Genomic DNA, 230,686 nt, shown 5'->3' on the forward strand with positions numbered 1-230,686 from the left:
CACACTTGTAAGTTTTAAACTACGTTGTAGACTTTAGCTCGCCAGGGTTGCTCTTCATAACACCGATTGATCGGTAGAGTAACAAGTGAGCATAAACTCGGGCGAAGGATTTAACCCTGGGCTTTAGAGCGATTTTAAAGCTCATGGCCTTTTTGGATGATAATGAGGCGCAAAAAATGAAAAAGACAGCTATCGCGATTGCAGTGGCACTGGCTGGCTTCGCTACCGTAGCGCAGGCCGCACCGAAAGATAACACCTGGTATGCAGGTGGTAAGTTGGGTTGGTCCCAATTCCACGACACCGGTTTCTCTAACCAGAACGGCTATGATAACGGCATCGGTAATGGCCCAACTCATGACAGCCAACTGGGTGCTGGTGCGTTCGGTGGTTACCAGGTTAACCCGTACGTTGGTTTTGAAATGGGTTATGACTGGTTAGGTCGTATGCCATATAAAGGCAGCGTAGAAAACGGTGCTTTCAAAGCGCAAGGCGTTCAATTGACCGCTAAACTGGGCTACCCAATCACTGACGATCTGGACATCTACACTCGTCTGGGTGGTATGGTATGGCGTGCAGATTCTACAGCTATGAATGCTGCTGGTAACCGTGTAAGTGATCACGACACTGGCGTATCTCCATTGGCTGCTGGTGGTATCGAGTGGGCAGTTACCCGCGATATCGCTACCCGTCTGGAATACCAGTGGACTAACAACATTGGTGACGCTGCTACCGTTGGTACTCGTCCAGACAACGGCTTGTTGAGCCTGGGTGTTTCTTACCGTTTCGGTCAGGGCGAAGTTGCAGCTCCAGTAGTAGCTCCAGCTCCAGCACCAGCTCCAGAAGTACAGACCAAGCACTTCACTCTGAAGTCTGATGTTCTGTTCAACTTCAACAAAGCAACTCTGAAACCAGAAGGTCAGCAGGCACTGGATCAGCTGTATACTCAGCTGAGCAACCTCGACCCGAAAGATGGTTCTGTTGTAGTTCTGGGCTTCACCGACCGTATCGGTTCTGACCAGTACAACCAGAAACTGTCTGACAAACGTGCACAGTCTGTTGTTGATTACCTGATCTCTAAAGGTATCCCAGCTAACAAGATCTCCCCACGCGGTATGGGCGAATCTAACCCAGTTACTGGCAACACCTGTGATAACGTAGCTCCTAAAGCTAAACTGATTGATTGCCTGGCTCCAGATCGTCGCGTAGAGATCGAAGTTAAAGGTATCAAAGACGTTGTAACTCAGCCTGCGGCATAAGTTACCGTTATAAAAAAACCCCGCTTAGGCGGGGTTTTTTGTTTTTATTCTTTGGTGAATGCATAGAACCGAAAAGCAGAGCTCAGAGTCAATACAACCGCCCCTCTACTCTTTGCCTAGCAAAGCCTGGAGATCCTGTTTGAGCGATGACATCTGATTGGCGTATTGCTCTTTACGCTCAGCATCTTCAATCAATTGCACAATAGTTTCTGAGAGGGTGCATCCTCGTCGATGAGCAAGCCCTGCTAACCGCTGCCAAACCAAATATTCAAGGTCGATGGACTTCTTACGGGTATGCTGATGCTCGGCATTAAAGTGCCTTTTACGCCGCGCGCGGATAGTTTGCTTCATACGATTATGAAGCTCTGGATTCATATGTTTCTCAATCCAGCTCAACACATGCACAGGTTCATTTTCGAAGCGTAACAGTTCATCAACGGCTTCTTTCGCCGCACTAGCTTCGATGTAACGTGTAATTAATTCGCCTTCGCGGTGTTTTTTGACCAGATACTTCCACTTCCAGCCGCTCTCGAGATTTTCCAACTGTTGATATTTCATTGCGATCTCAGTGTGACCGTGTAACTCATTTCAGAATAACAGTTTTTTTTATTTTCGCTTACCTGAAAAATGAAAGCTGTGAGCTAAGTAAACTTGCCGCTCCGCATAAACCGTGTGCTACCTTCCCTATTCTTGTATAATCGCGCCTTTGACATCTAATTAATAAATAGCGACTTTGACGACTAATCGACTTGAATGGCGTGCTCTTGTACCTGATACCGAAAGCTATCAGGAAATTTTCGCACAGCCTTATGATTCCGAAACTGCCCCTTTCTCCGCTGTGCAACCCCGTCTGTCGTACGGACTGGTGCAGCTCAGCCAACCGGTAGCCTCGGCCGATCTGATGCTGGTAAAAGCCGCTGAAGAAGCCGAATACCTTAATCTTATTACCGAAGCAGCACGTGAGTGCTGGTCGCAAGACAACGCTCTGACGGGCGGCCACTACCTAGTAGAAGGCAGTCACGCAACGTTACGGCCGGCCGAGTCCGCAGAAGACAATTTTGCAGGACTGTCTGAGGTTGTCGCTGCCGACTGGATTGAAGCGGACCAGCTGTTTGGCTGCGTGCGTCAGTTTGCAGGTGAAATTACTCTGACTCCGGGCCTGGTTCACCGTGCCAACGGTGGCATTCTGGTGCTGTCGTTGCGTAGCGTATTAGCACAACCGCTGTTGTGGCTGCGCCTGAAGCAAATGGTCATTCAGGGTCGCTTCGACTGGATTTCACCTGACGAAACGCGTCCTCTTCCAATCAATATTCCTTCGTTACCATTGAGCCTGAAACTGGTTCTGGTTGGCGAGCGCGAATCGCTGGCAGACTTCCAGGATATGGAACCTGAGCTGGCTACTTCGGCGATTTATAGCGAATTTGAAGAAAACCTGCAGATTGCTTCTGCTGACGATATGGCGTTGTGGTGCCAGTGGATTTACGCAGTCGCCAAATCAAAATCTCTGCCTGCCCCTGCAACTGATGCATGGCCAGCGTTAATCCGTGAAGCCGTGCGTTATACCGGCGACCAGGAAACGCTGCCACTGTGTCCATCATGGATAAGCCGTCAGTTGCGCGAAGTCGCAGCCTTCACTGAAGAAGACAGCTTCGGTGCTGAAGAACTGACGCAAATGCTGGCACAACGTGAATGGCGTGAAGGTTATCTTGCTGAACGCATGCAGGATGAAATTCTGCTTGAGCAAATCCTCATCGAAACCGAAGGGGAAATGGTTGGCCAGATCAACGCCTTGTCGGTGATTGAGTTCCCAGGGCATCCACGTGCATTTGGTGAACCTTCTCGCATCAGCTGCGTGGTGCATGTCGGTGATGGCGAATTTACTGATGTAGAGCGCAAAGCGGAGCTGGGCGGAAATATTCATGCGAAAGGCATGATGATCATGCAGGCATTTTTAATGTCTGAATTGCAACTTGACCAGCAAATCCCCTTCTCTGCATCTCTGACTTTTGAACAGTCTTATAGTGAAGTAGATGGCGACAGCGCCTCAATGGCCGAACTTTGCGCATTAATCAGCGCACTGGCAAATGTGCCTATTTATCAGCATATTGCGGTAACAGGTTCCGTAGACCAGTTTGGTCGAGTGCAACCGGTTGGCGGCCTGAATGAGAAGATTGAAGGTTTCTTCCGTATTTGCCAGCAACGCGAGTTTACCGGCAAGCAAGGCGTGATTATTCCTGTTTCCAATGTGCGTCACCTTTGCCTGCACCAGGACGTTCTGGATGCTGTAGAACAAGGGCAATTCACCATTTGGGCCATCGATGATGTCACTGATGCACTACCCTTATTAACAAATCTGCCCTGGGATGGCGAAGGGCAAAATACACTCATGCGTGCGGTACAAGAGCGAATCGCTCAGGCATCCGCGCAAGATATTCGGCACCGCTATCCATGGCCACTGCGTTGGCTCAATTGGTTCAATCAAAACTGATCGGACTTGTTGAGCGTACACGTGTTAGCTAACATGCGTGCTTCATTACAATAAGGCTTACTGTAAACATGGTAGATAAACGCGAATCCTATACAAAAGAAGATCTTCTTGCCTCTGGTCGTGGCGAACTGTTTGGTGCTGAAGGCCCACGTTTGCCTGCGCCATCCATGCTGATGATGGACCGCGTAGTCAAGATGACCGAAGACGGTGGTAACTTCGATAAAGGTTACGTTGAAGCAGAATTAGATATTAATCCTGACCTGTGGTTCTTCGGTTGCCACTTTATCGGCGATCCAGTAATGCCTGGTTGCCTGGGTCTGGATGCGATGTGGCAGCTGGTAGGTTTTTACCTCGGCTGGTTAGGCGGTGAAGGTAAAGGCCGTGCACTGGGCGTGGGTGAAGTTAAACTCGCGGGCCAGATCCTGCCTACAGCGAAGAAAGTCAGCTATCGTATTCACTTCAAACGCGTTATTAATCGCCGCCTGATTATGGGCCTGGCAGATGGTGAAGTGTTGGTTGATGGTCGTGTGATCTACACCGCGACCGATCTGAAAGTGGGTCTTTTCAAAGACACTACTGCTTTCTAAGCCTGATTTTATACCCAAAATAATTCGAGTGGCATCGAGGCGGCAAGAGAGCAAGTCCCGATGAGCTTACATAAGTAAGTGATTCGGGCGCGTGAACGAGCCAACAAAGATGCAGCTCGAAGTATGAAGGGTATAAACGCGAAACCTCCGCTATGCGGAGGTTTCTTCTTCTAAAGAGACAGTGATTACGCGGTAACCGCCCTGTCTTCCATGGCTTCTCGCCAGCCTCCCATCCAGTACGACCTTTGATTCAGTGTCTGATAGGGACACATCTCTTTGGAGCGTCCGACGATACCTGCTTGATAACCACGTTGATGAGCCCGTTCCAGGCGATCTCGTTTTTGTCTCTTCATGCCTCGTTTCCCTCATTTCTATATAATCTGGTGGAAAGAAAACAGTGGCCACAAAACGTGCAACCACATATAAGCAATAACTCCTAAAGCCTCTATCGTCAATGCGCAAAATTCACGCCAATGTCATAAATGTGAGCTACAAGAGTTTTGTTTTGCACAAAAAGTGTGAGAACGCATGGCTAACAAATTAATGCCAAAAGAAAAGCTGCGTTCCGCTTTGTAGGCGAAAGACGCAGCTTTTTTGTGCTACTGAGATGATTAGTTAAGGCGAGTCAGCTCACCAGCGATACTTTTCGCTTCTTGCTGCCAGGCCTGAGCTAAGGTTTTCACCATGGCATCGTAACCATCAGCTTCTTGCTTCAGCTCAAGGTGGAACGGACGTTTAATCAATTGCCCCTGATGCTTGAGCAACCACTCGCCACTTACAATTACTTTCCCGTCATAACGTCCGTGAAAACCGGTCACGTTAACATTCAGAGTATCCTGATCGTTGCCAAGTGGTTGTGATGCCACCACCCAACCAGGTAACGCGCTACTCAGATTGCTGACAAGAGTATTTCGCAATTGCTGATCCAACGGACTTGCCCACAAATTGCTGGAGGCAATGACGTACTGCACCTCACTGGTCTGATAAACCACGCCATTGCCGGCGAGGTAATCAGGAACGGCAACCTGCTCTACCCACAATAAATGAGTTCCAGGCTGGCTCACAGCCTGCATGGCAGGTGCGGAGCTCTGAGGTAGCTGGTAATAGGTCTTTCCATTATCGCTGCTGCTACAGGCCGTTAGAGCCAATGCAGCAAAGAGTGGGAGCCATTTTTTCATTCTTTCGCCCTCTTCGGCTGGGGATCTTTTTTATCCTTCGCCTCAAAGACCAGCGAATTGCTCTTATCGTTCAACGTGCGCAGTACAGGTTGCAATTCACGCAGAACCTGGTCAAGACGCTGCATATCGGCCACCATCTTGTTGTAGGCCGCAGAACCCGGCTGGAAGCCCTGCATACTGCGATTAAGTTCACGCAGTGTTGACTGCATATCTTCAGGCAAAGATTGCATAGACTTATTCGCGGTAATCTTATTCAGATTATCGAGCGTCTGCTGCAAGCGCTTCATGGTTCGCTGACTTTCCGCAAGCGAATTGGTGGTTTGTTCAATCATCGGATTGAGCGGCAAGTTGTTAATCTTATCCAGTGTCTCCAGCAAGCGTTGTTGGATTTGCGCCAGTCCGCCACTCATCGTTGGGATTATCGGGTAACCCGCAAATGTCGGTAATTCGGTTACCGGCGGCGCTTTAGGATTGAAATCCAGGTCGATAAACAGTGCCCCGGTAACAATGCTGCCCGTTTTCATAGACGCTCGTAAACCGCGTTTAATCAGGGCTGTCATGTTGTCCTGAATGTGAACATCATCACCGACCAGATTTTGCAAACGCTCAGGTTCAAGACGGATCAGAACCGGAATACGGAAATCATCATTGATCTTCTGGCGCATCCCATCGGTAAAGAATGGCACCTTAGCCACGGTTCCCAATCGAATACCGCGGAACTCAACTGGTGCTCCTGGCTGCAGGCCACGCACTGAATCTTTAAAGAACATCAGGTAGTCAATGTGATCGGTATACAGAGAATCCTGAATGCTTTTTTGATCGTCGAAGAGGTTGAACTCGCTACCCGGTTTCGCAGGTTTACCAAGCTCCCAGCCTTCTGGTACGTCAAAGCTTACACCGCCGCTAAACAGCGTTGTAAGAGACCCCATCTCTACGCGCATACCTTGTGAAGACATATCAACGGCAATACCGCTGTCTTTCCAGAAGCGTACGTTACTGGTCACCAGGCGATCGTTCGGCGCACTGATGAATAGCTGATAACTGATGCTACGTTTCGCAGCATCAAAGGTGCTCGTTTCTACTGAACCAACTCTATAGCCACGGAACAGCACCGGGTCACCTGGAGAAAGCTGCCCTGCTTTATTACTGTCGAGGGTAACGCGAATACCTTTAGCATCAGGTGGTGCCAATGGAGGAGCATCCAGCAAATCATATTTAGCAGATTGCGACCCCTTATTGCCCGGTTGCAGTTCGATATATGCACCGGAGAGCAGAGTACCAAGCCCGGAAATACCTTCACGCCCGACTTGCGGCTTAACGACCCAAAACACCGAGTCATTATGCAGAAGTTTTTCCATGCCCGAATTCAGCCGGGCTGTAATTTCGACATGAAGCAAATCGTCTGACAGCACCGCGCTTTCCACAACGCCCACATTAACGCTACGGCTTTTAATCATGGTTTTCCCACCTTCGATGCCTTCGGCATTAGTGGTAATCAGCGTGACTTCGGGCCCTTGATGGCTGTAGTGATAAAATAAGATCCACGCGCCGATTAGCACGGTTACGATAGGGAAAATCCATACCGGGGACCAATTTTTCACCTTTGCTACTTTTGCTTCCCCGCTTTTATTTTCCATGCTCAGACGACTCCTCATGAGTTGAATCCGGTGCGCGATCCCAGGACAAGCGAGGGTCAAAGGTCATCGCTGCAAACATTGTCAAAATCACTACTAGTGCAAACATCACGGCTCCGATCGCCGGGTAGATACTCATCAATCCTCCCATACGCACCAGGGCCGATAATACTGCTATAACGAACACATCGATCATTGACCAACGCCCGACAAATTCGACCACCTCGTAGATCAAATGCATTCTTTCACTGTCACGCCGACCGTGGCCTTTAGCATCCCAGCACAACCAGGCAATCGCTAACATTTTCAGTGTCGGAACCAAAATACTGGCGATGAAAATAACTCCAGCCACCGGATAAGAGCCTTCGCTCCACAACAAAATAACCCCGGCAATAATCGTCGACGGGATTTTGCTGCCCAGAACTTCAGTTATCATGATGGGCAATATATTTGCGGGTAGGTAAAGCATAATTGAAGTCAGCAGCAGAGCGAGTGTCCATTGCAAGCTATGACGGCGACGAACATACCCTTTGGTTTCGCAGCGCGGACAAATTTCCTGATCCTCTGGCACGATTGCTGTGCAGCATGAACAAGAACGCAACCCCTGACGAAGGCCTGATACACCGACTTTAAGCGGCACCGAAATCGCCGGCTCAGGCGCAATATCATCCCACAGCCAACGCCGGTCCACACACTGGAAAGCCCGGAGTTGCAACACACAGAACAGGCACCACGGAATAAAACTGCTCCCGACACCAATATCGCCATAAGCCATTAATTTGACGAAACTCACCAAGACGCCAGCAAGAAAAATTTCGGCCATACCCCAGGACTTTAGCTGGAATAGGATTCGTGCCAGGCGCTTTTTAAGAGTTAGTGGTAATGCCACCTGGTTAACTAATAACAAAATCGTGATCAAACAGAACGTAGGCACCGCCTGCACAAAGACCATAAAGAAAGTGCCGAGGCTCGCGTAGTCTTCATTGAACATGACGCCTGGAATTTCAAGCAGCGAAACTTCACTGCTGAGTCCTGCTACTTTCATGTTGATGAAGGGAAATAGGTTGGCAAGTAGCAACATAAACAGAGCTGCCAGCGCATAAGCTGTAGGACGTTGACGTGGTGAGGACCACTGAGTAAGAAGTATTGTACCGCAACGTGGACAGACGGCCTTATGGCCGTCCTCCAATACTGGTAGCGCGACCAGTAAGTCACATTGTGAGCATAATATGTGTGAACGATGATGATGCGTGGCACACATATCGTGTCTCCTTGTGTTACGCGCCGTTTTTCAGAGCTTCGAGATATTCCCAGCGTTCAAAAGCCTCTTCCAGTGCTTTTTCTGCCGTGGTCAGGTCGCTCAATGTTTTTTGTGTGACGTCGTGTGGCTGGTTAAAAAACTCAGCATCCCCGACCTTAGCCTGGATAGCTTCCAGTTCCGCCTCAAGTTGTTCAAGACGTTGTGGTAATTGCTCTAATTCACGTTGCAGGTTATAGCTTAGCTTGCTACTTGCACGTTTAACAACTTCCGCCTTTGCAGGCTGGTTGTTTTGCGCCTTATCTGCCACAGAGTGGCGTAAAGTTTGCGCAGATGCCTGTTGGCCTTTGGCGTCATGATAACCACCGACGTAACGACCAATCTTGCCTTCGCCTTCAAAAATCCAGCATTCGGTAACAGTGTTGTCCACAAATTGACGATCGTGGCTCACCAACATAACCGTGCCCTGATAACCATCAATCAACTCTTCAAGTAATTCGAGCGTTTCGACATCCAGGTCATTCGTCGGTTCATCGAGAATCATCAAGTTGCTAGGTTTTAGGAATAACTTCGCCAGTAAAAGACGGTTACGCTCACCACCAGACAATGCACGAACCGGAGTCATGGCGCGTTTCGGGTGGAAAAGGAAGTCCTGCAAGTAACCCAGTACATGGCGTGGCTTGCCATTCACCATCACTTCTTGCTTACCTTCCGCCAGGTTGTCCATTACCGTACGATCTGGATCAAGCTCCGCGCGGTGTTGGTCAAAGTACGCCACTTCAAGCTTGGTACCGCAATGCACGCGCCCGCTATCCGCTTTCAACTGATCTAACATCAGTTTCAACAATGTGGTTTTGCCACAGCCGTTTGGCCCCACCAACGCGATTTTGTCGCTGCGCTGTACCTGGGCTGAGAAATCCGATACCAGGTTTTTGTTAGCGATCTGGTAAAACACGTTTTCCATTTCAAAGACTATCTTGCCGGAACGCGCCGCTTCACCAACTTGCATTTTGGCGCTGCCCAACACTTCACGACGAGCACTACGTTCGTTACGCATCGCTTTCAAGGCACGCACACGGCCTTCGTTACGCGTACGGCGTGCTTTAATGCCCTGACGGATCCACACTTCTTCCTGCGCAAGTTTGCGATCAAACTCGGCGTTTTGCAGATCTTCAACACGCAGAGCTTCTTCTTTTGCCAACAGATACTGATCGTAATCGCCAGGGTAAGAAACCAGTTTGCCGCGATCAAGATCGACGATACGCGTCGCCATATTGCGAATAAATGAACGGTCGTGCGAGATGAAAATAATGCTGCCCTGGAACTCTTTCAGGAAACCTTCCAGCCAGTCGATAGCTTCGATATCCAGGTGGTTAGTTGGCTCATCAAGCAACAGAACGCGTGGAGAACTCACCAGCGCACGGCCCAGTGCCGCTTTACGCAACCAGCCGCCAGAAAGTGCCGACAGTTCAGTGTCAGCTTCCAGACCTAATTGTTCGAGCACTTCATTAATGCGGCTCTCCAGTTGCCAGAGATTCTGGTGATCAAGAATCTCCTGGATACGCGCCATTTCATTGAGGTTTTTATCGCTCGGGTCGGTCATCACTTTGTGGGAGATATCGTGATAGGCCTTGAGGTACTCGGCCTGCTCTTCCACGCCTTCTGCAACGAAGTCGTAAACCGTGCCCGCGACATTACGCGGAGGATCTTGTTGCAAACGCGCGACAATCAAATCCTGTTCGTAAACCATGCGCCCATCATCAAGCGGCACTTCACGGTTGAGGATTTTCATCAGTGTGGATTTACCTGCACCGTTACGGCCAACCAGACAGACGCGTTCGTTTTCTTCGATATGGAGTTCGGTGTTATCTAACAACGGTGCGTCGCTAAACGACAACCAGGCACCGTGCATACTAATCAATGACATGACAATTAATCCTTGGCTACGTGAGTAACGAGCCAGCAGTTATGAATTTGGCGATTACGGGCAAAATCTTGTGACAAGGTTTTCTGCGTGATTTCCTGAGCACTCAGGCCCAGATTAGCCAGCCCGTCAAAGTCCATTTTGAAGCCACGTTTATTGTTGGAGAACATAATGGTGCCACCCTGGCGCAACAGACGCTTAAGGTCTTTCATCAGCACGATATGGTCGCGCTGGACATCAAAAGATTCTTCCATACGTTTTGAGTTTGAGAACGTCGGTGGATCGATAAAAATCAGATCAAACTGTTCATCGGTTTCACGCAACCAGCCCAGGCAATCAGCCTGAACCAGGCGGTGTGCACGGCCACTCAAGCCGTTAAGACGCAAGTTACGCTCAGCCCACTCCAGGTAAGTACGAGACATATCGACGGTGGTCGTCGTTTTAGCACCACCTAACCCCGCGTGAACTGTCGCACTGCCGGTATAAGCAAACAGGTTAAGGAAATCTTTCCCTTTGCTCATTTTACCCAGCATTTGGCGCGCAATACGATGGTCGAGGAACAAACCGGTATCAAGATAGTCAGTCAGGTTGACCCATAGACGAGCGTTATATTCGCTCACTTCCATGAAGTCGCCTTTCTCATCCATTTTCTGATACTGACTTTTCCCTTTCTGGCGCTCACGGGTTTTCAGGATCAGTCGGTTGGATGGCAATTCCAGTACAGACATTGTTGCAGCGATCACGTCAAACAGACGCTGACGCGCTTTATTGGCATCAACCGTTTTCGGCGGCGCGTATTCCTGAACCACAACCCACTCGCCGTAGCGGTCAACAGCAACGTTGTAGTCTGGCAAATCGGCATCGTAAATTCGGTAGCATTCGATACCTTCCTGACGCGCCCATTTATCGAGTTTTTTGATATTTTTGCGCAGGCGGTTCGCGTAATCATCAGCGATCTGGCCTGATTGCGCACCCGTGCTGGTGGCAGATAATTGATAGTTTTTCTGAACACAATCTAGCGGGCCGTTCTTCGCTTTAAACTGGCGTTCGGCACGCAGTTGCAGGCAGCTTAGCAAATCCGGAGATGCGCTAAACAGTGACAAATTCCAGCCGCCAAAATGGTTTTTCATATTGCGGCCAAGCAGGCTGTGCAATGCAATCAGCGCAGGTTCGCTATCCAGACGCTCGCCGTATGGCGGGTTACTGACAACCGTACCAACCGGGCCTTCCGGCAGCGGATTGGTTAATTTAGCCACGTCTTTGACTTCGTAACTGATGATATCGCCCAGACCCGCACGACGGGTATTGGCACGAGCGCGTTCGATAACGCGTGAATCGTTATCCGAACCATAGAAACGCGAAGTATATTCGCCAAGGCCTTTGCGAGCGCGAACCTGTGCTTCGGTGGTGATCTCTTTCCACAGATCGAAATCATGGTTCGCCCAACCAAGGAAGCCCCAATGTTTGCGATGTAAACCAGGCGCACGATCGGTGGCGATCATCGCAGCTTCAATCAACAGCGTGCCGGAACCGCACATTGGATCGAGCAGCGGAGTACCCGGCTGCCAGCCTGAACGCATAACAATAGCTGATGCCAGCGTTTCTTTAATAGGAGCAGCACCAGTGCTATCGCGGTAACCGCGCTGATGTAGACCTTCGCCGCTTAAATCCAGCGCGATGCTGGCGGTATCTTTGTTCAGCCAAACGTTAATGCGCAGATCTGGTTGTTCACGTTCAACGTTCGGACGCGGCAAGTTTTTACGCGTGAAGGAATCAACAATCGCATCCTTCACTTTTAACGCGCCGTACTGACTGTTACGGATAACGTCATTCAGACCACTGAAATGCACTGCAAATGTGGCATCCGAGCCAAACAATGCAGGCCAGTCGATGGTCTGTACGCCCAGATATAAATCCAGGTCGCTATAAACACTGCATTCATTTAATGGCAGCAAAATGCGGGACGCAAGACGGCTCCACATCAAGCTTTGATAGAGCAGACGTGAGTCCCCCTGGTAATGTACGCCGCCCTGAACCACCTGGCATGCTTGCGCACCAAGGCCCTCCAGTTCAGTTTTTAATAGCTCTTCAAGCCCACGCGCCGTACTGGCAAACAGAGAATTCATATCGTCACTTAATCAGGTATAAAAAGAAAATTGTGGCGCATTATAGCCAATCCGCCACGCATGTCATAAAGTTGGCCTCTTATATTCTCTTTTTCTTCATTTATGCAAGGAGCGCGTGCGTATCATGATCACCCTATCTCAGCTTTATATTCACCCGGTGAAATCGATGCGCGGCCTTGCGCTCTCCCATGCTCAGGCAACTACCAGCGGTTTAGCTTTTGACCGCATCTTTATGGTGACAGAACCTGACGGCACTTTTATTACCGCACGCCAGTTCCCGCAGATGGTGCTATTTACTCCGGCCATTATTCACGATGGTCTATTTTTGAGCGCGCCAGACGGCAGTTCCGCCACAATACGCTTTAGCGATTTCCGGCCTGAGGCCGCGCCAACGGAAGTCTGGGGAAACCATTTCACCGCGCAAATTGCTCCCGATGATATCAACCAATGGCTGAGTGGTTTTTTCTCACGCCCGGTACAACTGCGCTGGCTGGGTGAAAATTTAACGCGCCGCGTTAAACGTCATGAAGAGGTACCACTCTCTTTTGCCGACGGTTTCCCATTCTTGCTGGCAAATGAAGCATCGCTGCGCGATTTGCAAAATCGCTGCCCGGCGAGTGTAAAAATGACACAATTTCGCCCGAATATTGTAGTCACCGGCGCACAAGCCTGGGACGAAGATAGCTGGCAAGTAGTACGGATTGGCGGCGTAACATTTGATGTCGCCAAACCTTGTAGCCGCTGTATTTTCACCACCGTCAGCCCGGAGCGTGGCCGCAAACACCCGAGCGGTGAACCTCTCGCGACATTACAAAAATTCCGGACCGCACTGGATAATGGTGATGTCGATTTCGGCCAAAATCTGATTGCCCGCAATAGCGGTGTGATTCGTGTGGGTGATGAACTCGAAGTACTGGCGACAAAACCTGCGAAAGTTTATGGCGCAGGAGTGACCGAAGAAACTCTTGAGCCTTTAGAGCAGCAAGAAAGCATGGTGGCGATTGACTGGCAGGGCCAACAATTTCGCGGTAACAACCAACAAATTTTACTAGAACAACTCGAACAACAAGGAATTCGCCTGCCCTATTCTTGTCGGGCCGGGATTTGCGGCAGCTGCCGGATAAAGTTAGTCAGTGGGGAAGTCAAAGCGTTGAAGAAAAATGCTATCAATGATGATGGCACAATCCTTTGCTGTAGTTGTATTCCTGCAGGAGATGTAGAGTTAGCGGGAAACTAAACTGCCTGATCAAGGTTAAGGGCGAGACTTGTTGGTTGCGGCCTTAATCTGTCATTCATTACTTTAATCGCATCACCGAGCTGCATGGTACGGCCAGCAAGTTGCAAGCCTGGCTGCGCTAATAAACAAAGTGCAGCGTTATCACCTGTTTCTACCACCAGCAGATTCACCTGCTGCATATCGTCGCTTAACCACACACAGGCTGCATCGCCAGGTATTGGCTGCCAGCATTCCCCATGAGAGAGAAAGTGCCAGCTTTTTGGCATCTGCGGCTTGAGATAACGAATCGCTACGAGTGCATTTAATACCAGTTCAGCGCGCTGCTCTTTGCTTAATATGAGATCACGACATTTTTCTTCGAAAGAGAAAAATAGAGCTGCATCATCAACACAAAACCCAGTGTTTTCAAAGGCATCGGGAGTAAGCATTTTACGAGGGAAACGGGAACGGAAAAGCATGCCATTGGCTAAATCGAGCATCATACGATCATGCTCCTCATCATAATACCAACGCCAATTATCGTCCGGTTTAATCCGCATAATTATTTGCCCTTATCCCCATATACCTGCGATTAGAAATATCCTTATCACCGCTTCGTAAATGAACACATTAATAAAAGACCAATATGTTCAAATTAGCAACAATGACGGAATATAAAACAACCGGGACTCAAAATAAAGCCCCGGTTGTCCGAAAGTAAAACATTCAGAGATTACAAACCTGAAATAATTTCTTTAATCAGAGGTGGGCCTTTAAATATGAACCCGGAATATATTTGTACTAAAGAGGCACCCGCTGCCATCTTCTCGCGTGCGGCAATCAATGAATCAATACCGCCAACGCCAATAATCGGCAAGCGACCATTTAATTCTTGCGACAAGCGGCGAATAATTTCTGTGCTTTTTAACTGAACCGGACGGCCACTTAAGCCACCCATTTCATCGCAATATTTCATGCCCTGAACCAGGCTGCGATCCAATGTCGTATTGGTCGCAATTACCCCATCAATATTATGGCGTACCAAACTATCAGCTACCTGGATCAATTCCTCTTCAGAAAGATCCGGCGCGATCTTCACCGCCACAGGTACATATTTATGATGCAATTCCTGAAGCGCTTGCTGCTTATTTTTGATTGCAGATAACAGATCATCCAGCGCATCGCCGTATTGCAGCGTGCGTAATCCAGGGGTATTTGGTGATGAAATATTAATCGCTATATAACCCGCGTACGGATAAATTTTATCCATGCAGATCAAATAGTCATCTTTGCCTTGTTCAACTGGAGTGTCTTTATTCTTACCAATATTGATGCCAAGAACCCCATCAAAATGGGATTTTTTGACATTCTCAACCAAGTTATCAACACCGTGGTTATTGAAACCCATACGGTTAATTAATCCTTCAGCCTCTACAAGACGAAAGATTCTTGGCTTGTCATTTCCAGGCTGTGGGCGAGGCGTTACCGTGCCAATTTCAATGGAGCCAAAGCCCATTGCACCCAACGCATCTATGCACTCACCATTTTTGTCCAGACCTGCAGCCAGGCCTAATGGGTTCTTAAAGGTCAATCCCATACAAGTGACAGGTTTCGACGGCACATTTTGCCGCACCAGCCATTCGAGAGGTGTACCTGATACACGACGCAATTGCTGGAATGTCACTTCATGAGCGCGCTCTGGATCGAGCTTGAATAGGGCTTTACGAACGAAGGGGTAGTACATGAACTCTCCTGGATTCCCGGTATGCAAACCGGGGCCGTATTATCGTCGATAACGTCATTGAATGGAATTGACCTGTGACAAAAAAGGCTGAATCAGCGCAATCGTTTCCCTTACGTCCTGTTGTTATGCGTTTTTTAGCAATTCTTTTCCAGATAAATTATTTAGTGGAATAAGAGTTCTGCGCGAATATCACAGTCAATTGTTATCAATGTTATCTAAAAGCAAACAATTAGTTATAAGGAAACGATATGCGTGTGATTACCCTTGCTGGAAGCCCGCGCTTCCCATCCCGTTCTAGTGCACTGCTGGAATATGCCCGCGAAAAACTGAGCGCTCTGGATATCGAGGTGTGTCACTGGCATCTACAGAATTTCGCGCCTGAAGATTTGCTGTACGCACGTTTCGATAGTCCGGCTCTTTTAGCGCTCATTGAGCAATTGCAGCAAGCCGATGGCGTGATCATCGCAACACCTGTTTATAAAGCTTCATTTTCTGGCGCGCTGAAAACGCTGCTCGACCTGCTGCCTGAACGTGCACTGGATAAGAAAGTCGTTCTGCCTTTAGCCACTGGTGGCACGGTGGCGCACATGCTGGCAGTCGATTACGCATTAAAGCCTGTCCTTAATGCGCTAAAAGCTCAGGAAATCCTGCATGGCGTGTTTGCTGATGACAGCCAGATAGCGGATTACCAGCACAAACCGGTGTTCAGCAACAACTTACAACAACGCCTCGATAACTCGCTAGAAACCTTCTGGCAGGCTCTGCACCGCCGGGATTTCATTGTCTCCTCCCCTTTTAAGACGCAAGGAGTTGCTCATGTTTAACTTTCTGAAACGAACCGCTCCGTGGCTTGCACTCGCAGGAACATTAAGCCTGAGCGCTACACTTCACGCGGCTGATACTGGGCCTGAGCAGCTACGTATTGGTTATCAAAAAGGCTCGGTCAGCATGGTGCTGGCGAAAAGCCACCAGCTGCTGGAAAAAGAGTATCCAAACACAAAATTCCAGTGGATTGAATTCCCGGCGGGCCCGCAAATGCTCGAAGCGCTGAACATCGGCAGTATCGATCTCGGCAGCACCGGCGATATTCCGCCAATCTTCGCGCAGGCTGCGGGCGCCGATCTGGTGTATGTCGGGTCTGAGCCGGCAAAACCAAAAGCCGAAGTGATTCTGGTGCCGGAAAACAGCCCAATAAAAACCGTGGCGGACCTTAAAGGGCACAAAATTGCTTTCCAGAAAGGTTCCAGCTCCCACAACCTGGTGCTACGAGCGCTGCAAAAAGCTGGGCTGAAATTTACCGATGTCCAGCCTGCTTATTTAACGCCAGCGGATGCGCGTGCCGCATTCCAGCAGGGCAACGTTGATGCCTGGGCAATTTGGGACCCCTACTATTCTGCAGTCTTGTTAAACGGCGGCGTGCGCGTGTTAACCGACGGCAGCGAGCTGAATCAGACGGGTTCTTTCTATCTTGCTTCACGCCCTTATGCCGAACAAAACGGTCCGTTCCTGCAACACGTTCTGAAAACATTTAGCGACGCCGATGCGTTAACCCGTAGCCAACGCGATGCAAGCGTTGCGCTGCTGGCAAAAACCATGGGGCTGCCGGAAAACGTGATTGCCACCTATTTCGATCACCGCCCCCCAACAGTGATTACACCTGTCAGTGCCGAGACTGCGGCAAAACAGCAGCAAACCGCAGATCTGTTTTATGACAACCATTTAGTGCCTAAAAAAGTCGATATTCGCACCCGCATCTGGCAGCCCTCAACACAAGGAAACAAGTCATGAGTTTAAATATGTTCTGGTTCTTACCTACCCATGGCGATGGCCACTACTTAGGCAGCAATGATGCAGCGCGCCCGGTTGACCACGGGTACCTGCAACAGATTGCGCAGGCTGCGGACAGACTTGGCTTTACCGGCGTACTCATCCCAACAGGCCGCTCTTGTGAAGACGCCTGGCTGGTTGCCGCATCTATGATTCCCGTGACGCAGCGTTTGAAATTTCTGGTCGCGCTGCGTCCAAGCGTGACCTCGCCAACCGTGGCTGCACGCCAGGCCGCAACGCTCGACCGACTTTCCAACGGGCGCGCTTTATTTAACCTGGTTACCGGGAGCGACCCTGAAGAGTTAGCTGCAGACGGCGTGTTCCTCAATCATAAAGAGCGTTACGAAGCCTCCGCAGAATTTACCAATATCTGGCGTCGTTTGCTGGAAGGCGAAACGGTAGATCACGAAGGCAAACATATTCAGGTCAAAGGGGCAAAACTGTTATTCCCGCCTGTGCAACAGCCTCGCCCACCGCTTTACTTTGGTGGCTCTTCAGATGTGGCGCAGGATCTTGCCGCCGAACAAGTGGATCTCTATCTGACATGGGGTGAACCACCGCATTTAGTGAAAGAAAAAATTGAGCAAGTCCGTGCGAAAGCCGCAGCTCATGGCCGCACGGTACGTTTCGGCATTCGCTTGCATGTGATTGTGCGTGAAACCAACGAAGAAGCATGGGATGCCGCTAATCGCCTGATTTCTCAGCTGGATGATGAAACTATCGCCAAAGCGCAGGCCGCATTTGCGCGCACCGATTCCGTCGGCCAGCACCGCATGGCGGCGTTGCACGGCGGCAAACGCGACAACCTGGAGATTAGCCCGAATCTATGGGCAGGCGTTGGCCTGGTGCGTGGCGGTGCGGGTACTGCATTGGTAGGTGATGGCCCAACCGTTGCGGAGCGCATCAACGAATACGCAGCGCTTGGTATCGACAGCTTTATTCTTTCGGGATACCCGCATCTGGAAGAGGCTTATCGTGTTGGTGAGTTGCTGTTCCCGCATCTTGATGTCGCGATTCCACAAATTCCACAACCGCGCCTGGTTCATGAAAGGGGCGAAGTGGTAGCCAATGACTTTATTCCGCGCAAAGTGGCGCAAAGCTAAGGAGCAGCCAATGACCCCTTCAACGCACAAACTGTTACTGAGGCTGGCACCGTGGTTTTTGCCGGTTGCGGTTATCGCAATCTGGCAACTCTCTTCGAGCGCAGGCTGGCTTTCGTCGCGCATCCTCCCTTCTCCGGAAGGGGTGGTGATTGCATTCTGGAACCTCTCAGCCAGCGGTGAATTATGGCAGCACCTGGCTATCAGCTCATGGCGTGCGGTGATTGGTTTTAGCATTGGCGGTTCGCTGGGGTTAGTGCTCGGGTTGATAAGCGGCCTGTCTCGCTGGGGAGAGCGCCTGCTGGACAGTTCGATTCAGATGCTGCGTAACGTTCCGCACCTGGCACTGATTCCGCTGGTGATTTTGTGGTTCGGCATTGATGAATCAGCGAAAATTTTCCTGGTAGCACTCGGCACGCTGTTCCCGATTTACATCAATACCTGGCATGGCATCCGTAATATCGACCAGGGTTTGTTGGAGATGGCCCGCAGCTATGGGTTGTCAGGCTTTAGCCTGTTTGCCCAGGTGATTCTGCCCGGTGCGTTACCTTCGATTATGGTCGGTATTCGTTTTGCGCTCGGCTTAATGTGGCTGACCTTAATCGTGGCCGAGACTATTTCTGCCAACTCAGGAATTGGTTATCTGGCAATGAACGCCCGTGAGTTCTTGCAAACCGACGTCGTCGTCGTCGCTATTATTCTTTACGCCCTGCTCGGCAAACTCGCTGATATCAGCGCGCAATTACTCGAACGTGTCTGGCTACGCTGGCATCCGGCTTATCAGTTGCAGGAGGAGAACGCATGAATACCGCCCGTTTAAACCAGGGGACTCCCCTGCTCCTTAATAGCGTGACCAAACGCTACGGTAATAAAACGATTCTTGATGAGCTGGAGTTACATATTCCTGCCGGGCAATTTGTTGCAGTAGTTGGGCGCAGTGGCGGCGGTAAAAGTACGTTGCTGCGTTTGTTGGCAGGGTTGGAAAATGCCAACGGTGGTTCGCTGATTGCCGGAAACGCACCACTGCGCGAAAGCCAGGATGAAACGCGCTTAATGTTCCAGGATGCGCGACTGCTACCGTGGAAGTCGGTGATTAACAATGTCGGTCTGGGTCTGAAAGGAAACTGGAAAGAATCGGCAATGAAAGCGCTGGAAGCCGTTGGGCTTGCCAATCGCGCTACCGAATGGCCGGCTGCCCTGTCCGGCGGCCAGAAACAACGCGTGGCGCTGGCTCGAGCGCTAATTCATCGCCCACGCCTGTTATTGCTGGATGAACCATTGGGTGCTCTGGATGCCCTGACGCGTATCGAAATGCAGGAGTTGATTGTCTCTTTGTGGCAGGAACATGGCTTTACGGTATTGCTGGTGACGCACGATGTTAGCGAAGCCGTTGCGATGGCAGATCGAGTGTTACTGATTGAAGAAGGAAAGATCGGTTTGGATCTGACGGTTGATTTACCACGTCCCCGTAAGCTCGGCTCTGTCCGGCTGGCTGAACTGGAAGCTCAGGTGTTAGAGCGAGTGATGAAACGGCAGGTTATAGAAGAACCGGCACGCGTGGTGCGCACCGGTTAAGTTATGTCGCCCTCACCCCAACCCTCTCCCCCAGGAGAGGGAGTAAATCCGTAATCCCCTCTCCCCCAGGAGAGGGAGCAAATCCGTGATCCCCTCTCCCTCAGGAGAGGGTTAGGGTGATGCCCTTAAAACTATTCAAAAAATAAAAAGCAAACACATAAGTTCCATACAAGGAACTCAAGACCCACATAAAGAACAACTTCTTTAGGCTGTGTATGATATTTCCTTTTACGACTCGGTCTCCATACTTCGGGCAGTTAATCCATACCAAAAAATATTTAACACATTGATTTATATCAGATAAATTTAATTTTTAATATTTGTTAATATTTAATAAAAAAACACACCCACAGTGTGTAATTCATTTTAAAAAAACAAGAATAAACTCAATAAATATAAAAAGTACATACCAAAAAATCTATTTAAAAAAACAACAAACAGAGAAAGCCATTTAATTAAAAATAAAACATCAATAAAATCCTACCGTTACACCACAGTCAATTAATCCAGACAATATACATCTCACTCCTGTAACCCTGTCCTATGTCATATTTATGGCCGCGTATTAATTTTATAATCTCCCTAATCTTTTTGCTGCAACAATGCTGGTCAGGAAAGCCTTATGTCTGGACGACTGAAACAAATTTGCTACGCCTTTCTTTTCTTATTGGGAGTGACAACATTTCCAGTTCTGGCGACCGAGCCTGCACATACCCTTAAACTCGCTATCGGTGAAGAACCCACAGAAGGCTTTGATCCTCTTCTGGGCTGGAGTCACGGTAGTCATTTGCTGCTGCACGCCCCCTTACTCAAACAAAAAGCTGATTTAAGTTGGGAGAATTTACTCACCAGCAGCACCCTCTTAAGTGAGGATCAGCGAACCTGGAATATCACCTTAAAAGAGGGGCTGAAGTTTTCTGATGGCTCCCCCCTTACCGCCAAAGATGTCGCCTTTACCTATAACCAGGCCGCACAAAGCGGCGGGAAAATTAACATGGGCAATTTTGTCTATGCGCAAGCGCAGGACAATCTGCACGTAGAGATAACTTTAGGCTCAGCACAAAGCACTTTTGTTAACGTTCTGGGGTCGTTAGGTATTGTCCCTGAGCGTCTCTATGACGCAAAAGCCTTTGCTCGCAAGCCTGTGGGAGCCGGGCCTTATCGTCTGGTTAGCTTCCAGCCAGGACAGCAGTTGGTTGTCGAAACCAACCCCTGGTATGCCGGCAAGAAAAATGATTTTAACCGTCTTATCTTTGTCTTTCTGGACGAAGACAGCGCCTGGGCTGCGGGCCAGAGTGGGCAACTGGAATTAGTGAGAATCGCCCCCTCAATGCCCGTGGTACCACAAAAACATTTGAAAATATGGATTCGCCCGAGTGTTGAAAATCGCGGCATCGTTTTCCCCACCTCTCCGGCAGGAATGAAGGATGCAAACGGCAATCCCACCGGCAACGATATCACTGCGGATAGCGCTATTCGCCGGGCGATTAACTATGCCATCAACCGGAAACTGTTGGCTGAACAACTTATGGCAGGCCATGCCATTCCTGCGTATAGCGCAGTTCAGGGGCTACCCTGGGACTCACCAGATGCGCAGTTCAAAGATGGTGATTTAACTCAAGCAAAGCAAATCCTTGATTCTGCTGGCTGGAAACTCGCCAGCGATGGTATCCGCTACAAAAATGGCAAAGCGGCACATTTAACGCTCTGGTACACCAGCGGTGATAGTACGCGGCGCGATTTGGCCCAGGCCGTGCGGGCCATGTTAAAAGAAACCGGAATCGAACTCTCTCTTCAGTCCGGCAGTTGGGAAACGGTTAGCCGAAATATGCACGCTAACCCAACGCTATTCGGTTGGGGAGGTCTTGACCCAACCGAGTTGTACTATCACTACAGTTCACATACCGCCGGAGTTGAATTTTACAATCCAGGTAGCTATCACAATGCACGAGTTGATCACTATTTGCAGCAGGCTCTGGGTGCCAAAAGCTGGCAAGAGGCTTTACCCTTCTGGCAAAAAGTGGAGTGGGATGGAGAAACTGGCGTCGGAATTAAGGGGGATGCCGCCTGGGCGTGGCTGCTGAATATTCAGCATGTCTATCTGGCAAATCCCTGTCTCGATTTAGGCCAAGGCGCGCCTGAAATTCATGGCAGTTGGTCAGTACTAAACAACCTGTCTGACTGGACATGGATATGCCGATGATAAAACCTCTATTGCTGATAATCGCCCGTGCACTGGTGCTGCTGTTTTGTACCTGTGCGGCAACCTTTATATTACTGAGTTATTCACCTGTCGACCCTATCAAGGCCTATATAGGCAATGACTTATTACATGTCCCTCCAGAGCAATATGCATTCATCGCCGCCCGATGGGGGTTAGACCAGCCGTTATGGCTGCGCTTCTGGCATTGGTTAGGGCAACTCGTGCAGGGCGATATGGGTTATTCCATGTTGTATAACATGCCCGTTAGCCAGGTTATCAGCGAGCGTTTTGCTCTCTCTTTTAATTTGCTCGCTACAAGCTGGCTATTATCTGGCCTGCTGGGTGTAACGTTGGGATTTATTGCTGGGCGTTTTTTAAACCGCTGGCCTGACCGAATAATTTGCCGCCTCAGTTATTTATTAACTTCATTGCCTGGATTTTGGGTTGGCTTGTTATTGATTGCTGCATTCGCCGTTCACTGGCAATGGCTTCCCGTGTGCTGTGCCTGGGAGCCAGGAAATAGTTTGCAACAGGCAAGTTTTAGCGAACGCCTGCAACATTTAATCTTACCCGTCAGCTGTCTGACGTTAATAACCCTCGGGCAAATCACCTTGCACACCAGGGAAAAAATAGCCGAAGTGCTGCAAAGTGATTTCGTCCATTTTTCCCGCACGCAAGGTGAACAAGGTTGGTCATTATTATTTGTTCAGGTGTTGCCTCATGCCATCACTCCGGCGTTATGTCTGCAATTTGCCTCACTGGGTGAATTGCTGGGCGGGTCGTTAATTGCCGAAAAGATTTTTGCCTGGCCAGGCCTCGGCGAAGCAACAATCAATGCCGGTTTGCAAGGCGATATTCCCCTGCTGATGGGGATAATTTTGTTCTGTGCATTGTTGGTTTTTTGCGGTAATACCCTCGCCGCCGTAGGTACACGCAGAATGAATCAGGCTCTGGAACGCCACTGATGCCGCATAACCCTGCACCTGATTTGTTGCGCCTCGTGATGGCAATGACACTGTTATTACTCCTTGGGCTGTACAGTTGCTCGTTAACCGGTGATGAGGTGCCGATTAATTTACTGGCGCGCTATTTACCTCCCGATAGCCACCACTGGTTTGGAACGGATAATTTAGGCCGTGATCTTTGGCAACGTTGTTTCCAAAGCGTGGTTTCCAGTTTACAAACGGGCACGGGTGCAGCCGTTTGTAGCGGTATTATCGCCATGCTCGTCACGACCTTTAGCCATCTCAACGCTATAACGAATCGAATAGTGACCGTCATTACCGATATGATGTTGTCGCTTCCGCACCTGTTATTACTCATCTTGATTTGTTTTACGCTGGGCGGTGGAAAATACGGTGTCATTTTGGCCATCGCCTTAACGCATTGGCCCAGACTATCGTTAATTCTTCGTGCTGAAGCCCGGCGCATAAAACACAGCGAATTTATTATCGTGACCAGGCAATTAGACCACTCCTGGCTCTCTTGTTGGTTCAGGCATTATCTTCCTGCATTACTTTCACAGTGGAGTACCGGGATGCTGCTGATCTTCCCCCACGCCATTTTGCAAAGTGCTACATTGACTTTTTTAGGGTTTGGCCTGGCCGCGCATGAGTCCTCTTTAGGTGTGATTCTGGCCGACGCATTGCACGCTTTTAGCTTTGGTGCATGGTGGCTTGCTCTATTTCCGGGGTTGCTGTTGTTAACCCTGGTTTTGTTATTTGACCTGGCAGCCAAATCTTTGCAAAAACTGTGGCTAAGGACGATGTCATGCTGAGTTTTGAAAACATCACTTTGGAAAATGTTCGCTACCGTTGGTATGGCGCAAAGTGTTGGGAGCCGATATTAAGCAATGTCAGTTTCCATCTTCATCCGGGAGAAATGCTAGCTTTGGTAGGAAATAGTGGGCAAGGAAAAAGTTTGCTACTGCAATGTGCCTTGAATCTATTGCCACCCACAATCCGCCGCAGGGGCGAAATTAAACTCGATGGCGCAATTCTTGATGCGGAGCAATTCCAAAAACACCGCGGCAAAACTATTTATTATGTCCCGCAGGGTGTCAGTGCATTCAATCCCCTTTTGACGGTAAAAAAGCATTTGACGCGGGCACATCAGCTTAGCCAGACACCGTTTTTACCGTCGCGCGTCCTCACTCAACTGAACCATTATCAGCTCGATTCTGATGTTTTAGACCAGTATCCCCGTCAACTTTCTGGCGGAATGGCGAAACGAGTCCTTGCCTGTAATGCCGCGCTGTCTCGCGCAAAGGTCATTCTGGCCGATGAAATCACCGCATGGATCGACCACGATCTAGCCTGCATTTTACTCAACCAGATGAAAACATTATGTCACGAAGGGGCTAGCGTACTGTGGGTAACACACGATCTCACGCTGGCAGCACGTTTTGCCGATCGCATTGTGGCACTGCAAGACAGAAAAATGAGTGATGTCGTTACGCCCGAGCAGCTACGTATGGGGAGATGCAGTGAAGAGTTACAGCAGCAATGGGAAGCGTTGCCAGAAAATAGCTTATGGATTGAGCAACAAGGAGCGGTAAATGCTTGAGGTCAGAAATCTCTCCATTGTGCAAAATAACTGTTTGTTATGGAAAGATTTTTCCGTACAGCTCAAGCCAGGAGAGCGGTTAGGTATCTCCGCGCCAAGCGGGTTTGGTAAAACAACGCTGGGGCGAGTCCTTGCCGGATGGCAGCAACCGACTTCCGGAGAGGTGTTATTCAATGGCACATCAGTAAACGAAAAAGGTTATTGCCCGGTGCAATTAGTGGCGCAGCACCCTGAGCTAACGTTTAACCCGTGCCGCACAACTGGCGCTTCACTGTGTGATGCGTGGCAACCAGATGATAATCAGCTTGAACGTTATGGTGTGAAACGTGAATGGTTACGGCGAAAACCCAATCAACTGTCAGGAGGCGAACTGGCTCGTATCGCGCTATTACGCGCGCTGGATGCACGGACTCAAGTGTTAGTTGTCGATGAAATTACCGCACAACTCGATCCGCAGGGGCAAAAGTGTATTTGGGAAAACCTGATCGAAGACTCGGCCAGACGGCCACTGGCGATGATCGTTTTCAGCCACCAGCCGTCATTGCTCAAACAGGTTTGCCACAAAGTTCTCTATCATAACGCACACCCCAGCCACTGAGACTGGGGTCCGTTTGTTTACGCGTTAGCGATTTTTTTACGTCGGCAACCTTCTGCATCCGCCGCACGCATCGCCGCCAGAACGTTAGCCGGGGTAATTTCATAAGGCTCGTTGTGAATGGTTTCACCCTCATTACAAGAAGCCTGTGCCGCTTTCATCAGCTCTACATCACTTATGCCAGCCAGGCCAATTTCTTCAAGTGTGGTAGGTAAACCAATTTCACGGCAAAACGTGTAGACCGTATCAATAATTTCCGGATCGCGATCGGTCAGCATCAGCATTGCCAGGGTACCAAACGCCACTTTTTCACCATGCCAGAAGCTGTGTGTTTGCGGCAATACAGTTAAACCATTGTGTATCGCATGAGCCGCAGCCAGACCGCCACTTTCAAAACCCAGCCCAGAAAGTAAGGTGTTAGCTTCAATCACATGCTCAAGCGCTGGAGTGACTTTCTGCTGCTCGCAGGCTGATTTTGCCAATACGCCGTATTTTAATAGCGTATCGTAGCAAAGACGCGCGAGGCCAAATGCTGACATTGGGCCACTGCGGCCTGTCATGTTCCCCGCCATTTTGACGCGGCAATCTTCAGCTTCAAACCAGGTTGCCAGCGCATCGCCAATCCCTGAAACCAGGAAACGTACTGGCGCATTAGCAATGATCTGCGAGTCCACCAGCACCACATCAGGATTACGTGGGATCATCATGTAACGCTTGAAGTTACCTTGCTGGGTATAGATCACCACCAGTGAACTGCATGGGGCATCCGTTGAGGCCAGAGTTGGCACAATCGCAATCGGCAACTGTAAAGAAGCACCGGTAGCTTTGGCGGTATCAAGCGTTTTACCGCCGCCCATTCCGACAATAACATCAGCACCGAAAGATTTTGCCAGCGCTGAAACACGTTCAATTTCTTCATCGCAGCATTCGCTATTAAAAACGTCTACCTGAAAATGAATTTTCCCGTCCAGCGCTTTAACAATATCATTGCCTAATTTCTGGTGAACGATAGGGTCTTGCAAAATTAATGCTTTTTTCCCCAGCCGGGATAATTCTTCCCCAAGACATAATTCAACCGCGTTAGCCCCTTGAACATATCGTCCTGGAAAAATTGCTGTAGTAATCATTTACGCATCCTTATGTTGATTAATTAACAAAAGAGTAAAACTATTTATTGCTACTGAGATTCAAATTTTCTTATCTGATGATAAATACGAATGGCAGCAACCGCAGCACCGTAGCCATTATCAATATTCATGGTCATTACCCCGCCAGCACAACTTGCCAGACAAGCATTCAGCGCCGTTTGCCCGCCTTTGGCGACGCCATATCCTACAGAGGTGGGGACGGCAATCACCGGCGCGTTAATTAACCCACAAAGCACGGTAGGCAAAGCGGCTTCCATTCCTGCTACGGCAATAATGACAGAGTACTGGCGCAAAGCCGGGAGTTTCTCTTGCAGGCGCCATAAGCCAGCGACGCCCACATCCTGATATAAATCGCAGGCAATACCGTGATAATTCAAGGTGGCGGCAACTTCTTCACAAACCGGGCGATCGGACGAGCCGCCGGATACGACAGCGATAAGGCATTTTTGATCTTTGATAGCCGTTTCGCCCAACACCGCACAACATGCGCGTGGATTGTAATTTAGCTGTGTGGCCCAAAAAGGTAATAACGCAGCAAACTGTTCAGGCATCAGACGCGTTAATAACAAACGCTTCCCGGCGCTTTGCGCCATATTCAGGATTTCTTCAATCTGGTCAATCTGCTTAGATTCGCAAAATACCGCTTCTTCGATACCGCAACGCATTGCGCGCTCAAAATCCATAATAATATCAGGCATGTGAATAACTCACTGTGTCTTTAACACCCACAAAAGCGCTACCGCGCTGATACGCAGCGAATTCCAGTGATGCCCGTAAACCGCTCTGTTTTGCCATCTCAACAATTTGTTCACTCAGCATTTCATGCTGTGTTGCCGTGAGTGCCGCCAGCACTTGCGCGTCCAGTTCAAGAACCATGCCTGACTGGCGGATACGAAAACGCACCGCATCAGCCGCCACTTGTTGGCGGACCCATGTTTCAACACGGTCGATTAAATTCAGTTGTTCAGGGTTTATTCTGATGCCCGTTTCAACACGACTTGCAAGACAGGGTGAAGCCGGTAAATCCTGTAAATCACGCAACTCAAAGTAACGAGCAATGGCTCTGATACCCGCTTTATTAACATGGCACTCAACATATGGATGCTGGATTTGCTGCTCGTGAGCGGCTATTAAGCCTGGGCGATAATCGCCAAGATCGTCCATATTCGTGCCGGTAATCACCTGGCCATGTTGCAGGCCGCGTAAATTCACATACAGGCTACTTTTACAGTAATAACAACGGTTAACCGGATTACGGTTATAGTCTTCATCCCTCGCTTCCCCTGAAGCGATTTGCCGATAATTCCAGCGATAACGCTGCGCGTAATCTCTCACCCGAGCACCATCAGCCCCCGGCACGGCCGGTGATGCCGCATGAACGATCAGCGCATTATCGCCAAGACATTGCTGGGAAATATAGGCCAGAAGCATGCTATCGATGCCACCGCTGACCGCAACGGTACAACGGCCAATACGTTCGAACCATGTTTGTAGTTTCTTGATGGTTTGTTGAATATCATCTGAGTTATTCATCTTTGTTTTTTGCCCGTGAATTTGAATGGGTATCAGAAAGTCGCTCGATTTGTGATTTTAATTTTTGACGCGCGTCATGACTTGTTCTTTCTGAAATTAAGGCATCTGCTTCCAGTTTGCAGGTACATTCTCCATCTGGCCGCTCAGCATATTTAACCGGCCAGGATTGCTGATTAAAATTTATATGTTCTTGATGGCGTGACAAAATATGACGTTGCACTTCCCAATAACGAATGCCCAGCGTGGTTGTTTGTTTAAAAATAGCCTGACTTACCGTTTCAAGATGTGCAGGAAAGCATAAAATATCCAGCCGGGTTGACCAGCGTCCTTTTTTCCCTTGAATGATATGACTGGTTAAATCAATAACCCCAAGCTCATCACGCAAAATATTTTGCGCAATGGATAACAATTCTGGCGTCATATCATCAATATCACACTGCACCATGCAAAGCGCCTGGCTCTGCCAGGGAGCAACTGGATTTTTGCGTACCTCAGTTTTGAATAAACAAACGCGTAATACATTTGCTCGTTGTTTTAGCTTCCGGTTACCAAACCCATAGCCATTCCCGCAACCTGAACCCGCAACAGGTTTTAGGTGTGGTTTTAGCCAGGCAAGAATCGCCGCACCAGTGGGTGTGACACGCTCGCCAGACTCACCATCATCATGCCAGTCAAACCCGTCAAGTAAGGCTAATGTTGCCGGTGCAGGCACTGGAATATAACCGTGATCGCAACGAACCATTCCCCCGCCCCAGGGCAAACGAGAAACAGACCAACGGGTCGCGCCACTATAACAGATCAGAAAAGCGGCGCTGATAATGTCGACTTGCGCATCCAGCGCCCCGACTTCATGAAGATGAACCTGCTCAAGGCTCACACCATGAACGCGGCTTTCAGCTTTTGCCAGCAGCGTATAAATCTCACAGGCGCACTGCAGGACGTTTTCCGGCAGCGGCGCTTGTGAGAGGGTTCGCAAAATATCCTGCCAACTATGATGATGATGACCTGCCGCCTGCGGTGATAACACACCGGGATGCATGACCTGCGGCTCCAGTATCAGATGCGTGGTGTCCGATAACGTTATGCCTTTGCGCTTCACCTGAAAGCGTTTGCCAAATAAACCTTTATCATTGGCTGTCTCGACACCAACCGTGACCTGGGTTGATAACGCTAACTTTTCCAGCAGCTCATAGAGCGGCTTTTCAGCCTCTGGAAATGCATCCAGCATGGCGGCACAAAACATATCACCAGCAATTCCGCCGATAGCATCAAGATGTACGTGCATTCAAACTCCTGTTAATTTGCACAAACTTTACTTAAGGCAGGCATCATCAAATATTTATTGCTGCAACAAAGGTTTAGCGCTGTTTTTAGCACTCAATGCCATAATGGCAATAGCACCAATACAAGCCACCGAACCGATGGCAACTAAACCTGCGGCTGGGCTTGCAAACATTGTCTCGGCACGCACCCTGATAATAGGTGCCGCGAAGCTAAAGAACGCGCCAAACATATTGATGAAACCAATACTTACTGCCAATGCACTTCCCGATAACATACTGGTTGGGATGGCCCAAAAGACCGGCTGGCAGGCAAAAAATGCCGTTGCGCACAGGCACAGGGCAATAATCGCGCCATACGGGCCTGCAATGGAAGAAGCCATAATTGCAACCCCACCGACTAGCAGGGTTGCAGCAGCCACTTTACGCCGTTCCTGAGTTTTGTCTGAGTAACGCGGGATAAAGAAGGTCCCCGCCAGAGCACATATCCAGGGAATGGCCGTGACAACGGAAGTCATAAAGTTAACCGAGCTACCCATAATTGAAGCAACTTGCGTCGGCAGGAAGAAGATTAACCCGTAAACACCGCACTGGATGGTGCCGTAAATCAATGCGAGGTGCCAAATTCGAGGATTTTTGATCGCTTCCATAATTGAGGAGGCGCTTTTTTGACTTTCTTCATTACTCAGCTGTTGGATAAGTATTTGCCGCTCATTGGCATTCAGGAATCTCGCTTTTTCTGGTACATCGTCCAGATAGTAGAAAGTCCACGCCCCCGCAGCAACGGCTAAAGTCCCCTCAATGACAAACATCCAGTACCAACCCGGATGCCCCAGCATACCGTGCAACTCCAACAGCGCACCAGAAAGCGGAGAACCAAATGCCATGGCAAGAGGAGCCCCCATGTAAAATAGCCCCATGACGCTCGCACGGTTTGATTGCGGGAACCATTGTGATGTCAGGTAGATCATACCCGGGAAGAAACCAGCTTCGGCGATACCTAATAAAACACGTACAGCCAGGAACTTAGCTTCAGAATCGGCATAACCCATTGCTACAGAAAGCGCACCCCATACCAGCGTGGTGCAACCAATCCAGCGTTTAGCGCCAAATTTTCTCAGACAGAGGTTGGCCGGTGCCCCCAAAAAGGCATACACCACAAAAAACAGCCCAGCACCTAAAGCATAAGCTTCATTACTTAACCCAATATCAACCTGATATGTTTCTTTAGCAAAGCCGATATTTGACCTGTCAAGAAAAGCCAAAATATAAAGCATTAACATAAATGGAATAAGCCGCCACTTTGTTTTATTAACAACCTGAGGTAGAGATACAGACATAGTTCATCCTTAACAATATTTTTATTGTTTCAGTTGAGTATTTTAAATATCAAGTAATAGCTCAACATCGTCTCGAATTATTTTAGGTATAGTTGGCTGCTACTTTATCAGTGCGGCCACAATCCAATATCAGTAAAGTTATCATTTTCATCGAAAACAAATTGCTGAGGCTCGCTAAGTATTTCAATCTCTGGATTAGCAAGAGCATCTTCAAGCATATTTTCAGAAATATAAAGCTCACTAATATGCAAGGTGTTTGCCATTCTCACCATCCTGGCTTCGCTTCTGCCATCAAGAATGATGCATGTTTTTATTGCTGCCTGAATAGCTCGTTTGTCAGAAGCCATAATCAGAGGGATATATCCATCACGCGTTACCCTTGAAGTAATAACATTCGGGTACGTTTCTGGTAGATTTATTTTGTCGAACAGGCGCTGGGTACAAAAATCAGCCCAGCCCATACCCGTTGCATTTCCCCCGCTCTGCTCATGAAGGTCAAGAACGGAAATACGATCGGGACGAATCGAAGTGATAGGCTCAACAAAAGGTGTTGTTGCCCGCCCCATAACATGCCCATCCATACCACCACCTGAGTAGATTTTCCCCATCAGGTCAATAATGGCAATGTCTACATTTTCAAACATAATGCGTGGGAAATAAGTTTTAGACTCGGCGAGCAGAGCTATTTCACGCTCTTCCAGTTGTGAGGCAGGAATGGCTTCAATTTTTACAACCTGATCATAACCATTTTCTACTGTTCCCACACCAAACAGGAAAGGCATTTTCAAAATTTTAACTCTTGCCATATCAAGAATATTTTTTGCCATTTTTCCAAAACCATGGGTATGGCACGAATCGGCACCTTCTTGCTTACCAAAACCGATGGTAATCATTTTGATTACCCCACTTTCAATTGGCGAGGTGAAAGCGTTATGGGCTTTAATACGGTTGATAGCAATAATACCATCCGCCTGCATGGCGTTTTTATCCATCAGGATAGGCAGACCATTTTCCAGCTCACCCAATTTGACCGTTTCCATGGAAGAACGAATTTCGCAGCCAAGCGTGGCTTCCGTCATGCCGAGGTTTTCCAACACGTGCAACTGCCCTTTGGCGGTTGCACCACCGTGACTTCCCATTGCAGGTACAGCAAAAGGTTTAGCACCCAGGGCTTTTAATTCACTAATCACCGCTCTGGCAATACGCGGAATCTGGGCAATACCCCGGCTACCAACGCCAACAGCAATGGTCATTCCGGGCTTAATAGTATTGCGTATTTCTGGTTTATTTATTTGTTCACGTACACATGCCTCAATATCAGTAATTTCATCTGGCGAATTAAACCGCTGACGAATTTTCACCATATTAGGCAGGGTAACATCATGTAGTAACTCATCGACGAATGACATAGATATTCTCCTGAAATTACATTATTGCACCAATATGCCATGGGACAAATTCAAGGCCACCATAACCAAATTGTTCACTCTTGGTTTTTTTACCTGAAGCCATTTCCAGAATCATGGTATATAAACGCTCACCCGCTTCGGCGATAGTTTCTGTGCCTTCAACAACATTGCCGCAGTTAATATCCATGTCTTCTTCCTGGCGTTGCCATAACGTATTATTGGTAGCCAGTTTTAAAGAAGGTGTGGGCTTGCAACCAAAAGCAGAGCCACGTCCGGTAGTAAAGCACAACAAATTCGCTCCACCAGCCACCTGGCCTGTTACTGCTATCGGGTCATATCCGGGGGTATCCATAAATACCAAACCTTTTGCCGTAACAGGTTCGGCATATTCATAAACCTCAACCAGATTTGAGGTTCCCCCTTTAGCTATCCCCCCCAGTGATTTCTCAAGCACCGTCGTCAAACCACCCACTTTATTGCCAGCCGACGGGTTGTTATTCATTTCACTTTTGGTGCGAGCACAATAATCTTCCCACCACTCGATACGAGCGATAAGCTTTTTACCGATTTCAGGAGAGACCGCACGGCGAGTTAAAAGGTGCTCAGCACCGTAAATTTCAGAGGTTTCTGAAAGAATGGCCGTTCCACCCTGCTGAACGATTTTATCAGCGGCATAGCCCAGAACCGGGTTGGCAGAAATACCGGAATAACTGTCCGAACCACCACATTCCAGCGCCAGAATAATTTCGGATACCGGTACAGGTTCACGGTGTACATTATTAGCCTCAGCCAACATGCCATCTATGATTTCGATCCCTTTAGCAAGGGTTTTTTGCGTGCCGCCGGTTTCCTGAATCGTCATGCTATGCAGCATTTTATCTTCAGATAAACCTTCAACTTTAAACATGTCTTTAATCTGGTTAGATTCACACCCCAGACCAATAATAACGACGCCAGCAAAATTCACATGGCGGGCATAGCCGCTCATCGTACGGCGCATCACCGCCATGGCTTCGCTATCAAAGCCAATAGCACAACCAAAGCTTTGTGGCAGTGCTACAACGCCGTCAACATTTGGGTAATTATCAAGACCGACTTTCTTGTAATGATCTTCGATTGCCCGGGCCACTGTTGAACTACAGTTAACGGAAGTCAAAATACCAATATAGTTACGGGTCGCAATACGTCCATCGGCCCGTTTAATCCCCATAAAAGTATCTTTCTTTTCAGCCAAAGGTAATTCAATCGTATCTTCGCCATACGCATAATCACGACTAAAATCGCCCATACACAGATTGTGAGTATGGATATGCTCGCCCGCCACAATCGCCTGGGAAGCAAACCCAATAATCTGCCCATAGCGCTTTACTGCCTGCCCTTCATTAATATTACGCAGGGCAATTTTATGCCCTTCGGGAATATCAGAACGGGTAGTGATATTTTCCTGAGCTAATAATGTTCCTTTGGCCACATCATGACGGGCCACGACAACGTCATCGTTAGGATTCAGTTTTATGACTGGGTAAATAGTGCTCATTGCATACTCCTATTTTTCAAGGTGTAAAATATTCAGAATCTTTTTCACTTCGCTAATTTTTTCTTCAGAAAGCGACTGAACAGGTGAAAGTACATGCGTTGAAATATCCAGCCCAGCAGCTTTGATCGCTTCTTTTATTACACCAAAGAAAGGTGATTCAATTGCATATAAAGGGGACAATTTTGCCAGCTTGCGCTGAAGTGCAAATGCTGTCTCATAATCTTTATCAATAAATGCCTGATAAATCCCCCCAGTCACTTCAGGTGCAATATTAAAGGTTGCAGGAATACCCCCACTGCCACCAAGAATCAGGGTATCAAGCAAATATTCATCAAAACCGGAAAATACGATGAAATCAGGACGGAATGCATGCACGCGATTGATCACCTCACGCGTGTGGCTGATATTATCGATAGTGTCTTTAATACCGACGATATTAGGAACATCTTTTGCCAGGCGGGTAATAACATCCAGGCCGATATCTTGCCCGGTGAGTGCCGGGAAGTTGTACAGCAGCACAGGTACAGCCAGGTTCTCAGCAACGGTACGATAATGATGGTAAATAGAGTCGCTGTTTAATAATGCATAGTACGGGTTAACCACCAGAACAGCCGCCGCCCCTAACTTCTCGGCATGTTTTCCATACTCAATAGTTTCAGCCGTCCCTGGGGCTGCGATGCCAAGCATGACCGGCACACGCCCTGCTACGTGCTGCATGGCAAATTCTGCTACCTCAAGCCGCATCTCATGCGACATATGACAAAACTCGCCACCACTACCGAGGATGAGCATGCCGTGGGCACCGTCGTTGATGACCTTATCGATAAGCTTACCCATTCCCATCCGGTCAAGCGTACCGTGTTCATCAACGATGGTAGGAACCGGAGGGAAAATACCCTTTAACAAATTCAGGCTCATAGTGCACTCTACTCCTTGTGTCTTTAAGTTCATAATACAGAACGAATGTTCTGCATGGAGAAATCTGCATCATCTCCCTTCGATAATCAACTACTATTTGCATGGATTAACAGCAGATGAATTTTTTTTGATCTCGTCGACATTTTGACCAGGGTAGGCTCAATGCGCATTCTGCGGGCGAAAGGGAAAATTTCTCAGTTGAACGATGGTATCTAAGGAAGTAATAATGTATTTTTCCCTCATATCTTTCTCTAGATAACTAATTAAATCATAATGGAAACAGTCACTACTCAGGTTCCGGCACTCGACAAAATCATCCGTATTTTTGATTATTTGTCTGATAAGAACGGTGCGACATTCAGTCAGATTTATCAGGCTCTCGGGCTTGCAAAAAGCAGTACCTCTTCATTACTGAACGGCATGACTGCGCACGGGTTGCTGCGCCAACATAATGATAAATATTATCTTGGCCTGCGTTTATGTGAATTGGGTAATAAGTCTATCGAACAATTTGACATTAAGAATATTGCCCGCCCGATACTCATTTCATTGCGTGATAGAACGAATTTAACCTGTCACCTTGGGATACTTCAGGATGAATCCCCCGTTTATTTGACTAAACTGGAAAGCCCTCAGGCTATTATTATCCGTAGCTGGGAAGGTAAACGTCTTTCTTTACATAGCTCCGGATTAGGGAAAGCCCTAATGGCCTGGTTAAGTAACGACGAAATAGATGCTTTACTGCCTGAAGAGAATTTACAGCGTTTTACTGATAAAACGATCGTGAGCAAAACGGAGTTAAAACGCGAACTGGAAGTGACTCGCAAACGCGGGTGGGCATTTGATGACGAGGAAGATACCGTTGGGTTACGTTGTATCGCCGCCCCTGTCCTTAATTCCCAAAAGGAAGCTGTTGCGGCAATCAGTATTTCTGGTGTGGCATTCCAAATGCCGGAAGATAAACTAGACGATATGGCATCGTTAGTTAAAAGTGCAGCGCAGGAACTAGCCTGTCACATGGGTTAGGTTAACAAGAAGAAATTGCCCCCACAAATGAGGGGCAATGTCCTTACACAAACAGCTATTAAGCTAACGCCTTCGAGATTTTCTCGAACAAATCACCCGACAAATTCTCCAGCCCTTTCAGCTGTTCCAGCGCTGCACGCATCATTTCCTGACGTTTTGCATCGTAACGCTTCAGTCGAATCAACGGCTCAATCAGGCGTGACGCAACCTGCGGGTTACGATGGTTAAGCTCACTGAGCATTTCCACCATAAACTGATAGCCGCTACCATCCAGTGCGTGGAACGCAGCCGGGTTGCCCGCAGCAAATGCACCAATCAGAGAACGGACTCGGTTCGGGTTACCCATGCTAAACGAACGGTGGTTCAGTAACTCACGCACTTTGCTTAACGTGTCTACTGCCGGGCTTGTGGCTTGCAACACAAACCATTTATCCATCACCAGACCGTCCTGATGCCATTTCTCATCAAATGCGGCCAGCAGTTCTACACGGCAAGGCAATTGCGCCGCAACCGATGCAGATAAAGCAGCAATAGAGTCCGTCATGTTATCAGCGCTTGCGAACTGGTTACGCACCAGTTGCTCAGCAAGCTGTTTCTCGCCGAAGGCCAGATAACGCAGGCAAGTATTACGCAGCGCGCGTTTGCCGATATCCGCATGCTCTACGCGATAGGCATCAAGTTTGTTGGCGTTATAAACTGCCAGGAACTCATCAGCCAGTTCATTTGCCAGCGTGCGCGTTAAGGCTTCATGCACGGCGGCAATCGCCTGCGGGTCGATTTTCTGGAACAGTTCGGCAATTTCATTCTGTGATGGCAGCGTCAGAATCTCTGCCGCCAGTGCCGGGTCGATTTTCTCATCCAGCAAAATCGCACGGAACGCATCAGCAACATGCAGCGGCAGCGACAACGGCTGGCCCTGTTGGCTACGATTGACGTTCAGCTTGATGTACGTCGCCAGCAGACTTTGCGCAGCATCCCAACGAGAGAAATCGTTACGCGCATGGCGCATCAGGAACGTCAGCTGCTGGTCGCTCCATTTGTATTCCAGTTTCACTGGCGCTGAAAACTCACGCAGCAAAGACGGAACCGGCTGGAAATAGACGTTATCGAAAACAAATGTCTGCTCTGCCTGAGTCACATTCAGCACATGGTGAATCGGGTGACCATTTTTCTGCAACGGAATCACTTTGCCTTCGTTGTCATACAGTTCAATGTCGAACGGAATATGTAACGGGTGCTTTTCCTGCTGCTCAGCAGTTGGCGGCGTAGTCTGGTTGATGGTCAGTGTATACAGCTCGTTTTCCGGGTCGTAATCATCATGCACGGTGACTACTGGCGTACCGGCCTGGCTGTACCAACGGCGGAAGTGCGATAGGTCAACGTTCGACGCATCTTCCATCGCCTGCACGAAATCATCACAGGTTGCTGCGCTGCCATCATGGCGTTCAAAGTACAGCAGCATCCCTTTCTGGAAGTTCTCTTCACCCAGCAAGGTGTGCAGCATACGGATAACTTCTGAACCCTTCTCGTACACCGTCAGTGTGTAGAAGTTGTTCATTTCAATGACTTTGTCCGGGCGAATCGGATGCGCCATCGGGCTTGCGTCTTCAGCAAACTGCGCAGCACGCATGGTGCGCACATTCTGAATGCGGTTTACTGCACGTGAACCAAGGTCAGAACTAAATTCTTGATCGCGGAAAACAGTCAGCCCTTCTTTCAGGCTTAGCTGGAACCAGTCGCGGCAGGTCACGCGGTTGCCGGTCCAGTTATGGAAGTATTCGTGGCCAATAACACGTTCGATATCGAGGTAGTCTTTATCGGTCGCCGTTTCAGCACGTGCCAGCACATATTTGGAGTTAAAGACGTTAAGCCCTTTGTTCTCCATTGCGCCCATATTGAAGAAGTCGACAGCAACAATCATATAGATGTCGAGGTCGTATTCGAGACCGAAACGGGTTTCATCCCATTTCATCGATGCTTTGAGCGAGGTCATCGCCCAGCTTGCACGGTCGAGATTGCCGCGATCGACGAACAACTCCAGCGCGACATCGCGGCCAGAACGCGTTTTAAAGGAATCACGTAATACATCGAAATCACCCGCCACCAGCGCAAACAGGTAGCACGGTTTCGGGAATGGATCTTGCCACTGAACCCAATGGCGGCCGTTATCCAGTTCACCTTCGGCAATGCGGTTGCCGTTAGATAAAAGGAAAGGATATTTGGATTTATCGGCAATGATTTTGGTGGTGAAACGTGCCAGAACGTCTGGTCGGTCGAGATACCAGGTAATGTGGCGGAAACCTTCAGCTTCACACTGAGTGCAAAGCGCATCGCCTGAAAGATAAAGCCCTTCGAGCGCGGTATTAGTTGCCGGGCTGATTTCATTAACGATGGTCAGCGAGAAGGCTTCTGGCAGCGATTCAAGAATCAATGCGCCCTCTTCCTGGCGATAATCGTCCCAGGTAGCACCATTGACATCAATTGAAACCAGCGTCAGATCTTCACCATCAAGACGCAGCGGCGCACCAGCGTCGCCCTGGCGGGTAATCTGGCTAATGGCAGTGACCAGGGTTTTTGTGGCATCAAGGTCAAAGGTCAAATCGATATCGGTAATCGTGTAATCCGGCGCACGGTAGTCGTGGCGGTATTTGGCTTGTGGCTGTTGTGTCATAAAAAACCTTATACATCATCCGTAAGTTTGCGGAGTTCAGTCTATACCCTGTTGCCTGAATGTTGCTATGCAGAATCTTCAACTTTTCTGGGCAATTCACTCGATTTGCTACATATATATAACAAGTGGCACGAATCGCCATCGACCAGATTCCCAGCGTATGTTGTGATCCAGGTTTAATAAACAGATAATCAGGGTATACTCCTGCGTCTTTTATCTGCTTAGCCCTTGATGGAAACGCTCCTGTGAGAGGATGCTGCAACGCGCCATGACACGATACGCTTCCCCGATTTTGCAAACGCTTCTGGATACTGACGCCTATAAGCTTCATATGCAGCAGGCGGTTTTCCACCGTTATCACGACGTGAGCGTCGCGGCCGAGTTCCGTTGCCGCGGTGACGATCTGCTGGGCATTTATGCAGATGACATCCGTGAACAGGTTGATTTAATGCAGCACCTCGCGCTGAGCGACGAGGAATTTACCTTCCTGGAAAGTCTGCCGTTCTTTAAAGCAGATTATCTTGCGTGGCTGCGTACTTTTCGCTACGACCCCTCGACAGTCCATATCCGCAATAACAATGGTCATTTAGACATTCGTCTGACCGGCACCTGGCTGGAAGTGATTATGTGGGAAGTGCCGCTGCTGGCCGTGATCAGTGAGGTGGTGCATCAACACCGTTCACCTGGCGTCACGCCGCAAATGGCGCTGGAGAGTCTGGAAAGTAAGCTGGTTCAATTCAAAGAACTGACAGCGGATATCGACCTTTCCACATTCCGTCTGATGGATTTTGGGACCCGCCGCCGCTTCTCGCGTGAAGTGCAGGAGGCTATCGTCAGCCGTCTGCAACAAGAAGCGTGGTTTGTGGGCACCAGCAATTACGATCTGGCTCACCGCCTGGATTTAACCCCAATGGGTACTCAGGCACATGAGTGGTTCCAGGCACATCAGCAAATAAGCCCGACACTGGCGAACAGTCAACGTGCAGCACTTCAGGCATGGCTTGACGAGTACCCTGACAAACTCGGTATCGCATTAACGGATTGCATCACTATGGATGCCTTCTTGCGCGACTTTGACCTCTCGTTTGCCAGCCAGTACCAGGGATTGCGCCACGACTCCGGGGATCCGGTCGAATGGGGCGAAAAAGCTATCGCTCATTATCAGAAACTGGGTATCGATCCTAAAACCAAAGTATTGGTGTTCTCTGATAATTTGGATTTGCCAAAAGCTATTGAGTTGTATCGCCACTTCGATGCGCGCATCAATTTAAGTTTTGGTATCGGTACTCGCCTGACCTGCGATATTCCACAGGTGAAGCCGCTGAATATTGTTATCAAGCTGGTGGAGTGTAACGGCAAGCCGGTGGCGAAACTTTCTGACAGCCCGGGCAAAACGATTTGCCATGATAAAGCGTTCGTCCGCGCATTGCGTAAAGCCTTCGATTTGCCACAGGTTAAGAAAGCCAGTTAGTCCTGATAAAACCCATAAACAATATTCAACTTGTTTATGGGTTCCTTTCTTTATTGTATTTCTTCATCTCCTTTGATTTTTCTGCTTGTCTGTAGGCTCGCTACAGGTAACATAGATAACCCCCCGTTTGTGGGTAATTATTTTTTGCCACTGACTATTTAATAGAGAGAAAAATATGAGCGTTGTGCCTGTAGCCGACGTACTCCAGGGCCGTGTAGCCGTTGACCAAGAAGTCACCGTGCGCGGATGGGTGCGTACTCGTAGAGATTCAAAAGCTGGTATCTCCTTCCTTGCCGTCTATGACGGTTCCTGCTTCTCTCCTGTACAGGCCGTCATTAATAATACTCTGCCTAATTACAATGAAGACGTACTGCGCCTGACCACTGGCTGTTCAGTCGTTGTCACAGGTAAAGTTGTAGAGTCTCTCGGTCAGGGTCAGAGCTTTGAAATCCAGGCAACTGAAGTTGAAGTGACCGGTTGGGTTGACGATCCTGATACATACCCGATGGCGGCAAAACGCCACAGTATTGAGTATCTGCGTGAAGTTGCCCATTTGCGTCCGCGTACCAACATGATCGGTGCTGTTGCACGCGTTCGTCATACTCTGGCCCAGGCGCTGCATCGCTTCTTCCATGAGCAAGGTTATTTTTGGGTTTCTACACCACTGATTACTGCCTCAGACACCGAAGGCGCAGGCGAGATGTTCCGCGTGTCTACGCTGGATATGGAAAACCTGCCACGCACTGACGCTGGCAAAGTCGATTTCGATAAAGACTTCTTTGGCAAAGAAGCGTTCCTGACCGTATCGGGTCAGTTGAACGGCGAAACCTATGCGTGCGCGTTGTCCAAGGTTTATACCTTCGGCCCAACCTTCCGTGCTGAAAACTCTAACACCAGCCGTCACCTGGCTGAGTTCTGGATGCTGGAACCGGAAGTCGCTTTCGCCAATCTGGACGACGTAGCAGGTCTGGCTGAAGCGATGCTGAAATATGTCTTCAAAGCGGTGCTTGATGAGCGCATGGATGACATGGAGTTCTTCGCAGAGCGCGTTGACAAAGATGCAGTCGCACGTTTACAGCGTTTCATTGATGCTGATTTTGCCCAGGTTGATTACACCGACGCTGTTACAATTCTCGAGAATTGTGGCCAGAAATTCGAAAACCCAGTTTACTGGGGCGTTGACCTTTCTTCTGAGCATGAACGTTACCTTGCTGAGCAACACTTCAAAGCACCGGTAGTCGTGAAAAACTACCCGAAAGATATTAAAGCGTTCTATATGCGCCTTAACGAAGACGGTAAAACCGTTGCTGCAATGGATGTGTTAGCGCCAGGCATTGGTGAGATCATCGGTGGTTCTCAGCGTGAAGAGCGTCTGGATGTGCTGGATGCGCGCATGGCTGAGATGGGTCTGAATAAAGAAGACTACTGGTGGTACCGCGACCTGCGTCGTTACGGCACCGTTCCACATTCGGGCTTCGGTCTAGGTTTTGAGCGTCTCATTGCCTATGTAACCGGTGTTCAGAACGTTCGTGACGTGATTCCATTCCCACGTACACCGCGTAACGCAAGCTTCTAAGTAGTCGTTTTTCTAAGGCCAGCATTGCTGGCCTTTTTTCTGCCTGTCGTACAAACGTCTTTTTTCTTCAACGAAAGTTAAACAAACGTCAATTTCAACCCCTTCCTGCAACTTGCCCGTTACCAATTGTGTCCATGAAACAGACAAACACAAAATAACCTTACTTTCCGCTTGCATCCTCATTCTGATGTTTGACTTAGCACATTCGGCCAAAATTCACACAGGCGTCTGGACATCCAAAAAACACTCGAGAAATGTGCAAATGTAAGCGAAGAATTCACTAAGTTTCTCCTTATACGGATTAAACATAAGTAATTCATATATATAGGAATGGAAAGGTCGAATTTTATACGAAGCGGCTAAGAAGTTTGAGTTAGTTCACAAAGTTCCATAAAATACACATTTAGTTACACATAGTTTCTTATTGTAACTCACTCTCGATGTTTGTAGCACTTTCAGACTAGCGAAACGGTTTCATGGATGGAAAGATGCCTGACAGATACAGAAAGACACCAAACTCTCATCAATAGTTCCGTATAGAATTATTGACGGCAGTGGCAGGTGTTACAAAAAAACCTAATGAGGGTAATAAATAATGATGAAGCGCAATATTCTGGCAGTGGTAATCCCTGCTCTGCTGGTAGCCGGTGCAGCTAACGCTGCAGAAATCTATAACAAAGACGGCAACAAAGTTGATTTATACGGTAAAGCGGTAGGCCTGCATTATTTCTCCAAAAACAACGGTGATAACAGCTACGGCGGCAACGGCGACAAAACCTACGCACGTCTTGGCTTCAAAGGCGAAACCAAAATCAACGACCAACTGACCGGTTTCGGCCAGTGGGAATACAACTTCCAGGGTAACAACTCTGAAGGTGCTGACGCTCAGGCAGGCAACAAAACCCGTCTGGCCTTCGCTGGTCTGAAATTCGGCGATGCAGGCTCTTTCGACTACGGTCGTAACTACGGTCTGGTTTATGACGCAATCGGTGTTACCGATATGCTGCCAGAGTTCGGTGGTGATACTGGCAACAGCGACAACTTCTTCTCTGGTCGTAACGGCGGTCTGGCTACATACCGTAACAGCGACTTCTTCGGTCTGGTTGACGGCCTGAACTTCGGCGTTCAGTACCTGGGCAAAAATGAGCGTACCGATGCAACCCGTTCAAACGGTGACGGTTGGGCGACTTCTCTGAGCTATGACTTCGAAGGCTTCGGCATTGTTGGTGGTTACGGCGCAGCAGACCGTACCAACGCACAGGAAGCACTGGCTCGTGGTAAAGGTTCTACCGCTGAGCAGTGGGCTACTGGTCTGAAATACGATGCGAACAACATCTACCTGGCAGCACTTTACGGTGAAACCCGTAACGCAACCCGTATCACTGACGGTTTTGCTAACAAAACTCAGGACTTCTCTGTTGTAGCACAATACCAGTTCGATTTCGGTCTGCGTCCATCCGTCGCTTACTACAAATCAAAAGCGAAAGATGTTGAAGGTATCGGTAGCGAAACTTACATCAACTACATTGAAGTTGGCGCTACTTACTACTTCAACAAAAACATGTCTACCTATGTTGATTACATCATCAACCAGATCGATGACAACAATAAACTGGGTGTAGCTTCTGACAACACCGCAGCAGTTGGTATCGTTTACCAGTTCTAATTATCCGGCAACTTAGTTGCATGGATGATTTAAAAACAGGGCTTCGGCCCTGTTTTTTTATGCCTGAAAAGTAGAAAAACTTATCTTGTGACGGGGCTGTTTCTTTTTGTTGCAAACGGTTGGCATTTGCTAAAACAGCAGTTAACCTGAGAGCGTTACTCCCTCGATATCACAATGGAAACTCGTCATGTTTGAGAACATTACCGCTGCTCCAGCTGATCCAATTCTTGGTTTGGCCGATCTGTTTCGCGCCGATGACCGTCCGACAAAAATTAACCTCGGCATTGGTGTTTATAAGGATGAAACGGGTAAAACTCCGGTTTTAACCTGTGTTAAGAAGGCGGAGCAGTATCTGCTGGAAAATGAGAACACCAAGAACTACCTCGGCATCGACGGTATTCCAGAGTTTGGTAACTGCACCCAGGAATTGCTGTTCGGGAAAAACAATGCTCTGAGTGCTAACAAGCGCGCTCGTACGGCACAAACCCCTGGTGGTACTGGCGCGCTGCGTGTTGCCGCTGACTTCCTCGCTAAAAACACCACAACCAAACGTGTGTGGGTGAGCAACCCAAGCTGGCCGAACCACAAAAGCGTCTTTAACTCCGCTGGCCTGGAAGTGTGCGAGTATGATTATTACGATGCACAGAACCACTCTCTGAATTTCGATGGCCTGGTCAACAGCCTGCAAGCTGCACAAGCGGGCGACGTAGTTTTGTTCCACGGTTGCTGCCATAACCCGACCGGTATCGACCCAACAGCTGAGCAATGGAAAGTCCTGGCAGAGATGTCTCTGGCCAAAGGCTGGTTACCGCTGTTTGACTTTGCATACCAGGGCTTTGCCCGTGGTCTGGAAGAAGATGCAGAAGGCCTGCGTATCTTCGCAGCAAGCCATCAAGAGCTGATTGTGGCAAGTTCCTACTCTAAGAACTTCGGCCTCTACAATGAGCGTGTAGGTGCCTGTACGCTGGTTGCTGCTGATGCAGATACCGTTGACCGTGCATTCAGCCAGATGAAATCTGTGATTCGTGCGAACTACTCTAACCCACCAGCTCACGGTGCATCGGTTGTAGCAACGATTCTTAGCAACGATGCCCTGCGTACTCTTTGGGAACAAGAGCTGTCCGACATGCGCCAGCGTATTCAGCGTATGCGTCACCTGTTTGTAAATACCCTGCAAGAGAAAGGCGCTAATCGCGACTTCAGCTTCATCATCAACCAGAACGGCATGTTCTCGTTCAGCGGCCTGACTAAAGAGCAGGTACTGCGTTTACGTGAAGAGTTTGGTGTGTATGCAGTAGCATCCGGCCGAGTAAACGTAGCAGGTATGACGCCAGACAACATGGCGCCACTGTGCGAAGCGATTGTCGCTGTACTGTAAGCCAGAATAGATAAAAAAAGAGCCGCGCAATGCGGCTCTTTCTATTTCTCCGGCCTGATTTACCAGACCGGTAATTCGTCTTGCAAGAAGGGGTTGTGCAGGCGTTCGTAACCGAGTGTCGATAATGGCCCATGACCTGGAATAAACGTCACATCATCGCCCAATGGCAATAACTTACGTTTAATTGAGTCGATGAGTGCTGCATGATTGCCCTGCGGGAAATCGCTACGCCCCACTCCACCTTTGAAAATCACATCACCGGAAATCAGTAACTGGGATTGAGCATCAAAGAAAACAACGTGGCCAGGTGTATGGCCCGGGCAATGCAGAACCTGTAAGGACACATTCCCTACCGACACCGTGTCGCCTTCGTTCAGCCAGCGATCTGGCGTCAGCGGCAAACACTCTTCGAGGCCAAACATTTGGCTTTGTGCCGGCAAACCCTGCAACCAGAATTCGTCTTCTTTTTCCGGCCCAACCACAGGAACACCATAGTGCTCAGCCAGTTCAGCAGCGGCTCCAACATGATCAAGATGGCCATGAGTTAACAGGATCTGCGTAATTGTCACGCCTTTCGCAGTAACTTGCTGTTTGATCTTTTCGGCTTCACCGCCTGGATCAACCAATGCTGCCTGCTGAGTTTCTTCGCACCAAATCAGAGAACAGTTTTGGGCGAATGCGGTGACCGGAATAATGTGATAGTTCATGACGCTCCAATACCGGCAACGCTCGCCGGATTCCGTTGTTTTACCAGTTCCTTAGTGGCCCGGTATCAATATGCACAAAGTTGCTGCTTGGGTAGTATCCTACACCACCAGCGCGCATAGATAATGCTGCTTTGCGAACATTGCTTAACGAAATCCCTTCAATATGAAAATCCATTGCCTGGCCTTTGGTGTGATAGCTCTTTTTAGCTACACCTCGGCTGTGGGCACGTAACTCATTGTTCGTGTCCAGGGAGCGATAACCAGATACCAGTTGCACCGGTTTGTTGGTTCCTAACAAACCTTGCAGGCGATAAAGCTGGTCAAATAATTTAGGGTCGATGGATTTGATTTTGTTTGCGCGATAATCACGGAAGAAATGATTAAGCCTTGCTAATTCATCCTGAATATAGCCTTTACCATCGAAAAATTCAGCCTTCAATGACTCCCCGGTATGCAGGTTATTAAGAGTCAGAATGCGTGGGCGCGGTGTTGATAGCATGGCAAACGCTTGTGTTGGTAACAGCGAGGCGCCTAAAGCCACGCCACCCAACGCCAGCAGCTTGCGGCGGTTTGCGTCAAATTTGTCCATGATGTCCAGGTCTACAGGTAAAAAACGATCGAATAATATGCACTTTGGGCGCACTGCTGGGCACCTTAACCGCCAAAACAAAGCGAGTCAAGGCGTGCAAAACCCAGTAAAACCGGGCCCTGTAGAGGACCCTGAAGGGCTAAGCAATTATTACGACCGCTAATTCATTAGAATTACTGCATTTAGCGTATTAATAGTTCAGCTTTTGAAAGGATTTGTGCGCCTGATCGCGCGGTGAGATCATAATTGTAAATATCTGTACGGAACTGTGTGCGTCCGTCGTCACCAACAAAAGCAGTCAGGTAATAGAGACTCACCGGGATGGTTTGACGAATATTCACGTATTTAGTATTGCCATCTTTCAGTTGACTTGAAATCCGGGCATCGTTCCATCCTGCGTCTTGCAACAACATGCTTGCCAGCTCAGAGGCTTTGTTGACTCGTACACAACCTGAACTCAACGCTCGCGCATCTTTCTGGAACAAGGTGTGGTTTGGCGTGTCATGCAAATAGATAGCGTCAGAACTCGGCATATTAAACTTGTAACGCCCTAACGAGTTCTGTACCCCAGGTTTTTGCTGGAAGCGGAAAGGCAAGTTGCTGGCAGTAATCGTTTCCCAATCAACATGCCATGGGTCGATTGCTTCTGCATTATTACTCCAACCGCGAAGCACACTGTAACCATGACGGTCGAGATAGCCTGGGTCCTGGCGAACTTTTGGCAAAATATCGTTGCGTGCAAGTGTTGGTGGAACATTCCACGGCGGGTTAACGACCACATTATTAAGCGCACTGCTCATCATTGGCGTTTTGCGATCAGGTCGCCCAACAATCACCCGCGAAGCCAATACTTCACTACCGTTAAGGTAATAGCTCAACGAGTAGTTAGGAATATTGACCATAATGCCAGTGTCGAGTTTCTTCGGAAGTAAGCGCAAACGTTGAATATTTAACGCCACCAGCGACGCACGTTGTTGCGGTGTGACGTTCAGCCAGTCGCGTGTTAATTGCCCGATTGAGCCATCAACACCCAAGCCTTGCCACTTCTGGAAACGTTTTACACCTTCAACCAGCTCTTTGCTGTAGGCACTTCGTACCGCTGGAGTTGATTTCTTTTTCTTCCCAGCCACTGCATCTGGCGTCTGTTGCGCGGTTTGCTCGCCGTCTATCTGAATAGCTGACGGGCTAACGGCAACCGCATTCTTAGAAGCACTGTCGCGATCAGGAAGGGGAATCGAAGGTTCGGCCTGCAACATGCCGGTACGCGCGAGTATTTCCCGTAGCGCTGGAACATCATTGCTCCACTGGCCGGGACGCAGAGTTTCAGCGCTGGTCAATTGAGGCCATGGGCGCGAGTCAGTGAGTAAGTGCACCAACGACTGGTGCAGCTTGGCGTATTGCGGATGCTGAGGGGCTAGCGTTTCAACAAAACTGACTAGCGTCCCTTGATCTACCGCCACTTGCCATTGGTTAATTACCGAGATAGGCGGAGTTTGCAGCTTGTAAGGCTTAGCGCTGTACAACCAGCGATTGCCTTCCGTCGGAATGCCTTAAACAAATTGCAAATAACCCATCATCGCATCAGACAATACAATATCGCGCGATAACCCCGTGACAGACGGATCGGTAAGCAGTTCTACCCAAGTAGTAAACTGTGGTTGGATGCCAGAAATGGCAACTTCGGCAAGTTGCTGCTGGAAGGCCTTCACGGCATCGCGATTCTCCCACATCGGTTTCATCTCGCGGGCAGCGTAAAATGCAGACAACGCATTTAGATAAACCGGGGTGTAGCCCGCAGGTAAATGCGCCACGAGCTGAGAACGGCTTTGTGCGGCAGACATGCCGGTAGAATTTAGCGGCAACACTCCCACCATGGTAGCGGTAGCAGCAGATTGCGGTATTGGTTGGTCTGGCGAGCTGGTAGGTTCAATGCTCACAGCAGAGCTGTCAGAAGGAACGACCGCTGGCTCATCGGCCTGCGCCATAAACAGTGGAGCGAAACTCAGTGCCAGCCCGTAACCGAGCGCTGACAGCTTAAAACCGTGCAATTTTGTTAGCAACATCCCTTGCCCCCTGTTTATACCTGTTTTTACATCACCCAGCTTTTGTCGCTGGGTTTTAATAATCAGTATATAAACAGCGAATATTATTTGCCCGTATAAATGTAAATAAAATTAAAGATTAAGAATTCTGAGAAAAGAAAACGCGGGCCGTAGCCCGCGATTTTTATGATGCCTCTATTGTGCCGGCAACCGGCTCGGGAAGCGGTGGTGCAAAGCCCCTGAGTCCTACAACATGGACGTGTTCATGATTCTGAACAACCTTACGTACCAACTTGTAGGTGGTGCCTTTTTCCGGGCTGATGTTCTCTGGCGCTGCAATGATCAGTTGCATTTCAAGTCGCTCACACAGCTCAAACAACGTAGCAATTGACTTCGCATCCAGTCGTGCCGCCTCATCGAGGAACAGTAAACGGCATGGGGAGATATCTTTACCACGCAGTCGGCGCGACTCTTCTTCCCAACTCTGAACAACCATTACCAGTATAGACATACCGGTACCGATAGCTTCACCGGTCGACAATGCGCCACTTTCCGCACGCAACCAGCCATCTGAACCACGGTTTACTTCAACTTCCATTTCCAGGTAATTGCGATAATCGAGCAGCTCTTCACCAATAGTTTGTGGCGTCCGCTGGCCCATATCAATTTGCGGATTCAGGCGTTGATACAGTTTCGCTAATGCTTCCGAGAAGGTCAGACGGTTGCTGTTAAACAGATCCTGATGTTGCTCATGCTGTTCTGACAGTACATCCAGTAATGTTGCATGCGTTTCACGCACGTTCACATTTAAACGCACGCTGTTTACCTGGCCAAAGGAGACGCTTTGCAACCCTTGGTTAAGCATACGGATGCGGTTCTGCTCGCGCTGAATCGTCTTGCGAATGATGTTCGCCGCACTGCGCGAACTGATTGCCAGTTTTTGCTCACGAGAGGTCAATTCTTCCGTCAGACGGCTCAGCTCAATTTCCATCTGCTCGATAGCTTCGACAGGATCATCGGTACGGATAATATCCTGACGAATACGTTCGCGCAGATGCTGATAAACCGCGACAAAGAACTGAATTTTGCGCTCAGGTCGTTTTGGATCTTCTGACATACGAAGCACATCGCGCAGATGTTCGTTATCCGCAACAGCAAGGCGCAAAGCACCCAACGCTTTATCCGAGATTGAACGAAGCTCGTCGCCGGTGACATAGGCCAACTCGCGGCGATGCAAACGACGCTCTACGCCATTTTCTTTCACCATGCGCATCACGGCACACCAGCCTGCTTTCGCGGTGACAACTTGCTCACGCATTTCGAAATAGCTGCGCTCAAGTTGCTTGAGCTTGCGGGTCAGGTTGCTCATTTCCGCTTCACACATGGTCAGCGCTTTTTCGAGCTGATTACGGCGTGAACGGTTATTGCTCAACGCCGTGTGCAGTTCATCTCGGCGGGCGCGTGCACGTTCTTCTGCCCCGATATCCGCACGAACGCCGATATCCTGCAGCTCTTTATGCAGGTCGGTTAACAGCTCTTTTTTGGTGTCAAAGGAGCTTTTCAACGACGCCATTAACTGGCTGAACTGACTCAGTTGCTGTGCATGGCTACGCAGTGCCTCACGCGAACGGGTACGCTCAGCTTCAGCATGCTCAAGGCGGTTACGCAGTTTTTCATTCAAATCGCTATTGCCATCGAGCATAGCGGCTGAGTCAGAGTAACCAAAGTGCGCACGACGCTGCACCACTTCGGTCAATGCGAACGCCTGCTGGCGCGCATCGCGCTGAACTTGTTGCGCGTACTGATAATCTTCTTTTAGCTGTTCGAACTGCTCAGGGTCACTTTGCAATACCGAAGCCACAGCTTCGAGTTTAACCAACTGATTACCGAACTGATGGAGGAAACGCGCGGCTTCATCTGCTTCATCCAGACGTTCACGAATTTCGTCACAGCGATCGGCCAGAGTTTCGTCATTGAGCAAACTGATACGAGGCAACAGACGGTTAAGTTGATCAACCCCTTCTTTAGCCTGTTCAAATTGCTGACGCTGTTGCTGATTGTCATTTTCGTGGTTGTTGATAGCGCGTTCAACTTCACCACGACGAGTGTTGAGCTGACGAATTTCCACTTCTGGATCATCATCAAATGCCACACCCAAATGTTGCCCAATAAAGCGGCTAAATGACTGGTGTAAACGCTGAGATTTCTGAACATCAAACGACAAAGTCGCGAAACGTTCCGCCAGGGTTTCACGCTCGGCATGGAGGTTTTCAAGGCGATTCTCACGTGCTGCACGGCCAAACAGAGGCAACACTGGCAAACGAGAATAACGCCACTGGCGCTCGGCAGTTTTTACCAGAACAGCAGCATTAAGCTCTTCAACGGTAAACACGCTGTCATCGAATGAAGATGGGTCCCCTTCAATCAGATACAGGTCTTCCGGGCAATCTTCGAGATTATCCAGTTGATCGCGAACCAGTGACAAATCTGGCACCACGATTGCGTGACGCGATGGGCCATACAACGCAGAGAAGTACGGTGCGTCATCGATGCTAATGTCGTCATAAATCTCTGACAACAACACGCCGCCAAAGCGTTCAGCCAAGGCATTTAAACGTGGATCTTCAGCGCCACCAGGTTGGCTAAGACGTTCAATTTCATCGTCGATAGCACGTTTACGCGCACCAACTTCATCACGCTCAACCGTAACTTCACGCTCACGCTCAAGCAGTTGCTGCATGTATTCAGTAACTTGCTGGCTACTTTCAAACTGCTCATGGCTCTGCTCGCACAACTGTGTGAGGCTGGTTTGTGCCGCAAGCCAGATTGGCGCGCGGCTTTGGAGGCGTTTAATACGAGACTGAATCTGCTCTTGTTCCTGACGCAAGTTGGCACGCTGGTCGCTGGCGTCAGAAACGCGTTGCTGTAATGTCTCGATGCGTTCAGAAAGTTCTTCGTGCAACACTTCCAAATCTTCAGGATCGAAGTGTTTGCCCTGACGCTTGCAGAACTCAGCAAACATGCGTTCGGCTTCTTGCTGTTCGCGCAGGCGTTGTTCAAGTTCATTAAGGCGCGCTCTGAGCGGCTGAACTTGTTCCATCAGGTGACGCTGGTTATTGCTGTCACGTAGTAATTCACGCGCAACATTCCAGGCTTCACTACGGCTCACTGGGCCATTAATAGCAGTGACTAGCTGATAAGCATGCTCAAACTGGCTATGCGCCGTTTGTGCCACACTCATTTTCTGCTCAAGTGTTAGAAGTTTTTCGGTTGTTTCCTGCTCTTTCGCCTGGAATGTTTCCAGCCACTCTTCCGCACTTTCAGCAGTCAAATCTGGCAAGTGACAAAGCGCACGCGCGCGTTCAAGTGCTTGCAATGCTTGCTGGTATTGAATAGCACGCGTCTGCTGCACATCAAGTGCTTGCTGGTAATCGGCCAGTTGGTTTTTCAGCTCGTCGACTTCCAGCTCGGCAGCTTCCGCGCGGGCTTCGTTCTCTTCTTGCTGCTCTGAGGCTTCGGCAACAATTTCATTTTGTTCTTCGAGGCGCATCTGCAGTTCATCGAGATCAGCTTCGTAACGCTCGATTTTTTCCTGCTGGCGAATCGCCGTTTGCACCAGATTCAGGTGGTCACTGGCCGCCTGGTAATCTGTTTCCAGATCCCCTTCCGAGCCGCTGTGTTCAGCAAGCTCACGCGCCATCTCGACATGTTTGTATTGTTCAGCAGCCAGTTGCTTACGGCTGGTCAACAATTCACGGCGGAATTCGAGCGCCTTATCTAAATGAATGCGGCGTTCGTTGGCATGACGCATGTAGTCCGCAGCCACATAGTTGGTGGCTTCAGAAATCAAATGCTTAAACAGGTCACGGTCAGACTGGGTGACGCGAATCGCTTCAAGCGTCATACGGTTTTCACGCAAAGCCGCTTCCATATCCTGGAAGGCTTTACGCACACCGCCGTTTTCTGGCAACAGGTAGTCGCGCAGTGAACGAGTAATGGCACTGGAAATCCCGCCATACAGCGAGGCTTCAATCAGGCGATAGTACTTGCTACGGTCCGAGGCGCTGCGCAGACGACGCGCGACAATACCCAAATCGAACATCAGCGAGTGGTAATCAGTAATCGAGTTGAACTGTTTAAATTGAACGCCTTCGATGGCTTCCACTTTATCTTTCAGTTCTTGCAGACTCAGAACGCGAGCCTGACGTTCGTTTAGCGTTTCCGTCAGCAACTGAGTCGGCTGAATAGAGGACGGTAAACCTTGAATCGCAAACGGCTTAATATCGACTTTACGGTCGCGGCCAGCCACTTGTTGCAGACGCACACCGACCACAACACGCTGATTACGTGAGTTGACCACATCGAGCAAGGAGTAGCAGACACCCGCTTTTAACTTGCCGTGCAGACCTTTATCACGTGAACCTGATGTAGCCCCCGCTTCGGTGGTGTTACGGAAGTGCAACAGTGTTAAGTCCGGGATTAGCGCAGTTACAAACGCCGCCATAGTAGTGGATTTACCGGCACCATTACCGCCAGAAAGCGTGGTCACCAGTTCATCTAAATCAAAAGTACGCGCGAAGAAACCGTTCCAGTTAATCAGCGTTAGTGAGCGAAACTTACCGCGTTCAATCATTCCTGTTCATCCTCCGCGTTATCTGAAGCCAATTGCGACTCTTCAGTTTCATCATTGAGTTGCAAACGAGTCTCTACCGGCATCGCTTCACCATCACGGATCATGCGGAGTTGCGCTTCACGCGCATCGTCGCCAGCACGTACATCGGCACCAAAGCGGAATACTGATTCGGTAATGCGGAATTTGCTGCTGTCATGGCCCATAAACCAGATCATACCAAGACGGCGTAAACGCGTTAATGAGGCACGGACTTTTTCTTGCAGCTTTTGACGGTCAAGATCTGAGCCAGTAGAACGGTTATTCACAAGCTTAAGCAGCTTGTTTTCATCCGCAAGCGTCAGCAGCTCATCGTACAACTCAGCCTGCGTAAAAATACCTTCGTTCGCCAGACGTTCCGGACTCAAATAGAGGTAACAGAGAATCTTACCCACCATCATGTCCAGCTCAGATAGCACTGAGCGCGGGATCAATGTGGTGGAGCGCGGACGCAAATAGAAGAAACCTTCCGGCGCGCGAATCAACTCCACGTTATAACGGGTATAGAACTCTTCCAGTTCATCCTGGAAGTCCATCAAATAAGCATGATTATCCAGTTCATCGAGCCCAACATGGCGACCTGCGCGCAGTTGGCTATCGAGTGCTGGAAATAACGGATTGGCCAACGCCTGTGCCAGTTTTACTGGCATCACTTTTTCAATATTTGTTGATGACATGCGCCTGTACCTTGGCTCCGTAATCGTTAATTGCCTGCCACTGTGGCGGCAAGCCAGTAAAGTCTGCTTCAGCCACACCCAGACGTACTGCCTGGTCGACTACGATTCTCGCCACATCAAAATGGCGTGCGCGTGGGTATTGCGCCAGATAGTCCCGCATGACAACGCCCAAATCTAGTGGCACTTGTCTGGTTTTGTAGACCTGAAGTGCAGCCTCGATCATTGCGGCGAGTTGTTCACGGATTTCATTGAACTCTTCAAATTCCAGATCGCTTGGCAGTTCGCCCATAACTTCATCGTCACGCAACGTCATTTCTTCATCGCGCATATCCAGCAGACGATCGGCGTTAGCGTAGGTCAGAGCCCATGGCGCATCGAAATAGTTTTGAACCGACACACGCAGGCGTTGCGCAAAGACGCGGTTTTTATCCATATCGATGGCGGTACGAATGAATTTATGAACATGGCGGTCATAACCAATCCACAGGTCGATAGCCTGCTGGCCCCAACTGACGATGCGGTCGAGTTTGCTTTGCAGATCAAACACCAGACGGTCAACAAAGTGCAGATCGTCGCGGCCCAGAATTGAATCTTGAATACGCAATAAATTTGCCTGCAATTTATCGCCCGCAGCTTCCAGGGTGTCCTGCAACTCACGTAACGTACCCGATGTTTCGGAAAGCAGCATTTCACAGCTGGAGATGGCCGCACGCCAGTCTTTATTCAGCAGTTGCGCGATATCATCTTTAACCTGTTGCTGGTGTTCATCCATGATGCGCTGTGTGAGATCGATGCTGTCAAAAATCTCGGCGACGGAATATTTCAATGGCGCGAACACGTTTCGATGCCAGTGGAATTCGTCACCACCTTCATCTGCTGAGTCGGCTGCACGTTTCAATTCGCCTGCAACTATCGACAATTGCATAGATAAACGCAGCGTTGAAAACTCACGCTGGCGGATGTAGTAATCGGTAATGCCAATACCGAGGGGCGTCAGGCGATAAATGGCATTGCCTTCATTGATTTCACTGACGAAACGGTTGATCAAACGCTGGCGCACCATGTCATTGATGGCGTTGTTGGCACGAACGTTAATTGTTTCGCTGGTTTGATCAAAGCCTTCGCTCACGTAACGGAAAGCGTCAATCAGCTCGCCTTCACTCATTTCGCCGTCTAGCCGCTCACCGTTTAGGGTCGCGATCGCCAACAGAAACGTCAGACGCTCTGTGGGTAGCGAAATCGAGTAGTCATTTTTCCTGGCCCAGGCAACCAGCTCCGGCACTGTCTGGGAAACATCACTCATAATTTTTCCTTGGCTCAAGCGGCTTGATTGCTGTCACGTGGATATAGCGGCCGAGGCTAACAAAAGGTTCCTGGCGGCAATAACGCGTTTCCAGTTCAAGCAAATTCTCAAAACCATCGTGTTGTTTATGCTTATCACGCAAGTAATCGTGGAATACTCGCACACCGGTTTTACCGGTAATCTGCCAGCCAATTTGCTCCAGCCAGTGATAGACCTGTTCTGGCTGTAGCGGATTGTCAGGCGAAAGCGTTTTCCGTTTGTTCTTTTTCATACCCTGAAGAACATATTCAAAGTTGCCGACAAACATGTTCCGCATCAGCAAGCCGTTAGCATTGTAGAACATCAGAGATAATGCACCGCCGGGTGCAAGGCAATCCCATAATGTTTTGAGTACGGCTTGCGGATCTACGACCCATTCCAGCACCGCGTGAAACAATATCAGATCAACCGGTTTTTCCAAATGTTGGCCAATATCCTGAGCGGAGGAATGTACGAAATGCATGTTGTCGCTCACACCTTTCTCTTCGGCCTGAGCCTGAGCCCGGGAAATCATCTCAGCGGAAACATCACAAAGCAGAACTTCGTGGCCCCGCTGCGCAAGACCACACGCCGTTTGCCCTTCGCCGCCACCCGCATCCAAAACGCGGATTTTTTCAGGCATGGTTGCCAGCAAAGCATCAAGGTCTTGCCATAAGATGGCTTGGCGGAGCTGTCCTTTGGTTGTACCGTAAATGTTGCGTGAGAACTTCTCAGCAATATCATCAAAATTGCGGTCACGCACGGGTACGGCTCCATGGGGGAAAAGGGTTCATACGAGAAAGTGGGTATTTTGGCACAGCTGCGCCAGGAATGAACCCGTCTGGTGTAATATCACCAGCGTTTGCCTACTATATGGCTAAAAAGGACCCATAATTCATGCTTTTTATCCTGAAAAAATTTATTGGTGGGCTACTGCTGCCTCTCCCTTTTTTATTATTGATGATGGGGGTGGCGCTTTGCTTGTTGTGGTTCACTCGTTGGCAAAAAAGCGCCAAAGCGCTATTAAGCGTGAGCTGGTTAGTTTTACTGCTAATTAGCCTGCAACCGGTGGCCGATAAAATGCTCAAGCCCATCGAGGATACCTACCCAACGTGGCGTGGTAGCGAAAAAGTCGATTATATCGTGGTACTCGGCGGCGGCTATACATGGAACCCAGAATGGGCACCAAGTTCCAATCTCATCAGCAATAGTTTGCCTCGCCTGGCCGAAGGGGTGCGCTTATGGCATGCAAATCCAGGTTCGAAAATGATCTTCACGGGCGCCAGAGCAATGACCAACCCGGTGAGTACCGCTGAAGCGGGTGCGCGAGTTGCCGAAAGTTTAGGTGTACCGCGCTCGCAAATAATTACCCTTGATGAACCAAAAGATACTGAGGAAGAAGCCGCTGCGGTGGCAAAAACGATTGGCCAGCAACCATTCTTATTGGTGACTTCAGCTTCCCACCTACCAAGGGCGATGATTTTCTTCCGCAATGCCGGTTTGCACCCTATTCCTGCACCAGCTAACCAATTGGCAATTGAATCACCGCTAAATCCTTGGGAGCGCATAATTCCATCGCCAATTTGGTTAATGCATAGCGACCGTGTTGGCTACGAAACCCTCGGTCGCATATGGCAGTGGTTGAAAGGGCCGTCAGGCGATCCAGGGAAGTAAGTTTTTCGCAGCCACATCGAAGGCGGGTCGATTAAGTCGGCCCGTCTGTAGTAATTGTGCTACGCCATCCCACAGAATATACAACCAACGTCGCCACAGAAATGACTCCGCAACCGGAGCTCGTTGTAAATAATGCCACAGCAGGCTTTCTGACTGGCCGGGCTCAAACAAACGAAATATTTCATATTCACGCGGCGCCCAAAGCATGGTTCCAGGATTGACCATCGCCAGAAGCTGATCGCTACGCCCATCTTTTAACATACTGCTAAGCGTAAAGTTGCCATGCACCAGTACACAGTTGTCGTTAAAGTCTTCGAATAAACGCGGCAAACACTCGCGGGTGCGGAATAAAATGCGCCTGTCTTGCATCGTCAGGCCATTATTGGGGTATTGATTGATGGTTGCCCACAATGTTTCAACATGCTGCCGATACCATGATGGCCAGATATTTTCTTGTGTGTTGTCGACGTTGCCGACACATCCACGGCTATCGACGCGATGCCAGGCGAGAAGCCCTTCAACAATTTGATCTTTTAGATGATCCCAACGATCGGGGGTGCGAGTTGGCGCTTCAACAGGAACACCTCGTAGGCGCTCCATTAACAGCACATCTGGCCCCGGCGTCTCGTCATGAGTCACCACGCCATAAACCACAGGCATGCGAATCGTTCCGGAACGCGCTAGCATGGATATTTTCCAGGCTAGCTGAGCTGCGAGCCCCGGAGTACTAAAACTTTTAGCCAGCAATGACATCGCATTGCCGTCACTGTCATACAGCGACCACAAGGTGCTATTTGGCTGTTCATTGATACATTCAATCCGGCTTAGTTTTTCACCCAGCAGATGACTCAATTCCTTGCGTAGCAACTCCATGACTCATTACCCCTGACAACACTGGTGGTTTTATAATGAGCCTGCGCACGAAAGTTGTCATCACCTCAGATCAATATGCCTTCAGATAATAAAAAACCGGCGCTCAGCACCGGTTTTTTTCTAAGCATTGATACCTGCAGATTAAATCATCGCTTGTCGTACACGTTCTAAATCTTCTGGCGTATCAACACCAATACTCGGGACTTCTTTCGCAACCGCAACATGGATTTTTTCACCATTCCACAGTACGCGTAACTGTTCGAGCATTTCGATTTGCTCAAGCTGGCTTGGCTCCCAGGTCACGTAGCGGCGGATGAAACCTGCGCGATAGCCGTAGATACCGATGTGACGTAAAAGGGAATCACCGATCTGTTCACGCGATTGTGCAAAGCGGTCTCTGTCCCATGGAATGGTCGCACGAGAGAAATAGAGCGCGTAACCCTGCGCATCCATCACCACTTTTACTGCATTCGGGTTAAACGCTTCTTCAGCGGAGTCGATTGGCACAGCAAGCGTTGCCATACCCGCCTGACTGTTCGCAAGATTGCTGGCAACCTGGCTAATGATCGCCGGTGGGATCATTGGCTCATCGCCCTGCACATTCACAATCACGGTGTCATCGCTAAAACCGCATTTTTCAATGACTTCAGCAAGACGCTCGGTGCCGGACTGATGATCAGCGCGAGTCATACAAACTTCGCCGCCCGCGGCTTCCACTGCACGAGCAACATCCTCATGATCGGTTGCCACAATGATACGTTCAGCACCCGATTCGCGAGCACGTTCCATAACGTGAACGACCATCGGTTTGCCATTGATATCTTTTAGCGGTTTGCCCGGCAAGCGTGTAGAAGCGTAGCGAGCAGGAATTATGGCCACAAAACTCATGGATTTTTCTCGTCAGAGGTCAGAACTCGAGCTTCAGTCTCCAGCAGCACTGGAATACCATCGCGCAGTGGAAACGCCAGATGATCAGGTTTGCAGATAAGCTCCTGCTTTTCCTGATTAAAGTAGAGCTTGCCGTTACAAACCGGACAAGCAATGATTTCAAGTAATCGATGATCCATGGTTACTCCAGAATGGCTGCCATCAAAGGCAGCAGAATAACATAACTTACTCGCTCTCCGGGCTAATTTCCCAGCCTTCACCCCAGGATGCCGCTAACGTGGCGGGAATATTCCCGAGGCGAATCAAGGTTGCACCCTGCCAATGAGCAAAATCGTTTAGTGCCTTGTGTAAGCCGTTAATCAATGATTGCTCAGGCTTAATACCTTCTTCAAGATAGAGACTGATAATTTCCAGCTCGTCACTCTTGCGATGCATTTTGGCGTCCATTCTTCCCACCAACGCGCCTTGATGTAACAGCGGCAGGACAAAATATCCGAACTTGCGCTTAATCGCCGGGGTATAACATTCGAGGCGATAAGAGAAGTTAAACAACACTTCGGCACGCTTACGGTCCCAGACGACAGGATCGAACGGCGATAGCACCGCACTATGAGTGGCACGCAGGGTATTTTTCTCAGCTTTTTCCAGCAAAGGCCATAGATCGCGGTGCAACCACATTTCGCCAATTCCCTCGACATCAACGGGAATGACGATGCCCTTTACCTGCCATTGAGCTAGCAGTGGCTTGATTGAGACATGCTTCAGGCGATAATAATCAGCCAGCCATTCAGTACGAAAAATGCCAAGGCTGCGCGCGCTGTTTTCCAGCATTTGCTGTTCGGCATCGGCTTGCTGTATGAGGTGCAAATCGTCATTCCAGTGCGGCATCACCCGTGAGGTAAGATCGTATACACGCTGGAAATTGCGGCGCTCGACCACCATCACTTTCCCTGCGGTAAATAGGCCTTCAAGATGCTTTTTATGTGGTTTCCATTCCCACCAGCCGCTGGCACCTTTGCGAGGGTGCTCAAAATCAGCGGAGCGCACCGGGCCATTGATCTCGATGTGTGTTAAGAGTTTCTCGATCTCATTGGCGTGCACCACCATCCATTCCGCGCGGTATTTCCAGCCCATTTTTTCGGGATTGAGCATGCGGTGGCGTATCAGCGAAAAATCTTTTCTCGGTAAAAAACAGGCTTCATGCGCCCAATACTCCATCAAATAACCATTCACCAGCGCATCATCAAGCCAGGTTTGTGGGTAACTGCCTAATCGGCTGAACAGCACCAGGTAAGGGCTGCGCGCAACAATATTGATGGTATCAATTTGCAGAAGGGACATGCGGGAAATAGTGGCAACAACATCGGCGGGTTTAGCACGGCGACGAGGCTTTACTAATAAGCCTTGTGCCGCAAGGTGCAGATGACGTGCGGCACGTAAAGTCAGTTGCGGTACAGACATGGAAGATACCTGTCGTCAGCAAACTCAAATGCTGATGCAGTAACGTAGACTTATCGCACCAGCGCCAATAATGACTGCAATAATTCGTCGGCCTGGGGTTGTGCAAGATGTGCGTCGACCGGCAAATACCACCAGTTATCGTGCCCTGTAACGAAAACACGGCATTTAACTGCATCTTTTTCAGTCATCAGTAAGGTTTGCCCCGGCTGGACTAATTTAACTACATCACTTTCACTCAGAGCCTGATGGTCTGCGAGGCTAACCGTATTAACTGGAGTCACGCCACATTGCTGCAAAGTAGCAAAAAAACGAGGCGGATGGCCAATTCCTGCCATCGCGACCACGTTTTCCAGTGTGTGTACAGGTCGGTGCTCACCAGTAAGCAAATTAACCGCATCGCCCGGGCGCAGCGTCATGGCTATTTCACCAGTCTGAGCATTGCCACCATTGGTGATAATTGCATCGACAGAAGCAAGGCGCCCCGTTCTCTCACGCATTGGACCGGCAGGAAGCCACCAACCGTTACCGAACCGCCTGACACCATCAACAACCACAATTTCTTTATCACGCCCGAGGGCGTAATGCTGCAAACCATCGTCGGTGATAATCAGCTGCGGTTGTACTTTCTCCACCAGCATTTGCACAGCATCACTTCGACAGGGCGCAACCGCTACAGCAGCACCAGTGCGTTGATAAATAAGGACGGGTTCATCGCCTGCCTGCAACGTCGCCGTGTTCTGGTCAAGTAACAACGGATAATGCTCAGATTTACCGCCATAACCGCGAGAAACAACACCAACGCGAACTCCGCGCTCCTGTAGCTGTTCAACAAGCCAGATAACAACCGGCGTTTTACCGTTACCTCCGGCAGTCAGGTTACCCACGACCACCACAGGTACCGGCGCACACCAGGTTTTTTAAAACCTAATCGATAACTAAGACGAATAGCACCGCTCACCAGGCCATAAAGCCAGGAGAGCGGTAAGAGCAAAAGGTAGATAGGAGATTTCCCCGACCAAATGCGCTCTATCATTGGCCGAATTGCATCCTGTGCAATTGCGCGTAAACACCGCGATGCTCAATCAGTTCTGCGTGTGGGCCACGTTCCACGATACGGCCATCTTCAACAACCACGATTTCATCCGCCTGTTCAATGGTTGATAAGCGGTGAGCAATTACCAGCGAAGTACGGTTTTTCTGGAGTTCATCAAGTGCCGCCTGAATAGCACGTTCTGATTCAGTATCCAGCGCAGAGGTCGCTTCATCCAGAATCAGGATTGGGCTATCACGCAACAATGCGCGGGCAATAGCGATGCGCTGACGCTGACCACCTGAAAGCAACACGCCATTTTCACCAATGACAGTATCAAGGCCATTTTCCATTTTATTGATGAAGTCCATGGCGTAGGCCATGCGCGCGGCATTCTCGATATCGCTACGGCTATACTGTTCAGTACGTGCGTAAGCAATGTTGTTGGCAATCGTGTCATTAAACAAATGGACGTTTTGTGAAACCAGAGCAACCTGGTTACGCAAAGAAGATAAGGTGTATTCACGAATATCTACGCCATCAATGGTAATGCTACCTTCCTGAATATCGTAAAAACGCGTCATCAGGCTGGCGATGGTTGATTTACCTGAGCCGGAACGCCCCACCAGTGCCACTGTTTTACCAGCTGGAATGGTCAGGTCGATTTTACGCAGAGCAGGTATTTCACGACCAGGATAGGTAAAGGTCACGTCACGGAATGCAACATCACCTTTCGCACGTTCAATGACGCGAGTTCCTTCGTCTTTCTCTTGCTCGGAATCGAGAATTGAGAACAGAGTCTGGCATGCCGCCATACCGCGCTGGAACTGGGCGTTGACGTTAGTCAGCGATTTCAGTGGGCGCATCAGGGCAATCATAGAAGAGAACACAACGGTGATAGTACCCGCTGTCAGCGTTTCCATGACACTTGGGAAGCTTGCCGCATAAATCACGAACGCCAGCGCCAGAGATGCAATCAGCTGAATAATCGGGTCAGAAATAGACGAAGCAGATACCAGTTTCATTCCCTGGCGACGCATACGGTTACTGACTTTGTTGAAACGCTCGGTTTCCACTTCCTGACCGCCAAAAATCAATACTTCTTTGTGGCCTTTCAGCATCTGCTCTGCACTGGTCGTTACCTGCCCCATCGTGTTTTGCATATTTTTGCTGATGTTACGGAAACGTTTGGAGACCATGCGAATAGCAAAGGAAACGATAGGCGCAAGGACTATCAGGATCAGCGAAAGCTGCCAGCTATACCAGAACATCAGCACGAATAGGCCAATGATGGAGGCGCCTTCACGTACAACTGTTATCAATGCGCTAGATGAAGATGACGCAACTTGTTCAGAGTCGTAGGTAATACGGGAAAGCAGTGTACCTGTGGACTGTTGATCAAAGAACGAAACTGGCATTCCCATCATATGGCTGAACAAGCGACGACGCATATTCATTACTACCTGCCCTGAAACCCAGGAAATGCAGTAGCTTGAGACATAGCTTGTGATACCGCGCATCACCATAAGCCCGATGACAACCAGTGGCATCCATAACAAAACGGATTTATCCGTTTTACCAAAACCATCATCCAGTAACGGTTTGAGCAGCGATAACATAAACGTATCGCTGGCTGCGTTGAGGATTAACGCAATCCCAGCCACGATCAGACCAGCTTTAAAAGGCGCAATCATCGGCCATAGACGGCGGAAGGTCTGCAATGTGGAGAGATCTTTATCGTTCTGCATTAAGTCGAACCAGCATTTGATGAAATAGCCGCATATTCTACCCATTATCCCGAGATACACCAAACCACTGATGATACCAACGGGGTGAAATTTGTGCTCTGAAGCTATTGATTTGCCATTTATCACTATTTATGTCGATAGTGAGTTGGCCCGATTGCGCGGTGTCATACCATTTGTACCCCTGCGACTGGTAACGTTGAACTACTTTTGCAGAGGGCAAATGCCAGGCGTTATAGCGCGATGAAGAAGATAACGCAGCACTTCCAGCGACGGCACGTAACAAAGGTGCACTCGAAGATGTACGGCTACCATGATGAGGGACCTGAATAATATCAGCATGTAAGGTACCCCATCGCCTCTTCAGCATAGCTAATTCCGCTTCAGCTTCCACATCTCCGGTTAATAAAATGCGAACGTTACCGTCACTGACCATCACCACGCATGAACCATTATTACCTTTCATGGCTGGCTGTGCAGGAGGCCACTGGACGGTAAATTGTAAACCCTGCCATTGCCATTGATCCCCTTGAAAACATGAGTGATGCCCTTCCCAGCGCAGCGGGCTGCGAATTTTTAGTGCTGGCCATGCACGTTGCAAACTGGGCAAACCACCACGGTGGTCAAGATGTTCATGACTGATGACCACTTGTTCGAGCGATAAATGGTGCCAGCGCAACCAGGGAATAATAATTTGCTGGCCTACGTCACCTTCAGGCCAGGCGTTGCCGGTATCGTATAGAAATACTTTTCCCTGCCGGACAATAGCAATTGCCAGCCCATGCCCTACGTCCAGCATAGTGACTTGCCACAAACCATCTTTTTCTTCTGTTCGCAAAGTGGGCATAACCAATGACACCATCAGAGCCATTATTGACAGGCACGAACTGCGCCACAAGGCTAAACGATGAATAACAACAGCTAGCCAACCACTCAAACTCAGAACCTGAAACCGTTTATCAACGTCCAGCCAACCTTCAGGCAGCAGAGAAAGAGCCTTGAAAAGTAGAGCCAGCAAGCGATCGACGCCCCACCAGAGATATTCTCCTGCCCACGGAATATCGGTAATGACCAGGCCTGCCAGCAACGCTGGGACCACGACAAATGAAATCAGTGGCACTGCGAATAGGTTCGCGATCAATGCGCTAAGACTCATCCCATGGAAAATTAATATCTGCAGCGGCATCAGTAAAAACATGATGCCAATTTGCAGATGCAATAAGGCTAATGGATATCGATAAAACCATTTTGCAGTCTTCAGGCTTCCAGGTAGTGGTATCCACTGATACCAAAAAATCAGTGCGGCTACGGCCAGTGCCGATAACCAAAAGCTATCTGACATAACCGTCAGAGGGTCGGATATCAAAATCCCGCTTATGCAGCAGAGCCAGACCTCCCAACCAGACCAGTTTCTGCCTTTTAGCCGGAGCAATAGCCATATTATTACGCCAATGAATGCCCTTATCGCGGGTGGGTTTCCTCCGGCAAGCCAGGTATAAATCCCTGCGGCGAAAACACTGGCGATTAACGGTAACCTGAAATGAATACGGTGCGCCGGGAAACTCAGTTGCACTAAACGTGCAACTAACCACCCCATCATCGCTGCCAGTGAAATATGCATCCCTGAAATAGCCATCAGATGTGCGGTTCCCGTCTGGCGCAACAGGTTCTTTTGCTCGTCGCTCATTCCAGACCGCTCTCCAAATGCCAGCGCCAGAATGATGCCCTGATAAGGCAACGACTGGGTTATGGCGGTGACATTAGCAAGCCAACGGGCACGCAAATTACAGCTTCCTGTCACGCTTTGGGTCGAGATAATACGCGCACTGAGCGGTTGGCGCTGAGCAAGCGCATAGCGTTGACTATCAAAACCCCCAACATTGAGTTGCCCGTGCACAGGGCGCAGATGCACTTTCATGCGCCAGCGCTGTCCTGCGCATGTGCTATTTGGGAAGTATTCTCCCCGAACTCGAATACCAACAGATGGGAAAACTCTTAGCCCTTCCAGCGATACTATTCTCAACTCATGATTCTCTTTGCCATCGCTGCGGTCCATAACCGCCTCCACAGTTACGGGTTTGCCTGTCCACTTTTCGAAGGGTGCCAGGCTTTCTTTTGCATTGATTAGCGCCCAGCAAAAGCACAGCAGAATAAACGCGACATAACGCGCTAAGCGGTACGGAATAAAGGCAATGCATAAAGAGGCAGCGAGCAGCGCGGCTATAACTGGAAATTGTGGGATAGCGGCTAACCACATTAATGGCGCGATGCCGATAATTGAGCAAAAGCAGAACCCTGTTAGATTCCTCACATGCACCTCCTTGTTAGAAGGAGTTTGAGGCATCCTGGTATTGGCGTCTGTAGGGGGTTCTTAACTGTACGAGAAGGGTTCCAGAGCTTTAATGCTGGATGAAAAAATATTGCAGAGTTTTGCGAGTGGCCTCGAAAACAGCCCATTCAGATATAAAAAAACGGCACCCGAAGGTGCCGTTCTTAAGAATCAAATCCGAAGATTTAATTGCCGTAAATGTTGGCGCGGTCACGTAATTCTTTACCTGGTTTAAAGTGCGGAACGTATTTGCCTTCCAGATCCACTTTATCGCCAGTTTTAGGGTTACGTCCGGTGCGAGGTGCGCGATAGTGTAAGGAAAAACTGCCGAAACCCCGGATTTCAATACGCTCACCTTGGGCGAGAGTAGAGGCCATATGCTCCAGCATCTCTTTAACTGCATCTTCTACAGCTTTCGCCGGGATGTGAGATTGCTGAGTTGCAAGTCTTTCTATCAATTCTGACTTGGTCATGATTCCTCCGGTTTCCTTTCAGGAAAATTAACTTACACCTATCAATCGAACAAGGGCGGCCGTAGCCGCCCTGATTTAGTGCTCGGACGATTACTCGCCTTTAGCTGCTTTGAATGCTTCAGCCATAGCGTTAGAGAAGTTCGGTGCATCTTCCTGTTTGTTGTTAACAGTAGCGATTGCATCTTTCTCGTCAGCTTCGTCTTTAGCACGAACAGACAGGCTCACAACACGGTTTTTACGGTCAACGCCGGTGAATTTAGCTTCAACGTCGCCGCCTACGCTCAGAACCAGAGTTGCATCTTCAACGCGGTCACGGGAAGCTTCAGAAGCACGCAGGTAGCCTTCTACGCCATCTGCTAATTCAACTGTAGCACCTTTCGCGTCAACTGCTGTTACTTTACCAGTAACGATAGTACCTTTCTTGTTCAGTGCAACGTAGTTGTTGAACGGATCTTCTGCGAGTTGTTTAACACCCAGGGAGATACGCTCACGTTCTGCGTCAACTTGCAGAACCACAGCCGCGATTTCGTCGCCTTTCTTGTATTCACGAACTGCTTCTTCGCCTGCAACGTTCCAGGAGATATCAGACAGGTGAACCAGGCCGTCGATGCCACCGTCCAGGCCGATGAAGATACCGAAGTCAGTGATAGACTTGATTTTACCTTCAACGCGGTCGCCCTTGTTGTGGGTTTCAGCGAACAGCTGCCATGGGTTAGATTTGCACTGCTTCAGACCCAGGGAGATACGACGACGTTCTTCGTCGATATCCAGAACCATAACTTCCACTACATCACCAACGTTAACAACTTTGGATGGGTGGATGTTTTTGTTGGTCCAATCCATTTCGGAAACGTGAACCAGGCCTTCAACGCCTTCTTCGATTTCTACGAAGCAGCCGTAATCAGTCAGGTTAGTCACGCGACCAGTCAGTTTGGTACCTTCTGGATAACGCTTAGCGATTGCGACCCATGGATCTTCGCCCAGTTGTTTCAGACCCAGAGACACACGAGTACGCTCACGGTCGAACTTCAGTACTTTAACGGTAATTTCATCGCCAACATTCACGATTTCGCTTGGATGCTTAACGCGTTTCCATGCCATATCAGTGATGTGCAGCAGGCCGTCAACGCCGCCCAGATCAACGAATGCACCGTAGTCAGTAAGGTTCTTAACGATACCTTTAACTTCCATGCCTTCTTGCAGGTTTTCCAGCAGTTGATCACGTTCTGCGCTGTTTTCGGATTCGATAACTGCACGACGAGAAACAACAACGTTGTTACGCTTCTGGTCCAGCTTGATGACTTTGAACTCAAGCTCTTTGCCTTCCAGGTGCAGAGTGTCACGTACCGGACGAACATCTACCAGTGAACCTGGCAGGAACGCACGAATACCGTTCAGCTCTACAGTGAAGCCACCCTTAACTTTGCCGTTGATGATACCGACCACAGTTTCAGCTTCTTCGTAAGCTTTTTCCAGCGTGATCCAAGCTTCGTGACGCTTAGCTTTTTCACGGGACAGCAGAGTTTCGCCAAAGCCATCTTCAACAGCGTCCAGAGCAACATCAACTTCGTCACCAACCTGGATTTCCAGTTCGCCAGCAGCATTTTTGAACTGCTCAATCGGAATTGCAGATTCAGATTTCAGACCGGCGTCAACCAGTACTACGTCTTTATCGATAGAAACTACAACACCGCGAACGATGGAACCCGGACGGGTTTCGATTGTTTTAAGGGATTCTTCAAAGAGTTGAGCGAAAGATTCAGTCATGTTGTTAATCTTCAAGGTTCTTTAGTTTAACGTCCATTTAGCATCCCGCCGAATGGGGTTGTTTCACATACCCCGCCATTGGCTCCATGCCGACAGGGTTTAGGTTACAGGGGTAAAAATCTACCCGATATGTCAGGATACCACTATGGCAATATCATGACAAATATGACAAAACAGACACCAGCACAATATTGACTATTGAGCTGGTGTTAAAATTTTCTGCGCGTATGTCAGCGCTTGTTTGATGACTTCGTCAATTGACATGCTGGTTGAATCCAGCACCAACGCATCTGCGGCTGGCACTAACGGTGCTACTGCACGGTTACGGTCACGATCATCACGTTCTTTAATTTCTGCCAAAAGGCGCTCAAAGTTAACACTAAAGCCCTTCTCCTGCAACTGCAGCATACGCCTTTGGGCACGCTCTTCAGATGAGGCATCAAGGAAGATTTTTACCGGTGCATCAGGGAAAACGACTGTTCCCATATCACGTCCATCCGCTATTAAACCAGGCGCTTCCCTGAAAGCACGCTGGCGGCGTAATAACGCCTCACGGACACGGGGGAAAGCGGCAACCTGAGAAGCTGCATTTGCCACGTCCTGCGTACGGATTTCCGCGCTGACGTCTTCTCCTTCAAGAATGACTTCCAGCTCGCCATTGTTGGCAACAAAGCGCACATCAAGATGAGCCGCCAGTGGAACCAGGGCATCTTCAGATGTAACGTCAACCTGGTGATGCAAAGCCGCTAATGCAAGAACTCGATAAATTGCACCAGAATCAAGTAGATGCCATTGCAATGCTTCCGCCATGGCCTTACAGAGCGTACCTTTACCTGCGCCGCTTGGGCCATCAATCGTTATTACCGGGGCGGGTGCCGTCATCGTACTCTCCTCTCGCTGGAATTGCGGATCTAAAATATCAACGCCGCATATTATACGCCGCCAGATTACTGACCGTTATCTTTCCTGCCAATTATCGTAGTTAATGAGGCTGAGTGTAGAAGAATTGCGCAACTTGAGGTGGGGCTGGAAAAAACCAGCCCCAAATTCAGAGAGGTAGTTTATTTTTTATCTGCTGCTATGCGGTCACGGACATGTTGCGCACGTTCAGCTGATGGTGGATGTGAATCAAACATAGACTTCGATGTACCACCATCAACCGTTGCAAGCTTATCAAAACTGCTTGCCAGTCCTTGAGTATTGATTTTGCGTTTTTTTAGGAGATCATATGAGAAATCATCAGCCTCTGACTCTTCACTGCGCGAGAACGTCGCATTAACCGCCGCTTCGGCTAAATCACCAAGTTGTGACTGAGATAACTGTGATGCCACTCCGCTGGTTGCAGAAACTGCATCCTTGGCCGCCATAGTGGCATAGGCTGTTTGCAGTTTTTCCTTTGAATGACCCAAGGCTACGTGCCCCATTTCATGACCAAGAACACCTTCAACTTCGTTATCGGTCATCATGTCCATTAAGCCGCTGTAGACACGTACACAGCCGTTGGCCATCGCCCAGGCATTTATATCGCTGGTCAAATACACTTTATAATTTACTGGTGTACCGTCGACCTGATCCCCAAGGGCCTTGGCAATTTTGTTCAAGCGTTTGGCATATTTGCTGGATTTACCCGCGAGTTGGTTTTCACTATCTGCTTGTTTACAGGACTGGTTTGCCACTGACTTAACATCCGCATCGCTGAGTGTTGCGGCTTTGAAGGCCGACATTCCGGACGATACCAGTTTATCGCCATTCATGTTCTTACACGCTACCAAAGATCCCGCCATTAACACTGCCAATACTACCTTTTTGAAAGTCTTCATAGTTATCTTCCGTTGATGAGCTATACATGAAACAAATCATCGATTTGTTGATCAAATCGGACGTGAGATTAACAGTGGTACAAGCAGGTGCAATAAAAGCGGAGGTACGAAAACTGAGTTGATCTTATGCGGGATATTGAGAATTTACTCCGGCACTCAACGTTACCGGAGCAAATGGTGGTGCATTACTTGAGGGTGCTAATACGCGCTAACTGCTCAAAATAGTCCGGGAAAGTTTTCGCGGTACATTTCGGGTCAAGGATAGTTACTGGTGTGTCTGACAACGCCACCAGCGAGAAACACATCGCCATACGGTGATCGTTATAAGTGCCGATTTCAGCAACTTGCAGCTGAGCAGGTGGCGTCACAGTAATGTAATCTTCGCCCTCTTCCACCACCGCTCCGACTTTACGCAACTCTGTTGCCATCGCGCTCAGGCGGTCAGTCTCTTTCACACGCCAGTTATAAATATTACGCAGCGTGGTAGTGCCTTTGGCAAACAAGGCCGCCGTTGCGATTGTCATCGCAGCATCTGGAATATGGTTCATATCCATATCAATGGCGTTAAGTTCCCCGCGCTCACAGGAGATGAAATCATCGCCCCAGGTAATTTTTGCACCCATTTTTTCCAGCACATCAGCAAAGCGGATATCGCCTTGTACGCTGTTACGGCCAATACCCGTGACTTTTACCGTACCGCCTTTAATTGCACCAGCCGCGAGGAAGTAAGAAGCAGAAGAGGCATCGCCTTCCACCAGATACGCGCCCGGTGAAATGTACTGCTGGCCGCCACGAATAACAAAGCTGCGGTAATCACGGTTTTCGACTTCAACACCAAAAGTTTTCATCAGGTGTAGGGTGATATCGATATACGGTTTCGATACCAGCTCACCTTTAATGGTGATTTCGGTGTCGCTTGCCGCCAGTGGAGCAGTCATTAACAGCGCCGTCAGGAACTGGCTGGATACACTACCATCAACCGAAACCTGGCCGCCGCTAAAACCGCCACGCAAACGCAGCGGCGGGTAATTTTCCTGCTCCAGATAATCAATCTGAGCACCACCCTGACGTAATGCATCAACCAGATGGCCAATTGGACGTTCTTTCATGCGCGGTTCACCCGTCAGCACGATGTTATTGCTGCCCAGACACAGTGCTGCCGCCAGTGGACGCATCGCCGTACCTGCGTTTCCTAAGAACAGTTCCAGCTCGCCTGACGCTTGCAGTGGACCACCCATGCCAGTCACTTCGCAACGCGTGCGGTCAGCAGAGAGCGTATAGCTCACACCCAGTGCTTTCAGCGCGTTAAGCATATGACGCACATCGTCGCTATCCAGCAAATTAGTCAGTTCGGTGGTGCCATTAGCCAGCGCTGCCAGCAACAGAGCTCGGTTAGAGACACTTTTTGAACCAGGAAGATTAATTGTGCCGTCGACAAGGGCGATGGGTTGTAACGTCAGGGATTCCAGCATGGGGAAAATACTCTCAACTCAAACAGAATAAAACCCCGCGAAGCAAGTCGCGGGGAGAATAACAACGAGCAACGATTAACCGTGGCGACGTTCGAAGTCGACCATAAAATTGGTTAACGCTTGTACGCCTTCGAGCGGCATCGCATTGTAGATGGATGCGCGCATTCCACCCACAACACGGTGGCCCTTCAGTGCATGCAGACCAGCGGCAAACGACTCTTCCAGGAAGACTTTATCAAGTGCGCTATCAGCTAACTGGAACGGAATGTTCATGCGCGAACGGTTAGCTGAAGCAACATCGTTACGGTAGAAGTCGCTTTTATCGATAACACCATATAACAACTCAGCTTTTGCTTTGTTGATTTTGTCCATTACTTCGACGCCACCCTGCTCTTTCAGCCACTTAAATACCAGGCCGGAAAGATACCAGGCAAATGTAGGTGGGGTGTTAAACATGGAGTCGTTTTCGTTTAGCACGGTGTAGTCAAGAATTGACGGACACGCTTTATGCGCCTTGCCGAGCAAATCTTCACGCACAATAACTAACGTCAAACCCGCAGGACCAATGTTTTTCTGCGCGCCTGCGTAAATCACACCAAAGCGGCTGACATCCATTGGATGCGACAAAATAGAGGATGAGTAGTCAGCTACCACGACTTTATCGCCGAAATCCGGCGTTTCATGAGTCGCGATACCGTCAATAGTTTCATTCGGGCAATAGTGCAGGTAGGCACTGTTTTCAGAAACCTGCCACTCGCTCATCGGTTTGATGGCACGCAGGCCGTCGATGGTAACTTTGGCATCAATAACATTCGGAGTGCAGTATTTATGCGCTTCTTTTACAGCACTGCTCGCCCAGTAACCGCCATCAACATAATCAGCGGTAGTTTTGTCGCCCAGCAGGTTTAACGGTACACCAGCAAATTGGCCGCGACCGCCGCCGTGACAGAACAAAACTTTGTAGTTTGAGGGGATTTGCAGGAGATCACGAAAATCTTTTTCAGCTTCTTCAGCGACCTCAATAAACTCTTTACCACGATGGCTAATCTCCATTACGGAGGTGCCTAAGCCTTGCCAGTCGCAGAGTTCAAGTTGCGCACGACGAAGCACTTCAGCCGGCAGCATTGCCGGGCCGGAACTAAAATTGTATACCTGAGCCATTTCCCCTCACCACGCTTAAAGCAATAAGTTTTATCACGCTATCGGTTTTATCACTCAGATGCAGAGGCTGCAACGGTTAATCAGGCATGGCTGGGTAATGTGCGCAAAATCACACAACATAATCAACTAGTCGCTGAATTAAATGCCCGATAACCGCCCGTCACGTCACTCGCGTGGCGGTACAGGCTTTGACCCAGAACTTGTGTTCACAACGTGGGCAAGGCGTTTCATCCCCGGCATTAAGTGTCACCACTTCGCTGCAGTGAATACAGGCGTAATCTGCATCTTCAGGGAGTTTAACAAACCGTTCGCAGCAGGGTTCGGGTAAAATAGGTAACCCCGGCCTGACGAGTTTATCGGGGAAAAAGTAGACGCTGATTTGACCGTTAGTTTCCAGTATGGCGAGCCGTACCTGCCCAAGATGTTCAACACCCACCAATCGTAGTTCCATAAAGAACTCAAATTCAGTCATGTTTTGCGACTTCATTTTTTCCCAGGCAAACTCGCCTTCTTCAATCAGAACCGAAGGTTTGCCTTCAAGCAGGTTTTCAAGTTTTTCGCTGTGGCTCATCAACCACATCACCAGGCGATAAAGCAGCCCCAGCGTGACGAACACAATCAAGACGGGCAACATGGGGACATCATGATAAAACGCCACATCGCCTGCCGCAGAGCCGAGTGTCAGAATGATCAATACTTCAAATAGCGACATCTGCCGAACACCGCGCCGCCCCGTTATCTTCAAAAATAGAAATACCAATATAAAGGTGTAGAGACTGCGTAAAGCGACTTCCCAAAGAAAATCGAGGGGAACGTCATTTAATGCCATCCGCTGGAGATCAAAGGTCTTCATTTATACCGCCATAACAGTAGGTTACTGACAATAAGCATAGCCTGTTATGCTAGAGCCGCCTGCATGCTGCTGACGATGGCGTCAGTCTGCTAAAACCCGTATCATTGCGCGCTTTGCGTACGACAAAAGTGAAACCTCATGACTCAAACCTTTATTCCTGGCAAAGATGCCGCTCTGGAAGACTCCATCGCTCGCTTCCAGACCAAGCTCGCCGATCTTGGCTTTAATATAGAAGAAGCCTCCTGGTTAAACCCTGTACCGAACGTCTGGTCAGTGCATATCCGTGATAAAGACAGCGCGCTGTGCTTTACCAATGGTAAAGGCGCAACTAAAAAAGCTGCTTTAGCTTCAGCACTAGGTGAATATTTCGAACGTCTGTCGACTAACTATTTCTTTGCTGATTTCTGGTTGGGCAAAACCATCGCTAATGGCCCATTTGTGCATTATCCAAACGAGAAGTGGTTCCCAATCCCAGAAGATGAGCAACTGCCGGAAGGTATTCTCGACGATCGCCTGCGCGCGTTTTACGATCCAGAAAACGAAGTGACTGCAGGTATGCTTATCGACCTGCAATCAGGTAATGAAGAGCGTGGGATTTGCGCGCTGCCATTCACCCGCCAGTCAGATCAAGAAACCGTTTACATTCCGATGAACATTATCGGCAACCTGTACGTATCAAATGGAATGTCCGCAGGTAACACTGCCAATGAAGCGCGCGTTCAGGCACTTTCCGAAGTGTTCGAGCGCCACATCAAGAACCGTATTATTGCCGAAAGCATCAGCCTGCCAGAAATTCCACAAGAAGTGCTGGCTCGTTATCCGGGCGTGGTTGAGTCAATTGCTACCCTTGAAGCCGAAGGTTTCCCAATCTTCGCGTATGACGGTTCATTAGGCGGCAAATACCCCGTTATCTGTGTGGTGTTGTTCAACCCAGCTAACGGCACTTGCTTTGCATCGTTTGGTGCTCACCCTGATTTTGGTGTTGCGCTGGAACGTACCGTGACAGAACTGCTTCAGGGCCGCGGTCTGAAAGACCTGGATGTGTTTACTCCACCAACCTTTGACGACGAAGAAGTGGCTGAGCATGCAAACCTGGAAACTCACTTCATTGATTCCAGCGGTCTGATCTCCTGGGATATGTTCAAGCAAGATGCTGACTATCCATTTGTTGACTGGAGCTTCTCCGGCACAACAGAAGAAGAGTTCGCCACGTTGATGGCAATTTTTGATGCAGAAGACCAGGAAGTCTACATCGCTGATTATCAGCATCTGGATGTTTATGCTTGCCGCATCATCGTGCCAGGCATGTCCGATATTTACCCGGCTGAAGACCTGCTGCTCGCCAACAACAATATGGGCTATCACCTGCGCGATACGATTCTGGCTCTGCCGGGTAGCGAGTGGGAGAAACAAGATTATCTGGGCCTGATTTCTCAGTTAGATGAAGAAGGCCACGATGATTTCACCCGTGTGCGTGAATTACTGGGTCTGGCGACAGGTAAAGATAACGGTTGGTACACGCTGCGTATTGGCGAGTTGAAAGCCATGCTGGCTCTGGCTGGCGGCGATACCGAGCAGGCGCTTATCTGGACTGAATGGACGATGGAATTCAATGCATCTATTTTCAGCGCCGAACGTGCAAACTATTACCGTTGCCTGCAAACGTTACTGCTTTTAGCAATGGAAGAAGACCGCCAGCCGCTGCAATACCTGAATGCCTTCGTACGCATGTACGGTGCAGAAACTGTTGAAGCGGCGAGTGCTGCCCTGAGTGGCGAAGCTGCATTCTATGGCCTGCAAGCTGTAGATAGCGATTTAAAAGCCTTCCCTGCGCATCAGGCGCTGTTAAGCGCGTATGAAAAATTGCAACGCGCAAAAGCGGCATTTTGGAAATAAAGTAACAAAAAGAAACTCAAAGGTGCGTAAACCATAATGTTTACGCTATATTACGGGGCGATTTTTATCGCCCCGTGTATTTATTGGCAGCGTAATAATTTCACTTGTGACTCAATAGTTAAATATTGGTGAAATATTATTAAGTGAAACTACAAATAATGTTGCCAAATTACTGAAATACTCCATTCTAATTAATCAAACACAGGAGCTTCGAGGTTAAATATCAAATTACACTACAAACTTTAAACTTTATTTTTATCATAAAAATCAATAACCTGAACTGAAAAACAGCTAAACACCTGCTTTTTTCAGGCCTATAAGCTTGGCGAGATATGATCCATATCAAATTTTACTCTATAATGCTTTGTTAGTATCTCGTCGCCGAATTAAATAAGAGAGAGTTAGTGTGAAAGCTGACAACCCTTTTGATCTATTGCTCCCAGCTGCTATGGCGAAAGTTGCCGAAGATGCTGGCGTCTATAAAGCAACAAAACACCCGCTAACCACGTTTTATTTAGCGATAACCGCGGGTATGTTCATCTCGATTGCCTTTGTCTTTTACATCACTGCTACTACCGGTACTGCAACAATTCCGTTTGGTATTGCAAAACTGATTGGCGGTACTTGCTTCTCGTTAGGACTTATCCTGTGTGTCATCTGCGGTGCAGACCTTTTCACTTCTACAGTGTTAATCGTTGTTGCTAAAGCCAGTGGACGTATCACTTGGGGTCAGTTAGCCAAGAACTGGGTTAACGTTTATATCGGTAACCTGTGCGGCGCTTTGATGTTTGTGGTGTTGATTTGGTTGTCAGGCATGTATATGACAGCAAATGGTGCGTGGGGTCTGAATGTGCTTCAAACCGCGGACCACAAAATGCATCACACCTTTATTGAAGCTGTGTGCCTCGGTATTTTAGCTAACCTGATGGTCTGTCTGGCTGTCTGGATGAGCTACTCCGGTCGCAGTTTGATGGACAAGATGTTTGCTATGATCCTCCCGGTCGCCATGTTTGTTGCTAGTGGTTTTGAGCACAGTATCGCAAACATGTTCATGATCCCTATGGGTATCGTAGTACGCAACTTTGCAAGCCCGGAATTCTGGACCGCAGTTGGGTCGTCTCCGGACAATTTCACACACTTGACCGTGTTGAACTTCATCACCGATAACTTAATCCCCGTAACTATCGGGAACATCATCGGTGGTGGTTTACTGGTTGGGTTGACGTACTGGGTAATTTATCTGCGCGGTGGCGATAAGCACTAAGTGCTAACTGTCGTGTAGGGAATAAGAAATCCACATTAGAAGGTAGGTGTTAAATGTCCGAACTTAATGAAAAGTTAGCCACCGCTTGGGAAGGTTTTGCTAAAGGCGACTGGCAGAATGAAGTCAACGTGCGTGACTTTATTCAGAAAAACTACACCCCTTACGAGGGTGACGAGTCCTTCCTGGCAGGTGCTACAGATGCAACTACCGCTCTGTGGGACAACGTTATGGAAGGCGTTAAACAGGAAAACCGCACTCACGCGCCTGTTGATTTCGACACTGACCTCGCATCCACCATCACCTCCCATGATGCTGGTTACATCAACAAGTCCCTCGAAACTATCGTCGGCCTGCAAACTGATGCTCCACTGAAACGTGCAATTATTCCGTTTGGTGGCATCAAAATGGTTGAAGGTTCTTGCAAAGTATACGGTCGTGAACTTGACCCAATGCTTAAGAAGATCTTCACCGAATACCGCAAAACTCACAACCAGGGTGTGTTTGACGTTTATACCAAAGACATCCTGAACTGCCGTAAATCAGGCGTAATCACCGGTCTGCCGGATGCTTACGGTCGTGGTCGTATCATTGGTGACTACCGTCGCGTAGCACTGTACGGTATCGACTTCCTGATGAAAGACAAATTCGCTCAGTTCAACTCTCTGCAGAGCAAACTGGAAAACGGCGAAGATCTGGAAGCAACAATCCGTCTGCGTGAAGAAATCTCTGAGCAGCACCGTGCTCTGGGTCAGATCAAAGAAATGGCTGCTAAATATGGCTGCGATATCTCTGGTCCTGCTAAAAATGCTCAAGAAGCTATTCAGTGGACTTACTTCGGCTACCTGGCTGCGGTTAAATCTCAGAACGGCGCTGCAATGTCCTTCGGTCGTGTTTCCACCTTCCTGGATGCATTCATCGAACGTGACCTGAAAGCAGGCAAAATTACTGAGCTTGAAGCACAGGAAATGATTGACCACCTGGTCATGAAACTGCGTATGGTTCGCTTCCTGCGTACCCCTGAGTATGATGAACTGTTCTCTGGCGACCCAATCTGGGCGACTGAATCTATCGCCGGTATGGGTGTAGATGGCCGTACTCTGGTTACCAAATCTAGCTTCCGTTTCCTGAACACCCTGTACACCATGGGGCCGTCTCCGGAGCCGAACATCACTATTCTGTGGTCTGAAAAACTGCCACTGAACTTCAAGAAGTTCGCAGCTAAAGTTTCCATCGATACCTCTTCTCTGCAATACGAGAACGATGATCTGATGCGCCCTGACTTCAACAACGATGACTACGCAATCGCATGTTGCGTAAGCCCAATGATTGTTGGTAAGCAAATGCAGTTCTTCGGTGCTCGCGCTAACCTCGCGAAAACCATGCTGTATGCAATCAACGGCGGCGTTGATGAAAAACTGAAAATTCAGATCGGTCCTAAAGAAGCGCCAATCATGGCTGACGTTCTGGACTACGATAACGTTCTTGACCGTCTTGATCACTTCATGGACTGGTTGGCTAAACAGTACGTCACTGCGCTGAACATCATTCACTACATGCATGATAAATACAGCTACGAAGCGTCTCTGATGGCTCTGCATGACCGTGACGTTGTTCGCACCATGGCTTGTGGTATCGCGGGTCTGTCTGTTGCAGCTGACTCCCTGTCTGCAATCAAATACGCGAAAGTTAAACCTGTTCGTGACGAAGACGGCCTGGCTGTAGACTTCGAAATCGAAGGCGAATACCCAATGTTCGGTAACAACGATTCTCGCGTAGATGATATCGCTGTTGACCTGGTAGAACGTTTCATGAAGAAAATTCAGAAACTGACTACTTACCGTAACGCTATCCCGACTCAGTCTGTTCTGACCATCACCTCTAACGTGGTTTATGGTAAGAAAACCGGTAACACCCCAGACGGTCGTCGCGCTGGCGCTCCATTCGGTCCAGGTGCTAACCCAATGCACGGTCGTGACCAGAAAGGTGCTGTTGCCTCTCTGACTTCCGTTGCTAAACTGCCGTTTGCTTACGCTAAAGATGGTATCTCTTACACCTTCTCTATCGTTCCTAACGCACTGGGTAAAGACGACGAAGTTCGTAAAACTAACCTCGCGGGTCTGATGGATGGTTACTTCCATCACGAAGCGTCCATCGAAGGTGGTCAACACCTGAACGTGAACGTAATGAACCGTGAAATGCTGCTGGATGCGATGGAACACCCTGAGAAATATCCTCAGCTGACCATTCGTGTTTCTGGTTACGCTGTACGTTTTAACTCCCTGACTAAAGAACAACAGCAGGACGTTATTACCCGTACCTTCACTCAAACCATGTAATTCACGGTTTGTCTGAAAAGGCGTAGAATAAAGGCTCCACCTCGGTGGGGCCTTTTCTTATATCAGAACCTATTTCGCAAGATAACTGCTACGTTTAGGTTATCCTGCAAAATTGATTCGACGCGGCAATCTACACACAGACCGCGCTCAACCTGGTTCCTGCTTTTAAGGCATGGACCAATACTGGAGAGAACACCGCAATGTCAGTAATTGGCCGAATTCATTCCTTTGAATCCTGCGGTACCGTGGATGGTCCCGGTATTCGTTTTATTACCTTTTTCCAGGGCTGCCTGATGCGCTGCCTGTATTGCCACAATCGTGATACATGGGATACGCACGGTGGCAAAGAGGTCAGTGTTGAAGAACTGATGAAAGAAGTGGTGACCTATCGCCACTTTATGAATGCATCTGGTGGCGGTGTAACGGCCTCAGGCGGCGAAGCTATTCTGCAAGCAGAATTCGTACGTGACTGGTTCCGGGCCTGCCGTAAAGAAGGGATTCATACCTGTCTTGATACCAACGGTTTTGTGCGCCGCTACGATCCGGTAATTGATGAATTGCTGGAAGTGACCGATCTGGTCATGCTCGATTTAAAACAGATGAACGACGAAATTCACCAGAATCTGGTTGGCGTCTCTAACCATCGTACGCTGGAATTTGCACGCTACCTTTCTGATAAGAACGTTAATGTCTGGATTCGCTATGTTGTGGTACCTGGCTGGTCTGACGATGACGACTCAGCACATCGACTGGGTGAGTTCACACGTGATATGGGTAATGTAGAGAAGATCGAATTACTGCCTTACCACGAGCTGGGTAAACACAAATGGGTGGCGATGGGTGAAGAGTACAAACTTGATGGCGTACACCCGCCGAAGAAAGAGACAATGGAACGCGTAAAAGGCATTCTGGAACAGTATAGTCACAAGGTGATGTACTAAGTTTTAGATATCCGATTCGTCGCTCAATGCAAAAAGCCCCTTCGAGGGGCTTTTTTGTATCTTCAATTTCAGGCGTGGGCAACTGGTGTTGAATGAGGCCCTGCTTTGCGTAGCAGCATGAGTAAGTAGACAAACGCGACGCCTGCTATCATAACGAACAGCAAATTGTCCGAGAAATTTTGCATCAACATTGAGGTAAACGTTGGGCCAAGCAAGCTACCTACGGTATAGCTGAGCAGGAGAGCCTGGTTCATTGCTACCAGCTGATGGTGCTCAACTTTCTCACAGGCCCAAGCCATTGCTACTGGATAAAGAGTAAACCCTGCCGCACCTAGCACAAACAACGTAGGCCCCATCGCCGCATTGCTTAGCATTGCCAAGCAACCCAGAATCACAATAAATACCTGAACACGCAGTACCAGTAAACGGCCAAAACGATCTGCCAGGCGCCCTACCGGCCACTGTCCGACAATACCTGCACTGACCATCACCGCCATCCAGAAACCAATACCGGCATCGCTGACGCCCTGATGGTTTAAATACAGCGGCATCAATCCATAAAGGGAGCCGAGTACGATCCCGGAAATAATGCAGCCGTTCACGCCAAGACGTGCATTTCGCAGGCGCAGCATTGGCCAGACAGGCGTCGCTTCCTGGTTTTCACTCCGATCATTCACAATGCGAGTAAACAACAGCGGAAGAATCGCGGTTAAAATAAGCGCCGTCACCCATGGTAGGACGCTGGCTAAATCGGTCGGCATTTTGCTGATCATCAATTGGCCTAACACCGTGCCAACGTAATAAACCATCATGTAGGCTGCCAGCAAGCGCCCACGATTGTGAGAAGTGCCGCTGCACATCAAGGCGCTTTCAACCACCACCCAAATCATCGCACAGCCGATACCCGCGATGAAACGCCACATCATCCAACTCCAGAAACCGGTCATCAGCCCCAATCCTGCACAACCCGCAGCAAAAATCAGCGAGGCAAGATAGTAACTACGGTTGAAACCCTGACGTTTAATTAGCCATCCGGTCAGCAAAGTACCCACCAAGTTTCCAGTAAAGTACGATGAACCCACCATCCCGACTTGCCAGGTTGGAAGATTTTCGTGAGCTAACCAAAGTGGAACCAGCGTATTTAAAACCGCTATCGCCAGGGTCAAAAGCATCAGACCACAGAGCAAAAGCATCACTGGCCGGGTATAGGTGGACATGTAGAAACCGCGAGGAAGAGAATAATTTGTGCGCATCATGCCACTGGAAAAATGATTGTCAATCGAGTGCTGACGGGGCCTGGCACGATTTGAAAACTGTCGATTTGAAAAACTTATCTTACTTGTGAGCAAAGCATATAGACGAAATGCTATCTCTCTGTTTTTGATGGGATCAGGTATTGGGAATCGAAGCGGGTTGGATGAAAAATTTCATGGTAAATTGCATGATATTTTTTATCCGAAAAGATTAAATGCGCCCGAAAGCGCATTTAATCCCGATGGCATTAACTTGCGATAGCCATACCAACCGTCATATGCAGACCGTAGAACACACCGCGGCCGATTAGCTCACCAACAATAACCAACGCGAAGGCGAATGTCAGAACTGCAGGGTTTGCCTGGCCACCTTTAAGTTGCGGGATAATCCAACAAGCTAATGCAAGCGCCAGCACCAACAAGCGCCATGACATCAATGCACCGTATTCAGGAACCAGTGCAGATGCCTGCATGATTGAGCTGTGGATTGTCGCTAAATCCATACCCTGTAACATCACAACCACGGTACTTATTACAACAGCCAGCAATGAAATTGCAGGAAGAAGACGCATTCCCCAACCCGTTACGCCTGCAACGCGTAGCAGTAAGTAACCGAGCAGCGGCCCACCTATAAACATCGTCAGGAAAAAACTGAGCGGAGTATAAACACTATACCAAGTTGGTACGGTATCAATCAGGTAGACCTTACACATCATCCAGACAAAGAACACGCCCAGAATCATCGTCAGCATCATCCAGATTTTACCCAGTGCCTGCGGCATTTTGCCCAGCACGGTAACCAGCCACCAGAAACCACCCACCGCGAAGAAGACTGAGCCGCTGGCAATTTCATTACTGAGTGCTGATTCCCCGATGCGATTAAGCGAGTTGAAGGCGCGTAGTGGTGAGCCGAGATGCAGTACTGAGGCCATAAAACCAATGCCCATCAACACCCACAGCACGATCATTGCCCAATGCACACGCTTTTGCTGTACACGGTCGGAAACACCGGTCAGCAATGCTAATGCCATAACAATAAAACCACCCGCGACGCACTGCCCTAAAACCGTAAAGACCATTAGTGGCCATTCATGCCATCCGTTACCCATCTCACACCTCCTTCGGGTTTGCCAGATAACCGGTTTTATCCCCACATGGGCGGCTGTTGGCGTTAGGTTTAATGACAATATTTGGCTTAGTGAAATGTGCTGATGGCAGCGGAGCAATAGCTGCCTGTTCACCATACTTCGCGCGTAGTTCAGCAATCGGTGCCATATCTAGCGCACGTAATGGGCAGGATTCGACACAGACAGGCTTCTTGCCCTCAGCAATACGCTCATGACAGCCATCACACTTAGTCATGTGACCTTTTTCAGCGTTGTACTGTGGTGCGCCGTATGGGCAGGCCATATGGCAATAGCGGCAGCCAATACAAACATCTTCATTAACGACCACAAAACCGTCTTCACGCTTATGCATCGCACCGCTTGGGCAGACCTTGGTACAAGCCGGATCTTCACAATGGTTACAAGCAATCGACAGATAGTAGGCGAAGACGTTTTGCTGCCAAACCCCGTTGTCTTGTTGCCAGTCACCGCCAGCATATTCATAAATGCGACGGAAGCTGACGTCCGGGCCTAAATTTTTGTAATCTTTACAAGCCAGCTCGCAGGTCTTACAACCAGTACAGCGGCTCGAGTCTATATAAAATCCGTATTGGGTAGTCATCAGCTATTCCTTACGCCTTCTCGACCTGGACGAGGTTACTGTGGGATGGGTTGCCTTTTGCCAGTGGCGACGGCCGCTGCGTGGTTAACACGTTAATGCTACCCGAGTGGTCAACTTTATTGGCATCCGGGCTATACCAGGCCCCTTCCCCCATCGCGACAACGCCAGGGATTATGCGTGGTGTCACTTTCGCATTGATTTGAACTTCCCCACGCCCATTGAAGATACGCACTATGTCGCCGTTCTTAATCCCACGTTGCTGTGCATCAATTGGGTTGATCCACATTTCCTGACGACAGGCTGCTTTCAACACATCCACATTGCCGTAGGTTGAGTGGGTACGCGCTTTGTAATGGAAGCCCGTCATCTGCAATGGCCATTTCTCGGCCAGCGGATCGCCAAAGTTTTCAAAGCCCGCACTGTAAACTGGTAGCGGATCGATGACGTCTCCTTCATTAAGTTGCCAGGTGGCTGCAATTTCGGCTAACTGTTCAGAATAGATTTCAATTTTCCCTGATGGTGTCGTCAGTGGATTCGCCGCTGGGTCTTCACGGAAGGCTTTATACGCCACGTGGTGGCCTTCAGGGTCACGTTGCTTGAAGATGCCAACTTTTCGGAATTCATCAAAACTTGGTAGGCCAGGAATCGCTTCCTGAGACTGCTGATAGAGATGACGCATCCAGCCTTCTTGCGTGCGCCCTTCTGTGAACTGTTGCTCAACCCCCATGCGTTTTGCCAGTTCAGTAGTCATCTCATAAATGGTTTTGCACTCAAAACGCGGTTTAATCACCTGATCGGCAAAAATCACATAAGCCATGTTGCCGCATGACGCATCGAGGCAGAAGTCCATCTGCTCAGATGCGGTGCAATCAGGCAGCAATATATCTGCGTATTTAGCAGAGGAAGTCATGTGGTTATCGATCACCACAATCATTTCGCATTTCTTGTCGTCTTGTAGGATATCGTGAGTACGGTTAATTTCTGAGTGCTGGTTAATCAGGCAGTTACTGGCATAGTTCCAGACCATTTTGATTGGCACATCGAGCTTATCTTTGCCGCGCACACCGTCGCGAGTTGCGGTCATCTCTGGGCCGCGTTCGATGGCATCCGTCCACAAGAACATCGAAATACTGGTTTGCACCGGATTTTCCAGCGTCGGCATACGCACAAATGGCAGGCTATAAGAGCCTTCGCGTGCGCCGCTATTACCGCCATTGATTCCCACATTACCCGTCAGGATCGACAACATGGCGATGGCACGTGAAACCAGTTCACCGTTTGAGTGGCGCTGCGGCCCCCAACCCTGGCTGATAAATGCTGGTTTCGCGGTGGCGATTTCACGAGCAAGTTTAATAATGCGGTCGGCAGGAATACCGGTAATTTGGGCCGCCCATTGTGGCGTTTTGGCCTGGCCATCGGCTCCTTCGCCAAGAATATAGGCTTTGTAATGTCCGTTAGCAGGAGCCGTTTTTGGAAGAGTTTTTTCGTCGTAACCGACACAGTATTTATCGAGGAATGGCTGATCAACCAGATTTTCAGTGATCATTACCCATGCTAAAGCTGAGATAAGGGCGGTATCAGTACCCGGACGAATTGGAATCCACTCATCTTCACGCCCGGCACCGGTATCGGTGTAACGAGGATCGATGATAATCATGCGAGCATTAGATTTTTCGCGAGCCTGCTCAAGATAGTAAGTCACCCCGCCGCCACTCATACGCGTTTCACCAGGGTTATTGCCAAACAGCACGACTAATTTGCTGTTTTCAATATCAGATGGGCTATTGCCATCCGCCCAACCGCCGTAGGTATAGTTCAGGCCAGCGGCAATTTGTGCAGTTGAATAGTCGCCATAATGATTGAGATAACCGCCGCAGCAGTTCATCAAACGGGCGATTAATGTTGACCCTGGTGGCCAGGAGCGGGTCATGGTTCCACCCAGCGTACCGGTGCCGTAATTCAGGTAAATAGCTTCGTTGCCGTACTCTTTGATAATGCCTTTCATGCTATTGGCGATGGTATCGTAGGCTTCATCCCAACTGATTTGCTCAAACTTCCCTTCTCCACGCGCACCAACACGCTTCATCGGATATTTCAGGCGGTCGGCATTATAGACGCGACGACGCATTGAGCGACCACGCAGGCACGCGCGGACCTGATGCAACCCTTCGTAGTTGTCATCACCGGTGTTGTCTGTCTCAACATATTTGATTTCGCCATCCGCCACATGCATACGAAGTGGGCAACGGCTACCGCAGTTTACTGTACAGGCGCTCCAGATAACTTTTTCAGCATCTGTTTGTGTATCAGCGGCGGTCTGTGCAAAAGCCAGGCGGCTAAAGGGAAGTGTTAATGCTCCACTCGCAGCAGCAAGACCACCGATAGCTGTAGTTTTCACCAGCTTACGGCGACTCACTTGTGCGGTAAGGACCGCATTAGAAGTTTTCTCTTTCATAATGACCCACTTGTTTAGTGCTCACATTTAAACAAGCTGGCAACGGTTGCTGACTAAATTGCGGCATGCGTATCCATTGCTCAGCCCAAAAGAGAAAGGAGTGTTTTGGTTTATGTCAGGGCCACAATTGGTAGTCCAGTTACATCATGTAATCTGAAACCATCAATTGATAAGGACGCCGAATGAATTGTATTAATAATCACCACTCTCTTTCTGGGAGAGATAATACTCATATAGGGGTATTTGTTATTGTCTGGTGTCAATAAAGGCAGATTATCTATGGGGATGAGAATATTTACGGCATAAAAAAAGCGCCCGCAGGCGCTTTTAAGGAATTAAATAGCACTAATACATTAGCCGATGTACTCAAGCCCTTTCATGTAAGGACGCAGCACTTCCGGAACTTCGATGCGGCCATCTGCTTGCTGGTAGTTTTCAAGTACCGCAACCAGTGTACGACCTACAGCCAGACCAGAACCGTTCAGGGTATGCACCAAACGGGTTTTCTTATCTGATTTGCTGCGGCAGCGAGCCTGCAAACGACGCGCCTGGAAATCTCCGCAGTTGGAGCAAGAGGAGATTTCACGGTAAGTATCCTGCCCAGGCAGCCACACTTCTAGATCGTAAGTTTTGACCGCGCCAAAGCCCATATCACCAGAACACAACAACACTTTGCGGTATGGCAGATTCAATAACTCCAGCACTTTCTCCGCGTGGCTGGTCAACTCTTCCAGTGCTTCCATAGAGTCTTCCGGACGCACAATCTGCACCATCTCAACTTTATCGAACTGGTGCTGACGGATAAGACCACGCGTGTCACGACCGTAAGTACCCGCTTCAGAACGGAAGCATGGGGTATGTGCGGTCATTTTCAGCGGCAGAGCATCTTCATCGAGAATTTCATCACGCACCAGGTTGGTCAACGGCACTTCTGCGGTTGGGATCAACGCGTAGTTGCTTGCATCAGCTTCTTCTTCCAGCGGACGAGTATGGAACAAGTCACCAGCAAATTTAGGCAATTGGCCTGTACCATAAAGCGTGTCGTGGTTTACGAGATACGGAACATAGTTCTCAATATAACCATGCTGCTCAGTATGCAGGTCAAGCATAAACTGGCTCAGGGCGCGGTGCAGACGAGCAATTTGCCCTTGCATCACAACAAAACGAGCACCGGTCAGTTTAACAGCAGATGCGAAATCCAGACCTTTAGCCATTTCGCCCAGTGTCACGTGGTCACGCACTTCAAAATCAAATTTACGCGGCTCACCCCAGCGGCAGATTTCAACGTTTTCGCTGTCATCTTTACCCATCGGCACGCAATCGTCCGGGATGTTAGGCAACGTCAGCGCGATGTCGCGGATCTCTGCAAGCAGGATATCAAGTTCAGTTTTCGCTGCATCCAGCTCTTCACCCAACTGGTTGACTTGCAAACGCAACGGCTCGATATCTTCTCCACGCGCTTTCGCCTGGCCAATGGATTTCGATCGCGAGTTACGTTCAGCTTGCAGATTTTCAGTTTTCACCTGCAATACTTTACGACGCTCTTCTAAAGAGCGCAGCGTTTCTACATCCAGCTTGAAGCCTCGGCGTGCCAGTTTTTCAGCGACTGCGTCTGGCTCTGTACGCAGTAGATTGGGATCGAGCATGCTTATCCTGTGCTTATCGAATTAAATGAAGGGGATGCGGCCACAGATTGCAACCACAGTGATAGTTTTCCTAACCTTACCGCAACGTCTGCTTTAGCGGTAGCGTTTTGTCGGGCTATTTTGATCCTGTTCAGCAAGCCAGGCGAGCTTTTCGCCAATCTTGCCTTCAAGACCTCTGTTTGTCGGCCGATAATAGCGCGTTTGTGCCATTTCCTGCGGGAAGTAGACCTCGCCGGAAGCATAGGCATTGGGTTCGTCGTGAGCATAACGATACTCCTGACCGTACCCCATCTCTTTCATCAGCTTGGTTGGTGCATTGCGAAGATGGACAGGAACGTCATAATCCGGGCGTTCACGGGCATCCGCCATGGCCGCCTTGAATGCTGTATAAACCGCATTACTTTTCGGCGCACAGGCCAGATAAACAATTGCCTGAGCGATAGCACGCTCACCTTCGGCAGGGCCTACGCGGGTAAAGCAATCCCAGGCAGAAATAGCGACCTGCATGCCACGAGGGTCAGCATTACCGACATCTTCCGAGGCAATCGCCAGCAAACGGCGAGCGACATATAAAGGGTCGCCACCCGCGGTGATAATACGCGCATACCAGTACAGAGCTGCATCAGGTGAAGAACCACGCACCGACTTGTGTAAGGCGGAGATAAGATCGTAAAAACGGTCGCCTTTATTATCAAATCGCGCACTGCGTTCACCAGCAATTTGGGTCAAAAGCGCAATTTGTAGAACGCGGTTGCCGCTCGCATCGGTTTCAGCCATATCAGCCATCATTTCCAGCGTGTTCAATGCACGCCGGGCATCACCGTTGACCAGTTCTGCAATAGCAAGACGCGTGTCATCAGGCAGGACAATGTTTTGCCCGCCATACCCACGCGCAGAATCGCTCATCGCCTGGCTCAAGACTTTTTCAATGTCTTCAGTGGTCAGCGATTTAAGCAAATAAACGCGTGCACGCGAAAGCAGTGCTGAGTTCAGTTCAAATGACGGGTTTTCTGTGGTTGCGCCGATAAACGTAATCGTGCCGTCTTCAATGTGCGGCAAAAAAGCATCTTGCTGGCTTTTGTTGAAGCGATGGACTTCGTCGACAAATAGAATCGTTCGCCGCCCCGCGTTGCGATTCTGGCGCGCACGCTCTATGGCTTCGCGGATTTCTTTGACGCCTGAAGTGACAGCCGAAATGCGTTCTACATCGGCGTCAGCATAGTGAGCAATCACTTCAGCAAGCGTAGTTTTGCCCGTACCTGGAGGTCCCCATAAAATCATCGAATGGAGATGCCCCGCTTCGATTGCTTTAGGAAGCGGTTTGCCTGGAGCGAGCAGATGTTGTTGGCCGATGTATTGCGCGAGGTTCTCTGGCCGCATACGCGCAGCCAGAGGTTTGAAGGTATTCTCAGAAAAATCGAGCGACAGGTTGCTCACTCATACCTCTACTTACGTTGGTCGTCCACCGTCACGCCAGCAGGCGGGGTAAACGTAAACTTGCTCATATCAACCGCACCATTTTGCTGGGTTTTCAGCGCATAGCTGCTGCGTTGATCGTCTTGCTCAATCGCGCTGAATTGATGGATAGTGCCATCGCTTCCGACATTAATAGTGAATTGCTTGAGATTGCCGGCGCTGGTTTTTGGAGTCAGTACAAAATCATCACCGCTTTGTTTAATGTTGTATTGCTGCCAGTCACTGCTCTGGTTGCGCGCAATCAACATAAACGGTGTATTACCGGTGGCATCTTTCAGCCAGGTCGCACTGACTTGCTCAACAAACGGGTTGTAGAACCACAATGTTTTGCCGTCAGAGACCAGAATACTTTCATCAGGTTGAGTCATGTGCCAGTTAAAAAGGTTTGGACGTTTAACCCACAAATCCCCCTGGCCTTCCTGAACAGCCGCGCCACTACCATCGGTCACTTTCTGCGTGAAGCTGGCGTGGAAGCTGCTGACCTTATCCAGACGCGTTTTCAGGTCGCCTGCGGCATCAGCCCAGGCAGCGGTTGCGGTAAGAGCGGTCAACAAAGCACAAGTAATAGCGATTTTTTTCATTATGATCCCTTTAAATACACGCACCACAAAACGAATACACAGTGGCATTTCTGCTGCCCACTCTATTCGAGGGCCATTCTGTAGCAACAGAAGAATAAGCTGATTTTCCGGTAATTTACCCATCTTTGCAAAAGAGCCGCAATCACGACTCTTTTGCACAGGGTTACTCAAATGGCGGTGGCGCAAGCACTTCGCGGTTGCCATTATGCCCCTGTGGACTCACGATACCCTGCGCTTCCATCTGCTCAACAATTCGCGCCGCACGGTTATAACCAATGCGGAACTGGCGTTGAACACCAGAAATTGAGGCTTTACGCTTTTCAACCACAAACGCGACAGCCTGATCAAATAACGGGTCGAGTTCTTCATCACCGTCAAGACCGCCACCTGCACCGCCTTCACTTTCGGTATCTGAAGTAATACCGGTGATATATTGTGGGCGGCCACGTGCTTTCCAGTCCTGAACAACTGCATGCACTTCCTGATCACGAACAAACGCACCATGCACACGCACTGGCAACGTAGAGTTTGGCCCGGAATAGAGCATATCGCCCATCCCCAGCAGTGACTCAGCACCGGCCTGGTCAAGAATAGTGCGGGAGTCAATTTTGCTCGACACGGTAAACGCCACACGCGTAGGAATATTGGCCTTAATCAAGCCGGTAATCACGTCTACAGATGGGCGCTGAGTAGCCAGCACTAAGTGAATACCCGCAGCACGCGCTTTCTGCGCCAAACGAGCGATCAACTCTTCCACTTTCTTGCCGACCGTCATCATCAGGTCGGCAAACTCATCTACCAGCACGACGATATACGGCAGTTTCTCAAGCATTGGATGAGAAACTTCCATGCTGTCGCCCGGCTTCCAGAATGGATCTGGGATTGGGCGACCCATACGTTCAGCTTCCAGCACGCGTTCGTTATAACCCGCCAGATTTCGCACGCCTAGCGCGGACATCAGCTTGTAACGACGTTCCATTTCGTTAACGCTCCAGCGCAATGCATTGGCAGCATCTTTCATATCTGTTACGACTTCAGTTAACAGATGTGGAATGCCTTCATACACTGACAACTCAAGCATTTTCGGGTCGATCATAATAAAGCGCACTTCGTCAGGTGTGGCTTTATACAACATGCTGAGGATCATGGCATTAACGCCAACGGACTTACCGGAACCGGTCGTACCAGCTACCAGCAAGTGAGGCATTTTTGCAAGATCGGCAATCACCGGCTCGCCGCCGATGTCTTTGCCCAACACCACTGTTAGCGGCGAAGTACTTTCACGGAATTTGGCACAATCGAGCACTTCGCGTAGGTAAACGGTCTGGCGCTTTTTGTTTGGTAATTCCAGGCCCACGTATGGTTTACCCGGAATAACCTCTACAACACGCACCGCGACAGTCGACAACGAACGCGCCAGGTCACGAGACAGGTTAGAAATACGTGCAGCTTTAACTCCCGGGGCTAAATCAAGTTCAAAGCGCGTGATTACAGGACCTGGAGAGTAATCCACCACATCGGCTTTAATACGATAATCCGCAAGACGAGCTTCAACCAGACGCGCCATTTGCTCAAGAGCAAAGGTATCTACTGGCTCAATTTCCGCAGGTGGCGAAGTCAGCAAGTCCAGAGATGGCAACGGCGTGGTTGGGCGCTGCAACGGACGGTCATCACCATTACGCATCAAGAAAGGATGGATCAAACTCTCTTTGAATGACGGGGCGGTAACGGGTGCAGGTGTCGGTTGTTGTTGGACATGCGGCTGCGGAACAGCCTGCCAATTTTGCGATTGCTGCACAGGAACCGGTTCTTCAACGTGACCCGGCGTAAACAATGGCTCACTTGGTCCATCGTTGACTAACGTTTTCATTGGCGAGAAATCAAAATCATCCAATGAGAACGGAACATTATTTGGCTGTTGTTGATTCGGTTGCTGCTGGGGTGCTGAATAACGCTGTTGCTGTTGTGCAGCGAACTGGCGCGCTAATTCAACCTGCTCAGCCTCATCTTCGCCTTGCTGCAAAGAGTCGTCTTCATACTCTTCGCCGTAACGCTGTTGTTGCTGGGCTGCAAACTGGCGAGCAAGTTCATGCTGTTCCATTTCTTCGGCATCGTCAGCATAGTCTTCTTCAATATCCATACCATTCTGGCGACGCGCTTCTTCTTCAGCCATACGCTGAGAAGGCAACTTGATACCGTAGGAAGCAAGTTCGCGACGAGTCGGTACGCGCACACGATTTGGACGCGGCAACTGCGGGCCGATCCCCTCTTTAATCTGAGGTCGCGGCGCATCGCTTGCTATGCTAAACACCGGACTAAAGGCCGCAGCCACACCAGCAACTTTCGCTGCGTCTTTAACACCTTGTGGCATAGATGGCGCAGCCACTACCGGAACTTCAGGCACTACGCTTGGAACACCCTGAGGCATGCCCGGAACTTCAAAGCGTGAAGAATCGGTTACAGATGTTGAGGCAAAAGCAGGAGAGCTGTCATAACCGTAAGGATCAGGTTTTGGCTCATTAACCGGTTGATACCAGGCAGCTAGTTGTTCACGCTCACGAGCACGTTTCGCTTCGACTTCTTCAAAATGATAGAGAGGCGGGCGAACGGCCGGTTTTATCTCTTCAACCGGCTCAGGCTCAACAATTGGTTGCGCTGGGGTTGGATCATAATAAATTGGCTGAACCGGAGCTTGTTCAACAACAGGCTGCACCATTTCTGGCTCTGACCAATGGCTGGTCACCTGTTGAGGGCTGTATTGTTCCGCGGCGCGAGGCGCTTGATAACTTTCAGGTGTCGGCGCAAGCACAGGCTCAGGTGTTACCGTAGTCGGTGCTGGCTGCCAGGCAATAGCCGGAGTCTCTACTACTTCCGGCGCAGGCGTAGCAACAGGAGATACGGTACCTGTCGGCATCACCGGGGCGGCGTAAGCTGGGTTCGCCATAGCGGCCGCAGCAGCGACTGGCGCAACGATAGACTGCCCGTGTAATAACGGATCGTACTCATCGCTTTCCGGCAGCGTTGCTTTATTACCAGAGAACAGTACGTCATCTTCCGGCTGAGTGGCTTTGTTGGACGAGAAGAGAACATCATCCTCGGCATCATCCATACGCTTACCAGAAAACAGCGCTGAATCTGTTTTGCGTGCGTTTGGATTAGCGAATTTTTCTGAGATGCGTTGCTTGCGGGCCAGTGCGCCACGCAAAATACGCGCACGACGAGACTCACGCTTTTCTATTGCTGGCGCGTGTTCGTCATCATTTTCTTCTTCGTCGTCGTAATCATCGTCCTGCCAGGTGTTATCCCGGCGAGTGCGGTTGCTGGCAAACGTCAGCACGCTTAAAGTCGCGCTACCAATTTTCTCAGCGATCCCGACCCAAGACCAACCAGTAAACAACGTTAACCCTGCCGCCCACACGCACAACAGTGCAATAGTGCCGCCACTGCTGTTAAGCAATGGCATCATTGCTGTACTCAGCAAGCTACCAATTACCCCACCGGAGGCAAAATACCAAATATCATCGGCGTTAATTGCAGCAAGGCCGCAGGCGGTAAGAACCATAGCCAACACGCCTATCAGGCGTAAGGAAACGGCAAAATAATCAATAAACTCTTCGTTATCCCGATTGCGGAAAGTAAACCAACACGCGCCGATAATGATAACCGGGATGGTGTAGGCCATTACGCCAAAAATAAACAGCAGTGTATCGGCCAACCACGCACCTGGCATCCCACCTAAATTATGGATAGGTTCATGCCATGCGGTTTGTGACCAACTGGGATCGGAAGGATTAAAACTGAGCAACGCCACCATCAAATAGACGGCAAAAATGGCAACAAGGAGCAGTAAGGCTTCTAATGCCCGACGCCCGCTGCTGAGTTTCCTCAATGTAACTTCTTTTTCTTCGGTGTATTCCTGGCTCAAGTAAGACTCTCCAGGTCCTTAATAACTATGGAGAGCAACAGTGCCGGGCATTCCCGGCACTGTTGCTGTATGAATTACCAGGAGTGTAACCAAAATACGCAGATTTTGCACCTGGCCCGTGTTAACGGGTCTTAATAACCAGACGATTGCTCTGTTTGACCTCTTCCATGACCACATAGGTACGGGTATCGTTCACACCCGGCAGTCGCAACAAGGTTTCGCCTAGTAATTTGCGGTACGCTGACATATCAGGTACGCGGGTTTTCAACAGGTAGTCGAAATCACCGGATACCAAATGACATTCTTGAATTTCTTCAAGTTTTTGAACAGCGGCGTTAAATTGCTCAAACACATCCGGTGCGCCACGATTCAGAGTAATCTCAACAAAAACCAGAAGTGATGCATCCAGATAATGCGGGTTCAGCAGAGCTGTGTAGCCCTGAATGAAACCCTGTCGTTCCAGGCGACGCACGCGCTCAAGGCACGGAGTCGGTGAAAGCCCTACTCGCTTCGAAAGCTCGACGTTGGAAATACGTCCATCCTTCTGCAGCTCGTTTAGAATGTTACGATCGATGCGGTCGAGATCTTTGCCAGGGCGCTTCTTACTATCTACCATTATTATTGTCTCTCTGTGTTCCTTCCTTCACCTGCCATAACCCGGGCAACGTCAATGTTCCGAGTGTACGTGAGAAGACCGGTGCCCAATGGCCGCCATCGACATCACTTATGGCGTCTGTCCACGCCATGAGTAGATTTCAATAACCCGGTAAAATTGCATCAGGTATGCGTGATTATTTTGCAGCTCTCATACCAAATGTTTTTCTTCCTCGAATGTTTTCGCAAATGCTTAGCGGATTGTCAAAGCAAAACATCGAAATTTAGTGGAACGTGCCATATATCCGGGGCAGTTGACGATTATTCATCACTTTACCTGCGTGACTAATTACCCTGTTCAGATGGATTTTTATGCGCTTTCAGTGAATTGTTCTACGGCTGATTGAGTACAGCTATTGCACATATAGTTAACAAAATCGCTGCACCCTTTTTTTACCCCGCCAAATTCCCTACAATCCCTCGATTGTCTGCCAACGAACAATGAGGATCTCATGGGCACCGCTAAACACAGTAAATTGCTAATTCTTGGCTCCGGCCCTGCGGGCTACACCGCAGCAGTCTACGCGGCGCGCGCCAACCTCAAGCCCGTTTTAATTACCGGGATGGAAAAAGGTGGCCAATTGACCACTACGACTGAAGTCGAGAACTGGCCGGGTGATCCAAATGACCTGACTGGCCCAGCTCTGATGGAGCGCATGCACGAGCACGCAACCAAATTTGAAACCGAAATTCTGTTTGATCACATCTCTAAAGTTGATCTTCAGAATCGTCCATTCCGACTGACGGGTGACAGCGGTGAATACACCTGTGATGCATTGATCATCGCAACCGGCGCCTCAGCACGTTACCTGGGTCTGCCTTCAGAAGAGGCATTTAAAGGCCGTGGTGTTTCTGCCTGTGCTACCTGTGATGGTTTCTTCTATCGCAATCAAAAAGTGGCGGTCATCGGTGGAGGTAACACCGCAGTTGAAGAAGCGCTTTATCTGGCAAACATTGCCTCTGAAGTGCATTTAATTCACCGCCGTGACAGCTTCCGGGCTGAGAAAATCCTGATTAATCGACTGATGGATAAGGTGAAGAACGGCAATATCGTACTTCACACTAACCGCACGCTGGATGAAGTAACTGGCGATCAAATGGGTGTTAGTGGTTTGCGTCTGCGCGATGCGCATAACACTGACCAGACGGAAGAGTTAGAAGTTGCGGGTCTGTTTGTTGCTATCGGTCACAGCCCGAACACTGGGATTTTTGACGGTCAGCTAGAGTTGGAGAATGGTTACATCAAAGTGCAGTCCGGTATCCACGGTAATGCCACGCAAACCAGCATCCCTGGTGTATTTGCAGCTGGTGATGTTATGGACCATATCTACCGCCAGGCAATTACCTCTGCAGGCACAGGATGTATGGCTGCATTAGATGCTGAGCGTTACCTGGACGGACTCGCTGAACAGAATAAGTAACTCTCGTAACCCATAGCGACAGTTTGAAGATACGTAAAGGCGACTGAATAAGTCGCCTTTCTTTTGCCTGCGTTGTAACATTGCCCGCAAATTTTGCCTGATAATTCATCATTTACCTGCACTGGCAACCATGAATAAAACCCGTCAACAAGAACTTAGCCGCTGGCTAAAAACACAAAGCATTATCTCGCGCCGCTGGCTGGGGCTTTCCCGTTTTTTGGGTTTGGTCAGTGGGCTGTTGATCGTTGCACAGGCCTGGATTTTAGCCAGGATGTTGCAGCATATGATTATGGAAAACATACCGCGTGAAGCTTTGCTTCTGTTGTTCGTTATCCTGATTCTGATTTTTGTATTACGAGCCTGGGTCGTATGGCTGCGTGAAAAGGTCGGTTTCTATGCCGGGCTGCACATTCGGCAGGAAATACGCCGTAAAGTGCTCGATCGCGTTCATGAAGCAGGGCCTGCCTGGATTCAGGGTAAACCTGTCGGCAGTTGGGCAACGATGGTTCTCGAACAGATTGAAGATATGCACGATTATTACGCCCGTTACCTGCCGCAAATGTCGCTTGCGGTGATGGTTCCGGTACTAATTTTAATCGTAATTTTCCCATTTAACTGGGTCGCCGCATTGATTTTGCTCTGCACCGCACCGCTAATCCCGTTGTTTATGGCGATGGTAGGTATGGGCGCTGCTGATGCGAACCGCCGTAACTTCCATGCGCTGGCTCGCCTTAGTGGCCATTTCCTTGACCGCCTTCGCGGCATGGAAACCTTGCGTTTGTTTAACCGAGGCCATGCAGAAACAGAGAATATCCGCGTTGCTTCGCAGGATTTCCGCCAGCGGACAATGGAAGTATTACGCCTTGCGTTCCTCTCCTCCGGCGTGCTGGAGTTTTTCGCCTCGCTGTCTATTGCAGTGGTCGCGGTTTACTTTGGTTTCTCCTATCTTGGCGAGCTGAACTTTGGCCATTACAGTACTGGCGTGACGCTGTTTGCAGGTTTCCTGGCACTGATTCTGGCACCTGAATTTTTCCAGCCGCTACGTGACTTAGGCACTTTCTATCACGCTAAAGCACAAGCCGTGGGGGCAGCTGATAGTCTGATGACATTCCTCGATGCGCCATTGCAGGAACGTAAAAAAGGCAGTGCGCAATTTAATTGCAACGAGCCAATCTGCATTGAAGCGCGTGATTTAGTTATCCTGTCAACCGAAGAAAAAGTTCTTGCAGGGCCTCTGAATTTCACCCTTTCAGCCAACCAACGCGTCGTTTTGGTTGGGCAAAGTGGTGCTGGTAAAAGCTCACTGCTCAATGTGTTATCTGGTTTTTTACCTTATCAAGGGCACTTGCTAATCAACGGTGTTGAGCTTTCAGAGCTTGACCCTAAATGGTGGCGCGAACAACTCAGTTGGGTTGGGCAAAACCCACAACTTCCGGCTCTAACCATCCGTGAAAACGTGCTGTTGAGTGCTCCAGATGCGAGCTCTGAACAATTAACTACCGCACTGGAAAAAGCCTCTGTCAGCGAATTCCTGCCGTTGTTACCGCAAGGTATTGATACACCACTTGGCGAAGCCGCAGCGCGCTTATCGGTCGGCCAGGCACAACGTGTTGCCGTAGCACGAGCCTTGCTGATGCCATGCGGATTGTTACTGCTGGATGAACCAGCCGCAAGCCTGGACGCTCACAGCGAGCAGCGAGTGATGGATGCTTTGAGTGACGCTTCCCGCCAGCAAACGACGTTAATGGTAACGCACCAATTGGACTACATCAGCGACTGGGATGAGGTGTGGGTGATGCGTGAGGGGCGTATCGTGCAACAAGGAAATTACGCAACGCTTGCCTCTCAGGAAGGCCCGTTTGCTACGTTACTGGCTCATCGCCAGGAGGAGATTTAATGCGCGCTTTACTGCCCTATCTGGCGCTTTATTGCCGTCATAAATGGCTACTGACACTTGGCGTGGTGCTGGCGATTATCACACTGCTGGCAAGCATTGGGCTGCTTACGCTTTCAGGCTGGTTCCTCTCCGCGTCGGCTGTGGTCGGCGTTGCAGGTATTTATAGTTTTAACTATATGTTGCCTGCCGCGGGTGTGCGTGGTGGCGCAATTACGCGTACCGCAGGGCGCTATTTTGAACGCTTAGTCAGCCACGATGCGACGTTCCGCGTGCTTCAGCATCTGCGCGTTTCCACTTTTAGCAAACTGCTTCCGCTCTCCCCTGCTGGGCTTGCTCATTTTCGTCAGGGTGAATTGCTTAATCGCCTGGTTGCGGATGTCGACACCCTTGATCACCTTTACCTGCGCGTGATTTCGCCGATGGTCGGTGCATTTGTCGTCATTGCCGTTGTCACGTTTGGTTTGAGCTTCCTCGATGTGCAGTTAGCTCTAACGCTCGGCGGTGTTTTGCTTGCGACATTACTCATATTACCGCCCTTATTTTATTACGCGGGAAAATCAACCGGTGAGGCGATTACCGTCCAACGTGGACAATACCGTCAGCAACTCACAGCATGGCTACAGGGCCACGCAGAATTAACCATTTTTGGTGCTACCCAGCGCTATCGCCAGCAACTCGAAGCGACTGAAGACAGTTGGCAAGAAGCACAGCGCCGCCAGGCGGAGCTTACAGCTCTTTCACAGGCCGTTATGCTGCTTATCAGCGGTGTTGCCGTCATATTGATGCTGTGGATGGCTGCGGCTGGTGTAGGTGGAAATACAACACCTGGTGCGCTTATTGCGTTGTTTGTGTTCTGTGCCCTGGCCGCCTTTGAGGCACTGGCCCCGGTGACCGGAGCATTTCAACATTTAGGTCAGGTTATCGCATCCGCGTTACGCGTAACTGAAATCACCAGTCAAAAACCAGAAGTCGTTTTCACCGAACAACCTCAGCCCATCCCTGAAAGCGTAGCTTTGGATATTAACAACGTTAGCTTTGCCTATCCTGAACAGTCTCAAATGGCGTTGCGAGACATTTCTCTCAGAATCGAGGCTGGACAGCATGTCGCGATTCTCGGGCGCACAGGCTGTGGTAAATCAACGCTGCTTCAGTTGCTTACCCGGGCATGGGAACCTCAACAAGGCGAGATCAATCTTAATGGCGAAGCGTTAAGCCAGTTTGATGAAACGGCTTTGCGTGCGGCTACGAGCGTCGTCTCTCAGCGTGTCCATCTGTTTAGTGCCACGCTGCGCGACAACCTTTTGCTCGCTGCCCCCCAGGCAAGCGATGAACAACTGAGTCGTGCCCTGACGCGTGTAGGTCTTGAGAAGTTGTTAGACGACGCGGGCCTTAATAGCTGGCTTGGCGAAGGTGGCAGGCAGTTATCAGGTGGTGAATTGCGCCGTCTGGCGATTGCCCGAGCCTTGCTGCATGATGCCCCGCTGTTTTTACTCGACGAGCCGACCGAAGGTTTAGATGCGGAAACTGAACGCCAGATACTTGATTTGCTGACTGAAGTGACTAAAGAAAAAACCGTGCTGATGGTGACGCATCGCCTGCGCGGGCTGGCCAATTTCGACAGCATAATTGTGATGGATAACGGGCAAATTATTGAGCAAGGTAATCACCCGGATTTGATGGCCAGCGGTGGGCGTTATTATCATTTCCATCAGCGTTTGTAGGCTATGTAATGAATGCCATCCCAATAGGCGTTATTGTTGCACAGCGTGCAGGAACCGGAACGTATACGAAGTACGTGAGGATTCTGAGCACTGCCCAGGTTTAAAATGGCAAATTAAATAGCCCTAATGGGATGAGCACTTAGTCTATTATCAATAATTATTGCTGTACTGCGGAGTTCACAAGTCATGCGCCTTATTCAGCTTTCCCGTGACTCAATCGCCTTCCCTTCACCGGAAGGCGCGTTGCGTGAACCTAATGGGTTACTGGCGCTCGGAGGCGATTTGAGCCCGGCTCGTTTGTTGATGGCTTACCAGCGGGGCATCTTTCCCTGGTTTTCACCAGGCGACCCTATTTTATGGTGGTCGCCAGACCCGCGCGCGGTACTTTTCCCGGATCAGTTTCACCTGAGTCGCAGCATGAAGCGTTTCCACCGCAACGCCCCGTACCGCGTAACGCTAAACCACGCATTCGAGCGTGTTATCGCCGAGTGCGCAGACGATCGTGACGAAGGAACCTGGATTACACCTGAAATCATCGACGCCTATAAACGACTCCATGAACTGGGCCATGCTCATTCGATAGAAGTCTGGGAAGATAAAGAATTGGTGGGTGGAGTATATGGTGTAGCGCAAGGCTCTCTGTTTTGTGGAGAGTCAATGTTCAGTCGCCGGGAAAATGCATCAAAAACGGCGCTGCTGGTGTTCTGCCAACACTTTCTAAGTTATGGCGGCAAGCTTATAGATTGCCAGGTACTTAATGCCCATACCGCTTCACTAGGAGCAATTGAAATTCCTCGCCGTGAATATCTGGAACATCTGTCCATATTTCGTCCACAACAACTTGCATCTTATTGTTGGGTGCCACAAATCCTGTCGTAACGATAATGTTTACGGCACATTACTGTTAAGAGTGTTATAATTAGCCCCGCAGAGTGAGCTCTGCTCATTACCCCGCCGCCGTTTGGGATTAGCTTTAACAGGGACAACCCATCGTTTATCTCTTCGCAGCCCTCATCCTAAGCGCCATTAGTGCAGCTTTTGAGTGGGTTTTGGGTAATGCGCAAATTGCACTTTCGCTGGTGATTTCACCAACAATTCTTTACATGATACGTGAACTTGGGCATTATCTTGCCGGTTCAAAACTATGGTAGTGATACCCTCGAGGATTAGATGGCCAAAGAAGACAATATTGAAATGCAGGGTACCGTACTTGATACGTTACCTAACACCATGTTCCGCGTTGAGCTGGAAAACGGGCACGTGGTTACCGCTCATATCTCCGGTAAAATGCGTAAAAACTATATCCGCATCCTGACGGGTGACAAAGTCACTGTAGAGCTGACCCCGTACGACCTGAGCAAAGGCCGCATTGTCTTCCGTAGTCGCTGATAGTTTTATTTAGCGCTGCGGCAACAACAGGCGGCGTGAACAATTAAGTACAAATTAGTAATAGAAAGGCCAGGTCGATGACCTGGCCTTTTTTTATTCCGTCATACGGATAAATTAATGAGCCGCTTCCGGTTTATGTTTCTGCGCACTATGGAAATTATAAATCAGTTTCTGATTCTCTTTATCCAGCGCCACAGATACCTGGCCCCCATCCACCAGTGAACCAAATAACAGTTCGTTAGCGAGTGGTTTTTTCAGGTTGTCCTGAATAACACGCGTCATTGGACGAGCGCCCATTGCACGGTCGTAGCCTTTTTCTGCCAGCCAATCGCGCGCTTCCTGGCTCACTTCCAGAGAGACACCTTTCTGATCCAACTGCACCTGTAGCTCAACAATAAACTTGTCGACAACCTGGTGGATCACATCGGTAGACAGATGGTTGAACCAAATAATGTTGTCCAGACGGTTACGGAATTCCGGGGTAAAGATCTTTTTGATCTCTTCCATTGCATCAGTGCTGTTGTCCTGACGAATCAGGCCAATAGACTTACGCTCGGTTTCACGCACACCGGCGTTGGTAGTCATCACCAGAATCACGTTACGGAAATCCGCTTTACGCCCGTTGTTATCGGTCAGCGTACCGTTATCCATCACCTGCAATAACAGGTTAAAGACATCCGGGTGCGCTTTTTCGATTTCATCAAGCAACAACACAGAGTGAGGATGTTTAATGACCGCATCCGTCAGCAGGCCGCCCTGGTCGAAACCAACGTATCCTGGAGGTGCACCAATCAAACGGCTCACCGTATGACGTTCCATGTATTCCGACATATCAAAGCGCAGCAGCTCAATACCCAGCGATTTCGCCAACTGAACGGTCACTTCGGTTTTACCGACACCCGTAGGCCCGGCAAACAGGAATGAACCCACTGGCTTATGATCATGCCCTAAACCGGCACGGCTCATTTTGATGGCTTCGGTTAACGCCTCAATGGCTTTATCCTGGCCAAACACCAGCATTTTCAGGCGATCATCAAGGCTTCGCAGTGTGTCACGATCGCTTGCTGAAACACTCTTCTCCGGAATACGCGCAATACGGGCGACCACGGTTTCGATATCAGCAACATTGACCGTTTTCTTACGCTTGCTCACCGGCATCAGGCGGCTGCGAGCACCCGCTTCGTCGATAACGTCAATGGCTTTATCTGGCAAATGACGATCGTTGATATATTTCACCGCCAGTTCCACCGCGGCACGAATCGCTTTTGCGGTATAACGCACGTCGTGGTGCGCTTCGTACTTCGGTTTCAGGCCGTTAATAATCTGAACGGTTTCTTCAACGCTTGGCTCAGTAATATCAATTTTCTGGAAGCGACGCGCCAAAGCACGGTCTTTTTCGAAGATATTGCTGAACTCCTGATAAGTGGTAGAACCGATTACACGAATTTTGCCACTCGACAGCAGCGGCTTAATCAGGTTTGCGGCGTCAACCTGCCCACCCGATGCAGCACCCGCACCGATGATGGTATGAATCTCATCAATAAACAGGATGCTGTTCTGATCCTGCTCAAGCTGTTTAAGCAGCGCTTTGAAACGTTTTTCAAAGTCACCACGGTATTTTGTGCCCGCCAGCAGCGAACCGATATCCAGCGAGTAAATGGTGCAATCGGCAATCACTTCCGGAACATCGCCCTGCACAATACGCCAGGCAAGCCCTTCGGCAATCGCGGTTTTACCGACACCCGATTCACCCACTAAAAGCGGGTTGTTTTTACGACGACGACACAGAACCTGAATGGCGCGCTCTAGCTCTTTATCGCGACCAATCAGCGGATCGATCCCTCCCACGCGTGCAAGCTGGTTGAGATTGGTGGTGAAGTTTTCCATACGTTCCTCCCCGCCTGCTTGCTCTTCATTGACCGGATTTTCTGCACCGGGTGCCTGATTAGGTTCGTCTTTACGTGTACCGTGAGAGATGAAGTTCACCACATCAAGGCGGCTGACTTCATGTTTACGCAGCAAGTACGCTGCCTGGGATTCCTGCTCGCTAAAGATAGCCACCAGCACGTTTGCGCCAGTCACTTCACTGCGACCAGAAGACTGGACGTGGAACACCGCACGTTGCAGCACGCGCTGGAAGCTAAGCGTAGGTTGAGTGTCACGCTCTTCTTCACTGGCTGGCAGAACCGGTGTGGTTTGTTCGATGAAGGCCTCGAGTTCCTGTCGCAGCGCCACCAGATCTACGCTACACGCTTCCAGCGCTTCACGAGCCGATGGGTTACTGAGCAAAGCCAGTAACAGATGCTCGACAGTCATAAACTCATGTCGGTGCTCGCGCGCTCTGGCGAAAGCCATGTTTAAACTGAGTTCCAGTTCTTGATTGAGCATAGGCACCTCCCCCAAATTTTGCCTTCTTCAGGCTTTTTCTAGCGTACACAGCAGCGGATGCTCATGCTCCCTTGCATACTGGTTCACTAACGCGACTTTGGTTTCCGCTACTTCTGCAGTAAAAATGCCACAGATAGCTTTACCCTGATAGTGCACAGTGAGCATCAATTGCGTCGCACGTTCTACATCATAAGAAAAGAACTTTTGCAGCACGTCAATAACAAATTCCATCGGCGTGTAGTCATCGTTCATTAACATTACTTTATACATCGAGGGTGGTTTAAGCGCTTCGCGCAGTTTATCACCCACTAGCTGGTCAAAATCCAACCAATCGTTCGTCTTACCCATTGCAAATCGTCATCATGTTAAATCGCCCGTTATCATTAAGGCGAAGCCCATAGGTTGAGTGTAATACGCTTTCAGTTAACGTGACTCATTGAGTTCAAAAGGGACAGTAAATCGTGATCGAGAGCTGTGTCACATTAATCACAATAGCGTTAACTGCTTCAAATTTTTGATTCATTTTCAATCGATCCCCCCGTACAACGCTTGACGACATGGTTAAATTATCTACATTGTACAAGCGTGAGTTGGCGAGGTTTTGAACAGCCCGCCCTCACCCACCGGTTCATTCCATCTCACTTATAAGATTTTCGAAGGATGTAGAAGCATGGAGACGGGTACAGTTAAATGGTTCAATAACGCCAAAGGGTTCGGTTTTATCTGCCCTGAAGGCGGCGGCGAAGATATCTTCGCTCATTACTCCACCATTCAGATGGATGGTTACAGAACGCTTAAAGCCGGGCAAACAGTCAGGTTTGATGTACATCAGGGGCCAAAAGGCAATCACGCTAGCTTGATTGTACCTCTGGAGCTCGAAGCCGCGGTCGCCTGACCTTTTGTTTCATTGTGTACATGCCTAAATCAAAATGCCAGCTTGTACGCTGGCATTTTTATAACCAAACGTAATACCTCAGATTAAAATCATTCACGCGCCAGCGCATCAATCGGGTTCAATCTTGCGGCATTTCTCGCTGGCAGCCAGCCAAAAATAATTCCCGTCGCAGTCGAACAGGCAAATGCGGTTAACAATGCCATCGGCGAGAAACCAATTTCCCAGCCCGGTAACACCAGTTGCAGCGTAAAGGCAATCAGCAGAGATAACGAAATCCCCAACGCGCCGCCCACCAGACACACCAGCACCGCTTCAATCAGGAACTGCTGCAATACATCGCTGGCTCGTGCGCCAACCGCCATGCGAATACCAATCTCTTTGGTGCGTTCGGTTACCGACACCAGCATGATGTTCATCACGCCAATACCACCTACCAACAACGAAATGACCGCCACCAAAGTCAGGAACATCTGAAGAGTACGTGTGGTCTTTTCCGCCGTTTTCAATAGGCCGTCCATATTGTAGGTAAAGAAATCCTTCTTACCGTGACGTAACTGCAATAAACGATTGAGCTGCTGCTCAGCTTCATGGCTGTTGTAGCCTTCCTTGACGCGCACCGTGATAGAGTTGAGCCAGCTTTGCCCCATCACTCGCCCGGCCATGGTGTTATACGGCAGCCAGACACGCAGAATTTTACTGCTGCCAAACATCGACTGCTTCTCTTGCGCTACACCAATTACCGTCGCGGGCATATTCCCCACCAGCACGATTTCACCCACCACTTTGGCTTTATCGGGGAACAACTGACGTTTGGTGTTGCTGTCGAGCACCACCACCTGTGCGCGCCCTGCCAGCTGCTCTTCGTTAAAGGTGTTACCTTCACTGAAGGTCATGCCGTAGACGTTAAAATACTGGCTGCTGACACCGTTCACGCTGGCGGCAGCATCAACATTGCCATAACGTAAACGTAAGTTGCTTGAAAGCGCAGGTGTGGCTGAGCTGACCCACGGTTGCTGGCTTATTGCTGCCAGATCGTCATATTTCAGCGCCTGCTGATATTGCGGGTCATCGTCGCCAAAATCTTTACCAGGATAGATATCAATCGTATTGGTGCCTATCGAACGAATGTCCTGCAACACCATCTGCTTTGCCGCATCCCCGACAATCACAATCGACACCACCGAAGCGATGCCGATAATGATCCCAAGCATCGTCAACAGCGTGCGCATTTTGTTCGCCGCCAGCGCAAGCCAGGCCATGGTAAATGCTTCACGGAAACTACTTAGCGTTTGCTGAAATGCCGAGTTTACAGGCTGAGGTTTCACCTCTTTCGGCGCGCCTGCCTGTTGAACCACAGAAGGAGGATTGCTGATAATCTCCCCATCACGAATTTCGATAACACGCTGTGCTTGCGCGGCTATCGTCGGGTCATGGGTCACAATAATGACCGTATGCCCCTGTTCACGCAGTTGCTTGAGCGTCGCCATCACTTCTTCACCCGAATGGCTATCGAGTGCACCAGTTGGTTCATCAGCAAGAATAACTTGCCCGCCATTCATCAGCGCACGGGCGATACTGACGCGCTGCTGTTGTCCGCCTGAAAGCTGGGAAGGTAAGTAGTCAACGCGCTCAGCAAGCCCCAGACGCATCAGTAACGCTCGTGCGCGTTGCTGGCGATAAACCCGCGCCGTACCGGCATACACCGCTGGCACTTCGACGTTTTGGGTCGCATTCAGATGCGAGAGCAAATGGTAGCGCTGGAAGATAAAACCAAAGTGCTCACGGCGTAATGTGGCAAGTGCGTCGCTATCAAGCAGCGCGACATCCTGCCCGGCCACTGTGTAGCTGCCACTGCTGGGTTTATCGAGGCAACCAAGAATGTTCATCAGCGTGGATTTGCCAGAGCCTGATGCCCCGACAATCGCCACCATCTCACCGGCTTCAATAGTGATATTGATGCCCTTAAGCACTTCAACTTGTTCGTCTCCCGACGGATAGCTACGGCGAATATCCCGTAGCTCAAGCAGTGCTGTCATGGCGCACTCCCGGCGGTGCTTTTGCCGATCACAACTTCTTCACCTTCGGTTAGCCCAGTGGCAACCTGCGCCTGGGTATCGTTACGCATACCGAGGGTAATTTCGCGGTCACGGGTTTCGCCATTACGTAAAACCGAAACTTTATAGCGGTTATCGCCAACCGGCTCGCCTAGTGCGGCAAGTGGAATGGTTAACACGTCTTTCACGCCACCAAGCTGAATATGCACCTGCGCCGTCATTTCCAGACGCAGCACACCTTTAGGGTTCGGGACTTCGAAACGGGCGTTATAAAAGATCGCGTCGTTGACCTTAACCGGCGTCGGCAAAATATCAATTAACAGCCCTTCATAGCGCGTTAGCGGATCGCCAAGCACGGTAAACCACGCTTTTTGGCCGGGCTTCAGGTGAATCACGTCAGCCTCAGAAACCTGAGCTTTCACCAGCATTGTGCCGAGATCGGCAAGTGTCAGAATGTTCGGCGCTTGTTGAGCAGCAATCACCGTCTGGCCTTGTTTAGTGGTGATTTCCGTCACTTCACCCGCCATTGGCGCCACTATTTGCGTGTAATCAAGGTTGGTTTTTGCCGTATCTAATGAGGCCTGATTACGTTTAATTTGCGCATCAATAGTGCCGATTTGTGCCTGCCTGACTTCCAGATCGGTCGCGGCGGTGTCCAAATCCTGTTGTGATATTGCCTGTGTTTTGGCCAGTGCCTGCTGGCGGCTTAACGTCACTTGCGCGAGTTTAGCCTGCGCCTGTGCCTGGCGACGCTGAGCACGCAGTTCCATTAACGTCGCTTCTACTTCTTTGATTTGGTTTTGTGCTTGTTCGGGATCGATAACCCCCAACAGCTGATCTTTCTTCACTTTATCGCCGATATTTACCGACAACGTTTTGAGCTGCCCGCTGACCTGAGCACCCACGTCAACTTTACGCAAAGCATCGAGTTTACCCGTTGCCAGCACACTTTGTTGCAGCTCGCCTTTGCGCACAATCATGGTCTGATAAACCGGCGCTGGCGCATTCAGAAATTTCCAGAGCCAAATGACGAACAGCAATACCAACAGGCCCAGAAGCCAATAACGTTTTTTTATTTTTCCCTTGAATCTCATAGGTATCCTGCAAACTGACTGGCTAATTAAATAAAGTCTCAACAAAAACCGCGAGTCTACGGCTCTATGGCTACTGATTGAACATTCATTGAACTTAAGAGTGGTGAAATTACACCATTCTTTATCAACCAGGTTTCAATCATGTCGCCAATTACCGTAGACGAACTTATTTCAACACCGCAACTTAGTGGATGGCAGCTATTTCTTTGTCTGGCAAAGGGACAGTGGACGCCTGGTAGCGCGTGGAAAAATCCGGCTTACCGCCGCAAGTTTGTCCTGCGGTCGCTGGTAAATCCATGGGCTACGGCACGTTTACTGAGCGATTTATCTCATCAGCCCTGGCTTGAAAAACTGCTTAACGTGCAGCCTGGTTTACCCTGCCGAACCCATCGCCCTTATTTAACAACGAATTTTAACCGCAAGGCTGTGGCGAATGCATTGTCTTTCCACTACAACGAGCTAACCAATGCCTTGCCTGTAACCCTACTACAGCAGCACTTTTCAGAAAAAGGTGCCCACCTGGCAACCATAACGGGTAAAGATGAATGCTTCTACTACCTGAATTTTTGCGCCATCGCCAATCTCGACAAAGAAGGTGAAGCGACGTTGACTTTCACCCGTCAGGATGGGATTGCGCTTGCTGGATTAACCTTCACTTTGTGCCAGCATCAGGGCCAAAAGACACTGTTTATCGGCGGATTGCAGGGCGCCCAAAGCGACATACCCCATGAATATATCCAGGTCGCCACGAAAGCGTGTCACGGATTGTTCCCAAAACGCCTGGTTCTTGAAGCTGCCTGCCAACTGGCACGCCATTTGGGAGCGGAAAAAATCCTGGCGGTGAGCAACAGCTCGCATATCTATCGCTCATGGCGTTATGCGAAAAAGAAGAAAGATAAAATCCACGCTGATTACGACAGCTTCTGGCAATCAATGAGCGGTGAGTTATTGCCAGAAGGTTTCTTTAGCATGCCTTTGAGCGTGGCGCGCAAACCCCTTGAGGATATCGCCAGCAAAAAACGCGCGGAGTATCGCCGCCGCTACAACTTGTTAGATGAGATGACAACGCATATTGAGCAGCAGTTTTAAGCAACTGCCGGGCTAATCAGCCCGGCCACGTGCCAGCCATAACACGCGTGAGAACATTTTTCGCAACAACGACGGCACGGCATCAACGCCACGCCTGCCCGCCTCCATCGCCACTTCAATAGCTAAATCAGGCTTAGAAGAACGGTGGATGGCTTTTACAATAATGCGCCGCATATTCATCGGCACGATTTCGGGAAGCTGTGCCACACGGTGAAAAACATCAGCAAACCCCTGGCGGTACATAAAATGCTCCATGTCCATCGCAGGCAATGTCGTCAGATGGTCGCGTTCCTGATCACGATCATTTTCAAGAATGCCGCGCACCACAGACGCATATTTTTTGCCCGCTTCATCGCCATCAACCAGCACATGCCATTCAATACCCATTCGCCTCGCAAATTTAATCAATGGGCGCAGGCCAGACTGTGCAAACTCAATGACCTTCACCCCTTCGGCGTCAAAATGGTGCCCACACTGGCGCGCCAGTTCGTTCATTACCCACACCTCTGTTTCCCCTTCGACTAACAACCAGCAGCGAGCAAACAGTGATGAGGCCCGATTAAAACGGATGTGAAACGCAATGCGGCGGCTATCTTCAGCATTCATTCCGCCAGGACCGAGCCGCCAGGCGGCAACTTTCGAAGATTCACGCACCAGGCGACAGACATTCTCAACCGGGGTGAGTGATAACAATTCACCAGAATTGGTGGTGGTGATTTTTTGCAGCGGCAGCAGGTTTAATAAATGCCAGGCCACTGACAACATAATAGGGTGCAGTCGCGTTTCGGGATCTTCCACCAGCAACAGGGGCCGCGCGTCTTTATCCAGCGCTACGGTACCTTTTGCTTGCAGAAGTGTTGAAAACATTCCCAGTAATATCATGCGATGAGCACGACTATTGGGTTTGTCTATCATGCGGTTGATGACATCCAGATAACGCCAGCTTCGTTGCTCATCATGCGAGCGACGTCGTAACAGGCGCTGATGTGCGGCAGCACCCTGCTCGGAAAAATAGTGCTCAAGCAATTGCACCATGGCCGACAACCCCTGGCGCAACTGTGCATCTGTGAGATTTTGCGGGCGAGACACCAGTTCACGAGCGAGGAAATCAAGCTGACGGGCCGTCATCTCAGTGTCTGGCATTACCGGGATGCTATCGTTGCGCAGGCGGCGCATAAATCGCGCATCACGCAAGCGTAACACGGGGTTAAGACGGATAATTTGCCGGGCAAGCGTATCAATATCATCAAGCTCAACGGAGTGGCCGTTGTTATCAAGGAAGCTGCGTAGCGTCAGAATTGTGCCATCTTCAGCAAGCTCACCGACCAGACGATACATGATGCGATGGAAGCCATCATTCCCTTCCACCCATACAGGCGCCAGAGAGCGGTAACGCCGTCCGAGATGATGACCAGGTGCTGTTTCCCGAAAGGTCAGCACAATATGTAAATGGTGTTCCCGGCCTTGTAAATCGCCCGGAGGGAAATAGAAATCGTCACGACCGAAGTGATAGAGATTTTCGTGCGGTGACAGCAACAAAGTGAGCGCATCCAGCAAGCTGGATTTACCCCATGCGTTTTCGCCAATCAACACGTTATTTTGCTCAAGCATTAACGATAGACGGTTAATACCCCTGAATCCGACAATTTCTACACGCTCGAGAAACATATTCCCTCCAGATTGGTTAATGCTTTCCTTTAGCTACACGCCACAGCCTGCATAGCTCGAGTATATACCCTTCCCCCTCTGGCGACAGGTTAGCCCATCGAGTTATTTGTGGCGTAGCAGGATAGTATTAATTTTTCCATTTTTATTCGCTCCAAAAATAAACAAATAATTTTATTGCTATCACTTGTAATTCCACCAACTGATAAAAAGTGCGTTTAATACAAGACAATTCTTACTTTATTAAAAACTCTTCTATACTTCCAACGTGTTTATTCTTGAAAGGAATGCCATCTCATTGCCCTAAATCAATTTTTTAGGATTTTATAGTGTGGCTCTAACTAAGTGAAATCATTAACATTGCTGCTCTTTTATTATTTACGTTACGTCTTAAACGGTTGTAACAAACAATAATCGGGTAGATGCCTTTATTTACATCACCCGGGATTCACTGTTTTTGAAATGCAGAGGTGGTTATGTTTAGGAAATTAGCGGCAGAATTCTTTGGCACATTCTGGTTGGTATTCGGTGGTTGTGGGAGTGCAGTGTTGGCAGCGGCATATCCTGAGCTAGGGATTGGTTTTGTCGGTGTGGCATTAGCATTTGGTTTAACCGTATTAACTATGGCTTATGCCGTAGGTCATATTTCCGGCGGCCACTTTAACCCAGCAGTCACTCTGGGCTTGTGGGCTGGCGGTCGTTTCCCAGCTAAAGATGTTATTGGTTATATTGTGGCGCAAGTGATTGGCGGTATTGTTGCAGCCGGTATTCTTTATTTAGTTGCCAGCGGCAAAAGTGGCTTTGATGCAGCGGCAAGCGGTTTTGCTTCTAATGGATATGGTGAACATTCGCCAGACCATTATTCCATGCTTTCAGCAATCATTATTGAAATCGTCTTGACCTGCGGCTTCTTGATTGTGATCCATGGCGCAACTGATAAGTTTGCACCAGCGGGCTTTGCACCTATTGCTATTGGCCTTGCGTTAACCTTGATTCACCTGATTAGCATCCCAGTCACCAATACCTCTGTGAACCCAGCACGTAGTACTGCCGTTGCTATCTTCCAGGGCGGTTGGGCATTACAGCAACTGTGGCTGTTCTGGGTGATGCCAATCATTGGCGGTATCCTGGGTGGCGTTATCTACCGGACATTGCTGGAAAAACGTAACTAATTTGATTCAAGCGTCACCGGCTTCAATTTGGCTGGTGGCGCTGTATTTACTTGCCCTACTCCAAATTCTCAACCTGCATAAAAATCCTTTTTTTCGTAGCTTTACTCATTCTCTTTCTTTGGGTAGTGTGACATACGCCGTTACTTCTATCGCAAGGATTGTCCGCACCATGTTTTCGGGATTGTTAATTATCTTAGTGCCGCTGATTATCGGTTATCTGATTCCTCTGAAACAAACCAGTCTGTTAAAGCTCATTAATCGCCTATTGAGCTGGATTGTGTATGTGATTTTATTTTTCATGGGCATCAGCCTCGCATTTCTCGATAACCTGGCAAGTAACCTGCTGGCAATCCTTCATTACGCTGCGGTCACTGTTGTGGTGTTATTGCTCTGCAATGCTGCTGCACTGCTTTGGCTTGAGCGTTCCATGCCATGGCGACACAATCACGAGCAAGAAAAACTCCCTTCACGAATTGCGATGGCGCTGGAATCACTAAAACTATGCTTCGTGGTGATAGCTGGTTTTCTGCTTGGCCTGACTGGCTGGCCAATTCTGCATCACGCGACCGACGCCAGTGAATACACCCTTATATTCCTGTTGCTGCTGGTCGGTATCCAACTGCGTAATAGCGGCATGACGTTAAAACAGATTGTGCTTAATCGGCGCGGTATGATCGTGGCTGTAGTCGTGGCATTGAGCTCACTTGCCGGTGGTGTTATCAACGCCTTTATTCTCGACCTACCGATTAAAACTGGTTTAGCGATGGCATCGGGATTCGGCTGGTATTCACTGTCGGGTATTTTGATGACGGAATCCTACGGGCCAGTAATTGGTAGTGCAGCATTCTTTAATGACCTGGCGCGAGAACTAATTGCCATCATGTTGATTCCCGGACTGGTACGCCGTAGCCGCTCAACCGCCCTCGGGTTGTCTGGCGCAACGTCGATGGACTTCACCCTGCCTGTTTTACAGCGCAGCGGAGGGCTGGAAATTGTTCCAGCGGCGATTGTTCACGGGTTCATCCTCAGCTTACTGACCCCGCTTCTCATGGCATTTTTCGCCTCCTGATACCTCATTGGCGGTAGGTTTCTGCCGCCAAATTTGCGCTAAATCAATCTCCTTTTAAGTTGTATAAGAAATACCTTTTCCCTGTGTTGCACTGAGCATAACCTTAAACATGTATATCAAATATAACTTTAAAAGGTACGATCATGTTTTGTGTGCAATGTGAACAAACAATCCGCACCCCTGCGGGCAACGGCTGCTCTTATGCTCAGGGCATGTGCGGGAAAACGGCTGAAACATCAGACCTACAAGATTTGTTGATCGCAACACTTCAGGGTTTATCCGCATGGGCAGTGGCCGCACGTGAAGTTGGCATTATCAGTCATGAAATTGATCACTTTGCACCGCGTGCCTTTTTCTCAACGCTGACCAACGTCAACTTCGATTCCCCACGCATCGTTGGCTATGCCCGCGAAGCCATAATCGCGCGCGAAAGCCTGAAAGCTAGCACCCTCGCGATTAACCCAAACATTACCGTCACCAATCCAATGGCTGAACTGCAACTTGTCAGCAACGATTTGGGCGACCTGCAACGCCAGGCGGCTGAGTTCGCGCCAAACCGCGACAAAGCAGAAATTGGTGACGATATTCTCGGCCTGCGCTTGCTGTGCCTGTACGGCCTGAAAGGTGCTGCTGCCTATATGGAACACGCCCACGTTCTCGGCCAGTACGACAACGACATCTACGCGCAATACCACAAAATTATGGCGTGGCTCGGCACCTGGCCTGCGGACATGGGCGCACTGCTTGAGTGCTCCATGGAAATCGGCCAGATGAACTTCAAAGTGATGAGCATTCTGGACCGGGGGGAAACCGAGAAATACGGTCACCCAACACCTACGCAAGTTAACGTGCGCCCGGTCGCAGGCAAATGTGTTTTGATTTCCGGCCACGATCTGAAAGATCTGTACAACCTGCTGGAACAAACTGAAGGTACCGGCGTAAACGTCTATACCCATGGCGAAATGCTGCCAGCCCATGGTTACCCGGAACTGCGTAAATTCAAACATTTGGTCGGCAACTACGGCAGCGGCTGGCAGAACCAGCAAAGCGAATTCGCCCGCTTCCCTGGCCCAATCGTGATGACCTCAAACTGCATCATCAATCCGGAAGTCGGCTCCTACACTGATCGCATCTGGACGCGTAGCATTGTCGGCTGGCCGGGTGTAAGCCACCTCGGAGGCGATGATTTCACATCAGTCATCACACAGGCTACGCAAATGGCGGGCTTCCCATACAGCGAAATCGAACATCTGATCACCGTGGGCTTTGGTCGCCAGACTTTACTGGGCGCTGCCGATACCCTGATTGACCTGGTCAGCCGTGAAAAACTGCGCCACATCTTCCTGGTAGGGGGTTGCGACGGTGAACGCGGCGAGCGTAGCTACTTCACCGATTTCGCCACCAGCGTGCCAAAAGACTGCCTGATCCTGACGCTTGCCTGCGGTAAATACCGCTTTAATAAACTGGACTTCGGCGATATCGAAGGCCTGCCGCGCCTGATCGATGCCGGTCAGTGCAACGATGCATACTCAGCAATCATTCTTGCTGTAACGCTTGCTGAAAAACTCGGTTGTGGCGTGAACGACCTGCCGCTGAGCCTGGTGCTTTCCTGGTTTGAGCAAAAAGCGATTGTTATCCTGCTGACCCTGCTGTCGCTCGGTGTGACCAATATTGTCGCCGGCCCTACTACACCGGCCTTCCTGACGCCAAATCTGTTGGCTGTGCTCAATGATAAGTTTGGCCTGCGCGCCATTACCACCGTTGAAGACGATATTAAACAGCTGATGGGCGCATAAGGAGAAGTCATGACAATGCCAACGCCACTGTGCCCGTACCGCATGCAGGTGCATCATATTCATCAGGAAACGTCGGATGTCTGGACGCTGTCGCTGATCAATCACGACTTTTATCCTTACAAGGCCGGGCAATATGCGCTGGTGAGTATTCGTGATAGCGATGAAACGCTACGGGCTTACACCATTTCATCCACGCCAGGACTCAGCTCATTCGTCACGCTGACTATCCGCCGTATCGAAAATGGCGTTGGTTCGCAATGGCTGACCCTGGATGTAAAACCTGGCGACTACCTGTGGCTGTCAGAAGGACAAGGGGAATTTACCTGCGAAAACCTGCCGACAGACCACTATCTGTTGATGGCTGCTGGTTGTGGCGTAACGCCAATTATGTCGATGCGCCGCTGGCTGGCAAAGCACCGTCCACAAGCCGACGTGCAGGTTATTTATAACGTTCGAACGCCCGAAGATGTGATTTTTGCCGATGAATGGCGTGATTACCCGGTGACACTGGTGGCCGAGAATAACGCGACGCACGGTTTCATTTCCGGGCGCATCACTCGCGAAATTCTGGCTTGCGTGCCGGATATTACCTCGCGCACCGTCATGACCTGCGGCCCTGCTCCGTATATGGAATGGGTGGAAAAAGAAGTTCAGGCATTGGGCGTGAGCGCGTTTTATGCGGAGAAATTCTTTACGCCGGTCGCCGCACCTGTCGAAAGTGGATTGAAGTTCACGACGCTAAAACCGCTGCGCGAGTTCTACGCGCCGGTGGGCAGCTCGCTGCTGGCGGCAATGGAAAGCAATAAAGTGCAAGTGAATGCAGCTTGTCGTGCTGGTGTGTGCGGCAGCTGTAAAACCAAAGTTGAGTCCGGTGATTACATCGTCAGCAGCACCATGACATTGACCGACGCAGAAGTTGCCAACGGTTATGTGCTGGCTTGTTGCTGCCACCCGCAAGGGGACTTAGTTCTCGCTTGATCCACTCATGCCACTCAGACTCTGAGTGGCACTTTCTGCCCAGCCTCTTCTGTTTCCTTGACTAAGCTTGTTTACGTTAACTGAATCGTGACAAGGAGAACCAATGAAACAGACCGTAGCAGCTTACCTGGCAAAAACACTTGAAAGTGCAGGTGTAAAACGAATCTGGGGCGTCACGGGCGACTCCCTCAACGGACTAAGCGACAGTCTGAACCGCATGGGCACTATTCAATGGATGCCGACACGCCATGAAGAAGTCGCCGCTTTTGCCGCAGGCGCAGAAGCTCATCTATCAGGTGAACTGGCGGTGTGTGCGGGTTCCTGTGGCCCCGGTAATCTGCATTTAATCAATGGCCTGTTCGACTGCCATCGAAATCGCGTTCCGGTACTGGCTATTGCGGCGCATATTCCATCAAGCGAAATTGGTAGTGGCTATTTCCAGGAAACCCACCCCGAAGAGTTATTCCGCGAATGCAGTCATTATTGCGAGCTAGTGTCATCCCCGGAACAAATTCCACAGGTACTGGCGATTGCGATGCGCAAAGCGGTATTGAACCGTGGCGTTTCGGTCGTGGTTTTACCCGGCGATGTGGCGCTTAAACCTGCCCCGGAAACCGCCAGTACCCACTGGTACCCGGCACCGCAGCCGATTATTGTGCCACCACATGACGAACTCAAAAAACTGGCACAGCTGCTGCGTTATAACGACAACATCGCGCTGATGTGCGGCAGCGGTTGTGCGGGTGCGCATGAAGAACTGGTGCAGTTTGCGGCCACGCTTAAAGCGCCGATTGTTCACGCGCTGCGTGGCAAAGAACACGTTGAATACGATAACCCTTACGATGTTGGCATGACCGGGCTAATCGGTTTTTCGTCAGGTTTCCATACCATGATGAACGCCGACACGCTGATCCTGCTCGGTACCCAATTCCCCTATCGCGCCTTCTACCCGACCGATGCAAAAATCATTCAGATTGATATCAACCCCGGCAGTATCGGCGCGCACAGTAAAGTGGATATGGCGCTGGTCGGCGATATTAAAGCCACCCTTGCGGCACTCATTCCGCTACTGGAAGAAAAAACCGACCGCAGTTTCCTTGATAAAGCGCTGGATAATTATCGCGAAGCGCGTGAAAGCCTCGATGAACTGGCTCAACCCGGTGACGGCAATGTCATCCATCCCCAATATGTCGCGCAGCAAATCAGCCGGTACGCTGATGAAGATGCCATTTTCACCTGCGATGTCGGCACACCCACCGTGTGGGCTGCGCGATATCTGAAAATGAACGGTAAACGCCGCCTGATTGGTTCGTTTACCCACGGTTCAATGGCGAACGCCATGCCACAAGCGCTGGGCGCAAAAGCGACGGCACCCGACCGGCAAGTTATCGCCATGTGCGGCGATGGCGGTTTCAGCATGTTGATGGGGGATTTTCTCTCGGTAGTGCAGATGAAACTGCCCATCAAAATTGTGGTGTTTAACAATAGCGTGCTGGGTTTTGTGGCAATGGAAATGAAAGCTGGCGGTTACCTGACAGACGGCACGGAACTTCACGATACTAACTTTGCCAATATCGCCAATGCCTGCGGAATCACTGGTATTCGGGTGGAAAAAGCCGCCGATCTCGACAACGCCCTGCAACGCGCTTTAAGTATTGATGGCCCGGTGTTGGTGGATGTCGTGGTGGCGAAAGATGAGCTGGCGATTCCACCGCAAATCAAACTTGAACAGGCCAAAGGGTTCAGTCTGTATATGCTGCGCGCCATCATCAGCGGGCGTGGGGATGAAGTTATCGAACTGGCGAAAACGAACTGGTTCCGGTAAAAGTAAGGATAATTTTGAATAATAATAAGGATCCACCGTGATTGACTTGCGCAGCGACACCGTAACCCGCCCGAGCGAAGAAATGCTCAAACGCATGATGGCAGCACCCACTGGCGATGACGTCTACGGTGATGACCCAACGGTCAACGAACTACAAGATTACGTCGCCAAACTTAGCGGCAAAGAAGCCGCACTTTTTCTGCCAACCGGCACTCAGGCAAACCTGGTGGCGCTGCTAAGCCATTGCGAACGTGGTGAAGAGTATATTGTTGGGCAACTTGCGCACAATTATCTCTACGAAGCCGGTGGTGCTGCGGTTTTAGGCAGTATTCAGCCGCAGCCTATTGATGCCAACCCGGACGGTTCGCTGCCGCTTGATAAAGTGGCCGCGAAAATCAAACCTGACGATATCCACTTTGCGCGCACCAAATTGCTTAGCCTCGAAAACACCCATAACGGCAAAGTTTTGCCGCGTGAGTATTTGAAGCAGGCCTGGGAATTTAGCCGCAATCACAACCTGGCTTTGCACGTTGACGGTGCGCGTATCTTTAACGCCGTGGTGGAATATGGCTGCACGCTTGAAGAAGTGGTGCGCTATTGCGACACCTTCACGATTTGCCTCTCTAAAGGTCTGGGAACACCGGTTGGTTCGCTGTTAGTCGGCAGCCATGAGTACATTAAGCGTGCGACGCGCTGGCGTAAAATGGTCGGTGGCGGCATGCGTCAGGCTGGAATTCTGGCGGCAGCGGGTTTATACGCGCTGGAGAATAACGTGCAGCGCCTGAAAGAGGATCACGACAACGCCCATTGGCTGGCAGGCGAGTTGCGTGAAATCGGTGTTGATGTCTCTCGTCAGGATACCAATATGGTGTTTGTACGCGTGCCGGTTGAACAAGCAGAAAGCCTCGGTAAATTCATGAAAGAACGCGGTGTTTTGATGAGTGCAGGCCCGGTAACTCGGCTGGTGATTCACCTTGATGTGAACCGTGATCAGTTGGCCGAAGTGGTTTCTCACTGGCAGACTTTTTTACAACGCTAAACAGAGGTCACGGACGATGACACAGCCACAAAACATTCTGGTGCTCGGTGCTAGCGGCTACATAGGCCAACATCTGGTGCCAAAGCTTGCCGCTGCCGGGCATCATGTTACTGCTGCGGCAAGACGTGTCGAGTGGCTGGAGAAACAACCCTGGCCGGGGGTCGTTTGTCGCCATGTCGATTTACAGTGGCCAGGAACGCTTCCCGCACTTCTGGAAAACATCGATACCCTTTACTACCTGGTACATAGCATGGGCGACGGTGCTGATTTTGTTGCCCATGAACGCCAGACTGCGCTCAATTTGCGTGATGCACTACGAGAACATCCGGTAAAACAGCTTATCTTTCTGAGTTCACTGCAGGCTGCCGAAGGTGACGGTGATTCCGCACACCTTCGTGCTCGCCAGCTCACCGCCGATATTCTGCGTGATGCAGGAGTTCCGGTAACTGAAGTTCGGGCTGGCATTATTGTTGGCGCAGGTTCTGCCGCCTTCGAAGTCATGCGCGATATGGTTTATAACCTACCGGTACTCACGCCCCCACGCTGGGTACGCTCACGCACCACACCAATCGCACTCGTAAACTTGCTGCATTATTTAACTGAACTGCTCAATCATCCATCACAGGAAAATCGTGTTTTCGAAGCCGCGGGTCCGGAAGTACTGAGCTATCAGCAGCAGTTCGAGCGCTTTATGGCAATTAGCGGTAAACATCGCCCACTTATCCCTATTCCGTTACCCACCAGTTGGATCTCAGTGTGGTTCCTCAACATGATCACCTCTGTGCCGCCGACGATCGCTAAGGCACTGATCCAGGGGCTGAAACACGATCTTCTGGCCGACGATCGTGAACTTCGCGCGTTGATCCCGCAAAAGCTACTTACCTTTGATGATGCCGTTCGTGCAACGCTTGAAGATGAACACAAACTCGCTAACTCGCAGGACTGGGGTTATGACGCCCAGGCATTTGCGCGTTGGCGACCAGATTACGGTTACTTCCCCAAGCAAGCGGGCTGCACGCTAAAAACAAGCTCTGAGTTGGCAGATTTGTGGCAAGTAGTTAATCAGATAGGTGGAAAAGAGGGGTATTTCTTCGGCAACGCTCTGTGGAAAACGCGCGGCTATATGGACCTGCTGGTGGGCCACAGGCTGGCAAAGGGTCGCCCTGAGCGGCCAATGCTTGAAGTAGGCGACCATGTAGATAGCTGGAAAGTGATTATTGTTGAGCCACAAAAAGAGCTTACATTGCTGTTTGGTATGAAAGCGCCAGGACTTGGGCGGCTTTCCTTCACGCTGCGTGACCACGGTAAGTATCGAACTCTGGATGTTCGTGCCTGGTGGCACCCCCATGGAACCGCAGGTTTGTTCTACTGGTTGATAATGATCCCCGCTCATCTGTTCATTTTTCGGGGTATGGCCCGCCGGATTTGCCAGGTTTCCGAACAATTGTCAGAGAAACATCGTTAACTCCTCCTAATCTTTGGCTTTCCCCATTGCAAGCGCTGCCATTTCACGGAAAAATGCGCAGCGTAAATCTCAATTATCATGAGTTGGTTCACATGAAGGTACTGGTAACGGGCGCCACCAGCGGTTTAGGCCGAAACGCGGTCGAATTTCTTCGCGCAAAAGGCATCAGCGTCCGGGCAACTGGTCGTAATGAGGCCATGGGCAAACTGCTGGAAAAAATGGGTGCAGAGTTTGTTCATGCAGACCTAACCGATCTGGTTTCTTCGCAAGCCAAATTGATGCTGGCCGATGTCGATACGCTTTGGCACTGTTCAAGCTTTACTTCTCCGTGGGGAACGCAGGAAGCATTCGATCTCGCCAATGTCCGCGCCACTCGCCGTTTAGGTGAATGGGCCGTTGCCTGGGGCGTGCGCAACTTCGTGCATATCTCCTCGCCGTCGCTCTATTTTGATTACCATCACCATCGCAATATCAGCGAAGAGTTTCGTCCGGTGCGTTTTGCTAACGAATTTGCGCGCAGCAAAGCCGCCAGCGAAGAAGTGATTCAACTGTTAGCGCAGTCAAACCCCCATACACGTTTCACGATTCTGCGCCCGCAAAGCTTATTTGGCCCGCATGATAAAGTCTTTTTCCCACGCCTGGTGCAGATGATGCGCCACTACGGCAGCGTACTGTTGCCACGCGGCGGCGAAGCGATGGTTGATATGACGTATATCGAAAATGCGGTGCATGCGATGTGGCTTGCCACGCAGTGCGAAACGCAACCGTCAGGCAGGGCGTACAACATCACGAATATGGAAGCTCGCCCGCTACGCGTTATCGTGCAGAAACTGATTGATGAGTTAGAGATTAAGTGCCGGATTCGTTCTGTGCCCTACCCTATGCTGGATGTCATTGCCCGCAGCATGGAGCGTCTGGGTAGCAAGTCAGCAAAAGAACCGGTGCTGACTCACTACGGTGTGTCGAAGCTGAATTTTGATTTAACGCTGGATACGAGTCGAGCTGAAACCGAACTCGGCTATAAACCGATTGTCACCCTTGATGAAGGTATTCGTCGTACGGCGCTTTGGTTACGTGACCACGGTACGCTGCACCGCTAGATCCACCATTCTTCGAGTTGCTGCCAGGGACTAACCCTGGCCGTATTTCTCGAGCAACGCTTGTGCAATGGATTCAGTTTGCGCATCCGGCAGGCCCGAATATTCTTTTGGCCGGAAGTGCATCTGGAAAGCCTGAATCACTCTTTTTTGTTGTTCCGACGACATTTCAGGCGTCACCTGATAACCATAACGCGATAGCAAATCGAGTAAACCTCGCTTATCCACAGGCTGGTATGGTCCACGGCCATTCAGATAAAAGGCCACTCTGTTAGCATCTGGCCAGGCACCTACACCCTGCTGCGCCAGTTCTTGCCACGGGAATAGTGGGCCAGGATCAACTTTACGCTGCGGGGCAATATCCGCATGTGCGACCACGTTTTGCGGTTGGATTTGATAACGAGCGATAATCACTTTCGCCAATCTCTCCAGCGCCGAGATCTGCGCCGGGTTGAACGGATAAAACTGCTTTACGCGGCCCTGGCGCGTAAAACCTTTATTCTCCAGTTCAATACCAATCGACGTGTCATTAATCCGCGTCGCGCCACGCCAGAAACTCACCCCGGCATGCCAGGCTAACTCACTTTCAGGCACCAGTTGCCAGATAACCGGTTTGCCGCCGGAGGTGGGTGGTGTATCGGGGATCAAGTAGTGGGAACTGACATTTTGGTCAGTCAAAGTGGATAACGAACCGGCAAAATCATCTGCCGTATAGTGAATAACCAACACTTTCACACGTGGATAGGCAGCCCGTGCAGTGTGGCTGGTGTCGACTTTAAAATCGCCTTTGTCGACAACGGTTTTTTCAGCAACTTCAGGCTTGCTGGCACACCCCGCGAGCAAAAGCGCGATTAAAAATGCGGCTAGGCAACCTTTCATCGACTCGTTTTCACCGCAGTGCCGGTGACGCTTACCATCAACATGCTGCCATCTTTGCCCACTGTTTCGTAGTCGATATCAATACCCACCACGGCGTTAGCTCCCAGGCTTTCTGCCTGCTCCTGCAATTCTCTAAACGCTATCTCACGCGCTTTGCGCAACTCTTTTTCGTAAGCACCGGAACGGCCACCGACGATATCGCGCACGCCAGCAAAAAAATCACGGAAAATATTGGCACCCAGAATCGCTTCCCCAGTCACCACGCCACAATATTCCGTGATGCTCTGCCCTTCAAGCGTAGGGGTTGTTGTAAATTGCATAAGCTTCTCCTCTCTTTGTATCAACATCTTAGCGCATAAACCCGCCACGCATTTTGACAGCGATACGCTATGCTAAGTTAGTCCTCCTGAGAAGATAAGGAAATAAAAATGCGCAGCTCAGTTTTGGTTCTTCTTCCGTGCGCGATGTTACTCACGGCCTGTACCACCAGCGTCACTCCCGCTTTTAAAGATATTGGCACCCGCAGCGGCCCTTGTATTGATGGTGGCCCGGATAGCGTGGCGCAACAGTTTTACGATTACCAAATTAGCCATAAAACCCAGGGCAGCAGCGCGATTACCGGCTTACGTCCTTATATGAGTGACGCGTTGGCACAACAAATGCAAAAAGCCAGCGCCTCACCGAACGCGCAGAATGAGTTTATGCGAAGCAATATGTTCACCAGCAATGCCGATGGCGCAGACAGTGCCGAAGTTGCCTCCGCATCAACCATTCTTAATACTGATGCACGTAATATTCCGCTGCGTGTAAAACTCACGAAAGGCAGTCAAAGCTGGCAAGACGAAGTGCTGATGATTCGTGAGGGTCAATGTTGGGCAGTTGATGATGTGCGTTACTTAGGCGAGAACAGCCATGCGCCTTCAGGCAGTCTGCGTCAGGCGATAGAAACAAACTAATATTTACATTCACCATCAGGCGGGAAAGGTAACCCTTGTAAATAGTCTGGAATTTTTGCATAACTCCGACATTTATTCTTGCCTCCCTCCCGCCTCGCTATATTGTGCTACCTTTAATGCATGGGAGTAGTTATTTTTAGGTTTTAACGCACAAAGATTGCATAACTATTCTGTTAAAGGTACCCTTTGCGGCTTCAATTGCTATTCAACTTATGCGCATGAGTATTCAACTAAACGGCATTAATTGTTTTTATGGCGCTCATCAGGCGCTGTTCGATATCACCCTTAGTTGCCCACAGGGCGAAACGCTGGTGCTGCTTGGTCCAAGTGGCGCAGGTAAAAGCTCGCTTCTGCGCGTACTCAATTTGCTTGAGATGCCGCGCTCTGGGCAACTCACCATTGCAGACAACCATTTTGACTTTGCAAAAGCGCCTGGCGATAAAGCCATTCGCGAATTACGTCGCAACGTTGGCATGGTGTTCCAGCAATATAATCTTTGGCCTCATCTCACTGTGTTGCAAAACCTGATGGAAGCGCCTTGTCGTGTCCTGGGTATCAGCAAAGATGAAGCACGCCTTCGTGCCGACAAACTGCTTGAGCGTTTACGCCTGAAACCTTATCAGGACCGTTTCCCGCTCCACCTTTCTGGTGGTCAGCAGCAGCGTGTCGCGATTGCACGAGCATTGATGATGGAACCACAGATTCTGCTGTTTGATGAACCGACCGCAGCACTGGACCCGGAAATCACCGCACAAATCGTCAGCATTATTCGTGAGTTGGCTGAAACCAACATCACTCAGGTCATCGTTACCCACGAAGTGGAAGTTGCGCGTAAAACCGCAAGTCGCGTGGTGTATATGGAAAATGGCCACATCGTCGAACAAGGTGATGCGAGTTGCTTCGCAAAACCACAGACCGAAGCGTTTAAATTCTATCTGTCACACTGATGTATCCGGGAAAATAACCATGAAAAAAGTTCTGCTTGCCACATTATTAGCCAGCCTGAGCCTTTCCGCGACGGCTGCACAAACTATTCGTTTCGCAACGGAAGCTTCTTACCCTCCGTTTGAATCTATGGATGCCAGCAACAAGATCGTTGGTTTTGATGTCGATTTGGCTAATGCGCTGTGTAAAGAGATTGATGCTACTTGCACATTCTCCAACCAGTCTTTTGATAGCCTGATCCCAAGCCTGAAATTCCGTCGTATCGACGCAATCATGGCGGGTATGGACATCACTCCTGAGCGTGAAAAACAAGTTCTGTTCAGCAACCCTTACTACGATAACTCAGCTCTGTTTGTCGGTCAGAAAGGCAAAGTGGCTGATATCGCTGCCCTTAAAGGCAAGAAAGTTGGCGTGCAGAACGGTACTACGCACCAGAAATTCATCATGGATAAACATCCAGAAATCACCGTAGTTCCTTACGATAGCTACCAGAACGCGAAGCTGGACCTACAGAATGGTCGTATCGATGCGGTATTTGGTGATACAGCTGTGGTGACTGAGTGGCTGAAAGCAGAACCTAAACTGGCCGCTATTGGCGACAAAGTGACAGACAAAGGCTACTTCGGTACCGGTTTGGGCATCGCGGTTCGTCAGGGCAACACTGATTTGCAGGCGAAGTTCAATACCGCGCTGGAAAAAGTGAAGAAAGATGGTACATACCAGACCATCTACGAAAAATGGTTCCAGAAGTAATCTGAATGAACGAAATGTTTCCTTTAGCGAGCGCCGCCGGGATGACCGTCGGCCTTGCCGTTTGTGCGCTGATCATCGGCCTGGCTATGGCGATGATTTTTGCCGTATGGGAGTCTGCGAAATGGCGTCCGATAGCTTGGCTGGGTTCAGCTTTGGTTACGGTGCTACGCGGTCTGCCTGAAATCCTGGTGGTGCTGTTTATTTATTTCGGCTCCTCCCAGTTATTGCTGATTCTCTCAGATGGTTTTGTCCTCAACCTCGGTTTTGCACAAATTCCTATCCAATTGCAGATTGAGAATTTCGATGTCAGCCCGTTCCTGTGCGGCGTCATTGCCCTTTCCCTGCTCTACTCGGCTTACGCCTCACAAACTTTGCGTGGCGCACTTAAAGCCGTGCCAGTTGGGCAATGGGAGTCTGGCCAGGCATTAGGCATGTCGAAGGCGGCCATTTTCTTCCGCCTGGTGATGCCGCAAATGTGGCGCCATGCGCTGCCAGGTTTAGGTAATCAGTGGTTGGTATTGCTCAAAGATACCGCGTTGGTATCGCTGATAAGCGTTAACGATTTGATGCTACAGACCAAGAGTATTGCCACTCGTACTCAGGAGCCGTTTACCTGGTATGTGGTTGCCGCCGCGATCTACCTCGTGATCACCCTCATAAGCCAGTATGTTCTCAAACGTATTGACCTGAGAGCGACGCGTTTTGAACGGAGACCCGGCTGATGCTCGAGTATTTACCGGAGCTGTTTAAAGGCCTGCATACCAGTCTGACACTCACCGCGGCATCTATTGTGGTCGCGTTGGTTTTATCGCTGCTTTTCACCATCGTTTTGACGCTGAAAACACCGGTACTGGTTTACATTGTGCGTGCCTATATCACTCTCTTTACCGGTACGCCTTTGCTGGTGCAAATCTTCCTGATTTACTACGGCCCGGGTCAGTTCCCGTCCATTCAGAACTACCCTGTTCTGTGGCATCTGCTTTCTGAGCCATGGCTATGTGCGTTGATTGCGCTGTCGTTAAACAGTGCGGCATACACTACTCAACTGTTTTACGGAGCAATCCGTGCCATTCCTGAAGGCCAGTGGCAGTCATGCGGTGCATTAGGGATGAGTAAGAAAGATACGCTCGCCATTTTGCTTCCTTATGCATTTAAACGCGCACTTTCTTCTTATTCGAATGAAGTGGTTCTGGTGTTTAAAAGTACCTCACTGGCGTACACCATTACGCTGATGGAAGTGATGGGCCATGGGCAACTGCTATATGGTCGCACTTACGATGTGATGGTGTTCGGGGCTGCGGGCTTGGTTTATCTGGTGGTTAACGGACTATTAACGTTGTTGATGCGTGTGATAGAACGCCGTGCGCTGGCATTTGAACGCCGTAACTAAAACGTAAAAATCAGTCGAATCAGGCGGGGACTTCCCCGCCTTTTTTACGCCCGTATAAATATAATTATACATTTTTATTGCATATAAATTCACTTGGTGGCATGCTTTTTTGACGCCGAGAAACGGCGAATACAATAAAACATGACAGACGGGAGCAACACACATGAAGAAGTTTATTTTGGCCGCAATGTTCGCTACAGCCGCATTCAACGTGGCTGCCGCAGACAAAATCAACTTTGGTTCTTCGGCCACTTATCCGCCATTTGAATCACTTGATGCCAACAATCAGATTGTCGGTTTCGATATCGATTTGGCTAAAGCTTTATGCAAACAAATGCAGGCAGAATGCACCTTCACTAACCATGCATTTGACAGTTTGATTCCGTCGCTGAAATTCCGTAAATATGACGCGGTAATTTCAGGTATGGATATTACGCCTGAGCGTAGCAAACAAGTTTCTTTCACCACGCCGTACTACGCTAATTCAGCCGTCGCCATTGCCAAAAAAGGTGCATTCAAATCCTTTGAAGAGCTTAAAGGCAAACGTATTGGTATGGAAAATGGGACCACGCACCAAAAATATCTCCAGGACAAACATCCGGAAATTAAAACCGTCTCTTACGATAGCTACCAGAATGCGATTATTGACCTTAAAAACGGCCGTATTGATGGGGTATTTGGTGACACTGCAGTGGTAAACGAGTGGCTGAAAACAAACCCGCAATTAGGCACAGTTGGCGAGCATGTTACTGATGCAGAATACTTTGGCACAGGTTTGGGTATTGCTGTACGCCCTGACAACCAGGCTTTGTTGACCAAATTGAATACCGCGCTGGCAGCGATTAAAGCTGACGGGACTTATCAGAAGATTAGCGATCAGTGGTTCCCGCAGTAATTATTGCCCTCACCCTGCCCTCTCCCACAGGAGAGGGAGATACCAGACAGTTCCCTCTCCCTGGGGAGAGGGTTAGGGTGAGGGGAAAACTACCCGCGCACCAGCAACGTCAAAACCTCGTAATGCGCCGTGTGCGGGAACATATCGAATAACTGCACGCGCTCTACACGATAACCCGCCAGTGACGAGATATCTTGCGCCATGGTCTGCGCATTACAACTTGAATAGATAATGTATTTCGGGGCCATGTTATTGAGGAAATAACACAGCGCCTGACCGATACCGCGCCTTGGCGGGTTCACTAAGACCAGGTCAGGAGTATCTTGCTGCTCGGTGGCAAATTTCGTTGAATCCAGCGCCTGAAAATGAATATCCGTTAACCCGAGTTTTTCCGCCGACTGGCGCGCACAAGCAATCGCTTCTGGCGCAATTTCAATACCCGTTAGTTTCATATCCGGCGTGGCGCAATGCAGGCCAAACCCGCCTACTCCACAGAACAAATCCCACATATGTTTGACTGGCAATTCGCGCACCCAGTCACGTGCAGTTGCATACAATGAAGCAGCAACGGCCGGGTTGGTCTGGAAGAAGCTTTGCGGACGGATAAACAGCGGCACGCCGTTGAATTGTTCTTCCAGCGCCTGCTGCTCAGTAAATGGGATCTCCTGCTCGCCTTCCAGAATCGCCATATGCACTGGCTGGATATTGGCAGAAATCACTTTGAGCTGCGGAAGCTGCTGTTGTAACCAGGGTATCGCTGCACGCAGTTGTTCCAGCTTAGCTTCTGATCGCAGAACAAAACGCAGCATCATGCCACCATCTATTTGGCTTTCAGTCAGCAACAGGTATTTCAACTCGCCACGTTTGCGCGACACGTTATAAGGCGTCAAGCCAGCACGGGCGATAAAAGGCTTCAGTACGGCAAACACCGTCTGGAATGAAGCAGGATAAAGCGGGCACTCGGTTAAATCTTCCGGTGTTCCATCGCGATGCAGCATCCCCAGCAAGGGTTTTTCTACGCTGCCGCTGACCACCATTTTGGCTTTATTGCGAAATGCCTGTTCAGGGCCACTCATCGGCTCACGCCAGTCATGCACCACAATACCCTCCAGCAGGTGCTGAAGTTCGTTCATTTTGGCGGTGAGCTGTTCGGAAATCGGCTGTTCAATCCACTGACAAGAGCGGCAGCGATTTGCCTGATAGAGCGCGCAATGCATAATTAAGTCCTGGAAACCGGGGGCACAGATTGTAGCACTACGCGGTTATTGAAGTTTAAAAAAAGCCGGCTCCGCGTGGGGATAAACAGCAGAAATAGCACTAACAGGTCGGGAAGTTTTTGCGTCATCAACGAACGGAATATTTCACGCTTTGATTCACCAGGGATACTGAATAGCTCGGGGTACCCCCAACCAAGCGACGCCGACCACAGATATCCAACTGCAATAACTTGCGTGGCAAGAAATACCCAGCGTCCCCAATTACGCCCTTTCATAATGACAAACGCACAACGTAATTCGATACACAGCATCACCAGACTGCCGAGAAAAATCAGCGTCAAGTTCCACGTTTGCACACTGCGGTGAACAAAATCAATAACGCCATGAACCCCGAGCATGTTGAAAAGCAACATAAGATCGAGCACACGCGTTGAAAGAATAGCAATTGCCGCCACCAGCACTAAAGTGGGAGCGTTCAATTTAGCTTGTGTTTGACTTCGTTTCCTGAAAATTTCCGCAAACCTCGTGTTCCATACGACATAGTGCCGCGTCTGACGCGGCACTATGGGAATTATCGCTGCAGATTTTAAGTTGCAAGGGTGCTGGCTGCAACCCGAATTATCTAAGCTGTACGCCTTGCACGCTGGATATCACGCAGACGTTGCTTTTCTGCTCGAGCCATAAACCACCAGGCTATTAAACCAATAACCCCTACGACTCCCAAAATTATAGACGCCAATGCGTTAATTTCAGGATTCACTCCCATTCTTACGCTTGAGAATACCAGCATCGGTAAGGTTGTTGCCCCTGGCCCAGAAACAAAACTGGCAATAACCAAGTCATCAAGGGATAAAGTGAATGCCAACAACCAACCAGAGATAATCGCTGGAGCTATCATCGGAACGGTTATCACAAAGAAAACTTTCAGCGGTGTCGCCCCTAAATCCATCGCCGCTTCTTCGATAGAGTGGTCCAGCTCTCTTAAACGCGAGCTTATCACCACCGAGACATACGCGGTACAGAAGGTAACATGCGCAAGCCAGATGGTTAGCATGCCCCGATCGCTTGGCCAACCAATAGCGTGACCCAATGCCACAAACAGCAGCAGCAATGAAAGACCGGTGATGACATCAGGCATTACCAACGGTGCCGTGAGCATGAAAGCAAACCCCGTCGAGCCACGGAATTTACCAAAACGCACCATTACCACTGCCGCAATTGTTCCGAGAATAACCGCCGCCGTGGCCGCAGCCGCCGCAATGGTCAAACTAAGCCCAACGGCGCTCATCATTGCTGAGTCCTGGAACAACTCAACATACCAACGCGTTGACCATCCTGCCCATACCGTCACCAGTTTTGAGCTGTTGAATGAGTAGATCACAAGCATCAGCATCGGCGCGTAAAGGAAGGTGAAGCCGATCACCAAAATCAAAATGCGCCAGGGTGAGCGCACTACCGGTAAATTGTTCATGCGTGGTCCCCCGCCGTTTTATTCTGGTATTTGTGGAACCACATAATCGGCACAATCAGCAAGATAAGCATGGTGATCGCCACCGCTGACGCCACCGGCCAGTCGCGGTTATTGAAGAACTCCTGCCACAATACGCGACCAATCATGATGCTATCTGGCCCTCCGAGCAGTTCTGGGATAACAAACTCACCTACCGCCGGGATAAATACCAGCATCGAACCGGCAATAATGCCGCCTTTAGTCAGAGGTACGATGACGCTGAAGAACGTTTTCAACGGACGTGCGCCCAGATCCAAGGAGGCTTCCACTAATGAATAATCGAGTCGTGTCAGCGCGGTATAAATCGGCAATACCATAAATGGTAAGTAGGCATAAACGATACCGATGTAAACCGCCAGATTGGTATGCAGAATCACCAACGGTTGATCGATAACGCCTAACCACATCAACACATTGTTCAGGACACCGTTATTTTTCAGGATCCCCATCCATGCGTAAACGCGGATCAAGAACGATGTCCATGAAGGTAAAATAACCAGCAGCAACAGAATATTGCGGGTTGATGGCTTACTGTGGGCCACCGCCCATGCCAAAGGATAGCCCATTAGCAAACAACAAATGGTAGAAACACCTGCCATTTGCAGCGACTGCAAATAGGCTTCGGCATAGAGCGGATCGTCGGTTAACTGGAGATAGTTCGCCAGATTAAGTACGAAGGTTATCTGATCGTCAGCCCAGGTGATTAAGTCGGTATAGGGTGGAATTGAACGGGCTATTTCACCAAAGCTAATCTTGAAGACAATCAAGAATGGCAGCATAAACAACAAAATCAGCCAGAGATAAGGCAAAGCGATAACCAGCTTGCGGCCATGGCGCATCTGCATTTTCCCCAGCCACAATTTAAAACTGCTTGCCGGTGGCTCAGCCGGGCGTTCCGTGATCGTGCTCATTTCGCCCCCTTAAACAGTCAGAACGACACAACTTTCAGCATCCCAACACAGGCGAACTTCATCGCCCCATGTTGGCATCCCTCTACGATTGCGGTTCTCGTTTTGTAACTGTGCGGTGATCATCTGGCCGCTTTTCAGGCGCACATGATAAATCGACAAATCGCCCAGATAAGCAATGTGTACCACTTCACCGACCGCGAAGTTGAAACCGTCGGCTGGCGGTTCTTCGCACAGCATGACCTTTTCCGGGCGCAGGGCGACGTAGACCGGCACGCCATCGACAACAGAAATATCAGGGTCAACTTTTAGCGGATGTACAAGCCCTGGGCTATCAATCACCAGACCATCGTCCTGGCGGTCTTTAAGCAACCCTTCAAAGACGTTCACCGAGCCGATAAATTCAGCGCTGTAGCGGGTTGCCGGATACTCATACACTTCTTCCGGTTCGCCAATTTGCTCGAACTTGCCGCGATTCATGATGGCAATACGCCCCGCCATGGTCATCGCTTCTTCCTGATCGTGGGTTACCATGACGCAAGTTGCCCCCACGCGCTCAAGAATATCCACCACTTCGAGTTGCATACGGTCGCGTAATTTTTTATCCAGTGCGCCCATTGGCTCATCAAGCAGCAAGAGTTTTGGCCGTTTTGCAAGGCTCCTTGCCAGCGCCACACGCTGGCGCTGCCCGCCAGAAAGCTGGTGTGGTTTACGTTTCGCGTACTCTTGCATATGCACCAGCGCCAGCATTTCCTGTACGCGCTGAGTGATTTCACTTTTCGGAAGTTTGTCTTGCTTGAGGCCAAACGCAATGTTCTGCTCCACGGTCATATGCGGGAAAAGCGCATACGACTGGAACATCATATTGATCGGACGCTGGTATGGCGGCACGTGCGATAAATCCACGCCATCGAGCATGATTTGCCCGGCACTTGGCTGTTCAAAACCCGCCAGCATGCGTAACAACGTGGATTTGCCACAGCCAGACGGCCCGAGCAGTGCAAAAATTTCGCCTTTGTAAATGGTCAAATTGACATCATCTACAGCATGTTGCCCGTCAAAGGACTTTGTGAGGTTGCGAACTTCAAGCAGCGGGGTGAGCGCTTTGCGAGTTTTCGCGTGCGGACGAGGGGTTGCGTCGTTCAATTATGTTGCTCTCCGGCAAAAACAAAATAGAGGTACGACCCGGTTGCCGTACTAATGACGGACAGAAGTTTTAACACTTCTGTCCGTGCTGGAGCACATGCACTGTTTCGGTGCACCGCTGCGTTGCAAATCTAATTAGATAACACTTATACCCAGAATAATTCGAGTTGCAGGAAGGCGACCAGGCCGTAAGTCCCCAGGAGCATAGATAACTATGTGACTGGGGCGCACGGGTGCAGTCAACGCATCTGCGGCTTGAAGTATGACGGGTATTATTTGCCTGTCTTAACCTTAGTCCACGCACGGGTAATTACACGATCAACTTTTGGTGATTGCACGCCCTGAGTAAACAGCTTGGCGCGCACATCAGCCGGTGGGTAAATCCCCGGGTTGTCACGAATCTCAGCGTTCAGCAATGGCAGCGACTCTTTATTCGCGTTCGCGTAATAAACGTGGTTACTGATATTCGCCACCACATCCGGGCGCATCAGATAGTTCAGGAACTGGTACGCTTCGTCTTTGTTTTTCGCATCAGCCGTCATTGCGAACATATCGAAGTACACCATCGCCCCTTCTTTAGGAATGGTATAAGCAATATTCACGCCATTTTTTGCTTCCTTGGCGCGGTTGGCTGCCTGGAGAATATCGCCGGACCAACCGATCGCAACGCAGATATCGCCGTTAGCCAGGTCATTGATATATTGGGATGAGTGGAAATAACGAATAGACGGGCGAAGTTTCAGCAGCAGATCATTCGCCGCACCGGTGTAATCTTTCGGATCGGTGCTGTTAGGATCTTTACCAAGGTAATGCAGAACCGATGCGTAAACTTCGCTAGGCGCATCAAGGAAGGAAACGCCGCAGCTTTTCAGCTTCTCAAGATTTTCTGGTTTCAGGATAAGATCCCAGCTGTTAACCGGGGCATCTTTGCCCAATGCCGCTTTCACTTTCTCGACGTTATAGCCGATACCTGTGGTTACCATCATGTACGGAATGCCGTATTTATTGTCGTGGTCGTTATGGGCCACCAGCTTGAGCATTTCCGGATCGAGGTTTTTATAGTTCGGCAGTTTGCTCTTATCGAGAGGCTGGAAAATACCGGCCTGAGCCTGGCGCTCGAGGAATTGTGAAGACGGCACAACCAGATCGTAGCCCGTACTTCCCGCCATCAACTTCCCTTCCAGCACTTCGTTGGAGTCGAAGACGTCATACACCACTTTAATACCGGTTTCTTTAGTGAAGTTTGCCAGCGTATCCGGCGCAATATAATCAGACCAGTTATAAACGTGCAGCGTCTTTTGTTCCGCAGCAAATGTGGTAGCAGAAACAGCCATGAGCGCTGTCATCAGCGCACCTGCCATCACACCCGACAACAATTTTTTACGTTGGGTAAACATATGTGATTCCTTCTGAAAAAGTCTAATTCCCGCTTTCGCGAGCATAATTTACTCAATCATACTTTTACGCATTTTTTTCTCGCTTCTGGCACATGCAAGAATCATGCATCTCTATGCAAACTGCAGTAAAAAAAGTACAGACGCCTTGCTGCAGATGTTGCACGCTTGTAGCGTCCCGCAAGAATAACTGTAGCCAGACTTCGAGACTATAGCCCAAGCAGAAAAGTGACTTTTATCAATTTTTTAACCATAAAACATCTATGGTATGGCGCAAAGCTGGCAGGAGTGGCGAGAATAATTCTGGTCGGAGGCTAAGAAGGCAGAATAAAAAAACGTGGAACGCAGCGGGTATAGTAGCCGCTGCGGTTAAGAATGAAACAATTAGTGAAGAAAGTGAGTTTGAATAATGGTGCCGTCTTGCTCTTCTTCTTCAGAGATATAGAGCAGCTGGTTTGCGCAGGCTTCCAGAATCACCATCGAGATTTGCTCTTCGCTCTGTTTCACAAAAGCCGCAAACTGTTCGCGGGTAATTCCCACTGACGCCTGCAATGACTGGCAAACCACTAATTTTGGCAGGTTATCATCCTGAATATCTAAAAACGCTTTCACGGTTAGCGAGCTTGCGTTAATTGATGACAGATCGGATGCCAGTGGCAGTAAAGCAGATGGCTTTACTTCAGCCAACGCTGAAAACAAAACGATATCGTCGACCAGATCGATTTTGGCATCATAGACACCATCGAAATTCTGCATATGCGGCAGATGGAGCGCCTGGCAAGTATCGCACTCGAAAATGGTCACACCGATTTCATCAAGCCAGCGGCGTAAGATGTCCAGAGTAGGGACAACGAGTGAATCCATAAATGCCGTAGCCTCTTTAAAGGGAGTGATTAAGTCGCGCCATAGCTTACGCAAAAATGGCGGCTCATACTAATTTTATGCGCCCAATGGCGCATTCGCTCGAATTTAGCCGCCAGTTTTCAGGCAAAATCCTGGCTGTGCTTGCTGCTCAATCCACTTGATCATCAGCGTCGCGATATCCACGCCACTGGTTTTTTCAATGCCTTCAAGACCCGGTGAAGCGTTGACTTCCATCACCAGCGGGCCACGTTCAGCACGTAAAATATCCACCCCTGCGACATCCAGACCCAGGGTCGTCGCCGCATGTAAGGCGATTTCTCGCTCACGTTCCGTAATTGAGACCTGATTCGCTACCCCACCACGGTGCAAATTGGAGCGGAAATCTCCCGGTTTGGCCTGCCGTTCAATTGCGGCAACGACTTTATTACCCACTACCAGGCAACGAATATCCCTGCCTTGCGCTTCTTTTATATATTCTTGCACCAGAATATGGGCATTCAGACCGCGAAACGCGTCTATTACACTTTCCGCCGCCTGGCGCGTTTCGGCTAACACCACACCAATTCCCTGGGTGCCTTCCACCAGTTTCACCACCAGCGGCGCACCGCCTACCATGTCAATTAAATCGCTGGTGTCATCTGGAGAGTGAGCAAAGCCTGTGACCGGCAGGTCAATCCCCTGACGCGCCATCAACTGCAACGATCGCAACTTGTCCCGCGCGCGCGTAATGGCAACTGATTCATTGAGCGGGTAACTACCTAACATCTCAAACTGGCGCAATACCGCCGTGCCGTAGAAAGTGATCGCGGAGCCGATACGTGGAATTACCGCATCGTAATGGGGAAGCTGGCGACCTTTATAGTGCACTGATGGTGCAGACGGATTGATGTTCATGTAACAAGAAAGGGGATCGATAATTTCGACTGCATGACCACGGCGTGACGCCGCTTCACGTAGGCGTTTACAAGAATAAAGCGTTCCATCCCGGGATAAAATGGCGATTTTCACCCTGCACCTCAGCGTTTCCAGTCCAATAATGACAGCGCAACTATCATATCACTGCCATCTGGTTTCAACGAACGGGCAATGTGTCTGGCGACTGCTTTAACACGTCGATTAAATGACGCGTTGTAGATGCCAGATGATGCGGATCGTACACCACATAAAGATCTGCCGGGATCGCTTTTGTCAGCGGACGGAAGGTGACGCCCGGCCAACTCATCTGCGCATAACTATCGGCCATAATAGTCAGCCCTATGCCGATGCTGACCAGCGCTAGTACGGTCTGCGGCTCAACAGCTTCTCTGACAATACGAGGCGAAAAACCCGCTTCGCGACAGACACCTTGCAAAAACGTCCAGTCAGAATGCACCGCAGTCATAGTGACAAATGGCTCATGACGCAGTGACTCAATATCAATGGCGGATTGTTTCGTCAGCGGATGTTTTTCTGGCAAAGCAACGAGGAACGTAGCGTCATGTAGTTTTTCACTTCGTAGACCCGGGGAGGATTGGTTTCCATACGCCAGATACCGGCGTCAATTTCGTGACGCTCAATCAAGGAGATTTGATCTCCCGGCGACTTCTCGCGAAATAGAATATCAATGGCCGGAAAATCGGCGATAAACTGTTGTAACCCAAGACGTAATCCACCCCAAATCGCCGTACCAACAATTCCCAGATGAATGCGCCCGCCTTCACCACGCCCAATTTGTTCTACCCGGGCCAATGCAAGGTTTGCGCTGTCGAGCAATCGACGGGTCTCTTCAAGCAAGATTTCTCCCGCATGTGTCAACGCAACACTCCGTGAATGACGAATAAACAAAACGGTACCGAGTTGAGACTCAAGCTCTTTGATATGAAAACTCAGTGGTGGCTGGGACATGTTTAGCCGCAAGGCCGCTTTGCCAAAGTGCAACTCTTCCGCCACTGCCTGGAAATAGCGCAGAAGTTTTAAGTCGGTTCGGTAAGTTCGCTGTGAAATAGTCATGGGGCTCCCTATGTTCTGGCAGCCCCATACGTTATCACTCCTGCTGCTCGCTGTAATCCGGCCGACTGTTAATGTGCGACCGGTGCCGAAGCCTTAAGCGTTGGGTTGTGGCGATACTGGAAACTAAAGTGGAAGATAACCGCCAGTACTAACGCATATCCGGCAAACACCAACCAGATTGTGGTCCAGTCTTTGACTCCATCAACGCTGAAGTAGTCGACGACATATCCGCTGAGAATCGCACCGAGATAGGCGCCAATTCCGTTGACCATTGTCATAAACAGCCCCTGAGCACTAGCACGTATGCGCGAATCCACTTCTTGTTCTACAAACACAGAACCGGAGATATTGAAGAAATCGAACGCACAGCCGTACACCACCATCGAAAGCAGCAGTAATACAAAACCAAACGCCGATGGGTCACCCCATGCAAAGAGTGCAAAACGCAGCACCCAGGCCACCATACTCATCAACATCACCTGCTTGATACCAAAACGGCGCAGGAAGAACGGAATGGTCAGGATAAACGCCACTTCCGACATCTGAGAAACAGACAACAGAATCGACGGATATTGCACCACGAAACTATTGGCAAACTCAGGGTTGCGGGCGAAATCATGCAGGAACGGATTGCCGAAAGTGTTCGTTATCTGTAGTACCGCACCTAACAACATGGCGAATAAGAAGAAAACAGCCATGCGCGGGTTCTTGAACAATACAAAAGCATCAAGCCCCAGACGGCTTACCCAAGTACGAGAGATCCCACCTTTCACCACTGGAATAGTTGGCAAAGTTAGTGAGTAGAGAGCCAGCACTAATGACGCCCCAGCTGCGATATAAAGCTGAATATTGCTAAGTTCAAAGCGCATCAGACTCACGCTCCACATTGCCGCAATAAACCCAATAGTGCCAAAGACGCGGATCGGTGGGAAATGGCTGACAGTATCCAGCCCTGCTTTTTCGAGGCTGGCATAAGAAATAGTATTCGACAGTGCAATTGTTGGCATAAACGCCATGGCGTTGCCCAACATAACCCAGAACATCAACCCCGGCTGATTAATGCTGGCCGCCCAGGCAAGCATTAGCGCACACACCAGGTGGCATAGAGCATAGACACGATTCGCGGGCAGCCATTTGTCGGCAATAATACCGACAATCCCCGGCATTAATAACGCTGCAATGCCCTTGGTACTATAAACCATACCTACGTCTGCCCCTCGGAATCCAAGGGTATTAATCATGTACGAACCCAGCGTAACCAGCCAGGCTCCCCAAATGAAGTACTGCAAAAACAACATGATTTTCAAGCGAGGTTTAATCGCCATAGAGTTAATAGCCATGTGTTTTACCCGGTGTGTTGGAAGTGCCTCAGGCGAGTTTGCCCAGGAAACCACAAATCAGATTGATAAAGTTCTGGCGTGATAGTGCCGCCGCCGCCAGTGTTTGCGCGTGGGAGAGCTGCACACTGCCAAGGCCTTCAGCGAGGTTAGTAATTGCCGAAACCGCAACAACTTTCAGGCCGCAATGGCGCGCGCTGATAACCTCAGGCACTACAGACATACCGACCACATCGCCTCCGATGATTTGCATCATGCGAATTTCTGCTGCTGTTTCAAAGTTCGGGCCAGGGTAAGAAACAAACACGCCCTCAGTCAACGGGAAGCCCTGCTCTTTTGCCACGCTTTGCAAAACACCACGGTAGTCCGCGTCATAAGCATTCGCCAGCGAGAAGAAGCGCTCGCCAAAACGATCATCGTTAGGGCCCACCATTGGTGTGCCAGGCATGGTGTTGATATGGTCGTTCAGCGCCACCAGTTGACCTGGGCCAACTTCAGGGCGTAATGAACCGGCGGCGTTAGTGGAGAACAGAATTTCACAACCGAGCAGTTTGAATGTACGAATCGCGTTGGTCATCACCGACATACCGCGCCCTTCGTAGAAGTGACCGCGCCCCTTCATGCAAGCAACAGGAACACCCGCCAGCGTGCCGACAACCAGCTCACCCGCATGGCCATGCACGGTGCTCACCGGGAAACCAGGTAACTCATCGTATGGGAACACAACCGCCTGTTCGATTTTCTCAGCCAGCTCGCCAAGGCCAGAACCCAGAATGAAAGCCACGCGTGGCACAAGCCCGTTAATACGAGAACGAATAATATCTGCGGCGTAATACGGGGAGTTATCAAGTGTTGTCATCGGCATCGGGAGTTCCTTATCAGAAGGTCGAAGTAACAGAGTAAAAATTCTGAAACTGTTATACCGACTGATAAGTACCCTCAACCAATACCGTTTAGGCGGCTGATTGATAGTGAAAATGTATTGATTGGCGGTGGCAGGTGCCACCGCTTAATGATCTAGCGCGTTGCCCAACCCTGTTTATGCAGATAATCGAGAATGAATGGACGGTTTTCTTTAATGATGGTGCGACGAATATGGTCACTCCACGTGTCGCGGCGCGTGTTACTGCCACGTGAGAGATAATACTGCGCCATCTCTTCGTCGTACTGAGCCAGAACGTTTTCATCCACTGGTTGATAGCTGTTCTCATGCATTAGCATCGCGGCTGGCATTCGCGGCTTGATACCGTGATCTTCATCAGGCCAGCCAAGACACAGGCCGAATAGCGGCAGCACGTGCTTTGGCAAAGCCAGTAATTCCGTTACGGCTTCAATGCCGTTACGAATACCACCGATATAAACGCCGCCTAAACCCAGCGACTCAGCTGCAGTAAACGCATTTTGTGCAAGCATTGCAGTGTCAACAACGCCAAGCAGCAACTGCTCTGCAAGGCCGAGCTGCGCTTCGGGGCAAATTTGCAAATGGCGGTTAAAGTCGGCGCAAAATACCCAAAACTCTGCCGCTTGTGCCACATGCTGTTGGCCACCGGTCAGCGGAACAAGTTGCTCACGCAGCGACTTATCCGTGATGCGAATAATCGACGTGCACTGTAAAAAACTGGAACTCGAGGCCGCCTGGGCGCTGGCAACAATCGCTGCACGCTGTTCGTCTGTAATCGGCTCGTCGGTGAAGCGACGAATGGAACGGTGTGAACGCAGCAGATCAATGGTCGGCGTCATCGCGTTTATCCTTTGGCTTGTTTGAATGAGATTTATCGAGTGGGGCCTGGCGTTTGGTCAGCAGCGGCGCAACGTTTTGAGCCATCGCCCAAACCATAAATGCTGCCGCCGGGATCATCAGCGCAATGCCTAAAAATACCATGATGATAGCCGCCGTGGCATTCCCAAAGGGTGCGGGTAAAGTCACGTAGCCGTTCAGGGAAAGATATGACAGCAGTAAAAAAGCGATACCGATAACTTCGAGGATTAACACAGGTTTCGGTAACGCACCGAGTGAACGCATCCACTTGTCTCCAAAGCAATTATCGATTCATTATATACCCGACATATTTCAGGCTGCATCTTTGTTATCTACATTTTATACCCTAAATAATTCACGATGCGGGCAGGCGGCAACGCAGGGAATCCACGGGAGCTTACTCAAGTAAGTGACCGTGGTGAGCGAGGACAGCCAACGCACCAGCAGCTTGAAGTATGACGGGTATATAGGCGAGGAATATCAGACTAACAGGTAAGACCTTCTTTCCATTCGCAACAGTTAGCGGCATTATAGTTGCCATTCGCCGGTACGTATCGGCCACAAAAAATAAAGGAGATTCCATGTTTGCAGTAATCTTTGGTCGCCCTGGCTGCCCATATTGTGTTCGTGCTAAAGAGTTGGCTGAGAAATTGACCGCTGAGCGTGACGACTTCAACTTCCGTTATGTTGATATCCATGCTGAAGGCATCAGCAAAGCCGACCTGGAAAAAACTGTTGGTAAACCTGTTGAAACCGTACCGCAGATTTTCCTCGACCAGAAACACATTGGCGGTTGCACTGATTTTGAAGCGTACGCTAAAGAACACCTAAGCTTGTTCCAGAACGCGCAATAAGCTGAAAAAATTTAGATATAAAAAAACCGGCTCAATGAGCCGGTTTTTTTATCGCCGCTGACGGCGGAGCACACTACGTACAAATAAGTAGCACAATGCTCCAAGAGCACACCAAAACACAGCACTAAACATCCAGGCCATTTCTTGCCAGAACGTTCGCGTTGGCGACAACCAAAAATGAATGATTAACAGACAAAATGGTGAAGCCAGCACTGCGCCCATCAGCGGTTTGATCACTCGCCCATGGCGTGAAAATACGCTCGCGATGACACCCGGCAGGATAAAAAATAACAATCCCCACTCTGAATGTCTGTCACCCGGGTAGCTGCTGGCAGCACTTAGTTTCTGCGAGAGAAATACGCCAACAAACAACACGAAGCAGCAAATGACTCCAAACCAACGTTGTCCACGCATGAACACACATCCCCCTGACGATCGCTTGTATCGAACTTAAATTTTCAGCGCCGCACGCCGAACCTTGCCCCAGTCAGATAAAGTCTCAACAATCCCTGCTAAAAAAATAGATAGTGTAATTAGCACAATATTCTTACTAGCCGTAAAACTTCATAAAGATTAAACTAACGGCTATTATCAGGTCTGCGCACTGGATATTTTAATGCACTAGAAATACATTAAATTGCGTCGTAATTAGTAGAAACCCTAACGCAAAAAACCATTTCTTTCAACAAGTTACTAGTAAACAAGAAGTTATCCTTCGTGAATATAAACGTCGCAGATTTGTTAAGCGGGAATTACATCCTGTTATTATTTGTTGTTCTCACCTTAGGTTTATGCCTGGGTAAATTACGCCTTGGTCCAGTCCAACTGGGTAATTCCATTGGTGTTTTAGTAGTCTCTTTATTGCTCGGCCAACAACATTTTTCCATTAACACAGACGCCCTAAATCTGGGTTTTATGCTGTTCATTTTTTGTGTCGGAGTGGAAGCTGGGCCAAACTTTTTTCAATTTTCTTCCGCGATGGCAAAAATTACTTGATGCTGGCACTGGTGATGGTGGGAACCGCCATGTTGCTTGCCTTAGGGTTGGGGAAACTCTTTGGCTGGGATATTGGCCTCACCGCGGGGATGCTCGCAGGCTCAATGACCTCAACGCCAGTGTTGGTCGGTGCAGGTGATACCTTGCGCCATTCCGGTGCTGCCGGAGCCCAGTTAGCCACATCGCTCGACAACTTGAGCCTTGGCTACGCACTGACCTATCTTATCGGCCTGGTGAGTCTGATTGTTGGCGCACGCTACCTGCCAAAACTCCAGCACCAGGATTTGCAGACCAGCGCGCAGCAAATTGCTCGCGAACGTGGCCTGGACACCGATGCCGCACGTAAAGTTTACCTTCCTGTTATTCGCGCCTATCGCGTAGGTTCTGAGTTGGTTGCATGGGCTGATGGTAAAAACCTGCGTGAGCTGGGAATTTATCGCCAGACCGGTTGCTACATCGAACGTATCCGCCGTAACGGCATCCTGGCAAACCCGGATGGTGACGCCGTGCTGCAAAAGGGTGATGAAATCGCACTGGTAGGTTACCCGGATGCGCATTCACGCCTCGATCCAAGTTTCCGTAATGGTAAAGAGGTTTTCGACCGCGACCTGCTGGATATGCGCATCGTTACTGAAGAGATTGTGGTGAAGAACCACAATGCTGTCGGCCGCCGTCTTGGGCAATTAAAGCTGACCGACCACGGCTGCTTCCTGAACCGTGTTATCCGCAGCCAGATTGAAATGCCAATCGACGATAATATCGTGCTGAACAAAGGTGATGTTTTACAGGTCAGCGGTGATGCCCGTCGCGTGAAAACCGTTGCTGAACGTATTGGCTTTATCTCGATTCACAGCCAGATAACTGACCTGCTCGCCTTCTGTGCCTTCTTCATTATTGGCCTGATGATCGGCATGATCACCTTCCAGTTCAGCTCGTTCAGTTTTGGCGTCGGCAACGCCGCAGGCTTGCTGTTCGCAGGTATCATGCTTGGCTTCCTGCGAGCCAACCACCCGACATTCGGCTATATCCCGCAAGGTGCGCTGAATATGGTGAAAGAGTTTGGCCTGATGGTGTTTATGGCCGGCGTCGGCCTAAGCGCCGGTAGCGGCATTGGCAACGGCCTGGGTGCCGTTGGCGGGCAAATGTTGATTGCTGGACTTATCGTAAGCCTGGTGCCCGTTGTTATCTGCTTCCTGTTCGGTGCATATGTTTTACGTATGAACCGCGCATTGCTATTTGGGGCAATGATGGGTGCACGTACCTGCGCACCAGCGATGGAAATCATCAGCGACACTGCGCGCAGCAACATTCCAGCACTTGGGTACGCCGGGACTTACGCTATCGCTAACGTGTTGTTAACGCTGGCGGGGACGCTTATCGTAATCATATGGCCCGGTTTGTGATCGGTGCCGCAGACAAAGAAAAAAGATTTTTTTATGACAGTGCGAACTTTTTGCCTGGGGCAAAGTCTTAATTAGTGCCACTGCTTTTCTTTGATGTCCCCAATTTGTGGAGCCCATCAACCCCGCCTCTTTGGTTCAAGGTTGATGGGTTTTTTATTGCCTGAAATTTGAGTTCTCTTTCAAATCAATTTCTTACCATCCTCTGTTCCATTCACGCTTTAATCACCACCAAATCTAAATCCATCGTTCATAATTTGAAGATTGAGAGTTGATGAGCGAGGATTCGTGATGCTACTTAAAAACAAAATCGTGGTGATCTTCGGTGGTAGTGGTGCCATCGGCAGCGCGGTTGCGCATGTGATAGCGCGCGAGGGGGCGCATGTATATTTGGGCGCACGCAGCCAGGAAAGGTTGCACCAGATTGCTGATGATATCCGCGCAGCGGGAGGTAGCGCCGAAACATTCAATATCGACGTGCTCGATGAACAATCAACTATCGAGCGAATTACACAACTGGCCCAGCAGACCGGTGGCTTTGATGTGGTGATAAACACAACCGGTTTTGTGCATGACCAGGGAAAGAGTGTTATTGAATTATCCCTGGCGCAATTTAGACAAGGGTTTGACCCGTTCCTCACAGCTCAATTCAACATTTCAAAAGCAGTTGCTCCGCATATGGGTGGCGAACGAGCGGGAAGTATCCTGACGGTTGTCCCTCCCGCAGGCGTAATGGTGATTGCGGGTCACTCTGGCCATATTGTCGGCTGCGCGGGTATTGAAGCGTTTGTCAAAGCTCTTGCCTGCGAACTTGCTCCCAAAAATATTCGAGTTCTCTGCGTGCGTTCGCATGCGCTTGTCGGCGCGGTTGAGGCAGGTTCCTACACCAACGAAGTGTTCGCTTCTAAGGCGCAAGCAATGGGGTTAACCGTGGAGCAGTGGGTGGGAGGTGCGGCGCAAAGCACCATGTTGAAACGCCTGCCAACGCTTTCACAAGTAGCGGAACTTATGGCTTTTCTGGCGTCAGATCATGCAGGTGCAATGACAGCAACGGTGATCAACATGACGGCGGGCACAACAACGACATAACGGGTTTGAAATTCAAACTCTAGCCTACAATTTTCGCCAGCATTCTTCTGAGGTCTTCACGACTCAGCGGATTCCTGTCGGTCACATAATGTAGCGTCATACCTTCGATAAAAGCATCCAACGCGCGCGTGGTAATCGGGTCAAAGAAGGCTTCCAACACTTGTTGGCTGCGGCACATCCAGTCCTGCATGATGATTTTTAGCGCCGGGTTGCGGTTGGCGTAAGCGTAAAGCTGATACATCACCTGCATGTTGTACGAAGTGGCAATTTTCTCCCCGCAAATCATATCGACTATCGCCTCGCAGGCTTCATCACGATTGCGGGCTTGTTCCATGCGGTGACGGTAATCGTCCGACATCTGATATGCAAACTGCGTAAACGCTTCACTCAGTAGCGATTCAATGCCGTCAAAATAATAGGTCATTGACCCTAAAGAAACGCCCGCTGCTTCGGCAATTTTACGGTGGGTAATATGGCTAATACCGTGTTCTACCAGCATATCCAGCGTGGCTTGCACAATGCGGGCTCGCCGGTCTGGATCGTTGCGCCTTGGGGCTTTGCTCATCATTTTCGCTCGGTAATAACTGACTAAAAGAGTTTACCAGGCAATATGTACAAATGTACACAAACTTGCTAGTGTAATTTGTATTCACCGCCAACCGGTATTTCTATGTCCGCCGCCATTAGCCATCGCAAAGCCACTCAACTTCGCACCTGGGCGCTGTTCGCCTTCTTCTTTCTGCCCGGTCTGGTTATGGCCTCCTGGGCCACACGAACTCCAGCCATTCGCGACACGTTAAGTGTTTCGACTGCGGGTATGGGGATTGTGCTGTTTGGCCTATCGGTGGGCTCGATGAGCGGAATTTTATGCTCCGGCTGGCTGGTTAAGCGTTTTGGGACTCGCAATATCATCCGCAGTGGTATGACATTAATGGTAACCGGCATGCTGGTTATGGGCATTGCGCTATACCTTTCCTCACCGGTGCTATTTGCTCTGGGCTTAGCCATTTTGGGAGCCGGACTTGGATCAGCGGAAGTGGCGATGAACGTCGAAGGTGCCATTGTTGAAGGGTTGCTGAAAAAGACCGTGTTACCGATGATGCATGGTTTCTATAGCCTCGGCACTCTTGTAGGCGCGGGTATCGGCATGAGTTTAACTGCCATCAATTTCAGCGCCTATGGGCACTTATTGGTCATTGGCCTACTCGTCATTGCGCCAATTGTTATTGCCATTACCGCCATTCCGCATGGAGTAGGTAAGAGCAACACAGCCGTAGATGCAGAAAATCCGCACGAGCCCCACCCGCCCTTTTATAAAGATCTCCAACTGATATTAATCGGCACCATTGTGCTGGCGATGGCGTTTGCCGAAGGCTCAGCGAATGACTGGCTGCCGCTTTTGATGGTCGATGGCCATGGCTTTAACCCAACATCTGGCTCGATGATTTATGTCGGCTTTACTCTGGGCATGACAGTCGGGCGTTTTACAGGCGGCTGGTTTATTGACCGTTATAGCCGCGTGACGGTAGTGCGAGCCTGCGCGTTTATGGGCATTTTGGGTATTGGTCTAATCATCTTTGTCGATAACGCCTTTGTGGCGGGTATTTCTGTCATTTTGTGGGGATTGGGCACCTCGCTCGGTTTCCCATTAACCATTTCGGCCGCAGGCGATACCGGCCCAGATCCGGCGACTCGCGTAAGCGTGGTTGCTGCATCGGGTTATATTGCATTCCTGGTGGGGCCACCGCTGCTTGGCTTCCTCGGTGAGCATTACGGCCTGCGCCTTGCCATGTTAGTCGTATTAAGTTTGATGGTCGTCGCAGCCCTGGTCGCGAAAGCGGTCGCAAAACCTACAGACCTTGTTACTAACTCGCTTGAAGGGAGAGTTCGATGAGTGTGAAATTAATTGCCGTCGACATGGATGGTACGTTCCTGAACGATAACAAAGAGTACAACCGCGCACGCTTTGCTGAACTTTATGCACAGATGAAAGAGCAAGGGATTCGTTTTGTGGTCGCTAGTGGCAACCAGTATTTCCAGTTGATTTCATTTTTCCCGGAGATTGCCCACGAGATCTCGTTCGTTGCCGATAATGGCGGCTGGGTAGTGAGTGAAGAAAAAGACACCTTCAATGGCGAGCTAACAAAGCAACAATTCAATACGGTTATTGACCACCTGCTGACACTGCCGCATGTGGATATCATCGCCTGTGGCAAACGTAACGGCTATACCCTGAAAAGCTATGACGATGCCTTTATCACCATGGCGCGTAGCTACTATCACCGCCTGGAGCTGGTAGAAAACTTCGCGAATCTGGACGATGTGTTCTTTAAGTTCGCGCTGAATCTGCCTGATAGCCTATTAGATGACACCATGAACTCCCTGTCTGAAATTCTTGATGGTGTGATGGTCCCAGTCACCAGCGGTCACGGCTCGATTGATCTGATTATTCCAGGTATTCATAAAGCCAATGGCTTGCGGATATTGCAGGAAAAATGGGGTATTGATGACAGCGAAGTCGTGACCTTTGGCGACGGCGGCAACGATATAGAAATGCTGCGCCAGGCCAAATATGGTTTTGCGATGGCAAATGCCCCTGAAAAAATCAAACAAATTGCCTCTTTTCAGGCTGGGCATTGCAACCAGCAAGGTGTGCTGGATGTGATTGAAAAAGTGTTGAAGAAAGAAGCGCCGTTTAACGCGTAATACGAAGCGAGGGGCGGCAAAGCCCCTCTCCTCTGCCGCCCTACAGTTGTTTTAGTAGCACCAGCAGACCGTAACCTACCGCAGCCGCCCACAACAGCATCGGCAATGAATAGTAGTGAAAGCGTATCCAGATGCGGCGATCGTTAGCCATGCGCAGAGCTATCAGATTTGCCAGCGAGCCCGGTAGTAGGCCAAAACCGCCGATGTTTACCGCAAAAGCGAGTAACACCGAGGCCGGAACGTAATTGAGCAGTAAAATGGTCGATGGAACATTGCTAATAAATTGCGATAAACCTATGCCCAGTGCAAACAACCCGCCGCTTGAAAGCTGATTAATCCCCGCCAGCGCATGCTGTAACACCGGCAACTGCGTTATCAGGTAAACGTCGATAAACATCACCATAAACACCAGCAGCAAACTCCAGTCGATACTCAGTAACACCCGGCGCGCCAGTAGCAAAAAGCCTACAGCCACCACGGCCAGTCCCCAGATCTCCTGCTTTAACTCAAGTGAAACAATAAATACAACGTAAAGTGCCAAGCAGCTTAGTACTAATCGCGGCTGCCAGTCATGGCGTTTATCGTGAGTCTGATAGATAAGCTTTTTAGTGGGGAAGCAGAACCAGCACAACACAAGCAAACTGGCCATTATCGCCAGCGCCAGCGGGGCCATTTGCCAGGTGAATTCGCCAAACGATAAACCCGACCGCCCCCACAACAAAATATTCTGCGGATTGCCAATCGGCGTGAGCAGCGACCCGGCATTCACCGCCAGGGCTTCAAATATGATGAGCCGACTGGTCGGTATCGCACATAGTTTCTTCAGCGTAATGGTCAACGGAACAATAATAAACAGAGCGACATCGTTAGTCAGAAATGTAGAAAGCAGAGCCGCTGCGCTGACCAAAAACATCGCCAGGGTTCGTTCGTTATCAAAACGCTTCACCATGCGGCGGCCCAGCACATCGAAATAACCGCTTAGCTCCACGCCTTTGGTCAACATCATTAAACCTGCGAGCGTAATGATGGTGTGCCAGTCGATAGCATGGACCCAACTCTTCGGCTGAAATGGCGCAACAAAACTCAGCGCCACACCGACAAGCAGCAATAGATGAAGAAAGCGGTCGCGAGCAAACGGACGAACCAGGTTGAGCAACATTACTGCGTGAACCCTCGCTTCTCACTAAACAGGCGAAATGCTTCCAGCGTCTCTTCACTAACGTGGTGCTCAACACCTTCGGCGTCAATTCTTGCAGTTTCTGCACTAATACCCAGCGCGAGGAAAAAGTTTTCGACGATCTGATGACGTTCACGACTCATTTGCGCCAGTTTCTCCCCTTCCGGAGTCAGAAACACACCGCGCCATGGAATTTGTTCAATAAGCCCAACCGAGGCGAGTCTTTTTAACATTTTTGCAACCGTAGGTTGGGAGACTCCCAGACGTGCGGCCATATCAACCTGGCGCACCTCTCCAACCTCGCGAATCAAATCAGAAATCAGCTCAACATAATCATCAATTAATTCACGGCGATGCGCTTCCCGCACCTGCCTAAAGCCTTCGACATGCTCTTCAACATTTACCAACGGCATCACTTTCTGTTTATTTTTTTGGCCCGTAGTACGGCTCATGATGCTTCCTCTAACAGTGGCACGGCATCGTCCAATGACGACATTTGGCCCCATTGTAAACCAGCAACTCGGAAGCACAAAAATTTAACGAATTAGCAATAGCTATACAATATAGCCTGTGCTATATCTGTATGTAATGCAGTCAGCCTTTAAAGGATCTAAGGGCAGCAGATGTTAAGAGGAGGAAAAAATGAACGAATTTAAGAGGTGTATGAGCGTGTTTACACATTCCCCGTTTCAAGTGCGGCTAATGCTGCTCAATATGTTGTGTGATTGGGTTTCCGGGAAACCACAGCAGGGCGAAAAACCGAAGTCGTAGGCAGTCGCCCTGCCTTCTTCTCCTTCAGTCTCTCTGAATGGTTTCTTTCGCCTGTTTGTCATTTTTCATTTAAATAGATTCAGTGAGTATCCCGCGTTTTCGGGCTTTAACCCTATCATTTGTCGGATTTGTTACCGGCTTCGCAAAACACATTTCGCTTATCAGTTGATCTTCTTATCGTACCGCTCTATCTTCTTGCAGCCCTGAACATGAAGCGGCCCGCAGATGCGGTCCAGTTTCCTTTCTTTTCCGTCTGTCAGGCAGGTTCTTACCCTCGTCGCCAGGGTTTTCGCATGGCGTTTAGTAGATCTCGATAAACATGAATTTAACGGTTAAAGATACCCTGACGACCCGCGCAATTGCGCTCAATCCGTGGACTGGCTTTTATTTCCTGCAGTCATTACTGATTAACTTCGCACTCGGTTATGAATTTAGCATTCTCTACGCAGTCGCATTTAGTTGCGTATTAATGCTGCTGTGGCGCAGCGCGCCCAAATTACAAAAAGGTTTGCTGGCGATTTGCAGCCTGATTGCTGCAATGTATTTCCCTTTTGGTCAGGCCTACGGCTCGCCGAACTTTAATACCCTGCTTGCCCTGCATTCGACCAACTTCGAAGAATCCACGGAATTGATGACTATTTTCCCGTGGTACAGCTATTTGGTGTCGGTGTTTATTCTGGTGCTCGGTGTTATCGCCGTGCGGCGCAAAGTCACACCGAAAAAAAGATCATGGTGCCATTTCGACAGTTTATGTCTGGTGGTGAGCGTGGTCTGCTTCTTTGTCGCACCAGTACAAAACCTGGCTTACGGTGGCGTGTTCAAAATCAAAGACTCTGGTTATCCAGTATTCCGCTTTGTTAAAGATGTGGTGGTTAATAACCAGGAAGTCATTGACGAACAAACTCGTATGCAGGCCTTCTCACAAATGAAGGACACCTGGAATGTGCTGGCGGTTAAACCAAAGTACCAAATTTATGTAGTGGTGATTGGTGAAAGCGCGCGTCGCGATGCGTTAGGTGCATTCGGCGGTCACTGGGATAACACCCCGTTCGCAAGCAAGGTGAATGGCAATATCTTCATGGATTATGTATCGGCCAGTGGTTCCACACAGAAATCGCTGGGCATGACGCTTAACCGCGTCATTGATGGCAAACCGCAATATCAGGACAACATTATTACGCTGGCAAACCGTGCTGGTTTCCAGACCTGGTGGTTCTCAAACCAGGGGCAAATTGGTGAATACGACACTGCCATCGCCAGCATCGCCAAGCGAGCTGATGAAGTACAGTTCCTGAAAAGTGGGGATTTTGAAGCGGATAAAAACACCCGTGACGAAGCGCTGCTTAAGATGACGGCACAAGTATTTGCCACCCCGCGCACCACTCCACAGCTGATTGTGTTGCATTTGATGGGTTCACATCCCCAGGCTTGCGACCGTACTCAGGGTAAATATAAAGATTTCGTTCAGTCGAAAGAGACCTCTTGTTATATCTACAGCATGACGCAAACCGACGACCTGCTAAAGCAACTCTATCAGCAGCTGCAAAATAGCGGTGAAAGTTTCTCGATGGCTTACTTCTCCGATCACGGTCTTGCCATCAAAGAACGCGGCACCAAGGTGCAATATCTGGCGCATGATGATGAGTTCCAGCAAAACTTCCAGGTGCCGTTTATGGTGCTATCAAGTGATGATAAAGAACATCGCCAGATAAAAGCACGGCGTTCAGCGAACGATTTCCTGAATTTCTTCTCAGCCTGGACGGGGATTAAAACCAAAGAGTTAACGCCAAAGTATAAGTTCATTTCTGAGCAGAATGCGGGGCCTGTCTACATCACCAACTTTAAGCTTAAGAAGGTGGACTATACTCATTTGCAGACGGATGTGTTTGAAACTAAAACGCGCTAACTCAAATTGCAGAGATAAAAAAATCCGCCACTATGGGCGGATTTTTATTTTCACTAGTTAAAGTGAAATTAGAAGCGGTAACCCACGCCTGCGATCCAGGTGCCAACATCAACATTACGGATGCGGCTCTGCTCGTAGGAAACGTCCAGAGCAACGTTTTCAATTGGGTTGAACTGCATACCTGCGCCGTAGGAGAAACCGTAGTCGCTGGTGTTTGTATCAGTTGCGCCAGTAGTCTGGAATTTACCGTAACCAACACCAACTACACCGTAGATGCTTGCCCAATCGTTGATGCGGTAAGCTGGACCAGCAGTGATGCCGTAGTATTGTGATTTGTTATAAACGTCAGCTTCGCTACGGTTTTTCTCGGTGTAAGTGAAAGAACCGATGTAACCCAGCGGGGTGTCGTTTTCATAACGGTATTTCAGGTTGAAACCGCCAGCTTTGTTAGCTTTGCCCTGCATATCGCTTTGTGCGTAGCCACCAGTTACGGTGCTAGCTGCAGATGCGGTACCAACGGAAACGGCCAGAACACAAGCCAGTGCTGAAAGACATGCAATTTTTTTCATAATCCACCTCAAATGTGCTTCAAGTAACTTCTAAGTTTTTAATATATCAAAATTGTGTAAGAAACTCTGCGACATTTACGTTGTCTAACGATTCCTTTCCTGTAACAGAACATTTCCATTACATCGTAGTCCCTTCAATTTGCAGCGCTTTTAACCAAAAACGCGCTAATTATTGGCATGAATCGCAACATCGTCATCCAGATAATTCTTAAACTCACCTGAACAAAACTTACGCAATCAGGCTGTTATGGTACTGCATTAGCCAATTATTTTTTTCAATGAATTCTCAACCAGCCATAACTTATTCATTTACACTGGGGTTACTTTTATTTTCTTGACCGAATTAGACACTGACTGACAGGAAGCAGGATGCCGCTATCGCCACGTAAAACCCCAGTTTGGTTACCCATCGTCGTTCTTTTAATTGCTATGACCTCAATTCAAAGTGGCGCTTCACTTGCGAAATCTTTGTTCCCATTGGTTGGTGCGCCAGGTGTTACAGCACTGCGTCTTGCGTTGGGTACGCTAATTTTGGTGGTGATTTTCAAACCATGGCGTTTGCGTTTTAAAGCAGAGCAACGTTTCCCCTTGCTGATGTATGGCCTGGCTCTTGGTGGAATGAACTACCTCTTCTATTTATCTATTCAGACTGTTCCCTTGGGTATTGCCGTCGCCCTGGAGTTCACCGGCCCGCTTGCCGTAGCGTTGTTTGCTTCGCGCCGTGCCGTTGATTATGTCTGGGTAATTCTTGCGGTGTTGGGTTTGTGGTTCCTGCTGCCGCTCGGGCAGTCGATTTCGAGCGTTGATTTAGCGGGGGCCGCTTTTGCTTTGGGTGCAGGTGCTTGCTGGGCGATTTACATTCTATTTGGCCAAAAAGCGGGGGCCGATCACGGCCCGGCAACAGTGGCTTTCGGGTCGTTAATCGCGGCTGTTATTTTTGTCCCAATTGGCGCCTGGCAGGCGGGTGAAGCGCTTTGGCACTGGTCACTAATACCGCTCGGTCTGGGTGTCGCGATTTTATCGACGGCTCTGCCCTACTCTCTGGAAATGATCGCTCTTACACGCTTACCGACACGCACTTTTGGTACGTTGATGAGCATGGAGCCTGGACTTGCGGCGCTGTCTGGCATGCTGTTCCTTGGTGAACATCTGACGCTTGTACAATGGCTTGCACTACTGTCAATTATCGCAGCGTCCATCGGTTCAACACTGACCATCAAACGTGAAGCTCAGATTACCAGCGTTGACGTAAATTAATTACCCATATTATCTACCGTGGTTATTGTGACCACGGTAAATATTCTCCCGCGATCAAGTATTAATATTTAGACTTATTCTTAGATACAAACAAAAATTATTCCCATTTAATAATCACGCTTTGTTTATTTAAGTAACGCCTCGCAACAATAAATTTAAAATACAATACTAACAATCAGTTACTAAAATCCATCCTGAAAATGCTATTTGTCTGATAGGTATAACTTGCTCCATTAAAATCAAAATCCGGTGCTATACTTATTTCCGGTAATTCAATTAGACATAACATCAAGAGGAAGAAAGATTATGACTACCGCTAAACTGGTAAAAACCAAATCTACTAACCTACTGCATACCCGTAATGATGTTGCAGACAGCGAAAAGAAAGCTACCGTTGAGCTGCTTAATCGCCAGGTCATTCAGTTCATTGATTTGTCGTTAATTACCAAGCAAGCGCACTGGAACATGCGTGGTGCTAACTTTATTGCCGTTCATGAAATGCTCGACGGCTTCCGTACAGCACTCACAGACCACCTTGATACCATGGCAGAACGCGCTGTTCAGCTCGGTGGTGTCGCACTGGGTACCACACAGGTCATTAACAGCAAAACCCCGCTGAAGAGCTATCCGCTGGATATTCACAGCGTGCAAGATCACCTGAAAGAGTTGGCTGACCGTTACGCGATTGTGGCAAACGATGTGCGTAAGGCAATTAGTGAAGCGAAAGACGAAGATACTGCCGATATTCTGACTGCCGCATCGCGCGATTTGGATAAGTTCCTGTGGTTTATCGAGTCAAATATCGAATAATTGCTAGCAGTTTGTTACTCCATCCTCCTTTTTCAGGGAGGATGGTTGCACTATTTTAGCGCATGAAATTGTTTATCCCTGCCGCATAAGTTACTCAATTGTAATAATCACTTCACACAATCGTTAACGGGCGATTGTTTTGCCGCCTTAATATGCGGTAAAACTACACTTCGCCCTCTCGCAATACTTCACGCACCATAATTGGGCACCATTACGGTGCGCTGCAACCCGCTTGCAACCCTTATTGTGCAATGTTACATATTCACATCCTTGCAAAAACAGTAGGTTGAAAACCTGGCATGATTTTTCCATGTTGCGGCTTACTGATGCAGGGGATTGCCCCATGGATAAACAAGGAAATGCTATGAAGTCGATTTTGAAAGTTTCACTGGCTGCACTCACCCTGGCTTTTGCGGTTTCTTCCCACGCTGCTGAGAAGCAACTGGTCGTTGCGACCGACACCGCATTCGTTCCTTTCGAATTTAAACAAGGCGACAAATACGTCGGTTTTGATATCGATTTATGGGATGCAGTAGCAAAAGAATTAAAACTTGATTACACCCTCAAGCCAATGGATTTCAGCGGCATCATTCCTGCGCTGCAAACTAAAAATATTGACCTGGCGCTGGCGGGTATCACCATCACTGAAGAACGTAAAAAAGCGATCGAATTCTCTGACGGCTACTACAAAAGCGGCCTGTTAGTGATGGTTAAAGCTGACAACAACACTGTTAAAAGCGTCAAAGATCTCGACGGTAAAGTGGTTGCAGTTAAGGGCGGCACCGGTTCTGTTGATTACGCGAAAGCCAATATCAAAACTAAAGACCTGCGTCAATTCCCGAACATCGACAACGCATATATGGAACTGGGCACCAACCGTGCTGATGCAGTTCTGCATGACACGCCAAACATCCTGTACTTCATCAAAACTGCAGGCCAGGGCAAATTCAAAGCTGTTGGTGAGTCTCTGGAAGCACAGCAATATGGTATCGCCTTCCCTAAAGGCAGCGACGACCTGCGTGTGAAAGTTAACGGTGCATTGAAAACGCTGAAAGAGAATGGCAAGTACAACGAAATCTACAAAAAATGGTTCGGCACTGAGCCAAAATAATAATTCTAAAGTTTTATGAGTAACTCAGGGGCGACCATTTTCGCCCCTGCTATTTTTGAACCACGGTACACAATAGGAATTAATCATGGAGTTCGACTGGAGTGCCATTTGGCCTGCAATCCCGCTTTTGATTGAAGGCGCCAAAATGACTTTGCTGATTTCGGTCATCGGGTTGTTTGGCGGTCTGATAATTGGTCTGGTCGCCGGTTTCGCCCGTACTTACGGCGGCTGGATTGCTAACCACATCGCATTAGTCTTTATTGAAGTGATTCGCGGTACGCCGATTGTCGTGCAGGTGATGTTCATCTACTTCGCCTTGCCAATGGCGATCCCTGACCTGCGCATCGATCCGTTCAGCGCAGCCGTCGTCACCATTATGATCAACTCCGGCGCATACATTGCGGAAATTACCCGTGGTGCGGTGCTGTCGATTCATAAAGGTTTTCAGGAAGCGGGTCTGGCTCTCGGCCTATCTAAGCGCGAAACCATTCGCCACGTGATTATGCCGCTGGCGCTGCGCCGTATGCTGCCGCCATTGGGTAACCAGTGGATTATCAGCATTAAAGATACCTCGCTGTTCATCGTTATCGGTGTAGCTGAGCTGACCCGTCAGGGGCAAGAAATCATTGCCGGGAACTTCCGTGCGCTGGAGATCTGGAGCGCCGTTGCGGTCTTCTATCTGATTATTACTTTGGTGCTGAGCTTCGTGCTGCGTCGCCTTGAAAGAAGGATGAAAATCCTATGATTGAATTTAAAAACGTCTCTAAGCACTTTGGCAAAACCCAGGTGCTACATAACATCGATCTCGATATCAAACAGGGCGAAGTGGTTGTCATTATCGGGCCGTCAGGCTCAGGTAAATCTACGCTGCTGCGTTGCATCAACAAACTTGAAGACATCACTAGCGGTGACCTGTTTGTTGATGGCCTTAAGGTCAACGATCCGAAAGTTGATGAGCGCCTGATTCGTCAGGAAGCAGGAATGGTGTTCCAACAGTTCTACCTGTTCCCACACCTGACTGCGCTTGAAAACGTCGCCTTTGGCCCGATTCGTGTGCGTGGCTTAAGTAAAGATGCCGCCGATAAACTGGCGAAAGAGTTGCTGGCAAAAGTGGGTCTCGCAGAGCGTGCACATCACTATCCATCAGAGCTTTCCGGTGGACAGCAACAGCGTGTAGCGATTGCTCGTGCGCTGGCAGTTAAGCCAAAAATGATGCTGTTTGATGAGCCAACCTCAGCCCTTGACCCTGAACTTCGCCACGAAGTGTTGAAGGTTATGCAGGATCTGGCTGAAGAAGGTATGACGATGGTTATCGTGACTCACGAAGTGGGCTTTGCCGCCAAAGTTGCCTCACGCCTGATCTTCATTGATAAAGGCCGCATCGCTGAGGATGGCAATCCGCAAGAGCTGATTGATAACCCGCCAAGCCAGCGTTTGCAGGAATTCTTGCAGCACGTTTCCTGAGTTTTCTCCCTCACCCTACCCCTCTCCCCCAGGAGAGGGCCGGGGTGAGGGGCGACCCTCCAGATAATTCCTGTTTTCCCAACCACAAACCCCCGCGCTCTATACTTATTCCTTTGTCTGACTTTTCAGTTCGGAGGAACGCCGTGCCGCTACTCTTGCTACTGCTGTGCATGTTTAGCTTTCAAACGCAGGCCGTCACTCTACCGGCTGCGGCAGTTGCTGCGTCTGCTCAACAGAACGCGACCACCCCGCCCGCTGAACCCAATCTCGAAGAAAAAAAGAGAGCCTATTCAGCCCTGGCCGATGTGCTGGATAACTCGCAGTCGCGTGATGAACTGATTGGGCAATTGCGCAAAGTGGCCGCCACGCCACCACCTGAACCGGTGCCCGCTATCGTTCCACCAGAACAACTGAGTGAAGACAAAACCGTTCTCGAAAATGTGACCGATGTAAGCCGCTATTACGGCGGTGAGCTTGCCCAACGCTTCGCTCAGCTGCATCGCAATATCGCAGGCGCCCCGCACAAAACATTTAACCCGCAAACTTTTTATAACGCCCTGACCCACTTTACGATGCTGGTTGTCTCGGTCTTTGCCTTTTACCTACTGATTCGCGCCTGCATGACGCCAGTCTGGGCGCGTATGGGGAAATGGGGCCGCAAAAAGAATCGCGACCGCTCAAGCTGGTTCCATCTGCCGCTCATGATCATCGGCGCGTTTATTATTGATTTGTTATTACTGGCGCTGACTCTTTTCGTAGGGCAAATATTTAGCGACATGATGAACGCGGGCAATCGCACCATCGCCCGTCAGCAAGGGCTGTTTCTGAATGCTTTTGCGCTGATCGAGTTCTTTAAAGCGACGCTGCGTTTGATTTTCTGCCCACGCTTCCCCGACCTGCGGCCATTCCCGGTGACCGACCAAAGCGCAAAATACTGGAATATTCGCCTCGCGGGCTTAAGCAGCCTGATTGGTTACGGCATTCTGGTCGCGGTGCCGATTATCTCCAACCAGGTGAATGTGCAGGCAGGTGCAATCGCCAATGTGGGGATCATGCTGTGCATCACGCTCTGGGCGCTGTATCTGATTTTCCATAATAAACGCCAGATCCAACAAAACCTGATCCAGTTGGCCGACCGCTCAATGGCGTTTTTTAGTCTGTTTATTCGAGCCTTCGCGCTGGTGTGGCACTGGCTGGCAAGTGCCTACTTTGTAGCGTTGTTTTTCTTTTCGTTATTCGATCCGGGAAACAGCCTGAAATGGATGATGGCGGCGTCACTTCATAGCCTCGCCATTATCAGCATCGCCGCCTTTGTCTCTGGCATGCTTTCGCGCTGGCTGGCGAAAACCATCACGCTGTCACCACAAGTGCAGCGCAACTACCCTGAGCTGCAAAAACGCCTCAACGGCTGGATATCTGCCTCGCTGAAACTGGCGCGAGTGCTGACGGTTTGCGTGGCGGTAATGTTGCTGCTCAACGCCTGGGGGCTGTTTGATTTCTGGGCGTGGATTGCCAACGATACCGGTGAGAAAACTATCGATATTATGATTCGTATCGTGCTCATCTTACTGTTTTCAGCCGTTGGCTGGACATTGCTGGCAAGCCTGATTGAAAACCGTCTGGCGTCGGATATTCATGGCCGCCCGATGCCCAGCGCGCGTACCCGCACGCTGTTAACCCTGTTCCGCAACGCTCTGGCGGTGGTTATCAGCACCATCACTATCATGATTTTGCTTTCAGAGATTGGAGTGAATATTGCCCCATTACTAGCCGGGGCTGGCGCATTGGGTTTAGCCATCAGTTTCGGTGCGCAAACCCTGGTGAAAGATATTATTACCGGCGTCTTCATACAGTTTGAAAATGGGATGAATACCGGTGACTTAGTCACCATCGGGCCGATTACCGGTTCCGTTGAACGTATGTCAATTCGCTCCGTAGGCGTGCGCCAGGATACCGGTGCTTATCACATCATTCCGTGGTCCTCGATAACCACCTTCGCCAACTTTGTGCGAGGTATCGGTTCGTTTGTCGCGAACTATGATGTCGACAGGCAAGAAGATGTCGATAAAGCCAATCGTATTTTGAAAGAAGCCGTTGATGAGCTGATGAAGCAGGATGAGATTCGTATGCTGGTGATTGGAGAGCCGTCATTTGCGGGTATTGTCGGGCTGACCAACCAGGCCTTTACGGTGCGCGTATCGTTTACCACCCAACCACTGAAACAGTGGACGGTAAGATTCGCGTTAGATGGGATGGTGAAAAAGCACTTCGATGCGGCGGGGGTTCGCCCGCCCGTGCAAACCGTGCAGGTGAAACAGCCTGGCGGCGATGCTGCTCAGGCGCTTCAGGAGTCACAGGCAGCGGCGGGGATGCTGCCGCCTGCCAACCCTACAATTTGACTACTTGTAACGCGTAGCAGCCCAACGAGCGCGTTGTGCGTCATTCATAAAGGTCCAGGCGACGAAGCGGCTTTGCTTCTGACCCTGGGCCATCTCTTTCTTCACGACTTTCTCAACACCTGCTTCCTGCAACGCACGATAAATCAACGGCAGGTTTTCGCCGCGAGAAACCAGCGAGGTGAACCATTGAACCTGGCGAGCAAATGCTTTGCTTTCTTCAACCATCTGATTGACGAATGCCACTTCGCCGCCTTCACACCACAGCTCTTGCTCGCGGCCACCAAAGTTCAGCGCGCCATCTTTAGCCTGGCCAAGGTTGACGCGTTTACGTTCGCTGCCACTGCGTGCCGCCTGCGCGGAATCGTGGAACGGCGGGTTACACAATGTGGCATCAAACATTTCATTTTTATGAATCACACCTGGCAAAATGGCGCCTGGGGTTTTCTGGCGACGCAAACGAATCAGGCGTGTAAGCCCTGGGTTGGCATCAATAATTGCCGTTGAATTGGTCAGCGCTTCAGGATCCACATCTGTTCCGGTGAAACGCCAGCCGTATTCGTGTTGACCAATCAGCGGATAAATACAGTTTGCGCCAACACCCACGTCCAGCACTGAAGCCTGAGAAGGCACCACACCGCCATTACTGTCAGCCAGCAAATCAGCCAGATGGTGAATGTAATCAGCACGGCCTGGAACGGGAGGGCAAAGAAAACCTTCAGGAATATCCCACTGTTTCACACCATAGAAATGCGCCAGCAGCGCCTGATTAAGCGCTTTCACCGCCAGAGGATCGGCAAAATCAACCGTGGTTTCACCGTGAGGGCCTGGGCGTAAAAACGCGCCGAGTGCCGGGCTGCTTTGTGTCAGCGCGGGGAAATCATAACGGTCACGGTGACGGTTGCGTGGGTGCAAACCTGGTTTAATGGTGGCAGGGGTTTTCATTGCGGCTTCTCCTTGTGTGGGCGCGTAAGATACTCTGTGAACCCTGCGGGGTAAATACACCGCGTGATTTTCGCCTGAGATAAATCAACATAAGGTGCACTATGTCTAAACGCTATTACTACGAACCTGCCGATGGGCACGGTTTGCCACATGACCCGCTTAACGCCATTATCGGCCCACGCCCTATCGGCTGGATTGCTTCATACAACCAGCAGGGCGTGCGCAATCTTGCACCGTACAGTTTCTTTAACTGTTTTAATTATCGTCCACCGATTATCGGTTTTGCCAGCAGCGGCTGGAAAGACAGCGTGCGCAATATCGTTGAGACAAAAGAGTTCGTCTGGAACCTCGCCACGCGTGAACTGGCAGAGCAGATGAATGAAACTTCTGCCTCAGTACCCCACGGTGAAGATGAGTTTCTCCGCGCAGGGCTAACCGCCGTTGCAGGGCGTAAAGTCAAAGCAAGCCTCGTTGCCGAAAGCCCGGTCAACTTTGAATGCCGTTTGTCGCAGTGCATTCAGCTTACAACTGCCGACGGTACGGCAATTGATACCTGGCTGGTACTTGGTGAAGTGGTCGCGGTTCATATTGATGAATCACTGCTTAAAGATGGCATTTACCAGACCGCGCTGGCAAAACCCGTGCTACGAGCGGGCGGACCATCAGCTTATTACACGATTGATGAGACTCACCGCTTCGATATGATTCGCCCTGACGCACGATAAAATCAGCAAAATCATGAACCTGTATCTCACTGATCTGTAAGTATTTCGTCAAGTTTTGTTGTTCAAAAAACAAGCACAAGTCCATCAGTTTTTTGCGGCTATTGTTTACCACATTGCACCTACACTTTTAGTGCCGATGGTTTTTAAATCGGCCCCCAAAAGCGATGAGGATGTGATTATGAAAAAATTTCTGTATTTTTCTGCGGTTGTCACCCTTGCGGCATTACCGTTTGCAACCATGGCAGCCCAGGAATTGTCTGCGGGAAACACTGGTCAGCTTCGCCCCGCAGGAACAGTCACTGTTACCGGTGCAAGCAACCTTGACGATCTACAAACCAAGCTTGGAGAGAAAGCGAAAGAAGAAGGGGCAAAAGGCTTTGTTGTTAACTCAGCTAGCGGTCAAAATAAGATGTTTGGTAGCGCAACTATTTATAAATAGCCCCAAACGATTATCTCCGGGATATGTTCAATAACGGTTTCCTTTACAGGAAGCCGTTATTATTTTAGTGCAATTACTATTCGCCTTTCCCCAGCCATTAATAAATACACAACTATTTCCGAGCATTCCATTCGAGCATTCCTTGCTTTTGGACGATAATCACACACCCTCACAAATACCATTTCATTGTAATTATTAGCATGCTTAATAAATTAATGCGTCAGAACACAAAAACAGGATTATTCGCATATAAAAATCAAAAGTGTGAAGTCAGTCCTTCATAGATATCGGACAAATACAATAAGCTGTCATACAGCAATGCATGTAACGACTACATTCATCATTTCAATTTTGCAGGGAGCTATTTGTTATGAAATTGTCATCATTATCTCGCCATCTACTGGGTGCTTCATTATTAACACTGTGCGCTAGTGGCGCTATTGCCGCTGAAAAAGTGACCTTAAAACTCGCTCACAACCTGGACCGCAGCCATGTCGTCCATCAAGCTTTTGAAGAAATGGCAAAAGAGGTCCAACAGCTTTCAAACGGCAATATGCGCGTTCGGATATATCCAAGTAGCCAAATGGGCAGCGCCCGAGAAACTCTGGAACTGTTACAGAACGGCGCTTTGGATATGACCAAAGGTTCAGCAAGCGATCTGGAATCATTCGATAATACTTACGCGATTTATAATTTACCGTACCTCTTTAAAGACCAGGCACATTTTAATCGAGTGGTCTTCGGTGAAGTCGGAAAAGAAATTATGGAATCGACCAAGGAGAAAGGTTTCTTTGCTATTTCCGCATATGTTGCCGGCACGCGTAGTTTCTATGCAAAAAAACCTATTACCAAACCAGAAGATTTAAAAGGGCTGAAAATTCGTGTTCAGGCGAGTCCAACCACACTGAAAATGGTTGAGTTAATGGGCGGCTCCCCGACACCAATTTCATTTGGCGAAGTGTACACCGCTATGCAACAAGGCGTTGTCGATGGCGCAGAAAATAACGTGCCATCATGGGTTCAGACCCGTCATATTGAAATTGCCAAAGTGTTTTCTGAAGACGAACATACCTCCATTCCGGACTTCCTGGTGATCTCCACCAAAACCTGGAACAAACTCACGCCAGACCAGCAGCAAATTCTGATGAAAGCCGCCAAAGATTCAGAAGCCTATCAGCAAAAACTTTGGGAAAAAGTGGACAGCGATTCACGTGCTCAGGCCAAAGCCATGGGTGCCACCATCATCAGTGTCGATAAAGCCCCGTTCCGTGCCGTTGTGAAGCCGCTGTATGACGACTTTGCGAAAGATCCGAAACAGGCTGCGCTGCTCGAGAAATTTGAAGCCGCCGCACAATAACCCTTAAGTTTTTAGTTTGAACATGTCGGGCGTGCAGTAAGCGCCCGGCATAACCAAAAGCTCGTTTTCAGGTAAACCAAAATGATACTTAAGCCCATAAAGCTTGCGGTAGACCGGACTATTGCCACTTTTTCAGTGTTGGTGATGATAGCCCTGGTGGTATGCGTAGTCTGGCAAGTTTTTAGCCGTTATGTCCTCAGCCAACCCAGCACACTGACCGATGAACTCGCCCGTTTTCTGATGATTTGGGTCGGGTTATTAGGCGCGTCCTATACCGTGGGGGCGCAGCGCCATTTGTCCATCGATTTCCTCAACATGATGCTTCCTGATGGGAAAAAGCCACTGTTGAATATTCTTATCAATACCCTGATTTTGCTTTTTTCAGGTCTGGTAATTGTTAATGGCGGACTGAAACTGATTGATAAGACATTGGCGACCGCGCAACTTTCCGCCGCCATGCAAATTCCGATGGGATATGTCTACATCGTGCTGCCTTTGAGCGGAGCCATCATGATGTTTTATTCATTGTACTTTATCTGTAGCGACGTCCAGACATTAGCTGGCAAAGGGGTCAAATAATGGAAAGTTACATTGCCCTCACCCTCTTTGGTGCATTCTTCGTACTGGTATTTATTGGCCTACCAATCTCCTTCGCCATCGGTATTGCGACTGTTGCCTCGATGCTTCTGATGTTCCCGTGGGATGTTGCCATCATTACCGTGTCGCAACGCCTGGCAAACGGTCTGGATAGCTTCGCGCTGCTTGCAATTCCGTTCTTTATCTTTGCCGGAACACTGATGAACAGCGGCGGAATTGCGATACGCTTAATTAATCTGGCCCAGATTATGGTTGGCCGTGTGCCTGGATCATTAGGCCACGTGAATGTGTTAGCTAATATGATGTTCGGTTCCATTTCTGGCTCAGCGGTGGCAGCAGCCGCAGCTGTTGGCGGCACACTTTCGCCGATTCAGAAAAGAGAGGGTTACGATCCGGCATTTTCAACGGCAGTTAACGTTTCATCTTGTATTACCGGTTTGCTGATTCCACCTTCTAACGTGCTGATTGTTTTCTCGTTGACTGCCGGCGGCGTTTCAGTAGCATCACTGTTTATGGCAGGTTACCTGCCTGGCATCCTGATGGGTTTGTCTATCATGGTGGTATGCTGGATTATTGCTAAAAAACGCGGTTATCCGGTATCAGAACGCCCAACTTGCAAGCAAGCGGCGATAGCCTTCCTCGATGCTTTGCCAAGTTTATTGCTGGTCATTATTGTGATGGGCGGCATTCTCGGAGGTATTTTCACCGCTACAGAAGCATCGGCAATCGCGGTGGTTTACACCTTTGTGCTTTCGGTTCTTATCTACCGTGAAGTGAAATGGCGCGATTTACCTAAACTCATTCTTGATTCTGTCGTCACGACATCAATTGTGCTGTTACTGATTGGCTTCTCCGTCGGCATGTCCTGGGCGATGACCAACGCCGATATCCCGTACATGATTAGCGACACGCTAATGGGCATTTCAGATAATCCACTGATTATTCTGCTGCTTATCAACATTGTCCTGCTGATTGTCGGCATCTTTATGGACATGACCCCTGCGGTATTGATTTTCACACCAATCTTCCTGCCGATTGCCCAAGAGTTGGGTATGGACCCGGTTCATTTCGGTATCATGATGGTGGCAAACCTTTGTGTCGGGCTGTTGACGCCGCCAGTGGGTAGTGCGCTGTTTGTCGGTTGCTCTATCACTGGGGTTAAAATCCAGAACCTCATTAAACCGCTGTTACCCTTCTACGCTGCCCTATTCGTCTCACTGATGATGATTACCTATATCCCGGAAATTTCCTTGTTTATTCCTAAACTTCTGGGATTGATGTAATCGTACCTTCTGAAAGCGACTTACGGGTCGCTTTTACTCGTTAACCCAACATAAGCAATCACCTGATACTTTTATTAGTCATCTGTGAATTAACTCACTTTATTAGCCGCTAACAATGTCTACTGTATGCAGCACAAGAATTGTCTCTTGTGATGACTTACGGAGCGGTAACAATGAAAAACCTGATGGCCGCAATAGAAGCAAAGCTGATGCCACTTGCAGGGAAAATGGCGCAACAGCGCCACCTCGGTGCCATTCGCGATGCGTATATCTCGTTTATGCCTTTTATTATTGTCGGTTCAATACTGCTGGTTATTTCCTCTTTCCCAAGCACTGCCTATCAACAATTTATGGCGTCGATTTTTGGTGAGGGTTGGTCTGCAACTATCGAAATCCCGTTTAATGCCATCTTCTCGACTATGGCGGTGTTCATTAGTTTCCTGGTCGCTTATCGTTTGGCGGAGCGCTATGACATCGACAATATGTCCGCCGGGATTTTGTCTCTCTCCTGCTTCCTGATTCTTACCCCCTTCGCTAAAACCCCGGAAATTGGCAACCTAATTCCGATGGAATGGCTGGGTTCAAAGGGTTTGTTTGTCGCGATGCTCGGCGCGATTGCCAGCACTGAAATATTTGCGTGGATGCTAAGCCGCAACTGGGTGATTCGTATGCCGGATGGCGTGCCACCTGCGGTACAAAAATCGTTCGCGGCTTTGATTCCATCACTGCTGATTCTGGTGATTGCGCTCGCGATTCGCGTGCTGTTCGCCCGCACGGACTACCACACTATTCACCAGTTTGTTTACGAAGTGCTGGCTACACCAATTCGCCACTTCGGGACCTCTTATGTTGGCGCGTTGTTTACTTGCTTTAGCATTACCAGCCTGTGGTCAGTAGGGATTAACTCAGGATCGATGGTCAACGGCATCCTGCGTCCATTCTGGATGGAAAACCAAATAGAGAACCTGACCGCAACACAGGCAGGTTTGCTGCCTCCGCATGTGGTCACCGAGCAGTTCTACGACATGATTTGGATGGGCGGCGCGGGAGCCACCTTGTCTCTAGTGATTGCTATGCTGTTATTTGCCCACAGCCAGCATATTAAGAATGTTTCGCGTCTCGCTGCCGGTTCTTCCATTTTCAACATTAACGAGCCGGTACTGTTTGGCCTGCCGGTAATCATGAACCCGATAATGCTTATCCCATTCAACCTGGTACCGCTAGTGCTCGTGACGGTGCAATACATCACCATGTCGATTGGTTGGGTCGCCACCACCACCGGGGTATATATCCCGTGGACGCTGCCGCCTGTATTAAGCGGATTTATCGTTACAGGGCACCTCAGTGGCGCTGTTATTCAGCTCATCAATCTTTTGATTGGCGCCATCATCTACCTGCCGTTCCTTAAAGTCGTGGACAAGCAATACCGTGCAAATGAAACCCCGGAAATTTCTGTCACCACTAAACCCGCCACGGAGTAAGTAAAACATGACGTTATCGAAAAGTTGGGGCGTGATAGCGACCTGGCGTATGGCCTTGGAAGGAGTCAGTGAAGCCGCGCAGTTATTGCAAGGGAACAGCGACGCCAGTGGCGCTGCGGTTCGCGCAGTAACCTGCGTTGAAGATTACCCATTCTATAAATCAGTTGGTTACGGCGGTTTACCTAACGAACAAGGTGAAGTTGAACTGGACGCCGCGTTTATGGACGGTTCAACGCTCGCCATCGGCGCAGTTGCAAGTATCCGCGATATCGCTAACCCGATTCGGGTGGCACAAGCCTTAAGCCGCGAGCGTTTCAACAGTTTTATGGTCGGCGAAGGAGCGCAAACCTGGGCGCTCGCACAAGGTTTTGAGCGAAAAAACATGCTGACCGATCGCGCCCATCAGCATTACCTAAAGCGTAAACGTGAAACGCTGGATCGCGGCCTTAGCCCGTATACCGGCCACGATACCGTTGGCGTGATCACGCTCGATCAGAATCAACAGATGTGCGTCGCCACCTCAACCAGCGGGTTGTTTATGAAACGCCCAGGGCGCGTGGGTGACTCACCGGTTTCTGGTTCCGGTTTTTATGCCGACAGCCAGATTGGTGCCGCCACCGCCACTGGCCTTGGCGAAGACTTAATGAAAGGCTGTATCAGCTACGAAATCGTCAGCCGCATGGGGCGTGGAATGTCACCGCAACAGGCGGCTGAATCAGCAGTTTACGACCTCGAAAGCCAGTTGATTGCTCGCTATGGTCGCGCCGGTGATTTGTCGGTGGTGTGTATGAATAACCGTGGTGAATACGGTGCAGCCACGACCATTGATAACTTCTCGTTTTCCGTCGCCACGACAACACAAACGCCAGCGGTATTTTTGACGACACGCGAAGGAAAACACACGCTGATTCGCCCAGCAGACCAGGCGTGGCTTGAGGCCTATATCGAACGTATTACCGCCGAGGTGATCGTATGAAATGCCAGTTAACAACCCATACGCAATGTCCGACAGATGCGCATTTAATATTGTGGAAAACTCACGCCAATGCGTGGCCGCAAGCGCTGCGCCCGCTGCTTGATGAAATGGCGCTCTCCAGTGAATCGCAAACCACCACCTTCGGTTTAAGTAGCCTTTGCCAACAACTGACGCTTTTATCTTCAGCCGAGATTGAGCGTCCTGAAGTGTTGCGCCAGTTAACGGAATGCCTGAATACCCTTTTGCCTGTCCCGCCTTCATACCCTGTCGCCGTCGATATCTCAGGTTTTGACCTGAAAAACCATGTGGTTTTTGCACGCCTGCGCACCTTCCTGGTGGCAGTCATGAACCGTTTTTATCAGTTGCCGCAACTGGGATATCGCGCCCAGCAACCGCAAAGTCATGGGCAACTGTTATTACTGGTGGCAGAACACACTCCTCAATCTTCAGAACTGGCCGCGCAAACGCAGGCAGTTGCTCAAGGCATGCTTATTTCGCGCAAACTAGCCGACACTCCGGCAAATGACTGCCGCCCGCATGATGTGGCCCAACAAGCTGAAAAATGGGCGCGTGAGCATCCGCAAACGCACTGTGAAATCCATGATGAGAACACCATTCGCGAGCTCGGTATGGGTTGTCTTGATGCCACAGGAAAAGGCAGCGACAACCCGCCCCGGCTGGTGACGCTGCGCTGGCAAGGTGGCGCGGAAAACGCACCGTATTACGCGTTTGTCGGCAAAGGCATTACCTTCGATACTGGCGGGATGTGGCTGAAAGAAGGCGAAGGAATGCGCACCATGAAATACGATATGTGCGGTGCTGCCGTGGTGTTCGGGCTGATGGAAATCGTCAAAACGCTGCAACTTCCACTTAATGTCGTCGCCGTGATGGCACTGGCCGAAAACATGCCTGGCGTTAACGCCATGCTGCCAGGTGATGTGGTGAAATCGCACGCTGGTCATAGCGTCGAAATTATGAATACCGATGCCGAAGGTCGCCTCGTTTTGGCTGATGCACTGAGTTACGCTGCCACGCGCTTTAATCCGGCAGCGCTAATTGATGTCGCAACTCTGACCGGAGCGGTAGTCAAAGCCCTGGGTTATGACATCTCCGGGCTGATGAGTAATGATTCCCCCCTCAGCCACCAATTGCAGCAGGCAGCCGACTTAACGCAAGATCGAATCTGGCCGCTGCCGCTCGATGAAAGCTTTGATTCGCAAATCAAAAGCCATATTGCCGACTTCACAAATACACCGCCTAATAACGCAGCCATCGCAGTATCCGCCGCCCAATTCTTAAGTAAGTTTTGCCACCAGTCGCCGTGGGCGCATTTAGATGTCAGCGGCACTGCGTTGACCCGGGGTAAATTCACCCAGGCCAGCGGCCGCCCTGCTCTGTTACTGACGCAATTCTTACTCGACATCAGCAAAGGAAAGACAAATGAAAAAAATTCTACTGGTATGTGATTTAGGCATGTCGACCAGTCTGGTCGTCAAACGAATGCAGGAAGCGGCGGTGAAACGCCAGCTTGAAGTGGAGATTCAGGCGAAAGGAATGAGCGATTTTAAAAATGCGATTACTACTTTTGACTGCGCACTGCTTGGCCCGCAAATCGCCTATAAGCTCGCAGACTGCAAACAGATTGCCGCGCCGCTTAATAAGCGCGTGGAAACCATTAATATGATGGATTACGGCATGGTCAACGGGGAGAAAATCCTCGACCATGCGCTGAGCCTGATTAACTAACGAGTTTTTAGCCACGCAGCCGGGGTGAGATTCTTTAGTCGGCTGCGGATAATTCTCTTGTTCAGCAAATCTTCAAACTCCAGTAAAACCGCACCAAAACCCAAACGCTTATCATAACGCTCGCCGTTGAGTAACTTTTCCAGCGTTTGCGCCCATTCGCCGCTCGCCGCTCTTTCATGCCAGGCTTCCGGCTGGGCTTCATGCAGCGGGACGTCAAGTCTTTGCGCCAGTTCCTGCGTCAGCTTCGTTGAGCTGGCAGTCAACGATTTCACTTTTAACAGTAAACCCTGCTGCAAAAAACCGACCAGTGCATCAAGCGATTGCTGTTCGCCGCGTTCACGTAATGCCACCGCTAAAAAACCAGAAACCGGGCAGCTAAAGGCCAGCAACGCGCCATGTTTATGGCTAATGCTTTCAGGAAGCGAAAATACATCAAGGCGCAAATGCCCGACGGGTTGCTTTAAATCAGGTTTCGACAGACGGGATTGCTGCCAGTTTTGCAACGTACGGCTAACGCTTGCGCGGGAAATGCCATGCTGAACGAGTAACTGCGCGGCTTCCACAAGCTCATCGAGAGAAAGCGACAAACGCACACGCAGAAAGATCAGCATCGCTTCTTGTACGTGGCTCAGCGCACGATGAATGGTATTAGGCCGATGTGATTTGTCAAAACAGTCATCTCGCTTACGCCAACGCCTGACGGTATCGACAGATATATTCAGCTCCTCCGCCAGTTCACTGTCGGATTTATCAGATTTCTGAATGTACTTGCGAGTTCGCGGCGTGGTGGTGGCGTTGGAGTGCAGCTTAATCTCCATCTAACCTCTTCTGGTATCCGGTTAAGTAACGTCTTCATTATAAAAGCAAGTTAGCAGGCGAAAAGGGTAAATCCCAAATTAATAACAAAAACTACGCGCAAGCGATTGCACAACAGAGCTCACCAGTGATGGCAAAAAAAGTAGCAAAAGATGCGAAAAGCGAAGCGGGATTTGTGTCACATAAACATGGATGATAATTCGCGTGCTAATCATTACTCATTTCAATGAGTTAGCTTAGGTTCAAAAATTTTGAATAAGGTGGTCAATTCTATTCGATTTATTATTCTGCTCAAAAGTGTGACCATAATCACATCGACGGAACAACGTCACCTTAAACAGAATAACCTGCGAGAATTAATTATGAAAACCATCAAATATGCTGTAGCGGCCATCGCCCTTTCTACTCTCTCTTTCGGTGCTTTCGCTGCACAATCCATCAACCCATCTGAAGCTCAGAACTTAAATAAAGTGGGTGTGGTTTCAGCGGTTGGCGCAACAACACTGGATGGCCTGGAAGCAAAACTGGCTGCAAAAGCACAAGAAGCTGGTGCAAGTGCGTATTCCATCACTTCAGCTAACACTAACGGCAAAATGAGCGGTACTGCTGTTATCTACAAGTAAGACTGCTGTATTGCCCTGATACACCCTCATTTTGGAGCTCTGCTCCACCCTGTTTGACTCTGTTATGACCCTTGTTGCCCGCGACCATTTATCGCGGGCTTTTTTTTGTCTTTTTTCTGTCAAACAACCATGAATCAGAAGAGCTGATTAACGCGGGTTAAACCTTCCTCATATGTCACAGCTTCACCCGTTGCCACAAGACAACATGCCATTTGTGTTTTTAATGACTGCGGTACGGGTTCAACGCCTGCAACGCAACGTTCAATCCAGCGGGCGGTCAGTTCCGGGTCTTTCCCAGCAGGCAGCATCACTTCTTCGTCGCTGACTTCCGTCTGACGCTCACTCACTACGCGCGAGCCGAGGCTGTCGATAAGCGTAATCTGCGGGCAACGTTGCGGGTTGGCATACACTTCCCCTTCTGTACCGTGCATCAGCAAGCCACGGCCGCCAATATCGGCAAAGAATTTTGCTACTTTCGGGACATATTCAGGATGAGAAACGCTGGCAAGACGTAATGCGGCGTCTTCTTCAAAGGGTGTCGCGAGTTTGGCAAGTGTATGCGCGCTGTTACGTACACCCATACGCCAGCGCATCGCGAGTTGATCTTCCATCGGTGGGCAAAGCGCACTGACAGGAATATAAACCGGGTGATGTAAATCCAGTTTGGCTTGCGCCTGACCCGCATGTAACGTTGGTTCAATGCCCATCAGTGTAAAAATGGTTTCTGTTAATACACGAGTTGGATCGTGGCTAACGCCGTGTACAACCACCGGAAATCCAAGGCGATTAAGCAAAATAGCCAGCAATGGCGTGAGGTTAGCTTGTTTGCGCGCACCATTGTAAGAAGGAATAACAATTGGCATCGGTTTGTTGGCAGGAGGCGTAAGTGAAATCATGTGGTGCTTCATCGCGTCATAGAAACCGAGCATTTCCGCCTCGCCTTCCCCTTTGATGCGCAATGCAATCAGCACTCCACCCAGCTCCAGTTCTGGTACTTCACCTCTGAGCATATGGGCATATAAGCCACGAGCGGTGTCAAAATCCAAATCGCGTGCGTGGTTTTTACCGCGCCCGACTTCTTTAATGATCTTACGGTAATCCACTCAGAGTCTCCTTTCTATTTCTTGCTCACACGTTTGCGCCGCACCGTCTTTTTCGGCGTTGTATCAATCAGTTTAGCTGCTGGCGCCTCGGGTTGACTGATCGGAAACACCGGTAACGCACCCAGTAAACGTTGACCATAATTTTTGGTCAACAGGCGGCGGTCATAAATCACTACCTCACCATAACAGCCATGGCTACGAATTAAACGCCCAACTTGTTGGATAAGATTAAATGAAGCACTTGGTAAACTCTGTACTTCAAAAGGATAGCGTTTCAGGGTTTTTAACCATTCCCCCTCAGTCAGCACCACTGGGCTGTCGATAGGTGGGAAAGCGATTTTATGGATGTGTACCTGACTGAGTAAATCACCCTTTAAATCAAGCCCTTCAGCGAAGGATTGTAAACCAACCAGCACGCTGGTTTCGCCCTGTTCAACACGTTTACGATGCAGTTCCACCAGCCTGTAACGTGGCATATCCCCTTGCACCAGTAATGTGAGACGCAAATCGGTGACATGCGTCAGGAACACCTGCATCGCGCGGTTGCTGGCAAACAGCACCAGCATGCCTTTATGTTCACCTTTCGCCAGCTCAGCACGGAAGAACGCCGCCATTTCAGCCAGATGTTGAGCTTCGTTTTCCATCGTTGGCTCAACGGTTAACTGCGGGATAACCAGCTTGCCCTGCTCGACATGGTTAAATGGGGAATCCAGCGCAATAAACCGATCGCCCGCATCTTCATCCAGCCCGCTCATCTCTTGCAGTCGGTCGAATTTATTGAGCGAACGCAACGTTGCAGAGGTCACAATCACATGTGGAACGTTGCGCCAGACCAGTTTTTCTAACTGATCGCAAACACGAATGCCCACACAATGGAAATACAGATGTGGCTGCCCTTCGCGGATTTCACGCGTCACCCACTTCGACACCGGCGCTCCCGATGCCTTTTCCATTGCCGAAAGCCGCCACAATTTGCTCTGCGTTTCGAAATAGCCTAACGCCCGGTTCATGTGCAGCAGTGAACGGTGCAAACGCACAATATCGTGCGTACCGGTTTTTTCGCCAAGATCGTTAAGCAAGGCCTCTGACAGGCTGCGCAGCCCTTCCATCAGCTTCGCCAGTCGCTTACAAATCACCATAATTTCTTCGGGCAGCACGCCCATTTCAAAACGATGCTCAGCCTCTTTTTCGCCCGGCAACCACAATGAAACAATGCTGTTAAATGAGCTGAGCAGCTCAAAAATTTCGTCACAATGATTGGTCAAACGTTCTGGATTAGTCAGCGGCGGTGGACTTTTTGGGCGGAACTGCGCCATGCAGGTTTCGACCAATTTGGTGAAGAGATCGAACTGCAAACGGCTATAACCCGGCGTAACTTCGGCACTCATTTCCAGCGCGTCACGCGCCACATCCGGCAGATGGTGGCCTTCATCTAAAATCAGCAGCAGGTTTTTGGCTTCGGGCAGCACCGCATCACTTTCCATCGCGGCCATCACCAGTGCATGGTTGGCGACCACCACTTCGGCTTCGTCTATTTCACGGCGAGCCACAAAAAACGGGCATTCACGATACCAGTGGCAATTGCGCCCCAGGCAACTGGCCTTGTCAGTGCTTAGGCGCCGCCAGAGATCGTCTTCAATATTTTGCGAAGTGTGGTCACGCAACCCGTCCCATTTATAGGCATCAAGGTCGGTTTTCAGTTTTACGCAACGCTGCTGTTCGTCTTTGCTGGTCGGTGCCATCTCGTCCTCGAGAAAAGCCAGCAAATCGCCCTGTGAGGCGTTGTCTGTCGCCAAAGCGGCAAGGTTGCGCGGGCAAACGTAACGCCCACGGCCAAACGCGGCGGTAAATTTCAGATCGGGAATGATTTTGCGCAGCAGCGGCAAATCTTTGCTGAATATTTGATCCTGAAGGGCAACGTTTGCCGTACTGACCACCAGGGTTTTTTGCTCGCCGCGCGCAATAGCGATACCGGGGATCAGGTATGAAAGCGTTTTCCCCACGCCGGTGGGAGCCTCGATCGCCAGATGTCGCCCCGCTTCACCCGCAAGCGTTTTTGCCACTTCGGCAATCATTTGCCGTTGCGGTGGGCGCGGAATGAAGTCTGGGATCTGCTGTTGTAGCGCCTTATACCAGGCGGCGATTTGCTCTTTTTGAGCGGAGGACAAGGCCATAAAAACCACTTCTACTGTATAAACAGCCACTATTGTCCCACTTTTTACCGTGAGGCTGTATTGTTTTTTCTAAGCCCTCTTACCGCTTGCCTTGACTCATGACAAGGCGGCCTGTAGCCGCTCTTCTCTATAATCGAGCCCGTTTATCCTCCACTGGTATCAAAAAATGGATTATCAACTTAATTTAGACTGGCCTGAGTTCTTAGAGAAATACTGGCAAAAAAAGCCGGTCATCTTAAAAAATGCGTTTCCTGATTTTGTCGATCCGATTACCCCGGATGAATTAGCCGGTCTTGCGATGGAAGCAGAGGTGGATAGCCGACTGGTTAGCCATACCAATGGTCAATGGCAGGCAGCCAACGGTCCTTTCGAGAATTTTGACAATCTCGGTGATACCGGTTGGTCATTACTGGCGCAAGCCGTGAACCACTGGCATGCGCCTTCTGCTGAACTGGTGCGCCCATTCCGCGTATTGCCAGACTGGCGTTTAGACGACCTGATGATCTCTTTCTCCGTACCTGGTGGCGGTGTTGGTCCACATATCGATCAGTACGATGTGTTTATTATTCAGGGCATGGGTAGCCGTCGCTGGCGCGTGGGTGACAAACTGCCAATGCGCCAGTTCTGCCCACATCCCGCGTTGCTGCACGTTGATCCGTTCGAGCCAATCATTGATCAAGACCTGGAACGTGGAGACATTCTGTACATTCCACCGGGCTTCCCACACGATGGCTTCACTCACGAAACTGCACTCAACTATTCCGTTGGTTTCCGTGGTCCAAATGGCCGTGATTTGATCAGCAGCTTTGCTGATTACGCGTTGGAAAACGATCTGGGTGGCGACCACTATAGCGATCCTGACTTAACCGTCCGCGAACATCCTGGCAAAGTTGAAGGCTACGAGCTTAATCGCCTGCGTGACATGATGATGGAAGTCATCAGCCAGCCTGAAGATTTCAAACAGTGGTTCGGCCGCTTTGTTACCACACCGCGCCACGAACTGGATGTTGCTCCAGCAGAGCCGCCATATCAGCAAGATGAAATCCTTGATGCGTTACTGGGCGGTGAAAGCCTGACACGTCTGAGCGGTTTACGAGTGCTGAATGTTGACGGTGAGTTCTTCGTGAATAGCGAAGCAATGGAAGCACCTGTTCCGGCAGCAGCGGACGCATTGTGCCGTTACACCACCCTTGGTCAAACAGAGCTGGGCGATGCGTTAGAGAACCCGGAATTTGTTAACGTATTGACTGAGCTGGTTAATCAGGGCTACTGGTATTTCGACGACTAAATAATCCTGCAAACCTGGGTCCACTGACTACAGTTATACGGGGGCTTCCCGGGCAGACAGTGGATTTAACATGGCGCTTTATACCATCGGTGAAGTGGCTGTGCTTTGCGATATTAACCCCGTGACATTGCGTGCCTGGCAACGACGTTACGGGTTATTAAAACCTCAGCGCACGGATGGCGGGCATCGCTTGTTTGATGATGACGACATCGAACGTATCCGTGAAATCAAACGCTGGATTGAAAATGGCGTTCAGGTCGGCAAGGTGAAAGCCTTATTGGGCGGCGAGCGCCAGGATCTGGAAAGTGGTTGGCGTGAGCGCCAGGAACTGCTGCTCCACCATTTGCAAAGCGGCAGCCCGAACCGATTGCGTACCTGGATGGCTGACATTGGCCGTGATTACCCCGCAGAAACCCTCGTCCACCAGCTTTACACTCCCCTTCGTCGCCGCCTGCAATGCCATCAAGTCACATTGAATACCTTACTTAGCCTACTGGATGGCGCACTGATCAACTACATTGCACTATGCCTTGCCTCAGCGCGCAAACGCAGCGGAAAAGATGCGTTACTTGTAGGTTGGGACACGCCCGATACCACACGCTTGTGGATGGCTGCGTGGATGGCAATCCAGCAGGGCTGGCGGATTGATGTGCTGGCGCACCCGCTACATCAACTGCGACCTGAGCTTTTTGCTCAACAGACATTGCTAGTGTGGTGTGGTGATACGCCGACCACCAATCAGCTCGACCAACTGGAGCTTTGGCGCTGTGCAGGAATGCAAATTTTCCCACTCATGAGCAACGGGCAGTCGACTGAACGCGCATAAGGCAAAGTTAATAGTTCATTAACAAGCCCGCTTCATCTTATAATCGCCTGCGTAACGTATGGAGCGGACATAAAGATGAAACTAAGTAAAATAGCCTTGGTAGGCGGCATGCTGGTAATGGCTATCGGCGGAATTGGCGGCGTGATGCTGATGGGTTATATCGTCATTCTTCATAACGCGTGATGTAGCGCAAAAGACGCTCAAACAGGCGGTCAATAACAATTGCCGCCATCGCGACCAGCAGAGCCCCCTGAATCACATAAGCGGTGTTAAAACCGCTCAAGCCAATGATTATCGGCGAGCCCAACGTGCTGGCCCCCACGGTGGATGCAATCGCCGCAGTACCAATATTAATAATCACCGAAGTGCGGATCCCTGCCAGAATCACCGGCGCTGCCAGTGGCAACTCAACTTTTCGCAGCATCTGCCAGCGGCTCATTCCGGCCCCCAGCGCAATCTCTTTTGTCGCGTCCGGCACCGTCCCCATTCCGGCGAGTGTCCCCTGTAAAATCGGCAGCAAACCGTAAATCACCAGCGCGATAATCGCGGGCTTCGGGCCAAACCCCATCACCGGTACCGCAATGGCCAGTACCGCTACCGGCGGGAATGTTTGCCCGGCGGCGGCGATAGTTTCGACCAACGAGCGAAATTCCAGGCCCGCCGGGCGTGTGACAGCAATCCCCAGCCCCATACCAATCACCACCGCCACCAGGCTTGAAATACCCACCAGCATGAAGTGTTTTAGTGCCAGGGCGATAAAACTGTCTTGCTGGTAGAGCGGCCTTTCCAGCTCCGGAAACAACCAGCTAAACAAGGGGCTGCTGTAAGGCATCACCACCAGAAGTGCGATGAAAAACGCAATCAGCCACAACAGAGGGTCACGAATCAAGCGCATTTTCACCCCGAACTAAATCGCTGAAATGCAAAACGCCGCACAGTTCGCCCTGCTGATTAACTACCGGCAACTGCTGGCACTGGCGATCAACAAACAGCGATAACGCCTCGCGCAAACTTAACATTTCGCTTATCGGCTCACCCGCTAAGCGTTCATGTGAACGCACGCGATCGGCGACGTGGCGGAGTGACAACAACCGCACGCCCAGTTCGCTACGACCAAAGAAATCACGTACAAAGTCTGTCGCTGGGTGAGTTAGCAACTCCAGCGGTGTACCTTGTTGAATCACCTTTCCCCCGTCCATTAGCACAATGCGGTCAGCCAGCGTCAGTGCCTCGTCGATATCGTGCGTCACCAGCACAATGGTGCGGCCAAGCAACTGGTGGATGCGGATGATTTCTTGCTGAAGCGCCCCGCGCGTGACCGGGTCCAGCGCACCAAATGGCTCATCCATCAGCAACACTTCCGGATCGGCGGCCAGTGCACGTGCCACGCCAACACGCTGCTGTTGCCCACCGGAAAGCTGATGCGGGTAGCGGTCACGGAATTGCGCGGCATCAAGACCAAGCAGATCCAGCAATTCGTCGATACGCGCATTGATTCGCGCTTTCGGCCATTTCAGCAGTTGCGGAACGGTGGCGATATTCTGCGCCACGCTCCAGTGGGGAAACAGGCCGATGGACTGAATCGCGTACCCCATGCGGCGGCGCAACGCTTTGGCGTCAAAATTACGTATCTCTTCGCCGGCAAAGCGGATACGCCCGCTATCATGTTCCACCAGGCGGTTAATCATTTTCAGCGTGGTGGATTTACCGGAACCGGAAGTACCAATCAGCACCGTAAATTCACCCTCTTTGATGTTCAGCGATAAATCCTTAACCGCCGCCGCCCCCTGAAAGGATTTGCTGACATTTTCAAATTCGATCATGGCTGTTTTTCCTCAAGCAATGAGATAAACAGTTTAAAAAATGCATCCAGAATCACCGCCAGGGCGATCACCGGGATCACGCCGAGCAACACCAGATCCAGCGCGCTGCTGAGTAGCCCCTGGAAGATAATCGCACCGAAACCTCCGGCGCCAATGAGCGCGGCAATCACCGTCATACCAATGGTCTGAACACAAACCACGCGCAGGCTGCGCAGCAAAACCGGCAACGCCAGCGGCACTTCGGCCTGCCAGAAAATCTGCCATCGTGACATGCCCATACCTTCGGCACTTTCAATGATATTGCGCGGGACATGCTGCAAACCTGCGACGACACCGCGCACCAGCGGCAGCAGTGCATACAGCACCAGCGCGATGATCGCCGGAGCCACACCAATTCCGCTTACGCCCATTGAGCCTAACCACGGTAAAAACTTCACCAGTCCCGCAAGTGGTGCAATCAACAGGCCAAACAACGCCACTGACGGCACCGTCTGAATAATGTTGAGTACCGAAAATACCGAAGACTGCCAGCCAGGGCGGGTATAACAAAACACCCCCAGCGGCACGCCAATCACTAACGCAGGGAACAAGGTACCGAGCAACAAAGCCAGATGGCGCGTGAGTGCATCATCAAAAACATCCTGGCGGTTGGCGTACTCTTTGAGCAGTGAAAGGTCGGAAAAATAACCACTCCAGAGCAGCGCGACGGGCACAATCCAGATCTGTAGATTCAGCAATAAACGCCAGAGCGCTTTGGGCGTCAGGCGGTTGATGGCATCTGCGCACAACAACAGACATAAGGTCAGCGACAGCCATGACCCGCTGCCCGGCGATGTTCGCGCAAGCGTGCTTCCCTGCTGCGCAAATTGCGTCGCCGTCAGCCCCATCACCCACAGAATGGTGATAAACAGCAGTTCACCGATAATGAGCGTGATAAACAGTGGAAATGAGCGGCAAGGCAGTAGCACCAGGAAAGCCAGTATCAACACCGGAAGGGTAAGCAGGAGCCCAGCGTGTGCGGGGAGTTGGCTAAGCGCGACAGGCTCCCCGGAAACCAGGCGGTTGGGTGCAAAGTTGATAAACGGCAAAGCCGCGCCTGCCACCACCAGCAATATCACCAGAAGCAGCAGGACGCGATTATGAATTTTGAGCAAACAGACATCCTGTTGTTTTTATCGTGGTAGGAAAGCATTACGCGTGTCCGACCGGGGTTAAAGCCATTCCAGGGTGGATAGGCACCAGCCCATCCACCAGTCGTTCAGTAACCTACTTCACAAAGCCTTTTTGTTTCAGGTAATCAGCAGCCACTTTTTTGGCATCCAGCCCTTCCACCGCAATGCTGGCGTTAAGCTGTTGCAGTGTTTTCTCATCAAGTGATGCAAACACCGGTTTAAGCCATTCGTCCATCTGCGGATAAGCCTTTAGCACTGCTTCACGCACAACAGGCGTTGGCGCATAAATTGGCTGCACACCTTTCGGATCGCTCAGCGTTTGCAAGCCAAGTGCTGCCACCGGGCCATCCGTTCCGTAAGCCATTGCCGCATTCACGCCTGAGGTTTGCTGCGCCGCAGCTTTTATGGTCACAGCCGTGTCGCCGCCAGCCAGCGAGAGCAGTTGCGGTTGTTCAAGTTTAAAGCCATAGGCTTTTTCGAACGCAGGTAGCGCGTCAGAGCGTTCGATAAATTCAGCGGAAGCAGCAAGCTTAAACTCACCGCCTTTTTTCAGGTACGCGCTGAGATCATCAAGCGAGGTGAGTTTGTTTTTCTCAGCCAAATCTTTGCGCACCGCGATGGTCCAGGTGTTGTTTGCCGGAGCAGGTGTCAGCCACACGAGATGATTTTTTTCAGCGTCGAGTTTTTTAACTTTCTCATAGCCCTGTTGCGCATTTTTCCATGCAGCATCTTTTTCATCTTTAAAGAAAAATGCCCCGTTACCGGTGTATTCCGGGTAAATATCCAGTTCGCCCGCCGTAATCGCGCCACGCACGACCGGGGTGGTGCCTAACTGCACTTTATTGACCGTTTTGACACCGTGGCTGTCCAGTACCTGCAAAATGATATTGCCGAGCAGTGAGCCTTCGGTATCAATTTTTGAACCTACTTTCACCGGCTCCGCAGCTTGTGTCCCTGCGGCCAGTAAGACTAACCCCGCCATACCCCAACGCGCTGATACGTTCATCGTGCTTCCTCACTGTTTTTCTTTGCTTAAAAATCATGAACTCGCAAAAGTTTAGACGAGAATTGACAGGTTGGTGAGGGATGAGGTGCAGAATAAGAAAAGAGCCGGAAAACCGGCTCTTGATGGGGGGTGTTATAGCCATTACCCAAAATAGTTGGAGTTGCGGCAAGTCCATAAGTCCCCAGGAGCATAGATAACTATGTGACTGGGGCGAATGGGCGCAGCCAACGCAGGTGCAGCTTCAAATATGAAGGGTAATTACTTGAGTTCAAACTCGCTCTGTTTCACACGGGCAGAATCCAGACCGATAAACACATTAAACTTGCCACGCTCGGCAACATGTTTCATCTGCGCGTTCCAGAACTTCAGCGCTTCAACATCAATCGGGAAGCTTACAGTCTGCGTTTCACCAGGTTTGAGTGAAACTTTCTTAAAGCCTTTCAGCTCTTTAACCGGGCGGCTCATCGATGCGGTGACGTCCTGCAAATACATCTGTACGACAGTTTCACCTTCACGATCACCGGTGTTTTTCACTTCGACAGAAGCTTCGACTTTGCCATCCGCTTTCATTGATGGTGCAGACATTTTCACATCAGACACGCTGAAAGTGGTGTAGCTCAGGCCATAACCGAATGGGAACAGCGGGCCGTTCGCTTCATCAAAGTAGCGAGATGTATATTTGTTTGGTTTTTCCGGATTGTACGGACGCCCTGTATTCAGGTGGCTGTAATAGGTTGGGATCTGCCCGACAGAACGTGGGAAGGACATCGGCAATTTGCCTGACGGGTTGTAATCGCCAAACAGGATATCGGCCACCGCGTTCCCGCCTTCAGTGCCGCTATACCAGGCTTCCAGCAGCGCATCAGCCTGTTGATTTTCTTTCACCAATGCCAGAGGGCGGCCGTTCATCAACACCAGCACCAGCGGTTTACCGGTCGCTTTCAACGCGGCAATTAAATCACGCTGGCTTTGTGGCAGCACCAGATCGGTACGGCTAGAGGCTTCGTGCGCCATCCCCTGAGCCTCACCAACAACAGCTACAACAACATCAGCAGATTTCGCAGTATTAACCGCTTCATCGATCATCGCCTGTGCAGAACGGGTATCAACCGTAACGGCTGGTTCGTACTGGTTCAGGAAATCAACAATGCCTTTTTCATCAGTGACGTTAGCGCCTTTGGCAACCACGATTTTGGCTTTGTCACCCACGGCACTTTTGATGCCCTGAAGTACTGTGATGGTTTGATCGGCAACACCAGCAGCTGACCAACTCCCCATCATGTCACGTTTGCTGTCAGCCAACGGGCCAACCACGGCAATGGTGCCGGATTTTTTCAGTGGCAATACGTCCAGACGGTTTTTCAGCAACACCATGCTTTCACGTGCAACTTCGCGAGCATCTTTACGGTGCAGGCGGCTTTCAGCGTTGGTGTCTTCAGGGTCAGATTCTTTCGGCCCTAAGTGGCTGTATGGGTCATTAAACAAGCCCATATCATATTTCACGTTAAGCACATGGCGCGTGGCATCATCAAGTTCAGCCATTGGCACATCACCGCTTTTCACCAGCTCCGGCAAGTACTTGCTGTAGTACTCATCGCTCATACTCATGTTGATGCCGGAATTCAATGCTATGCGCACTGCGTCTTTCGGATCGCTCGCCACACCGTGTTTAATCAGCTCTTTAATGGCACCGTGGTCTGAAATGGTAATGCCTTTAAATTTCCACTCATCGCGCAACAAATCTTTCAGCAGCCATGAGTCGGAAGAGGCCGGAGTGCCGTTAAGGGAATTGAGCGCCACCATCACACCACCACTGCCAGCATCCAGTGCGGCTTTGTATGGCGGCATATAATCGTTGAACAGTCGCTGCGGGCTCATATCAACGGTGTTGTACTCTTTGCCGCCTTCAACTGCGCCATAGGCCGCGAAGTGTTTCACACTGGTCATGACCGAATAACGGTCTGCCGGGCTTTTGCCCTGCATCGCTTCAACCATGGTGCGACCCATGATGGAAGTCAGGTAAGTATCTTCACCAAAACCTTCGGAGACACGGCCCCAGCGTGGGTCACGAGACACATCCACCATTGGTGCCCATGTCATGTTCAGGCCATCATCTGCAGCTTCATAAGCAGAGACGCGGCCCACCGTTTTCACGGCATCCAGATTGAAAGAAGAAGCTAAACCGAGGCTGATTGGGAACACAGTACGTTGGCCGTGAACCACATCGTAAGCAAAGAATAATGGGATTTTCAGGCGGCTAAGATCCATCACCTGGTCTTGCATGCTGCGGATGTCATGACGAGTCACGGTATTGAAAATCGCCCCGACCTGCCCATCTTTGATCATCTCGCGAATGGCTTCTTTCGGGTTATCTGGCCCAACGCTGATTAACCGCAACTGGCCGATTTTCTCGTCGGTGGTCATTTTCTTCAGCAAATCAGTGACGAATGCGTCACGCGCCTCAGGTGTTAACGGGTGTGGACCAAACATTTCGTTAGCCAGCGCGGGTTGCAGCGCAAGGCTAACTGCAATACTTACAGAACAGAGCCATTTCATCGACATTACTCTCTTGCTCAAGCCGCCACAGAGGGCCGCACGAAGTGATAAGACGAGCAGTGTGCCACAAGGTTACTGCTGTAAGAAGTGTCGCTTCGGTGTTATGTGCTGATTTTTCGAACCTTTAAGACGATTCATTATCGATTTGCAAGCTATGCTTGTAGTCGTCAATATTTTCCCAAGGAGCGGATAAATGTCTAACCCTACGCCATCCCAAAAACAAACATTTATAAATGAGCTGAACCGTCTGGTGGGCAGCCAACATGTATTAACCGATGCGGCAAAAACGGCACGTTATCGTAAGGGTTTTCGTTCAGGCCAGGGCGATGCGCTGGCAGTAGTGTTCCCCGGAACACTGCTTGAGTTATGGCGTGTTCTAAGCATTTGCGTCAGTACCGATAAAATTATTCTGATGCAGGCCGCCAATACTGGCCTGACCGAAGGCTCAACGCCGAACGGCAACGATTACGACCGCGAAATTGTCATTATCAGCACGTTGCGCCTGGATAAATTGCAGCTGTTAGATGGCGGAAAGCAGGTGCTGGCCTTCCCTGGAAGTACGCTCTATCAACTAGAAAAAGCCCTAAAACCATTAGGTCGTGAGCCCCATTCAGTGATTGGTTCATCGTGCATTGGCGCGTCGGTAATTGGCGGGATTTGTAATAACTCCGGTGGTTCACTGGTCAAACGTGGCCCGGCATATACCGAGATGGCGCTATATGCCCGTATTGATGAACAAGGAAAATTAACGCTGGTCAACCATCTGGGTATCGATTTGGGTGTGACGCCTGAACAAATCCTTGGCAAGCTCGATGATGAGCGCGTCAAACCTGAAAATGTGCTCCATGACCAACGCCAGGCCTCTGATAAGGATTATGCCGAGCGTGTACGTGATGTAGACGCTGATACCCCATCGCGCTTTAACGCCGACCCAAGCCGCCTGTTTGAAGCCTCTGGCTGCGCCGGAAAGCTCGCGGTATTTGCTGTGCGCCTCGATACTTTTGTGGCAGAAAAACAAAACGAAGTGTTTTACATCGGCACCAATAAACCAGAAGTGCTGACTGAAATCCGGCGCCATATTCTGGCCAACTTTGAAAACCTGCCGGTGGCGGGTGAATACATGCATCGCGATATTTACGATATTGCCGAAGTGTATGGCAAAGACACCTTCATGATGATCGACAAACTCGGCACCGATAAAATGCCGCTGTTCTTCACCCTGAAAGGCCGCACCGATGCGTGGATTGAAAAAGTCCCGTTTATAAAACCCCACTTCACTGACCGCGTATTGCAACGCCTGAGCGGCTGGAGCCCAAGCCACTTACCTCCACGTATGAAAGAGTGGCGCGGTAAATACGAACACCACCTGTTATTGAAAATGTCTGGGGAAGGCATTGCCGAGGCCCGTAACTGGCTGGAGAGCTATTTCGAGCAGGCTGAAGGTGGCTTTTTCGTCTGCACACCAACCGAAGGGGCGAAAGCCTTTTTACATCGTTTTGCAGCCGCCGGTGCCGCCGTGCGTTATCACGCAGTGCACGCCAATGAAGTGGAAGACATTCTGGCACTCGATATTGCCCTGCGTCGTAACGACCAGGATTGGTTTGAGCATCTACCGCCAGAAATCAGCAGCCAGATAAGCCACAGCCTCTATTACGGCCACTTTATGTGCCATGTTTTCCATCAGGATTACATTGTTAAGAAAGGGGTTGATGCTCATGCATTGAAGGAGCAGATGCTTGAGTTGCTGCGTACACGTGGTGCGCAATATCCGGCAGAACATAATGTCGGACATTTGTATGAAGCACCTGAAAGTTTAAAACAATTTTATAAGGCGAATGACCCGACCAACAGCATGAACCCAGGGATTGGCAAAACTACAAAGCACAAGTGGTGGGAAGAGCAGGCTTGTAGCCATACGCATCACCACGATCCCCATTAAGCGAAGCTGTCAACTGCCAGAACTCGCGCTGTTTTTCGCTTGTTTTTCGTACTAAATTAAAATACGAAAAGTGGTGTGACCTCATGCCACTTTGATTTTTTACGTAAAGGAGCGAGAAATGTCTGTCCTCGAAACAATGCCGTCCGCTCGGATACAGATTCGTGATGCCACTAACGATGATATCCCATCCATCACTGCTATTTATGAATGGCACGTCCTGCACGGTCGGGGATCTTTTGAGGAGTCTCCTCCAACATTCAGCCAAATGGAAGAACGTTTGCAAGCCATACGCAAGCAGGAACTTCCCTGGCTGGTGGCACTGTATAGCGGAATTGTGGTGGGTTATTGCTACGCAACTGCCTATCGCCCTCGTCCGGCGTATCGTTTCACAATTGAGGATTCGGTGTATATCGACGCCAGCATGACCGGGCAAGGTATTGGACGCGAACTCTTAAGCCATCTTATAGAGCGTTGTGAAAATGGGCCGTGGCGGCAAATGGTGGCGGTAATTGGCGATGGCGAGAACAATACCGGTTCATGTCGCCTGCACAGTCAACTCGGTTTCGAAGTGGTCGGTCAATTACGTAGTGTGGGGTTTAAGCTTGGCGGATGGCGGGATACGATAATTATGCAGCGTCCGCTCAATGCAGGAGACAGGACGCTGCCGAAATTCCCTTCATAGTTCAAGCTGCTACTGCGTTGGCTGCGTTCATTCGCCCAAATCACTTAGTTAACTAAGCTCATTGGGACTCTTTCACTTGCCGCCTCGCCGCAACTCGAACTATTTAGGGAATGATTTTAAATGCCTTAATCGTCGATCGCGTTGCCTTGAATACTGTTACTCGCCATCTGCGCAGCCTTTTGCTTTTTATACGCTAATGCCGAGCCTGGAACTGGGGTCACCTTGCCAGTTTCCAGGTAGGAACGCAGACGGTTTGCATCCGCAAAGTGGGTATATTTCCCAAACGCATCCAATACCACCAGCGCCACCGGGCGATTGTTAATCATGGTGCGCATCACTAAACAATGTCCGGCATTGTTGGTAAAGCCGGTTTTGGTCAGCTGGATATTCCATTTATTGTTATAAACCAAATGGTTGGTATTACGGAATGGCAGCGTGTATGGCGGATTGCTGAAAGTAGCCATATCTTCTTTAGTGGTGCTCAACTGGCCGAGCATCGGATATTGCTTCGAGGCAATCAGCAGCTTAGACAAGTCACGTGCCGTAGAGACGTTGTGAATCGAAAGCCCGGTCGGCTCAACATAACGTGTATGTGTCATGCCAAGAGATTTCGCTTTAGCATTCATGGCGCGAATAAATGCGTTATAGCCACCAGGATAATGGTGTGCCAGGCTCGCTGCCGCACGGTTTTCTGAAGACATTAATGCCAATAGCATCATGTCTTTACGGTCGATTTTACTATTCAGGCGCACGCGGGAATAAATTCCTTTCATTTCCGGCGTTTGGCTAATATCGACACTCAGCATTTCATCCATCGGTAACTTCGCATCAAGCACTACCATCGCCGTCATCAATTTGGTAATTGAGGCAATCGGGCGTACCAGATCAGGATGGCTGGAATAGAGAACTTTATTAGTTTGCAGATCGACGATCATGGCACTGCCAGAGGCGATCTCTTGCCCGGCACTGACCTGTTGTACGGTGGTATTATTCGCAGCCTGGGAAGCGAATGGTACGGCAATCATCAGCGCAAGGCTGAGCAACGATAGACGGATTTTTGTCGGCATGGTGACACTTCTGTAATTATTCAAAAAAATAATGTGTCCTTCGAATCTCTTCACAGCGCGTATGAATAGATGAGGCGCCAGCATAATACGCTGACGCCCCTGAAAACTGCCACTATTGATTCGTAAACAAGTATCAAAATAGACGGTAGCCATAACCCCAAAGAATAACACTCAGGGCTAACAGTACCTCAAGCACCAGCACGCCAATGGCGAGTGTTGAGCTGGAAAAGCTCATCCCCTCTTCTTTGTTGATGCCAAGGAACTCAGGCACCCCTACATACAACAGGTATCCGGTATAAATAAGGGCTGCGGCCCCTACCAGCACGCACAACCACACCAATGGATACAATGCGACTAAGCCGCTGATAAACAGCGGAGTTGCTACGTAACCTGCAAACACCATGCAACGAGCAAGCGACGGACGATGCGGGTAGTTACGCGCCATCCACCAGATGACCCGCCCCATGACGGCCACACCAGCCAGCATCAGGGCATAAAACAGTACTCCTAGATAGAAGCCGTTAAACATCGTTAATTGAACGAAGGTACCATCACCAAAATTCCAGCCAATTTGGGTTGTGCCGATAAACGCACAGATAACCGGAATGGCCGCCATGATTAATACATGGTGAGTGTAGTGATGCGTTACCGTTTCGTTCTCGCGTTTTATGTCCTGCATTTCACGATTAGGATGGGAAAAAAGCCCCCAGACATGACTCATAACGCCTCCTGACATGTCAAAAAAATCGATTGAGCACAGTCAAAGTATAATGCACAGCGGCTTGATTGTTTTTTAATCATCTGAAAATATCTGCATGCTGCAAATAGCAAAATTTATGCCGCCACGTTGACGAAACGGCGAAAGAGTCATATTTAATTAACACCGCCCAATAATGCTTTATCAGGACAGCTCCCCAATGTAATTCCGTAACCAATAAGCCTGTATCTACACGATGACTTTGTCATTTCTCACCTCTGTTGAGAAATGTGCACTTATTGGATTATTACGGAAACAATCATGCTAAAAGCACTATACCAGGCCCTGGCTGACAAACCGTGGCTACTACTTCTTGGGTTCTCTTTTGTTGTTTCATCTATCGGAAATGGCATAACCTACATCGTCATTTTTAGCGAACTCATTCGCCTGGCGGCACCGACAACCTCACTAGCCCTCGCCTACGTTCTTTCTACCGTTCCTGGTTTAATTGGCAGCAAAATAGGCGAGCGCTACTGCCAAAGTGCAAACCCCTTCAAGATTCTGATAGTGGGGGAATGTTTGGGTATGCTAGGTCTTCTCGCGCCACTCAGCGCTGTAATGACGGGTTCTATTCCGCTGTTTCTCATTGCTCAGACCGCCTCAGCATTCACTATCGGGATGACATTCCCGGCAATCAGTAAGATTTTTAAAACGGGACTGACCGAGAAAGAACTGCCGGTTGCCACCACACTCGAAACCATCATTTTCGCCTGCTATGTGATTTTTGGCGTTTGCCTGGGTCTGTTGCTGCTAGGGCATATCAGCGTAATGTCACTGCTGGTTCTCGATGCTTCAAGCTTTGTCATCGCACTAATATTATTAAGATTGTCGCAGTCACGTTTCGCTAAAACCTTCATTAAAGTTTCCCCCTCACAAGCGCAGATTAATTGGCGAACATTGTCAGGCGTACAGCGGCGTGGGATTTTACTTTTACCCCTGCTGGCGTTAGCTGCAGCCCCTGCCATGGCACTGCTACCCGCACTGGTTCCACCAACATTTTCAGGTTCTGAAGCGCAAAGCATGGCACTGGCGTTACTTTTCGCCCGTAGTCTCGGGCAGTTAGCGGGCCCTTTAATCTTAAATCCTGAGAAATTTGAGAAAAACAGTAGCAGTAATGTGCTGATGGTCAGTTGTCTGTTCGCCTTTATCACCTGCTACGGTTTAGTCCCCTTTTCACCGTCAAAATATCTGGCGCTGGCGTTCATTTTTATGGCTCACCTGTTCTCAAACGTGGTGTTTTCATTGGCGATTTATACCATCCTGAAGAAGTTTGATGAGGTTCATATCTCGGCCGCAATGGCAAAAAGTTACCGGTTACAAATGATGGTAACGGCATTGGTTTCCATAGGTGCAGGTTACTGTGCGCAGTATTTTGGCGTGGTTTCTTCACTGTATTTATTCAGCGGAACGGGGTTTGTATTGATTGTTATGCTTTCTTTAGGCGAGCGTTGGCTAAAACAAAAGTCGGTAAATTTCCGACCTGAGCAGCAATAAGCAAGAAAGCACGCCGCCTGTCGTGGCGGTGTGCCTTATCAGGTGATGACATATTCCCCAGAATAAGCATTAGCGACAACGAAATAGCCGGAACATAAGTCACCGGCTGCACACAGATGTGGCGCAACAGCCGCTATACTGATGTTGTAAAAGAACAAGGAGTTAGATTCATCATTGTGGATATTAATAATCTGATTGAGCATTACGGCTATGCCGCACTGGTTGTGGGTAGCATGGCGGAAGGGGAAACAATTACGCTGCTAGGCGGTGTTGTAGCACACCAGGGGCTGCTCAAATTCCCGCTTGTGGTGCTGTCTGTCGCACTCGGCGGCATGATTGGCGACCAACTGCTATATCTGGTTGGCAGGCGTTTTGGTGGCTCAATTTCACAGCGTTTTAAAAAGCATCAGAAGAAAATCACTAAGGCGCAGAAGCTGATTAACCGCCACCCTTACTGGTTTGTGATAGGTTCGCGCTTTATGTACGGTTTTCGTGTGATTGGGCCGATTTTAATCGGAGCCAGCCGCCTTCCCCCGAAAATTTTCCTGCCTCTAAATATTGTTGGCGCATTAATTTGGGCAATGCTTTTCACCACGCTGGGTTACGTGGGCGGTGAAGTTGTTGGCCCATGGCTGCATAACCTGGACCAACATATTAAGCACTGGATTTGGCTGCTCGGCGTGGTCGCCTTAGTGTGGCTGGTGCGATTGTGGTTTAAACACCGCGAGAATAATCAGCAAGACTAAATTTTCGGTTTGAAATGCGGGTTGGCGAACATAAAACCACCGTCGACGATAAATGATTGCCCGGTGGTATAGCTGGCGCTTTCTGAACAAAGCCATGCAACCAGGCTGGCTATTTCCTCGGTATCCCCCGCTCTCCCTAGCGGGATTTCCGGGATTTTGCTCCCCGCGCCGTCACCTTCTTTCATGTCATTCATCGGCGTGGCGACGGCTCCAGGCGCCACGGCATTGACCAGAATTTTATGGTGCACCAGCTCCATAGCCATTGATTTAGTTAACCCACCCAACGCATGTTTTGCCGCCGTGTACGCGCAGGCTTCAGGAAGCGGCGTGTGCTCATGAACAGAGGTAATATTCACGATTCGCCCACCCTCACCTTGCGAAATCATCGCCCGTGCCACTTTTTGCGAGCAGAGAAATGCGCCGTCTACATCGACAGTAAAAAGCTTACGCCACTCTTCGAGAGTGACATCAAGGAAAGGATTTTTGCTCATCGCTCCCGCATTATTCACCAGCGCGTCGACACGTCCGAAGCGGCTAATCAGCTCATCAATACCTGCGGCTCCGTGTGGGAGGTTGGCTAAATCAAGCTGCACCGTTTCGGCTCGTCGCCCGAAACCTCTGACCTGGTCTGCCGTTTCTTGCGCGCCCTGTTCATCGGAATGCCAGGTAATACCCACGTCATAGCCCTGCTGCGCGAGAAGCAACGCGCATTTTTTGCCAATTCCTGAATCCGACGCCGTGACGATAACGACTTTATTAGCCCCAGACATCACCACCTCCAGACTACTTTTTGACCTGTACGTAATTATAGGAGGTGGAGAAAAATCTGTGTTCGTTACGCTTTTCCTGCTCGATAACCACCACCTAATGCAGAGACTAACTGCACATCAGCGTTCAGCCACTGGCCGTGGAGTTGAATGGCTTTAGCCTGCTCGGAGAGATCTGGAAGCAACGCGGCACTCATCTTCGCACCGGAAATAATACCGGCTTTATAACGAGCTTGAGCTAGCGTCTTGAGTTTTTGCGTGTCTTGCAAAACGGTAACCTGATGCTGGTTTTCAGCTGCAATAGCATTTAATTGGCTGGCTGCTTTCTCCACATCGTTTACCGCTCCAACAACAGCTTTGTTGTAGCTGGCAATCGACAAATTACTTTCCGCGCGCACAATATCGAGGTTGGCATTGAGACGGCCGCTGTCGAAGATTGGCAGCGTAAAGCCCCCTATCACGCCCATTTGCTGAGCGGAACCGCGGAACAAATCACTCAAGTGCAGAGCATCATTTTGCAAGAAGGCACTCAGGTTTACATCAGGGTAGAAAGCGGCTTTTGCTGCATCAACACTACTCAGTGAGGATTCGATGTACCAGTGCGCCTCCTGAAGATCTGGGCGACGTGCTAACAATTCATAACCCATGTGATCAGGTACCTGACTTTTCACGCTCGGCAACGATACACGTTTAATATTTGATGCGGCATGGGCATCACCGGTAATTGCGGCGAGCTGCGCTTTAGCCATGTTGAGACGCCCATCTATTTCATCAATCTGCTGCTGAGTTTTCACGAAATCGATATTGGGTTCTACGCCGTCCACCGATGAGTTAATCCCTTCGGCATACAGACTTGTTTCTACATCTACTATCTTCTTCTGCGCAGCAAGAGTTTGTTGTTTCACATCTTTTAATGCCAACAGGGTCTGCATATCCCAATACAAACGCACGACATTTGCCGAAATAACCTGTTTCGCCTGGGCCAGTTCCGCCTGTTTCGCCCTCATAACCCCCACTTTAGCTTCCACTTCCGAGCGGTTCTTACCCCACAAGTCCAGATCCCAACTGGCGGTCAACCCAAAGTTACCGTTGGTGTAGTACGGGCCTGTAGTACCCGCGGCGGGATCAGTCAGGGCAAATGGCCCCATCACCCCCTCCTGAGACATTTTCTGGCGCTCAATGTTGGCTGAGAAATCCATCTGCGGCCCGTCGCTTGCCTCCTGCATTTGCGTCTGAGCCTGGGCAAGTTTAATGCGCTGTTGCACCACGGCGAGGTCTGGTGAGTCTTTGAGTGAGCGTTCTACCAAACTGTCTATCTGGCTATCGTGGTAACCACGCCACCAATCGCTGCCCGGCCAGCCGTGAGCCAACTCAGGCGGAAGTTTAGTATCTAGCTGTTGTGGAGGAGTTTTTTGAGCGAGAGGTGCATCGTCATCATGCATTGGCGCGCAGCCAGACAAAACGAGCATTAACGCGACGCCAGTCGCCGCGAGAGGGAAACGTGAGGAAGTCATAATTAGCCACAGAGTAATAGAAAGGGCTCAGGTTACGTATTCCGGGAATGAAAAGTTTAGGTATCAGTGGCAATACACATAAGGTTAATAAGGGATACAATTTGAAATTGATTTATGTCACTTATTATTACCATGCTAAATATAATTATAGTTACTATATCTTCTTTATGCGCTGTCTGCGGTTTTGACCACCAGGCGTCTGTGGCAGTCTCCCGCCTCGAGTTTTTTCCCCCGAGCGGAACGTACTTCTAGTGGCAAAATGGTCTGCTCAAGCTCGTTATCCAGCAACACAGAGTGCGTCTCTCCTTTTTCGAACATGTAACGCTCGCCCCACTGGCGCATAGCGACAACGATAGGAAAGACGGAACGTCCGCATTCTGTGAGCACATATTCTTTATAGGCACTACCGTCTGAAGCTGGACGTATCTCAAGCACCCCAAGTTCGACCAACTGCTTCAACCGTGCAGCCAGAATATTTTTTGCCAGACCCAGGTTTTTCTGAAACTCGCTGAACCGGCGAACATCGTCAAATGCCTCGCGAATTATCATCAAACACCATCGCTCGCCAATCGCCTCTAAAGTCCTTGCGACAGGGCATTCGCTGCCTGTGAGTGATTCCTGTTTAGCCATTTGAGCTTCCTTTTAATCGCGTACTTATATTTCGAGAGCATAATCGCATAACAAACTGGTTGCAAAATAAAACCACCACTGATAAAAACAAATAATCTGGTTGCTAAAAGCAACTACAATGTCACTGGAAACTAGCTATGAATATGAAACCAGTCGTATCAGTCATTAAAAAAGAAATAACAGCTGGCAGTACTGTTTCTAAAACAAAAAATAATAGTCAAAATCACGCGCTGGCTGCTCCTTTGTTAACACCAGCTCTAACATTTCTCTTTTCATTGACGTCTGCGCTTGCCGTCGCGAATGTTTATTTTGCGCAGCCTCTCCTCGAATCTATGGCAAAAAGCTTCAGCGTACAGTCAGCTGCGATCGGTATGGTTGTGACAATGACTCAGGTCGGATATGGGGCTGGCCTACTTTTTATCGTTCCCCTTGGCGATATCGTTAATCGTAAATATCTCGTCATTACCCAGATGGTGCTTTTAGCGACAGCATTATTCATTGCTGGTTTCTCTCAAAACTGGGCAACATTTCTGGGGGCGATGGTTTTTGTCGGATTAATGGCAGTGGTCGTTCAGATAGTCGTGGTCTATACGGCTTCGCTGGCGGCAGCACATCAGAGAGGAAAAGCCGTCGGTACTGTGACAAGTGGCGTGGTACTGGGCATTCTCCTGGCTCGTTTTACATCAGGTATCATTGCCGACCTTGCTGGGTGGCGTGCCGTGTATTTGAGCTCTGCCTGCCTCATGCTAATGATGGCTGGCGTACTTTACAAAGCAATCCCCTGCTTGCCACAGCCACGGGTTAAGAGTTCTTACTGGGTGCTGATAAAGTCAGTATTTATGCTTTTTATAACTGAACCAACGCTAAGAGCCAGAGGGATATTTGCCCTGCTTATTTTTGCCGCTTTCAGCGTATTGTGGACATCCATGGTATTACCGCTAAGCGCGCAATCGCTCTCACATACTCAAATAGGTATGTTTGGCCTGGCAGGTATTGCTGGGGCATTAGCTGCGTCAAAAGCCGGGAAGTGGGCCGATCGGGGCATGGGACAACGTACTACGGGGTTATCACTGATCTTATTGCTGCTTTCCTGGTTACCCATTGCATTCGCCGAAAGATCCCTCCTGTTACTAATTGTTGGTGTCATAGTTCTGGATTTCGCCGTACAAGCGGTACACGTGACAAACCAGAGTCTTATATTTTCCGCAATACCTAATGCACACAGCAGCCTGGTCGGGGCCTATATGTGCTTTTATTCTTTGGGCAGCGCACTGGGCGCCATCGCCTCAACCCAGTTTTACTCACTTTGGGGTTGGTACGCAGTATGCGCGTTAGGTGCAGGAATCAGTGCGGCAGCTTTGCTATTCTGGTTATGGTCACAGAAAGAATGAAATTACAGCCAGAGGCATGGATTTTCTAAAGATATAATTTGAGCAGTTCAATGTCTCACTATCAGCTCAGCAACGCAGATTTCTACCTGCTGATAGCCTGCCAATCACGGCTTTGCGAACAGGAGTTGCAATGACACAAAATATCTATGATAACCCGGCATTTTTTGAAGGATACGCCACGCTCGACCGCTCGATTAAAGGGTTGGATGGCGCACCTGAATGGGCAGCAATGCAAATACTGTTACCTGAATTGCAAAGCAAATCGGTGGTCGATTTAGGTTGCGGTTACGGCTGGTTTTGCCGTTACGCACATGACCAGGGTGCCACAAAAGTACTGGGGCTGGATGTCTCCGTAAAAATGCTGGAGAAGGCTCGGGAGATGACAACGGGCGAAGGTATTGTGTATCGCCGTGAAGATCTCGAACAGTTGCAGCTTGAGCCACAAAGTGTCGATCTGTTTTACAGCTCACTTGCCCTGCATTACCTGGAAAATATAGACGCGCTGTTTGCAACGCTTCATCAGGCGCTGGTGCCCGGTGGCATGCTGGTGTTTTCAGCAGAACATCCAATTTATACCGCACCAATGCAACAGGGTTGGCTGGCTGACCAGAGCGGGCAAAAATCCTGGCCAGTGAATCACTATCAGCAAGAAGGCGAGCGCATTAGTAACTGGTTTGCCGACGGTGTTAAAAAGCAGCATCGCAAACTTTCGAGCTGGATAAATACGTTGACCGCTCGCGGTTTTGTCATCGAGAAACTTGATGAGTGGGGCCCGAGTGCCGAGCAAATCGCGCAAAACCCAGCGCTTGATGAAGAAAAAGAACGCCCGATGATTTTTCTGCTGGCGGCGCGTAAACCACTTATCTAATTGCCTTCAACTATTCTCATTTTCCGCTCAAGGGGAGGTCACTCCCCCCACGTTTTCCATCCTTGCCTATACTCTTTAAACACGAGTCATAAAATAGGAAGCATTGATGAAAATTATTCTATGGGCAGTTTTGATTATCTTTATTATTGGCTTACTGGTCGTGACTGGCGTGTTTAAAATGATTTTCTGATATCTGCGGGTGCCACCATGGTGGCACCCCTTTGCTTATCCCTTCCTTCGATTTAAATCCCCCGCACTTGCGAACTCTGGTGGCGAAGCATTATTATCACTCCAATTGATTGGAGAAATAATGACTATCAAAGAAAGTGATTTTCGCAAAATTGACCTCAACCTGCTGATTGCCTTCGCGGTTTTATTTCGCGAACAAAGTGTCTCGCTGGCGGCTGATAAGCTGCACCTGGGGCAGCCTGCGGTGAGCGGCTCGCTCGCTCGTCTACGTGAGATGTTTGACGACCCACTATTTATTCGTAGCGGGCATCGCATGCAACCAACTGCACGGGCCACAGAACTGCACACCGAGCTGATGCCATTGCTGGAGCAATTGCAGAGCGCACTGTTCCAACAGGCAGAGTTCAACCCTGCGCATGCGAAAGCAACCATTACCATCGGCATGAACGATTGGGTAGAGATGTGGCTGATGCCGCAACTGGTTCCTGCGTTGCGCGAGCATGCCCCGGGCGTGCGCCTTAACGTGGTGGCAAGCGATCCTTTCACTGATGCACAGCGTCTGGAAGGTGGCGAACTGGATATGATCATTAGCGTGGCGAATCAGTCAGCGCGATGGATGGAGCGTGAACAGTTGAGTGCAATGGAGTTTGTCACTCTCTGGAATCCCACTCAGCTACAGCTTGAGGCACCGCTAAGCGCTGAGACATATGCCGCGCAACAACATGTCCTGGTGAGTTACCGTGAAGCCTCCAGTAGCCATATCGACACATTGTTAGCCAGGCAGGGTCTAAAACGTGAGATTAGCTACACCACACCACATTTCTCCGCATTACCGGGTTTGTTAAGCATGATGCCTGTGCTTGCGACCGTGCCGCAGGGGCTTTGTGAGAGTTGGCAGAAAACATGGGGATTATGCAGCAGCCCAGTTCCGCTGGAGATGGCCCCGTTTGATGTGGCATTGCTATGGCATCAGCGCCATAACAGTGACGCGGCGCTGATGTGGGTTCGTGGGTTTATTAAGCGCCTGGTGGGATAAGTTTATTTAAAATAAGTGCCATCCGCCAAATGTCGGATGGCACTAGCTTATCCGGCCTACTTCAGACTTGCCCCATTACTGGCAATCACTTCTTTATACCAGTTGAAGCTTTTCTTACGGCGGCGCTCAAGGGTACCGTTGCCCTGGTCATCGCGATCGACATAGATAAAGCCATAGCGCTTAGATAACTCGGCTTTCGATGCGCTCACCAGGTCAATTGGCCCCCAACAGGTGTAGCCCAGCACTTCCACGCCATCTTCAATTGCTTCACGCACTTGCACCAGGTGGTCGTTGAGGTAGCTAATGCGGTAGTCGTCATGCACTGTGCCATCGGCTTCGAGTTTGTCTTTAGCACCGAGGCCGTTTTCAACAATAAACAGCGGTTTCTGATAACGATCCCACAGCTTGTTGAGCAATATACGTAGGCCAACTGGGTCAATTTGCCAGCCCCACTCAGAACTCGGCAGATGCGGGTTTGGCACCATATTGAGGATATTGCCACGCGCCTTCTCATTCAGAGCTTCATCAGAAGTGACACAACCCGTCATGTAATAGCTGAACGAAATAAAGTCGATTGTGGTTTTCAGCGCTTCGCGGTCGCTATCTGAGATCTCAAGCTTAATGCCGTTGTCACGGAAGTAACGCAGCATATAGCCCGGGTACTCGCCCCGGCACTGCACATCACCAAAGAACAACCAGTTGCGGTTTTCCTGCATGGTTTCCAGCACGTCTTCTGGCTTACAGCTCAGTGGATAAACCAGGCCACCAAGCAGCATGTTACCGATACGCGCATCAGGAATGATTTCGTGGCAGGCTTTCACGGCCAACGCACTGGCAACCAGTTGATGGTGAATCGCCTGGTAAATTTCTGCTTTGCTGCTGCTTTCACTTAGCCCAACACCCGTCATTGGCGCATGCAGTGACATGTTGATTTCGTTAAAGGTCAGCCACAGTTTTACTTTGTTTTGGTAACGAGTGAACACTGTGCGGGCGTAACGCTCAAAGAATGTGATTACTTCACGATTGCCCCAACCGCCATAATTTTTCACCAGGCCCCACGGCATTTCATAGTGGGACAGCGTCACCATTGGCGTGATGTTATGTTTCGCCAATTCATCAAACAAACGGTCGTAATAGGCAAGGCCCGCTTCATTTGGCTGAGTTTCGTCCCCTTGCGGGAAAATACGCGTCCAGGCAATAGAGACGCGCAGGCAGCTAAAGCCCATTTCTGCGAACAGCGCGATATCGTCTGGATAGCGGTGGTAGAAATCAATGGCGACATCTTTAATGCCAAAATCACCTGGTTTGCGTTCGGCGACATCACCAAATACGCCATGCGGCTGAACGTCGGACGTTGAAATTCCCTTCCCGTCTTCCTGCCACGCGCCTTCTACCTGATTTGCGGCAATCGCGCCGCCCCACAGAAACTTCTCAGGAAATGCTTTCATCTACTTCTCCTTTGTTTAGCGAGTGGCCGTCAGGAACGGCATACCCGAATCAATTGAATGGCTATTAGTTAAGCGTGTCACTGCTGTGTATTCATCGCTATTGCTGATAATCACCGGCGTGGCCAGGTCGTATCCAGCATCCAGGATAGCCTGTCTGTCGAATTCAATGAGCAGGTCGCCTGGCTTAATTTTGTCCCCCACTTTCACATGGGTCGTGAAGTGCTGACCATTCAGTTTTACCGTATCAATACCAATGTGAATCAGTACTTCAATACCGCTATTGCTAAGTAAACCAATGGCATGACGTGTCTGGAATAGCGAAGCTACTTCACCATAGAAAGGTGCGATAACCTTGCCAGTGAGTGGAATGATTGCCGCCCCCTCACCGAGCAAACCACTGGCGAAGGTAGAATCAGGGACCTGATCCATCGCCAGAACGGTGCCGCTCATTGGCGCAAGAATGTCGTTTTCACTCGTGTTCGTCGCGACATTCTCTGTGGCTTCGCTGCGAGGTAATCCCGCAATATAGGTCAGCGCGCAAGCCAGCACCAAAGCCAGAACCATCCCAATAACCGCGCCCCAAACGCTGGCATCAATACCACCTGGCGGAATCATTTGCGCGATGGTGAAGATATTGGCAAAGCCAAATGAGTAGACGTTACTGTGGCTGAGCCCAACGATGGCACCACCACACGCTCCTGCTACACAGCCAAAAATAAACGGGCGACGATTCGGTAGCGTGACGCCATAAACTGCAGGTTCAGTAATACCAAAGATCCCGGCACTCACCGCTGAACCCGCCAGCATTTTCAGGCGTGTATCATGAGTTCGCAGGAAGACACCGAGACATGCGCCAACCTGGCCCATAATCGCCGGAAGCAGTAGCGGCAACAGTGTGTCGTGCCCAAATACCGATAAATTGTTAATCATCAGCGGCACCATGCCCCAGTGCAGGCCGAAGATAACGCACACCTGCCAGATAGCACCCATCACCGCACCTGCAAGCCAAGGGGCAAAGGCGTAAATCGCCTGATATCCATGCGCCAGCATCTGGCTAAGCCAGGTTGCCGCCGGGCCAATCAACAGGAAAGTCAGCGGTACGGTAATCGCGAGGCAAAACAGTGGGGTAAAGAAATTACGCACTGCAGAAGGCAGTAGCTTGTTGCCCTGCTTTTCCACCCAGCAACTTACCCATGCAGCAAAAATAATGGGAATAACAGATGAGCTGTAGTTAATAAAAGTAATGGGTATGCCGAGGAAATATTCAGTCGCAGCACCCGCATCTAGTGCCTGCATCACCACCGGGTGGGTTAACGCACCACCAATGGCCATGGTAATAAATGGATTTCCGCCAAATTTCTTGCCTGCCGTATAACCGAGCACCAGCGGGAAGAAATAAAACAGTGCGTCACTTGCCGCAAACCACAGTTTGTAAGTACCGCTGTCGGTCGCCAACCAGCCGAACACCACCGCCATAGCCAGTAAGCCTTTGAGAATACCGGAGGCCGCCATCACGCCAATAAACGGGGTGAAAACTGCCGAGACAATATCAATCAACCGGTTGAGCAGAGTGACTTTTTCACCTGATTCTTGTTCTTGTTGGGCCGTATCTTCCGTAATCCCCGCTTCAGCGCAAACGGCGTTGTAAACATCATGGACGTGGTTACCAATCACCACCTGGAATTGCCCGCCGCTTTCCACCACCATAATGACGCCAGGATTTTTTTGAGCGCCTCCGCTGCGGCTTTTTTCTGGTCTTTTAACTTAAAACGCAGCCGTGTAGCGCAATGCACCAGGCTTGCTATATTCTCGCGCCCACCAACATGGGTCAGAATGTCTCTGGCAACCTCTTGATATCCCATAATGCTTTCCTTCCACCTTTCGGCATGTGTGTCTTGAGTAAAAAAACCTGAGACCAGCCTCCCGTGAAGGGAAGCCAGTGCTCAGGTTTTGCCTGCCGCAGCAGTAACAATCCGTTTTTATCACACGTCTTACGACGCGCTTTTATGAAGCTTTAAGGCTCTCTTTACGCACTCGCTCAATGTGAATAGCGAGAAACATAATCTCTTCCGTCGCCAGTTCGCGCTGGTATTCAGTCACCAAATGACGGCTAATTTTTTCAGCACAGCGCCATGCGTGGGGATAATTGTCTTTCACCGCCGCATGGAGGGTTAAGTCATCATCTGCCACCACGTTACGACTTAGCATCCGCTGGGCGAAAAACTTAAGATGGGTAACAAAGCGCTGATAACTCAAACTATCTTCGTCATACTCAAACCGTAGCTGGTATTTTACGATTTGCAAAATCTCCTGCATGACCCGGGTAACATGCATCACTTCGGGCATTTCGCTGTTTAGCTGCGCGGTGACCAGATGCAGCGCGATAAACCCGGCCTCATCTTCAGCGAGCTGCACATTAAGCCGTTTTCCAATCAGCTCTACGGCTTCCTGACCCAGCAAAAACTCTTTGGGATAAAGGCGCTTAATTTCCCAAAGCAGCACGTTACGGATTGTCACCCCCTTCTTTTGCCGCTCGATGGCAAAATGGCAGTGGTCGGTCAACGTGATGTAGAGGCTATCTTGTAACTTCCCCAACTTCTGGCGCGAAAGCTCGATGATGCGATCGCAGGTAGTCATCACTTCCAGCGGGATTTGGCTTAACAGCTCACCTAAACGCGCTACCAGTTCATCACTTTTCAGGGCAAACACTTTCTCTATCTTGTCGTTTTCCAGGGTGTCGCCGATATGCTTCTGAAAGCCCAGACCACGCCCCATAACCACTTGTTCACGTCCGTGTTCGTCAAGAATCACCACTACATTGTTATTGAGTATTTTGGCGATTTTCATCAGTACCCCAGAAACAAAAAAACCTGACATCCGGCAGGAGCCAGAAAATCAGGTTTTGCCTGCCGTAGCAGTAACAATCCAACTGTGACACTCTATCAGCTTCGAAATATCACTCAAATGAATGAATTGAAAATCGTGACGAAGATCGCGGCTTAATGCCTCCCTGTAGGAACACGGTATATCAGATCTTAAGCTTTGTTTTCGTCAGAGCATTCATAACATTGACAAATGGTTAGCGTGGTAATAATATCTCAATCAAATTAGAAGCCAACTAATCAAATTGAAAAGCGATTTTTAGCTTGACTGGAGTTGTAGTGATGTCCAGACGAAACAACGATGCAATGACAATTGATTGCATTTTGGATTGGATAGAAGAGAACCTGGAAGCTTCAATGTCAATTGAAAGGGTTTCAGATCGTTCAGGCTATTCGAAGTGGCACTTGCAAAGGATGTTTAAAAAAGAGACTGGCTATTCATTAGGCCAATACATCCGCAACCGTAAACTGACGGAGATAGCCCGCAGACTCAAACAAAACGATGGGTCAATTATCCATTTAGCCTATCTTTATGGGTTTGAATCACAACAATCTCTCACGCGCGCCTTCAAAAACTTTTTTTCCGTACCACCGCACAGATACCGTATTGCGCACGTAGAACGCGCAGAGGAAATGTATTTCCTCCGCATACCACATTCAATGCATTCCATCGCTTAAGCGGTAGATAGAAAGAGGGGTTATGAAAAGTTTTGTTTTGTTTGTCATTCTTCTACTGACATCGAATAACATTCTGGCGGAACAACCCAATAACTTTAACGCCTCCCAAAGTAACGAGGGAGAAATGGTTATTCCGCACACTGATGATCCTTACGATATCAATGCGCTCCATAATTATAGTGATAAATCTGAATCACTCTCTTCACCTTATTATAATGACAACATTATTTAATACTTTCATTGATAAAGAAAAATCCAGCATTTTTAATATTAATCCCTGGGGTAAGATTTCTCTCCCTGTACTTTTTTTACAACTCACTCTCTACAAATAAATCCGCTGAATTTTTACCTATTTGTGGTGGTAATACGCGAGTTAAAGGTTATGACTTACCCGAACCCTTTGGCGTTGGTGTGAACTATATTAACCGGTGACAGAATATTATTGTTGATGGGTGTGCAGTATGGAGTCATTCGCAATTTCAATTTTATTACAGAAGGTTTCATTGCCGAACGTATTAGTTTTATGCACCGGGATAATTCCGTTTTTAATATGCGGAATTATTGATTATGAAAACCCTTAATTTATATTCATCACTAAGAGCTAACCAACTCTCCCAGGCTATAAGAAATTTCATGCTGTATGCCCTTGATTATCTTTCTGCATGGAAAATTCATTGCAAATAAAGGTATTAACCATGAGCAAGCTTAACCATACCCACTGCAATCACTTTTGCCCGATTGATGGAACTAAAGGTCAATGCCAATTAAGCGGGAATATCATCATGAATAACGATCCGCGTTGCAGAAACTTCAGCGAGAGATTGTGCTGTAGACATTGCTACCATTTTTGTGATGCAACAGTACCCGCACTATGCTCAGGTCTAACAAAACTGAGCATAGTCGATGCCGACACCCATGCCGAACAATGCAATGCCTTTAAACCTTATTAGCCGATTAATTCTGGTGATGACACCAAAGCGTTAATGCCATAAACATTTCGTTTTCCAGGGTCTGCAATGCTAGTCACAATTATGCTGGATACTTCAAATACAAATCAAAGCCGTTGAATAGATGATGCAATATCTTTCGATGTTTTCAATGTGCGAATTTCAGCAAAAACATCCGTCGCTTCAACATATTCTTTACGCAAATACCCCAGCCACTGCTTGATGCGCGCAACGTGATACATACCGGTGTCGCCCTGCTTTTCGAGCTGGCTATATTTTTGCAGAAGTTTCACTACATCCGGCCATGGCATACGCGGCTCGTTGTATTTAATCACGCGGCTTAAATTGGGGATATTCAACGCACCACGGCCGATCATCACGGCATCACAGCCCGTTGCCGCCATGCAGTCTTGCGCACTTTGCCAGTCCCAGATTTCGCCGTTGGCAATCACCGGAATCGATAACCGTTTGCGGATTTCACCAATTGCTGCCCAGTTAATACGCTCGGCTTTGTAGCCATCTTCTTTGGTACGCCCGTGGACGACAAGTTCTGTGGCGCCTGCCTGCTGCACCGCATCGGCAATTTCAAACTGCCGCGCATCGCTGTCCCATCCGAGTCGAATCTTAACGGTTACGGGTAAGTGCGCAGGCACGGCCTCACGCATCGCTTTCGCACCACGGTAAATCAGATCGGGGTCTTTGAGCAGTGTGGCACCGCCGCCGCTACCATTTACCAGTTTGGATGGGCAGCCGCAGTTAAGATCAACACCCCAGGAACCTAGCTCCACCGCACGCGCAGCGTTTTCAGCCAGCCATTGTGGATGTTGCCCCAGGAGTTGAATACGCACTAACGTACCGGATGATGTACGGCTCGACTGATGAAGTTCCGGGCAAAGTTTATGGAAGGATTTTGCCGGCAAAAGCTGGTCGACCACACGCAAGAACTCGGTGATACACAAGTCGTAGTCATTGACCTCTGTCAGCAGTTCACGAACCAACGAGTCGAGAACCCCTTCCATCGGCGCGAGTAGTACACGCATAGCGTTTTTCCGGTAAAAAAAGAGGCGCTATGTTAGCGCCTCTTTATGAGTTGGCAAAGCCTAATTAATTATGCGGACGCAGGCTTACGAGCTGGACGGCGACGGCCGTTTGCACCAGCAGGTTTAGCGGCACCATCACCCTGCGGGCGTGATGGGCGACGTGGTGCGCTGCTGCGATCGGATGATGCACCGGCATTGCCACCACGACGTTGACCCTGGCCCTGACCACCGCCGTTGCCACGACCGCCACCACGTTGCTGCTGGCGACCGTTAACGATAGGCTCGGCTGGAATGGACGGGTCCACTTCATAACCTGGCAGCGCCATACGCGGAACTTCACGTTTAAGCACGCGTTCGATATCACGCAACAGTTTGTGTTCATCAACACAAACCAGAGACAGCGCTTCACCCGTTGCTGCTGCACGGCCAGTACGGCCAATACGGTGCACGTAATCTTCCGGTACGTTTGGCAGTTCGTAGTTCACAACATGTGGCAGTTCTTCGATATCAAGACCACGCGCGGCGATGTCAGTTGCCACCAGCACACGAATGCCACCGTTTTTGAAGTCAGCCAATGCACGTGTACGCGCGCCCTGGCTCTTATTACCGTGAATAGCCGCTGCGGTGATACCGTCTTTGCCCAGCTGTTCTGCCAGGTGGTTTGCACCATGTTTGGTACGGGTAAACACCAGCACTTGCTGCCAGTTACCTTCACCAATCATCTGAGACAGCAGTTCTCTTTTACGTTTCTTATCAACGAAATGAACGTGTTGAGTCACTTGCTCGGATGCGGTGTTACGACGCGCAACAGACACTTCTTCTGGATTATGCAGCAGCTTTTCAGCAAGACCCTTAATCTCATCAGAGAAGGTCGCGGAGAACAGCAAGTTCTGGCGACGCGCAGGCAATTTAGCCAGCACACGACGGATATCGTGGATAAAGCCCATGTCCAGCATGCGGTCAGCTTCATCCAGCACCAGGATTTCTACCTGATCGAGTTTCACAGCGTTCTGGTGTTCCAGATCTAACAGACGGCCAGGTGTTGCCACCAGTACATCTACACCGCTGCGCAGTTTCATCATCTGCGGGTTAATGCTCACGCCGCCGAAAACCACCAGCGAACGGATATCTAAATACTTGCTGTAGTCACTCACGTTTTCGCCAATCTGAGCGGCAAGCTCACGAGTTGGCGTCAGGATGAGCGCACGAACCGGGCGACGACCTTTGGCATGCGGCTGATTGTCGACCAGGCGCTGCAAGAGCGGCAAGGTAAAGCCAGCTGTTTTACCGGTGCCGGTTTGGGCACTGGCCATCAGGTCACGACCTGCTAAGACGACCGGGATCGCCTGGCGTTGAATAGGGGTAGGCTCACGATAGCCCTGCTCTTCCACTGCACGCAGAATATCGGCGTTCAGGCCGAGAGAATCAAAAGACATAGGTACTCCAGAATCGCCCTGACCGCGAGGTGCGGTGTAGTTTCCAGGGGTTCATATGACGCCAGTCATTCTGGCGCGAGAGAGGGGCACAAACCACGGTGCCGTAAGCCGCGCAGTGTAACAGGTTTTGTGACTTTGCGCACAAATTCTATTTTTCGACACATTCACAAGATAATTGTTGGGAACTGGACACTTGGGTATCACGCGCCTACTCTTAATCAATCGATTGATTAACTTCTTAAGAGGTCGGTATGAATGCAACACCGACGCCTGCAACTTCCCGCGGCGAGCACGCAAAAAATACGCTGATTGCTTCCGCTATCGCCCAGTTTGGTGAGTATGGTCTACACGCCACCACTCGCGATATTGCCGCCCTTGCCGGGCAAAACATTGCCGCCATCACCTACTATTTTGGTTCAAAAGAAGAGCTGTATATGGCATCCGCGCAATGGATAGCCGACTTTATCACGCAAAATTTCAAGCCTCATGTCGAACGCGCCGAAGCTATTCTCAACCAGCCACAACCCGATAAATCACAAATTCGCGAGCTCATTCATACAGCTTGCGAACATATGATTGTCCTGCTGACCGCCGATGAAACACTAAACCTCAGCAAGTTTATTTCCCGCGAACAGCTCTCGCCGACTCCCGCTTATCAACTGATTCACGACCAAGTGATTGCACCAATGCATACGCATCTGACATGCCTGGTCGGGCGATATACCGGGCGCCACCCGGATGATACTGAAACAATTCTGCATACCCATGCGCTGCTCGGACAGATACTGGCTTTTCGACTCGGGCGAGAAACCATTCTGCTGCGCGCCGGGTGGCCAACGTTTGATAAAGAGAACGTGAAACAAATCAGCGATGTGGTACGCAGCCATATCGATTTCATTTTGCAGGGGTTATCAACGGAACGAGGAAATGCCAGCAATGAAAAGTAAAATGCCAATAATTATTGTGGCGCTGGTGGCGCTTATCGCGGCGGGACTTGGCGGTTGGTACTGGTACAAAAGCCAGCAAGACCAAGGCCTGACACTGTATGGAAACGTGGATATTCGCACCGTTAATTTGAGCTTCCGCGTTGGCGGGCGTCTTGCGGCGTTACAGGTTGACGAAGGTGATGCAATCAAAGCCGGGGAAACGCTGGGCGAGTTGGATCAAGGGCCGTATCAAAACTCATTGCTGCAAGCGCAGGCGAATGTCGCAGCGTCCCAGGCAAAGTTTGATTTGATCATCGCCGGTTACCGTGACGAAGAAATAGCTCAGGCCGCAGCGCAGGTAAACCAGGCGCAGGCCGCTTTTGATTACGCGCAAAACTTTTATCAGCGCCAACAGGGTTTGTGGGCGCGCCGGGTTATTTCTGCCAACGAACTGGAAAATGCCCGTTCATCGAGCGACCAGGCAAAAGCAACGCTGAAAGCCGCACGCGATAAGTTAAGCCAGTATCGCACCGGTAACCGCCCGCAGGAAATTGCCCAGGCACAAGCCAGCTTGCAACAGGCGAAAGCGCAGCTTGCTCAGGCGCAACTGGATTTACAAGACACCACACTCATCGCGCCATCTGACGGCACGCTGCTGACCCGCGCGGTTGAACCAGGCACCATGTTGAACGCCGGAAGCACCGTGTTAACCCTCTCCCTCACCCGCCCGGTTTGGGTGCGGGCTTACGTCAACGAGGTGAGTCTGAATCAGGCAAAACCAGGCACAGAACTGCTGGTTTACACCGATGGTCGCCCGGATAAGCCCTATCACGGCAAGATTGGCTTTGTCTCCCCAACAGCTGAATTTACTCCGAAAACTGTTGAAACACCTGATTTACGCACCGACCTGGTTTATCGCCTGCGAATTATTGTCACCGATGCCGACGACGCCCTGCGCCAGGGAATGCCGGTCACCGTGAAATTCAATGACGAGAAAGCACATGAGTAGCCAGGACGGTATCATTCGCCTGCAAGGGATAATGAAGCAGTTCCCCGGCCAGGAAAAACCGGCTGTGGCACGCCTTGAGTGCGAGATTCATACTGGTTCAGTGACAGGCCTCGTCGGCCCAGATGGCGCGGGGAAAACCACGCTGATGCGCATGCTGGCGGGGCTGTTAAAACCAAGCGAAGGGAATGCCAGCGTAATCGGCCTCGATCCCATAGAAGATGACCGCGCGTTACATGCGGTTCTGGGATACATGCCGCAAAAGTTTGGCCTGTACGAAGATTTAACCGTGATGGAAAACCTGACGCTGTACGCCGACTTACGTGGTGTAACCGGGGAGGAACGCGAAAAAACCTTTAAGCGGCTGCTGGAATTTACCGCCCTTGGCCCTTTTACCACGCGGCTTGCAGGGAAGCTCTCCGGCGGGATGAAGCAGAAACTCGGCCTCGCCTGCACACTAGTCGGCCAGCCAAAAGTACTACTGCTTGATGAACCCGGCGTTGGCGTCGACCCGATTTCACGCCGTGAATTGTGGCAAATGGTGCATGAACTGGCAGGCGACGGCATGCTGATTCTTTGGAGTACTTCATACCTCGACGAAGCCGAACAGTGCCGCGATGTGCTACTGATGAACGAAGGCGAGCTGTTGTATCACGGTGCCCCTAAAGAACTGACGCAGCAAATGGCTGGACGCTCGCTGCTGATAACTCATAGTGATGAGAATAACCGCAAGTTGCTGCAACGTGCGCTTAAATTGCCGCAGGTCAGCGATGGCGTGATTCAGGGCCGTTCGGTGCGTCTGATACTCGCCAAAGACGCCTCCGTTGAACAACTCACCCAGGCGCTGAATGTGCCGCCAGAAAATATTTCACAAACCGAGCCACGCTTTGAAGATGCGTTTATCGACCTGCTAGGCGGCGCGGCAACCCAGGAATCTCCGCTAGGGAAAATTCTGCATACTGTGGAAGGAAAGTCTGGGGAAACCGTTATCAAAGCCGAATCACTCACCAAAAAATTCGGTGATTTTGCTGCCACGGATAACGTTGATTTCACCGTCCAGCGCGGGGAAATTTTTGGCCTGTTAGGGCCAAATGGTGCTGGAAAATCCACCACTTTTAAAATGATGTGTGGCCTGCTGGTGCCAACTTCAGGCAAGGCTCTGGTGCTGGATATGGACTTAAAAACCAGCTCAGGAAAAGCTCGCCAGCATCTTGGCTATATGGCACAGAAATTTTCGTTATACGGCAACCTTACCGTGGAACAAAACCTGCGATTTTTCTCCGGCGTGTATGGCCTTCGCGGCAAAGCTCAGGAGGAGAAAATTAACCGAATGAGTGAAGCTTTCAGTCTAAAACCCATCATGAACAGCTCAACAGATGCGCTACCCCTCGGCTTTAAGCAGCGTCTGGCGTTGGCCTGTTCGCTGATGCACGAGCCAGATATTTTGTTCCTTGATGAACCAACATCGGGCGTTGACCCAATCACCCGCCGTGAGTTCTGGCTGCATATCAATAGCATGGTGGAAAAAGGCGTGACCGTTATGGTGACCACGCACTTTATGGATGAAGCCGAATACTGTGACCGCATCGGGCTGGTGTATCGCGGTAAGTTAATAGCCAGCGGCACACCGGATGACCTGAAAGAACAAGCCGCCGACGACGAGCAAACTGACCCAACTATGGAGCAGGCATTTATTACGCTTATCCATCAATGGGATAAGGAGCACGAAAATGAGCGAGCATAATCAAGCCGTTTCCTGGCGGCGCGTACGCGCTCTGTGCGTGAAAGAAACACGCCAAATCGTGCGTGACCCAAGCAGTTGGCTGATTGCAGTGGTTATCCCACTGTTGTTGCTGTTTATTTTTGGCTATGGCATCAACCTCGACTCCAGCCGTCTGCGGGTTGGTGTGCTGTTGGAGCAGCAAAGCGAAGAAGCGCTGGATTTCGCCCATACCATTACGGCCTCACCCTATATCGACCCAACCATTAGCGACAACCGCCAGCATCTTATTCAACTGATGCAGGCAGGGAAAATTCGCGGTCTGGTGGTTATCCCTACTGATTTTGCGCAGAACATGGCACGAGCTGGGGCTACGGCACCTGTGCAAGTGATTACCGACGGAAGCGAGCCCAATACTGCCAACTTCGTGCAGGGATACATGGAGGGGATTTGGCAAATTTGGCAGCAACAGCGGGCGGAAGATCGCGGTGAAAAGTTTGAGCCGTTAATTGACGTGCAACTACGTTATTGGTTTAACCCAGCGGCTATCAGTCAGCATTTTATTATTCCTGGAGCCATTACAATCATCATGACGGTGATCGGTGCGATCCTGACCTCGCTGGTGGTAGCGCGCGAATGGGAGCGCGGCACTATGGAAGCGCTACTCTCAACCCAAGTGACGCGCACCGAGTTGCTGCTGTGCAAACTGCTGCCTTATTACGTGCTGGGTATGCTGGCGATGCTGCTGTGTATGTTGGTATCGGTGTTTATTCTTGGCGTGCCTTTTCGCGGTTCGCTGCTGATTCTGTTCTTTATCACCAGCCTATTTTTACTGAGCACGCTTGGCATGGGGCTGCTGATTTCCACGATTACTCGCAACCAGTTTAATGCAGCGCAGGTCGCATTAAACGCCGCGTTTCTACCGTCGATTATGCTGTCTGGCTTTATCTTCCAGATTGACAGTATGCCGGCGATTATCCGCGCGGTGACTTATATCATTCCGGCGCGCTATTTCGTCAGTACGCTGCAAAGCCTCTTTCTGGCGGGAAATATTACGACCGTGTTAGTCATCAACGTGTTGTTTTTAATTGCCTCGGCGGTGATGTTTATCGGCCTGACGGCACTTAAAACCAAGCGCCGCCTTGATTAGGTACAACTGACTAAAGGCGTAATTGTTGCAGCCAGTTTGGGCGCGGACAGCGCGGAGGAACCGGAGCGTACATGAAGTACGTGAGGATTCCGAGCACTGATCAAACCCAAAATGGCAAATAAAATAGCCTGTTAATGGGGAAAGTGATGCTATATCGACTCTGGACACTGATTCGCAAAGAACTGCAATCCCTGCTACGCGAACCGCAAACGCGGGCGATCTTGATTTTGCCTGTGGTATTGCAGGTCGTACTGTTCCCGTTTGCCGCAACACTTGAAGTCACTAACGCTACTATCGCGATTTATAACGAAGATAACGGCAGCCATTCGGTTGAACTCACCCAACGCTTTGCCCGTGCTAAAGCATTTAGCCATGTATTGCTGCTTAAAAGCCCGCAGGAGATCCAGCCGACAATCGACAACCAAAAAGCGCTGCTGCTGATTCGTTTCCCGGCAGAGTTTTCACGCGATATCGCCAGCCAGCAACCGGCAAAACTACAAATTATTCTCGATGGGCGTAACTCCAATAGCGCGCAGATTGCGGCAAATTACCTGCAACAGATCGTCAAGAATTACCAACAGGAACTGGTCTCCGGGCAGCCAAAACCGAATAACAGCGAATTGGTGGTTCGCAATTGGTACAACCCTAATCTGGATTACAAATGGTTCGTGGTGCCGTCGCTGATTGCGATGATCACTACCATCGGCGTGATGATTGTTACCTCGCTTTCCGTGGCTCGCGAACGTGAACAAGGCACGCTTGACCAACTGCTGGTTTCTCCACTGGCGACCTGGCAAATATTTGTCGGCAAAGCGGTGCCTGCGCAAATTGTGGCGATTGGCCAGGCAACCATCGTGCTAGGGGTTGGGATATGGGGTTATCACATTCCGTTTTCCGGCTCGCTGCTGCTGTTTTACTTCACGATGCTGATTTATGGCTTGTCGTTGGTGGGGTTTGGTTTGCTTATCTCGTCCCTGTGCTCAACACAACAGCAGGCATTTATCGGGGTATTTGTCTTTATGATGCCGGCGATTTTGTTGTCAGGCTATGTGTCGCCTGTCGAGAATATGCCAGTGTGGTTGCAGAATCTGACATGGGTAAATCCGATACGGCATTTCACCGATATCACTAAGCAGATTTATTTGAAGAACGCGAGTTTTGACATTGTGTGGGGAAGTGTGTGGCCACTATTGGTTATAGCGGCCACAACGGGTTCAGCGGCGTACTGGATGTTTCGGCGCAAAATCGCCTGATGCCTTATCTTTAACCAGCAGTGAATAAATAATCGGCCCGGCAATCATTGCCAGGCCTGCGCCTGCCAGCAGAAATTTGTTTTCGACCACGCGTGATAATAGCCACAGCACGATCATCGCATTGCCGAAATACCAGGTGGTAGTCAGCTCTTCAAGAAAATCACCAATGTCACGTAACCGCCCAGAGCGTACACGCTGGAGGGCGAACATTAAAATTACTGTTGCTGCATACAGCAAACATAAGCCAATCCCGACCGGTATGAGGGAGGCAGTTTTCCAGCCAACGAGCAGTAAACAAAGCACAGAAAGATGCAGCATTATCTGCCAGCAGCTTAGGCCTGTTGTCACTTGTACACGTTGTTGCCATTTCATTATTTCTCTCCTGGCCGCTATTTCCTGTCATTCAGAGTACCGCAGTATGCGGAAAATTCCGTAACCCGGCACCTATTTGTGACAGAGACTACACTTTATTTTCATCAGGATGTTAACAATGCCGGGAGAAGCATGAGTAATAAGTCTCAGCACCTATCCTTTAAAGTGCTCACAATTAATACACACAAAGGCTTCACCGCACTCAACCGACGTTTCATTTTGCCGGAGTTGCGTGATGCAGTACGTGCAGTTTCTGCTGACATTGTCTGTTTGCAGGAGGTGATGGGGGCTCACGAAGCACACTCACTGCATGTTGATAACTGGCCGGATACCAGCCACTACGAATATCTCGCCGATACAATGTGGAGCGATTTTGCCTATGGTCGCAACGCGGTCTATCCCGAAGGCCATCACGGCAATGCCGTATTATCTCGCTTCCCTATCAGCCAGTATGAAAATCGCGATATTTCTGTAGAAGGCCACGAAAAGCGCGGCATGCTGCACTGCCAGATAAACCTACCGGGTGCCAATATTCGTGCGCATGTTATTTGTGTGCATCTCGGTTTGCATGACGCTCACCGCCAGGCGCAACTCAATATGCTCTGCCAACTGGTGAATGAACTGCCAGAAGGCGAGCCAGTAATAGTGGCTGGCGATTTTAACGACTGGCAGCAACGCGCTAACCGGCAATTAAAGCAAACCGGATTGGATGAGGTATTTACCCGCGCATCTGGCCGCCCGGCACGCACCTTCCCTGCCCGCTTTCCGCTACTTCGCCTCGATAGAATTTATGTGAAAAATGCGTCCGCGAGTGAACCAACGGCGCTGCCATTGCGACAGTGGCGGCATCTCTCCGACCATGCGCCATTAGCCGTGGAGATTCATATATGAAAAATAACTGGCGTGACGGGAACCGAATTACATTACTCGAAAACGGTGACCAGTTTTTCCCGGCGGTATTTAAAGCCATCGAAAATGCACGCAGCAAAGTGATCCTCGAGACATTCATCTGGTTTGAAGATGATGTTGGAAAGCAATTACATGAAGTTTTGCTTACTGCTGCCCGTCGTGGCGTGAGTGTCGAAGTCTTGCTTGATGGCTATGGTTCGCCAGATTTAAGCGATGATTTTGTCAGCCAACTGACTACCGCCGGAGTGATGTTCCGCTATTACGATCCGCGCCCGTTGGTGTTTGGCATGCGTACTAATTTGTTCCGTCGTATGCACCGCAAAATCGTGGTCGTGGATGGCATCATTGCATTTGTCGGCGGTATTAATTATTCCGCGGAACAGATGAGTGATTACGGCCCGGAGGCGAAGCAAGATTACTCGGTCAAAGTTGAAGGACCGGTGGTGGATGATATTCACCAGTACGTGATTTCTAACCTGCCCGGCCACGACAATAAACGCCACTGGTGGCGACGCCGCCGTAATCCGGCACAAGAAAACCTGACGCCCGGTGAAGCACAAGCGTTGTTTGTCTGGCGTGATAACAACCAGCATCGCGATGATATCGAGCGTTATTACCTGAAAATGCTCAGTAAAGCGAAGCGTGAAGTGATTATTGCCAACGCCTATTTCTTCCCAGGCTACAGGCTGCTTCACGCAATGCGAACTGCATCTCGTCGTGGCGTTTCGGTGAAATTGATTGTGCAGGGCGAGCCTGACATGCCGATTGTCAAAGTCGGCGCACGCCTGTTGTACAACTACTTAGTGCGTTCCGGTGTGAAAATCTTTGAATATCACCGCCGCCCCCTGCACGGCAAAGTCGCCATCATGGATGACCATTGGGCAACGGTCGGCTCCAGCAACCTTGACCCGCTGAGTTTGTCGCTAAATCTTGAAGCGAATTTGATTATTCACGACCGCACATTCAATGACACGCTGCGTGCCAATCTAACCGGGTTGATTGCCGAAGATTGCCACCCGGTTGTTGAGTCGATGCTGCCAAAACGCACCTGGTGGAATTTGGGTAAGAGCGTGCTGGCATTCCACTTCTTGCGCCACTTCCCGGCGATGGTCGGTTGGTTACCCGCACATACGCCAAAACTTGCGCAAGTGATGCCACCAGCGCAACCACATATGGAAACGCAGGATCGGGTTGAGACAGATAATCCGGGGGTGAAATACTGATGTCGCACTCGCATCCCAAATGGCGCAAAGCGAAGAAGATACTCACCTGGCTATTTTTCATCGCCGTTATCGTGCTACTGACGGTGTATGCAACGAAGGTTGACTGGGAAGAAGTCTGGAAGGTTATCCGCAACTACAACCGCCTGGCACTGTTTAGCGCAGTCGGTCTGGTCATTTTGAGCTACCTGATTTACGGCTGTTACGATTTACTGGCGCGGTCGTATTGCGGGCATAAACTGGCAAAGCGCCAGGTGATGTTGGTATCTTTTATCTGTTATGCCTTTAACTTAACGTTGAGCACCTGGGTTGGCGGCATTGGCATGCGCTACCGGCTCTATTCACGGCTTGGTCTGCCCAGTGCCACTATTACGCGCATTTTTTCGTTAAGTATTTCGACTAACTGGCTCGGTTATATTCTGCTGGCCGGCATGATTTTTACCGTCGGCGTGGTGCAACTACCGGAGCACTGGTACATCGATGAGACGACATTACGGATTTTAGGTGCCGTTCTACTGGCGATCATCGCGGTGTATTTGTGGTTCTGCGCCTTTGCTAAACATCGCCATATGACGATAAAAGGCCAGCGCCTGGTGCTGCCATCATTTAAGTTTGCTCTGTTGCAACTGGCAATTTCAGGTGCCAACTGGATGGTTATGGGCGCGATTATCTGGCTATTGCTTGGTCAGGATGTGAATTACTTCTTCGTGTTAGGCGTGCTTTTGGTCAGCAGTATTGCCGGGGTAATTGTGCATATTCCTGCCGGGATCGGCGTGCTAGAGGCGGTGTTTATCGCGCTACTGGCAGGGGAGCATGTTAGCAACGGCACTATTATTGCCGCCCTGCTCGCCTATCGAATGCTCTATTTTATCGCACCACTGCTGCTGGCGATTGTTTGCTATTTAGGGCTTGAGAGTCGGGCGAAGAAGATGCGAGTGAAGAACGAGAAGAATATTCAGGAGAGTTCGTAAGAATTAGGGTGGATGTCGCTTACGCGCATCCACCCTACATAATCATCGAAATTAACGGCGGTTGCCGAAAATACGCAACAACATCAAGAACAAGTTGATGAAGTCGAGATACAGGGTCAATGCGCCAAGAATTGAATATTTGCGCATAGTTTGCGTATCACGGGTATCAATTTGCTCACCGATATTTTTCAGCTTCTGGGTGTCATAAGCCGTCAGACCAACAAAGACAATCACGCCGATATAGGTTACAGCCCACATCAGCGCCGTGCTTTTCAGCCACATGTTCACCAGTGAAGCCAACACAATACCGATTAGCGCCATAAACAGCATATTGCCAAAACCGCTGAGATCACGCTTGGTGGTGTAACCGTACAGGCTCATGGCCCCAAACATCCCGCCTGCGACGACGAAGGTACTGGCGATGGACGAGTAGGTATAGACGATAAAAATGCTGGAAAGCGTCAGGCCCGTTAATGCCGAATAGAGCATAAACAAGCTGGTTGCCATACCTGCGCTGAGCTTATGCACCATGCCCGAGAGCACAAACACTAAACCCAACTGCACGATGATAAGCCCGAAGAAAGTGATTTTACTGGAAAAAACGAATTCCATTACTGCTGGGGTATTCGCCGCATACCAGGCGACAAATGCCGTCAGTAACAGGCCGCAGGTCATCCAGCCATAAACTTGTGCCATATATGCCTGCAAGCCGGTACGGGCCTGCTGCACGATGGTGTCATTGGAGCGTGGGAATCGATCCATGATGCTTCCTTAAGTGAATTACGTTGACCGAATTTCAGGCTTTAAAGCCTGTGCCTTAAGATTAACACAACTGCGCGAAGGTGCCTGTTACCAGCGTTTTGCCGCTTGCTTGTCAGTCTCACGCGCTTCGACCCAACGATCGCCGTCAACTGTGGCTTCACGCTTCCAGAACGGCGCTCGCGTCTTCAGATAATCCATAATGAATTGTGCAGATTCAAACGCTGAGCTGCGATGAGCTCCGGTCACACCGACAAAAACAATTTCGTCGCCAGGCCATAATTCCCCGATGCGGTGAATCACGCTTACGCGTTGCAGCGGCCAGCGAAGGCGCGCTTCTTCGATAATTTCAGCCAGCGCTTTTTCCGTCATACCCGGATAGTGTTCGAGAGTTAACGCACTCACGCTATCGCCAAGATTATGATTGCGCACTTTACCGGTGAAGGTCACTACCGCACCATCTTCATCGCACTGAGCAAGCCATTGGTACTCGTCGCCAACGTTGAAGTTTTCATGGCTTACGCGGATTCGGGTGTTTTCCATTTCAGCCTCCAGTAACCGGCGGGAAGAAAGCGACTTCATCACCGTCGGTAAGTGGATGGTCGAAACTCACCAGCGTCTGGTTCACGGCGGCGAGCAATTTCCCCGACTCCAGAGCCAGCGCCCAGCGTTCGCTTTTGGCTGCAAGGCTCTCACGCAGTTGTTCAACATCGCCAAAAGTGGCGTCTAGCTGCAGTTGGTCACAATCGACCAATTCACGCACCTGGGCAAAAAACAGGACCTTAATCATTGCTCTCAACCTTAAAGTCGCCAGACTTGCCGCCACTTTTTGCCAGCAAACGCACCGGGCCAATCACCATATCTTTTTGCACGGCTTTGCACATATCGTAGATGGTTAACGCAGCGACCGATGCGGCAGTCAGCGCTTCCATTTCCACGCCGGTTTTACCCGTCAAACGGCATACAGATTCAATGCGCACGCGGTTATGTTCTGGTTCAGCGGCTAAATTCACTTCGACTTTGCTGAGCATCAGCGGGTGGCAAAGGGGGATTAAATCCCAGGTGCGCTTCGCAGCCTGAATCCCGGCAATACGCGCCGTGGCAAATACATCACCTTTGTGGTGACTACCTTCAATAATCATGGAGAGCGTTGCAGCTTCCATAGTGATAAACGCTTCTGCACGTGCTTCGCGCACCGTTTCAGTTTTGGCGGAAACATCAACCATGTGCGCTTCGCCTTGCGCATTAATATGAGTCAGTTGCGACATAGTTTATTTCTTGAGATGTGGGTGGAAATTACAAGGGCGCACGCGGGCATCCAGCTGTGGCTGAATGATATTTTCCCACGCGGTATGACATGCTTTGGTTGAACCTGGCATAGCAAAAATCAGCGTACGGTTCGCGATGCCTGCCAGCGCGCGCGATTGCAGCGTTGAGGTGCCGATTTCTTCAAAAGAGAGCATGCGGAACACTTCACCAAAACCTTCGATTTCGCGGTCAAACAGCGGCAGTAATGCTTCTGGAGCCTGGTCACCATCGGTAAAACCAGTGCCACCGTTAATCAACACCACCTGAACTTCATCATCAGCAATCCACTGGGAAACCTGAGCGCGAATCGCGTAACGGTTTTCTTTCACAATCGCTTTGGCAACAATGTGGTGGCCTGAGTCAGTTGCCGCTTCACGCAGATAATGGCCGGAGGTGTCGTCTTCTTCGCCACGGCGGCTTGAGACGGTCAGAATGGCAATATTTACCGGGACAAATTCGCTACTTATCTGGCTCATTGTTATCTTCCTTTTTATACCCAAAATTATTGGGCTACAGCGGGTTTTAGCCGCCGATATAAGACAGGTTTTGAGTGATGCCGGTATCACCGTCATGCAGGAAATGGGTCTGTTTCTTGTGCGTTAAAGCTTCAGCGATGCGCGCCTCAAGCTCGTCGATTTGCCCGTCATCCGCTAATAGGTCGCGCAGGGAAATGCCCTGTTCGCCAAACAAACACAGATGCAAATTGCCGACCGATGACACACGCAGACGGTTGCAGCTGGCACAGAAATCTTTTTCATACGGCATGATCAGGCCAATTTCGCCCTGATAATCCGGATGGCAAAAGACCTGCGCCGGGCCATCGCTGCGGCTGCGAAGCTGGTGAACCCAGCCGCGAGCCAGAAGCTGGTCGCGAATGGTTTTGCCCGAAATGTGGTGTTTGCGAAACAGATCGCCGCCGTCCCCGGTTTCCATCAGCTCGATAAAGCGTAGCTGGATTGGACGGGATTTGATCCACGCAAGGAAGGTATCGAGTTCGTGGTGATTTACATCGCGCATTAGCACGGTGTTCACTTTTACACGTTCAAAACCTGCTGCAAAAGCGGCATCAATGCCATCCATCACCTGGCGGAATTTATCCTGCCCGGTAATGGCGTGAAACTGGCGGGCATCGAGGCTATCAACGCTAACATTCACCGCAGTCAGTCCGGCATCACGCCACTGCTGAATATCACGCGCAAGGCGATAACCATTTGTGGTCATCGCAATCTGGCGAATACCGGGGTTTTCACGCACAGCGGCGATAATGTCAGTGAAGTCTTTACGCAAAGAGGGTTCACCACCTGTCAGGCGTACTTTTTCAGTACCCAGGGCGGCAAAAGCGCGGGTTACACGGCGAATTTCATCGACGTTGAGGAAACTTTTGTTCGCCACACCATGAGGCTTGTAGCCATCTGGCAGGCAATAGTTGCAACGAAAATTGCAAACGTCGGTAATAGATAGACGCAGGTAAAAAAACTTACGAGCGAATGCATCGGTAAGTTGGGTAGCCATGTACACCTTCCAAATACGGGAGATGCAGTCATTTCTTTCTGCACCCTGGTGACTCAAGGTCACGGCCAAAGCACCGTATCTTTCGACTTAGGTCCAGAGGCTTAGTGTGTTTAGAACGATAGTAGCGCGTGGGGAAATTATTCGCCATAGCAGCTTTCGTTATATAAATCTATATATAGCGAGCTAATCGTTCAATTTCGCCACAGACTACGCGAAAAGTGAACTTTTGCTTTGATATACATCATTATCCTCCGAGGCTGAATCGTATTCCGCACTCTTTTGCGCTACCTTATTTCGATAGTTCGTCATAAGGAATAGTTATGCGCAATCGTACGTTTGCGGATTTAGACCGGGTGGTCGCCCTTGGCGGTGGGCACGGTCTGGGCAGGGTTATGTCTTCCCTATCCTCTCTTGGTTCACGCTTAACCGGCATTGTTACCACAACCGATAATGGTGGCTCGACAGGTCGTATCAGGCGCTCTGAGGGAGGCATTGCCTGGGGCGATATGCGCAACTGTTTAAATCAGTTAATTACTGAACAAAGCGTTGCTTCTGCTATGTTTGAGTACCGTTTTGGCGGTAATGGTGAACTTTCCGGGCATAACCTCGGAAACTTGATGTTAAAGGCATTGGATCACCTAAGCGTGAGGCCTTTAGAAGCCATTAATTTAATTCGTAACCTGCTAAAAGTGGATGCATTTCTAATCCCGATGTCTGAACACCCTGTGGATTTGATGGCAACAGACGCAGATGGCCATTTTATTTATGGTGAAGTGAATATTGACCAGCTTTCTTCACCTCCCCAGGAGTTATCGCTATACCCAAAAGCGCATGCTACCCGCGAAGCTGTTCAGGCTATCTCCGAAGCAGATCTTATTCTGATTGGCCCCGGTAGTTTTTACACAAGCTTAATGCCGATACTTTTGCTGGAAGATATGGATCAAGCATTGCGCAGGACTCCTGCACCAGTAGTGTTTATCGGCAATCTGGGTAAAGAACTAAGCACCGCGGCCGCCAGCCTGTCGCTTGGGCAGACACTGGACATCATGGAGCAGCGCATCGGGAAACGTATTGTTGATGCGGTGGTGGTTGGCCCGCAGACCGACGTATCTGAAATTACCGATCGTCTAGTCATTCAAGAGCCACTGGAAGCGGTTGATATTCGTTATCGCCACGACCGGCATCTGCTACGCCAGGCGTTGGAAAAAGCTATTCAGCAGCTCGGATAAAACAACGCCTTCTTCACGAAGGCGTTTTTACTACGACGTTGCAATAAACAACTGCCGCAACTGATGGAGCTGGTCACGGATCTGCGCGGCCTCTTCAAATTCCAGGTTTTGCGCATGCTCCAGCATCTTCCCTTCCAACTGGTGAATTTTCTGCTGCAAGGCTTTTGGCGTCAGGATGATTTCATCATCTTCAATCACGCTGCGAGCTTTACTCTTCATCCGGCCTTTGGTTTTCGCCATGCCTTCACCAAGCTGAAGGACATCGACGACTTTCTTGTTCAGTCCTTGCGGCGTAATACCGTTTTCTTCGTTGTAACGCTGCTGTTTTTCACGGCGACGTTCAGTTTCACCGATAGCCTTAGCCATTGATGCTGTGATTTTGTCGCCGTACAGAATCGCTTTCCCGTTGATATTACGTGCCGCACGGCCAATGGTCTGAATCAGCGAACGCTCGGAACGCAGGAAGCCCTCTTTATCGGCATCCAGAATCGCTACCAGCGACACTTCAGGCATATCCAACCCCTCACGCAGCAAGTTGATGCCCACCAGCACGTCGAACTCGCCAAGGCGCAAATCACGGATGATTTCCATACGCTCTACGGTATCGATATCTGAGTGCAGGTAACGCACCCGCGAGCCGTGCTCTTCGAGATATTCGGTTAAGTCTTCGGCCATGCGCTTGGTAAGCGTGGTGACCAACACGCGTTCGTTAACCTCAACGCGTTTGCGAATCTCAGAAAGTAGATCGTCAACCTGAGTACCGACCGGGCGAACTTCGATAATCGGGTCTAATAAGCCAGTTGGTCTGACGACCTGATCGACAACATCGCCGCCCGATTTTTCTAACTCGTAATGGCTTGGTGTTGCCGAAACATAAATTGTTTGCGGTGCCAGAGCTTCAAACTCTTCAAATCTCAGCGGGCGGTTATCAAGTGCTGATGGCAAACGGAAGCCATACTCCACCAGTGTTTCTTTGCGCGAACGGTCACCTTTGTACATTCCGCCGATTTGCGGAATTGTCACGTGGGACTCGTCAACAATTAGCAAACCATCTGCTGGCAGGTAATCGAAAAGCGTAGGAGGTGGCTCGCCAGGACCGCGCCCCGAAAGGAACCGCGAATAGTTTTCGACACCAGAACAGTATCCCAGCTCGTTCATCATCTCTAAATCAAACTGGGTACGTTGCGAGAGGCGTTGCTCCTCAAGCAATTTGTTATTCGCCAGCAGCACTTTTCTACGATCTGCAAGCTCAACTTTGATCTCTTCCATGGCTTGCAGAATACGTTCACGCGGTGTGACGTAGTGCGATTTTGGATAGACTGTGAAACGCTGGATGGCCTGGTCAACCTGCCCGGTCAGGGGGTCAAACAGCGACAACCGTTCTACTTCTTCATCGAATAGTTCCACGCGTAATGCCAGGTCGTCTGATTCGGCCGGGAAGATATCAACCACTTCACCGCGCACACGGAAAGTACCACGCTGGAATGCCTGGTCGTTGCGGGTATATTGCAGTTCAGTCAGGCGACGTATTATAGAGCGCTGATCGATGATCATCCCTTTGGTCAGGTGAAGCATCATCTTCAGATATAAATCCGGGTCGCCCAGGCCGTAAATTGCCGACACAGACGCCACCACAATCACATCCCGCCTATCAAGCAATGCTTTGGTTGCCGATAACCGCATCTGCTCAATATGTTCGTTAACCGAAGAGTCTTTCTCGATAAATGTATCGGAACTTGGGACGTAGGCTTCTGGCTGGTAGTAGTCGTAATAAGAGACGAAGAACTCTACCGCGTTATCCGGAAAGAACTCTTTCATCTCACCATACAGCTGCGCGGCCAGCGTTTTGTTAGGAGCCAACACCATAGTGGGGCGTTGTAAATCAGCAATCACATTTGCCACGGTAAAGGTTTTACCAGAGCCCGTCACACCCAATAAAGTCTGATGGGCAAGCCCGTCTTCCAGACCTTCTTTAAGGCGACGAATGGCCTCTGGCTGATCGCCAGAAGGTTTAAATGCTGAATTTAATTTGAACGCTTTACTCATGAAGAGGCTACCTGATGAAGAAACGAGCGGGCCGGAGGATAATTTTACTCGGCACAGAAAATTTTGCCAGAAAATAATACTGGATGAAAAACCAGTTCCTCACTAGCGCGTTTAAGATACTTCCCCGCTTTACCGTCTGGTTTGCCGGTAAAATACTCTACTCACAGATATTTCAGCTGACCAAAATGGTTATCCCCAGATTTTTTTACCTTTTAACATTTGTCAAGCAGTGTCATAAAAGCTTAAGGAACATCTGTGGCACTTTTATTGCAACGATTGATTTTATTCAACTGATTGATTTAAAGCAGTTATTTAAGAAAGTCTGGTTTCGCGCCAATTCATGCGCAACCCGCGCCGGCTCTCGCTTACCACAAGTTTTCTAACTCTAATGCACATGGTTATCCACAGGAATAGTGGATAAGTGCTCTCAGCCCTTTTGCAGCGCACACCGCAAAAAACCATAAATTCTCTGTGCCGGGGCCCAAAAATATTTTTCATCATTATTTTTACTCTTTTTGGACTTACCTGATGCCTGCCATTTCTTATGATCCTGCTCACGAATTGCGCATTTCTATGGAGCAGTAGTCTGGTGTTGCACCAAACACACCAAAAATCAGGCACCGACAAAGTGCATTCTGATTTCCGAGTCGTAGAAGCCGAAGGCTTATTCAACCATTTTCATGAGGCTTTTCTCAAAGTTGCATTGTTCTGGTCAGCAAACGAGTTAATGGCAAGGTAATTGCAAAGTTTGTAACTCTTGCTTCGTGTTGCAGAAGCAGCCTGGGTCGTTAACCCTGCCAGAAGGAGAATGTCGATGTTGAGCCTGCGTGCTGTTAATCAGTTTTACGGTGAAAGCCATATCCTGTGGAATCTGGATCTTGAGCTGGCACCTGGAGAGTGCACCTGTGTTCTTGGCGCACCAGGGATGGGGAAAACAACGCTTGTAAACTGTATTACGGGTTACTTGCCAGTACAAAGTGGCAGTATGACCTGGCTTGAAGCAGGCCATCCACCACAGGATCTTCTCACCCAACCTATAGAAGGCCGAGTCGCACTGGGAATGAGTTATGTCGCGCATGACCGCCGAATATTCTCCCAACTAAGCGTTGAGGAAAACCTGCAAATTGCGCTATTGGCTGCTCGCGTGCGTTCCCGTAGCATTCCAGGCATGATCTATGAACTGTTCCCTGAACTGTACAGCTTAAGGCACATGCGCGGTGGGGAGCTATCAAGCGATCTTCAGCAGCAACTGGCATTGGCAAGAGCGCTGGTGACAGAACCAAAACTGCTGATTCTTGATGAACCCACTTTTGGCAGCGGCCAACGTTTTATCAATGAGCTGGGCAATATTATCCGCCGTCTGAGCCGTGATTTTGGCCTGACAATATTGCTGGTAGAGCAACGCTTATCGTTCATTCGCCGTGTGGCGGACCGTTTCTGCTTACTACACCGGGGCCGTAATGTTGCTCAGGGAAATGTCGCGCTTCTGGATGATAAGCTGGTATCCAGTTGGATAGATCCATGATGGTGCGCCGAACGACGGCATGAACAGCCTCTCAGGTTCTGCCGTCACAACTTACCAAGTTGCTTCTGCATATTTCTATCAAGACTGGCGAGCTCCCGTTGTAAGTTGCATTGCCGGGTTACAGCAGATAACTCCACCAGTGGCAAAGGTACTTTTGAAACTCCTGTTTCACGCATCCAACGCAGCACCGGTTCCAAATGCCAGATAGCGGTTTTACCGTCATGTACTGGTTGCGGAAAAGCCTCGCGGCTTACCATCACTTTGCGAATATACTGCCGTGAAAACCCCAGCAACTCAGCAATATCTGTTAACCCAACCAGATCTGGCATCACTTCGACCAACGCAGTACCTGGAATAATGCGTTTTACATCCTGAATCGCTGAAACAACGGCTAGTTTTGCATCCGATGCTTCGCGGATGAAATTCAGTGCAATTCGCCCTGTGACACCCACACCAACCAGCGCGTCATCGCAACCTTGCGCACCCAAAGCTTCAATCCATTGTTCCGGATTCTGGCCATTTTCTGGCAGGGTGAAAATCAACGTGAAGCTAAATTCTGACATATTCTGCTCCTTGAAAATTAATGTCTGATGGCAGGTGGCGAGCCTTGCTGGCTACAGTTATCGACGACACGACGTATCTGCCTTGCATGGTTATAAGCACTGCGCGGTGTGCTCCAGATGCAGCTAATGCAAAACTCACTGCAGCGGCAGGCTTTGTCGTTCCACGGACAATACATTTTCCCCCAACAATGTGCCCCACCGGGCCGCACTTGCCAGCCCTGACATTCGGCATAACTTAATGCTGCTTCAATGTCCTTATTGGGGTGTATACGCCGCTTCATAAAACCTCCTGTCCATACTCGCAAATAAGTTGTCATATGACAACTTTAAATTGAGAAACAATTTACCTGCGAGGTATTTTTCTTCAAGGAGAAGATTTGAAAATTAGCGGTATCTGGAAGAGCGCCCGCAAGATTTATCGGGCGTTACAAAAATGAGCTGTGGATTTGCGAATTACTGTGAAAGAAGGGAGATATCCAGGTGACGACCGAGCGAGGTTTCATCGTCTATATGCGGATAGAACGGGATTTCACCTAACATGGGGGCTTTTAAAACATCACGTAACGTTGCGAGATACTCAGCATGGCGCTTCCCGGTAGGTTGAACGTCATTAGCAATCCAGCCCGCCAGGCGCAGACCCGCATTTTGCACTGCATGCGCAGTTAACATGGCATGGTTGATACAGCCGAGTTTTACCCCCACGACCAAAATTACAGGCAACTGCTCTTGTATTGCCCAATCTGCAAAAGTTGTTGTTGCTGAAAGTGGTGTAAACCAACCTCCCGCCCCTTCAACCTGTAACCAGTCGACCTGAGAAGCAAGCGCTTCAAGGCCTGCTGACATCTGCGAAAATTCGATGGGCTGCAATGCTTCCGCACTAACGATATGCGGCGATGTTGGCTCCAAAAACGCAAACGGGTTGACCTGTGCATAGCTTAATTTGACGTTACTGTTGCGCTGTAGGGCAAGCGCATCACCGTTACGAATACCCTGAGCAGTCATTTCACTACCAGAGGCCACCGGCTTATATCCTGCAGTACGGTAACCCGCATCTCCTGCGGCCTGAAGCAAAGCACAGCTGGCAATAGTTTTACCCACTTCCGTATCCGTTCCGGTTACAAACCATTTTTTAATCACGTTCAATCACTCCACAAACGAGTTGCCAGGTCAGAGGGAATTGACCCTGTTTCTGTGGCCAGGCGAGACTTAATTTTTGTAATTGTTGGCGGGTCATCAGCGATGCTTTACGTCCATCATGAAGATGTGTCGCACCAATACCTTTTAGCGATTGCATGGCACTCAATACGCTATCGTAAGACTGGCTGATTTCATGAATTTCTAGACTGTAGCGCCACCCTTCGCACGCATCCTGAATCTGCTCAAATGTCATAAATCGGTTGGCATGAGACCGTTCATCTATCACCTGCCAGGCGGTATGCAGTTCGCAAAGTGAATTTGCCGCAAGCGTAGTAAATGCCAGGCAACCGCCCGAGCGAGTGACACGGTAAAGCTCACTTAAACCACTGCGCAAATCATTGCACCACTGCACCGCGAGGTTACTCCATGCAAGATCCACCTGCTGGTCGGCAAGGTTGATGGCTTCAATATCGCCTTCGAGATAGTTATCAGCTGAACCTTGAAGTGCAGCATGGTTCAGCATCGCGGGGGAGAGATCCAGCGCCGTAACATGGCAGCCTTTTTCACGCCAGGCGCGGCTATACCAACCCGTACCGCATCCAGCATCCAACACGTTGCTGATTTGACGGCCTTCAAGCATTCCCAGCAGCAAGTCTCCGCTGGTGCGTTGCAATTCGGCGTGGCTGTCGTAGGTGCTTGCCGCGCGGCCAAATGCTGCGGCAATAGCCGCTTTATCAACGAGTCGCGTCATACAGCGCCTCCAAAAGCTTGTTGATGTCTTCGCTGGTGTGGCTTGCAGTAAGCGTCACACGCAACCGCGCCGTACCAGGTGGCACGGTTGGTGGACGAATCGCTGTTAGCCAGAATCCGCGTTCGCGTAAGGTAGTGGCAAGGTTCACCGCAGGCTGATTTTCCCCCACGATCAATGGCTGGATGGCTGTTTGTGAGGCCATTAATTGCAGCGGTAGCTGTGCGGCTCCCGCACGGAAATGGGCAATATTGGCGTGTAATTGAGCACGCCGGGAATCCTCACGGCGGATAACATTCAATGCTGCCGATAACGCACACGCCTGTGCAGGTGGCATAGAGGTGCTGTAAATAAGATGCCGGGCGGATTGCAGCAGATAATCAGCCATCGATTCACTACACAGAACTGCGGCCCCACTTGCACCAAATGCCTTGCCGAACGTTACGACCAGCAAGTCTGGTTTGACGTGTTGCTGGTAGCAGCTACCGCGCCCTTCCTCACCTATCACGCCAATACCATGGGCATCGTCAACCATCAACAAGCCCTGTGCTTCCCGGGTAGCCTGCGCAATTCCAGCCAACGGAGCGGCATCTCCGTCCATGCTGAAAATTCCTTCGGTAATAACCAGTTGTTGACCGTCAGTTTGCGAGGCCAACAGCGTTTGCAACGATGCGATATCGTTATGGGCAAAACGCCGTAACTGCGCTGGACTGTGCATTGCGGCTTCCAGAAGTGAAGCATGGCTAAGTTTATCGGCAACAATCCGGTCTGATTTTTCAGTCAGTGCCGCGATAAGCGCCTGGTTAGCCGCGAAACCTGAAATAAACAGTAATGCGCGCGGATAACCCAGCCAGTCAGCTAACTGCTGTTCAAATCGCTGATGGGCTTCGTGATACCCGGTGACATGCCCGGAACCACCACTCCCAATACCGTAAATCTCAGCACCCTGCTGCCAGGCATTAACCACTTCAGCATGGTGACTGATTCCCAGATAATCGTTACTGGAAAAATTTAGATAATGGATATCGTTTTGAACAAGGTAGCGCCCGCTACCTTGTTGGTTGGCCTGCCTGGTGCGAAAACTGTTGTTTTCCCGCCGCCTGGCAAGCGCGCTATCAATGCGTTGCTGCCAGGTCATACAGCCGCCGCGTTGTAGTAATTCTCCGTATCCGCGTTGAGCAATTGATCGGTTAGTTGTTGTTGCTGCTCGTTGTCGCCTGCATGAGTGGTTGTTTGCTGCGGATTAAGCCCGAGCTTGCGGAACAATTGCAGGTCTTTGTCTTCTTCCGGGTTTGGCGTAGTCAGTAGTTTGCAGCCATAGAAAATCGAGTTTGCACCAGCCATAAAGCACATGGCCTGAGTCTGCTCGCTCATCTGTTCACGCCCGGCAGAAAGCCGTACGAAAGAGGTCGGCATCATGATACGCGCGACAGCAATAGTGCGAATAAAATCAAACGCATCGACGTCTTCGTTATCTGCCATCGGGGTACCTTTGACTTTCACCAGCATGTTGATTGGCACGCTTTCTGGTGGCGTTGGCAAATTGGCTAATTGCAGCAGCAACCCGGCACGATCGGTTACCGTTTCACCCAAACCGACAATTCCGCCCGAGCAGACTTTAATCCCGGCATCACGCACTTTATCGAGCGTATCAAGACGTTCCTGATAAGTACGCGTAGTGATGATATTGCCGTAGAATTCTGGCGAGGTGTCGAGATTATGGTTGTAGTAATCAAGCCCTGCCGCCGCCAGGCGATGTGCCTGCGTATCGGTTAATGTGCCAAGCGTCATACAGGTTTCAAGCCCCATTTCGCGCACGCCCTGCACCATTTGTTCAAGGTACGGCATATCGCGATCGTTAGGGTTTTTCCAGGCAGCGCCCATGCAGAAACGAGTAGAACCCGCATTTAACGCTTTACGTGCGGAGTCCAACACTTGCTCAACTTCCATCAAGCGCTCGGAAGCCAGCCCGGTTTTGTATCGCGCACTTTGCGGGCAATATTTGCAGTCTTCTGGACATGCGCCAGTTTTAATCGACAGCAGCGTACTGACCTGAACGTGGCGGGGATCGAAGTGCTGACGATGCACCGTTTGTGCTTCAAACATCAGTTCGAGGAAAGGTTTTTCAAATAAAGCAGTGACCTGCGACATTGACCAGCGTGCGTGGTGAGCCATGGGGCGTCTCCAAAAAGGGTGTTGTTAGTCATTGATTGACGTTATACTTGTAAACCTAAATCTTTTTCAAATGGTTTACAAGCCACCCTATGACCCCTGCTGATTTAGCGTTCGACCAACAACATATCTGGCACCCTTACACCTCCATGACTAAACCGTTACCAGTTTATCCGGTTGTGGCGGCAACAGGCTGCGAACTACAACTTGCTGATGGTAAAGCCCTTGTTGACGGGATGTCGTCCTGGTGGGCGGCAATTCATGGCTACAATCACCCGCGCTTAAATCAGGCAATGAAAGACCAGATTGACCAGATGTCGCACGTCATGTTTGGCGGGATCACGCACCCACCCGCAGTGGCACTGTGTCGTAAACTGGTCGCCATGACGCCGGAAAACCTCGAATGCGTATTTCTTGCAGACTCCGGTTCTGTCGCCGTAGAGGTCGCAATGAAGATGGCATTGCAGTACTGGCACGCCAAAGGCGAACCTCGTCAGCGTTTCCTCACTTTCCGCAACGGTTATCACGGCGATACTTTTGGTGCCATGTCGGTGTGCGATCCGGATAATTCGATGCACAGCCTTTGGCAAGGTTACCTGCCTGAGCACCTGTTTGCTCCCGCGCCAAATTGCCGTTTTGACGATGAATGGGATGAGATGGACATCGTGCCATTTGCACGTTTAATGGCCGCTCATCGCCAGGAAATTGCAGCAGTGATCCTTGAGCCTATTGTTCAGGGGGCTGGCGGTATGCGGTTCTATCACCCGGAATGGCTAAAGCGTATTCGCCGCATGTGCGATCGCGAAGGCATTTTGCTGATTGCCGATGAGATTGCGACCGGCTTTGGCCGTACAGGCAAGCTGTTTGCCTGTGAACACGCGGGAATTTCACCGGATATTATGTGCCTCGGCAAAGCGCTGACGGGCGGCACAATGACACTTTCTGCAACTATCACTACCCGCCTGGTCGCAGAAACCATCAGCGACGGTGAGGCCGGATGCTTTATGCATGGCCCAACGTTTATGGGCAACCCACTGGCCTGTGCTGTTGCGACCGAAAGCCTTGCGTTACTCGAAGATGGCCACTGGCAGCAGCAGGTCAAAGCGCTTGAAGAGCAGTTGCTGGAAGGGCTGAAACCTTTACTCGACTGTGAACTGGTGGCAGATGTTCGCGTGCTTGGCGCCATTGGCGTGGTAGAAACTCTTCATCCGGTAGATATGGCGGCCCTTCAGGCATTCTTTGTTGAACAAGGTGTCTGGATTCGCCCGTTCGGCAGGCTGATTTACCTGATGCCGCCGTACGTTATCAACCCTGAGCAACTGGATAAATTGATCCAAGCCGTAACGCTTGCGGTACAAAATCCGGCATTTTTCAGAAGTTGAGAGCCAGCAAGCCTTACGGGTATGCACTACACTTCGAGGATCTTTTCACGTCCCAAACAGGGAGATTCAGATGAAAATCCTCATGGTTTTAACCTCGCACAATCAGCTCGGCAACACCGGTAAACCCACAGGCTTTTGGCTTGAGGAGTTTGCCGCGCCGTATTATGTCTTTCACGATGCCGGGTTGAAAATCACCCTTGCTTCACCAAAAGGTGGGCAACCGCCGCTTGATCCCAAAAGCGATGAACCGGATGCGCAAACCGACGACACGCGCCGTTTTCGCAGCGACACCGCCGCACAAAAACTGTTAGCCAACACCGAAAAGCTTGAAAACATCCATGCAGATGATTTTGACGCGGTGTTTTATCCTGGCGGCCACGGCCCATTGTGGGATCTCGCGGAAGATGGCCATTCCATCAAACTGATTGAGCAATTTTGGGCCGCTGGCAAACCCGTTGCTGCGGTGTGCCATGCCCCTGGGGTTTTGCGCAAAGTAACAAAACCCGACGGCTCACCGTTGGTCAAAGGCAAACGGGTCACCGGCTTTACCAATAGCGAAGAAGAAGGTGTAGGTTTAACCTCAGTGGTGCCCTTCCTGGTAGAAGATGAACTGAAGAAAGCAGGTGGCTTATATGAGCGCACCGATGACTGGGGCGAGTATGCTGTAGTCGACGGGCACTTAGTTACCGGGCAAAACCCGGCATCTTCTGCGATTGCGGCCGAAGAGTTGCTGAAGTTACTGAATATCTAAACGCGAGGAGTTGAGATGAAACTGGTCAGTCAGGATTTCAACGATGGGGATAAACTCCCATGGCGTCAGGTACTTAATGGAATGGGTTACGATGGCGATAATATTTCGCCTCACTTAGCGTGGGATGATGTTCCTACGGGAACCAAAAGCTTTGTCGTGACCTGCTACGATCCTGACGCACCAACTGGTTCAGGTTGGTGGCATTGGGTGGTAATCAATTTGCCAGCCGATACACGCGTTCTGCCGCAAGGTGCAGGTTCAGGCCTTTCTGAACTGCCAGAACCTGCTGTGGAGACACTCACCGACTTTGGTAAACCGGGTTATGGTGGTGCAGCACCACCGAAGGGTGAAGTACACCGCTATATTTTCACAGTTCACGCGCTTGATGTTGAAAAGCTAGAGGTGACGGAAAATGCATCCGGGGCAATGGTGGGCTACAACGTCCATTTCCATTCATTAGGCAGCGCTTCAATCACCGCGAAGTTTAATTAACCCTTCTTTTTATACCCAAATAATTCGAGTTGCAGGTAGACGGCAAGAGAAAGAGTCCCGATGAGCTTACTTGAGTAAGTGATTCGGGCCATTGAGCGTAGCCAACAACCCTGCAACTCGAAGAATGACGGGTATATCAAGCCGATTTGCACAATCGGCTTCCAGTTTCCCCCAACTTAGTATAAAAAAGCAGGCTTTAAGATCCCCTTTTAAATTTGCACTGCAAGGAGCAACCCTTGAACACCTTCTCTGTTTCTCGTCGGGCAGCTGTGCTCGCTTTTGCTGTGGCGCTATCGGCTTGTAGCTCTACACCGCCAGAAGATAAACCGTCCACGCAAGTGGCACCAGGCACCCAATCTCGTCCAGTTTTATCGTCCGATGAAGCCCAGAACTTTGTTCAGGCACGTTACTTCTCATCTAAAAATAAAAATGAAGCCCCCTGGACTCCGTCATCCATTCGTATTCCGCAGCAGCCTGACTTTGTTGTTGGTGCAGCCGGTGGCGAAGGTGTGACCCATACATCTGTCCAGGCTGCCGTTGATGCAGCCATCATGAAACATAGCAACACCCGTCAATACATCGCTATTCAGCCAGGTGAGTATGTTGGCACAGTTTATATTCCGGCCGCTTCTGGCAGCGTAACGCTGTACGGCACCACCGATAATGCAAGTGATGTGAAAATCACTATGCCACTGGATTCTGAAATCGATGCGAATACCTGGCGTCGTGCAGTTAACCCAGGTGGTAAATATATGCCGGGTAAACCTGCCTGGTACATGTTTGATAGCTGCCAGAACAAGCGTAATGCCACCGTAGGTATTATGTGTTCTGCTGCTGTCTGGTCTCAGAACAGCGGCTTGCAGATGCAAAACCTGACTATCGCTAACACTCTGGGTGACAGCGTAGATGCCGGTAATCATCAGGCTGTAGCACTGCGTACTGATGGCGATAAAGTACAGTTGAACAATGTTCACCTGTTGGGCCGCCAGAATACCTTCTTCGTCACTAACAGCGATGTGCAAAACCGCCTGTTAAATGACCGCCAGACACGCACATTAGTGACTAACAGCTACATTGAAGGTGATGTGGATGTGGTTGCAGGTCGTGGTGCTGTGGTGTTCGAAAATACCGACTTCCGTCTGGTTAACAGCCGTACAAAAGAAGGGACCGTGTTTGCGCCAGCTACACTGCCGAATATTTATTACGGTTTCCTGGCGATCAATAGCCGCTTCACTGCAGCAGGCGATAACGTCGCACAACTGGGCCGCGCCTGGGATGTTGAAGCAAGTGAAAATGGTTATACCGCAGGCCAGACCTCTAACGGTCAGGTTGTTATCCGTGACAGCGTGATTAATGAAGGTTTTAACAGTGCAAAACCTTGGGGCGATGCCGCTGGTTCTAAGCGTCCATTCGCTGGCAATATCGGTACTAAAGGCGAGAAAGGCGAAATCCAACGCGATTTGAATGATGCGAATGCTAACCGTCTATGGGAGTTCAACAACCGTGGCGTAGGTAGCTCGGTGGTTGCCGAGTAAAATCAGCGCTGTGCACAAAATAAAAAACCTCGCAATCGCGAGGTTTTTTTATCAGCATAATTAAAAATTTATACTGCGTTTACCACAACCCACATCGGCCCTTGCCCTACTGCATAACGGCCTTTCTCTTCCAGTAAACCTTGTTCACCGGTAATTTGATAAACCGCGATGTGATGCGATTTCTGGCCTGCTGCAATCAGATATTTACCACTGTGATCTACATTGAAGCCACGTGGTTGCGTTTCAGTCGGCTGATAGCCTTCCACCGCAAGAACGCTACCATCTTCTGACACGCTAAATACCGTGATGATGCTGGCAGTACGGTCACAAGTGTAGAGATGGCGACCATCTGGTGTAATGTGGATATCTGCGCCCCAGCGCGTATCTGAGAAGCCCGGAGGCATCATGTCCAACGTCTGCACGCATTCAATTTTACCGTTAGCGTTTTTCAGTTCCCAGACATCAACAGAACCATTGAGCTCATTGACGCAATAAGCATATTTTTGATTTGGATGGAACGCCATATGGCGCGGACCAGCCCCTTCCACGGTGGTGACTTCTGCCGGGGTCTGCGCCACCAGATGGCCATCGTCAGACAAGGTAAACTGGCAAATGCGATCTTGTTTCAGTGCCGGAACCCAAAGTGTGCGGTTATCAGGGGTGATATTGGCTGAGTGGCAACCTTCCAGCCCTTCCATTACATCAACAACTTCACCTGGCAGGCCATCATTGGCAAGACTAACAACGCTCACGCTGCCTGAATTATAAGAAGCGCTGAACAGGTAGCGGCCCTGGTGGTCGGTAGAAATATGCGTTGGGCTGCCTGGAATGGCAGTGACACCCGCCTCGGTGAGCGAGCCGTCATCTGGTGTAATACGATAGGCGATAACGCGAAACTCAGGGCGCACACCCACGTACAGGTAACGTTTGTCAGGGCTAATAACCATTGGCTGAACCTGGCCTGGGACATCAACGACCTGCACAAGCGTAAGCTCACCACCTGGGTTAAGCTGCCAGACGTGAATTTGCTGGCTTTCCGGGCTGGCGGTATAGACTGTTTGTTTCATGAAATCTCTCTCCTCCCAACGTCTTGAGTAATAGTCACAAGGGTAGTGCGTGTTGCCATTTTGAACAACGCGGCAAGCGGTGTAACATCGACACAAGCCTTATGATTCTGAATTTGACTGGAACCCTAAATGACTTATCGTGTAATCGCCCTTGATCTTGACGGCACATTGCTGACACCGCAAAAAACCATTCTTCCTGAATCACTGACAGCTTTACAACGCGCACGTGACGCTGGCGTGAAAGTTGTCATCGTGACGGGCCGTCATCACGTTGCCATCCATCCTTTTTATCAGGCACTGACCCTGGATACACCTGCAATTTGCTGTAATGGCACTTATTTGTATGATTATCATGCGAAAAAGGTTCTTGAGTCCGATCCATTACAACCGCAGCAGGCCAATCAGTTGATTGACTTACTGGATGCCCACAACGTTCATGGGCTGATGTATGTTGATGATGCCATGCTGTATCAAGAGCCAACCGGCCACGTTTTGCGTGCCGAAAACTGGGCAAAATCTTTACCTGAATCGCAACGTCCTGTGTTCCGCCATGTGAATTCACTGCGCGAAGCGGCTTATGAAGTTGATGCAATCTGGAAATTTGCTCTTACCGATGAAGATACGGTGAAACTGCAAAACTTTACCCAGGTCGTTGAGCAGCAGCTTGGACTGACGTGCGAATGGTCCTGGCACGATCAGGTCGATGTGGCGCAAAACGGTAACAGTAAAGGCAATCGCCTGGCGAAATGGGTTGAATCACAAGGTTTATCTATGACCCAGGTGATGGCTTTTGGTGACAACTTTAACGACCTGAGCATGCTGGAAAGCGCAGGTTTGGGTGTGGCGATGGGTAACGCTGATGACGCGATTAAAGCACGCGCGGATTTGGTGATTGGTACTAACCTGGAAACAGGCATTGCCGAGACGATTTATAAGCATTTGATTTAGTTTTATGAAAAGGGTGGATGACCCTTTCGTTTATCCACCCTACAAAACAGTCTCGTCATTCGACAAAATCACGCGGTTATCGAAACACTCTTAATTTGCGCGTACAACCACTGGCCTGGCTTAATCATTAACTCATCCCGCGCCCACGGGCTAATACGCGCCCAAAGTGTTCTTGAACCCACTTCCAACTGCACTTCAACCTGCCCCTCATCGTCGTAGCACTGTGCAACCCTGGCACGCAGCACGTTACGAATACTGCTGTTGACCGGCGGCTGGAGAATCAATGAAACATCTGACGCCTGAATGCGAATGCGCAATGTTGCCTGCAATGGGCTTTCCAGTTTATTCACCCATAAATGCTGGTCGCCCAGCGCCAACGCGCTCATCGCGTAATGCGGATGATGTTCCAACACTGTCACTTTCAGCACGCTACTTTGCTGCTCTTTTGGCAACCATGGGTGCATAACACTGCTACCCCATACCTCCTCCAGATTGCCAAACGCTTTCACTTCTCCGCCGTCGAGCACCAGTACTTTATCCGCCAGATGAAGGATCTCTTCCAGCGAGTGGCTGACATATAGCATCGGAATGTTAATTTCACGCGCCAGGCGTTGCAGATACGGCAGCAATTCGCGCTTACGCGGGATATCCAACGAGGCGAGCGGTTCATCCAGCAGCAGCAACTCTGGCGACGTCAACAGAGCGCGGCCAATCGCTACACGCTGTTTCTCGCCACCAGACAAACTCCAAGGAAAGCGCTCCAGTAAAGGTTCAATACCCAGTAAAGCGACTAATTTATCAAACTGCCCGGCGGCGGATCGGTGCATACCGTATTTCAAATTGCCGCGCACACGGTAGTGCGGGAACAAACGCGCATCCTGAAAAACATAGCCAATGCGACGTTTTTCAGGAGCCAGGAAACGCTTGTTTTCGGCATCACTTAACACGCGGTCATTAAGAACGATTCGCCCCTCTTGCGGGCGAGTCAGGCCGCTAATGGCGTTAATCAGTGAGGTTTTCCCCGCGCCTGAAACGCCAAATACCGCAGTAATCCCCTGTCCCGGCAAGGTTTCGTTAATCGCCAGACGATGGTCGCCCAGCGTCTGAACAAAATTCAGCTCCAGCATTAGAATGCCCCTATCCGTTTACGGCTCTGTCGTGCCAGCCATTCGGCTACCAACAAAGAGACCAGCGCCAGCACGATGGAAATCACACACAATCGCGCCGCTGCATTTTCGCCACCAGGGTTTGAATCAGGGTATACATCGCCGAAGGAATGGTGCGCGTTTCGCCGGGGATGTTTGAAACGAAGGTGATTGTGGCACCGAATTCACCGAGTGAACGCGCAAATGCCAGCACGGTTCCGGCAATAATGCCGGGTAACGTCAGAGGGAGCGTAATGGTGCAGAACACTCGCCAGCGCCCGGCACCTAATGTGCGAGCAGCCTGTTCGAGTTTCATATCTACACCTTCAAGCGCAAGGCGAATCGCTCGCACCATCAGCGGGAAGGACATCACCGCTGCGGCAAGCACCGCACCGCGCCAACTAAACGCGAAGGTGATACCGAAAACATCGTAAATCCAGGCGCCAATCACGCCACGTCTACCCATCGCAATCAGCAATAAATAACCAACGACTACAGGGGGGAGAACTAATGGGAGATGGATAATACTGTCGAGTAAAGCTTTACCCGGGAACCGGCAACGCACCAGCACCCAGGCAAAGAAGATCCCAAAAGGAAGACTAAATAGCACCGCAAGGGTGGAGACTTTCAGGCTCAGCAGTACCGCCTGCCATTCGGGATCGGTCAATATCATTTGATAGTCGTAAATCCGTAACGTTGGAAGATAGCCGCCGCTTCCGGTCCTTTCAGATAGGTGTAAAACGCGCTAACGGTTGGGTTGTCGTGGCCTTTTACAATGGCAATTGGGTATTCAACTTTCTTGTGGGAGTCTTCCGGGAAAGTGCCCACTACTTTCACGCCTTTGCTGGCAACCGCATCGGAACCGTAAACGATACCAAGTGGTGCTTCATCACGTTCAACCAGAGCCAGTGCGCCACGAACATCTTCTGCCGGAGCTAATTTTGGCGATAGGGTATCCCACGCGCCTAACTTTTGCAGCGCTTCTTTAGCGTAAATGCCAGCAGGAACATGGTCAGGATCGCCAACAGCAAGACGGCCACCTTTCAGTAATGAAGCCCAATCGGTTTTCGCGTTAATGGCTACATCACCAATTTTACTGGCTTTCGGTGCAACGACCACAAGGCTGTTGCCGAGCAGCGTTTCGCGGGTGTCAGTTTTGATAGCATCTTTACTTACTGCGTAATCCATCCATTTCTGGTCAGCAGAAATGAATAAATCAGCAGGAGCACCCGCTTCAATCTGGCGCGCGAGCGTTGAAGATGAGGCGAAAGAAGATGCGATTTCAACAGTCTTACCTTTCTGATATTGCGTAGCAATATCCTGCATCGCATTGGTTAAGGATGCCGCGGCGAAAACGGTAATTTTGCTGTTATCGGCAAATGCCTGCCCTGCCATTGTGACGCTCAACGCGGCACCTAATGCCAGACGTACCCATTGCTTAGCCATTTGTTACTCCACTTGGTTTCGTTATGTAGCGCATAATATAACGATGCTAAGGCGGAATTTACAGATCTTATCGGCAAGATGGGCGGAAAGTTTACCCACAGGAGAAGTTCAAGTGGCTGTGGCTACAATAAAAATATTGTCGCCAGCCCCAGGAATATAAAGAAACCACCGGTGTCGGTGATAGCGGTAATCAGCACGCTTGAACCGACAGCCGGGTCTTTGCCCAGACGCATCATGATCATCGGGATCAGCACGCCCATTAGCGATGCCACCAGCAGATTGAGTACCATCGCAAGCGTCATCACACCGCCCAACGCCATATCGTCGTAAAGCAGCCAGGTCACGCATCCCATTACACCGCCCCAGATAATCCCGTTAAACAAGGCAACGCCCAGTTCACGTAACACTAAAAAGGAGAAGTTCCCCGGCTGGATATGTTGCAGCGCCAGCGCCCGCACAATCATGGTGATAGTCTGGTTACCGGTATTACCGCCGATACCTGCAACAATC

At 49.9% G+C, this 230,686-nt stretch carries 202 protein-coding genes, 6 pseudogenes and 1 riboswitch (1 of these 209 running past the window's edge); of the genes and pseudogenes, 97 read left to right on the plus strand and 111 right to left on the minus strand.

The genetic code is table 11. The annotated features are described in order from the left end of the window. Positions 1–176: 176 nt before the first annotated feature. Positions 177–1,256, plus strand: a complete 1,080-nt coding sequence (ompA, locus tag AC0IXI_RS16055; RefSeq protein WP_134183548.1) for a porin OmpA — start codon at positions 177–179, stop codon at positions 1,254–1,256. 105 nt (positions 1,257–1,361) lie between these two features. On the opposite strand, the gene matP is transcribed toward ompA, so the two are convergent. After that, a complete protein-coding gene (gene matP / locus AC0IXI_RS16060) occupies positions 1,362–1,814 on the minus strand; it encodes a macrodomain Ter protein MatP (RefSeq protein WP_064517602.1) in 453 nt (150 codons plus the stop codon). A gap of 175 nt (positions 1,815–1,989) precedes the next feature. Between matP and AC0IXI_RS16065 the strand changes: the two genes are divergently transcribed. Both AC0IXI_RS16065 and fabA read left to right on the plus strand, forming a co-directional pair. Continuing rightward, positions 1,990–3,744, plus strand: a complete 1,755-nt coding sequence (locus AC0IXI_RS16065; RefSeq protein ID WP_471682764.1) for an AAA family ATPase — start codon at positions 1,990–1,992, stop codon at positions 3,742–3,744. Between the two features lie 68 nt (positions 3,745–3,812). Further along, a complete protein-coding gene (fabA, locus tag AC0IXI_RS16070) occupies positions 3,813–4,331 on the plus strand; it encodes a bifunctional 3-hydroxydecanoyl-ACP dehydratase/trans-2-decenoyl-ACP isomerase (protein ID WP_034494356.1) in 519 nt (172 codons plus the stop codon). A gap of 185 nt (positions 4,332–4,516) precedes the next feature. On the opposite strand, the gene rmf is transcribed toward fabA, so the two are convergent. The 6 genes from rmf to rlmKL all read right to left on the minus strand — a co-directional run bounded on the left by rmf (position 4,517) and on the right by rlmKL (position 12,451). Beyond that, on the minus strand, positions 4,517–4,684 hold the full coding sequence (rmf, locus tag AC0IXI_RS16075) for a ribosome modulation factor (RefSeq protein WP_034456319.1): 168 nt from the start codon (positions 4,682–4,684) through the stop codon (positions 4,517–4,519). Between the two features lie 258 nt (positions 4,685–4,942). Then, entirely contained in the window at positions 4,943–5,509 is a 567-nt protein-coding gene (pqiC, locus tag AC0IXI_RS16080) for a membrane integrity-associated transporter subunit PqiC (protein ID WP_471682765.1), read from the minus strand. Continuing rightward, positions 5,506–7,146 (minus strand): intermembrane transport protein PqiB, encoded by a 1,641-nt coding sequence (gene pqiB / locus AC0IXI_RS16085; RefSeq protein ID WP_413497880.1) that lies wholly within the window; start codon positions 7,144–7,146, stop codon positions 5,506–5,508. Before pqiB ends, pqiC begins: the two co-directional genes overlap by 4 nt. Beyond that, positions 7,136–8,404 carry a membrane integrity-associated transporter subunit PqiA gene (gene pqiA, locus AC0IXI_RS16090; protein WP_413497881.1) on the minus strand — a complete coding sequence of 423 codons (1,269 nt, stop codon included), beginning with the start codon at positions 8,402–8,404 and terminating at the stop codon, positions 7,136–7,138. Before pqiA ends, pqiB begins: the two co-directional genes overlap by 11 nt. 16 nt (positions 8,405–8,420) lie before the next feature. Continuing rightward, complete coding sequence (locus AC0IXI_RS16095; protein ID WP_151992690.1) at positions 8,421–10,328, minus strand: ABC transporter ATP-binding protein; 1,908 nt, start codon at positions 10,326–10,328, stop codon at positions 8,421–8,423. Positions 10,329–10,333: 5 nt separating this feature from the next. Continuing rightward, entirely contained in the window at positions 10,334–12,451 is a 2,118-nt protein-coding gene (rlmKL, locus tag AC0IXI_RS16100) for a bifunctional 23S rRNA (guanine(2069)-N(7))-methyltransferase RlmK/23S rRNA (guanine(2445)-N(2))-methyltransferase RlmL (protein WP_151992691.1), read from the minus strand. Positions 12,452–12,575: 124 nt separating this feature from the next. Here rlmKL and AC0IXI_RS16105 point away from each other — a divergent pair, with 124 nt between their 5' ends. Further along, complete coding sequence (locus AC0IXI_RS16105; protein WP_471682766.1) at positions 12,576–13,688, plus strand: YcbX family protein; 1,113 nt, start codon at positions 12,576–12,578, stop codon at positions 13,686–13,688. Here AC0IXI_RS16105 and zapC read toward each other — a convergent pair. Together zapC and pyrD are read right to left on the minus strand one after the other, a co-directional pair. After that, positions 13,685–14,227: a cell division protein ZapC gene (gene zapC, locus AC0IXI_RS16110; RefSeq protein ID WP_064517585.1), complete on the minus strand. Its 543-nt coding sequence runs from the start codon at positions 14,225–14,227 to the stop codon at positions 13,685–13,687. The two genes, AC0IXI_RS16105 and zapC, sit on opposite strands and share 4 nt — an antisense overlap. 173 nt (positions 14,228–14,400) lie before the next feature. Continuing rightward, a complete protein-coding gene (pyrD, locus tag AC0IXI_RS16115; protein WP_154149526.1) occupies positions 14,401–15,411 on the minus strand; it encodes a quinone-dependent dihydroorotate dehydrogenase in 1,011 nt (336 codons plus the stop codon). Between the two features lie 248 nt (positions 15,412–15,659). Here pyrD and ssuE point away from each other — a divergent pair, with 248 nt between their 5' ends. The 10 genes from ssuE (at position 15,660) to AC0IXI_RS16165 (ending at position 25,279) form a co-directional block, all read left to right on the plus strand. After that, positions 15,660–16,235, plus strand: coding sequence for an NADPH-dependent FMN reductase (ssuE, locus tag AC0IXI_RS16120; RefSeq protein WP_064517580.1), 576 nt, complete (start codon positions 15,660–15,662; stop codon positions 16,233–16,235). Beyond that, complete coding sequence (locus tag AC0IXI_RS16125) at positions 16,228–17,199, plus strand: sulfonate ABC transporter substrate-binding protein (RefSeq protein ID WP_413497882.1); 972 nt, start codon at positions 16,228–16,230, stop codon at positions 17,197–17,199. The genes ssuE and AC0IXI_RS16125 overlap by 8 nt, the downstream gene beginning before the upstream one ends. Continuing rightward, positions 17,196–18,341 (plus strand): FMNH2-dependent alkanesulfonate monooxygenase, encoded by a 1,146-nt coding sequence (ssuD, locus tag AC0IXI_RS16130; protein ID WP_064517574.1) that lies wholly within the window; start codon positions 17,196–17,198, stop codon positions 18,339–18,341. Before AC0IXI_RS16125 ends, ssuD begins: the two co-directional genes overlap by 4 nt. 10 nt (positions 18,342–18,351) lie before the next feature. After that, positions 18,352–19,143, plus strand: coding sequence for an aliphatic sulfonate ABC transporter permease SsuC (gene ssuC, locus AC0IXI_RS16135; protein ID WP_064517571.1), 792 nt, complete (start codon positions 18,352–18,354; stop codon positions 19,141–19,143). Continuing rightward, positions 19,140–19,913 carry an aliphatic sulfonates ABC transporter ATP-binding protein gene (gene ssuB, locus AC0IXI_RS16140; RefSeq protein ID WP_064517568.1) on the plus strand — a complete coding sequence of 258 codons (774 nt, stop codon included), beginning with the start codon at positions 19,140–19,142 and terminating at the stop codon, positions 19,911–19,913. The genes ssuC and ssuB overlap by 4 nt, the downstream gene beginning before the upstream one ends. A gap of 622 nt (positions 19,914–20,535) precedes the next feature. Continuing rightward, positions 20,536–22,116 carry an ABC transporter substrate-binding protein gene (locus AC0IXI_RS16145; protein WP_471682767.1) on the plus strand — a complete coding sequence of 527 codons (1,581 nt, stop codon included), beginning with the start codon at positions 20,536–20,538 and terminating at the stop codon, positions 22,114–22,116. Further along, positions 22,116–23,081 carry an ABC transporter permease gene (locus tag AC0IXI_RS16150; RefSeq protein ID WP_471683239.1) on the plus strand — a complete coding sequence of 322 codons (966 nt, stop codon included), beginning with the start codon at positions 22,116–22,118 and terminating at the stop codon, positions 23,079–23,081. Before AC0IXI_RS16145 ends, AC0IXI_RS16150 begins: the two co-directional genes overlap by 1 nt. Further along, positions 23,081–23,893 (plus strand): ABC transporter permease, encoded by an 813-nt coding sequence (locus tag AC0IXI_RS16155; protein WP_471682768.1) that lies wholly within the window; start codon positions 23,081–23,083, stop codon positions 23,891–23,893. Before AC0IXI_RS16150 ends, AC0IXI_RS16155 begins: the two co-directional genes overlap by 1 nt. Beyond that, entirely contained in the window at positions 23,887–24,681 is a 795-nt protein-coding gene (locus tag AC0IXI_RS16160) for an ATP-binding cassette domain-containing protein (protein ID WP_471682769.1), read from the plus strand. The genes AC0IXI_RS16155 and AC0IXI_RS16160 overlap by 7 nt, the downstream gene beginning before the upstream one ends. Beyond that, on the plus strand, positions 24,674–25,279 hold the full coding sequence (locus AC0IXI_RS16165; protein WP_471682770.1) for an ATP-binding cassette domain-containing protein: 606 nt from the start codon (positions 24,674–24,676) through the stop codon (positions 25,277–25,279). Before AC0IXI_RS16160 ends, AC0IXI_RS16165 begins: the two co-directional genes overlap by 8 nt. A gap of 17 nt (positions 25,280–25,296) precedes the next feature. Here the strand turns inward: AC0IXI_RS16165 and AC0IXI_RS16170 are convergent, their stop codons facing one another. The 8 genes from AC0IXI_RS16170 to AC0IXI_RS16205 form a co-directional block, all read right to left on the minus strand. Further along, positions 25,297–26,403, minus strand: a complete 1,107-nt coding sequence (locus tag AC0IXI_RS16170; RefSeq protein WP_471682771.1) for a glycerol dehydrogenase — start codon at positions 26,401–26,403, stop codon at positions 25,297–25,299. A 50-nt stretch (positions 26,404–26,453) separates the two neighbouring features. Next, complete coding sequence (gene larB, locus AC0IXI_RS16175) at positions 26,454–27,122, minus strand: nickel pincer cofactor biosynthesis protein LarB (protein ID WP_471682772.1); 669 nt, start codon at positions 27,120–27,122, stop codon at positions 26,454–26,456. Then, positions 27,115–27,957, minus strand: coding sequence for an ATP-dependent sacrificial sulfur transferase LarE (gene larE, locus AC0IXI_RS16180; RefSeq protein WP_471682773.1), 843 nt, complete (start codon positions 27,955–27,957; stop codon positions 27,115–27,117). Before larE ends, larB begins: the two co-directional genes overlap by 8 nt. Continuing rightward, positions 27,950–29,242: a nickel pincer cofactor biosynthesis protein LarC gene (larC, locus tag AC0IXI_RS16185; protein ID WP_471682774.1), complete on the minus strand. Its 1,293-nt coding sequence runs from the start codon at positions 29,240–29,242 to the stop codon at positions 27,950–27,952. The genes larE and larC overlap by 8 nt, the downstream gene beginning before the upstream one ends. 54 nt (positions 29,243–29,296) lie before the next feature. Then, positions 29,297–30,577, minus strand: a complete 1,281-nt coding sequence (locus AC0IXI_RS16190) for an MFS transporter (protein ID WP_471682775.1) — start codon at positions 30,575–30,577, stop codon at positions 29,297–29,299. 107 nt (positions 30,578–30,684) lie between these two features. Continuing rightward, positions 30,685–31,986, minus strand: a complete 1,302-nt coding sequence (locus AC0IXI_RS16195) for a nickel pincer cofactor-dependent isomerase, group 22 (RefSeq protein WP_471682776.1) — start codon at positions 31,984–31,986, stop codon at positions 30,685–30,687. Positions 31,987–32,002: 16 nt separating this feature from the next. Continuing rightward, a complete protein-coding gene (locus tag AC0IXI_RS16200; RefSeq protein ID WP_471682777.1) occupies positions 32,003–33,523 on the minus strand; it encodes a UxaA family hydrolase in 1,521 nt (506 codons plus the stop codon). 9 nt (positions 33,524–33,532) lie between these two features. Next, positions 33,533–34,441 carry a dihydrodipicolinate synthase family protein gene (locus AC0IXI_RS16205; RefSeq protein WP_471682778.1) on the minus strand — a complete coding sequence of 303 codons (909 nt, stop codon included), beginning with the start codon at positions 34,439–34,441 and terminating at the stop codon, positions 33,533–33,535. A 273-nt stretch (positions 34,442–34,714) separates the two neighbouring features. Between AC0IXI_RS16205 and AC0IXI_RS16210 the strand changes: the two genes are divergently transcribed. Beyond that, on the plus strand, positions 34,715–35,467 hold the full coding sequence (locus AC0IXI_RS16210; RefSeq protein WP_471682779.1) for an IclR family transcriptional regulator: 753 nt from the start codon (positions 34,715–34,717) through the stop codon (positions 35,465–35,467). Between the two features lie 58 nt (positions 35,468–35,525). Here the strand turns inward: AC0IXI_RS16210 and pepN are convergent, their stop codons facing one another. Further along, positions 35,526–38,138: an aminopeptidase N gene (gene pepN, locus AC0IXI_RS16215; RefSeq protein WP_471682780.1), complete on the minus strand. Its 2,613-nt coding sequence runs from the start codon at positions 38,136–38,138 to the stop codon at positions 35,526–35,528. A gap of 268 nt (positions 38,139–38,406) precedes the next feature. Here pepN and pncB point away from each other — a divergent pair, with 268 nt between their 5' ends. The 4 genes from pncB to AC0IXI_RS16235 all read left to right on the plus strand — a co-directional run bounded on the left by pncB (position 38,407) and on the right by AC0IXI_RS16235 (position 44,229). Beyond that, on the plus strand, positions 38,407–39,609 hold the full coding sequence (gene pncB, locus AC0IXI_RS16220; protein WP_064517690.1) for a nicotinate phosphoribosyltransferase: 1,203 nt from the start codon (positions 38,407–38,409) through the stop codon (positions 39,607–39,609). Positions 39,610–39,784: 175 nt separating this feature from the next. Further along, positions 39,785–41,185, plus strand: coding sequence for an asparagine--tRNA ligase (gene asnS, locus AC0IXI_RS16225; RefSeq protein ID WP_232905464.1), 1,401 nt, complete (start codon positions 39,785–39,787; stop codon positions 41,183–41,185). Between the two features lie 595 nt (positions 41,186–41,780). Then, on the plus strand, positions 41,781–42,851 hold the full coding sequence (gene ompF, locus AC0IXI_RS16230; protein ID WP_471682781.1) for a porin OmpF: 1,071 nt from the start codon (positions 41,781–41,783) through the stop codon (positions 42,849–42,851). 187 nt (positions 42,852–43,038) lie between these two features. Continuing rightward, positions 43,039–44,229, plus strand: a complete 1,191-nt coding sequence (locus tag AC0IXI_RS16235; protein ID WP_471682782.1) for an amino acid aminotransferase — start codon at positions 43,039–43,041, stop codon at positions 44,227–44,229. A gap of 59 nt (positions 44,230–44,288) precedes the next feature. Here AC0IXI_RS16235 and AC0IXI_RS16240 read toward each other — a convergent pair whose 3' ends face one another. The 7 genes and pseudogenes from AC0IXI_RS16240 to cmoM all read right to left on the minus strand — a co-directional run bounded on the left by AC0IXI_RS16240 (position 44,289) and on the right by cmoM (position 54,997). Beyond that, positions 44,289–44,936 (minus strand): MBL fold metallo-hydrolase, encoded by a 648-nt coding sequence (locus AC0IXI_RS16240; RefSeq protein ID WP_064517553.1) that lies wholly within the window; start codon positions 44,934–44,936, stop codon positions 44,289–44,291. 40 nt (positions 44,937–44,976) lie between these two features. After that, on the minus strand, positions 44,977–45,525 hold the full coding sequence (gene mepK / locus AC0IXI_RS16245; RefSeq protein WP_064517688.1) for a peptidoglycan L,D-endopeptidase MepK: 549 nt from the start codon (positions 45,523–45,525) through the stop codon (positions 44,977–44,979). A gap of 182 nt (positions 45,526–45,707) precedes the next feature. Next, positions 45,708–47,588, minus strand: a pseudogene (gene ldtD / locus AC0IXI_RS16250) (L,D-transpeptidase). A 163-nt stretch (positions 47,589–47,751) separates the two neighbouring features. Further along, a complete protein-coding gene (gene mukB / locus AC0IXI_RS16255) occupies positions 47,752–52,200 on the minus strand; it encodes a chromosome partition protein MukB (protein ID WP_471682783.1) in 4,449 nt (1,482 codons plus the stop codon). Continuing rightward, positions 52,197–52,913 carry a chromosome partition protein MukE gene (gene mukE, locus AC0IXI_RS16260; protein ID WP_064517544.1) on the minus strand — a complete coding sequence of 239 codons (717 nt, stop codon included), beginning with the start codon at positions 52,911–52,913 and terminating at the stop codon, positions 52,197–52,199. The genes mukB and mukE overlap by 4 nt, the downstream gene beginning before the upstream one ends. Continuing rightward, a complete protein-coding gene (gene mukF, locus AC0IXI_RS16265) occupies positions 52,894–54,216 on the minus strand; it encodes a chromosome partition protein MukF (RefSeq protein WP_064517543.1) in 1,323 nt (440 codons plus the stop codon). The genes mukE and mukF overlap by 20 nt, the downstream gene beginning before the upstream one ends. After that, positions 54,209–54,997: a tRNA uridine 5-oxyacetic acid(34) methyltransferase CmoM gene (gene cmoM / locus AC0IXI_RS16270; RefSeq protein ID WP_064517542.1), complete on the minus strand. Its 789-nt coding sequence runs from the start codon at positions 54,995–54,997 to the stop codon at positions 54,209–54,211. Before cmoM ends, mukF begins: the two co-directional genes overlap by 8 nt. 134 nt (positions 54,998–55,131) lie before the next feature. Between cmoM and elyC the strand changes: the two genes are divergently transcribed. Beyond that, positions 55,132–55,908, plus strand: a complete 777-nt coding sequence (gene elyC, locus AC0IXI_RS16275; RefSeq protein ID WP_424222499.1) for an envelope biogenesis factor ElyC — start codon at positions 55,132–55,134, stop codon at positions 55,906–55,908. Here elyC and AC0IXI_RS16280 read toward each other — a convergent pair. The 14 genes and pseudogenes from AC0IXI_RS16280 to AC0IXI_RS16345 all read right to left on the minus strand — a co-directional run bounded on the left by AC0IXI_RS16280 (position 55,888) and on the right by AC0IXI_RS16345 (position 71,780). Beyond that, on the minus strand, positions 55,888–56,781 hold the full coding sequence (locus AC0IXI_RS16280) for a YcbJ family phosphotransferase (RefSeq protein ID WP_424222498.1): 894 nt from the start codon (positions 56,779–56,781) through the stop codon (positions 55,888–55,890). The two genes, elyC and AC0IXI_RS16280, sit on opposite strands and share 21 nt — an antisense overlap. 141 nt (positions 56,782–56,922) lie before the next feature. Further along, entirely contained in the window at positions 56,923–57,669 is a 747-nt protein-coding gene (gene kdsB, locus AC0IXI_RS16285) for a 3-deoxy-manno-octulosonate cytidylyltransferase (protein ID WP_064517535.1), read from the minus strand. After that, positions 57,666–57,848, minus strand: coding sequence for a protein YcaR (gene ycaR / locus AC0IXI_RS16290; protein WP_034456356.1), 183 nt, complete (start codon positions 57,846–57,848; stop codon positions 57,666–57,668). Before ycaR ends, kdsB begins: the two co-directional genes overlap by 4 nt. Before the next feature lie 46 nt (positions 57,849–57,894). Then, on the minus strand, positions 57,895–59,130 hold the full coding sequence (locus AC0IXI_RS16295) for a winged helix-turn-helix domain-containing protein (protein ID WP_422568856.1): 1,236 nt from the start codon (positions 59,128–59,130) through the stop codon (positions 57,895–57,897). Between the two features lie 50 nt (positions 59,131–59,180). After that, positions 59,181–60,163 (minus strand): annotated as a pseudogene (gene lpxK / locus AC0IXI_RS16300) (tetraacyldisaccharide 4'-kinase). After that, the gene (gene msbA / locus AC0IXI_RS16305) at positions 60,160–61,908 is read right to left on the minus strand and encodes a lipid A ABC transporter ATP-binding protein/permease MsbA (RefSeq protein ID WP_064517525.1); all 1,749 of its coding nucleotides are present in this window, start codon (positions 61,906–61,908) and stop codon (positions 60,160–60,162) included. Before msbA ends, lpxK begins: the two are co-directional and overlap by 4 nt. A gap of 37 nt (positions 61,909–61,945) precedes the next feature. Beyond that, the gene (locus AC0IXI_RS16310) at positions 61,946–64,216 is read right to left on the minus strand and encodes a ComEC family protein (RefSeq protein ID WP_471682784.1); all 2,271 of its coding nucleotides are present in this window, start codon (positions 64,214–64,216) and stop codon (positions 61,946–61,948) included. 203 nt (positions 64,217–64,419) lie between these two features. Further along, positions 64,420–64,707, minus strand: coding sequence for an integration host factor subunit beta (ihfB, locus tag AC0IXI_RS16315; RefSeq protein ID WP_034456367.1), 288 nt, complete (start codon positions 64,705–64,707; stop codon positions 64,420–64,422). Positions 64,708–64,797: 90 nt separating this feature from the next. After that, complete coding sequence (gene rpsA / locus AC0IXI_RS16320; protein ID WP_471682785.1) at positions 64,798–66,474, minus strand: 30S ribosomal protein S1; 1,677 nt, start codon at positions 66,472–66,474, stop codon at positions 64,798–64,800. A 195-nt stretch (positions 66,475–66,669) separates the two neighbouring features. Beyond that, entirely contained in the window at positions 66,670–67,356 is a 687-nt protein-coding gene (gene cmk / locus AC0IXI_RS16325) for a (d)CMP kinase (protein WP_064517519.1), read from the minus strand. A 179-nt stretch (positions 67,357–67,535) separates the two neighbouring features. Beyond that, positions 67,536–68,294, minus strand: coding sequence for a metalloprotease LoiP (gene loiP, locus AC0IXI_RS16330; RefSeq protein WP_471682786.1), 759 nt, complete (start codon positions 68,292–68,294; stop codon positions 67,536–67,538). Between the two features lie 185 nt (positions 68,295–68,479). Then, entirely contained in the window at positions 68,480–69,763 is a 1,284-nt protein-coding gene (gene aroA, locus AC0IXI_RS16335; RefSeq protein WP_424222500.1) for a 3-phosphoshikimate 1-carboxyvinyltransferase, read from the minus strand. 78 nt (positions 69,764–69,841) lie between these two features. Next, positions 69,842–70,927: a 3-phosphoserine/phosphohydroxythreonine transaminase gene (serC, locus tag AC0IXI_RS16340; RefSeq protein WP_134183576.1), complete on the minus strand. Its 1,086-nt coding sequence runs from the start codon at positions 70,925–70,927 to the stop codon at positions 69,842–69,844. Positions 70,928–71,087: 160 nt separating this feature from the next. Beyond that, a complete protein-coding gene (locus AC0IXI_RS16345) occupies positions 71,088–71,780 on the minus strand; it encodes a DUF421 domain-containing protein (RefSeq protein ID WP_413497897.1) in 693 nt (230 codons plus the stop codon). Positions 71,781–71,918: 138 nt separating this feature from the next. Between AC0IXI_RS16345 and ycaO the strand changes: the two genes are divergently transcribed. The 4 genes from ycaO (at position 71,919) to pflA (ending at position 78,217) form a co-directional block, all read left to right on the plus strand. Continuing rightward, positions 71,919–73,676 (plus strand): 30S ribosomal protein S12 methylthiotransferase accessory factor YcaO, encoded by a 1,758-nt coding sequence (gene ycaO, locus AC0IXI_RS16350; RefSeq protein ID WP_064517507.1) that lies wholly within the window; start codon positions 71,919–71,921, stop codon positions 73,674–73,676. 406 nt (positions 73,677–74,082) lie between these two features. After that, positions 74,083–74,940, plus strand: coding sequence for a formate transporter FocA (focA, locus tag AC0IXI_RS16355; RefSeq protein ID WP_064517504.1), 858 nt, complete (start codon positions 74,083–74,085; stop codon positions 74,938–74,940). Positions 74,941–74,993: 53 nt separating this feature from the next. Beyond that, positions 74,994–77,276: a formate C-acetyltransferase gene (gene pflB / locus AC0IXI_RS16360; RefSeq protein WP_064517500.1), complete on the plus strand. Its 2,283-nt coding sequence runs from the start codon at positions 74,994–74,996 to the stop codon at positions 77,274–77,276. Positions 77,277–77,476: 200 nt separating this feature from the next. Continuing rightward, the gene (gene pflA / locus AC0IXI_RS16365) at positions 77,477–78,217 is read left to right on the plus strand and encodes a pyruvate formate lyase 1-activating protein (RefSeq protein ID WP_471682787.1); all 741 of its coding nucleotides are present in this window, start codon (positions 77,477–77,479) and stop codon (positions 78,215–78,217) included. A 68-nt stretch (positions 78,218–78,285) separates the two neighbouring features. Here the strand turns inward: pflA and AC0IXI_RS16370 are convergent, their stop codons facing one another. The 9 genes from AC0IXI_RS16370 to lrp all read right to left on the minus strand — a co-directional run bounded on the left by AC0IXI_RS16370 (position 78,286) and on the right by lrp (position 91,897). Next, positions 78,286–79,434, minus strand: a complete 1,149-nt coding sequence (locus AC0IXI_RS16370; RefSeq protein ID WP_471682788.1) for an MFS transporter — start codon at positions 79,432–79,434, stop codon at positions 78,286–78,288. A gap of 284 nt (positions 79,435–79,718) precedes the next feature. Beyond that, entirely contained in the window at positions 79,719–80,579 is an 861-nt protein-coding gene (locus AC0IXI_RS16375; protein ID WP_471682789.1) for a dimethyl sulfoxide reductase anchor subunit family protein, read from the minus strand. A 1-nt stretch (position 80,580) separates the two neighbouring features. Further along, on the minus strand, positions 80,581–81,198 hold the full coding sequence (locus tag AC0IXI_RS16380; RefSeq protein ID WP_064517490.1) for a DMSO/selenate family reductase complex B subunit: 618 nt from the start codon (positions 81,196–81,198) through the stop codon (positions 80,581–80,583). A 10-nt stretch (positions 81,199–81,208) separates the two neighbouring features. After that, positions 81,209–83,653 (minus strand): dimethylsulfoxide reductase subunit A, encoded by a 2,445-nt coding sequence (gene dmsA / locus AC0IXI_RS16385; RefSeq protein WP_471682790.1) that lies wholly within the window; start codon positions 83,651–83,653, stop codon positions 81,209–81,211. Between the two features lie 353 nt (positions 83,654–84,006). Then, the gene (gene serS, locus AC0IXI_RS16390) at positions 84,007–85,299 is read right to left on the minus strand and encodes a serine--tRNA ligase (protein ID WP_064517484.1); all 1,293 of its coding nucleotides are present in this window, start codon (positions 85,297–85,299) and stop codon (positions 84,007–84,009) included. 93 nt (positions 85,300–85,392) lie between these two features. Then, complete coding sequence (locus AC0IXI_RS16395) at positions 85,393–86,736, minus strand: replication-associated recombination protein A (protein WP_471682791.1); 1,344 nt, start codon at positions 86,734–86,736, stop codon at positions 85,393–85,395. Positions 86,737–86,744: 8 nt separating this feature from the next. Then, complete coding sequence (gene lolA / locus AC0IXI_RS16400; RefSeq protein ID WP_064517684.1) at positions 86,745–87,356, minus strand: outer membrane lipoprotein periplasmic chaperone LolA; 612 nt, start codon at positions 87,354–87,356, stop codon at positions 86,745–86,747. 163 nt (positions 87,357–87,519) lie between these two features. Continuing rightward, complete coding sequence (locus AC0IXI_RS16405) at positions 87,520–91,281, minus strand: DNA translocase FtsK 4TM domain-containing protein (protein ID WP_471682792.1); 3,762 nt, start codon at positions 91,279–91,281, stop codon at positions 87,520–87,522. 121 nt (positions 91,282–91,402) lie between these two features. Then, positions 91,403–91,897: a leucine-responsive transcriptional regulator Lrp gene (gene lrp, locus AC0IXI_RS16410; protein WP_000228469.1), complete on the minus strand. Its 495-nt coding sequence runs from the start codon at positions 91,895–91,897 to the stop codon at positions 91,403–91,405. A gap of 490 nt (positions 91,898–92,387) precedes the next feature. Between lrp and trxB the strand changes: the two genes are divergently transcribed. From trxB to infA, 5 genes are all read left to right on the plus strand, one after another. Continuing rightward, the gene (trxB, locus tag AC0IXI_RS16415) at positions 92,388–93,356 is read left to right on the plus strand and encodes a thioredoxin-disulfide reductase (protein WP_064517474.1); all 969 of its coding nucleotides are present in this window, start codon (positions 92,388–92,390) and stop codon (positions 93,354–93,356) included. Between the two features lie 130 nt (positions 93,357–93,486). Continuing rightward, on the plus strand, positions 93,487–95,253 hold the full coding sequence (gene cydD / locus AC0IXI_RS16420; protein ID WP_413497903.1) for a heme ABC transporter permease/ATP-binding protein CydD: 1,767 nt from the start codon (positions 93,487–93,489) through the stop codon (positions 95,251–95,253). Beyond that, positions 95,253–96,974, plus strand: a complete 1,722-nt coding sequence (cydC, locus tag AC0IXI_RS16425) for a heme ABC transporter ATP-binding protein/permease CydC (RefSeq protein ID WP_471682793.1) — start codon at positions 95,253–95,255, stop codon at positions 96,972–96,974. The genes cydD and cydC overlap by 1 nt, the downstream gene beginning before the upstream one ends. 186 nt (positions 96,975–97,160) lie before the next feature. After that, positions 97,161–97,853: a leucyl/phenylalanyl-tRNA--protein transferase gene (gene aat, locus AC0IXI_RS16430; RefSeq protein WP_413497905.1), complete on the plus strand. Its 693-nt coding sequence runs from the start codon at positions 97,161–97,163 to the stop codon at positions 97,851–97,853. A gap of 291 nt (positions 97,854–98,144) precedes the next feature. Next, a complete protein-coding gene (gene infA / locus AC0IXI_RS16435) occupies positions 98,145–98,363 on the plus strand; it encodes a translation initiation factor IF-1 (protein ID WP_002211347.1) in 219 nt (72 codons plus the stop codon). Between the two features lie 114 nt (positions 98,364–98,477). On the opposite strand, the gene clpA is transcribed toward infA, so the two are convergent. Further along, positions 98,478–100,751: an ATP-dependent Clp protease ATP-binding subunit ClpA gene (gene clpA, locus AC0IXI_RS16440; protein WP_064517462.1), complete on the minus strand. Its 2,274-nt coding sequence runs from the start codon at positions 100,749–100,751 to the stop codon at positions 98,478–98,480. Positions 100,752–100,778: 27 nt separating this feature from the next. Further along, positions 100,779–101,099: an ATP-dependent Clp protease adapter ClpS gene (gene clpS, locus AC0IXI_RS16445; protein WP_034456405.1), complete on the minus strand. Its 321-nt coding sequence runs from the start codon at positions 101,097–101,099 to the stop codon at positions 100,779–100,781. Positions 101,100–101,421: 322 nt separating this feature from the next. On the opposite strand from clpS, the gene cspD reads away from it, so the two are divergent. Next, positions 101,422–101,646 (plus strand): cold shock-like protein CspD, encoded by a 225-nt coding sequence (cspD, locus tag AC0IXI_RS16450; protein WP_034456407.1) that lies wholly within the window; start codon positions 101,422–101,424, stop codon positions 101,644–101,646. 89 nt (positions 101,647–101,735) lie between these two features. Here the strand turns inward: cspD and macB are convergent, their stop codons facing one another. Both macB and macA read right to left on the minus strand, forming a co-directional pair. Next, positions 101,736–103,682, minus strand: coding sequence for a macrolide ABC transporter ATP-binding protein/permease MacB (macB, locus tag AC0IXI_RS16455; protein ID WP_064557480.1), 1,947 nt, complete (start codon positions 103,680–103,682; stop codon positions 101,736–101,738). After that, a complete protein-coding gene (macA, locus tag AC0IXI_RS16460; protein WP_134183586.1) occupies positions 103,679–104,794 on the minus strand; it encodes a macrolide transporter subunit MacA in 1,116 nt (371 codons plus the stop codon). Before macA ends, macB begins: the two co-directional genes overlap by 4 nt. Positions 104,795–104,935: 141 nt before the next feature. Here macA and AC0IXI_RS16465 point away from each other — a divergent pair, with 141 nt between their 5' ends. After that, positions 104,936–105,883, plus strand: a complete 948-nt coding sequence (locus AC0IXI_RS16465; protein ID WP_471682794.1) for a VirK/YbjX family protein — start codon at positions 104,936–104,938, stop codon at positions 105,881–105,883. Positions 105,884–105,895: 12 nt separating this feature from the next. Here AC0IXI_RS16465 and AC0IXI_RS16470 read toward each other — a convergent pair whose 3' ends face one another. Next, on the minus strand, positions 105,896–107,551 hold the full coding sequence (locus AC0IXI_RS16470; RefSeq protein ID WP_471682795.1) for an ATP-dependent endonuclease: 1,656 nt from the start codon (positions 107,549–107,551) through the stop codon (positions 105,896–105,898). A gap of 473 nt (positions 107,552–108,024) precedes the next feature. On the opposite strand from AC0IXI_RS16470, the gene aqpZ reads away from it, so the two are divergent. From aqpZ to AC0IXI_RS16510, 8 genes are all read left to right on the plus strand, one after another. After that, positions 108,025–108,720 (plus strand): aquaporin Z, encoded by a 696-nt coding sequence (gene aqpZ / locus AC0IXI_RS16475; RefSeq protein WP_034456414.1) that lies wholly within the window; start codon positions 108,025–108,027, stop codon positions 108,718–108,720. Between the two features lie 169 nt (positions 108,721–108,889). Next, entirely contained in the window at positions 108,890–109,789 is a 900-nt protein-coding gene (locus tag AC0IXI_RS16480; RefSeq protein ID WP_064517446.1) for a LysO family transporter, read from the plus strand. A gap of 143 nt (positions 109,790–109,932) precedes the next feature. After that, a complete protein-coding gene (gene hcp, locus AC0IXI_RS16485; protein ID WP_471682796.1) occupies positions 109,933–111,585 on the plus strand; it encodes a hydroxylamine reductase in 1,653 nt (550 codons plus the stop codon). Between the two features lie 9 nt (positions 111,586–111,594). After that, positions 111,595–112,563 (plus strand): NADH oxidoreductase, encoded by a 969-nt coding sequence (hcr, locus tag AC0IXI_RS16490; protein WP_471682797.1) that lies wholly within the window; start codon positions 111,595–111,597, stop codon positions 112,561–112,563. A gap of 103 nt (positions 112,564–112,666) precedes the next feature. Next, a complete protein-coding gene (gene poxB, locus AC0IXI_RS16495; RefSeq protein WP_471682798.1) occupies positions 112,667–114,388 on the plus strand; it encodes a ubiquinone-dependent pyruvate dehydrogenase in 1,722 nt (573 codons plus the stop codon). 37 nt (positions 114,389–114,425) lie between these two features. Next, positions 114,426–115,427, plus strand: a complete 1,002-nt coding sequence (gene ltaE / locus AC0IXI_RS16500) for a low-specificity L-threonine aldolase (protein ID WP_424221604.1) — start codon at positions 114,426–114,428, stop codon at positions 115,425–115,427. Positions 115,428–115,443: 16 nt separating this feature from the next. Further along, on the plus strand, positions 115,444–116,892 hold the full coding sequence (locus tag AC0IXI_RS16505; protein ID WP_471682799.1) for an SDR family oxidoreductase: 1,449 nt from the start codon (positions 115,444–115,446) through the stop codon (positions 116,890–116,892). 92 nt (positions 116,893–116,984) lie between these two features. Beyond that, complete coding sequence (locus AC0IXI_RS16510) at positions 116,985–117,992, plus strand: NAD-dependent epimerase/dehydratase family protein (protein ID WP_064517682.1); 1,008 nt, start codon at positions 116,985–116,987, stop codon at positions 117,990–117,992. 30 nt (positions 117,993–118,022) lie between these two features. Here the strand turns inward: AC0IXI_RS16510 and AC0IXI_RS16515 are convergent, their stop codons facing one another. Further along, complete coding sequence (locus tag AC0IXI_RS16515; protein ID WP_471682800.1) at positions 118,023–118,868, minus strand: N-acetylmuramoyl-L-alanine amidase; 846 nt, start codon at positions 118,866–118,868, stop codon at positions 118,023–118,025. Beyond that, on the minus strand, positions 118,865–119,188 hold the full coding sequence (locus AC0IXI_RS16520; protein ID WP_064517426.1) for a heavy metal-binding domain-containing protein: 324 nt from the start codon (positions 119,186–119,188) through the stop codon (positions 118,865–118,867). Before AC0IXI_RS16520 ends, AC0IXI_RS16515 begins: the two co-directional genes overlap by 4 nt. Before the next feature lie 108 nt (positions 119,189–119,296). On the opposite strand from AC0IXI_RS16520, the gene AC0IXI_RS16525 reads away from it, so the two are divergent. The 6 genes from AC0IXI_RS16525 (at position 119,297) to artJ (ending at position 123,807) form a co-directional block, all read left to right on the plus strand. Then, positions 119,297–119,824: a lipoprotein gene (locus AC0IXI_RS16525; RefSeq protein ID WP_064517424.1), complete on the plus strand. Its 528-nt coding sequence runs from the start codon at positions 119,297–119,299 to the stop codon at positions 119,822–119,824. A gap of 218 nt (positions 119,825–120,042) precedes the next feature. After that, a complete protein-coding gene (artP, locus tag AC0IXI_RS16530; RefSeq protein WP_064517680.1) occupies positions 120,043–120,771 on the plus strand; it encodes an arginine ABC transporter ATP-binding protein ArtP in 729 nt (242 codons plus the stop codon). 19 nt (positions 120,772–120,790) lie between these two features. Then, entirely contained in the window at positions 120,791–121,522 is a 732-nt protein-coding gene (artI, locus tag AC0IXI_RS16535; protein ID WP_064517421.1) for an arginine ABC transporter substrate-binding protein ArtI, read from the plus strand. Between the two features lie 5 nt (positions 121,523–121,527). Next, the gene (gene artQ, locus AC0IXI_RS16540; RefSeq protein ID WP_424221606.1) at positions 121,528–122,244 is read left to right on the plus strand and encodes an arginine ABC transporter permease ArtQ; all 717 of its coding nucleotides are present in this window, start codon (positions 121,528–121,530) and stop codon (positions 122,242–122,244) included. Continuing rightward, positions 122,244–122,912, plus strand: a complete 669-nt coding sequence (artM, locus tag AC0IXI_RS16545) for an arginine ABC transporter permease ArtM (RefSeq protein WP_064517414.1) — start codon at positions 122,244–122,246, stop codon at positions 122,910–122,912. Before artQ ends, artM begins: the two co-directional genes overlap by 1 nt. Before the next feature lie 163 nt (positions 122,913–123,075). Continuing rightward, positions 123,076–123,807 carry an arginine ABC transporter substrate-binding protein ArtJ gene (gene artJ / locus AC0IXI_RS16550; RefSeq protein ID WP_471682801.1) on the plus strand — a complete coding sequence of 244 codons (732 nt, stop codon included), beginning with the start codon at positions 123,076–123,078 and terminating at the stop codon, positions 123,805–123,807. A gap of 89 nt (positions 123,808–123,896) precedes the next feature. Here the strand turns inward: artJ and rlmC are convergent, their stop codons facing one another. The 13 genes and pseudogenes from rlmC to AC0IXI_RS16615 all read right to left on the minus strand — a co-directional run bounded on the left by rlmC (position 123,897) and on the right by AC0IXI_RS16615 (position 136,195). Continuing rightward, a complete protein-coding gene (gene rlmC / locus AC0IXI_RS16555; protein WP_471682802.1) occupies positions 123,897–125,024 on the minus strand; it encodes a 23S rRNA (uracil(747)-C(5))-methyltransferase RlmC in 1,128 nt (375 codons plus the stop codon). Positions 125,025–125,026: 2 nt separating this feature from the next. After that, positions 125,027–125,536 carry a YbjO family protein gene (locus tag AC0IXI_RS16560; RefSeq protein ID WP_471683240.1) on the minus strand — a complete coding sequence of 170 codons (510 nt, stop codon included), beginning with the start codon at positions 125,534–125,536 and terminating at the stop codon, positions 125,027–125,029. Between the two features lie 110 nt (positions 125,537–125,646). Then, a complete protein-coding gene (gene potI, locus AC0IXI_RS16565; RefSeq protein WP_151992749.1) occupies positions 125,647–126,495 on the minus strand; it encodes a putrescine ABC transporter permease PotI in 849 nt (282 codons plus the stop codon). Continuing rightward, positions 126,492–127,445 carry a putrescine ABC transporter permease PotH gene (gene potH / locus AC0IXI_RS16570; RefSeq protein WP_413497913.1) on the minus strand — a complete coding sequence of 318 codons (954 nt, stop codon included), beginning with the start codon at positions 127,443–127,445 and terminating at the stop codon, positions 126,492–126,494. The genes potI and potH overlap by 4 nt, the downstream gene beginning before the upstream one ends. A gap of 9 nt (positions 127,446–127,454) precedes the next feature. Then, complete coding sequence (potG, locus tag AC0IXI_RS16575; protein ID WP_424221814.1) at positions 127,455–128,588, minus strand: putrescine ABC transporter ATP-binding subunit PotG; 1,134 nt, start codon at positions 128,586–128,588, stop codon at positions 127,455–127,457. Positions 128,589–128,860: 272 nt separating this feature from the next. Further along, positions 128,861–129,985 (minus strand): spermidine/putrescine ABC transporter substrate-binding protein PotF, encoded by a 1,125-nt coding sequence (gene potF, locus AC0IXI_RS16580; RefSeq protein ID WP_413497918.1) that lies wholly within the window; start codon positions 129,983–129,985, stop codon positions 128,861–128,863. Positions 129,986–130,366: 381 nt separating this feature from the next. After that, positions 130,367–130,846, minus strand: coding sequence for a YbjN domain-containing protein (locus AC0IXI_RS16585; protein ID WP_064517395.1), 480 nt, complete (start codon positions 130,844–130,846; stop codon positions 130,367–130,369). A 105-nt stretch (positions 130,847–130,951) separates the two neighbouring features. Beyond that, positions 130,952–131,854, minus strand: coding sequence for a 30S ribosomal protein S6--L-glutamate ligase (gene rimK, locus AC0IXI_RS16590; protein ID WP_413497919.1), 903 nt, complete (start codon positions 131,852–131,854; stop codon positions 130,952–130,954). Between the two features lie 64 nt (positions 131,855–131,918). After that, positions 131,919–132,835, minus strand: a pseudogene (locus AC0IXI_RS16595) (LysR family transcriptional regulator). Positions 132,836–132,903: 68 nt separating this feature from the next. Continuing rightward, entirely contained in the window at positions 132,904–134,160 is a 1,257-nt protein-coding gene (locus tag AC0IXI_RS16600; protein WP_471683241.1) for a nucleoside permease, read from the minus strand. A 43-nt stretch (positions 134,161–134,203) separates the two neighbouring features. Then, positions 134,204–135,037, minus strand: a complete 834-nt coding sequence (gene xapA / locus AC0IXI_RS16605) for a xanthosine phosphorylase (protein WP_064517387.1) — start codon at positions 135,035–135,037, stop codon at positions 134,204–134,206. Positions 135,038–135,189: 152 nt separating this feature from the next. Then, on the minus strand, positions 135,190–135,912 hold the full coding sequence (gene nfsA, locus AC0IXI_RS16610) for an oxygen-insensitive NADPH nitroreductase (protein WP_134183602.1): 723 nt from the start codon (positions 135,910–135,912) through the stop codon (positions 135,190–135,192). Then, positions 135,896–136,195, minus strand: coding sequence for a YbjC family protein (locus AC0IXI_RS16615; protein ID WP_413497920.1), 300 nt, complete (start codon positions 136,193–136,195; stop codon positions 135,896–135,898). Before AC0IXI_RS16615 ends, nfsA begins: the two co-directional genes overlap by 17 nt. Before the next feature lie 317 nt (positions 136,196–136,512). Between AC0IXI_RS16615 and AC0IXI_RS16620 the strand changes: the two genes are divergently transcribed. After that, positions 136,513–136,785, plus strand: coding sequence for a GrxA family glutaredoxin (locus AC0IXI_RS16620; RefSeq protein ID WP_064517377.1), 273 nt, complete (start codon positions 136,513–136,515; stop codon positions 136,783–136,785). A 48-nt stretch (positions 136,786–136,833) separates the two neighbouring features. Here AC0IXI_RS16620 and AC0IXI_RS16625 read toward each other — a convergent pair whose 3' ends face one another. Continuing rightward, the gene (locus AC0IXI_RS16625; protein WP_034456461.1) at positions 136,834–137,199 is read right to left on the minus strand and encodes an inner membrane protein YbjM; all 366 of its coding nucleotides are present in this window, start codon (positions 137,197–137,199) and stop codon (positions 136,834–136,836) included. A 303-nt stretch (positions 137,200–137,502) separates the two neighbouring features. Here AC0IXI_RS16625 and AC0IXI_RS16630 point away from each other — a divergent pair. Next, positions 137,503–139,184 (plus strand): annotated as a pseudogene (locus AC0IXI_RS16630) (aspartate:alanine antiporter). Positions 139,185–139,472: 288 nt separating this feature from the next. After that, positions 139,473–140,270, plus strand: coding sequence for an SDR family NAD(P)-dependent oxidoreductase (locus AC0IXI_RS16635; protein WP_471682803.1), 798 nt, complete (start codon positions 139,473–139,475; stop codon positions 140,268–140,270). Positions 140,271–140,289: 19 nt separating this feature from the next. On the opposite strand, the gene AC0IXI_RS16640 is transcribed toward AC0IXI_RS16635, so the two are convergent. Further along, on the minus strand, positions 140,290–140,835 hold the full coding sequence (locus AC0IXI_RS16640; RefSeq protein WP_471683242.1) for a TetR/AcrR family transcriptional regulator: 546 nt from the start codon (positions 140,833–140,835) through the stop codon (positions 140,290–140,292). 105 nt (positions 140,836–140,940) lie between these two features. Here AC0IXI_RS16640 and AC0IXI_RS16645 point away from each other — a divergent pair, with 105 nt between their 5' ends. Both AC0IXI_RS16645 and AC0IXI_RS16650 read left to right on the plus strand, forming a co-directional pair. Next, entirely contained in the window at positions 140,941–142,164 is a 1,224-nt protein-coding gene (locus AC0IXI_RS16645) for an MFS transporter (RefSeq protein WP_413497921.1), read from the plus strand. Then, complete coding sequence (locus AC0IXI_RS16650) at positions 142,161–142,976, plus strand: Cof-type HAD-IIB family hydrolase (RefSeq protein WP_064517366.1); 816 nt, start codon at positions 142,161–142,163, stop codon at positions 142,974–142,976. The genes AC0IXI_RS16645 and AC0IXI_RS16650 overlap by 4 nt, the downstream gene beginning before the upstream one ends. Positions 142,977–143,016: 40 nt before the next feature. On the opposite strand, the gene AC0IXI_RS16655 is transcribed toward AC0IXI_RS16650, so the two are convergent. Then, a complete protein-coding gene (locus AC0IXI_RS16655) occupies positions 143,017–144,135 on the minus strand; it encodes an SLC13 family permease (RefSeq protein ID WP_413497923.1) in 1,119 nt (372 codons plus the stop codon). Next, positions 144,135–144,605 (minus strand): manganese-binding transcriptional regulator MntR, encoded by a 471-nt coding sequence (gene mntR / locus AC0IXI_RS16660; RefSeq protein WP_064517362.1) that lies wholly within the window; start codon positions 144,603–144,605, stop codon positions 144,135–144,137. The genes AC0IXI_RS16655 and mntR overlap by 1 nt, the downstream gene beginning before the upstream one ends. A gap of 190 nt (positions 144,606–144,795) precedes the next feature. Here mntR and mntS point away from each other — a divergent pair, with 190 nt between their 5' ends. After that, positions 144,796–144,924, plus strand: coding sequence for a manganase accumulation protein MntS (mntS, locus tag AC0IXI_RS16665; protein WP_034456469.1), 129 nt, complete (start codon positions 144,796–144,798; stop codon positions 144,922–144,924). A gap of 319 nt (positions 144,925–145,243) precedes the next feature. Next, positions 145,244–146,830, plus strand: a complete 1,587-nt coding sequence (locus AC0IXI_RS16670) for a phosphoethanolamine transferase (protein WP_064517360.1) — start codon at positions 145,244–145,246, stop codon at positions 146,828–146,830. Between the two features lie 68 nt (positions 146,831–146,898). Here AC0IXI_RS16670 and ompX read toward each other — a convergent pair whose 3' ends face one another. Further along, positions 146,899–147,399 carry an outer membrane protein OmpX gene (gene ompX, locus AC0IXI_RS16675; protein WP_064517357.1) on the minus strand — a complete coding sequence of 167 codons (501 nt, stop codon included), beginning with the start codon at positions 147,397–147,399 and terminating at the stop codon, positions 146,899–146,901. Positions 147,400–147,768: 369 nt separating this feature from the next. On the opposite strand from ompX, the gene rhtA reads away from it, so the two are divergent. From rhtA to ybiO, 6 genes are all read left to right on the plus strand, one after another. Then, the gene (gene rhtA / locus AC0IXI_RS16680) at positions 147,769–148,656 is read left to right on the plus strand and encodes a threonine/homoserine exporter RhtA (protein WP_413497925.1); all 888 of its coding nucleotides are present in this window, start codon (positions 147,769–147,771) and stop codon (positions 148,654–148,656) included. A 306-nt stretch (positions 148,657–148,962) separates the two neighbouring features. Continuing rightward, the gene (gene dps / locus AC0IXI_RS16685) at positions 148,963–149,466 is read left to right on the plus strand and encodes a DNA starvation/stationary phase protection protein Dps (RefSeq protein ID WP_064517352.1); all 504 of its coding nucleotides are present in this window, start codon (positions 148,963–148,965) and stop codon (positions 149,464–149,466) included. A 364-nt stretch (positions 149,467–149,830) separates the two neighbouring features. Next, complete coding sequence (gene glnH / locus AC0IXI_RS16690) at positions 149,831–150,577, plus strand: glutamine ABC transporter substrate-binding protein GlnH (RefSeq protein ID WP_064517672.1); 747 nt, start codon at positions 149,831–149,833, stop codon at positions 150,575–150,577. Positions 150,578–150,662: 85 nt separating this feature from the next. Beyond that, on the plus strand, positions 150,663–151,322 hold the full coding sequence (glnP, locus tag AC0IXI_RS16695) for a glutamine ABC transporter permease GlnP (RefSeq protein WP_034456474.1): 660 nt from the start codon (positions 150,663–150,665) through the stop codon (positions 151,320–151,322). After that, on the plus strand, positions 151,319–152,041 hold the full coding sequence (glnQ, locus tag AC0IXI_RS16700) for a glutamine ABC transporter ATP-binding protein GlnQ (RefSeq protein ID WP_064517349.1): 723 nt from the start codon (positions 151,319–151,321) through the stop codon (positions 152,039–152,041). Before glnP ends, glnQ begins: the two co-directional genes overlap by 4 nt. Before the next feature lie 143 nt (positions 152,042–152,184). After that, positions 152,185–154,440, plus strand: a complete 2,256-nt coding sequence (gene ybiO, locus AC0IXI_RS16705; protein ID WP_471682804.1) for a mechanosensitive channel protein — start codon at positions 152,185–152,187, stop codon at positions 154,438–154,440. Here the strand turns inward: ybiO and rlmF are convergent, their stop codons facing one another. Then, positions 154,441–155,382, minus strand: a complete 942-nt coding sequence (gene rlmF, locus AC0IXI_RS16710; protein ID WP_134183608.1) for a 23S rRNA (adenine(1618)-N(6))-methyltransferase RlmF — start codon at positions 155,380–155,382, stop codon at positions 154,441–154,443. A 101-nt stretch (positions 155,383–155,483) separates the two neighbouring features. Here rlmF and AC0IXI_RS16715 point away from each other — a divergent pair, with 101 nt between their 5' ends. From AC0IXI_RS16715 to AC0IXI_RS16755, 9 genes are all read left to right on the plus strand, one after another. Then, a complete protein-coding gene (locus AC0IXI_RS16715) occupies positions 155,484–156,107 on the plus strand; it encodes a flavin reductase family protein (protein ID WP_134183610.1) in 624 nt (207 codons plus the stop codon). A 178-nt stretch (positions 156,108–156,285) separates the two neighbouring features. Beyond that, positions 156,286–156,546 (plus strand): DUF1471 family periplasmic protein McbA, encoded by a 261-nt coding sequence (mcbA, locus tag AC0IXI_RS16720; protein ID WP_034456479.1) that lies wholly within the window; start codon positions 156,286–156,288, stop codon positions 156,544–156,546. Between the two features lie 370 nt (positions 156,547–156,916). After that, positions 156,917–157,903 carry a TRAP transporter substrate-binding protein gene (locus AC0IXI_RS16725; protein WP_064517336.1) on the plus strand — a complete coding sequence of 329 codons (987 nt, stop codon included), beginning with the start codon at positions 156,917–156,919 and terminating at the stop codon, positions 157,901–157,903. A gap of 81 nt (positions 157,904–157,984) precedes the next feature. Continuing rightward, a complete protein-coding gene (locus AC0IXI_RS16730; RefSeq protein ID WP_422568878.1) occupies positions 157,985–158,482 on the plus strand; it encodes a TRAP transporter small permease in 498 nt (165 codons plus the stop codon). Beyond that, complete coding sequence (locus tag AC0IXI_RS16735) at positions 158,482–159,783, plus strand: TRAP transporter large permease (RefSeq protein ID WP_064517329.1); 1,302 nt, start codon at positions 158,482–158,484, stop codon at positions 159,781–159,783. Before AC0IXI_RS16730 ends, AC0IXI_RS16735 begins: the two co-directional genes overlap by 1 nt. Positions 159,784–159,956: 173 nt before the next feature. Continuing rightward, positions 159,957–161,264: a PTS cellobiose transporter subunit IIC gene (gene celB, locus AC0IXI_RS16740; RefSeq protein WP_471682805.1), complete on the plus strand. Its 1,308-nt coding sequence runs from the start codon at positions 159,957–159,959 to the stop codon at positions 161,262–161,264. A gap of 7 nt (positions 161,265–161,271) precedes the next feature. Further along, a complete protein-coding gene (locus AC0IXI_RS16745; protein WP_422568880.1) occupies positions 161,272–162,240 on the plus strand; it encodes a glycosylasparaginase in 969 nt (322 codons plus the stop codon). Beyond that, positions 162,237–163,706 carry a leucyl aminopeptidase gene (locus AC0IXI_RS16750; RefSeq protein ID WP_471682806.1) on the plus strand — a complete coding sequence of 490 codons (1,470 nt, stop codon included), beginning with the start codon at positions 162,237–162,239 and terminating at the stop codon, positions 163,704–163,706. The genes AC0IXI_RS16745 and AC0IXI_RS16750 overlap by 4 nt, the downstream gene beginning before the upstream one ends. Beyond that, a complete protein-coding gene (locus AC0IXI_RS16755; protein ID WP_134183620.1) occupies positions 163,681–163,986 on the plus strand; it encodes a PTS sugar transporter subunit IIB in 306 nt (101 codons plus the stop codon). Before AC0IXI_RS16750 ends, AC0IXI_RS16755 begins: the two co-directional genes overlap by 26 nt. Here AC0IXI_RS16755 and AC0IXI_RS16760 read toward each other — a convergent pair. Beyond that, on the minus strand, positions 163,983–164,804 hold the full coding sequence (locus tag AC0IXI_RS16760) for a helix-turn-helix domain-containing protein (protein ID WP_471682807.1): 822 nt from the start codon (positions 164,802–164,804) through the stop codon (positions 163,983–163,985). The two genes, AC0IXI_RS16755 and AC0IXI_RS16760, sit on opposite strands and share 4 nt — an antisense overlap. Before the next feature lie 360 nt (positions 164,805–165,164). On the opposite strand from AC0IXI_RS16760, the gene ybiJ reads away from it, so the two are divergent. After that, positions 165,165–165,425 carry a DUF1471 family protein YbiJ gene (gene ybiJ, locus AC0IXI_RS16765; protein ID WP_034456483.1) on the plus strand — a complete coding sequence of 87 codons (261 nt, stop codon included), beginning with the start codon at positions 165,165–165,167 and terminating at the stop codon, positions 165,423–165,425. Positions 165,426–165,559: 134 nt separating this feature from the next. On the opposite strand, the gene ybiB is transcribed toward ybiJ, so the two are convergent. Both ybiB and dinG read right to left on the minus strand, forming a co-directional pair. Continuing rightward, positions 165,560–166,528 carry a DNA-binding protein YbiB gene (gene ybiB / locus AC0IXI_RS16770; RefSeq protein WP_471682808.1) on the minus strand — a complete coding sequence of 323 codons (969 nt, stop codon included), beginning with the start codon at positions 166,526–166,528 and terminating at the stop codon, positions 165,560–165,562. 14 nt (positions 166,529–166,542) lie between these two features. After that, on the minus strand, positions 166,543–168,702 hold the full coding sequence (gene dinG, locus AC0IXI_RS16775; RefSeq protein WP_471683243.1) for an ATP-dependent DNA helicase DinG: 2,160 nt from the start codon (positions 168,700–168,702) through the stop codon (positions 166,543–166,545). Positions 168,703–168,868: 166 nt separating this feature from the next. Between dinG and AC0IXI_RS16780 the strand changes: the two genes are divergently transcribed. The 3 genes from AC0IXI_RS16780 (at position 168,869) to AC0IXI_RS16790 (ending at position 170,999) form a co-directional block, all read left to right on the plus strand. Continuing rightward, positions 168,869–169,990: a ribosomal protein uL16 3-hydroxylase gene (locus AC0IXI_RS16780; protein ID WP_471682809.1), complete on the plus strand. Its 1,122-nt coding sequence runs from the start codon at positions 168,869–168,871 to the stop codon at positions 169,988–169,990. 70 nt (positions 169,991–170,060) lie between these two features. Then, positions 170,061–170,816: a MerR family transcriptional regulator gene (locus tag AC0IXI_RS16785; RefSeq protein WP_134183630.1), complete on the plus strand. Its 756-nt coding sequence runs from the start codon at positions 170,061–170,063 to the stop codon at positions 170,814–170,816. A gap of 75 nt (positions 170,817–170,891) precedes the next feature. After that, entirely contained in the window at positions 170,892–170,999 is a 108-nt protein-coding gene (locus tag AC0IXI_RS16790) for a membrane protein (RefSeq protein WP_034456488.1), read from the plus strand. On the opposite strand, the gene AC0IXI_RS16795 is transcribed toward AC0IXI_RS16790, so the two are convergent. From AC0IXI_RS16795 to bglX, 5 genes are all read right to left on the minus strand, one after another. Continuing rightward, positions 170,980–171,711 carry an ABC transporter permease gene (locus AC0IXI_RS16795; protein ID WP_064517317.1) on the minus strand — a complete coding sequence of 244 codons (732 nt, stop codon included), beginning with the start codon at positions 171,709–171,711 and terminating at the stop codon, positions 170,980–170,982. The two genes, AC0IXI_RS16790 and AC0IXI_RS16795, sit on opposite strands and share 20 nt — an antisense overlap. Beyond that, positions 171,695–172,639 carry an ABC transporter ATP-binding protein gene (locus AC0IXI_RS16800; protein ID WP_064517314.1) on the minus strand — a complete coding sequence of 315 codons (945 nt, stop codon included), beginning with the start codon at positions 172,637–172,639 and terminating at the stop codon, positions 171,695–171,697. Before AC0IXI_RS16800 ends, AC0IXI_RS16795 begins: the two co-directional genes overlap by 17 nt. After that, positions 172,636–173,793, minus strand: coding sequence for an ABC transporter permease (locus AC0IXI_RS16805; RefSeq protein ID WP_413497933.1), 1,158 nt, complete (start codon positions 173,791–173,793; stop codon positions 172,636–172,638). The genes AC0IXI_RS16800 and AC0IXI_RS16805 overlap by 4 nt, the downstream gene beginning before the upstream one ends. A 112-nt stretch (positions 173,794–173,905) precedes the next feature. Next, positions 173,906–174,817, minus strand: a complete 912-nt coding sequence (gene osmF, locus AC0IXI_RS16810) for a glycine betaine ABC transporter substrate-binding protein OsmF (RefSeq protein WP_064517307.1) — start codon at positions 174,815–174,817, stop codon at positions 173,906–173,908. A 258-nt stretch (positions 174,818–175,075) separates the two neighbouring features. Further along, positions 175,076–177,373, minus strand: coding sequence for a beta-glucosidase BglX (gene bglX, locus AC0IXI_RS16815; protein ID WP_471683244.1), 2,298 nt, complete (start codon positions 177,371–177,373; stop codon positions 175,076–175,078). Between the two features lie 193 nt (positions 177,374–177,566). Between bglX and dld the strand changes: the two genes are divergently transcribed. Beyond that, positions 177,567–179,312, plus strand: a complete 1,746-nt coding sequence (gene dld, locus AC0IXI_RS16820; protein WP_413497936.1) for a D-lactate dehydrogenase — start codon at positions 177,567–177,569, stop codon at positions 179,310–179,312. Between the two features lie 118 nt (positions 179,313–179,430). Further along, positions 179,431–179,994 carry a GNAT family N-acetyltransferase gene (locus AC0IXI_RS16825; RefSeq protein WP_134183642.1) on the plus strand — a complete coding sequence of 188 codons (564 nt, stop codon included), beginning with the start codon at positions 179,431–179,433 and terminating at the stop codon, positions 179,992–179,994. Positions 179,995–180,119: 125 nt separating this feature from the next. Here the strand turns inward: AC0IXI_RS16825 and pbpG are convergent, their stop codons facing one another. Beyond that, positions 180,120–181,061, minus strand: a complete 942-nt coding sequence (gene pbpG / locus AC0IXI_RS16830; protein ID WP_134183644.1) for a D-alanyl-D-alanine endopeptidase — start codon at positions 181,059–181,061, stop codon at positions 180,120–180,122. A gap of 133 nt (positions 181,062–181,194) precedes the next feature. Then, positions 181,195–181,782 (minus strand): Yip1 family protein, encoded by a 588-nt coding sequence (locus tag AC0IXI_RS16835; RefSeq protein WP_134183646.1) that lies wholly within the window; start codon positions 181,780–181,782, stop codon positions 181,195–181,197. Positions 181,783–182,079: 297 nt separating this feature from the next. Here AC0IXI_RS16835 and AC0IXI_RS16840 point away from each other — a divergent pair, with 297 nt between their 5' ends. After that, a complete protein-coding gene (locus tag AC0IXI_RS16840; RefSeq protein ID WP_471682810.1) occupies positions 182,080–183,312 on the plus strand; it encodes an MFS transporter in 1,233 nt (410 codons plus the stop codon). Between the two features lie 176 nt (positions 183,313–183,488). Further along, on the plus strand, positions 183,489–184,058 hold the full coding sequence (locus tag AC0IXI_RS16845) for a DedA family protein (RefSeq protein ID WP_471682811.1): 570 nt from the start codon (positions 183,489–183,491) through the stop codon (positions 184,056–184,058). On the opposite strand, the gene AC0IXI_RS16850 is transcribed toward AC0IXI_RS16845, so the two are convergent. The 3 genes from AC0IXI_RS16850 to AC0IXI_RS16860 form a co-directional block, all read right to left on the minus strand. Next, positions 184,055–184,828 carry an SDR family oxidoreductase gene (locus tag AC0IXI_RS16850; RefSeq protein ID WP_471682812.1) on the minus strand — a complete coding sequence of 258 codons (774 nt, stop codon included), beginning with the start codon at positions 184,826–184,828 and terminating at the stop codon, positions 184,055–184,057. The genes AC0IXI_RS16845 and AC0IXI_RS16850 overlap by 4 nt on opposite strands. Positions 184,829–184,893: 65 nt before the next feature. Beyond that, the gene (mdtQ, locus tag AC0IXI_RS16855; protein WP_413497940.1) at positions 184,894–186,339 is read right to left on the minus strand and encodes a multidrug resistance outer membrane protein MdtQ; all 1,446 of its coding nucleotides are present in this window, start codon (positions 186,337–186,339) and stop codon (positions 184,894–184,896) included. A gap of 165 nt (positions 186,340–186,504) precedes the next feature. After that, positions 186,505–186,969: a winged helix-turn-helix transcriptional regulator gene (locus AC0IXI_RS16860; protein WP_064517279.1), complete on the minus strand. Its 465-nt coding sequence runs from the start codon at positions 186,967–186,969 to the stop codon at positions 186,505–186,507. Between the two features lie 242 nt (positions 186,970–187,211). Between AC0IXI_RS16860 and AC0IXI_RS16865 the strand changes: the two genes are divergently transcribed. The 4 genes from AC0IXI_RS16865 to AC0IXI_RS16880 all read left to right on the plus strand — a co-directional run bounded on the left by AC0IXI_RS16865 (position 187,212) and on the right by AC0IXI_RS16880 (position 190,453). Further along, the gene (locus AC0IXI_RS16865) at positions 187,212–188,360 is read left to right on the plus strand and encodes an MFS transporter (protein ID WP_424221866.1); all 1,149 of its coding nucleotides are present in this window, start codon (positions 187,212–187,214) and stop codon (positions 188,358–188,360) included. A gap of 130 nt (positions 188,361–188,490) precedes the next feature. Continuing rightward, positions 188,491–189,228, plus strand: coding sequence for a class I SAM-dependent methyltransferase (locus AC0IXI_RS16870; protein ID WP_134183652.1), 738 nt, complete (start codon positions 188,491–188,493; stop codon positions 189,226–189,228). Positions 189,229–189,334: 106 nt separating this feature from the next. Further along, the gene (gene yohP / locus AC0IXI_RS16875; protein WP_072009412.1) at positions 189,335–189,418 is read left to right on the plus strand and encodes a small membrane protein YohP; all 84 of its coding nucleotides are present in this window, start codon (positions 189,335–189,337) and stop codon (positions 189,416–189,418) included. Positions 189,419–189,538: 120 nt separating this feature from the next. After that, the gene (locus AC0IXI_RS16880) at positions 189,539–190,453 is read left to right on the plus strand and encodes a LysR family transcriptional regulator (RefSeq protein WP_134183654.1); all 915 of its coding nucleotides are present in this window, start codon (positions 189,539–189,541) and stop codon (positions 190,451–190,453) included. 56 nt (positions 190,454–190,509) lie between these two features. Here the strand turns inward: AC0IXI_RS16880 and AC0IXI_RS16885 are convergent, their stop codons facing one another. The 3 genes and pseudogenes from AC0IXI_RS16885 to licT form a co-directional block, all read right to left on the minus strand. Then, positions 190,510–191,901, minus strand: coding sequence for a glycoside hydrolase family 1 protein (locus AC0IXI_RS16885; RefSeq protein ID WP_134183656.1), 1,392 nt, complete (start codon positions 191,899–191,901; stop codon positions 190,510–190,512). A 15-nt stretch (positions 191,902–191,916) separates the two neighbouring features. Next, positions 191,917–193,763, minus strand: a pseudogene (gene bglF, locus AC0IXI_RS16890) (PTS beta-glucoside transporter subunit IIABC). Positions 193,764–193,905: 142 nt separating this feature from the next. Further along, positions 193,906–194,748 (minus strand): BglG family transcription antiterminator LicT, encoded by an 843-nt coding sequence (gene licT, locus AC0IXI_RS16895; RefSeq protein WP_471682813.1) that lies wholly within the window; start codon positions 194,746–194,748, stop codon positions 193,906–193,908. 317 nt (positions 194,749–195,065) lie between these two features. Between licT and AC0IXI_RS16900 the strand changes: the two genes are divergently transcribed. From AC0IXI_RS16900 to hpdC, 3 genes are all read left to right on the plus strand, one after another. Further along, complete coding sequence (locus tag AC0IXI_RS16900; protein ID WP_134183662.1) at positions 195,066–195,461, plus strand: helix-turn-helix domain-containing protein; 396 nt, start codon at positions 195,066–195,068, stop codon at positions 195,459–195,461. Between the two features lie 22 nt (positions 195,462–195,483). Then, a complete protein-coding gene (gene marB, locus AC0IXI_RS16905) occupies positions 195,484–195,693 on the plus strand; it encodes a multiple antibiotic resistance regulatory protein MarB (protein WP_064517260.1) in 210 nt (69 codons plus the stop codon). 463 nt (positions 195,694–196,156) lie between these two features. Then, positions 196,157–196,411, plus strand: coding sequence for a 4-hydroxyphenylacetate decarboxylase small subunit (gene hpdC, locus AC0IXI_RS16910; protein ID WP_166671953.1), 255 nt, complete (start codon positions 196,157–196,159; stop codon positions 196,409–196,411). A 104-nt stretch (positions 196,412–196,515) separates the two neighbouring features. On the opposite strand, the gene dusC is transcribed toward hpdC, so the two are convergent. After that, positions 196,516–197,448: a tRNA dihydrouridine(16) synthase DusC gene (dusC, locus tag AC0IXI_RS16915; RefSeq protein ID WP_134183666.1), complete on the minus strand. Its 933-nt coding sequence runs from the start codon at positions 197,446–197,448 to the stop codon at positions 196,516–196,518. Between the two features lie 68 nt (positions 197,449–197,516). Then, positions 197,517–198,884, minus strand: a complete 1,368-nt coding sequence (gene rhlE, locus AC0IXI_RS16920; RefSeq protein ID WP_134183668.1) for an ATP-dependent RNA helicase RhlE — start codon at positions 198,882–198,884, stop codon at positions 197,517–197,519. Between the two features lie 251 nt (positions 198,885–199,135). Between rhlE and cecR the strand changes: the two genes are divergently transcribed. The 5 genes from cecR (at position 199,136) to AC0IXI_RS16945 (ending at position 204,939) form a co-directional block, all read left to right on the plus strand. After that, complete coding sequence (cecR, locus tag AC0IXI_RS16925) at positions 199,136–199,831, plus strand: transcriptional regulator CecR (RefSeq protein WP_064517251.1); 696 nt, start codon at positions 199,136–199,138, stop codon at positions 199,829–199,831. Position 199,832: 1 nt separating this feature from the next. Next, complete coding sequence (hlyD, locus tag AC0IXI_RS16930; RefSeq protein ID WP_413498117.1) at positions 199,833–200,819, plus strand: secretion protein HlyD; 987 nt, start codon at positions 199,833–199,835, stop codon at positions 200,817–200,819. Beyond that, positions 200,812–202,560 (plus strand): ATP-binding cassette domain-containing protein, encoded by a 1,749-nt coding sequence (locus AC0IXI_RS16935; protein WP_134183673.1) that lies wholly within the window; start codon positions 200,812–200,814, stop codon positions 202,558–202,560. Before hlyD ends, AC0IXI_RS16935 begins: the two co-directional genes overlap by 8 nt. Continuing rightward, complete coding sequence (locus AC0IXI_RS16940) at positions 202,547–203,686, plus strand: ABC transporter permease (RefSeq protein WP_064517243.1); 1,140 nt, start codon at positions 202,547–202,549, stop codon at positions 203,684–203,686. The genes AC0IXI_RS16935 and AC0IXI_RS16940 overlap by 14 nt, the downstream gene beginning before the upstream one ends. Positions 203,687–203,832: 146 nt before the next feature. Next, entirely contained in the window at positions 203,833–204,939 is a 1,107-nt protein-coding gene (locus AC0IXI_RS16945) for an ABC transporter permease (protein ID WP_064517240.1), read from the plus strand. On the opposite strand, the gene AC0IXI_RS16950 is transcribed toward AC0IXI_RS16945, so the two are convergent. Then, entirely contained in the window at positions 204,901–205,311 is a 411-nt protein-coding gene (locus AC0IXI_RS16950) for a YbhQ family protein (protein ID WP_064517237.1), read from the minus strand. The genes AC0IXI_RS16945 and AC0IXI_RS16950 overlap by 39 nt on opposite strands. Positions 205,312–205,443: 132 nt before the next feature. On the opposite strand from AC0IXI_RS16950, the gene AC0IXI_RS16955 reads away from it, so the two are divergent. From AC0IXI_RS16955 to AC0IXI_RS16965, 3 genes are read left to right on the plus strand one after another with little or no spacing between them, the layout of a single operon-like run. Further along, positions 205,444–206,202: an endonuclease/exonuclease/phosphatase family protein gene (locus AC0IXI_RS16955; RefSeq protein WP_064517234.1), complete on the plus strand. Its 759-nt coding sequence runs from the start codon at positions 205,444–205,446 to the stop codon at positions 206,200–206,202. Beyond that, positions 206,199–207,443 carry a cardiolipin synthase ClsB gene (gene clsB / locus AC0IXI_RS16960; RefSeq protein ID WP_134183677.1) on the plus strand — a complete coding sequence of 415 codons (1,245 nt, stop codon included), beginning with the start codon at positions 206,199–206,201 and terminating at the stop codon, positions 207,441–207,443. Before AC0IXI_RS16955 ends, clsB begins: the two co-directional genes overlap by 4 nt. After that, positions 207,443–208,411 (plus strand): lysylphosphatidylglycerol synthase domain-containing protein, encoded by a 969-nt coding sequence (locus AC0IXI_RS16965; protein WP_064517228.1) that lies wholly within the window; start codon positions 207,443–207,445, stop codon positions 208,409–208,411. The genes clsB and AC0IXI_RS16965 overlap by 1 nt, the downstream gene beginning before the upstream one ends. Positions 208,412–208,462: 51 nt before the next feature. Here AC0IXI_RS16965 and AC0IXI_RS16970 read toward each other — a convergent pair whose 3' ends face one another. From AC0IXI_RS16970 to moaA, 6 genes are all read right to left on the minus strand, one after another. Next, complete coding sequence (locus AC0IXI_RS16970; RefSeq protein WP_034456535.1) at positions 208,463–209,173, minus strand: Bax inhibitor-1/YccA family protein; 711 nt, start codon at positions 209,171–209,173, stop codon at positions 208,463–208,465. Between the two features lie 87 nt (positions 209,174–209,260). After that, a complete protein-coding gene (gene moaE / locus AC0IXI_RS16975; RefSeq protein WP_134183681.1) occupies positions 209,261–209,713 on the minus strand; it encodes a molybdopterin synthase catalytic subunit MoaE in 453 nt (150 codons plus the stop codon). A gap of 1 nt (position 209,714) precedes the next feature. Then, positions 209,715–209,960: a molybdopterin synthase sulfur carrier subunit gene (gene moaD, locus AC0IXI_RS16980; protein WP_064517222.1), complete on the minus strand. Its 246-nt coding sequence runs from the start codon at positions 209,958–209,960 to the stop codon at positions 209,715–209,717. Next, the gene (moaC, locus tag AC0IXI_RS16985) at positions 209,953–210,438 is read right to left on the minus strand and encodes a cyclic pyranopterin monophosphate synthase MoaC (RefSeq protein ID WP_064517219.1); all 486 of its coding nucleotides are present in this window, start codon (positions 210,436–210,438) and stop codon (positions 209,953–209,955) included. Before moaC ends, moaD begins: the two co-directional genes overlap by 8 nt. A 3-nt stretch (positions 210,439–210,441) precedes the next feature. After that, positions 210,442–210,954 carry a molybdenum cofactor biosynthesis protein B gene (gene moaB, locus AC0IXI_RS16990; protein WP_471682814.1) on the minus strand — a complete coding sequence of 171 codons (513 nt, stop codon included), beginning with the start codon at positions 210,952–210,954 and terminating at the stop codon, positions 210,442–210,444. A 46-nt stretch (positions 210,955–211,000) separates the two neighbouring features. After that, entirely contained in the window at positions 211,001–211,990 is a 990-nt protein-coding gene (moaA, locus tag AC0IXI_RS16995; protein WP_410371201.1) for a GTP 3',8-cyclase MoaA, read from the minus strand. Further along, positions 211,978–212,109: riboswitch (molybdenum cofactor riboswitch) on the minus strand. Its footprint overlaps the gene before it by 13 nt. A gap of 201 nt (positions 212,110–212,310) precedes the next feature. On the opposite strand from moaA, the gene yvcK reads away from it, so the two are divergent. Beyond that, complete coding sequence (gene yvcK, locus AC0IXI_RS17000; RefSeq protein ID WP_064517210.1) at positions 212,311–213,219, plus strand: uridine diphosphate-N-acetylglucosamine-binding protein YvcK; 909 nt, start codon at positions 212,311–212,313, stop codon at positions 213,217–213,219. A gap of 30 nt (positions 213,220–213,249) precedes the next feature. Here the strand turns inward: yvcK and uvrB are convergent, their stop codons facing one another. Then, positions 213,250–215,265: an excinuclease ABC subunit UvrB gene (gene uvrB / locus AC0IXI_RS17005; RefSeq protein ID WP_471682815.1), complete on the minus strand. Its 2,016-nt coding sequence runs from the start codon at positions 215,263–215,265 to the stop codon at positions 213,250–213,252. A gap of 814 nt (positions 215,266–216,079) precedes the next feature. Here uvrB and AC0IXI_RS17010 point away from each other — a divergent pair. Then, a complete protein-coding gene (locus AC0IXI_RS17010; RefSeq protein ID WP_064517204.1) occupies positions 216,080–216,790 on the plus strand; it encodes an ABC transporter ATP-binding protein in 711 nt (236 codons plus the stop codon). A gap of 44 nt (positions 216,791–216,834) precedes the next feature. Here AC0IXI_RS17010 and AC0IXI_RS17015 read toward each other — a convergent pair whose 3' ends face one another. From AC0IXI_RS17015 to bioB, 6 genes are all read right to left on the minus strand, one after another. After that, positions 216,835–217,353, minus strand: a complete 519-nt coding sequence (locus AC0IXI_RS17015) for a helix-turn-helix transcriptional regulator (RefSeq protein WP_064517201.1) — start codon at positions 217,351–217,353, stop codon at positions 216,835–216,837. 17 nt (positions 217,354–217,370) lie between these two features. Further along, positions 217,371–217,634 (minus strand): hypothetical protein, encoded by a 264-nt coding sequence (locus AC0IXI_RS17020; protein WP_134183689.1) that lies wholly within the window; start codon positions 217,632–217,634, stop codon positions 217,371–217,373. A gap of 172 nt (positions 217,635–217,806) precedes the next feature. After that, positions 217,807–218,490, minus strand: coding sequence for a dethiobiotin synthase (gene bioD, locus AC0IXI_RS17025; protein ID WP_064517199.1), 684 nt, complete (start codon positions 218,488–218,490; stop codon positions 217,807–217,809). Further along, positions 218,483–219,241 (minus strand): malonyl-ACP O-methyltransferase BioC, encoded by a 759-nt coding sequence (gene bioC, locus AC0IXI_RS17030; protein ID WP_064517195.1) that lies wholly within the window; start codon positions 219,239–219,241, stop codon positions 218,483–218,485. The genes bioD and bioC overlap by 8 nt, the downstream gene beginning before the upstream one ends. After that, positions 219,225–220,376 carry an 8-amino-7-oxononanoate synthase gene (gene bioF / locus AC0IXI_RS17035; protein WP_471682816.1) on the minus strand — a complete coding sequence of 384 codons (1,152 nt, stop codon included), beginning with the start codon at positions 220,374–220,376 and terminating at the stop codon, positions 219,225–219,227. The genes bioC and bioF overlap by 17 nt, the downstream gene beginning before the upstream one ends. Then, the gene (gene bioB / locus AC0IXI_RS17040) at positions 220,373–221,413 is read right to left on the minus strand and encodes a biotin synthase BioB (RefSeq protein WP_064517189.1); all 1,041 of its coding nucleotides are present in this window, start codon (positions 221,411–221,413) and stop codon (positions 220,373–220,375) included. Before bioB ends, bioF begins: the two co-directional genes overlap by 4 nt. Before the next feature lie 89 nt (positions 221,414–221,502). Here bioB and bioA point away from each other — a divergent pair, with 89 nt between their 5' ends. The 4 genes from bioA (at position 221,503) to AC0IXI_RS17060 (ending at position 225,570) form a co-directional block, all read left to right on the plus strand. Further along, on the plus strand, positions 221,503–222,792 hold the full coding sequence (gene bioA, locus AC0IXI_RS17045) for an adenosylmethionine--8-amino-7-oxononanoate transaminase (RefSeq protein ID WP_471682817.1): 1,290 nt from the start codon (positions 221,503–221,505) through the stop codon (positions 222,790–222,792). A gap of 70 nt (positions 222,793–222,862) precedes the next feature. Beyond that, entirely contained in the window at positions 222,863–223,543 is a 681-nt protein-coding gene (locus tag AC0IXI_RS17050) for a type 1 glutamine amidotransferase domain-containing protein (protein ID WP_064517186.1), read from the plus strand. Positions 223,544–223,558: 15 nt separating this feature from the next. Further along, entirely contained in the window at positions 223,559–224,035 is a 477-nt protein-coding gene (locus AC0IXI_RS17055; protein WP_471682818.1) for a kinase inhibitor, read from the plus strand. 236 nt (positions 224,036–224,271) lie between these two features. Next, positions 224,272–225,570 carry a putative acyl-CoA thioester hydrolase gene (locus AC0IXI_RS17060; RefSeq protein WP_134183693.1) on the plus strand — a complete coding sequence of 433 codons (1,299 nt, stop codon included), beginning with the start codon at positions 224,272–224,274 and terminating at the stop codon, positions 225,568–225,570. A 68-nt stretch (positions 225,571–225,638) separates the two neighbouring features. On the opposite strand, the gene pgl is transcribed toward AC0IXI_RS17060, so the two are convergent. Next, complete coding sequence (gene pgl, locus AC0IXI_RS17065; protein WP_064517178.1) at positions 225,639–226,637, minus strand: 6-phosphogluconolactonase; 999 nt, start codon at positions 226,635–226,637, stop codon at positions 225,639–225,641. A 129-nt stretch (positions 226,638–226,766) separates the two neighbouring features. Here pgl and AC0IXI_RS17070 point away from each other — a divergent pair, with 129 nt between their 5' ends. Beyond that, positions 226,767–227,585: a pyridoxal phosphatase gene (locus AC0IXI_RS17070; RefSeq protein ID WP_471682819.1), complete on the plus strand. Its 819-nt coding sequence runs from the start codon at positions 226,767–226,769 to the stop codon at positions 227,583–227,585. Positions 227,586–227,653: 68 nt separating this feature from the next. On the opposite strand, the gene modC is transcribed toward AC0IXI_RS17070, so the two are convergent. The 4 genes and pseudogenes from modC to mgtE all read right to left on the minus strand — a co-directional run. Further along, a complete protein-coding gene (gene modC / locus AC0IXI_RS17075; RefSeq protein WP_134183699.1) occupies positions 227,654–228,712 on the minus strand; it encodes a molybdenum ABC transporter ATP-binding protein ModC in 1,059 nt (352 codons plus the stop codon). After that, positions 228,712–229,403, minus strand: a pseudogene (gene modB / locus AC0IXI_RS17080) (molybdate ABC transporter permease subunit). The gene modC and the pseudogene modB overlap by 1 nt, the downstream one beginning before the upstream one ends. Continuing rightward, positions 229,400–230,176 (minus strand): molybdate ABC transporter substrate-binding protein, encoded by a 777-nt coding sequence (gene modA, locus AC0IXI_RS17085; RefSeq protein ID WP_064517169.1) that lies wholly within the window; start codon positions 230,174–230,176, stop codon positions 229,400–229,402. The pseudogene modB and the gene modA overlap by 4 nt, the downstream one beginning before the upstream one ends. Before the next feature lie 122 nt (positions 230,177–230,298). Then, positions 230,299–230,686, minus strand: partial view of a magnesium transporter gene (gene mgtE, locus AC0IXI_RS17090; RefSeq protein WP_064517167.1) — the end only. Its footprint extends 1,040 nt past the window's final position; the window shows 388 of its 1,428 coding nt (coding positions 1,041–1,428); its start codon lies beyond the right edge, outside the window; the stop codon is at positions 230,299–230,301.

The organism is Buttiauxella sp. AC038, from assembly GCF_979253565.1.

Coding starts and splice junctions, on each gene's coding strand:
- clsB (WP_134183677.1), top strand. CDS start 206,199: ATGAAAAATAACTGGCGTGACGGGAACCGAATTACATTACTCGAAAAC.
- AC0IXI_RS16235 (WP_471682782.1), top strand. CDS start 43,039: ATGTTTGAGAACATTACCGCTGCTCCAGCTGATCCAATTCTTGGTTTG.
- AC0IXI_RS16785 (WP_134183630.1), top strand. CDS start 170,061: ATGGCGCTTTATACCATCGGTGAAGTGGCTGTGCTTTGCGATATTAAC.
- clpA (WP_064517462.1), bottom strand. CDS start 100,751: ATGCTCAATCAAGAACTGGAACTCAGTTTAAACATGGCTTTCGCCAGA.
- dusC (WP_134183666.1), bottom strand. CDS start 197,448: ATGCGTGTACTACTCGCGCCGATGGAAGGGGTTCTCGACTCGTTGGTT.
- bglX (WP_471683244.1), bottom strand. CDS start 177,373: ATGAAATGGCTCTGTTCTGTAAGTATTGCAGTTAGCCTTGCGCTGCAA.
- AC0IXI_RS16670 (WP_064517360.1), top strand. CDS start 145,244: ATGAATTTAACGGTTAAAGATACCCTGACGACCCGCGCAATTGCGCTC.
- kdsB (WP_064517535.1), bottom strand. CDS start 57,669: ATGAGTTTTGTGGCCATAATTCCTGCTCGCTACGCTTCTACACGCTTG.
- ybiJ (WP_034456483.1), top strand. CDS start 165,165: ATGAAAACCATCAAATATGCTGTAGCGGCCATCGCCCTTTCTACTCTC.
- clpS (WP_034456405.1), bottom strand. CDS start 101,099: ATGGGTAAGACGAACGATTGGTTGGATTTTGACCAGCTAGTGGGTGAT.
- trxB (WP_064517474.1), top strand. CDS start 92,388: ATGGGCACCGCTAAACACAGTAAATTGCTAATTCTTGGCTCCGGCCCT.
- AC0IXI_RS16965 (WP_064517228.1), top strand. CDS start 207,443: ATGTCGCACTCGCATCCCAAATGGCGCAAAGCGAAGAAGATACTCACC.
- licT (WP_471682813.1), bottom strand. CDS start 194,748: ATGAAAATCGCCAAAATACTCAATAACAATGTAGTGGTGATTCTTGAC.
- mukB (WP_471682783.1), bottom strand. CDS start 52,200: ATGATTGAACGCGGTAAGTTTCGCTCACTAACGCTGATTAACTGGAAC.
- AC0IXI_RS16880 (WP_134183654.1), top strand. CDS start 189,539: ATGACTATCAAAGAAAGTGATTTTCGCAAAATTGACCTCAACCTGCTG.
- pflB (WP_064517500.1), top strand. CDS start 74,994: ATGTCCGAACTTAATGAAAAGTTAGCCACCGCTTGGGAAGGTTTTGCT.
- potH (WP_413497913.1), bottom strand. CDS start 127,445: ATGAGCACGATCACGGAACGCCCGGCTGAGCCACCGGCAAGCAGTTTT.
- larB (WP_471682772.1), bottom strand. CDS start 27,122: ATGCCTGATATTATTATGGATTTTGAGCGCGCAATGCGTTGCGGTATC.
- AC0IXI_RS16795 (WP_064517317.1), bottom strand. CDS start 171,711: ATGCGCTTGATTCGTGACCCTCTGTTGTGGCTGATTGCGTTTTTCATC.
- bioC (WP_064517195.1), bottom strand. CDS start 219,241: ATGACGCGACTCGTTGATAAAGCGGCTATTGCCGCAGCATTTGGCCGC.
- AC0IXI_RS16940 (WP_064517243.1), top strand. CDS start 202,547: ATGAGCGAGCATAATCAAGCCGTTTCCTGGCGGCGCGTACGCGCTCTG.
- AC0IXI_RS16950 (WP_064517237.1), bottom strand. CDS start 205,311: ATGAAATGGCAACAACGTGTACAAGTGACAACAGGCCTAAGCTGCTGG.
- ssuC (WP_064517571.1), top strand. CDS start 18,352: ATGACCCCTTCAACGCACAAACTGTTACTGAGGCTGGCACCGTGGTTT.
- AC0IXI_RS16825 (WP_134183642.1), top strand. CDS start 179,431: ATGTCTGTCCTCGAAACAATGCCGTCCGCTCGGATACAGATTCGTGAT.
- cecR (WP_064517251.1), top strand. CDS start 199,136: ATGAATGCAACACCGACGCCTGCAACTTCCCGCGGCGAGCACGCAAAA.
- AC0IXI_RS17055 (WP_471682818.1), top strand. CDS start 223,559: ATGAAACTGGTCAGTCAGGATTTCAACGATGGGGATAAACTCCCATGG.
- yohP (WP_072009412.1), top strand. CDS start 189,335: ATGAAAATTATTCTATGGGCAGTTTTGATTATCTTTATTATTGGCTTA.
- AC0IXI_RS16870 (WP_134183652.1), top strand. CDS start 188,491: ATGACACAAAATATCTATGATAACCCGGCATTTTTTGAAGGATACGCC.
- AC0IXI_RS16155 (WP_471682768.1), top strand. CDS start 23,081: ATGCCGCATAACCCTGCACCTGATTTGTTGCGCCTCGTGATGGCAATG.
- AC0IXI_RS16480 (WP_064517446.1), top strand. CDS start 108,890: ATGTTTTCGGGATTGTTAATTATCTTAGTGCCGCTGATTATCGGTTAT.
- bioA (WP_471682817.1), top strand. CDS start 221,503: ATGACCCCTGCTGATTTAGCGTTCGACCAACAACATATCTGGCACCCT.
- AC0IXI_RS16725 (WP_064517336.1), top strand. CDS start 156,917: ATGAAATTGTCATCATTATCTCGCCATCTACTGGGTGCTTCATTATTA.
- mukE (WP_064517544.1), bottom strand. CDS start 52,913: ATGTCATCAACAAATATTGAAAAAGTGATGCCAGTAAAACTGGCACAG.
- marB (WP_064517260.1), top strand. CDS start 195,484: ATGAAAAGTTTTGTTTTGTTTGTCATTCTTCTACTGACATCGAATAAC.
- AC0IXI_RS16160 (WP_471682769.1), top strand. CDS start 23,887: ATGCTGAGTTTTGAAAACATCACTTTGGAAAATGTTCGCTACCGTTGG.
- AC0IXI_RS16240 (WP_064517553.1), bottom strand. CDS start 44,936: ATGAACTATCACATTATTCCGGTCACCGCATTCGCCCAAAACTGTTCT.
- hlyD (WP_413498117.1), top strand. CDS start 199,833: ATGCCAATAATTATTGTGGCGCTGGTGGCGCTTATCGCGGCGGGACTT.
- AC0IXI_RS16885 (WP_134183656.1), bottom strand. CDS start 191,901: ATGAAAGCATTTCCTGAGAAGTTTCTGTGGGGCGGCGCGATTGCCGCA.
- nfsA (WP_134183602.1), bottom strand. CDS start 135,912: ATGACGCCGACCATTGATCTGCTGCGTTCACACCGTTCCATTCGTCGC.
- zapC (WP_064517585.1), bottom strand. CDS start 14,227: ATGCGGATTAAACCGGACGATAATTGGCGTTGGTATTATGATGAGGAG.
- glnH (WP_064517672.1), top strand. CDS start 149,831: ATGAAGTCGATTTTGAAAGTTTCACTGGCTGCACTCACCCTGGCTTTT.
- AC0IXI_RS16585 (WP_064517395.1), bottom strand. CDS start 130,846: ATGGATTCACTCGTTGTCCCTACTCTGGACATCTTACGCCGCTGGCTT.
- matP (WP_064517602.1), bottom strand. CDS start 1,814: ATGAAATATCAACAGTTGGAAAATCTCGAGAGCGGCTGGAAGTGGAAG.
- serS (WP_064517484.1), bottom strand. CDS start 85,299: ATGCTCGATCCCAATCTACTGCGTACAGAGCCAGACGCAGTCGCTGAA.
- AC0IXI_RS16730 (WP_422568878.1), top strand. CDS start 157,985: ATGATACTTAAGCCCATAAAGCTTGCGGTAGACCGGACTATTGCCACT.
- mntR (WP_064517362.1), bottom strand. CDS start 144,605: ATGAGCCGTACTACGGGCCAAAAAAATAAACAGAAAGTGATGCCGTTG.
- hpdC (WP_166671953.1), top strand. CDS start 196,157: ATGAGCAAGCTTAACCATACCCACTGCAATCACTTTTGCCCGATTGAT.
- msbA (WP_064517525.1), bottom strand. CDS start 61,908: ATGCAGAACGATAAAGATCTCTCCACATTGCAGACCTTCCGCCGTCTA.
- rlmC (WP_471682802.1), bottom strand. CDS start 125,024: ATGCATTGCGCGCTCTATCAGGCAAATCGCTGCCGCTCTTGTCAGTGG.
- AC0IXI_RS17010 (WP_064517204.1), top strand. CDS start 216,080: ATGTTGAGCCTGCGTGCTGTTAATCAGTTTTACGGTGAAAGCCATATC.
- AC0IXI_RS16280 (WP_424222498.1), bottom strand. CDS start 56,781: ATGGAGTTGCTACGCAAGGAATTGAGTCATCTGCTGGGTGAAAAACTA.
- yvcK (WP_064517210.1), top strand. CDS start 212,311: ATGCGCAATCGTACGTTTGCGGATTTAGACCGGGTGGTCGCCCTTGGC.
- celB (WP_471682805.1), top strand. CDS start 159,957: ATGAAAAACCTGATGGCCGCAATAGAAGCAAAGCTGATGCCACTTGCA.
- dld (WP_413497936.1), top strand. CDS start 177,567: ATGTCTAACCCTACGCCATCCCAAAAACAAACATTTATAAATGAGCTG.
- pbpG (WP_134183644.1), bottom strand. CDS start 181,061: ATGCCGACAAAAATCCGTCTATCGTTGCTCAGCCTTGCGCTGATGATT.
- pflA (WP_471682787.1), top strand. CDS start 77,477: ATGTCAGTAATTGGCCGAATTCATTCCTTTGAATCCTGCGGTACCGTG.
- AC0IXI_RS16955 (WP_064517234.1), top strand. CDS start 205,444: ATGAGTAATAAGTCTCAGCACCTATCCTTTAAAGTGCTCACAATTAAT.
- potI (WP_151992749.1), bottom strand. CDS start 126,495: ATGAACAATTTACCGGTAGTGCGCTCACCCTGGCGCATTTTGATTTTG.
- hcr (WP_471682797.1), top strand. CDS start 111,595: ATGACAATGCCAACGCCACTGTGCCCGTACCGCATGCAGGTGCATCAT.
- AC0IXI_RS16760 (WP_471682807.1), bottom strand. CDS start 164,804: ATGGAGATTAAGCTGCACTCCAACGCCACCACCACGCCGCGAACTCGC.
- AC0IXI_RS16145 (WP_471682767.1), top strand. CDS start 20,536: ATGTCTGGACGACTGAAACAAATTTGCTACGCCTTTCTTTTCTTATTG.
- ssuB (WP_064517568.1), top strand. CDS start 19,140: ATGAATACCGCCCGTTTAAACCAGGGGACTCCCCTGCTCCTTAATAGC.
- AC0IXI_RS16205 (WP_471682778.1), bottom strand. CDS start 34,441: ATGAGCCTGAATTTGTTAAAGGGTATTTTCCCTCCGGTTCCTACCATC.
- AC0IXI_RS16375 (WP_471682789.1), bottom strand. CDS start 80,579: ATGGGTAACGGATGGCATGAATGGCCACTAATGGTCTTTACGGTTTTA.
- AC0IXI_RS16800 (WP_064517314.1), bottom strand. CDS start 172,639: ATGATCGAATTTGAAAATGTCAGCAAATCCTTTCAGGGGGCGGCGGCG.
- AC0IXI_RS17050 (WP_064517186.1), top strand. CDS start 222,863: ATGAAAATCCTCATGGTTTTAACCTCGCACAATCAGCTCGGCAACACC.
- lolA (WP_064517684.1), bottom strand. CDS start 87,356: ATGAAAAAAATCGCTATTACTTGTGCTTTGTTGACCGCTCTTACCGCA.
- mukF (WP_064517543.1), bottom strand. CDS start 54,216: ATGAGTGATGTTTCCCAGACAGTGCCGGAGCTGGTTGCCTGGGCCAGG.
- moaA (WP_410371201.1), bottom strand. CDS start 211,990: ATGGCTACCCAACTTACCGATGCATTCGCTCGTAAGTTTTTTTACCTG.
- ycaR (WP_034456356.1), bottom strand. CDS start 57,848: ATGGATCATCGATTACTTGAAATCATTGCTTGTCCGGTTTGTAACGGC.
- ihfB (WP_034456367.1), bottom strand. CDS start 64,707: ATGACCAAGTCAGAATTGATAGAAAGACTTGCAACTCAGCAATCTCAC.
- cydC (WP_471682793.1), top strand. CDS start 95,253: ATGCGCGCTTTACTGCCCTATCTGGCGCTTTATTGCCGTCATAAATGG.
- AC0IXI_RS16850 (WP_471682812.1), bottom strand. CDS start 184,828: ATGTCTGGGGCTAATAAAGTCGTTATCGTCACGGCGTCGGATTCAGGA.
- AC0IXI_RS16640 (WP_471683242.1), bottom strand. CDS start 140,835: ATGAGCAAAGCCCCAAGGCGCAACGATCCAGACCGGCGAGCCCGCATT.
- bioB (WP_064517189.1), bottom strand. CDS start 221,413: ATGGCTCACCACGCACGCTGGTCAATGTCGCAGGTCACTGCTTTATTT.
- AC0IXI_RS16170 (WP_471682771.1), bottom strand. CDS start 26,403: ATGATTACTACAGCAATTTTTCCAGGACGATATGTTCAAGGGGCTAAC.
- AC0IXI_RS16655 (WP_413497923.1), bottom strand. CDS start 144,135: ATGTTGCTCAACCTGGTTCGTCCGTTTGCTCGCGACCGCTTTCTTCAT.
- AC0IXI_RS16295 (WP_422568856.1), bottom strand. CDS start 59,130: ATGTCTGTACCGCAACTGACTTTACGTGCCGCACGTCATCTGCACCTT.
- ssuE (WP_064517580.1), top strand. CDS start 15,660: ATGCGTGTGATTACCCTTGCTGGAAGCCCGCGCTTCCCATCCCGTTCT.
- AC0IXI_RS16105 (WP_471682766.1), top strand. CDS start 12,576: ATGATCACCCTATCTCAGCTTTATATTCACCCGGTGAAATCGATGCGC.
- moaE (WP_134183681.1), bottom strand. CDS start 209,713: ATGGAAAACACCCGAATCCGCGTAAGCCATGAAAACTTCAACGTTGGC.
- pqiB (WP_413497880.1), bottom strand. CDS start 7,146: ATGGAAAATAAAAGCGGGGAAGCAAAAGTAGCAAAGGTGAAAAATTGG.
- AC0IXI_RS16370 (WP_471682788.1), bottom strand. CDS start 79,434: ATGTCCACCTATACCCGGCCAGTGATGCTTTTGCTCTGTGGTCTGATG.
- AC0IXI_RS16735 (WP_064517329.1), top strand. CDS start 158,482: ATGGAAAGTTACATTGCCCTCACCCTCTTTGGTGCATTCTTCGTACTG.
- cmk (WP_064517519.1), bottom strand. CDS start 67,356: ATGACGGCACCCGCCCCGGTAATAACGATTGATGGCCCAAGCGGCGCA.
- pncB (WP_064517690.1), top strand. CDS start 38,407: ATGACACGATACGCTTCCCCGATTTTGCAAACGCTTCTGGATACTGAC.
- mepK (WP_064517688.1), bottom strand. CDS start 45,525: ATGGACAAATTTGACGCAAACCGCCGCAAGCTGCTGGCGTTGGGTGGC.
- rhlE (WP_134183668.1), bottom strand. CDS start 198,884: ATGTCTTTTGATTCTCTCGGCCTGAACGCCGATATTCTGCGTGCAGTG.
- AC0IXI_RS16510 (WP_064517682.1), top strand. CDS start 116,985: ATGAAGGTACTGGTAACGGGCGCCACCAGCGGTTTAGGCCGAAACGCG.
- artI (WP_064517421.1), top strand. CDS start 120,791: ATGAAAAAAGTTCTGCTTGCCACATTATTAGCCAGCCTGAGCCTTTCC.
- infA (WP_002211347.1), top strand. CDS start 98,145: ATGGCCAAAGAAGACAATATTGAAATGCAGGGTACCGTACTTGATACG.
- AC0IXI_RS16650 (WP_064517366.1), top strand. CDS start 142,161: ATGAGTGTGAAATTAATTGCCGTCGACATGGATGGTACGTTCCTGAAC.
- AC0IXI_RS16345 (WP_413497897.1), bottom strand. CDS start 71,780: ATGAAGACCTTTGATCTCCAGCGGATGGCATTAAATGACGTTCCCCTC.
- rmf (WP_034456319.1), bottom strand. CDS start 4,684: ATGAAGAGACAAAAACGAGATCGCCTGGAACGGGCTCATCAACGTGGT.
- ycaO (WP_064517507.1), top strand. CDS start 71,919: ATGACTCAAACCTTTATTCCTGGCAAAGATGCCGCTCTGGAAGACTCC.
- mcbA (WP_034456479.1), top strand. CDS start 156,286: ATGAAAAAATTTCTGTATTTTTCTGCGGTTGTCACCCTTGCGGCATTA.
- AC0IXI_RS16900 (WP_134183662.1), top strand. CDS start 195,066: ATGTCCAGACGAAACAACGATGCAATGACAATTGATTGCATTTTGGAT.
- pyrD (WP_154149526.1), bottom strand. CDS start 15,411: ATGTACTACCCCTTCGTTCGTAAAGCCCTATTCAAGCTCGATCCAGAG.
- glnQ (WP_064517349.1), top strand. CDS start 151,319: ATGATTGAATTTAAAAACGTCTCTAAGCACTTTGGCAAAACCCAGGTG.
- hcp (WP_471682796.1), top strand. CDS start 109,933: ATGTTTTGTGTGCAATGTGAACAAACAATCCGCACCCCTGCGGGCAAC.
- AC0IXI_RS16615 (WP_413497920.1), bottom strand. CDS start 136,195: ATGCGTTCACTCGGTGCGTTACCGAAACCTGTGTTAATCCTCGAAGTT.
- aat (WP_413497905.1), top strand. CDS start 97,161: ATGCGCCTTATTCAGCTTTCCCGTGACTCAATCGCCTTCCCTTCACCG.
- AC0IXI_RS16840 (WP_471682810.1), top strand. CDS start 182,080: ATGCTAAAAGCACTATACCAGGCCCTGGCTGACAAACCGTGGCTACTA.
- loiP (WP_471682786.1), bottom strand. CDS start 68,294: ATGAAGACTTTCAAAAAGGTAGTATTGGCAGTGTTAATGGCGGGATCT.
- larC (WP_471682774.1), bottom strand. CDS start 29,242: ATGCACGTACATCTTGATGCTATCGGCGGAATTGCTGGTGATATGTTT.
- AC0IXI_RS16520 (WP_064517426.1), bottom strand. CDS start 119,188: ATGCAATTTACAACAACCCCTACGCTTGAAGGGCAGAGCATCACGGAA.
- AC0IXI_RS16645 (WP_413497921.1), top strand. CDS start 140,941: ATGTCCGCCGCCATTAGCCATCGCAAAGCCACTCAACTTCGCACCTGG.
- ssuD (WP_064517574.1), top strand. CDS start 17,196: ATGAGTTTAAATATGTTCTGGTTCTTACCTACCCATGGCGATGGCCAC.
- rhtA (WP_413497925.1), top strand. CDS start 147,769: ATGCCGCTATCGCCACGTAAAACCCCAGTTTGGTTACCCATCGTCGTT.
- dmsA (WP_471682790.1), bottom strand. CDS start 83,653: ATGAAAGAGAAAACTTCTAATGCGGTCCTTACCGCACAAGTGAGTCGC.
- fabA (WP_034494356.1), top strand. CDS start 3,813: ATGGTAGATAAACGCGAATCCTATACAAAAGAAGATCTTCTTGCCTCT.
- macB (WP_064557480.1), bottom strand. CDS start 103,682: ATGACAGCACTGCTTGAGCTACGGGATATTCGCCGTAGCTATCCGTCG.
- AC0IXI_RS16790 (WP_034456488.1), top strand. CDS start 170,892: ATGAAACTAAGTAAAATAGCCTTGGTAGGCGGCATGCTGGTAATGGCT.
- AC0IXI_RS16745 (WP_422568880.1), top strand. CDS start 161,272: ATGACGTTATCGAAAAGTTGGGGCGTGATAGCGACCTGGCGTATGGCC.
- rlmF (WP_134183608.1), bottom strand. CDS start 155,382: ATGAAAACCCCTGCCACCATTAAACCAGGTTTGCACCCACGCAACCGT.
- asnS (WP_232905464.1), top strand. CDS start 39,785: ATGAGCGTTGTGCCTGTAGCCGACGTACTCCAGGGCCGTGTAGCCGTT.
- AC0IXI_RS16125 (WP_413497882.1), top strand. CDS start 16,228: ATGTTTAACTTTCTGAAACGAACCGCTCCGTGGCTTGCACTCGCAGGA.
- artQ (WP_424221606.1), top strand. CDS start 121,528: ATGAACGAAATGTTTCCTTTAGCGAGCGCCGCCGGGATGACCGTCGGC.
- aqpZ (WP_034456414.1), top strand. CDS start 108,025: ATGTTTAGGAAATTAGCGGCAGAATTCTTTGGCACATTCTGGTTGGTA.
- artM (WP_064517414.1), top strand. CDS start 122,244: ATGCTCGAGTATTTACCGGAGCTGTTTAAAGGCCTGCATACCAGTCTG.
- mntS (WP_034456469.1), top strand. CDS start 144,796: ATGAACGAATTTAAGAGGTGTATGAGCGTGTTTACACATTCCCCGTTT.
- AC0IXI_RS16935 (WP_134183673.1), top strand. CDS start 200,812: ATGAGTAGCCAGGACGGTATCATTCGCCTGCAAGGGATAATGAAGCAG.
- AC0IXI_RS16600 (WP_471683241.1), bottom strand. CDS start 134,160: ATGGCGATTAAACCTCGCTTGAAAATCATGTTGTTTTTGCAGTACTTC.
- AC0IXI_RS16190 (WP_471682775.1), bottom strand. CDS start 30,577: ATGTCTGTATCTCTACCTCAGGTTGTTAATAAAACAAAGTGGCGGCTT.
- AC0IXI_RS16470 (WP_471682795.1), bottom strand. CDS start 107,551: ATGTTTCTCGAGCGTGTAGAAATTGTCGGATTCAGGGGTATTAACCGT.
- lrp (WP_000228469.1), bottom strand. CDS start 91,897: ATGGTAGATAGTAAGAAGCGCCCTGGCAAAGATCTCGACCGCATCGAT.
- potF (WP_413497918.1), bottom strand. CDS start 129,985: ATGTTTACCCAACGTAAAAAATTGTTGTCGGGTGTGATGGCAGGTGCG.
- cydD (WP_413497903.1), top strand. CDS start 93,487: ATGAATAAAACCCGTCAACAAGAACTTAGCCGCTGGCTAAAAACACAA.
- poxB (WP_471682798.1), top strand. CDS start 112,667: ATGAAACAGACCGTAGCAGCTTACCTGGCAAAAACACTTGAAAGTGCA.
- mdtQ (WP_413497940.1), bottom strand. CDS start 186,339: ATGACTTCCTCACGTTTCCCTCTCGCGGCGACTGGCGTCGCGTTAATG.
- AC0IXI_RS16620 (WP_064517377.1), top strand. CDS start 136,513: ATGTTTGCAGTAATCTTTGGTCGCCCTGGCTGCCCATATTGTGTTCGT.
- AC0IXI_RS16200 (WP_471682777.1), bottom strand. CDS start 33,523: ATGAGCACTATTTACCCAGTCATAAAACTGAATCCTAACGATGACGTT.
- pqiC (WP_471682765.1), bottom strand. CDS start 5,509: ATGAAAAAATGGCTCCCACTCTTTGCTGCATTGGCTCTAACGGCCTGT.
- AC0IXI_RS17015 (WP_064517201.1), bottom strand. CDS start 217,353: ATGTCAGAATTTAGCTTCACGTTGATTTTCACCCTGCCAGAAAATGGC.
- bioF (WP_471682816.1), bottom strand. CDS start 220,376: ATGACCTGGCAGCAACGCATTGATAGCGCGCTTGCCAGGCGGCGGGAA.
- rpsA (WP_471682785.1), bottom strand. CDS start 66,474: ATGACTGAATCTTTCGCTCAACTCTTTGAAGAATCCCTTAAAACAATC.
- artJ (WP_471682801.1), top strand. CDS start 123,076: ATGAAGAAGTTTATTTTGGCCGCAATGTTCGCTACAGCCGCATTCAAC.
- AC0IXI_RS16625 (WP_034456461.1), bottom strand. CDS start 137,199: ATGCGTGGACAACGTTGGTTTGGAGTCATTTGCTGCTTCGTGTTGTTT.
- modA (WP_064517169.1), bottom strand. CDS start 230,176: ATGGCTAAGCAATGGGTACGTCTGGCATTAGGTGCCGCGTTGAGCGTC.
- pgl (WP_064517178.1), bottom strand. CDS start 226,637: ATGAAACAAACAGTCTATACCGCCAGCCCGGAAAGCCAGCAAATTCAC.
- AC0IXI_RS16780 (WP_471682809.1), top strand. CDS start 168,869: ATGGATTATCAACTTAATTTAGACTGGCCTGAGTTCTTAGAGAAATAC.
- pqiA (WP_413497881.1), bottom strand. CDS start 8,404: ATGTGTGCCACGCATCATCATCGTTCACACATATTATGCTCACAATGT.
- moaB (WP_471682814.1), bottom strand. CDS start 210,954: ATGAGCCAGATAAGTAGCGAATTTGTCCCGGTAAATATTGCCATTCTG.
- rlmKL (WP_151992691.1), bottom strand. CDS start 12,451: ATGAATTCTCTGTTTGCCAGTACGGCGCGTGGGCTTGAAGAGCTATTA.
- AC0IXI_RS16525 (WP_064517424.1), top strand. CDS start 119,297: ATGCGCAGCTCAGTTTTGGTTCTTCTTCCGTGCGCGATGTTACTCACG.
- xapA (WP_064517387.1), bottom strand. CDS start 135,037: ATGCCGATGACAACACTTGATAACTCCCCGTATTACGCCGCAGATATT.
- pepN (WP_471682780.1), bottom strand. CDS start 38,138: ATGACACAACAGCCACAAGCCAAATACCGCCACGACTACCGTGCGCCG.
- AC0IXI_RS16095 (WP_151992690.1), bottom strand. CDS start 10,328: ATGTCATTGATTAGTATGCACGGTGCCTGGTTGTCGTTTAGCGACGCA.
- AC0IXI_RS16945 (WP_064517240.1), top strand. CDS start 203,833: ATGCTATATCGACTCTGGACACTGATTCGCAAAGAACTGCAATCCCTG.
- ompF (WP_471682781.1), top strand. CDS start 41,781: ATGATGAAGCGCAATATTCTGGCAGTGGTAATCCCTGCTCTGCTGGTA.
- serC (WP_134183576.1), bottom strand. CDS start 70,927: ATGGCTCAGGTATACAATTTTAGTTCCGGCCCGGCAATGCTGCCGGCT.
- elyC (WP_424222499.1), top strand. CDS start 55,132: ATGCTTTTTATCCTGAAAAAATTTATTGGTGGGCTACTGCTGCCTCTC.
- AC0IXI_RS16380 (WP_064517490.1), bottom strand. CDS start 81,198: ATGACTACCCAATACGGATTTTATATAGACTCGAGCCGCTGTACTGGT.
- moaC (WP_064517219.1), bottom strand. CDS start 210,438: ATGTCGCAACTGACTCATATTAATGCGCAAGGCGAAGCGCACATGGTT.
- AC0IXI_RS16465 (WP_471682794.1), top strand. CDS start 104,936: ATGTCGCCAATTACCGTAGACGAACTTATTTCAACACCGCAACTTAGT.
- AC0IXI_RS16835 (WP_134183646.1), bottom strand. CDS start 181,782: ATGAGTCATGTCTGGGGGCTTTTTTCCCATCCTAATCGTGAAATGCAG.
- AC0IXI_RS16635 (WP_471682803.1), top strand. CDS start 139,473: ATGCTACTTAAAAACAAAATCGTGGTGATCTTCGGTGGTAGTGGTGCC.
- AC0IXI_RS16860 (WP_064517279.1), bottom strand. CDS start 186,969: ATGGCTAAACAGGAATCACTCACAGGCAGCGAATGCCCTGTCGCAAGG.
- modC (WP_134183699.1), bottom strand. CDS start 228,712: ATGCTGGAGCTGAATTTTGTTCAGACGCTGGGCGACCATCGTCTGGCG.
- ompA (WP_134183548.1), top strand. CDS start 177: ATGAAAAAGACAGCTATCGCGATTGCAGTGGCACTGGCTGGCTTCGCT.
- cspD (WP_034456407.1), top strand. CDS start 101,422: ATGGAGACGGGTACAGTTAAATGGTTCAATAACGCCAAAGGGTTCGGT.
- artP (WP_064517680.1), top strand. CDS start 120,043: ATGAGTATTCAACTAAACGGCATTAATTGTTTTTATGGCGCTCATCAG.
- uvrB (WP_471682815.1), bottom strand. CDS start 215,265: ATGAGTAAAGCGTTCAAATTAAATTCAGCATTTAAACCTTCTGGCGAT.
- AC0IXI_RS16210 (WP_471682779.1), top strand. CDS start 34,715: ATGGAAACAGTCACTACTCAGGTTCCGGCACTCGACAAAATCATCCGT.
- AC0IXI_RS16195 (WP_471682776.1), bottom strand. CDS start 31,986: ATGTCATTCGTCGATGAGTTACTACATGATGTTACCCTGCCTAATATG.
- dinG (WP_471683243.1), bottom strand. CDS start 168,702: ATGGCCTTGTCCTCCGCTCAAAAAGAGCAAATCGCCGCCTGGTATAAG.
- AC0IXI_RS16715 (WP_134183610.1), top strand. CDS start 155,484: ATGTCTAAACGCTATTACTACGAACCTGCCGATGGGCACGGTTTGCCA.
- AC0IXI_RS16165 (WP_471682770.1), top strand. CDS start 24,674: ATGCTTGAGGTCAGAAATCTCTCCATTGTGCAAAATAACTGTTTGTTA.
- AC0IXI_RS16750 (WP_471682806.1), top strand. CDS start 162,237: ATGAAATGCCAGTTAACAACCCATACGCAATGTCCGACAGATGCGCAT.
- macA (WP_134183586.1), bottom strand. CDS start 104,794: ATGAGATTCAAGGGAAAAATAAAAAAACGTTATTGGCTTCTGGGCCTG.
- AC0IXI_RS17020 (WP_134183689.1), bottom strand. CDS start 217,634: ATGAAGCGGCGTATACACCCCAATAAGGACATTGAAGCAGCATTAAGT.
- AC0IXI_RS16515 (WP_471682800.1), bottom strand. CDS start 118,868: ATGAAAGGTTGCCTAGCCGCATTTTTAATCGCGCTTTTGCTCGCGGGG.
- AC0IXI_RS16505 (WP_471682799.1), top strand. CDS start 115,444: ATGACACAGCCACAAAACATTCTGGTGCTCGGTGCTAGCGGCTACATA.
- larE (WP_471682773.1), bottom strand. CDS start 27,957: ATGAATAACTCAGATGATATTCAACAAACCATCAAGAAACTACAAACA.
- AC0IXI_RS16755 (WP_134183620.1), top strand. CDS start 163,681: ATGAAAAAAATTCTACTGGTATGTGATTTAGGCATGTCGACCAGTCTG.
- ompX (WP_064517357.1), bottom strand. CDS start 147,399: ATGAAAAAAATTGCATGTCTTTCAGCACTGGCTTGTGTTCTGGCCGTT.
- dps (WP_064517352.1), top strand. CDS start 148,963: ATGACTACCGCTAAACTGGTAAAAACCAAATCTACTAACCTACTGCAT.
- osmF (WP_064517307.1), bottom strand. CDS start 174,817: ATGAACGTATCAGCGCGTTGGGGTATGGCGGGGTTAGTCTTACTGGCC.
- AC0IXI_RS17070 (WP_471682819.1), top strand. CDS start 226,767: ATGACTTATCGTGTAATCGCCCTTGATCTTGACGGCACATTGCTGACA.
- AC0IXI_RS16970 (WP_034456535.1), bottom strand. CDS start 209,173: ATGGATCGATTCCCACGCTCCAATGACACCATCGTGCAGCAGGCCCGT.
- moaD (WP_064517222.1), bottom strand. CDS start 209,960: ATGATTAAGGTCCTGTTTTTTGCCCAGGTGCGTGAATTGGTCGATTGT.
- glnP (WP_034456474.1), top strand. CDS start 150,663: ATGGAGTTCGACTGGAGTGCCATTTGGCCTGCAATCCCGCTTTTGATT.